This is a genomic window from Spirosoma panaciterrae DSM 21099 (assembly GCF_000374025.1).
Lineage (GTDB): Bacteria > Bacteroidota > Bacteroidia > Cytophagales > Spirosomataceae > Spirosoma > Spirosoma panaciterrae.
In genome coordinates this window covers 1-190,118 of the sequence record NZ_KB893181.1, presented here as the reverse complement: position 1 = coordinate 190,118, position 190,118 = coordinate 1, and the positions used below count along the sequence as shown (strand labels likewise).

The 190,118-nt window shown below is 47.3% G+C and carries 165 protein-coding genes; 80 read left to right on the top strand and 85 right to left on the bottom strand.

Features of this window, described 5'->3' with window-relative positions:
- Positions 1-1,033 precede the first annotated feature (1,033 nt).
- Positions 1,034-4,627, bottom strand: a complete 3,594-nt coding sequence (locus B153_RS0112805; protein ID WP_157634663.1) for an Ig-like domain-containing protein — start codon at positions 4,625-4,627, stop codon at positions 1,034-1,036.
- 329 nt (positions 4,628-4,956) lie between these two features.
- Here B153_RS0112805 and B153_RS0112800 point away from each other — a divergent pair, with 329 nt between their 5' ends.
- Positions 4,957-6,240, top strand: coding sequence for a Gfo/Idh/MocA family protein (locus B153_RS0112800; protein ID WP_020597117.1), 1,284 nt, complete (start codon positions 4,957-4,959; stop codon positions 6,238-6,240).
- Between the two features lie 84 nt (positions 6,241-6,324).
- Here the strand turns inward: B153_RS0112800 and B153_RS0112795 are convergent, their stop codons facing one another.
- The 3 genes from B153_RS0112795 to B153_RS0112785 all read right to left on the bottom strand — a co-directional run bounded on the left by B153_RS0112795 (position 6,325) and on the right by B153_RS0112785 (position 11,252).
- A complete protein-coding gene (locus B153_RS0112795) occupies positions 6,325-7,848 on the bottom strand; it encodes an FG-GAP repeat domain-containing protein (protein ID WP_020597116.1) in 1,524 nt (507 codons plus the stop codon).
- Positions 7,849-7,903: 55 nt separating this feature from the next.
- A complete protein-coding gene (locus B153_RS0112790) occupies positions 7,904-9,040 on the bottom strand; it encodes a hypothetical protein (protein WP_020597115.1) in 1,137 nt (378 codons plus the stop codon).
- 142 nt (positions 9,041-9,182) lie between these two features.
- Complete coding sequence (locus B153_RS0112785) at positions 9,183-11,252, bottom strand: S9 family peptidase (protein ID WP_020597114.1); 2,070 nt, start codon at positions 11,250-11,252, stop codon at positions 9,183-9,185.
- A gap of 159 nt (positions 11,253-11,411) precedes the next feature.
- Between B153_RS0112785 and B153_RS0112780 the strand changes: the two genes are divergently transcribed.
- The 22 genes from B153_RS0112780 (at position 11,412) to B153_RS0112665 (ending at position 35,690) form a co-directional block, all read left to right on the top strand.
- Positions 11,412-12,104, top strand: a complete 693-nt coding sequence (locus B153_RS0112780; protein ID WP_020597113.1) for a DUF3431 domain-containing protein — start codon at positions 11,412-11,414, stop codon at positions 12,102-12,104.
- A 183-nt stretch (positions 12,105-12,287) separates the two neighbouring features.
- A complete protein-coding gene (locus B153_RS0112770; RefSeq protein ID WP_020597111.1) occupies positions 12,288-13,781 on the top strand; it encodes a M20/M25/M40 family metallo-hydrolase in 1,494 nt (497 codons plus the stop codon).
- A gap of 87 nt (positions 13,782-13,868) precedes the next feature.
- On the top strand, positions 13,869-14,270 hold the full coding sequence (locus B153_RS0112765) for an FtsL-like putative cell division protein (RefSeq protein WP_020597110.1): 402 nt from the start codon (positions 13,869-13,871) through the stop codon (positions 14,268-14,270).
- The gene (locus B153_RS0112760; protein ID WP_020597109.1) at positions 14,260-16,386 is read left to right on the top strand and encodes a penicillin-binding protein; all 2,127 of its coding nucleotides are present in this window, start codon (positions 14,260-14,262) and stop codon (positions 16,384-16,386) included. Before B153_RS0112765 ends, B153_RS0112760 begins: the two co-directional genes overlap by 11 nt.
- Positions 16,387-16,491: 105 nt before the next feature.
- Positions 16,492-17,955, top strand: a complete 1,464-nt coding sequence (locus tag B153_RS0112755) for a UDP-N-acetylmuramoyl-L-alanyl-D-glutamate--2,6-diaminopimelate ligase (protein ID WP_020597108.1) — start codon at positions 16,492-16,494, stop codon at positions 17,953-17,955.
- A 101-nt stretch (positions 17,956-18,056) separates the two neighbouring features.
- Complete coding sequence (gene mraY / locus B153_RS0112750) at positions 18,057-19,265, top strand: phospho-N-acetylmuramoyl-pentapeptide-transferase (RefSeq protein WP_020597107.1); 1,209 nt, start codon at positions 18,057-18,059, stop codon at positions 19,263-19,265.
- 123 nt (positions 19,266-19,388) lie between these two features.
- Entirely contained in the window at positions 19,389-19,832 is a 444-nt protein-coding gene (rplM, locus tag B153_RS0112745) for a 50S ribosomal protein L13 (protein ID WP_020597106.1), read from the top strand.
- Between the two features lie 6 nt (positions 19,833-19,838).
- The gene (gene rpsI / locus B153_RS0112740) at positions 19,839-20,225 is read left to right on the top strand and encodes a 30S ribosomal protein S9 (RefSeq protein ID WP_020597105.1); all 387 of its coding nucleotides are present in this window, start codon (positions 19,839-19,841) and stop codon (positions 20,223-20,225) included.
- Between the two features lie 156 nt (positions 20,226-20,381).
- Entirely contained in the window at positions 20,382-21,215 is an 834-nt protein-coding gene (rpsB, locus tag B153_RS0112735; protein WP_020597104.1) for a 30S ribosomal protein S2, read from the top strand.
- Positions 21,216-21,416: 201 nt separating this feature from the next.
- Positions 21,417-22,250: a translation elongation factor Ts gene (tsf, locus tag B153_RS0112730; RefSeq protein WP_020597103.1), complete on the top strand. Its 834-nt coding sequence runs from the start codon at positions 21,417-21,419 to the stop codon at positions 22,248-22,250.
- 523 nt (positions 22,251-22,773) lie between these two features.
- Complete coding sequence (locus B153_RS0112725) at positions 22,774-23,379, top strand: RNA polymerase sigma factor (RefSeq protein ID WP_020597102.1); 606 nt, start codon at positions 22,774-22,776, stop codon at positions 23,377-23,379.
- Positions 23,380-23,588: 209 nt separating this feature from the next.
- Positions 23,589-24,431, top strand: coding sequence for a mechanosensitive ion channel family protein (locus B153_RS0112715; RefSeq protein WP_020597100.1), 843 nt, complete (start codon positions 23,589-23,591; stop codon positions 24,429-24,431).
- A 60-nt stretch (positions 24,432-24,491) separates the two neighbouring features.
- Entirely contained in the window at positions 24,492-25,490 is a 999-nt protein-coding gene (locus B153_RS0112710; RefSeq protein WP_020597099.1) for a DUF3078 domain-containing protein, read from the top strand.
- 71 nt (positions 25,491-25,561) lie between these two features.
- On the top strand, positions 25,562-25,891 hold the full coding sequence (mscL, locus tag B153_RS0112705; RefSeq protein WP_020597098.1) for a large-conductance mechanosensitive channel protein MscL: 330 nt from the start codon (positions 25,562-25,564) through the stop codon (positions 25,889-25,891).
- A 92-nt stretch (positions 25,892-25,983) separates the two neighbouring features.
- Positions 25,984-27,336 (top strand): UDP-N-acetylmuramoyl-L-alanine--D-glutamate ligase, encoded by a 1,353-nt coding sequence (gene murD / locus B153_RS0112700; RefSeq protein WP_020597097.1) that lies wholly within the window; start codon positions 25,984-25,986, stop codon positions 27,334-27,336.
- 58 nt (positions 27,337-27,394) lie between these two features.
- Positions 27,395-28,516: an FtsW/RodA/SpoVE family cell cycle protein gene (locus tag B153_RS0112695; protein WP_020597096.1), complete on the top strand. Its 1,122-nt coding sequence runs from the start codon at positions 27,395-27,397 to the stop codon at positions 28,514-28,516.
- Between the two features lie 25 nt (positions 28,517-28,541).
- Positions 28,542-29,654 carry an undecaprenyldiphospho-muramoylpentapeptide beta-N-acetylglucosaminyltransferase gene (gene murG / locus B153_RS0112690; protein ID WP_020597095.1) on the top strand — a complete coding sequence of 371 codons (1,113 nt, stop codon included), beginning with the start codon at positions 28,542-28,544 and terminating at the stop codon, positions 29,652-29,654.
- A 46-nt stretch (positions 29,655-29,700) separates the two neighbouring features.
- Positions 29,701-31,086, top strand: coding sequence for a UDP-N-acetylmuramate--L-alanine ligase (murC, locus tag B153_RS0112685; protein ID WP_020597094.1), 1,386 nt, complete (start codon positions 29,701-29,703; stop codon positions 31,084-31,086).
- Positions 31,087-31,123: 37 nt separating this feature from the next.
- A complete protein-coding gene (locus B153_RS0112680) occupies positions 31,124-31,897 on the top strand; it encodes a cell division protein FtsQ/DivIB (RefSeq protein WP_020597093.1) in 774 nt (257 codons plus the stop codon).
- Positions 31,894-33,351, top strand: a complete 1,458-nt coding sequence (gene ftsA, locus B153_RS35020) for a cell division protein FtsA (protein ID WP_020597092.1) — start codon at positions 31,894-31,896, stop codon at positions 33,349-33,351. The genes B153_RS0112680 and ftsA overlap by 4 nt, the downstream gene beginning before the upstream one ends.
- Before the next feature lie 78 nt (positions 33,352-33,429).
- Positions 33,430-34,923, top strand: a complete 1,494-nt coding sequence (gene ftsZ / locus B153_RS0112670; RefSeq protein ID WP_026262116.1) for a cell division protein FtsZ — start codon at positions 33,430-33,432, stop codon at positions 34,921-34,923.
- A 62-nt stretch (positions 34,924-34,985) separates the two neighbouring features.
- Entirely contained in the window at positions 34,986-35,690 is a 705-nt protein-coding gene (locus tag B153_RS0112665; RefSeq protein ID WP_020597090.1) for a DNA alkylation repair protein, read from the top strand.
- Between the two features lie 67 nt (positions 35,691-35,757).
- On the opposite strand, the gene ffh is transcribed toward B153_RS0112665, so the two are convergent.
- Positions 35,758-37,077: a signal recognition particle protein gene (gene ffh / locus B153_RS0112660; RefSeq protein ID WP_020597089.1), complete on the bottom strand. Its 1,320-nt coding sequence runs from the start codon at positions 37,075-37,077 to the stop codon at positions 35,758-35,760.
- A 338-nt stretch (positions 37,078-37,415) separates the two neighbouring features.
- On the opposite strand from ffh, the gene B153_RS0112655 reads away from it, so the two are divergent.
- On the top strand, positions 37,416-37,724 hold the full coding sequence (locus B153_RS0112655; protein ID WP_026262115.1) for a hypothetical protein: 309 nt from the start codon (positions 37,416-37,418) through the stop codon (positions 37,722-37,724).
- On the opposite strand, the gene B153_RS0112650 is transcribed toward B153_RS0112655, so the two are convergent.
- The 4 genes from B153_RS0112650 to treF form a co-directional block, all read right to left on the bottom strand.
- A complete protein-coding gene (locus B153_RS0112650; RefSeq protein WP_020597087.1) occupies positions 37,725-39,380 on the bottom strand; it encodes a glycerol-3-phosphate dehydrogenase/oxidase in 1,656 nt (551 codons plus the stop codon). It lies immediately after the preceding gene.
- Positions 39,381-39,507: 127 nt separating this feature from the next.
- Positions 39,508-40,116, bottom strand: coding sequence for a Cj0371 family chemotaxis-regulating polar lipoprotein (locus B153_RS0112645; RefSeq protein ID WP_020597086.1), 609 nt, complete (start codon positions 40,114-40,116; stop codon positions 39,508-39,510).
- Between the two features lie 98 nt (positions 40,117-40,214).
- Positions 40,215-40,970: an outer membrane beta-barrel protein gene (locus B153_RS0112640; RefSeq protein ID WP_020597085.1), complete on the bottom strand. Its 756-nt coding sequence runs from the start codon at positions 40,968-40,970 to the stop codon at positions 40,215-40,217.
- A gap of 123 nt (positions 40,971-41,093) precedes the next feature.
- On the bottom strand, positions 41,094-42,668 hold the full coding sequence (gene treF / locus B153_RS35015) for an alpha,alpha-trehalase TreF (protein ID WP_051097269.1): 1,575 nt from the start codon (positions 42,666-42,668) through the stop codon (positions 41,094-41,096).
- Between the two features lie 167 nt (positions 42,669-42,835).
- Between treF and B153_RS0112630 the strand changes: the two genes are divergently transcribed.
- The gene (locus B153_RS0112630; RefSeq protein ID WP_020597083.1) at positions 42,836-44,101 is read left to right on the top strand and encodes an MFS transporter; all 1,266 of its coding nucleotides are present in this window, start codon (positions 42,836-42,838) and stop codon (positions 44,099-44,101) included.
- Between the two features lie 103 nt (positions 44,102-44,204).
- Complete coding sequence (locus B153_RS0112625) at positions 44,205-45,173, top strand: alpha/beta hydrolase (RefSeq protein ID WP_157634661.1); 969 nt, start codon at positions 44,205-44,207, stop codon at positions 45,171-45,173.
- Positions 45,174-45,189: 16 nt separating this feature from the next.
- Here B153_RS0112625 and B153_RS0112620 read toward each other — a convergent pair whose 3' ends face one another.
- Entirely contained in the window at positions 45,190-47,622 is a 2,433-nt protein-coding gene (locus B153_RS0112620; protein ID WP_020597081.1) for a TonB-dependent receptor, read from the bottom strand.
- Between the two features lie 197 nt (positions 47,623-47,819).
- Positions 47,820-48,167 (bottom strand): DUF6249 domain-containing protein, encoded by a 348-nt coding sequence (locus B153_RS0112615; protein WP_020597080.1) that lies wholly within the window; start codon positions 48,165-48,167, stop codon positions 47,820-47,822.
- A gap of 191 nt (positions 48,168-48,358) precedes the next feature.
- Between B153_RS0112615 and B153_RS0112610 the strand changes: the two genes are divergently transcribed.
- Positions 48,359-48,910 (top strand): RNA polymerase sigma factor, encoded by a 552-nt coding sequence (locus B153_RS0112610; protein ID WP_020597079.1) that lies wholly within the window; start codon positions 48,359-48,361, stop codon positions 48,908-48,910.
- Positions 48,911-48,929: 19 nt separating this feature from the next.
- On the top strand, positions 48,930-49,418 hold the full coding sequence (locus tag B153_RS0112605) for a hypothetical protein (RefSeq protein ID WP_020597078.1): 489 nt from the start codon (positions 48,930-48,932) through the stop codon (positions 49,416-49,418).
- A 15-nt stretch (positions 49,419-49,433) separates the two neighbouring features.
- Here the strand turns inward: B153_RS0112605 and B153_RS0112600 are convergent, their stop codons facing one another.
- Together B153_RS0112600 and B153_RS0112595 are read right to left on the bottom strand one after the other, a co-directional pair.
- Positions 49,434-51,023 (bottom strand): N-acyl-D-amino-acid deacylase family protein, encoded by a 1,590-nt coding sequence (locus tag B153_RS0112600; RefSeq protein ID WP_020597077.1) that lies wholly within the window; start codon positions 51,021-51,023, stop codon positions 49,434-49,436.
- A 163-nt stretch (positions 51,024-51,186) separates the two neighbouring features.
- Positions 51,187-51,678 carry a DinB family protein gene (locus tag B153_RS0112595; protein ID WP_020597076.1) on the bottom strand — a complete coding sequence of 164 codons (492 nt, stop codon included), beginning with the start codon at positions 51,676-51,678 and terminating at the stop codon, positions 51,187-51,189.
- Positions 51,679-51,820: 142 nt separating this feature from the next.
- Here B153_RS0112595 and B153_RS0112590 point away from each other — a divergent pair, with 142 nt between their 5' ends.
- The 3 genes from B153_RS0112590 to B153_RS0112580 all read left to right on the top strand — a co-directional run bounded on the left by B153_RS0112590 (position 51,821) and on the right by B153_RS0112580 (position 56,087).
- Complete coding sequence (locus tag B153_RS0112590) at positions 51,821-53,773, top strand: M1 family metallopeptidase (protein WP_020597075.1); 1,953 nt, start codon at positions 51,821-51,823, stop codon at positions 53,771-53,773.
- An 80-nt stretch (positions 53,774-53,853) separates the two neighbouring features.
- Complete coding sequence (locus B153_RS0112585) at positions 53,854-54,345, top strand: NADH-quinone oxidoreductase subunit C (RefSeq protein ID WP_020597074.1); 492 nt, start codon at positions 53,854-53,856, stop codon at positions 54,343-54,345.
- Positions 54,346-54,422: 77 nt separating this feature from the next.
- Complete coding sequence (locus B153_RS0112580; protein WP_020597073.1) at positions 54,423-56,087, top strand: hypothetical protein; 1,665 nt, start codon at positions 54,423-54,425, stop codon at positions 56,085-56,087.
- Positions 56,088-56,150: 63 nt separating this feature from the next.
- Here the strand turns inward: B153_RS0112580 and B153_RS0112575 are convergent, their stop codons facing one another.
- The gene (locus tag B153_RS0112575) at positions 56,151-57,521 is read right to left on the bottom strand and encodes a M28 family peptidase (RefSeq protein WP_020597072.1); all 1,371 of its coding nucleotides are present in this window, start codon (positions 57,519-57,521) and stop codon (positions 56,151-56,153) included.
- Between the two features lie 139 nt (positions 57,522-57,660).
- Between B153_RS0112575 and B153_RS0112570 the strand changes: the two genes are divergently transcribed.
- Complete coding sequence (locus B153_RS0112570; protein WP_020597071.1) at positions 57,661-58,575, top strand: RpnC/YadD family protein; 915 nt, start codon at positions 57,661-57,663, stop codon at positions 58,573-58,575.
- Between the two features lie 54 nt (positions 58,576-58,629).
- Here B153_RS0112570 and lpdA read toward each other — a convergent pair whose 3' ends face one another.
- Positions 58,630-60,030, bottom strand: a complete 1,401-nt coding sequence (gene lpdA / locus B153_RS0112565) for a dihydrolipoyl dehydrogenase (RefSeq protein ID WP_020597070.1) — start codon at positions 60,028-60,030, stop codon at positions 58,630-58,632.
- Between the two features lie 225 nt (positions 60,031-60,255).
- Here lpdA and B153_RS0112560 point away from each other — a divergent pair, with 225 nt between their 5' ends.
- Positions 60,256-60,822 (top strand): hypothetical protein, encoded by a 567-nt coding sequence (locus B153_RS0112560; protein WP_020597069.1) that lies wholly within the window; start codon positions 60,256-60,258, stop codon positions 60,820-60,822.
- Position 60,823: 1 nt separating this feature from the next.
- On the opposite strand, the gene B153_RS0112555 is transcribed toward B153_RS0112560, so the two are convergent.
- Positions 60,824-63,004 carry a tetratricopeptide repeat protein gene (locus tag B153_RS0112555; protein ID WP_026262114.1) on the bottom strand — a complete coding sequence of 727 codons (2,181 nt, stop codon included), beginning with the start codon at positions 63,002-63,004 and terminating at the stop codon, positions 60,824-60,826.
- Between the two features lie 593 nt (positions 63,005-63,597).
- Between B153_RS0112555 and B153_RS0112550 the strand changes: the two genes are divergently transcribed.
- The 3 genes from B153_RS0112550 to nth all read left to right on the top strand — a co-directional run bounded on the left by B153_RS0112550 (position 63,598) and on the right by nth (position 65,204).
- The gene (locus tag B153_RS0112550) at positions 63,598-64,197 is read left to right on the top strand and encodes an RNA polymerase sigma factor (protein WP_020597067.1); all 600 of its coding nucleotides are present in this window, start codon (positions 63,598-63,600) and stop codon (positions 64,195-64,197) included.
- On the top strand, positions 64,172-64,423 hold the full coding sequence (locus tag B153_RS0112545; protein WP_020597066.1) for a hypothetical protein: 252 nt from the start codon (positions 64,172-64,174) through the stop codon (positions 64,421-64,423). The genes B153_RS0112550 and B153_RS0112545 overlap by 26 nt, the downstream gene beginning before the upstream one ends.
- A 124-nt stretch (positions 64,424-64,547) precedes the next feature.
- Positions 64,548-65,204: an endonuclease III gene (nth, locus tag B153_RS0112540; protein WP_026262113.1), complete on the top strand. Its 657-nt coding sequence runs from the start codon at positions 64,548-64,550 to the stop codon at positions 65,202-65,204.
- Positions 65,205-65,279: 75 nt separating this feature from the next.
- On the opposite strand, the gene B153_RS0112535 is transcribed toward nth, so the two are convergent.
- Positions 65,280-65,699, bottom strand: coding sequence for a nucleoside-diphosphate kinase (locus B153_RS0112535; protein ID WP_020597064.1), 420 nt, complete (start codon positions 65,697-65,699; stop codon positions 65,280-65,282).
- Between the two features lie 250 nt (positions 65,700-65,949).
- Here B153_RS0112535 and B153_RS0112530 point away from each other — a divergent pair, with 250 nt between their 5' ends.
- From B153_RS0112530 to rdgB, 3 genes are all read left to right on the top strand, one after another.
- Positions 65,950-66,966, top strand: coding sequence for a DHH family phosphoesterase (locus tag B153_RS0112530; protein WP_211221669.1), 1,017 nt, complete (start codon positions 65,950-65,952; stop codon positions 66,964-66,966).
- 96 nt (positions 66,967-67,062) lie between these two features.
- Positions 67,063-67,986, top strand: a complete 924-nt coding sequence (locus B153_RS0112525; RefSeq protein ID WP_020597062.1) for an FKBP-type peptidyl-prolyl cis-trans isomerase — start codon at positions 67,063-67,065, stop codon at positions 67,984-67,986.
- Between the two features lie 64 nt (positions 67,987-68,050).
- A complete protein-coding gene (gene rdgB, locus B153_RS0112520; protein WP_020597061.1) occupies positions 68,051-68,632 on the top strand; it encodes an RdgB/HAM1 family non-canonical purine NTP pyrophosphatase in 582 nt (193 codons plus the stop codon).
- A gap of 79 nt (positions 68,633-68,711) precedes the next feature.
- Here rdgB and B153_RS0112515 read toward each other — a convergent pair whose 3' ends face one another.
- The 8 genes from B153_RS0112515 to B153_RS0112480 all read right to left on the bottom strand — a co-directional run bounded on the left by B153_RS0112515 (position 68,712) and on the right by B153_RS0112480 (position 74,995).
- A complete protein-coding gene (locus tag B153_RS0112515) occupies positions 68,712-70,430 on the bottom strand; it encodes an amidohydrolase (protein WP_020597060.1) in 1,719 nt (572 codons plus the stop codon).
- 138 nt (positions 70,431-70,568) lie between these two features.
- Positions 70,569-70,847, bottom strand: a complete 279-nt coding sequence (locus B153_RS0112510) for a DUF167 domain-containing protein (RefSeq protein WP_020597059.1) — start codon at positions 70,845-70,847, stop codon at positions 70,569-70,571.
- 3 nt (positions 70,848-70,850) lie between these two features.
- Positions 70,851-71,372 carry a cupin domain-containing protein gene (locus tag B153_RS0112505; RefSeq protein WP_020597058.1) on the bottom strand — a complete coding sequence of 174 codons (522 nt, stop codon included), beginning with the start codon at positions 71,370-71,372 and terminating at the stop codon, positions 70,851-70,853.
- The gene (locus tag B153_RS0112500) at positions 71,365-72,288 is read right to left on the bottom strand and encodes a glycosyltransferase family 2 protein (protein WP_245564878.1); all 924 of its coding nucleotides are present in this window, start codon (positions 72,286-72,288) and stop codon (positions 71,365-71,367) included. Before B153_RS0112500 ends, B153_RS0112505 begins: the two co-directional genes overlap by 8 nt.
- Before the next feature lie 14 nt (positions 72,289-72,302).
- Positions 72,303-72,692 (bottom strand): tautomerase family protein, encoded by a 390-nt coding sequence (locus B153_RS0112495; protein WP_020597056.1) that lies wholly within the window; start codon positions 72,690-72,692, stop codon positions 72,303-72,305.
- Positions 72,689-73,600: an SDR family oxidoreductase gene (locus B153_RS0112490; RefSeq protein WP_020597055.1), complete on the bottom strand. Its 912-nt coding sequence runs from the start codon at positions 73,598-73,600 to the stop codon at positions 72,689-72,691. The genes B153_RS0112495 and B153_RS0112490 overlap by 4 nt, the downstream gene beginning before the upstream one ends.
- Positions 73,601-73,636: 36 nt before the next feature.
- Positions 73,637-74,338 (bottom strand): peptidylprolyl isomerase, encoded by a 702-nt coding sequence (locus B153_RS0112485; RefSeq protein ID WP_020597054.1) that lies wholly within the window; start codon positions 74,336-74,338, stop codon positions 73,637-73,639.
- Positions 74,339-74,368: 30 nt separating this feature from the next.
- Positions 74,369-74,995, bottom strand: coding sequence for an ATP-binding cassette domain-containing protein (locus B153_RS0112480; protein WP_020597053.1), 627 nt, complete (start codon positions 74,993-74,995; stop codon positions 74,369-74,371).
- A 146-nt stretch (positions 74,996-75,141) separates the two neighbouring features.
- On the opposite strand from B153_RS0112480, the gene purN reads away from it, so the two are divergent.
- Positions 75,142-75,723 carry a phosphoribosylglycinamide formyltransferase gene (gene purN / locus B153_RS0112475; protein ID WP_020597052.1) on the top strand — a complete coding sequence of 194 codons (582 nt, stop codon included), beginning with the start codon at positions 75,142-75,144 and terminating at the stop codon, positions 75,721-75,723.
- Positions 75,720-76,148 (top strand): hypothetical protein, encoded by a 429-nt coding sequence (locus B153_RS0112470; RefSeq protein WP_020597051.1) that lies wholly within the window; start codon positions 75,720-75,722, stop codon positions 76,146-76,148. Before purN ends, B153_RS0112470 begins: the two co-directional genes overlap by 4 nt.
- A gap of 57 nt (positions 76,149-76,205) precedes the next feature.
- Here the strand turns inward: B153_RS0112470 and B153_RS0112465 are convergent, their stop codons facing one another.
- On the bottom strand, positions 76,206-76,436 hold the full coding sequence (locus B153_RS0112465) for a hypothetical protein (protein ID WP_020597050.1): 231 nt from the start codon (positions 76,434-76,436) through the stop codon (positions 76,206-76,208).
- A gap of 122 nt (positions 76,437-76,558) precedes the next feature.
- Complete coding sequence (locus tag B153_RS0112460) at positions 76,559-78,091, bottom strand: M28 family peptidase (RefSeq protein ID WP_020597049.1); 1,533 nt, start codon at positions 78,089-78,091, stop codon at positions 76,559-76,561.
- 130 nt (positions 78,092-78,221) lie between these two features.
- Here B153_RS0112460 and B153_RS0112455 point away from each other — a divergent pair, with 130 nt between their 5' ends.
- A complete protein-coding gene (locus B153_RS0112455; protein WP_020597048.1) occupies positions 78,222-80,087 on the top strand; it encodes a DUF6044 family protein in 1,866 nt (621 codons plus the stop codon).
- On the opposite strand, the gene B153_RS0112450 is transcribed toward B153_RS0112455, so the two are convergent.
- Positions 80,072-80,968 carry a LysR family transcriptional regulator gene (locus B153_RS0112450; protein ID WP_020597047.1) on the bottom strand — a complete coding sequence of 299 codons (897 nt, stop codon included), beginning with the start codon at positions 80,966-80,968 and terminating at the stop codon, positions 80,072-80,074. The two genes, B153_RS0112455 and B153_RS0112450, sit on opposite strands and share 16 nt — an antisense overlap.
- Before the next feature lie 93 nt (positions 80,969-81,061).
- Between B153_RS0112450 and B153_RS0112445 the strand changes: the two genes are divergently transcribed.
- Positions 81,062-82,231: a helix-turn-helix transcriptional regulator gene (locus B153_RS0112445; protein ID WP_020597046.1), complete on the top strand. Its 1,170-nt coding sequence runs from the start codon at positions 81,062-81,064 to the stop codon at positions 82,229-82,231.
- A gap of 112 nt (positions 82,232-82,343) precedes the next feature.
- A complete protein-coding gene (locus tag B153_RS0112440; protein ID WP_020597045.1) occupies positions 82,344-83,981 on the top strand; it encodes a nitrilase-related carbon-nitrogen hydrolase in 1,638 nt (545 codons plus the stop codon).
- Here the strand turns inward: B153_RS0112440 and B153_RS0112435 are convergent.
- The 13 genes from B153_RS0112435 to B153_RS0112375 form a co-directional block, all read right to left on the bottom strand.
- On the bottom strand, positions 83,974-86,052 hold the full coding sequence (locus B153_RS0112435) for an alpha-galactosidase (RefSeq protein WP_020597044.1): 2,079 nt from the start codon (positions 86,050-86,052) through the stop codon (positions 83,974-83,976). The two genes, B153_RS0112440 and B153_RS0112435, sit on opposite strands and share 8 nt — an antisense overlap.
- 219 nt (positions 86,053-86,271) lie before the next feature.
- A complete protein-coding gene (locus B153_RS0112430; protein WP_020597042.1) occupies positions 86,272-87,723 on the bottom strand; it encodes a RagB/SusD family nutrient uptake outer membrane protein in 1,452 nt (483 codons plus the stop codon).
- 53 nt (positions 87,724-87,776) lie between these two features.
- Complete coding sequence (locus B153_RS0112425) at positions 87,777-91,229, bottom strand: TonB-dependent receptor (RefSeq protein ID WP_020597041.1); 3,453 nt, start codon at positions 91,227-91,229, stop codon at positions 87,777-87,779.
- Positions 91,230-91,303: 74 nt separating this feature from the next.
- Positions 91,304-92,407 carry a FecR family protein gene (locus tag B153_RS0112420; RefSeq protein ID WP_020597040.1) on the bottom strand — a complete coding sequence of 368 codons (1,104 nt, stop codon included), beginning with the start codon at positions 92,405-92,407 and terminating at the stop codon, positions 91,304-91,306.
- A 123-nt stretch (positions 92,408-92,530) separates the two neighbouring features.
- On the bottom strand, positions 92,531-93,124 hold the full coding sequence (locus B153_RS35005; protein ID WP_020597039.1) for an RNA polymerase sigma factor: 594 nt from the start codon (positions 93,122-93,124) through the stop codon (positions 92,531-92,533).
- 128 nt (positions 93,125-93,252) lie between these two features.
- On the bottom strand, positions 93,253-93,903 hold the full coding sequence (locus B153_RS0112410; RefSeq protein WP_020597038.1) for a DUF3226 domain-containing protein: 651 nt from the start codon (positions 93,901-93,903) through the stop codon (positions 93,253-93,255).
- Entirely contained in the window at positions 93,900-95,033 is a 1,134-nt protein-coding gene (locus B153_RS0112405; protein ID WP_020597037.1) for an AAA family ATPase, read from the bottom strand. The genes B153_RS0112410 and B153_RS0112405 overlap by 4 nt, the downstream gene beginning before the upstream one ends.
- A 108-nt stretch (positions 95,034-95,141) precedes the next feature.
- Positions 95,142-95,600 carry a DsrE family protein gene (locus B153_RS0112400; RefSeq protein ID WP_026262112.1) on the bottom strand — a complete coding sequence of 153 codons (459 nt, stop codon included), beginning with the start codon at positions 95,598-95,600 and terminating at the stop codon, positions 95,142-95,144.
- Positions 95,601-95,622: 22 nt separating this feature from the next.
- Positions 95,623-96,504, bottom strand: coding sequence for a c-type cytochrome (locus B153_RS0112395; RefSeq protein ID WP_020597035.1), 882 nt, complete (start codon positions 96,502-96,504; stop codon positions 95,623-95,625).
- A 115-nt stretch (positions 96,505-96,619) separates the two neighbouring features.
- Positions 96,620-100,267, bottom strand: coding sequence for an ABC transporter permease/M1 family aminopeptidase (locus tag B153_RS0112390; RefSeq protein WP_020597034.1), 3,648 nt, complete (start codon positions 100,265-100,267; stop codon positions 96,620-96,622).
- Between the two features lie 45 nt (positions 100,268-100,312).
- A complete protein-coding gene (locus B153_RS0112385; protein WP_020597033.1) occupies positions 100,313-100,672 on the bottom strand; it encodes a four helix bundle protein in 360 nt (119 codons plus the stop codon).
- Between the two features lie 82 nt (positions 100,673-100,754).
- A complete protein-coding gene (locus tag B153_RS0112380; protein ID WP_020597032.1) occupies positions 100,755-101,654 on the bottom strand; it encodes an ABC transporter ATP-binding protein in 900 nt (299 codons plus the stop codon).
- Between the two features lie 244 nt (positions 101,655-101,898).
- Positions 101,899-102,411 (bottom strand): DUF2480 family protein, encoded by a 513-nt coding sequence (locus B153_RS0112375; protein WP_020597031.1) that lies wholly within the window; start codon positions 102,409-102,411, stop codon positions 101,899-101,901.
- Between the two features lie 199 nt (positions 102,412-102,610).
- Here B153_RS0112375 and dnaN point away from each other — a divergent pair, with 199 nt between their 5' ends.
- Both dnaN and B153_RS0112365 read left to right on the top strand, forming a co-directional pair.
- A complete protein-coding gene (dnaN, locus tag B153_RS0112370; RefSeq protein WP_020597030.1) occupies positions 102,611-103,732 on the top strand; it encodes a DNA polymerase III subunit beta in 1,122 nt (373 codons plus the stop codon).
- A gap of 94 nt (positions 103,733-103,826) precedes the next feature.
- A complete protein-coding gene (locus tag B153_RS0112365) occupies positions 103,827-105,134 on the top strand; it encodes a TCR/Tet family MFS transporter (RefSeq protein ID WP_020597029.1) in 1,308 nt (435 codons plus the stop codon).
- Positions 105,135-105,153: 19 nt separating this feature from the next.
- Here B153_RS0112365 and B153_RS35000 read toward each other — a convergent pair whose 3' ends face one another.
- The 12 genes from B153_RS35000 to B153_RS0112305 form a co-directional block, all read right to left on the bottom strand.
- Entirely contained in the window at positions 105,154-105,372 is a 219-nt protein-coding gene (locus B153_RS35000; RefSeq protein ID WP_020597028.1) for a hypothetical protein, read from the bottom strand.
- Entirely contained in the window at positions 105,350-106,006 is a 657-nt protein-coding gene (locus B153_RS0112355; RefSeq protein ID WP_020597027.1) for a hypothetical protein, read from the bottom strand. Before B153_RS0112355 ends, B153_RS35000 begins: the two co-directional genes overlap by 23 nt.
- A gap of 270 nt (positions 106,007-106,276) precedes the next feature.
- Positions 106,277-106,456, bottom strand: coding sequence for a hypothetical protein (locus B153_RS0112350; protein WP_020597026.1), 180 nt, complete (start codon positions 106,454-106,456; stop codon positions 106,277-106,279).
- A 36-nt stretch (positions 106,457-106,492) separates the two neighbouring features.
- Positions 106,493-107,581 (bottom strand): MFS transporter, encoded by a 1,089-nt coding sequence (locus tag B153_RS0112345; RefSeq protein ID WP_083928190.1) that lies wholly within the window; start codon positions 107,579-107,581, stop codon positions 106,493-106,495.
- 113 nt (positions 107,582-107,694) lie between these two features.
- Positions 107,695-109,188, bottom strand: coding sequence for a serine hydrolase (locus tag B153_RS0112340; protein WP_020597024.1), 1,494 nt, complete (start codon positions 109,186-109,188; stop codon positions 107,695-107,697).
- 74 nt (positions 109,189-109,262) lie between these two features.
- Positions 109,263-109,823 carry a YceI family protein gene (locus B153_RS0112335; RefSeq protein ID WP_020597023.1) on the bottom strand — a complete coding sequence of 187 codons (561 nt, stop codon included), beginning with the start codon at positions 109,821-109,823 and terminating at the stop codon, positions 109,263-109,265.
- 4 nt (positions 109,824-109,827) lie between these two features.
- Positions 109,828-110,514 carry a hypothetical protein gene (locus B153_RS0112330; RefSeq protein WP_020597022.1) on the bottom strand — a complete coding sequence of 229 codons (687 nt, stop codon included), beginning with the start codon at positions 110,512-110,514 and terminating at the stop codon, positions 109,828-109,830.
- Positions 110,515-110,531: 17 nt separating this feature from the next.
- Positions 110,532-111,065, bottom strand: a complete 534-nt coding sequence (locus B153_RS0112325) for a QcrA and Rieske domain-containing protein (protein WP_245564877.1) — start codon at positions 111,063-111,065, stop codon at positions 110,532-110,534.
- Positions 111,066-111,114: 49 nt separating this feature from the next.
- Positions 111,115-112,704 (bottom strand): hypothetical protein, encoded by a 1,590-nt coding sequence (locus B153_RS0112320; protein ID WP_020597020.1) that lies wholly within the window; start codon positions 112,702-112,704, stop codon positions 111,115-111,117.
- A complete protein-coding gene (locus B153_RS0112315; protein ID WP_026262109.1) occupies positions 112,685-113,260 on the bottom strand; it encodes an RNA polymerase sigma factor in 576 nt (191 codons plus the stop codon). Before B153_RS0112315 ends, B153_RS0112320 begins: the two co-directional genes overlap by 20 nt.
- Before the next feature lie 133 nt (positions 113,261-113,393).
- On the bottom strand, positions 113,394-114,236 hold the full coding sequence (locus tag B153_RS0112310) for a hypothetical protein (RefSeq protein ID WP_020597018.1): 843 nt from the start codon (positions 114,234-114,236) through the stop codon (positions 113,394-113,396).
- A 104-nt stretch (positions 114,237-114,340) separates the two neighbouring features.
- Positions 114,341-115,486: an App1 family protein phosphatidate phosphatase gene (locus B153_RS0112305; protein WP_020597017.1), complete on the bottom strand. Its 1,146-nt coding sequence runs from the start codon at positions 115,484-115,486 to the stop codon at positions 114,341-114,343.
- 186 nt (positions 115,487-115,672) lie between these two features.
- Here B153_RS0112305 and B153_RS0112300 point away from each other — a divergent pair, with 186 nt between their 5' ends.
- The 14 genes from B153_RS0112300 to B153_RS0112235 all read left to right on the top strand — a co-directional run bounded on the left by B153_RS0112300 (position 115,673) and on the right by B153_RS0112235 (position 124,495).
- Positions 115,673-116,038: a Rid family detoxifying hydrolase gene (locus B153_RS0112300; RefSeq protein WP_020597016.1), complete on the top strand. Its 366-nt coding sequence runs from the start codon at positions 115,673-115,675 to the stop codon at positions 116,036-116,038.
- 78 nt (positions 116,039-116,116) lie between these two features.
- Complete coding sequence (gene gltX / locus B153_RS0112295) at positions 116,117-117,643, top strand: glutamate--tRNA ligase (RefSeq protein WP_020597015.1); 1,527 nt, start codon at positions 116,117-116,119, stop codon at positions 117,641-117,643.
- Positions 117,644-117,738: 95 nt separating this feature from the next.
- On the top strand, positions 117,739-118,104 hold the full coding sequence (locus B153_RS0112290; RefSeq protein WP_020597014.1) for a four helix bundle protein: 366 nt from the start codon (positions 117,739-117,741) through the stop codon (positions 118,102-118,104).
- A 37-nt stretch (positions 118,105-118,141) separates the two neighbouring features.
- Positions 118,142-118,420, top strand: a complete 279-nt coding sequence (locus B153_RS0112285) for a hypothetical protein (RefSeq protein WP_020597013.1) — start codon at positions 118,142-118,144, stop codon at positions 118,418-118,420.
- Positions 118,417-118,704 carry a DUF2442 domain-containing protein gene (locus B153_RS34995; RefSeq protein WP_020597012.1) on the top strand — a complete coding sequence of 96 codons (288 nt, stop codon included), beginning with the start codon at positions 118,417-118,419 and terminating at the stop codon, positions 118,702-118,704. Before B153_RS0112285 ends, B153_RS34995 begins: the two co-directional genes overlap by 4 nt.
- Positions 118,679-118,951: a DUF4160 domain-containing protein gene (locus B153_RS0112275; protein ID WP_342664800.1), complete on the top strand. Its 273-nt coding sequence runs from the start codon at positions 118,679-118,681 to the stop codon at positions 118,949-118,951. Before B153_RS34995 ends, B153_RS0112275 begins: the two co-directional genes overlap by 26 nt.
- Before the next feature lie 157 nt (positions 118,952-119,108).
- Positions 119,109-119,888, top strand: a complete 780-nt coding sequence (locus tag B153_RS0112270; protein WP_020597010.1) for a TIGR00266 family protein — start codon at positions 119,109-119,111, stop codon at positions 119,886-119,888.
- A gap of 44 nt (positions 119,889-119,932) precedes the next feature.
- On the top strand, positions 119,933-120,208 hold the full coding sequence (locus tag B153_RS38860; protein WP_020597009.1) for a DUF4160 domain-containing protein: 276 nt from the start codon (positions 119,933-119,935) through the stop codon (positions 120,206-120,208).
- Positions 120,205-121,119 (top strand): DUF2442 domain-containing protein, encoded by a 915-nt coding sequence (locus B153_RS34990; protein WP_020597008.1) that lies wholly within the window; start codon positions 120,205-120,207, stop codon positions 121,117-121,119. Before B153_RS38860 ends, B153_RS34990 begins: the two co-directional genes overlap by 4 nt.
- A gap of 66 nt (positions 121,120-121,185) precedes the next feature.
- Entirely contained in the window at positions 121,186-121,476 is a 291-nt protein-coding gene (locus B153_RS0112255; protein WP_020597007.1) for a hypothetical protein, read from the top strand.
- 115 nt (positions 121,477-121,591) lie between these two features.
- Positions 121,592-122,185 carry a gliding motility lipoprotein GldD gene (gene gldD, locus B153_RS0112250; RefSeq protein WP_051097274.1) on the top strand — a complete coding sequence of 198 codons (594 nt, stop codon included), beginning with the start codon at positions 121,592-121,594 and terminating at the stop codon, positions 122,183-122,185.
- The gene (locus B153_RS0112245) at positions 122,173-122,628 is read left to right on the top strand and encodes a c-type cytochrome (protein ID WP_020597005.1); all 456 of its coding nucleotides are present in this window, start codon (positions 122,173-122,175) and stop codon (positions 122,626-122,628) included. The genes gldD and B153_RS0112245 overlap by 13 nt, the downstream gene beginning before the upstream one ends.
- A gap of 50 nt (positions 122,629-122,678) precedes the next feature.
- Positions 122,679-123,578 (top strand): Gfo/Idh/MocA family protein, encoded by a 900-nt coding sequence (locus tag B153_RS0112240; RefSeq protein WP_020597004.1) that lies wholly within the window; start codon positions 122,679-122,681, stop codon positions 123,576-123,578.
- Between the two features lie 26 nt (positions 123,579-123,604).
- The gene (locus B153_RS0112235) at positions 123,605-124,495 is read left to right on the top strand and encodes a glycosyltransferase family A protein (RefSeq protein ID WP_020597003.1); all 891 of its coding nucleotides are present in this window, start codon (positions 123,605-123,607) and stop codon (positions 124,493-124,495) included.
- On the opposite strand, the gene B153_RS37235 is transcribed toward B153_RS0112235, so the two are convergent.
- The gene (locus tag B153_RS37235) at positions 124,386-124,985 is read right to left on the bottom strand and encodes a dTDP-4-dehydrorhamnose 3,5-epimerase family protein (RefSeq protein ID WP_157634657.1); all 600 of its coding nucleotides are present in this window, start codon (positions 124,983-124,985) and stop codon (positions 124,386-124,388) included. The genes B153_RS0112235 and B153_RS37235 overlap by 110 nt on opposite strands.
- A 251-nt stretch (positions 124,986-125,236) precedes the next feature.
- The gene (locus B153_RS0112230; protein WP_020597002.1) at positions 125,237-126,847 is read right to left on the bottom strand and encodes an acyl-CoA carboxylase subunit beta; all 1,611 of its coding nucleotides are present in this window, start codon (positions 126,845-126,847) and stop codon (positions 125,237-125,239) included.
- 150 nt (positions 126,848-126,997) lie between these two features.
- Between B153_RS0112230 and B153_RS0112225 the strand changes: the two genes are divergently transcribed.
- A complete protein-coding gene (locus tag B153_RS0112225) occupies positions 126,998-127,321 on the top strand; it encodes a hypothetical protein (RefSeq protein WP_020597001.1) in 324 nt (107 codons plus the stop codon).
- A gap of 150 nt (positions 127,322-127,471) precedes the next feature.
- Here the strand turns inward: B153_RS0112225 and B153_RS0112220 are convergent, their stop codons facing one another.
- Both B153_RS0112220 and B153_RS0112215 read right to left on the bottom strand, forming a co-directional pair.
- Positions 127,472-128,464: an MlaD family protein gene (locus tag B153_RS0112220; protein ID WP_020597000.1), complete on the bottom strand. Its 993-nt coding sequence runs from the start codon at positions 128,462-128,464 to the stop codon at positions 127,472-127,474.
- Between the two features lie 165 nt (positions 128,465-128,629).
- Positions 128,630-129,475, bottom strand: a complete 846-nt coding sequence (locus tag B153_RS0112215) for an N-acetylmuramoyl-L-alanine amidase family protein (RefSeq protein WP_020596999.1) — start codon at positions 129,473-129,475, stop codon at positions 128,630-128,632.
- A gap of 202 nt (positions 129,476-129,677) precedes the next feature.
- Between B153_RS0112215 and B153_RS0112210 the strand changes: the two genes are divergently transcribed.
- The 3 genes from B153_RS0112210 to gldG all read left to right on the top strand — a co-directional run bounded on the left by B153_RS0112210 (position 129,678) and on the right by gldG (position 134,775).
- On the top strand, positions 129,678-132,659 hold the full coding sequence (locus B153_RS0112210) for a putative LPS assembly protein LptD (RefSeq protein ID WP_020596998.1): 2,982 nt from the start codon (positions 129,678-129,680) through the stop codon (positions 132,657-132,659).
- Between the two features lie 84 nt (positions 132,660-132,743).
- Positions 132,744-132,992 (top strand): hypothetical protein, encoded by a 249-nt coding sequence (locus B153_RS0112205; protein WP_020596997.1) that lies wholly within the window; start codon positions 132,744-132,746, stop codon positions 132,990-132,992.
- Positions 132,993-133,107: 115 nt separating this feature from the next.
- The gene (gldG, locus tag B153_RS0112200) at positions 133,108-134,775 is read left to right on the top strand and encodes a gliding motility-associated ABC transporter substrate-binding protein GldG (protein ID WP_020596996.1); all 1,668 of its coding nucleotides are present in this window, start codon (positions 133,108-133,110) and stop codon (positions 134,773-134,775) included.
- A gap of 55 nt (positions 134,776-134,830) precedes the next feature.
- Here the strand turns inward: gldG and B153_RS0112195 are convergent, their stop codons facing one another.
- From B153_RS0112195 to B153_RS0112155, 9 genes are all read right to left on the bottom strand, one after another.
- Complete coding sequence (locus B153_RS0112195) at positions 134,831-135,937, bottom strand: alkene reductase (protein WP_020596995.1); 1,107 nt, start codon at positions 135,935-135,937, stop codon at positions 134,831-134,833.
- Between the two features lie 103 nt (positions 135,938-136,040).
- Positions 136,041-136,310: an ArsR/SmtB family transcription factor gene (locus B153_RS0112190; protein WP_040761303.1), complete on the bottom strand. Its 270-nt coding sequence runs from the start codon at positions 136,308-136,310 to the stop codon at positions 136,041-136,043.
- 132 nt (positions 136,311-136,442) lie between these two features.
- Positions 136,443-138,107 (bottom strand): complex I subunit 4 family protein, encoded by a 1,665-nt coding sequence (locus B153_RS0112185; protein WP_020596993.1) that lies wholly within the window; start codon positions 138,105-138,107, stop codon positions 136,443-136,445.
- A gap of 33 nt (positions 138,108-138,140) precedes the next feature.
- A complete protein-coding gene (locus tag B153_RS0112180; protein ID WP_020596992.1) occupies positions 138,141-140,051 on the bottom strand; it encodes an NADH-quinone oxidoreductase subunit 5 family protein in 1,911 nt (636 codons plus the stop codon).
- 61 nt (positions 140,052-140,112) lie between these two features.
- Entirely contained in the window at positions 140,113-140,721 is a 609-nt protein-coding gene (locus tag B153_RS0112175; protein WP_020596991.1) for a 2OG-Fe(II) oxygenase, read from the bottom strand.
- A 39-nt stretch (positions 140,722-140,760) separates the two neighbouring features.
- Positions 140,761-141,072 (bottom strand): NADH-quinone oxidoreductase subunit NuoK, encoded by a 312-nt coding sequence (nuoK, locus tag B153_RS0112170; protein ID WP_020596990.1) that lies wholly within the window; start codon positions 141,070-141,072, stop codon positions 140,761-140,763.
- Positions 141,059-141,607, bottom strand: a complete 549-nt coding sequence (locus B153_RS0112165; protein ID WP_020596989.1) for an NADH-quinone oxidoreductase subunit J family protein — start codon at positions 141,605-141,607, stop codon at positions 141,059-141,061. The genes nuoK and B153_RS0112165 overlap by 14 nt, the downstream gene beginning before the upstream one ends.
- Positions 141,608-141,620: 13 nt before the next feature.
- Positions 141,621-143,036 (bottom strand): 4Fe-4S dicluster domain-containing protein, encoded by a 1,416-nt coding sequence (locus B153_RS34985; RefSeq protein WP_020596988.1) that lies wholly within the window; start codon positions 143,034-143,036, stop codon positions 141,621-141,623.
- 88 nt (positions 143,037-143,124) lie between these two features.
- The gene (locus B153_RS0112155) at positions 143,125-145,533 is read right to left on the bottom strand and encodes a thiamine pyrophosphate-dependent enzyme (protein ID WP_020596987.1); all 2,409 of its coding nucleotides are present in this window, start codon (positions 145,531-145,533) and stop codon (positions 143,125-143,127) included.
- A gap of 241 nt (positions 145,534-145,774) precedes the next feature.
- On the opposite strand from B153_RS0112155, the gene B153_RS0112150 reads away from it, so the two are divergent.
- Positions 145,775-146,209: a DUF1573 domain-containing protein gene (locus B153_RS0112150; RefSeq protein ID WP_020596986.1), complete on the top strand. Its 435-nt coding sequence runs from the start codon at positions 145,775-145,777 to the stop codon at positions 146,207-146,209.
- 301 nt (positions 146,210-146,510) lie between these two features.
- Positions 146,511-147,413, top strand: coding sequence for a prohibitin family protein (locus tag B153_RS0112145; protein WP_020596985.1), 903 nt, complete (start codon positions 146,511-146,513; stop codon positions 147,411-147,413).
- An 85-nt stretch (positions 147,414-147,498) separates the two neighbouring features.
- On the opposite strand, the gene B153_RS0112140 is transcribed toward B153_RS0112145, so the two are convergent.
- From B153_RS0112140 to B153_RS36600, 9 genes are all read right to left on the bottom strand, one after another.
- Positions 147,499-148,419 carry an alpha/beta hydrolase gene (locus B153_RS0112140; protein WP_040761289.1) on the bottom strand — a complete coding sequence of 307 codons (921 nt, stop codon included), beginning with the start codon at positions 148,417-148,419 and terminating at the stop codon, positions 147,499-147,501.
- Between the two features lie 64 nt (positions 148,420-148,483).
- Complete coding sequence (locus B153_RS0112135) at positions 148,484-149,623, bottom strand: serine hydrolase domain-containing protein (RefSeq protein WP_020596983.1); 1,140 nt, start codon at positions 149,621-149,623, stop codon at positions 148,484-148,486.
- Between the two features lie 237 nt (positions 149,624-149,860).
- A complete protein-coding gene (locus B153_RS0112130; protein ID WP_026262104.1) occupies positions 149,861-151,390 on the bottom strand; it encodes a capsule assembly Wzi family protein in 1,530 nt (509 codons plus the stop codon).
- 44 nt (positions 151,391-151,434) lie between these two features.
- A complete protein-coding gene (locus B153_RS0112125) occupies positions 151,435-152,823 on the bottom strand; it encodes an exopolysaccharide biosynthesis polyprenyl glycosylphosphotransferase (protein WP_020596981.1) in 1,389 nt (462 codons plus the stop codon).
- A gap of 196 nt (positions 152,824-153,019) precedes the next feature.
- Entirely contained in the window at positions 153,020-154,378 is a 1,359-nt protein-coding gene (locus tag B153_RS0112120; protein ID WP_245564876.1) for a capsule assembly Wzi family protein, read from the bottom strand.
- 231 nt (positions 154,379-154,609) lie between these two features.
- The gene (locus B153_RS0112115; RefSeq protein WP_026262102.1) at positions 154,610-155,758 is read right to left on the bottom strand and encodes a glycosyltransferase; all 1,149 of its coding nucleotides are present in this window, start codon (positions 155,756-155,758) and stop codon (positions 154,610-154,612) included.
- A gap of 137 nt (positions 155,759-155,895) precedes the next feature.
- The gene (locus B153_RS34980) at positions 155,896-156,426 is read right to left on the bottom strand and encodes a T9SS type A sorting domain-containing protein (RefSeq protein WP_020596978.1); all 531 of its coding nucleotides are present in this window, start codon (positions 156,424-156,426) and stop codon (positions 155,896-155,898) included.
- 1 nt (position 156,427) lies between these two features.
- Positions 156,428-158,302: a bZIP transcription factor gene (locus B153_RS0112105; RefSeq protein ID WP_245564875.1), complete on the bottom strand. Its 1,875-nt coding sequence runs from the start codon at positions 158,300-158,302 to the stop codon at positions 156,428-156,430.
- Positions 158,303-158,496: 194 nt separating this feature from the next.
- Positions 158,497-161,427: a right-handed parallel beta-helix repeat-containing protein gene (locus B153_RS36600; protein ID WP_083928188.1), complete on the bottom strand. Its 2,931-nt coding sequence runs from the start codon at positions 161,425-161,427 to the stop codon at positions 158,497-158,499.
- A 452-nt stretch (positions 161,428-161,879) separates the two neighbouring features.
- On the opposite strand from B153_RS36600, the gene B153_RS0112095 reads away from it, so the two are divergent.
- The 5 genes from B153_RS0112095 (at position 161,880) to B153_RS0112075 (ending at position 167,156) form a co-directional block, all read left to right on the top strand.
- Positions 161,880-162,695 carry an FkbM family methyltransferase gene (locus tag B153_RS0112095; protein WP_020596974.1) on the top strand — a complete coding sequence of 272 codons (816 nt, stop codon included), beginning with the start codon at positions 161,880-161,882 and terminating at the stop codon, positions 162,693-162,695.
- A 33-nt stretch (positions 162,696-162,728) separates the two neighbouring features.
- Positions 162,729-163,691 (top strand): hypothetical protein, encoded by a 963-nt coding sequence (locus B153_RS34970; protein WP_020596973.1) that lies wholly within the window; start codon positions 162,729-162,731, stop codon positions 163,689-163,691.
- Between the two features lie 30 nt (positions 163,692-163,721).
- Positions 163,722-164,795, top strand: a complete 1,074-nt coding sequence (locus tag B153_RS0112085; RefSeq protein ID WP_020596972.1) for a glycosyltransferase family 4 protein — start codon at positions 163,722-163,724, stop codon at positions 164,793-164,795.
- Positions 164,796-164,958: 163 nt separating this feature from the next.
- Positions 164,959-166,077, top strand: a complete 1,119-nt coding sequence (locus B153_RS0112080) for a hypothetical protein (protein WP_157634655.1) — start codon at positions 164,959-164,961, stop codon at positions 166,075-166,077.
- Entirely contained in the window at positions 166,074-167,156 is a 1,083-nt protein-coding gene (locus B153_RS0112075) for a glycosyltransferase family 4 protein (RefSeq protein ID WP_020596970.1), read from the top strand. Before B153_RS0112080 ends, B153_RS0112075 begins: the two co-directional genes overlap by 4 nt.
- Positions 167,157-167,167: 11 nt before the next feature.
- Here B153_RS0112075 and B153_RS0112070 read toward each other — a convergent pair whose 3' ends face one another.
- The 5 genes from B153_RS0112070 to B153_RS0112050 form a co-directional block, all read right to left on the bottom strand.
- Complete coding sequence (locus tag B153_RS0112070) at positions 167,168-168,508, bottom strand: oligosaccharide flippase family protein (RefSeq protein WP_020596969.1); 1,341 nt, start codon at positions 168,506-168,508, stop codon at positions 167,168-167,170.
- Positions 168,509-168,580: 72 nt separating this feature from the next.
- Positions 168,581-169,435: an FkbM family methyltransferase gene (locus B153_RS0112065; protein WP_020596968.1), complete on the bottom strand. Its 855-nt coding sequence runs from the start codon at positions 169,433-169,435 to the stop codon at positions 168,581-168,583.
- An 11-nt stretch (positions 169,436-169,446) separates the two neighbouring features.
- Positions 169,447-170,400: a GDP-mannose 4,6-dehydratase gene (locus B153_RS0112060; protein ID WP_020596967.1), complete on the bottom strand. Its 954-nt coding sequence runs from the start codon at positions 170,398-170,400 to the stop codon at positions 169,447-169,449.
- A complete protein-coding gene (locus tag B153_RS0112055) occupies positions 170,397-171,488 on the bottom strand; it encodes a hypothetical protein (protein WP_020596966.1) in 1,092 nt (363 codons plus the stop codon). Before B153_RS0112055 ends, B153_RS0112060 begins: the two co-directional genes overlap by 4 nt.
- 20 nt (positions 171,489-171,508) lie before the next feature.
- Positions 171,509-173,896 carry an SLBB domain-containing protein gene (locus tag B153_RS0112050; protein ID WP_020596965.1) on the bottom strand — a complete coding sequence of 796 codons (2,388 nt, stop codon included), beginning with the start codon at positions 173,894-173,896 and terminating at the stop codon, positions 171,509-171,511.
- 214 nt (positions 173,897-174,110) lie between these two features.
- Here B153_RS0112050 and secA point away from each other — a divergent pair, with 214 nt between their 5' ends.
- From secA to B153_RS0112030, 4 genes are all read left to right on the top strand, one after another.
- The gene (secA, locus tag B153_RS0112045; RefSeq protein WP_020596964.1) at positions 174,111-177,506 is read left to right on the top strand and encodes a preprotein translocase subunit SecA; all 3,396 of its coding nucleotides are present in this window, start codon (positions 174,111-174,113) and stop codon (positions 177,504-177,506) included.
- A gap of 24 nt (positions 177,507-177,530) precedes the next feature.
- Positions 177,531-178,742 (top strand): hypothetical protein, encoded by a 1,212-nt coding sequence (locus tag B153_RS0112040; protein ID WP_020596963.1) that lies wholly within the window; start codon positions 177,531-177,533, stop codon positions 178,740-178,742.
- Positions 178,739-179,857: a glycosyltransferase gene (locus B153_RS0112035; RefSeq protein WP_020596962.1), complete on the top strand. Its 1,119-nt coding sequence runs from the start codon at positions 178,739-178,741 to the stop codon at positions 179,855-179,857. Before B153_RS0112040 ends, B153_RS0112035 begins: the two co-directional genes overlap by 4 nt.
- Before the next feature lie 149 nt (positions 179,858-180,006).
- A complete protein-coding gene (locus tag B153_RS0112030) occupies positions 180,007-180,945 on the top strand; it encodes a 3-oxoacyl-ACP synthase III family protein (RefSeq protein WP_020596961.1) in 939 nt (312 codons plus the stop codon).
- Positions 180,946-180,977: 32 nt separating this feature from the next.
- Here the strand turns inward: B153_RS0112030 and B153_RS0112025 are convergent, their stop codons facing one another.
- The 3 genes from B153_RS0112025 to B153_RS0112015 all read right to left on the bottom strand — a co-directional run bounded on the left by B153_RS0112025 (position 180,978) and on the right by B153_RS0112015 (position 184,505).
- A complete protein-coding gene (locus B153_RS0112025; protein ID WP_026262099.1) occupies positions 180,978-183,074 on the bottom strand; it encodes a cytochrome c biogenesis protein CcdA in 2,097 nt (698 codons plus the stop codon).
- A gap of 146 nt (positions 183,075-183,220) precedes the next feature.
- Positions 183,221-184,054, bottom strand: coding sequence for a phytanoyl-CoA dioxygenase family protein (locus tag B153_RS0112020; RefSeq protein WP_020596959.1), 834 nt, complete (start codon positions 184,052-184,054; stop codon positions 183,221-183,223).
- Between the two features lie 154 nt (positions 184,055-184,208).
- Positions 184,209-184,505: a YXWGXW repeat-containing protein gene (locus B153_RS0112015; RefSeq protein WP_020596958.1), complete on the bottom strand. Its 297-nt coding sequence runs from the start codon at positions 184,503-184,505 to the stop codon at positions 184,209-184,211.
- A 298-nt stretch (positions 184,506-184,803) separates the two neighbouring features.
- On the opposite strand from B153_RS0112015, the gene B153_RS0112010 reads away from it, so the two are divergent.
- From B153_RS0112010 to B153_RS0111995, 4 genes are all read left to right on the top strand, one after another.
- Entirely contained in the window at positions 184,804-186,093 is a 1,290-nt protein-coding gene (locus tag B153_RS0112010) for a serine hydroxymethyltransferase (RefSeq protein ID WP_020596957.1), read from the top strand.
- A 92-nt stretch (positions 186,094-186,185) separates the two neighbouring features.
- The gene (gene tatC / locus B153_RS0112005; RefSeq protein ID WP_020596956.1) at positions 186,186-187,043 is read left to right on the top strand and encodes a twin-arginine translocase subunit TatC; all 858 of its coding nucleotides are present in this window, start codon (positions 186,186-186,188) and stop codon (positions 187,041-187,043) included.
- Positions 187,044-187,167: 124 nt separating this feature from the next.
- Positions 187,168-187,395, top strand: a complete 228-nt coding sequence (locus B153_RS0112000) for a hypothetical protein (RefSeq protein ID WP_020596955.1) — start codon at positions 187,168-187,170, stop codon at positions 187,393-187,395.
- 3 nt (positions 187,396-187,398) lie between these two features.
- Positions 187,399-187,620: a hypothetical protein gene (locus tag B153_RS0111995; protein ID WP_020596954.1), complete on the top strand. Its 222-nt coding sequence runs from the start codon at positions 187,399-187,401 to the stop codon at positions 187,618-187,620.
- Positions 187,621-187,645: 25 nt separating this feature from the next.
- Here B153_RS0111995 and B153_RS0111990 read toward each other — a convergent pair whose 3' ends face one another.
- Together B153_RS0111990 and B153_RS0111985 are read right to left on the bottom strand one after the other, a co-directional pair.
- Positions 187,646-188,992 (bottom strand): DUF58 domain-containing protein, encoded by a 1,347-nt coding sequence (locus tag B153_RS0111990; RefSeq protein ID WP_020596953.1) that lies wholly within the window; start codon positions 188,990-188,992, stop codon positions 187,646-187,648.
- Complete coding sequence (locus B153_RS0111985) at positions 188,989-189,663, bottom strand: tetratricopeptide repeat protein (RefSeq protein ID WP_211221668.1); 675 nt, start codon at positions 189,661-189,663, stop codon at positions 188,989-188,991. Before B153_RS0111985 ends, B153_RS0111990 begins: the two co-directional genes overlap by 4 nt.
- Positions 189,664-189,929: 266 nt before the next feature.
- On the opposite strand from B153_RS0111985, the gene B153_RS38220 reads away from it, so the two are divergent.
- Positions 189,930-190,118, top strand: a 189-nt coding sequence (locus B153_RS38220; protein WP_425423145.1) for a hypothetical protein, incomplete at its 3' end; no start/stop codon positions are given.

Sequence of the window (190,118 nt, the reverse complement as noted above, 5' to 3'; positions counted from 1 at the left end):
CACTCTTCTCCAACGACACCGCATGACCATCCGTGCCGTAGAAGTTCAACCGGGCCGTCTCGGGCTCATCCAGGCTCACCCGAAACTGCTGGTTGTTGACCACCGGGTTGGGGAACACCCCGTAGGGACCATCCCGAAGCACCACCGATTCCACTTTCAGGATCGTCGACTTGCCATCCAGGTCCATCTGGGTCAGCCGNTAGTAGCTGGTGCCCCGGAAGGGGGTAAAGTCGGTGAGGTGGTAGTTCTTCAGCGATTCACTGCTGGCCCCGATTTCGGTCACCTCGCCAACGGTCTCGAAGCTTTTGAGGTCTTTGCTGCGCTCGATCAGGAAGCCTTTGTTGTTGGTTTCCCAGGAGGTGGTCCAGGCCAGGGCCACGGTTTGATCTTCCTGCGGTTTGGCCGTAAACGAAACCAGGCCTACGGGCTGCACACTTCCCTGCTCTACCAGAATAAGGCTAGAGGCATTGTCGTTGCCGTCAACATTTGTCGACAAACCCTCACCACGAGCATTTGCTGTGATCGCTAACGGGATCGCATCAGTATTTGGCTTCACACCTCGTATAGTGAGCACAAGTGAATAGGTTGTGCTTCCTGGAACATCGCCCAAATTACTTACAACGGTTACAACAGTTCCGTTATCTTTATCAAAAGTGCCTACGGTTAACGAAAGATTGGTAGTTGTACCCGACGGGACGGTAACTGAAGCACTGGTTACCCCTACAACATTAGGCAGATTGATCGTATATGCAGCACTGGCGCTTTGAGGAATCGCAATCGCTGTTCCACTGCCGAAAGAAACCGTAACACTACTATACGCACCTACGTTTAAAAGTTGGGGATCAATAACAACTCCGTTAGTAACGATGTATGGGTCTTGGGCAAACGCAGTAAAGCCAGCACACACCCCCAACAACATGAAAAGTAAAAGTTTCTTTATCATAATTGATAATAATAAGTTTAGAGATTCCTATTTAGGAAAATAAATATGCGCCAAATATCTTAAAAAAGATATTTGGCGCAAGTGAAATTATTACTGTCCGCTAATAATTCTAGCGTAAACATTATTCAACGGATTTTCATCATATGTTTTCGTAGGGTCATTGGTTACATTCACTGTAATATTAGCTGTACTTCCAGAGTTTGCCGTTGTTCGGGTAATTGTAAAGCCCAGAACAGCCGTGGCATTAGCAGGGATGATCTGTCCACCATTAATTTTCAGAGTGAGCTGCTGATCCGTCTGGTTGTTTACCACTGTCCAATTCGGATTCTCTACAGAAACCGTTGATCCACCAGACACACTTGTACTGGTGAGCGCACTATTATACGAAATCGTATAACCCGTTGGGACTGTAATGGTGATGCTGACACTACCTGGAGGAGTTGGTTGACCGTTTGCCTCAAATAGATTGACGACGAAGTCTCTGACGTTATTGGGAGCCGTATTGAAGTTAGCCAGAGGTAGTACGATTGTCGGCGACAGGTCAGGAATATTGACCAGAACATGCAACGTGGCCGTAACACAGTTCGATGGTGTATTCGAGTCGCAGGCCGTGTAGGTAAAGCTGCCAGGCCCTTTGTACCCTAAGGCAGGGGTAAAGGTGTAGCTTCCCGTTGATGTGATAACCAGCGTACCCGACGAGCTTACGGTTGTTCCTGTATTCGATACGGTCAGCCCTGTGCCTATATCGTTGGTAAGCACGTTGCCCGTTACGGCAGTACCCGACGAGAAAACATAATCGTCGCTGGCCGATGCTGAAACAAAACCTGGAGGATATACCGAAATAGTTACGGTAGCCGTAGCGCAGAGGGTACTGGGGGCTTCACATACCTGATAGGTAAGCACATCGGTGCCATAAAAACCAGCGTTTGGTGTATAAACAATGTTCCCATTACCATCTACAGTGGCAGACCCATTGGTGGGCGGGGTAGCTATCGTTGGTGTACCTAATGTACCTCCTGGATTACCCGGCCCGTCGTTTGCTTTCACATTGACCGTTACGGATGGCGGTGTCGTTGCCGTAGTGCTGGTCATGGAAGCTACATCCGGGTTGGCAACCGGATTGTTTGTATTCACTTTCGGATCAAGAACCGTAACGGTCAGCGTTTGCGACACACATACAGAAGATGCACAAACAGGCACTGAATATACATACACGCCAGACGTAGAGGTGAGGAACGTATAGGTGCCGTCGCTATTCATGGTCAACGTTGGCGTTGACCCGTTGGGGCTGCTAACCAGGGTTGGCGATGTACCATAGGTTGTACCGGCAGGTACATTATCATTCGACGCCACGCTGCCTGATACTGACACATTTTTATAGGTAACCGCAAAATCAGGGCTTGTTTTTAACGCACAGGTAAAGCCGTTTCCAATGGATGAGTTGGTGTTGATAAAGGCTCCGTAGACTTGTAAATTAGTGACCGTTACGCCCAAACCCACCAAAGGAGCTACGCTTAGTCGAATCTCATCGAACTGCTGTGATGTAACAAAGCCTACGTTATAATAATCGGTTACCGACCCAAACAAAGCGATTGATAAATCAAGCAGATTACCCGCCGTTCTTGATTCTACCGGACTCCCATTCTGGTAGGTTGTAATGGTCAGCTTGCCAAATAAGTCTGCTGTAACCAGGCCTGCTATTTTCCGAATAGTAAACCCGGCAAATGTACCAGCCGGATAGGTATCTACCGGATTCAGCACACCTATAGAGGCTGTAACAGCTACTCCTGCCGTATTTGTAATCGTAGCGTAATCAGTGGTGCTGGAGGAAACTACATTCCATGCATCGGCAACGGTTACAGCCGCATCGACAGCCCCCGTAACCCCTGTTCTTTCGTAATCGATAACAACCGGGAATGTTGGGTTGCTCAGGTTATAGGTCGTATTACAACTGATAGCTGCTGAACAGGTTTTCTCAAATACAGCGCTATAAATATTGATCACACCAAGATCGGCCCCAACTATGCTTGGGAACGAAATTTTTACCTCATCATATTGCGCTGTCGCCACAACGCCAACATACTGACGACTCCGTCCATTCAGCAAACTGGTCGTAGCGCCTACAATCAAGGCATTACCCGCGACTGTCTGAACCGGATTGCCATCATTATAGAGCGTTATGGTCGCTATACTTAATACATTGGCAGAAAGCAGGCTCCGGGTTTCAATATCAAAACCAGCAAAACTATTGACCGGATATGTTTGCAAAGCGTTAGCTACTGCAAAGGATAGTGTGGTCGAAACGCCAGCCGTTACGGATAGTGAAGCAAAATTGGATGGGTTATTATCAATTACATTTTCTGAGTTACTGATATAACATAATGCGCAGGCAGCTCCCGTAATTCCTGTATTTTTCCCATCAACATATACGGGATGCGTCGGATAAACTAAGGGCGAGATCGTATTTTTAGGAATCGTATTATCAGCACAATCAAGACTTGGACCATCACAGAAGTTAGTAACGGTTACCCCATATACGTTGATTCGGGCTAACGATACCCCCGCTGTTTTGACAACCGTCAAGACAACCTCATCGAAATCGGCTGTCGCCAAAAACCCGACTGTCCTTCTTCCTGTACTGGTACCTGATAAAAGCGAACTATTAGCAGAGATAAGGCTAGTTCCACTAAATGTTTGAATAAGACTGGAAGTTCCGTCAGTTCCGGTCTTATAAGTTGAAACGGAGATACGGTTCAAAAGCGCTAAGTCGACTAGATCTGTACTGGATAGATCAAAACCAACGAATTTCGGTGCCGACGTACTGGCTGTATAAGCCGTAAAGGGATTTTTTACCCCTATTGTAGCGGTCGTTGCTACGGCTGCCGTTAAAGAAATACTGGCCACATTTGCGCTATTCCCATCAATAATATTATCGGCATCGCTGACGGAACAAAGGGCACAGGCAATGTCAGTAGCTATACCCGTACGATCTGAAATATAGATTGAATTTCCAGGTGCTGTTAATGAGCTAGGCGTATTACAAGCCAATGTTGTACTGGCTGAAGCATAACGTCTCATCAACGCATAATACACTCTGTAGGAAGTAACTACCGTCAACGGATTAGTAAAAGAAATGGCGATCTGATTAAAATCAAGTGTCGTGTGGAATCCAACCTCATAAGCTCCTGAAACTAGTGCAGAATTTACTCCAAGGAGGTTGGTTGCGGTCTTCGACTCACGGAATACACCGTTTTTATACGTAGTAATCGTTACTGCTCCTAACAGGGTAACATCAGCCAATGAGCTATTTCTGATTAGAAAACCAGCAAAATTACCAGCATCATAGATGTTGGCGGGATTATTTTCACCCACTGTAAATGAGCCTGCGCCAGAAACTGCAATACCTAACTCATCGTAATCCGTGAGTGTGGCATTTGTAACATTAGCAGGGTCGCCACCAGAAAGGCACAAATTATCTCCACCCCAACAAGATAGACCTTGGCTAGCATGAGCTGTTGTTAAAGAGAAAGTTGGACTGACCCAGGCCGTTGATGTAGTTGAATTGGGCGTGCCTAAACTACTTTGCTGAGCATTGACCCGAATACTGAGAGCGAGTAAAAACAGAAGGATTACCCAAATAGAGCTACTTACCCATCTTGGGAAGGGAGGAGAAACGTGTTTCATATACGTGAGGCATTTACGTTGTTTATTAAAAGAAAAGAAATTTTTACAACGAAATATTAACTAAAGATGAATTATATTAACTTTTATAATACTTATGTTAACTTATTCATCTTTTAGGTAGGTAAACATATATTTATATGTATGTCGCCAAAAATAAATATATTAATCGGCACCTTTATGTTCATATATAGTTTGATAAGTAAATTATATAGATAACTTTTATACAGAATTAGTTTACTTAATTTTTATAGCAGCCTGAATAGTAGATTAGTAGGTGCTTTGTATTATGATGGTAAACTGTCAGGTATTAGCAGCCATCGCCTTTTCTTATGAGCCATCTTCTTCACCGCCGTGATTTTCTAAAACAGAGTAGTGCCGCTGCGCTCAGCCTAACATTTGGAGCCTACCCGAAACGGAAAGTTGCCCCCAGCGACCGGGTTCGTGTTGCCCATATCGGTATAAACGGCATGGGAACCAATCACCTAAACTGGTTTGCCAAATTACCTGAGGTTGAGGTGGTAGGTTTGTGCGACGTTGATGAAACCCATCTGGCCAAAGCACTCTCTACCTTACAAACCTTACAACCCAATACGACCGCCAAAACCTATCCTGACTTCCGCTACCTGCTCGACCGAAACGATATTGATGCGATCACCTGTGCCACCCCCGACCACTGGCATGCCCAGATCGCCATTATGGCGTTTCAGGCCGGGAAAGACGTTTATGGTGAAAAACCGCTGTCGTACAGTGTGCGTGAAGGCCAGAAAATGCTGAAGGCGTTGAATCGTTACGATCGCATTTTCCAACTAGGTACGCAAATCCATGCCGGCGACAATTACCATCGGGTCGTGGAGCTTATCAAAGCAGGCGCTATCGGTAAAGTGCATACTGTACGGCTCTGGAAAACGGGCTTTCCGCCTGTACTTGGCCCAGCCAATTACCAAACGCCCCCTTCTACATTAAACTGGGATATGTGGCAGGGCCCCGCTCCGGTATCACTCTACACACCCGAACGCTGCCATTTTACGTACCGCTATTTTCTGGATTACTCAGGCGGTGTGTTTCAGGACTTCTGGTGCCATATTGCCGATGTCGTTTGGTGGTCAATTAATCCGACCGGATTAAAACGAATACAGGCTAAAGGTGAAGCTCCCGAAGGCATCGGTGACGCCCCCAAGTGGATCGATATTGATTATGAATTTGATGGCTTGAATCTCCATTGGACCAGTACCCCACCCGATGTACCCGGTGCCGCCAAAAGAGGTATTGGTGCTTATTTCGAAGGCGAAAAAGGCACACTTCTTTGCGACTATAACACCCGTGAGATTACAATAAACGGCGTAACGATGGCTGATATAGCCGAAATCCCCATCACAATCGAACGATCGCCCGGTCATCAGCAAAACTTTATCGACTCGGTCAAGTCCCGAAAACAGCCCGAATCCAATTTGGCCTATGCCCGTCAGATGACTTTGCCCATGCATCTGGGTTTAATTTCGTATCGGCTGGGGCAACCTCTGGAGTGGAATGCGCATAAGGAGAAATTCAGACACAATGCCGATGCCAATGCCTTGCTCTCCAGGGAATACCGCAAAGGCTGGGACTTACTGTAAGACGCGACCTATCAGATTGCTCCATATTACAGCCACTAGACCTGTTGTAAGACAGACCTTTCGACTTACAACAGGTCTGGTAAATTAATGCGTCTTATTCTTCAGCACAATCAGGGGCAGGTGCGTATCCCAGGTTGGTTTAAGATTTTCCTGAATGATAAACGTCTTTGAAAAGTTACCCAGTACCACATCCGCATCGCCATCCTGATCCACATCATTCACATCCATACAGATCCAGCGACCATAGGTGTGGATGGGTAGCACATGGGCCTGAAAACGCAAGGGTGTCTGCTGCTCGAAATACTGAAAGTTTTCGCCTGGAGTGTGCAGAAAATCAGCAAAAAAGGCAATAGTAGCAATATCCAGATCACCATCCTGATCGAAATCCACAGCCATTGCTTTTGTACAGCCATTGATTGGGTAGAAATAGGCTTGTTTCAGCCGAAAATCGCCTTCGTTCAGGTAAATATACAGACCATGATACGGCTTCAGAATTTTGGAATAATCGCTATTGTCGCCACAGGTGTACAAAATATCCAGCCGGCCATCTTTGTTGAAGTCGACCAGTTGAAAACTTGTGGAGCCATATACCGACGGAAACCGAAGCAGATTGCGTTCTGTGAATCCGCCTTTTTTATCGTTCAGAAACAGCCAGATTCCTTCGTCGGCATGAGCAAATAAAACGACCAGATCAGGCCAGCCATCGGCATTAAAATCACCAATGGTTGTTTGGATAGCCCCCGCTACCTCTCGAATCGCGATTTTCGCAAACTGATGATTGGGCTGCTGCTTCAGCCAGTATAACCCTCCCTGTAAATGACCAAAGCCGCAAACGACCCAATCCGTCAAACCATCTTTGTTCAAATCGGTGGCAACCGATTCTAAGGGGCGGGGCAAATTGGCATACACCGTGGACGTATCGGCTGGCAGTTTACCCGAAATACGCATGGTTACCAGCTCACCCCGGGCTATGTCGGCCGCCCGCATGGTGCCCATACAGGTAAATACCCCTTGTTCAGCCCCCGATTTGTCCCGAAAAAACGTAGCCTGCGCAGCCGCCGATTGCAATGGCTGATTACCTGTCATCTGTAGCTGCTGATTCCACTGGGTAAGATCCGACCGAAGGGCATCGCTCGAATAAATCCGATGACCAATGGTATCGATAGCTACCATTGTTGTCATCGCCGTTTTAGTGGTATCGGCCTGGGGTTTTTCGAGCGAAAAAACGGCCCAATCGCTGAGAGGTTCGGTCGGCAAGGCCGCTTCTTTCAACTTTGGCGGGGCCAGCGTTTCGTAATAAGCCATCAGTTTCTGCCAGTTTTCGAACGAAATGGCTGCCTGCGGGCCAGCATAATAATTTCCACCCGGATACGCTTCAAGACCCAGATTAGGCGCCATCGCTGGTAAAACCGACTTTACCCAGGTTTCTTTGTCCAGCAACTCAGGCGACGGCAACAGATGGCAGGTGCCGCAGTGTTTTTCGGCCAGAATTTTCCCTTCGGCAATGAGTGGATTATCGAGTGCGTCCTTACTGCCTGAATGACAGCTACCCACCACAATGGCTAATCCAATAAAACTATAAACTGGAAAAAGGAAGCGTTTAAACATACGCATGGTACTGCGTTAATAAGGGTAGGAATAAGTGAACCCGAAACGTATGCGATCAGCCGAACAGTCCGCCCAGCATATCGAACTCGTTTGCCTTGTGAATTTTATACGTTTTCAGAAATGCTTTCAATACGGCTGGGCTGGCCAACTCTTTGAGATCTTTCTTCGTTTCTTTAATACTTTTTTTCAACTCGCGAATGTCGTTGTTGAAACTAAACTCCAGACTGAACGCCGAGCCAACCATCATCAGTGACTTATTGAGTGCTGCTGCAAGCTGGCTCTGCAAGCCATACAATTCATTGGTAAGTTCATCGGCCTGTTGTTTCAGTATCTTATTATAATACCGAAGCTGATCGTCGGCCAGCGATTCGAGATGGTGCTGATCGATTCGATTGAACTCAAGCTGGAGTTTCAGCAGTGCAAGCAGATCGCTTTTTTCGTAGGCTTCGGTCACCCGTTTCATGATTTCCGTTTTCCGGGCCTTCTCGTCTTCGTCGCGTTCGCGGTCGGGGTGGAAGGCTTTTACCAGATCCATGTAGAGCGTTCTGACCGCCTTGGTGATATTCCGTTCCTCAACCAGTTTTTTCGCTTCACGCTCCTGTTGCTTCGCCGATTTGGGTTTTTGAGCACGTTGCTCCTGAGCTTGTTGCTGGCGCTGCTCGGCTTCGGCCTGTTTTGCCTGCATCTGTTCCTGCATATACGCCATAAACTTATCCTGCGTACTTACATCAACGCCCTCCTCGAATTTGATACCATACATGGCCCCTACCATCTCTTTCATGATTTCCGAAACCTGTAGATCGGCCTCTGTATCGGTAGCATCATAACCGGCTTTGTCGTATTTATCGAAAACTGGCTTTAGCTCATCCAACCCATGTTCGCTAATGAGTTCATAAGCCAGATTGAGGATAATATCGGCCAGTTTTTTCCGCTCCGTCCTGGTAGTTTCGGGCCTATCGTGAGCCCGATCGAACAGCCGCACCAGATCGGCACGAAGCGTATTGAATGAGCGAAGCAAAGGCTCATACTCAGAATACACCCGTTGCTGAATTTGCGTAGCCGTTGCCCGAAACTGCGCCAGTTCGTTTTCCAACTCCCCTATTTTCTTCGTCAATCGGTTAAACTCCTTCTGCGCCTTCGAGAGCGGAGTTTTGTCTTTACCGGGTGTTGGAATACGAACAAGCTGAGACATATATAGAGACTATCGAAGATCAGGAGATCCGTAAGAATACATTAGACTATTTTTTATTATGCAGACCAAAACGCCCTTGCGGCATACGCTAAACTAGCTTAGACCGGCGCATTTACATGAATGGCTAGCCACCTAACAAGCTCTATTGTGTAATCCCGACCAGATTCAGTATGAAGGCATATTCCAGGGCGATCTCTTTCAACACCTGAAAACGTCCCGATGCACCACCGTGACCTGCCTCCATGTTGGTATGAAGCAACAACTGGTTGTTGTCGGTTTTCAGCGCCCGCAGTTTGGCTACCCATTTGGCAGGTTCCCAATACTGCACCTGCGAATCATGTAATCCGGTTGTTACGAGCAGGTTAGGATACGCTTTTTTCTCTACATTATCGTAAGGCGAGTACGATAGCATGTACTCGTAATAGGGTTGATTTTGGGGATTTCCCCATTCTTCAAACTCACCCGTTGTCAGCGGAATACTCTCGTCGAGCATGGTTGTTACGACATCCACAAACGGGACCGATGCAACTACCCCCCGATAGAGCTGCGGAGCCTGATTGATTACAGCACCCATCAGCAAACCACCCGCACTACCGCCCATCGCAAAGAGTTTATCGGCACTCGTGTACTTATTCTTAATAAGATACTCCGACACATCCACAAAGTCGTTGAAGGTGTTTTTCTTCTTGAGCATCTTACCGTCTTCGTACCACCGACGCCCCATTTCCTGCCCCCCCCGAATGTGGGCAATGGCGAAAATAAATCCCCGATCCAGCAGACTTAGCCGTGTCGAGCTAAAGCTGGGATCAATCGAGTAGCCGTAGGAACCGTACGCGTATTGCAGCAAAGGAGCCGAACCGTCTTTGGGCGTTCCTTTACGATACACCAGTGACACAGGCACTTGTACGCCATCGCGGGAAGTGGCATACACCCGCTCCGATACATAATTGGCCTTGTCGAAACCACCCAGTACCTCCTGCTGCTTCTTTACTGTTTTCTCCTTCGTGTCCATGTTGTAATCGAAGGTCGAGTTGGGCGTTGTCAGTGACGAATAGCTGAATCGAAGCATGTTGGTGTTAAAATCTGGATTGTACCCAATACCAGCGACATAAGCAGGCTCTCCAAAATCGAGGTATTCGTCAGTTTTGGTCTGCTGGTTTATAACCCGGATGTCGGTCAGGCCATCTTTCCGTTCGCCCAGCACCAGATGGTTCACAAACACATCCATATTAGCCAGATACACATCGGGCCGATGCGGGATGACTTCTTTCCAGGCAGTACGATCCGCCGTTTTTCCTTCCGGCACTTCCATGAGCCGGAAATTCTCAGCTTTCCAGTTGGTACGGACGTAGAATTTATCCTGATCGTGTACAATGTCGTACTCGTGGCCTTTCTCTCGCGGCAGAAACACCTTAAACGGGCCCATTGGCTGGCTAGCTTCCAGTAAGCGATACTCGGTTGCAACGCCGTTGTGATCGGAGCCAATGGCAATGTATTTCTTTGATTTTGACCGACCCAGGCCCATATAGAACTGGTTGTCGGCTTCTTCATAGACCAACACATCAGTCTGAGGACTTGTCCCCAGCACATGCCGATACACCTGATAGCCCAGCAGCGTTTGCGGGTCTTTTTTGATATAGAATAGCGTCTTGTTGTCAGCAGCCCAGGCAAAATTATCGCCCTCCACATCCGGGATTCTGTCGGAATAGACCTTCCCGGTTTTCAGGTTCTTGACCCGCAGCGTATAGAGCCGACGGCTTACAATATCTTCGGCATAAATGGCCAGTTCTTCATTGTCCGACACTTCGTAGCCGCCCAAGTGGTAGTAGTTATGGCCTTTCGCCATCGCGTTACCATCAAAGAGAATTTCTTCCGGGCCATCGAGTGACCCTTTTTTCCGGCAATAGACCGGATACTCTCCGCCCATGACATAGCGACTATAGTAGTAATAATTACCTTCTTTGTAGGGCACCGACTCATCCTGCTCTTTGATGCGGCCTTTCATTTCATCGAACAGCTTTTTTCGCAGGTCTTTTACCGGAGTAAGTACTTGTTCGAGGTACGCATTTTCGGCGTTCAGGTACGCGATAACCTCCGGGTTTTCGCGTTCGTTGAGGTAATAATAGTTATCGATCCGTTTGTGGCCATTGGTATTAAGTTCTTTGGGTTTAATAGTGGCTTTAGGGCCTATCGGGGATTGTGCCTGCGTCATACTAAGGGATGTCAATAAACAGAAAAGCGCAAAATACGTCCGTTTCATACGAAGAGAGTAGCTCAAGCGTAAAGGCGCAAAAGGATATACAAAGAACGTAAAGAAATTAACAGACGCTTTGCGTTCTTTGTGAAACGTTTGCGCTTATCCGCTTAATAGATGCCTGAACTCGTTGTTGCTCACTATACCGAAGATCTGAGCTGGCTCCGAAACATACCGAAGGACGTACAGATTACGGTTTACGATAAAAGCCCCGATCATCCGGGAGGCCCCGCTGCTATTCCCCTACCCAATGTCGGGCGGGAAGCACACACCTATCTGCATCACATCCTTAGTCGCTACGATTCACTAGCTGAGTGGTCAATCTTTTGCCAGGGCAAACCCTTCGATCATGCCTATGATTTTAAGAAAACGTTGCGGGCTTTTACCGACGGGTCCTGGTTTGCCAACTCCACCGAACAACACACTGACCCGCATTTTTACTGGCTGGGTCACCTTATTGATACCGACGACGATCAGGGGCATCGGCTCTTCCGGCCCTGGAGCAAAAACGAAGACGGACATGGGCTGGATATGAGGGGGTTTCACCGGGCTCTTTTTGGTACGGATGGCCCTAACTTATATACCTTTGTGCTGGGCGCACAATTTGCCATTCATCGCAACCTTTTACGTCAAAAAACCGTATCTTTCTATGAGCAGGCATTAAGGGTATCCACTACGTTTCCCGATGCAGCCCACTGCTACGAACGAAGCTGGGATCGTGTGTTTGGTCTAGAAGGCCTCAACCCGCATTGGTTAGCCAACCGACTCACGGTTCAGCTTAAACCGATGAAGCACCAATCCACAGGTTGATTTACCGATTAGTTGCCGATACAAACGTATAAAACCAATCCGACGGGGTCATAGCTGCGTATAACTGATGTTTTTTTTCAGTTCCCTCGAACGCTTTGTCCATTTATTGCGTCTAATCATTCGGCATCGAAGACAACAAACCTTTTCGTATATTTAGCAAGGAATTCTGCCACCCATCCTCTCATGACCCGGACGTTTTACGTGCCTCGTTTTCGGCTCGTTTTGTTATGTATCGGCACCGCTGGTACACTGACCGCTTTTTACCCTGAAAAACTCTCCCTCCAAAAGGCATTTGCCCGGATTACCAAAGAAGTAACCGCTCATAGCCGTGCTTACGAAACGCTTGCACAGGCATCGGAACAGGTCGGCCACCGACTTACTGGCAGCCCCAACGGTAGTCGTGCCGAAGCCTATGCCTTTGATTTACTAGCGTCATACGGGTTCAAGGAGATTCGTTATGAACCCTTCGAAGTCGAAGCCTGGGCCCGCGATACAGTCACCCTATCGGTTGTACCTTCCAAAAGCGATAATTTCCGCGATGTGCCAGTCGTAGCACTGGCTCACTCGCCGGTCGAAGCGCATGTAAAAGGCGAAATCATTGATGTCGGCAACGGCCTGGAAGGTGACTTTGCGGCTCTAAAAGGCAAACTGAAAGGCAAAATCGCGCTGGTCAATATTGGTTTATCCTCACCTACCAAAGGAGCCCGCAACCTGCACCGCTCCGAGAAAACAGCACTCGCCATTCAGCACGGGGCTGCGGGAGTGATTATGGTCAATCTGGTTCCCGGTAATGTATTGCTGACGGGCACCGCTTCGGTGACCGGCAAACTAATTCCGATTCCGTCGGTATGCATCTCGCTGGAAAGTGGCGAAGCACTACGTTCGTGGATACAGGAAGAGCATAGCCCCTTGCAGGCTATGATCGACATGACCAACACGAGCCGAAAAATTCGCGCCCGAAATGTGGTAGCTACGCTTAAAGGCTCGAAATATCCCGACGAGAAAATCATCGTGGGCGGACACCTGGATTCATGGGACCTGGCGACCGGAGCCATCGACAACGGGATTGGTTCATTTGCTGTACTCGACATCGCCCGGACGTTTAAAGCTCTCAAACTGAAGCCCAAACGCACCATTGAATTTGTTCTGTTTATGGGCGAAGAACAGGGATTGCTGGGGTCAAAAGCAATGGTCGAAAACCTGAAAAAGTCGGGACAACTGGATAACGTTCGGTACATGATGAACCTCGACATGACCAATGACCCTACCGGCCTGAATGCGTTTGGGCGGTCCGATATGGTGCCGTTCTTCAACAATGTTGGCGAAAGCATAAAATCGGTAGAGTCTGCTTTCCCGAATGATATGCAGAATCAGGCTGGTCTACACTCCGACCACCAGCCTTTTATGCTCGAAGGCGTTCCTGTAGTGGGTATGAATGGCCATCTGTCCAAATCTGTACTCGACTGTTATCATGCAAACTGCGACCGTATGAACCTGGTCAATGCCGACCAGTTGAAGAATACGGTCCGCTATTCGACCATGCTCCTGTATGCCCTTGCCGACGCCGATGATATTCCCGCCCGTCGGCAAACGGATACCCAAACCCGCGATTACCTCGTAACACAAGGGCTGCGAACGCCTTTACAGATCGCCAACGAATGGCGCTGGAAAGAATAAAAATCTTATCAAAGAATTTGATCCCGGCCCGGATTGGGAGCCCATGTTTTTGTTTCTTTGTACTTCTGTAGCATCCTAACCCAAGCTATGGCCAAAAACACATTCCGGGAATCTCCGCGCGTTACGCAACAGCAAAAAAAGCAACGGCGCAAACTCAAGCTGGCCACCTGGCTAAACGACTTTATTGGCCTGGATCGGCTTTTTGGCGAAGATAACGCCTGGCCCATCCATCATATCGACCGGATTTTGTGGGTCACCACCCTGCTCATTCTGTACATTGGCCTCAATCACAATGCCGAGCGGCTCGTTCGGCGTATTCAGCGAACGCAGATCCAGGTCGACGAACTCCGCTCGCAGTATACGGTTTTGCAGGCTGATCTGGACAAAAGCGGAAAACAGTCTGAAATCAGCAAGCGCGTAGCGGCACTCAACCTTTCCGATAGTCAAACACCACCCCATAAAATCGTCGTTAAATCAGATGAACATTAAGCAGGACATCATTCAACGGGCCAATAACGTCTACTATCTGGTTATTGTCCTGGCCGTTGGCGTTGTCTTTCGGCTGATTTATGTACAATATTTCCAGACCTTCAAAGGGCAGTTCTGGCGTGAGCGTGTTGATGCGACCCTGATCCAGCGCGACACCATCCGGGCAATGCGGGGGAATATCTTTGCCAACGACGGTCGGCTCCTGGCTACGTCTTTACCCACCTACGTAGTTGGCCTCGACCCAACTATGGCCAAACCCGACTATTTCAAAAAGAAAATCGATTCGCTGGGGTTATTGCTCTCGCAAATTTACCGCGACCGTTCCCCACAGGAGTACGCTGATCTGGTTCGGGATGCCCGCGCCCATAAACGCCGGTATGTATTGCTGAACCGCCGTCGGGTAACGTTTCAGGAGCGGCAGAAGATGTTGAAATGGCCGTTTTTCCGGTCAACGCCCAAAGTAGCCGCACGCGGGGGTGTTCTGCGTCCTTATTACGAACGCTATCATCCTTTTGGGCAGATGGCCGAACGAACCATCGGGAATCTGGATGCTAAAACCGGACGGGGGCTGATTGGCCTGGAAGCCTCGTTTCAACCTGCGCTGGCAGGTAAAAATGCAGTCGGCCTGGTCGAAGTTCTGGCTGGTGGCATCCGAAAACCCGTTAACGATGGGCCGGATATGCAACCCGAATCGGGCATGGATCTTTACACCACCATCGATGTCAATTTTCAGGACATGGCCGAATCGGCCCTTCGGGATGCCTTAGTCAAATATAATGCCGCTAAAGGCTGTGTGATCGTGATGGAAGTGGCTACCGGCGAAATCCGGGCGATGGCCAATCTGACCAAACAGGGTCGTGGCGAGGGACCAGATCATTATATTGAAAATTTCAACCACGCTCTGGCTGGCCGCACCGATCCCGGCTCAACGTTCAAACTGGCTACCATGATGGCATTGATGGAAGAAAAAGCCATTTCGCTCAACCAACTGGTAGCCACTGGCGGTGGATCAGCGCGTTATAACGGTCTGGGTATTCACGATGCCAGCCGGGCAGGTCATGGAACGATTACTGCCCGCCAGGTTTTCGAAAAGTCGTCGAATGTAGGTACGCACCTGCTCATGCGCAGCTATTTCTATAGTCGCCCTGATCTATACTGCCAATACCTCCGCCGGTTTCACCTCACCCAGCCAACGGGCATTCACATGAAAGGAGAAGCCATTCCAGTCGTTCGCAACCCCGATATGAAGGGCTGGAGCAAAGTATCGCTGACCTCCATGTCGTATGGCTACGAAATGCAGATCACTCCGCTCCAGATGCTGGCTTTCTATAACGCCGTTGCGAATAATGGCTATTGGGTGCGTCCGGTGATCGTAAAACAGATCAGGCTGGCCGGCGAAATTATTGAAGATAACAAACCGTACGTGCTCCCTGAGCCTATCTGCTCAAAAGAAACGGCTCGGAAAGCCCAGGAATTGTTGCGGGGTGTGGTCACCAATGGCACAGCCAAACACATTAATAATCCCTATTATGCCATTGCCGGGAAAACAGGAACCGCCCAGAAAATTATCAATGGGCAGTATCAGGTAGGCAAATATTACACCTCGTTCATTGGCTATTTCCCGGCCGATAAGCCTAAATACAGCATGATTACCATGGTCGATACGCCCCAGGGCGACAACATCGACCTGTTGTATGCAGGAGCTGTATCGGCCCCCGTATTTAAGGCTGTAGCAGACCGAATTGTTGCTTATGACATTCGCATGCACGCCCCCATCCGAACAGGTAGTTCAAAGCCGCTTTCAACCACAGGTTTACTGGCGGGCTATGCCGAGGATCTGCATACCATTAGTTCAACACTGAATCTCGCCAACGAACCCGCAACCGAAGGGTGGGTAGAGGCCACCGAGAACGGTCGGTGGAAAGCGCGTCCGACGCGTCCCGGCCAGGTCCCCGATGTGCGCGGTTTAAGCCTACGGGACGCCCTTTTTCTACTTGAGAATCGCGGTTTTCGGGTATCGGTTGAGGGGCGCGGCAAAGTTAGGGAGCAGTCCATTTCACCAGGTATGACCATCGAACAGGTTAGTAACAAGAATATTATGCTTCGATTAAGTTGATAGCCGAAAGGCAGCTTAACGTATACATAATGTAAAAATTAGGTAGTCCGCCCCTCAAGCTGTTTTTTTGCAGCCATAAAACGAGAGCAGGCATCGTTTATCGGTATGCAACTTAAAAATCTTCTCTATAAAATTCCGCTGCTGGCGACGTCGGGTAGTATGGAAACCGACGTTACTACCCTTACTATGGACTCCCGAAAAGTGGGGCCTGGTAGTTTATTCATTGCTGTTCGGGGAACCGTGACCGATGGCCACAACTACATCGAAACAGCGATAAAGCAAGGCGCAGCGGCTGTCGTATGCGAGGAACTTCCTCATAATCCATCGCCGGATGCTACTTACATTCAGGTGCAGGATTCGGCCCGAAGTATGGGATTGATTGCGGCTAACTTTTACGAGCACCCTTCCCAAAAGCTGAAGCTTGTCGGTGTAACCGGAACGAATGGTAAAACCTCCGTAGCCACGCTGCTCTTTCGTCTGTTTCGTGCGCTTGGCTATCGCTGTGGATTACTCTCGACGGTTCAGAATCAAATTGACGATGAGATAATTCCAACCACACACACCACCCCGGACGTCATTACGATCAACCAGTTACTCGTCAATATGCTGGCGCATGGCTGTACGCATGTGTTCATGGAAGTCAGTTCGCATGCCGTCGTGCAGGAACGAATCGCGGGTCTCACATTCTCAGGAGCTATTTTTACCAATATCACTCACGACCATCTCGATTTCCACGGCACTTTCGATAATTACATACGGGCCAAAAAGGGCTTTTTTGACCAACTTCCTGCTTCGGCTTTTGCCCTCACCAACGTGGACGACAAACGAGGTCTGGTGATGCTCCAGAATACGGCCGCCCGTAAAGAAACATATTCCTTACAAACGCTGGCTACGTTTAAAGGCAAGGTCATTGCTGACAGTCTGTTTGGTCTGCATATGCAGCTCGATGGGCATGAGGTATGGTTCAAGCTGATCGGTCGCTTCAATGCCTACAACTTGCTGAGCGTATATGGAACGGCTGTGCTGCTGGGCGAAGATCCGGCCGAAGTCCTGATGTTACTTTCCGGTATTACGCCCCCCCCCGGCCGTTTTGAGCAGGTTGTATCGGACAATAAAATTGTCGGTATCGTCGATTACGCCCATACGCCCGATGCGCTTCAAAATGTATTGGAAACCATCAATGGGCTACGCCAGGCGAATGAGCAGATCATCACCGTAGTTGGCTGTGGGGGCAACCGAGATGCTGCCAAACGTCCTATTATGGCCGAAATCGCCTGTCGGTTCAGCAACCGGGTCATTCTTACATCCGACAATCCGCGAAACGAAGACCCAATGGCTATTCTGGAACAGATGCAGGCAGGTGTTCCGCCAGTCGATTACAAAAAGACGACAACGATTGAAGATCGGCATGAAGCCATTCGACAGGCTGTATCGTTGGCTCAACCACACGACATTATTCTGGTAGCTGGCAAAGGCCACGAAACCTATCAGGAAATAAAAGGCATCAAATACGATTTCGATGACCGGGCCGTCTTACGGGAGGCTTTCTCAGAACGCGGAAATCTTTAACTTTGGCCTGACTAAAAGAGCGAAAGAGTGAAAGAGCGAAAGAGCGAAAGGCTGACGCAACATATCATTCTTTCACTCTTTCACTCTTTCGCTCTTTAAAAATGCTCTATTATCTCTTTCAGTTTCTGGACGAACGCTACGATTTCCCGGGTGCGGGGGTTTTCCAATATATCTCGTTTCGGGCGTTAGGGGCTGTAGTCACTTCGCTGCTCATTGCCGCTATTTTCGGACGCCGGATCATCGATACCCTTCGTAATTTACAGATTGGCGAATCGATTCGTGATCTGGGTCTGGAAGGTCAGATGCAGAAACGGGGCACTCCCACAATGGGAGGTTTTATCATTTTAGCGTCCCTGCTGATTCCGGCACTGCTCTTTTCAAAACTCTCTAATGTATATGTCGTCCTGGCTCTGGTATCGACCGTCTGGACGGGCCTGATTGGTTTCCTGGACGATTACATCAAGGTTTTCAAAAAGAACAAAGAAGGACTACAGGGCAAGTTTAAAGTCGTTGGGCAGATTGGTTTAGGGCTGATTGTTGGTCTTACCCTGTACTTCAATCAGTACGTCAAAATTCGAAAGTATGCCCCTCGTTTACTGAGCACCTCCAACGTACCCGACGTTTATACCGATATAAAATCGACCCTAACCACAGTTCCGTTTCTTAAGAATAATGAGTTTGATTACAGTTCGTTGCTTTTTGGCGTATTGCCTGACAGCTACACCTGGATCATCTATGTCATTGTCTGCATTTTCATCATTACTGCCGTTTCGAACGGGGCCAATATTACCGATGGCATCGACGGGCTGGCAGCAGGTACTTCGGTAATCATTGGGCTAACAATCGGCGTACTCGCCTATCTGTCAGGCAACAAAGTATTTTCGCAATACCTTAATATCATGTACATTCCCAATGCGGGCGAGTTGGTAATTTTCTGTGCTGCGTTCGTTGGGGCCTGTGTTGGATTTTTGTGGTATAACTCCTATCCGGCTCAGGTATTCATGGGCGATACGGGTAGTTTGATGCTCGGTGGCGTTATTGCCGTTCTGTTTCTGGCCATTCGGAAAGAGCTGATGATTCCAATCATATGCGGCATCTTTCTGGTTGAACTGGTCTCTGTAATCCTTCAGGTCAGCTATTTCAAATACACGAAACGGACGTATGGCGAAGGCAGGCGAATATTCCTGATGTCGCCACTACACCACCATTTTCAGAAAAAAGGGTACCACGAAGCCAAGCTGGTGACCCGTTTCTGGATTGTCGGAATTATCCTGGCTGTATTGGCCCTGGCAACGTTGAAGTTGCGCTAGCATGAATTCTTGACAGAACCTTGTTTTTCAGCCTTATATCTTCTATATTTGCACTCCCGTTTTGAAGCGGGAGTGCTTTTTTATAGGCAAATCATTAGAAATCAACCAATTAGTCTCCATAAAGTGAATACGCTCAGTTACAAAACCATCTCTGCCAACAAAGAAACGGTGCAGAAGGATTGGGTTGTGGTTGACGCTCAGGGCGAAGTACTTGGCCGTCTGGCTAGCCAAGTTGCACGTCTGATCCGCGGCAAACACAAAACCAACTTCACCCCGCATGTTGACTGCGGAGATAACGTGATCGTCATCAATGCCGAAAAGGTGCGCCTGACGGGCTCTAAGATGACCGACAAAGTTTACGTTCGCCACACAGGTTATCCCGGTGGTCAACGGTTCGCATCGCCCCGGTTGTTACTTGAAAAACAACCCGAGCGCATCATTGAACATGCTGTGAAGGGCATGTTGCCGAAAAACCGGCTTGGTCGGCGGTTGTACACCAACCTGTATGTTTACGCTGGTGACCAACACCCGCACGAGGCTCAGCAACCCAAAGCAGTTAAATTCTAAGTCATAATGGATCGTATTAATACCATTGGCCGCCGTAAAACTGCCATCTCCCGGATCTACCTGTCGGCGGGCAGCGGAGCCATCTCGGTAAACGGAAAAGACTACAAGCAATATTTCCCGACCGAAGTTCTGCAAATTATTCTGAACCAACCCTTTGCTACCGTTAATGGTGTGGGTGGTTACGATGTAAAAGTAAACGTTCGTGGTGGCGGTGTAGCTGGTCAGGCCGAAGCAACTCGTATGGCCATTGCCCGTGCGCTGGTTGAACTGAACGCTGATTTCCGTCCGGCCCTCAAAAAAGAAGGGTTCCTGACTCGCGATTCGCGTATGGTTGAACGGAAAAAGTACGGTCGTCGGAAGGCACGTCGTCGGTTCCAGTTCTCGAAACGTTAATTGGCAGAGGGTTCTGGGCCATTGGCAAAGGGGAATTACTTACCCATCTCCCACGCCCTTATCCCTATGCAACATAGTCCAGACTGCGCTTAGATGATGCCGATGCGCGGTGCTGCATACTCTAATTTTTTCATTTTCTATTGTTCATTTTAAGAAATGGCACAAATCGAATATAAAGATCTCCTCGACGCTGGTGTGCACTTTGGCCACCTGACGCGTAAGTGGGACCCCCGGATGGCTCCGTATATCTTCATGGAGAAGAACGGCATCCACATTATTGACCTCAATAAAACATTAGCTTCACTCGACGAAGCCTGCAATGCCATCCGTGGTATTGTTCGTTCGGGTCGGAAGGTGTTGTTCGTAGCGACTAAAAAACAGGCTCAGGAAATCGTTTCGGAAGAAGCACGTCGCCTGAAAATGCCGTATGTTACCGATCGTTGGCAGGGTGGTATGCTCACCAACTTTGCGACTATTCGGAAGTCGTTGAAAAAAATGCAAACGCTCGACAAAATGCTGAAAGACGAGGAGACCGTCAAAAGTATTGCCAAGCGTGAGCGTTTAACCCGGATGCGTGACAAAGAAAAACTGGAGCGTGTGTTGGGCGGTATTGCCGATCTGACTCGTTTGCCAGCCGCTCTATTCATTGTCGACGTAAAACGCGAACACATTGCCGTTGCTGAAGCACACCGTTTGGGTATTCCTGTATTCGCGATGTGCGATACAAATTCGAACCCCGAAGCGGTTGATTTCGCGATTCCAGCTAATGATGACGCTTACAAGTCCATTGCTCTGATCACGCTCGCCATCGGTAAGGCCATTGAAGAAGGTCTGATGGAGCGGAAACAGGATAAAGACGATCAACGGATTCAGGAGGAAGAAGAAGCTAAGCGTGCTGAAGACCTTGCGCAGGCTCGTGCCGAAGGTGCTACTCAGCCCGAAGCAGAAGCAACTGAAGCCCCTGTTGCCGAAGATGAGCAGGAAGCATAAATGAGTTTGCTGTTTTAGCCTACAGTTCTCAGTTGATATATGCATTAACAGAGTTTGTATTGATCACCTGAACACCGTAAACGTAAAACAGTAAACTCAAAAATAGCCCGTAGCCATCCGCTATGGGCTATTCCATTTCAATAGACAATTCATTGATCACAAAATAACGTTTGGTAATTAAACTTACTAACAACCTTTATTATGGCAATTACTGCTGCTGACGTAAACAAACTTCGGCAAGAGACCGGAGCCGGTATGATGGACTGTAAAAAGGCCCTTACTGAAGCTGATGGCGATTTTGAAAAAGCAAAAGAGATTCTGCGGAAGCAGGGTCAGAAAATAGCTGACAAACGGGCCGATAACACGACTGCTGAAGGTATCGTATTAGCTCATGTTAGCCCCGATGGTAAATCCGGTAAGGTGATTGCTTTGGCCTGCGAAACAGAGCCCGTATCGAAGGTAGCTGATTTCCAGAACTTAGCTATGGCCGTTATGAGTACAGCGGTAGCAACGGAAGCAAGCGACAAAGCTACGTTGTTGAGTACTCCCCAGGCTGATGGCCGTTCGCTTCAGGACCACATCACCGACCTGATGGGTAAAATCGGTGAAAAGATCGACGTGGCTTCTTTCGAAACTATTTCGGCAGATAAGGTTGTGTCGTATATTCACTCAAACGGTAAACTGGGTGTGCTGGTTGGTTTGACCAATACCAACGGTACCGACGTAGCTGAAGTAGGCCGTGACGTAGCTATGCAAATTGCTGCTATGAAACCGGTTGCTCTGGATAAAGATGGTGTTGATGCGACAATCGTTCAACGCGAAATCGAAATCGGAAAAGAGCAGGCTCGTGCCGAAGGCAAACCCGAAGCCATGCTTGAAAAAATTGCGATGGGTAAACTGAACAAGTTTTACAAAGAAAATACGCTGCTGAACCAGGAGTTTGTAAAAGATCCTTCCATTACGATCTCGCAACTTCTGGATAAAACCAGCAAAGGTCTGACTGTATCGGCTTTCAAACGCGTAGCTATTGGCTAAACGCTTCAGAGCTTTTTCAGCAAATTGATAAAGTACCCAGTCTTACGGCTGGGTACTTTTTTTATAAATAATGATTAAGATACAGGCTCTCAAACTGGCACACCCACCTCTTTTATGACTATCGCCCGGAGTTACTTCTACTATTTTCTGAATCACCTTAAAGACAAACCTACGCTTTCGGCCTAATTTTTAACACGGTATACACTTGAAAGTAAGTAACTTGCGGCAAAACTACTTGTTCATCTTTTTTAATAGCTAGTAACTGATAATGCGATGAAAATATATAAAAACAATTGCAAAATTGGTTGCATAAATAAGCGTAGAGCCAACGATTTTTTTGACTTTTAGAAATACAAATTAATGGCAAAAAATACTATTTTATACATCTAGATTACTATAAAGTATATCAATATGGCTATTAATTTTTCGCGATTAATTCGTAGCTAATATTTTATTAATATTGCCTTTTAAGTCGAGTTACTTTTATAACACTTTCTGGTCATAAGAACCACCACCGTATAAAATGGAGCAATATTCGGACGAGGAGTTAGTTCGGTTATATGTCGACACGCAGAAAAATATCTATTTCGAACGGCTATACGAACGTTATTGCGATAAAGTGTACAGGAAGTGTTTATCGTTTACTAAAGACCCTGTTCGGGCAGAGGATCTAACCCATGATATTTTCCTCAAACTGGTTATTAAACTTGGGAGTTTTCGCGAACAGGCAAAATTCTCCACCTGGCTCTACTCCATAACATACAACTATTGCACCGACCAGATTCGAACGCAGAATATGCGCAAAGAGGTGTACATGGATGATGGATGGGAACGGCTGGATGTACAGCAGGAAGACGATCTGGGTGATCTGGCAGAAATGGAAGCCAAGCAACTTGAGCGAGCCCTGCACCAACTTCCTCCCGAAGAACAATCGATGCTTTTGATGAAATATCAGGATGATATTAGCATTCGTGATATTGCCAATATAAACGGTCTGACCGAAAGCGCCGTAAAAATGCGCCTGAAACGATCACGGGATAAACTTCGCAAACATTATCTGGAAGGAGTTGTATTCTGGCTCCTGCTGGCCATTAAAATGATACTTTCTATTCGCTGGCCTTTTCGTTAATCAATCGGCATGGAAAATACGAACCCATTCAAACAACTTGAGCCAGATGATCTTTGCCCTCCTCATCTGAAAACTGAGTTGGTCTCTGAAATAGATCTGATACGCAATGCGGTTACCGTTGTAGACCTCTATATCGGTGATTTGTTTGCCTTGGCCTCAGCCCTTGTTAACCCACCTCACTTAACACCAGACGATACAAATCCTACCGTATGAATCAATTACCAGAACTGACCGACATTATTCGGAATACTTTTCAAACCCTGATTAATCAATTTGTTGAATTTGTACCTCGCCTATTGGGAGCCATAGTCATTTTGCTGATCGGCATTGGGTTTGCCCGATTGGTAGCTATGATCGTTCGCCGGATTTTGGGTAAGGTTGGGTTTGATAAAATCGGTAACCGTCTGAATGAAATCAGCATTATTAAACAGCTAAAGACCGAAATTAAGTTAAGCGAAATTATAGCTAAGGTTCTTTATTATTTCATTCTGTTAGTATTTATCAAAGCCTCTACGGAAAAACTGGGGGTTGGAGCGATCACCGAGATGGTATCATCGCTAATCAACTTTATTCCTAAATTAATTGCAGCCGCCATTATGCTACAGGTTGGCGTTCTGATCGCTGACGCCTTGCGAGGAGCCGTGATCAACGTGTGCCAATCATTCAACATTGCTTCAGGAAGGCTACTCAGTATGATTGTTTTCATTTTCTTCCTGATTGTTACGGTTATCAGTGCGTTAGGGCAGGCAGGCATCAATACAGAGTTACTCGAATCGAGCTTCAATCTCATTATCGGTGGGGTCATATTCGCTTTTGCTATTGGGTATGGTATCGCTTCTCGCGACTTGATGGCCAATATTATATCCTCTTTTTATACAAAAAATAAATACAAAGAAGGCCAGATTATTCAAATTGATGATGCCAAAGGAGAGATTATTAAGGTTGATACCTTGTCGTTAACCCTTCGTACGGGTCAAACCACTACGGTGATTCCTTTACAGACTTTGCAAATGAAAAAAGTAGAGGTATTTGATAGCACTCCTGCTGCCTGATTAAGTTACTCAAGTCACCTTAAACCGTCTTAAGAGCCAATCAAGTTTTCAATATGTGATATGAAAAAATTTGTGCTCTGTATAGTTATGCTCGGGCTTTCCCTGAATGGGGTATATGCCCAGGAACCGACTCGGGTAACGACTAACTTTAAAGATACAGTTGCCGTTAAACCTGATACATCGTACTGGCAAAAATCTTTCAGTGGAGGAGTGAATTTTAACCAGGCTTCTTTTAGCAACTGGTCGGGGGGCGGTGTCAATTCAGTAGCGATCGGGGCCGTTGTAGCAGCTCGTGCACTCTACGAAAAGGGAAAAATATCCTGGGATAACACTGCCGATTTGCAACTGGGATATGTGACGCAGTTAGGCAATACGCGCAAAGCTGCCGACCAAATCATGCTTATTTCTGTATTGGGCAAACAGATTGCTCCCAAATGGGACTTCTTTGTTTCTGGAACCTTCAATACATTTTTTGCTCCTGGCTATCGGTACGATAAGCTTCCAGCTGATCAGACCCGGCTAAAAGTATCGAATTTCTTTGCCCCGGCTCAGCTTACTTTAGCCCTCGGGATAGCCTATAAACCGAATGACTGGTTTGCTCTTCGCATGAGTCCAATAGCCCCACGGTTTACTTTCCTGGCCGACCAAAGTGTACGTGTAAGCCAACTGGCCAACGGCAACTACGTGTATGATCCTACCCAGAAAGCTTACGGTGTAGATCCGGGTAAGAGCAGCCGAACAGAATGGCTGGCGTTTCAGCTACAGGCAGCCATTAATCGGAATCTGACCGAAAATATATCGCTCAATACACGGTATCAGCTCTTTACGGAATACGCTCACTTTGACAACATCAATCACCGGCTTGATCTGATCCTGACGGCCAAAGCCAGCAAATACATCAGTACTACCTTTGGCCTGATTGCGCTGTACAATAAAGATTTCAGTTCCAGTCTGCAAATCCAGCAAACGCTCGCCATCGGCCTGGTTTATAACATCAGTTCATTCAAAAAGAAAAAAGACCCCACCAAAGCGAGTGATCCATTACCGGGCAGATTTTGATTTAATGGATCTTTTATCTACTTTACTTTTCGTAGTATCAATTAGTATGTTCCAACCAAAACTTAACCGCTATGCTGAGTGAATTTAAAACGTTCATTGCCCAGGGCAACGTAATCGATCTGGCCGTTGGGGTTATCATTGGCGCTGCCTTTGGTAAAATTACTACCTCGTTAGTCGAAGATATTATCAACCCAATTCTGGGAATTGTTTTGGGTGGTGCGGATTTCAGTCAAATGAAATACGTTCTTAAAGAAGCGGTTGGCACTACACCTGAGGTGGCCATCCGATACGGTAATTTTCTGAATACGATTATCCAGTTTTTAATCATCGCCTGGGTAGTTTTCTTAATTGTCAAACTGGCCAACCGCGCCCGATTATCAAATTCGATGCAATCTAAATAATAAGTTTTGTCGAGAAATTTACTTGAAAAGCCCTGGCTCATAGCCGGGGCTTTTTCATTTATGTGTTACTTTGCTATGCGTAAGTACTTGTTATGTCAGTGCAAAAAATAGTTATTCTAGGCGGAGGTGAAAGCGGTGTAGGCGCTGCTTTACTGGCACAAGCCAAAGGCTTTGACGTCTTTTTGTCGGATAAAGGAGCTCTTAAAGAGAGTTACCGAATGGCTCTTCAAACGGCGCAGATTCCCTTTGAAGAAGGCAAGCATACAGAAGAACAGATTCTGGATGCTATTGAGGTTATCAAAAGCCCAGGCATTCCCGAAACGGCCCCTTTAGTTCAAAAACTCAGAGCGCAGGGAACACCCATAATTTCAGAGATTGAATTTGCAGCTCGCTATACACGCGCTAAATTGATAGGCATTACAGGCAGTAACGGCAAAACGACTACAACGCTGCTAACCTATCATTTACTGAAAACGGCAGGTTTTAATGTAGGCCTGGCTGGCAATATAGGAGACAGTTTTGCCCAACAGGTCATTACGGATCACTTCGACTATTTTGTACTCGAACTGAGCAGTTTCCAACTGGATGATATGTACAACACTCATCTGGATGTTATGGTATTGCTCAATATTACTCCCGACCATCTTGACCGATACGGGTATAACTTTCAGAATTACGTCGATTCCAAATTTCGAATACTACAAAACGCGCGGCCAGACGATACATTTATCTTTTTTGCCGAAAGTCAGCCTATCCAAGAACAACTCGAAACGCGAAAGCCGATGGTCACTCGACTACCTGTTTCCTTGCAAGGGGTTGTTTCGCCCGGCGGCTACCTGCAGAACGGGCAGCTAATAACAGCGACCTTACATACTTCGTTCTCCATTGCTCAGACGGACACGCCATTACGTGGCCCCCACAACGCCATAAATATGCTATCGGCTATCCTGGCGGCCCAGTCGGTTGGTGTATCCAATGAAGCCCTTGCCCAGGGGTTAAAAACGTTTCAGAATGCCGCGCATCGGCTTGAACCGGCCGGAACGATTGATGGCGTTCAATTTATCAACGACTCGAAAGCGACCAACGTCGATTCGGTATTCTATGCCTTATCAAGTATGGATACGCCAACGGTCTGGATAGCGGGTGGGCTAGACAAAGGAAACGACTACAGCCAATTGGATGAGCTGGTGCAACAGCACGTAAAGGCCCTGATTTGCCTGGGTATCGATAACCATAAACTGGTCGATTATTTCGGCTCAAAGATCCCGATTATCTATGAAACCCAATCGGTTACGGATGCTGTAGCGAAGGGGCTGGAATTAGCGCAACCCGGCGAAGTAGTACTGTTATCACCCGCTTGTGCCAGTTTTGATTTGTTTAAAAATTACGAAGATCGCGGTAATCAGTTTAAAGCCGCCGTTCAAAAACTAATCACTACTTTATGATCTAGTGTGTAGGCTCTAGTTATCTATTTTATATATCATCTATCACCCATAAGAAAACATGGCTCTGCGTGAATGGATTCGAACAAATCTAAAAGGCGACCGCCAGATCTGGTGGATCGTATTGTATTTATCGATCATGAGTGTTCTGGTTGTGTATAGTGCAACTGGCACTAAGGCTTTCCGGGAACTCGATGGCAACACTGAAATCTTCCTGCTCAAACATGGCTCCCTGCTATTGATTGGGCTGGCCTGCACGTATTTTGCCCACAAGATAAACTACGTCTATTATGCCCGCTTATCCAAATATGGACTTTGGCTATCCGTTCCATTACTGATCTGGGCTTACTTCAAAGGCTCAACGCTAAACGATGCATCACGCTGGGTGACCATCCCGATCATTAACCAGACATTTCAGCCATCCGATTTAGCCAAATTGGCGCTCATTTCTAATCTGGCAGCTATGCTGGCCAAGCGACAGCGGTTCATGAACGATCCGACTGTTTTGTTTAACCTTATCCTCTGGATTGGCCTTATTTGCTCCTTAATTATCCTTTCGAATACATCGACCGCTCTTTTACTGGGTGCAACCTGCTTTCTACTGATGTATATTGGACGGGTACCCGTTCGATACCTGGTCTATATGATTGCCGTCTGCGTCTTGTTTGGCGGCATTGCCTTAGCCGCCGGACAGCGCCTGGTTACCGCTATCAACCGAATCAATAGTTTTTCCAATTCCGACACCATCGTTTATCAGGTCGAACAGTCCTATATAGCGTTGGCCAATGGCGGTTTAACAGGCCAGGGGCCGGGCAACAGTCACCAGCGAAACACCCTACCTAATCCATTTTCCGATTTTATTTATGCCATCATCGTTGAAGAATACGGCTTACTTTTAGGAGGCATTCCGGTTGTACTGGCCTATCTGTGGTTTTTATGGCGAGGGATGAAAACACTTCAGAAGGCCACCCGACCGTTTGGAGGATTGCTTTCTGCGGGCTTAACATTCAGTATCGTTATGCAGGCATTTGCCAGTATTTGTGTAGCCATCGGTATGGCTCCTGTGACAGGCCAGCCTCTACCCTTATTGAGTATGGGTGGAACATCGCTTATATTCACAGGCTTAGCTATTGGTATCGTTCTGAGCGTAAGCCGGGACGAAGCCGATGAAAGTAAAATATAGGAACCTACGATTTACCATAAATCGAATGAACGTAATTATCAGCGGAGGTGGAACCGGCGGCCATATTTACCCTGCCATTGCCATTGCCAACGAATTAAAAGCCATCGACCCATCTACCGACGTTCTGTTTGTGGGAGCCGAGGGCAAAATGGAAATGGAAAAAGTACCGCGTGCTGGCTATAAAATAGTTGGGCTACCCGTTGTGGGTATCAAACGTGAGCTAACCCTGTCCAACCTCAGTTTTCCAGTCAAACTGGGTCGAAGTTTACTAAAAGCCCGGCAGATTGTGCGCGACTTCCAGCCTGATGTGGCCGTTGGAGTCGGTGGCTATGCGAGTGGTCCGTTGCTTTTAGCAGCCTCCCTCAAAGGTGTGCCCACTCTCATTCAGGAACAAAATTCATATGCTGGCCTAACTAATAAAGTGCTGGCTCGCTGGGCCAAACGCATCTGCGTGGCTTATCCCGGAATGGAAGCGTTCTTTCCAGCCGAAAAACTGACCGTAACGGGTAACCCGGTACGAAGTGATATTCAATTTGCGGATCAGCAACGTGAAGCCGGAAGAACCTTGTTCAAGCTGGACGCCAATCGGCCAACCTTGCTGATCATTGGCGGAAGTCAGGGGGCGCGGACTATCAATGAGAGCATAGAGGGCGGCCTACAGCGCTTTGTTGAGGCTGGTGTACAGGTTATCTGGCAAACAGGCCCCGGATTCATTGAGCGGGCGCAAGCCGCTGTTGCCGCAATAGGGTCGTCTCTGGTTAAAGCTTACGATTTTATTTATGATATGGATAAAGCCTACGCCGTTGCCGATGTGGTGGTATCACGAGCAGGGGCTCTTTCGGTATCCGAATTATGTTTGGTAGGCCGTCCGGCTATTCTGGTTCCTTTTCCTGCTGCCTCTGAAGACCACCAAACGAAAAATGCGATGAGTCTGGTAGAGCACAAAGCGGCATTACTGGTAACGGACAAAACGGCTCGGGAAGCACTGGTAACTGCCGCCCTGGGTTTGCTGAACGACCCCGTTCAGCAAACCCAGTTGAAAACCCAAATAAAAACATTAGCCAAACCCAATGCTGCCCGCGACATTGCGAATGAAGTAATAAAGTTGGCTGGCTCAAGTTCGAACCTGGCCCGTTAAATAAGTTTAGTTTTTAAGGTCAGCCTAACGGCTGGTCAGTACAACGATGACTCTGGATCAATTCAAATACATTTATTTTCTCGGTATTGGTGGTATCGGCATGAGCGCGCTGGCGCGTTGGTTTCGTATCAATGGCTATACAGTTGCCGGCTACGACCGCACGCCAACGGCATTGACCGACGCTCTACAGGCAGAAGGTATTACCATTCATTTTACCGAAGATGTAGCGCAAATACCGGCTGCGTTTCTGGAAAACCCAACTCAAACGCTCGTCATTTATACACCGGCTATCCCCAGCACTCATTTGGAGTATATCTATTTGACGGAGAAGCGGTTCATCTTACAGAAGCGCTCGCAGGTACTGGGTCTGCTGGCGGGCCAAATGACCACAATTGGTGTAGCGGGTACGCATGGCAAAACAACTACTTCGTCGATGGTTACCCATATTCTGCGGGATTCCGGAGTGAACTGTGCCGCTTTCCTGGGCGGGATTACGGCTAATTATGGCACCAACTTCCTGCTCAACGAACCGGCCGACGATCTGCGTTCGGTAATTTGTGTGGTTGAAGCCGACGAATTCGACCGATCGTTTCTGACCTTATTTCCAAAGTACGCGATTGTTACCTCTACCGACGCCGACCATCTGGATATCTACGGTGCACACGAAGCGGTGCTTGCTTCGTTTGGAATGTATGTCAGTCAGATTGAAACTGATGGGGTTCTGTTCATGAAAACAGGATTATCATTGGCCGATCAAACAAAAGCAACTGTTCGGGAGTACGCTTTACAAACGGGCGACTATTACAGCCAGAAACTACGGATCGAGCAAGGCTCATTCATCTTCGATCTCGTTTATCCCAACGGAGTTATTTCTGATATTCAGCTACTGGTTCCTGGATTTCATAATGTGGAGAATGCCGTGGCCGCAGGCGCTGTTGCTCTTGAGGTGGGCGTATCTCCTGATGCCATCCGGTCTGCTCTGGCTACGTACAAGGGCGTACGTAGGCGGTTTGAATACATTCTCAAATCCGAGAACGCTATTTTGATTGACGATTATGCGCATCATCCCGCCGAAGTAAACGCGTTTCTGTCGTCCGTAAAGGCGCTGTATCCCGATCGTGAAGTGACGGTTGCTTTTCAGCCGCACCTGTTTAGCCGCACCCGCGACTTTGCCGATGGTTTTGCAGAAAGTTTGTCTCTGGCCGATCATGTTATTCTGCTTGACATCTACCCAGCCCGGGAATTACCCATAGAAGGTGTTACGTCTGAGTTGATATTTCGGGACGTACACTCGAAAACCAAACAGAAATGCACCAAAGATGAATTGATTGACGTTGTGCGAAAAATGAAACCTTCCTTACTTGTAACCGTAGGGGCTGGTGACATTGATCAACTGCTTCCTGCACTAAAATCGACTCTAAGCAACCAATAGATAAAAATATTGGAGAAACAATTGAGCTTATTTACAGATGTTTTCTACCTTTAAATCATCCAAAAAGTGGTTGTTAGCCTTTGGAGGACTGCTGAGTCTGTTTGGCCTCATTGCATTTACCGAAATACGGCATGGGCAGAAACACGTTCGGAACGTTATCGTCCAGATTGATCAGATCGATAATCACCGTTTTCTGACCAGACGTGATGTGATGGGCTACCTGACAAACGGAGGTGCTGATCCAATTACAGGCAAGAATTATGCCGATGTGGATTTGCAACAACTGGAAAAGCGGCTAAAACAACATGGATTGGTGAAGAATTGTCAGATTTCACGTGACTTGGACGGCGATTTACTGGTGGTAGTCGAACAACCCAGACCATTAGCCCGATTGGTGGTGGATGGTGATGGAAGCCGACCCGTTTCTGGCCAGTACGTTAGTGAGGAAGGGCGCTTTTTCCCAATTTCTATGAACTACTCAGCCCGAGTTCCGGTTCTTACCGGCAATTACTTTGCCCAGAACCGCTCGCTGGCCAGTGAACGAAACCGACCATTGCTGGAGCTATTGAAACGAATTCACGATGATCCGCTTTGGCAGGCACAGATTGCCGAGTTGTCCGTTGATGCGCAAGGCAACATTACGATGTGGCCACAAATGGGTAACCATAAAATAGAATTTGGGCCACCGACCGAATTAGATGCTAAATTTAGAAAATTAAAAATAGTATATACCGACGTTTTACCCGCTAAAGGTTGGGATCGTTACAGCCGGATAAACGTTGAGTACCGAAATCAAATTGTTTGCGAATGACTAAGACGGGCATGGACGAGAAAATTGTAGTAGGTCTGGACATCGGCAGCACTAAAGTATGCGCCGTGGCTGGGCGATTGATCCGGAATAACAAAGAACAGGAAACGCTCGAAGTGCTGGGCGTGGGCGAAACCAATCTGGCTGACGGGGTAGCCAAAGGGTCGGTTGTTAACGTCAATAACACAGTCAATGCTATTCGAAGAGCCATTCATGAGGCTTCCAATCAATCGAATCTCGATATTCACTTAGTCAATGTTAGCTTTAGTGGGTCTCATGTCACTTCGGTAAAATCGAGCGGCAGCATTACCCGATCCTCTTCGGGCGACGAAGTACAGGTTGAAGACATCGACCATCTGCTGAATGACATGTATCGCACGTCAATTCCGGCCGATAAGGAAATCATCCATGTGCTGCCGATGGATTTTGTGGTTGATACCGAAACGAATATCAACCAGCCCGTTGGCCGAAATGGCGTTAAGCTGGGCGCTGACTTCCAGCTCATTACTGCTCAGGCGAATGCCGCCCGAAATATTCGCAAATGCATTACCCGCAACAATCTGGCGCAGGATACCATGATGCTTTCGGCACTGGCTTCGGGGCTGGCCGTACTTACCGACGAAGAAAAATATGCGGGGGTAGCGTTGGTTGATATTGGCGGTGGCACTACCGAAATGGCGATCTACTACCGGAACGTTCTGCGCCATGTGGCCGTCTTTCCCTGGGCTGGAAATAGCCTGACGTCGGATATTCAGGCAGGTTGCAAAATTCTGCCCAATCAGGCCGAATTACTGAAAAAGAAATTTGGGAATGCAAACCCCGGCGAGTATAACCTGAATGAGGTTGTAGCGGTACCTGGGCTGAGTAATCGCAAACCTAAAGATGTACTACTGAAAAATGTTGCCGTCATTATTGAAGATCGGCTACGCGAAATAGCCGCCCTGGTACAGGCCGAAATTATTCGTTCAGGCTATGATGGCAAACTTCTGGGAGGTATTGTACTAACTGGTGGTTCTGCATTGATTCCGGGAGTAGAGCAGATTTTTGGACGGGTAACCGGCATTGAAGAAGTGCGTGTTGGCTATCCCGAACATCTTGAACCGAACGGAAGGGCCGATCTGGTAGGCGACCCAGCACATGCCACCGCTGTAGGGTTGGTTTGGGCTGGTTATAAGACCATCGATAACCGCATCTCCTTCATTACTGACCCAAACAGAGCTTTCAAAGAGGAAGAAAATCAGCCGATTCACTCCCATAATGGAACAACAGGTGGGCATGGAAGCACTAACGGCCACACAACGACAGGTGGCTACGGTACGTCGCATGGCGGACGGGTTAGCCCGAAAGTACCCGACAAAACACCTGAACCCGAACCATCCAAAGACGAAGGGGGTTTGATTGGCTGGTTACGTAAACTAACCCGCCCGATCAGAGGCAACGAAACCGATCCGTATTAAGCCCGCCCTACGCGGTGGTTATTACCCGAATCGGCGATATGAAGTGTAAAGACATGAATAGATACTCCAACCCACACGATGAATACTCAAGGCTATAGATTCGAAATGCCAGACGACAACCCGGTTATTATCAAGGTTGTCGGGGTGGGCGGCATGGGCGGAAATGCCGTCAAGCACATGGATAAAATGAAAATGCAGGATGTCAGTTTTGCTGTTTGCAATACGGACCGTCAGGCGCTCATGAGTAATCCTGTGAAAACGAAGCTGCAATTGGGCGACGGATTGGGTGCGGGTACGGAATCAAAAGCGGGTGAAGATGCCGCCCGTGCCAGTATCGAAGAAATTGAGAATCTGCTTGCACCTCCCACCAAAATGGTATTTATTACCGCTGGTATGGGTGGGGGTACAGGCACAGGCGCAGCCCCCGTAGTGGCGGAAGTAGCCCGAAAAATGGGCTTACTAACCGTGGCAGTCGTAACAGCTCCTTATTGGTACGAAGGTACCGATAAAAAAGAGCAGGCACGTGTTGGTATTGAACGGCTAAAAGACAGTTGTGATACTGTGCTTGTTGTACTGAACGATAAGCTGGCCGAGCTGTATAGCGAACTTACCTGGACGGAAGCCTATGCCCATGCCGACGACGTGCTCGCCAATGCCGTAAAAAGCATTGCTGAAATCATCACAACTCAGGGTGATATCAATGCTGACTTTGCCGATGTAAAGAAAGTATTGGAAGGCGCCGGTCAGTCGGTAATGGGATCGGCCGAAGCGGCTGGCGAAGACCGAGCCATCCGGGCTATTGAAGCTGCGCTGAACTCTCCGCTTCTCAACGACCACGATATTCGCGGAGCCAAACGCATTCTGCTGACCATTTCGTCGAGTAAGGATCATGCCATGAAACTGAAAGAACAAATGGCGATTTCGGAGCACGTAGCCCGGAAAATCCAGAGCGAAGCCAAGATGTTTAAGTTTGGGGCTATTACCGACGAAAATCTTGGTGAGAAACTGCGGGTAACGATCATTGCGGCTGGCTTCGATGGAACCGGCGATTTACTGGATAAACTCGGCAATCCGACGGGGATCGTCTCGGCCGATGCTGCCGAACAGGGCAAAAAGCCCGAAACGGCGGTCACCGATGAGGGCAGCACCAATCCCGAAGCCATTGTAAGCGATCAGACCGAAGCGGTTACCAATCAGGAATCTGCTGAAAAAGAAGAGCTGGTATTGGCTGGCAACGACGATGAAGATACAGACCCTGTTCCGACGGGTAATTCGAAATCGGATGACATCCATACGCCAACGGTCGGCTACAACGGCGGTACAACCATCGTTCGCCCAGATCCGCCAGTTTTTGTCGATCCTTTCAAAGACGATTCGGATGTTGACATTCTGGTGGATGAAGAACGGCCCGATGACACCGATCTGATCAAACGAATGGTGGATGCTTTTGTGAAAGGACAGTTTTTGGCCGCCGATCTGGACCGACCAGCCTTTGAGCGGAATAAAACGGTTCTTTACTCGATTCCGTTACTGGCCGAGCAGGATTTTGTTCGCTCAAAACTAAACGACTAACCGAATCCGAACAGGCTATTTACAGGCAGAGGCTCATATGGGCCTCTGCTTTTTTATCGGCTATGGAATGTACTTATACCACTGTAAAGCAGGCCATAATAGCACTGGCACAGCCTGAGCGGGCTATTCTGGTGGCCCGATTCTTTAAAACGGCTCCTGGGCAATACGGCGCAGGCGATCAATTTCTGGGCTTGTCGATGCCCCAGCAACATGAAGTAGCGAAACGTTTTAAAGCACTTGACCCGTTTGAAACAGAGCGTTTGATCCACGACCCTTATCATGAATGCCGTATGGTGGGGCTGCTGATTTGGGTGGCGCAATTTAAAAAAGCAGGACGAAGCCAGCAGGGTGCTATTCTGGAACGGTATCTGGCCAATCGCCAATACATCAATAACTGGGATCTGGTCGATGTTACCTGTCCGCACATTGTTGGCCAGCATCTTTTAACTAATGATCGATCAGTTCTGTATGATCTGGCCCAGGAAGATCATCTCTGGAGTCAGCGTATCGCTATGGTGTCGACACTAGCTCTGATCCGAAAAGGGCAGTTTAGCGATACATTCGCCCTTGCCGAAATCCTTTTGCCGCACAAACACGATCTGATTCATAAAGCGGTCGGCTGGATGTTACGGGAGGTAGGCAAGCGGAATAGCGATGCTCTGGAAGAGTTTCTCCATGATCATGTACGAGACATGCCGCGTACTACCCTTCGCTATGCCATCGAACGCCTTGACCCTGGCCGTCGCAAGTATTATCTGACCTTATGATACACAAAAAGTCGGTGGTCGATCCTTTGGTTTAAGTTACGACCACCGACCTCACACAGTCAGCAGGCTATCGCATCATTTTGTTCAGCTTACCAGATGCCTGCATGGTATTCATTTTCTTCATCATCTTCCGCATCTCGTCAAACTGTTTCAGCAGATTATTAACTTGCTGAATACTCGTGCCACTACCGGCAGCAATCCGTTTCTTCCGGCTTCCGTCAATAATATCGGGGCGTTGCCGCTCTACAGGCGTCATGGAGCTAATGATAGCCTCAATCGGTTTGAACGAGTCATTATCGATATCAAGGTCTTTAATCATTTTACCCATGCCGGGGATCATACCGAGCAGATCTTTTACGTTACCCATCTTTTTGATCTGCTGCAACTGCGAGAGGAAATCGTCGAAGTCGAACTGATTCTTCCGCATCTTGGCATTGATCCGGCGAGCCTCTTCTTCATCAAAGGCTTGCTGAGCCCGCTCAACCAGCGAGATAACGTCGCCCATACCCAGAATCCGGCTAGCCATCCGATCGGGGTAGAACACATCGAGGGCTTCCATTTTTTCGCCCGTACTGATAAACTTGATCGGCTTGTTGACCACAGTTTTGATCGACAAAGCCGCTCCCCCACGGGCATCGCCGTCGAGTTTAGTCAACACAACGCCATCAAAATCGAGCCGCTCATTGAAAGTCTTGGCCGTATTGACAGCATCCTGACCCGTCATGGAGTCAACGACAAACAGCGTTTCGGTTGGCGAAATAGCTTTCTTAACAGCTTCGATCTCCTGCATCATGGCTTCGTCGACCGCCAGACGACCCGCTGTATCGACAATGACGATGCGCTTACCCGATTTGCGAGCCAGGTCAATCGCATTTTTAGCAATTGCCACCGCGTTTTTATTTTCTGGCTCCGCGTATACATCCACCCCGACCTGTTCCCCTAACACCTTCAACTGATCGATAGCCGCCGGTCGGTAAATATCAGCCGCTACCAGCAAGACATTACGGCCCTGTTTTTTAAGATACGACGCCAGCTTACCCGAAAACGTAGTCTTTCCTGACCCCTGCAATCCAGCAATCAGGATAACGGCCGGGTCGCCTTTGATATTGATGCCTTGTGCTTCGCCCCCCATCAGCTCGGTCAGCTCTTCCTGAACGATTTTAACAAAGAGTTGACCCGGTTCAACCGAAATCAATACTTTTCGATCAAGCGCTTTATCGCGAATGCGATCGGTAATTTCTTTGGCAACTTTATAGTTTACGTCGGCATCGGTAAGAGCCCGACGAACTTCTTTTATAGTAGCCGCAACGTTGATTTCGGTAATGCGGCCCTGTCCCTTAAGGGTCTTAATCGCTTTATTTAGCTTATCCTGAAGATTCTCAAACATGCTCCTAAATCTCGCTCCGGTCTATACCGGCTTGTTTTTAAATGGTGTAAAATATGCCTTTCGCCATATTCCGATTCGTATGCACAGGTTTGTTTCATGACTATGCATACGATCTGCTACAAAGATAACAGTTTCCGACAGGCAATGATTACCAAACCGTTATTGGTGACACTTATCTGGGGCTTCAATCCTTATAGATCCCATGTCTAAGTCGCTTTACCGTACAATATTTTTTTGGCATTATAGTTGATAAGGCAGTACAAGACTCCATCCCCAACCCATGTAATTCGATTCTATGAGGTAACTCTACTCCGTATAAACCCTTTACTGTTTACCTCATGAGAATCTCCTTAATGCATAACGCAGCACGCTGCCTGGCTGTTGCCTGCCTACTGGCCTGCCCATTTGTACAATCGGTTGCAGTTGCTACACCAAAGAACTGGGCGTCGGTGAATCGGCTGCTGGACAAACCGAACGACAATACATCTTCTACGACCCGTACATCAGCCTCAAAATCAGAAGCGTCTGCCTCAACCCCTTCTGTTAAAGATCAGAAAGGCCACGATAAGCAAACGATTAGCCGATGCTGGAAACGACTCATGGGGATGGCCCGCGAAGTAAGCCATGCCCATCGGAACAGCAAATAACTAGGCCGATAGCATTTCCGACGGCTCCGTAGATAATCCCGCTTCCTGAATAAAGGTGTTTAACAAGTGCTGGTACGCCTGAATTTGTTCTGTACGGTGGGACGGACTCCACCCTAGTTCGTCGGCCATTAGCTGAGCTACCCTTGGAGCAAGTCGGGCTGTTAACTGCCAGTCTGAAAGTTCGACGCGCCAACGCCGGGCCAGTACATCGCGCAGGGTCATTGCCATTTCTTCGCGTACCTGATAAACAACTTCGGCGGCCAAATAAGGGTGGCTTTCTGCTAATTTTTGAGCTAGCGAAGGCTGTTCCTTGATTAGTTCGCCTAGTTGAGCTACCCGATTTCCGTACGTTCGCATCAGATGCTGACACACATCGGCCGGCAGGTTAAACGTAGCCTGTAACTGCTGCCAGTCATCGAAACGGTACGATTCTCCACCTACCAAATAAGCGGTTTCGGTACGACTCGGTACGGTTTTGTTTAGTAACTCGCCAGCCCGATCAATAGCGTCCTGCGCCATCAGGCGATAGGTGGTCCATTTGCCTCCAAGCAAACTGAGCAAACCTGATGTATCATCATATTCTACCTCATGGTCGCGCAGCAGGGTCTTGGTATCGGCCCTACTGCTGACGATCAATGGGCGAATACCACCAAATCCAGCCTGTATCTGAGAGCGTTCGGGCATTTTCGCCAGATAAGGCCGCACCGTCTCCAGAAGGTAATCTACTTCATCGGGCTCCAGTAGTGGCTCCCGCAACAAACTATCGTAATCATTATCAGTCGTTCCGACAAATACTTTATCTCCGAATGGAATGGCAAAAATGACGCGTCCATCAGCCGTTTTGGGAATCAACACGGCATAAGCACTGTCCAGTGTTTCGCGCGGAAGCACAATATGTACCCCTTTGCTGGGCCGGATACGCTGATCGAGTTCAGGATTAGCCAGCAGTCGAATCGCATCGGAATAAGGGCCGGTACAATTCAAAAATACAGACGCTTTTACCCTGACCGTTTCGCCGGTAAGCTGATCCTTCACCAATGCGTTTGTAATGCGCCCCGCCTGCCGACCAAAATCCGTAACGGCAGCATAATTTACAACAGCCGCCCCAGCTTCATCGGCCGAGTGAGCCAACGCCAGCGCATAGCGGGAATCGTTGAACTGTCCATCATAATACAGCACAGCACTGTGCATCTTTTGGGTAAGCTTTGGGCTTTTCTCCAGTGCCTGCCCCCGACTGAGCCACTTCCCTTTCGGAAACGCATCGTGTCCTGAAATCAGGTCGTAGAGGGTTAGGCCGATGGTCATGTACATCCCTTCGAACCAACTAAAAACGGGGGTAAGAATAGCCAGTGGATGAGCCAGATGGGGGGCATTACGAATTACGGTCCGACGCTCGGCCAGTCCGTGGCGTACCTGCTTCAACTGCGCCAAATCAAGTTTTTTGATGGCCTGCTCCAGATAACGGACACCGCCGTGAATCAGCTTGGTCGACCGCGAAGAGGTTTCACTGGCAAAATCGCCCCGGTCGACCAGCGCAACGCGATAGCCTCTTAGCGCAGCATCGAATGCCGCGCCAGCCCCGCTGGCTCCAGCGCCAATAATACAAATGTCGAATGTTTCCTGCTTCAGCCGCTCCCAGTTTGTTGTCCGCTTCATGGTGTAAAGATAAGGTAATTAGCGGAGTAAGTGCTGTGAAAGAGGGCGTACAGACTGTAGTAATCACAGTAAATTAATGCAGGATCTACCTACCCGATTACTCCATCGATGTACACTGTACCCCATCCTATCCCGAGAAACTGCGGCCCATTCGACTGAAGAAGCCACTACGACCACCCGAAGGCCGGGTAGTGCGGGTAATCCGTGAGCTGCGAACATTTTCGCTTACATGCCTTGAACGGTTATACAAACTGGAGTTCGCATATACCCCCGAACTATACCGGCGTTCATCGTCCGCATAGCGGGGAGCCGTCGACCGACCCAGCATATAGCCCAGGCTACCCCACAGCAACGCGTTTGCTAAACCATTGTGATGATGTGTATGATACGCACCTGGGTTGTGCAGATACGTACGGGTCGACTCGTCATTTTCAACAAGTCGCTTGGCAGCATCGACACTTAATGTATCCCTGTGCCCATCGAAGTAACTCACAATAGCCCCAGCCTGACCGGGTTCGGCCTGGACTTCGTCAGTAATTTTGAAATTTCCGGGAGCCGTCTCGGTGATGTAGGTCCGAACACCCTGCTGAAAACGAGTTTCTGTTTGTTCTTCGGAACGATTGTTTCCACAACTTTGAAGTACCACAGCGCCGTTGAGAAGGGCCAGCGTAAGCGTGGTGCTAAGGGTAATATCTTTTACGCGCCGAAGAACGGCATGTCGGCGAAGGGGTGTCATAGCCTGATTTAGTGATAATTGACCGCTAAGCTATACCACCCATGCGAGGGTTACAACTGAATAAGGATGAACAGTTTGTAGGGATTACTTAACGGTTGCTAGAACGGACGATATTTTGTTCCGAACAAAATGGCGATACCTGCCGAAGCACTGACCACATTTACAGTACGGTCGCTGCTGAACGTAGCGCTTTCGGGGCGGCTCGTACCACTGGTGGTGGTTGAGGTTACGTTATCGAACGTAAATGCAGCCTGGCTATAGTCGGCATTAAGCAGCACGGCCGTATTCAAACCCAAGCGATACCGTACTGAAAGACCCGCTCCATAAGCCATGGCCGTACTTTGCGAGCCCGTCGTTTTCACCGACATCTCCGAACGTCCTACCATTCCGGCAACGGATGTATTGGGTAATACAGCCAAAGCCCGACCTGCTAATAAACGAGCGTCCAGGGAAAAGCGGCCGCCCATGGGTAAAGAAACATAGGGACCGGCCATAACCGTCATGACCGACCAGTTATCGGCTTTTGCGGTCCAGTTGCTGGCGTTGCTCTGCGATATAGCGCTGAGCATGGCTCCTGTGTTAACTGTATTGCGATGCTGTTCTCCCCGGATCATAAGCCCAACGGGTCCTACCATCCGATAGCCAGCCGACACATTAAAAGCAAATCCTTCACCGGCCATACAGGCCTGATTGTCGGTTGGTGAGCAACTGGCAAACCGACCAACGGGTACACTTGCCCCTGCAGATGCCGCAAAAAAACCTTTTTTATCCTGATGTGATAAAATAAACGTCTTCTGGCAAAACGAAGCGGTAGTCATACCAGCCGCTATTACGGTTAGGAAGAGCTTTTTCATAGCCAATTTGTTACTGATAAATGCTGGTTAGTATCTTGTCTGACCACTAACAAATACAGTGCCAAATTGGCGAGAGAGCGAGAGAGTGAAACGCTGACGCGTCCTCTTCACTCTTTCACTCTTTCACTCTTTTACTCTTTCGCTCTTTCGCTCTTTCACTCTTTCACTCTTTCGCTCTTTATCCATTGCCAGATACACCCCATTTGTCCAGCCGAAGCCATCCTGATTGGGGTATTCACCACCACCTGTAGTTAGAGCGGCATCGACAACGTTGTATTTCTCCATCATTTTGCCGGTAGCCCGGAACACTTTATCGTTCAGTGCCAGCCACCGATCGCGGCCTTCATTGGCGGTTTCGGCAAATCCATAATTCCTCAACCCCTGATACACAACCCATTGCAATGGTGCCCAGCCATTTGGCCAATCCCACTGCTGCCCGGTCTGGCTCAGTGTAGTGACCCAGCCACCCGCCTGTAGGAAATCGGCTTTCAGGCGGTCATGAACGCGGCTGGCCTGCTCAGGAGTTGCCAGTTTAAAAAATAAAGGAAAGGCTCCCGCTAGTGTCAGCGCTTCGGTCTGAACGCCTTTAACAAAGTCGTAATCATGAAAAAAGCCCGTTTCTTCATTCCAGAATGTTTGCTGAATGGCTTTCTCCCGCGCTTTGATTACCGGATCATAGTCATCATAAGCCATTTTCCATGCACCTGTTTGCAACGCGGTGTTATGCAAGGTTACTTCGAGTTGCCATAGCAGGCAATTCAGATCAACCGGAATCGTGTTAGCGGTATCGATCAAGGCCATTGTTCGCTGATCGGTAAACCAGCGGCTACTAAAATCCCAGCCCGACTCACAGGCAGCCCGAATGTGATTATACAATGCTTCAGGCTGAACGCCCAGCGGGGTAGCTTCTTCAGTTAACTCAATTTCCTGTCGATAGGCTTCAGGACGAGGAGTCGGTGTGTCGTCCCAATACCGATTCAGTATCTGGTTGCCAGATAGGCGCACTACGCGTTTACTGACGGGGTTGGCATCGGTCAATTTCGGCTGGCCATCCATCCAGAATTCATATTCACGACGAAGCTGTGGTGCAAAGGTTTTCAGGATATCCTTGCCATCGATTTGTGCCAGCAGATTAACCATCAAGGCGAAATAAGGCGGCTGCGACCGACTTAAAAAATACGTTCGGTTGCCATTGGGTATAAACCCGAAGGTATCGATCAGGTACGCAAAATTGTCGAGCATGCCTCGAATCAGCTTGACATGCACTTCGCTTGATTCTTTCAACCCCAGCATGGTAAAGTAGCTATCCCAATAGAAAATCTCCCGAAAACGGCCACCCGGCACCACATACGGATGCGGCAGCGGCACGCGCGAGCTACCTTCTACATGCGCATCTTCGGGGCGGGTCAGTCGATCCCACAGTCGATTAATATGTTCCGTTGTGCTAACAGTGGTATCACTGACGTAATCATCCGCCAGTTTTTGCGGAACCATAAAATACGCATGCACAAACGTACTCAGGTCGAAGTCAGGTTTGCTTTTTTCGGATTCGTATAAGGTAACCAAATCGGTTGGCGACAACTTGGGCACACAGTCTACAAAGGTTTTTGAATCGGCAAAAACGTGACCTAACTGGACATCGCGAAACAAATTACCAAACAGTATATCGGGAGATTGGGGAAACAACGCAGTTGCCAAAACAAATAGTGAATAGGTTCAGAAAACGTAACCAAATAGCAGTTGCTTTCTCATGATTGCAAGCCCGTTACGGAAGCAAAAATGCAAAAAGCGCAACGAATACGGGTAAAAATAATACAAATAAACTCGTATGTTTATTGTTTATAACTCTTTAACCACCGTACCTCATGAGCCATTGGCGTATTAAACTCTCTCTACTGCTCAACTACTTCGTTTTCGCCATTCTGCTCAACAGCGTTGGGACAGTCATTTTACAGGTCCAGAACAACTACGGTGTGTCGGAATCGGCTGCCAGTGTGCTCGAAGCGTTTAAAGATTTAACCATTGCGTTCGTCTCGTTTCTGGTAGCGTCGTATATCACACGGATCGGCTATAAACGGGCGATGTTGATTGCGCTGGGTATGGTTACGCTGGCTTGCCTGCTGATGCCGCAGGTTCCGGCTTTCTGGACCACGAAACTCCTCTTTGCGGCCACTGGGGCTGGCTTTGCCCTCATCAAAGTATCCATCTTTGCCACCATCGGTCTGGTTACCAACGATTCGAACGAGCACGCCAGCTTCATGAATTTTCTGGAGTCCTTTTTTATGATTGGCGTATTGTCGGGCTATTTTTTGTTCACCCTTTTTGTCGACGACACCAACCTGAAGTCAACAGCCTGGCTGAATACCTATTATGTGCTGGCCGGAATCGCCTTACTAGCCTTTTTACTGCTTCTGAGCACTCCGATTGATGAGTCAAGAGTTCGTCTGGAAGCGCCCAAAACGCTGGCCGAAGATCTGGGCGATATGCTTCGACTGGCGATTAAGCCGGTGGTTCTAATTTTTATCATTACCGCCTTCACCTACGTACTGATGGAACAGGGTATCATGAGCTGGCTACCCACTTTCAACAGTAAGATCCTGAATCTACCAACCTCACTCAGTATCCAGATGGCCAGCATTTTGGCGGCTTCGACAGCAACCGGACGCTTTCTGGCCGGGGTGATGCTAAGCCGGGTTTCGTGGTACTGGCTCCTGATCGTTTGTCTGATTGGGGCCGCCGGGCTGGTTCTGCTTGCCCTACCGTTAGCTGCTGATGTTGATGGACGAATCATAACGGGCTGGGGCGATGCGCCTGTAGCGGCTTTTATTTTCCCGTTGATTGGTTTGCTTATAGCCCCTATTTATCCGGCTATTAACTCAGCTATTCTGAGCAGTTTACCGTTGCGCCAGCATGGTCCCATGGCGGGTCTGATTGTCATTTTCTCGGCTCTTGGCGGCACTACAGGCTCAATCATTACCGGCCATGTTTTTGAAGCCTACGGCGGCCAAACTGCTTTCTATTTCTCGCTGGTTCCAATCAGCCTATTGCTGGTATTCATTACTGTATTCAGCCGAATGCAAAAGAAAACGGGGTACGAGGTAAAACAAACAGCCGGCATGGCGGGGCATTAAGTCTATCATTAGGTTTTGAGAGTCGCCACAGCGAACCGTCCTCGCTGTGGCGGTTACTGATAGCCGACATCACAGCATTTATTTATAAAAGCCCTGCATGTATATGAACCAGACAGTCAAAAAAGTTCTTTGGGGTCTTATCGGCTTACTCGTAGTGGTTTCTCTGCTGGGGCTTATACTGGCGTTTCTACCTACTCCGCCAAAGACAAATCATGTCGACGTTTCACCAGAAGAAGCCGCTCAGTTAAGGCAACATTTCACCGGCCCTCACAATCAGTTTACGACTTCGGATGGGGTAACTCTCTTTCTGCGCCGATGGAATCCAGATAGTATCGATCCATCGAAAAAAGGCATTGCCGTGCTGATTTTTCATGGCATAACAGCCCATAGTGGAGCCTACGCAATGGCAGGCGAACCCATAGCTGCGGGCGGCTACACTACCTTTGGGTTGGACTACAGAGGGCATGGTTTATCGGATGGCAACCGGGGCGATAGCCCCAGTAAAGACCGATGGATAGCCGATTTAGCCGAATCGGTACGCTATGTCAAAAGCCTTGGCTTTCCCAAAGTGGTTATTCTGGGGCATAGTATGGGCGTAGCGTCTGCGATACTGGCTGCTAATGCAGTTCCCGATGAGATTGCCGGATTAATCTTACTATCAGGCGCTTACGAGGGGCGAAAAGGCTTAAATAAACCCCCTACGTTTTTTGAGAAAACAAAGATTCTGGCAAGCTCTATCTTTCGTCCATCCTATCCGGCCATAGAATATTATCGGGAAGGCATGACGGTATCGAAAGACCCATTGTTTACCTATCACTACACACTCCGATTTGTATCCATGCTGAATGTCAGGGAGCTTCGGCTACCCAAAACACTGAACGTTCCTGTGCTGGTTGGAGCGGGCGATAAAGATGAATTATTCGAGGTAGCCAAAGTCAGGGAGTTCTACGATCTTGTACCGGGCAACAGGAAGGAATTTTTAGTAATGAAAAATACTACCCATGCCAAAATACCCGTCGAAAGTTGGAATCAATTGGTTCTTTGGCTGAATAAAACCTTTCTACAAAAGTAGGTATCTCCCCCTGCTGCTAATTCCCATTCTGAACGTCATCATTGCGAATGCCGCGTTTGTTCTTTTTGATCGACTCCCTGAGCTTCCCGAATGTATAGTTCAGACTCATCGTGAATGACCGGAAGTAGTCCCAACGAAAACTGGTTTGCTGGAAGTCGGGCCCGAAGGTAGTGTTCAGATTCTTCCGGTATTGGCGAAACGGATTATTGATGGAACCAGCAAGAGATAGCTTGTCTTTGATTACATCTTTGTTGACACTGAATGACGAACTAATTATCCGATTCGTAGCTCCCTGGAGGTTAATGCCTGGCCCGTTCGGCTGTACATTAGCCGTCAGCCGCCACTCTTTGGGTAGTTTATAACTAGTCGATAGAGCCGCCTGATACATCAATCCTTCATTTTTTAGCAACACGCCATTTACCAGCCCCTGCACCATTCCGTATGCGAACCGGCTGTTGACACTTACGTTCCACCGTTTGTTAATCGGGAAATTGACATTCGCAAACAGGCTCGGAAGCTTTGCCGTACCTGTGTTACCGTAGGAGGTACGGGTTATTCTTGTCGTAGAATCGTAAACCGACACGGGAAAAATTAGATCCCGAAAAAATGTGAACCCCACCCCTGTACTCAGTTGAGCTTTGCCCGACCCACTGAATGTTAGCTGAATATCATTGACAAGGGCAGGTCGCAGATCAGGATTACCTGTCCGTTCGAAATTTGGATTAGAACGATCGACAAACGGGTTCAACTGGTAAATGCCAGGCCGTTGAATCCGCTGCGAATAGCTCAGAACAAGACTGCGGTTCGCCTTAAGTTTACGATTGATTGCTACCGATGGAATCAGGTTGACGTACGTCCGCTTCACTCTGGAATCGACAGAAACAAAGTCGGCATCTATAACGGTACTCTCTATACGTAAACCAGCTTTTATTCCCCATTTTTTTAGAGCATACTGATAGGTCGCGTAGGCACCATAAACATTCTGGATATTCCTGAACCGATTGCTGATGGCTGGCTGAATGACGTACTGGCCTGTGATCGAGTCAACGGCAGCATACCGGAAATCGCTTTTATTGCTCCGTAAAATCCCCTTCAAACCCGCTTCGATCTGGTGTTTTCGGATCGGATGAATGTAATCGACCTGAAAGGTTTGCTCGGAAAAATGTTGATCGTTTCCCTGCCGATAATCGGGCATGGTATAGTTCATCTTATCATTGACATGCAGGTCAGCACACTGCTGGTTTTCATAGGTTAAATACCGATACGAAAACGTCAGCAGGTGGTTTTTATCGGCCCGGAAACCGCGTTGGTAATTGAATGATGCATCTTGGCCGTTACCCGTTCCGGTGCTGTTGTTTTCCAGCGTATATCCCTGCAAAACAACATCTGAATTCGTCAGCGTACTGAGTTGTTTTGTATAACCTTCTGAATGATTACCATTGAGATTCACCTGAGCCGAAAGCAGATTTAGTGAATCCAGTTCATAACTCATTTCATAGCCCAGGTAGGCCGTTCGATTCTCTGATCCGATGGTGCCTTCCTGTAAAAGAGTAGTTGGTTGCAGACCTGTAGTTATCCGCTGAACACCAGCCCGAGTGGGAAGATTATTTATTAAATTGGCTCCACCGAAGGCCGAGATACCCAACTTACCCAGCTTAGCCGAAACCGACCCGCCCAGACCAGGTCCACCAGTAGGAAAGCGCTCACTGACATTCACGGAACCGTTGTAGCCGTTATCCAGCTTTTTCATTGTGATAATGTTAATGATTCCCGCCAATCCTTCCGCATCGTATTTGGCCGGGGGCGACGTAATCACTTCAATCCGCTCAATGGACGAAGCGGGCATGGTCCGAAGAATATCCTTGTAGTTTCGCTCCATCATGCTCGATGGCTTGCCATTAATCAGGATCTTAAAATCACTGTTTCCTTTCAGCAGGAGGTTGTTATCGGCATCCAATGAGAGCATCGGCACCTTTCGCATCATTTCCAGTACATTGACGACTTTACTTTCAGGATCGGCCTGAAGGTCGTAGGTAATGCGGTCAATTTCCTGCTTTACAATCTGTTTCGTCCCCGTTACGACCACCTCCTTTAAACCCACTATGTCAGCGCTAAGCGTTACGGTACCCAACTCCAATGCTTTTTGAAGCGAGTCGGTCAGTTCAACTGGAATTCGTTTGGTTTTATACCCTACCCCTGCCATAGCCAGAGTATAATTTCCAGCTTCCAACCCGACAAACGAAAAGGAACCGTCTTCTTTGGAATAATCTACTTTCAGAACGGTATTCGGAGCCTTGATCAGATTAATTGTTATAAATGCTAGCGTCTTATGGCTTACCGAGTCGGTTATGAAACCGCGAATCGAATAAGTTCCTGACTGCTTTTGAGCAAGGCCAATACGGCAACACAATAGAAGTATCAGCACCAAAAGTACATTTATGGTTTTCATAGATTGAATGACTAGTCGATTTTGAAAGGCAAAGCGGTTCCCGTAAGAGATTCAGGCTCTTTTAGGAAAATCACAGGAAGAGAAATAGGACCGTATCGGTAGTAACCGGGAAGGCTCAGGCTAGGATTAGCTGGATGTATTGTTGTTTTTCATCCCGAAGAATGCCAACAACTTAACAATCAATACACTGCAAAAGCCTATTCTTTCTTCTTAGTCAATCGTTGCTCAATCACGAAGTTGAGGATCAAGCTAAGCCCCCCGAATAAAAAGACCATAGACAGGAAGGAAGTAACGTTACCGAATCCATAATACTCGTGCAGGACATTCCCTACAATCATGCCGATAGCAATTCCGACGAATAACATCCCGAATTTTAGCGTAGGTGAAATTGAATTACTGCCCGAAAATATGGACCCATCGACCCCCCGTTCGATCATGGCCATTCGTTCGCGGGAACGCGTCATCAGGAACACATATATGATTCCGAAAACACCAGCAAATGCGCCCAGGGATATCAGGATATGTTTAATGTCATCACCACCCATACAGTTATTTGTTTATAGTTATTACGAACTAATTTTCGCAGCATAGGACATCCGAAACAAAAATCAGGTTACGGATTTTTACGAAAATTTATGCAGAAAAATAAAATCGCCTGAATCTGTAACCTCTTTTTAAGAACAAAGGTCTTATCGGGCAAGGGCGCGGACAGATTCCAAAACTAACCAGCAGGCTCGTGAAGCAACCGGAAGATCAGGTCTATATCGATAAAGTCAAACGTGGAGACTCGGCCTCCTATGCATTCCTGGTTGACCGTTATAAGCATATGGCCTATACGATTGCCCTGCGCGTTATGCGGAATGCCGAAGATGCTGAAGATGTAGCCCAGGAAGGTTTCGTCAAAGCCTACCAGCAACTGCATCGGTTTGAGGGTAAATCGAAGTTCTCAACCTGGCTCTACACCATTGTTTATCGGGTTGCCATTACTAAATTAGAGCAGAAGCGGGTCGCCACCGTTTCGATCTACGAAGAAATGGCCGAAACGTATCCGCGTCAGCATCAGACTACGCAACTGGAGCATTTGCAGGTGTCGGACCAGCAGAAATACATCAAAGAGGCTGTCGGACGATTACCAGCAACCGAGGGCCTATTGATCACATTGTATTATCTGGATGAGAAGTCGATCCGGGAGATTGAAGAAATTACCGGTTTATCAGAAGCCAATATCAAGGTAAAACTCTTTCGGGCCCGAAAAATCCTGGAAGAGCAGTTACGTTTTTTATTGTAGATGAACAGCTCGTTACGCTATGGAGGACGAAAAAGACGATCGTTTCAGAAAGCTGATCAAAAGAGCGGAACCCGACAAACCGGGCGCCGACTTTACTAATGCCATCATGAAGCTGGTACAGGCCGAATCGGAACTGGACTCGGCCAAAGAAGCCGCCCTGATTCAGCTTTTACAATCGCATACCCTTGTCGAGAAGCCGTCGGCCAATTTCAGCCGTCGGGTAATGAATCAGGTTATGGCTTCATCGTCAAAACCATTGGAACCGATCATCAGTACGCGCGTCTGGTATATGGTTGCGGCATCGCTGCTGTTCATCATTCTTTTCTGCATTCTTCTAATCCCTTCCGGGCCAACTCAACATACATCATCTGGACTCGATAGTTTTCTTTCCAGCTTTGAGGGCACGCTCGACGCCCTTCCCATCAGCTATCCACTGACCATTTTTGCCATGAGTGTACTGATGGTAACGGATTATGTTCTACGACAGAACCGGCGTGTAAGTGTATAGGAAGGCTTTGTCCTTCTACTTCCCGTAGCCGGGTCCCAGTAATAGCTGCCCTGGACGCTGGCCAGTGTGTTTTCCATGTTCGACCACAGGAGTCCCATTCACCAGTACATACGAAATGCCCGTAGTATAAGCATGCGGTTTTTCATACGTTGCCTGATCGGATACCGTTTTTTCATCGAAGATCACAATGTCGGCAGCGTAGCCCGACCGAAGCAGCCCACGGTCAGCCAAATGAAAACGCTGAGCGGGTAAGGAAGTCATCCGGCGGATAGCTTCTTCCAGCGGAATAATGTGCCGCTCGCGTACATAACGACCCAGCACGCGGGCGTTGGTTCCATATGCTCGTGGGTGTGGCATCCCCGAACCGAATTTGGCTACCCCGGCATCCGAAGCGACCATGGTGTTAGGATACCGCAGTATGTTCTCTACATCCGTTTCCGACATGGTATGGTAAATCATCTGAATACGCTTCAGGCCGGCTTTTTCCATTAATTCCAGGATCAGATCGGCCTCTGTTTCAGGATTGTTTTTCCGACCCAGCTTCTGGTTGATCGCACTAATGCTCATACCATTGAATGTGGTGTCGGGCTTATAGCTGGCGACAACGGCGTATTCGAAATTTTTGCGCAGGTTCTTGCTTAAGGTTTCCAGCATTTCAGTCCGGATTTTGGCCCTGGTAGCCGGATCATGAAACCGAACCAGCACCGCCGAATCGCCGTCGGCCAGCGACCAGGTCGGCAGAATACTCTCCAACGACGTACTGGATGCGGTATAAGGGTACTGATCAACGGTTACGTCGAGTCCTTCGCGACGGGCAGCCGCTACCAGTTCGACCGTTTCGGTACTTTTGCCCCATAATGGTTTGCTGGCTACCTTGAAATGCGAAATTTCGACCGGGATATGCGCTTCGCGGCTAATCTGAATAGCCTCTTCAACAGCCTTTTTCACGTTCTGCCCTTCGTTTCGAATGTGCGAGGCATAAACCCCGCCATACTTCGAGGCAACTTTGGCCAGGTTAACCACTTCGGGCGTGCGGGCATAGGTGCCGGGTGTATAAATCAGCCCCGTCGAAATGCCTACCGCTCCGTCTTTCATAGCCTGTTCAACCAGAGCCTCCATAGCGGCCTGTTCTTTAGCGGTCGGTTCGCGAAAGGCCATTTTCATGACTTTCATCCGCACCGAATTATGGCCAATCAACGAACCTACGTTAATGGATGCGCCCTGCATTCGAAGGCTATCGAAATAGGTTTGCAGATTTGAAGCCGATCCACCACAATTACCCGTAATAACCGTAGTAACGCCATCATGGATAAAATTAGGAGCCCCAGGCTGCGCTTCCAGACTTCCTTCTACGTGGGCATGAACGTCGATAAAACCGGGAGAAACGACAAGGCCCGTGGCATCAATCGCTCGTTTGGCTTCTGAAGACCCAACGGAGCCAATCCGAACAATGCGCCCATTCTGAACAGCCACATCGGCATAGGTCCAGGGGTTACCCGTTCCATCAATAATCCGACCGTTTTTAATGACCAGGTCGTAGGGTTGCGCCTGAACCAAACAGGATGAAAACAGGAGAAGCAGGCAGGAAAGAAAACGGTATGTCATCAGGTTGCAGAGGAGATAAAAAACAGACAATCAGCTATCAATATGGCCGATTTTACTGGTAAAATCAACTCCCCTGCAATAAATAAGACACGGATTTTCAGGATGATTATGATGTATTAAGATCCGTGTACATCATAATCATCCTGAAAATCCGTGTCTTATTTTACTGCTCGTCGGCACTTGGCCCGTAGCTACCCGGAATTGGGATGTTGAGCAACCGCAGGAAAACACCCAACTGCGCCCGGTGATGCACAATCTGGCAGAGCGTAGTACGCACAACCTCATGCTTCGGCTCTACGAAGTAGATTTGTTCACCATTCCGCAAGGTCCAGGGCTCCATCAGAATGGCTTCGTTTTCAGGCACCAGCTGCGATTTACCATCTGCCAAACACGTTTCGGCATACGTCATTAGTTCGGCCGTATTATTAATTTCATCTTCCTGATAGGGATTTTGCGCAAAATCCAGTCCATCGGTCGTTAAGGCCATGGTTACCCAGGTTGGCAAATTGGCAATATGCGTAGCCAGTTGCCGAACGGTCATGCTCTTTTCATGGGGTCTCCAGTCGTATTTGTCGTCAGGGATACGTTGTAACATCTTGCGCGTGGTTTGGGCTTCCTGTTCCAGTTCCTTCAGAAAAATGGGGATCAGTTTCATACGATTTGTCGTTGGTTTATTAACAATACAAAGATCGTCAGCCCCGGTGACAGCCCTATGTCAGTAGTGTTTTGCTCATTTTCACTTACTTTGCAGAAGGCATTTGCTGCCCTAAATCACTCGCTTTTTTTCTGCCATTCCCATGAAACTACGGCTGTTCTTTCTGCTTTTTGGCATTACATATATCGGTTTCGCTCAATCGGCAAAGCCTATTTTTCCAACGCCGTTAAGCCCCCGTCTGGCCAATTACCAGATTGATGTAAATCTCAATCCAGGTACAAAAAAGCTGACTGGCCGCGAAACGCTCACCTGGCGAAACCCTTCGGACGATGTAATCCGGGAATTACAGTTTCACCTCTACCTGAATGCCTTTCGGAATGAACAATCGTCGTTTATGCGTGAGTCGGGAGGGCAGTTGCGTGGCGATCAGATCGACCGAAATGCCAAAGAAAACCCGTATGGCTGGATCGATGTGGTATCGATGAAAGCCCGAGACCCGCAGTCAAATGCGACCGAAGCCCTGGCTTACGAATTTATTCAGCCCGACGATCGGAACCGCGACGATCATACGGTGATTCGGGTGCCACTCAGCAAGCCTGTCGGACCGGGAGAAACGATCATTTTAGACATTGCCTTTCAGGCTAAACTGCCAAAAATCTTTGCTCGTACGGGCTTCAGCCGTGATTTTTTTCTGGTCGGTCAGTGGTTTCCTAAAATTGGCGTCTACGAACCAGCTGGTACCCGCTATGCCAACGTTGGTCAGTGGAATTGTCACCAGTTTCACGCCCATTCCGAGTTTTATGCCGACTATGGTGTTTACGATGTAAACATCACCACCCCCAAAGCGTACTGGGTTAGTGCAACGGGGCTGTTTCAGTCCGAAAAGATGCATCGAAATGGGACCAAAACTATCCTGTATCATGCCGAAGACGTAGTTGACTTTGCCTGGACAGCTTCGCCCCATTTTCAGGTCGTGAACGATGCCTGGAAACGGCCATCGGGTGGTGAAGTGAGCATCGAGCTGGTTATGCAGCCCGAACACCTTCATCAGGCCAAACGTCATCTGGATGCCGCCAAAGCTGCGCTAACGTATTTCGATAAACATCTTGGAAAATATCCTTTCCCTAACCTGACGATCGTCGACCCTCCACTCCATGCCAGTGGTTCGGCCGGGATGGAATATCCGACCCTGATTACGGCCGGGACTGCCTGGTTTGTACCCAACTCAGCCCACATTCCAGAAGGGGTAACCGTGCATGAATTTGGACATCAGTACTTTATGCAGCTACTGGCGACCAATGAATTTGAAGAGGCCTGGCTCGATGAAGGATTTAATCAGTACTATGAAGGCCGAATTATGGACGAAACCTATGGTCCACGCGCTTCGCAAATCGATTTATTTGGCTTTCGGGCTGGCGACCTGGAAGAATCGCGGGGCAATTATGTGCATCAGGACAACCCGGCGCTTGGTTCTTCGTTTGGCAATACCTGGCAACTGCCTCAGGGCCAATACAGCGTGCTGACCTATTCAAAAACGGCTACCTGGATGCGTACGCTGGAAGGTCTGGTTGGCCGGGCGGTGATGGACGAAATCATGCAGACGTATTTCAGTCGATGGAAATTCAAACACCCTGACGGGCAGAATTTTATCGATATCGTCAACGAAATTGTTCCGAAGCGGCTGGGCCAGAAATATGGGGCCGATATGAACTGGTTTTTCAATCAGGCCCTGTATGGCGACAATGTGATTGATTACCAGCTACTCAGTATCAAAAACAGAGGAAGTCAATCAGTTATCACCGTTCAGCGGAACAACGATGGCAAAATGCCCGTCGATGTTCTGGTTCATTTCGAGAATGGCAAAGAGTTAATGCTCTTCTGGGACGGACAAGCCCGGCAACGTCAGTTTACGGTAGCGGAGGGTTCCGATGTCGTCTGGGCCAAAGTTGATCCAAGGCAGAAAATATACATGGATACCAACCTGAACAACAACAGCCTGACGGTAAGGCCATCGGTAGCCCCGGCGGCTAAGTTTGCTGCCAAATTTCTGTTCTGGGTCGAAAACTGGATGCAGTGGCTGGCCTGGCTGGCATAAGCTTCCCTATTTTTTGTACCTTTCGGTAAGCAAAACGAATACGTCTATGCGTATTCAGCTTTTCGAATCCGTATTGATCCATGACTTTCCTCGAAATCACCGACCTTCTTACTAGTCAATTTGGTACTGATTTTCCGGTAAATACTCAAAATCTACAACCCTACCTCACTGTTCCGGCCAATCGACTGGTCGAGATTTGCCAGTTCCTCCGCGACGACGACCGGCTATTTTTCGACCTGCTGTCTTGTATAACAGGAATCGATAATGGCGTTGATGCCGATACGATGGAAGTTGTGTATAACCTGACTTCCATTCCGTACGAACACAATCTAATGCTGAAAGTGATTGTGCCCCGCTCGACTCACTCGTCGAAACTTCCGTCGGTACCCAGCTTATCCCACATCTGGCGAACCGCCGACTGGCACGAACGCGAAACCTTCGACCTTGTGGGCATCCAGTTCGAAAACCATCCTGACCTTCGTCGTATCCTGCTGCCAACCGACTGGGAAGGTTATCCGTTGCGTACGGATTACGTAGAGCAGGAACTGTACCACGGCATCAAAACCAAGTAAATACCAACGCTTTTTTGATTCTATATTGACTGTTTAGCCATTTCGTTGGTTATTGCTTTACCTGTTCATTCAAAGCAATGAAAAACCCTTACGTCTATTTTTTAGGCTTTGTCCTGATTGTTCACTGCCTTCTGCCTAATCTCTGCGTTGCCCAAACCGATTCGATCATTGTAACGGGGCGAATCCGGCACCTTTCGGCGCAGCTTTACCGCGAATCGCCAACGGTTTTTATTAGTCGCAACAACATCCTGCAAGCCGGTCGTGAGCTGGTTCGTCCGGCACCTCTCAACCTGGACGGCACGTTTCGGGTGTCGTTGCCACTGATTTATCCGCAGGAGGAAATGTATTTTAACTATGGACGCATTTCGACCGCTTTCCTGGCGTCGGCAGGTACCCTCAGCCTCGAACTGGATGCCGATTCGCTCTTTTCGGTGGCCGTCCCGTTCAAATTCGGTGGTGTCAATGCGCAGGTAAATAACCAGTTTGCCCGATACAAAGCCTTCGAAGCTACCTATCCACTTAAGCCAGATGGCCGGAAACTATCGACCCAGGTAGCCAACCAAAGCGATGAAGCGGCCTATCGGATCATTGCCAATGCCTATCAGGCTCCGTTTGTGGCCTTCTCGGCCCGAGAGCGTCCTTTCCCTTTATTGAAACGATGGGTCGCCTACGCCAACCGCTACAATGCGGCTGCGTTTGTATATGATAAGGCAACCTACGAAAATGAGAATATCAACAAGGCGCTAAATGATTCGCTACGCCCTCCCAACGACCAGCTCCTGACGGCGGCACGAGCATCGGCTATGAATCGCTTTGCCACGTACACCTCTCAACGACTAACCGCCGAAACAGGTCGTACCAATGGATTAACGGTACGGGCTTTGGCGCTGCTTCTGGAACGTTACGGCAAAAATATAACCGCTGGCGAACGACTACGGCTCGACGATTACGCCCAATCGAATTCGGCCCGACAAGCCGACCTACGGTTTTTCGACGGACTGGTCAAACGCAACCCCGATACCCTCCAGCGGCTGGTGAATTACGAAACGTTGATTCAGCGGGCTATCCGACAATTCGACAGCACAACAGTCGATTACCTGTCGGCCTACTGGCTGGCAGCCACTCTACCAACGGTAACGCTGGATTTTGCCCGGTTGCTTTACGACTATGCTCACCCACAAATCAAAGACCCGGCCCTGATTCAATCGTTGGATGAACTGTATCGGCTCGAAGTGAAAGATAGCACCCGCATTCGAACGGCCATGCAGACATTGCGAAACGGCGGAAGAGCCAACAATGCCCTGGAAATTTCACCCGGCATTTTTGTCAGCCGCGACGATTTTGGGAATGGTTCCTCTTTATTCGACAAGGTAATCAATGCCAATCGGGGAAAGGTTATTTATCTGTTGGTCGTTTCCCCTACCGACGAAGCGGGCCGTCAGGCGGCATTAGATGCGCAACGATTACGCAACGCCTATAGCGCCCGCGATTTTGCACTAGTGTACCTGCCCATGAGTGGTACCGACAAATCGCTATGGCCTGAGCTGGCGACCCGCTACAACCTCAATGGCGACCATTTGTTGTTGACCGACTCTCAGCTTTTTGACGCCATCGAACGCTTACGCCCCGACAGTGACCAATCGGCAGCGATTATCAACCGTACAGGCAAAATTGTGAAACGTAATGCCCCGTTGCCGGGCGATTTTGAAGAAGCCCGGAAAGTGATTGATAAAAATTTATAGTTTACGGTGGGCTGGCGTGAGTAGTGTCCTACATCAGCCCACCGTAAACCGAATACTGTACATCTACAATCCGTATTGGTCGAGTAGATAAACCAGGGCTGCCATTGAAGCGGCTCCTAGCTCAAGTTCGCGCTGACTTACCGTCTCAAATTTGTCGGCAGCCGTATGATGATAATCAAAATAACGCTGTGAATCAGGCTTAAAACCAAATAACGCGGTTCCTTGCTGCGCCAGGGGACCAATATCTGCCCCACCGCCCCCAGGCCCGATTTCCAGTAAGCCATAAGGAGCCAACAGCGGTTTCCATAGCATGACCTTCGCTCGTTGAACAGGCGAACCAACAATACCAAAGCCCCGTGGCGTAAATCCACCATTATCAGACTCTACGGCAGCAATGTGATTCTCGTTATTTTTCTTAGCCAGATCAGCATACTGCACACCGCCCTTGAGTCCGTTCTCCTCGTTCATGAACATCACGGCCCGAATCGTCCGCTTCGGCCGGATACCCAACGTTTTTAGTATACGCAGTACTTCGATCGACTGTACGCAGCCTGCACCATCATCATGAGCCCCTTCGGCCAAATCCCAGGAGTCCAGGTGCCCACCCACCACAATTATTTCATCGGGTTTTTCGCTCCCCTTGATTTCCCCAACAACATTGTACGACTTGGCATCTGGCAACGTTTCGCAGTTCTGCTTAAAATAAAATGTCAGGTTGGGGTTTTCCTGTACCAGTTTGCTCAGCAGGTCAGCGCCATTGGTACTGATGGCGGCCGTCGGAATCAGGGCAACGCCGGTTGCGTAGCGCATTCCCCCTACATGCGGTAGGTCGTCGTGAATATTGGTCATTGAGCGCACTATGGCCCCTACAGCGCCTAATTTGGCCGCTTCGGTAGCGCCATTGGCTCGTTGGTCAACGGCACCGCCATAGGCTTCAAAGGTGTTGATTTTGGTCGGGTCCATGGGACGATTGTAGAACACAATCTTTCCTTTCACCTTATCGGGGCTCATGGCTCGCAGCTCTGCGAAGCTTTTAACCTCGATCACAGCCGCATTTACACCTTTGGGGCCGGTAGCCACTGAGCCGCCCAAAGCCGCAATAGGAACCGTTATTTTTTGTTTGCCATTTTGTATATAGGCCTCTTCTTTAGCCCCGCGCACCCAGTGCGGTACCATTACCTCCTGCAAAAATACCCGGTCGAAGCCTTGCTGTTCCATTAGTTGTTTCGTCCAGTCAACAGCCTTTTGTGCCCCAGTAGAGCCACTCAATCGAGGCCCAACCTGTTTGGTAAGGTAACGCAACCACTCATAAGACTTACCTCGTGCGAGTGCTTCATCATAAATTTTTCGAATCGTAACGGAGTCAGTCGTCTGGGCGCAGCCATAACTTACGATTAGACTCAGGCTCAGAAGAAGTGTAATTGTTTTTCGCATACGGCTATGGTTGTATTGGTTAAAAAGGCAAGATACAGAAAAGACAAGATGGCGGCATACTAAATCGTAAGCGTTCCAGAAACCAATCGACACGGACGACGTCTTATGTACAATCTGTATAGCCTGGCCCCTCCCATCCATGCAACGAGACGATTCGCTTTGGAAAGCCGTTCTGGAAGATATTTTCGACGATTTTTTACGGTTCTTTATCCCGAATGCCGATGAACTTTTCGACATCGAACGCGGCTTTGAGTTTCTGGATAAAGAACTTGAACAACTCTTTCCTCCCGATGAAGACGAATTTCAACCGCGCTATGTCGATAAGCTGGTAAAAGTCTATACCCGAAATGGAGAGGAGTGGATACTGGTTCATGTAGAAGTACAAGGCTACACCGATCCTGACTTCGCTCAGCGTATGTTCACGTATTACTACCGAATTCTGGATAAATACCAGCGACCAATCACTGCGTTTGCAATTTTGACTGATTCGAATCGCCGATTTCATCCTACAGTTTATGAACGCTCATTTATAGGCACTCAACTGCGTTACGAATTCAATACCTTCAAAGTACTTGATCAACCGGATGAAGAACTTGATCGTACAGATAATCCTTTTGGCGCTATTATTCAGACTGTTAAATTAGCCTTACAAAGGCGGAAACGAGGCATAGGGAGCGAAGAGCTTCTTGACTTAAAACTTGATTTAGCCAAACGGTTGCTTGCGAAAAAAATCCCTAAAGGCAAAATTCGGATTTTGATGGATTTTTTGCGCCATTACGTTCGTTTTCAAACCGATACCCTACGGACTAAATTTGACGAACAATTAAGTATACTCACAAACCAGAGGAAGACAATGGGCCTGGAAGAATTTTTGTTGCAACGTGCCGAACGGCAGGGCGAGAAGAAGGGAGAAAAAAAAGGATTAGAACAAGCGAAGAAACAGTTCATTCAAAATCTGCTGGCAAAAACAGACCTGGCCGACAACCAAATTGCCGACCTGGCCGATGTCGACGTATCACTGGTCATTAAACTACGCTCTAAACGAAAGCCCTAAAAAAACGTCCGGCCACCTGTTGGCAACCGGACGCGTATTTTGGACCTTCCTGACCTAAATATTAATGGCCCGGTTATCGGTAGCCGCCAAGCAGGCTTCTTTAAACGCTTCGGTATAAGTCGGGTGAGCGTGCGACATACGGGAGACATCCTCGGCCGATGCCCGAAATTCCATCGCCGTAACGGCTTCGGCAATCATATCGGCTGCACGAGCGCCAATCATGTGAACACCCAGAATCTCGTCGGTATCTTTATGGGCCAGCACTTTTACCAGTCCATCAACATCCATACTGGCTCGTGCCCGACCCAGCGCTTTGAATGGAAACGAGCCTACTTTATACGGTATACCTTCTTTCTTAACTTCCTCTTCCGTATAACCTACCGAAGCCACTTCGGGCCACGTATATACGACACCTGGAATCAGTCGATAATGGATGTGTGGCTTTTGACCCACGATAGTCTCAGCAATGAACGTACCTTCCTCTTCGGCTTTATGCGCCAGCATAGCGCCCCGAATGACATCGCCCAGGGCGTAGATATGCGGAACGCTCGTGCGTAAGTGTTCATCGACCTCAATCCGGCCACGCTCGTCAGTTTTCAGACCAGCCGCTTCCAGATTCAATCCCTCGGTATACGGACGACGGCCAACCGACACGAGACAATAGTCGCCGGTAAGGGTGGTTTGTTCACCTTTGGGCGTATCCATACTCACCACTACCTCATCCCCTTTGTTCTCAACTTTTGTGACTTTGTGACTGAAGTAAAAATCGGCACCTAGTTTCTTGATAACTTTTTGTAACTCCTTACCCATCGTTTTGTCCATGGTCGGAATCATCGAGTCGAAAAACTCAACAAATGAGACCTTCGCCCCAATACGCGCATAGACCGAACCCAGTTCGGCCCCAATGACGCCTGCGCCAATGACGATAAGGTGTTTAGGAATTTCCTTAAGTGTAAGGGCTTCGGTCGATGTGATTACCCGTTTTTTGTCGATAGGCATCGACGGAAACGACGATGGTTTCGAGCCCGTTGCAATGATGATATTCTTACCTGTAATGGTCTGTTCAGACCCGTCGGTCTTGGTAATTTTGATGGTATGGGGGTCAACAAACGAACCGACGCCATGGTACTCGTCGATTTTGTTTTTCTTCATCAGATACGTAATACCCTTGGTCGTTTGATCCACAACGCTTGCTTTCCGGGCAATCATCTGGGCCAGATCGACCTGCAAGTGTTCCAGCTTGATGCCATGTTCGGCAAAGGTGTGAGCAGCATTGTAATAATGCTCCGTCGAATCGAGTAGCGCCTTCGAAGGAATGCAGCCAACATTCAGGCAGGTACCGCCCAGTGCGGGGTATTTTTCGATAATGGCAGTTTTCAGGCCCAGTTGTGCACAACGAATGGCGCCGGTATACCCACCAGGCCCCGAACCGATCATAATAACATCGTATTCCATGAAACAGTTGTTCTTAAGTTTCAGGCTCTTATTGCCAAATTCCAGCTTTTCAGTCTCCTTCGGGTGAAGGTCTGAAAACTGAAACTTGAAACTCGAAACCTATCTAATATATAGCATTATGAATGCAAATTTGGTTCAGAATTTGATTACCCAAACCGATTTGCAAAAATTCGTGTTGGTGGTTTCATAAAGCCCTTCCTGTTTGGGGCTACTGTGTTCTGTTTTATGCGCTTCGTTTTATCAATTTCGATTCTTGTTTTGCTGATAATCAGCAGTTGTACCGACTCCACCCAACAGAATCAGCCAGCCGTTTATTATGATGTGTTAGGTTTTGTGAAACGTCAGATTACTGAACTCTCAGACCAGAAACCGATTGTGACCAAATCGGTTGCCATCAACGAAAAACGTAACCAGGAGTCGACCCGCGCTATTAACTGGGAGCGCGAGCTGGAATTATTTGCGCAGGCCGATATCAATAAACCAGCCTTACGAACCAGCTACCAGATTGTGCGCCCCGATTCGCTTACCTACCAGTATACGTTAAAGAATCCAGAAGATCATCTTTCGGTCCGGTCACTCAGCGTCCAGCTTGACTCCGTAACCCGTCAGCCTCGTCGAATTGCTGCTGTTCTACAAACCAGCAACCCATTGTATTCATCCGAACGTACGCTTTTGCTGGAAAGTGGACCGAAAGGCGGGCAATGGCGTGTACAGCATTACACGCTGTCGGGCTATCAGAAACTGCCGTATTTCGACAAAAACAGCTTTCTGGTTGATGGGCGCGTCCAATAACCTAAGCGGTTGTCAGGTTGGTCGATACGGGCAGAATAAAGATAAAGGTAGTTCCTTCTTTGGGGCCAGAATGCACTTCGTAACGCCCCCTGATCAAATCCATACGAGCCTGGATATTGTGTAGCCCCATACCGGTAGCATCGGCAGGGTTCATGCCACAGCCATTGTCTTTCACGATCATATTCAACTCGTTGTTGAACCGTCGAAACAAAATATCGGCTTCAGACGCTTCGGAATGCCGCAGTATATTGCTACAAAGTTCGATACAAATCGAATAGAGGTTAAACTCGGCCGTTTTGTCCAGTCGAGGGAGTTCAGCAGCCTCTAATCGGAAGGTAATCTTCTGCGTCAGATTAAGTTTGGTTACCAGCCGGGTCAATGCCTGCGAAAGCCCTTGCTTCTCCAGTTCGTCGGGTTGAAGGTTATGCGACAGATAGCGAATTTCGGCGAAAGCCTCCTTGCTCATGTTCAGCAGATTATGGTAAATCTGCTGCTCCCGGTCCGACATTTTAGCTGGATTCAGGGCCGACAGACTCGTTTTAATAGCCGCCAGCAAACCACCCAGACTGTCGTGCAGGTCGGCAGCCATACGCTTACGCTCAAGCGTCTGGCCCCGAAGCAAAGCCTCTTCGATCTCCCGGTTTTTGGCCCGCAACTGATCGTTGGCCAGTTTTAATTCAACGGTTCTGGCCAGTACTTTATCTTCCAGATCGTGGTTCAGTGCTTCGATTTCCTGCTTCTGGCGATGAATCAGACGATTTTTCCGGTAGTACAAAATAACAAACCCCATGAGCATGGTTACGCCCCCAACCAGAATGATGCGCATTAAATTAGCCTGCTCAATATCATGACTGAGCTTGTCAATATGGGCGCGTTGCTCCAGTCGGCTCTTCTGCGATTCGGCCCGCAGGCGTTCCGTTTCGACCCATTGCTTCAGGTGGTTCATCCGGGTTTCGCTTTCAAGCTGCTCCCGCTCCGACTCAGCCCGCACCCGATCCAACTCGGCCTGTCGACGAACATTCAGTAACTGCTGCTGCTGAATAAATCGTTCTTTTTCGGCCGCAATCCGCACCTGGTTGACGTCGTACTTTTTCTGAACAGCCGACAATTCCTCTATACGTTTCAGGTTGGTCAGGCTATCCCGCAGTAAGCTGAACTCTTCATACATACTTAATGCCTGTGCTGGCTGATTGGCCTGACGATAAGCCCGATACAACGACTGCGTAGCCATTTGCCGAATTCGCGTATAGCCCGCATCCCGTGCTACAGTCACTGCTTTTTCACCAAATTCAATCGCTCGTTTAGGCTGTCTGATCAAAGTATAACATTCTGAGAGCCGTGCCCAAACCGATGCCTGTCCGGGAACGTCTTTTAACTGGGTCCAGACGGCCAAAGCCTCTTCGAACACATGAATAGCCTGTTCGGGCTGTTGGCGGCTGATATAAAAATCACCGAGCCGCTCACCAGCATAAGCGGCATTGATCTGCGAATGGGTATCCAGAGCAATTTGTCGACTCAGTTCATATTGCTGGCGTGCCTGCTCGTACTGTCCCCGAATTTCATAAATCTCGCCAATCTGGGTTATAGCCTGACTCGTAAGTAATTTCCGGTTTTTAGGAGGCACCGACGTATTATAGCCCAGCAAGGTTTGTGAAAGCTGGTAACTGCTTAAAGCCTTATCATATTCTTTGAGCAACATGTAAATATCGCCCATGTTCATCTGCACCTGCCAGCGGGGAGAGCTTTCGCGAGGTAATTTGGTGCACAGTTCGGATGCTCGCTGATTGATTTGAAGAGCCAGTGGGTAATCGCCTTTCACAATCCTGAGGTGATACTCCTGCAGCATCATGGCCCGAACCGCATACAGATTATTATGAAGCAGGAGAGCCTGTTCTTCCAGCTGTTTAGCATACCAGTAGCTACTGTCTCGCTGAGGGCCACGCATTTGCTTGAAAACCAGGGCCATATACCGCAGTCCTTCCAGGCGTAGTGTGTCGTTGATCCGACCTCGTGGCAAACGGGCTGCCATCTGTCGATGGCTCCGACCCAGCGTCAGCAAACTATCCATGTAGGCAGCATCGCTCCGCCGGTCAAAGTTCAGTTCCGGCAGTTTGGGAAATGTTTGAGCAAAGCAGGTGATACACCAGCTAAGTATTGCCATTCCAATCCAAACTGATCTCATAGATGTTTATCAACCTCAACATTAAGCTGATACAAGTACGAAAGTAATAATTTAGTGCAGTAAATCAAGCTATTGACTACGGATACAATCAATTTCGCTTAACGTATAGAGGCAAAGTGACTACATATAACTAAACCAGGTAAAATAGATACAAAATCCCGATTTGTTTTCCTATCGAGTAGATGCCGAAAATCGTTATACTAGATTCTAATCGCTCATTACCGAATAATTTTACTGACTATTCATCGCTGACTTAAAAGTTTTTGTTAATGTTGCATTGAAAAAATTTTAATCCTGTTTTAAACGACTGGTACTAAAATTGAATCTATAGATAAGCCATCAAACGTAAGTACAATTATTTCTCCGAATAAGCTATATTTGGTCAAAATTAGAACTCACGGTATTTTTTCTGGCGAGAAATAGAAGTTTTCGGAGAATTGATCCCTTTTGGCAGATTTTTTGTAAGATTTATTTGGATTTAAGCGCAATTTTTTAGTATCTTCAAGGCTGGATCACGGAAATATTTCAAAAAACATAACCCCTCCATACACTATCGGAACACAACTCTACGTTACCTAATTGTCTTACTGAAAATGGAAAAAGCCCAGGTAAACGACAGTGAGTTGATTTCCCTGTATATCCGTGGTAATGAAAAAGCCTTTGCCAAATTAGTGCAACGGCACAAATCGAAGATTTACACCACTATTTACCTGATCGTAAAAGATCAGTACATAGCAGAAGATTTGATGCAGGACACGTTCATCAAGGCCGTGGACACGCTCAAATCAGGTAGATACAACGAGGAGGGAAAATTTCTACCCTGGATTATTCGAATTGCTCACAACTTGGCCATTGACTATTTCCGAAAAGATAAACGCTACCCCAGTGTGGTGTTTGAAGACGGAAGCAGTGTGTTTAACACGCTTGAATTTGCAGAAGATTCCGTAGAATCCATGCAGATTCGCCAGGAAACACACGAGCATTTGCGCGAGTTGATTCAGCGATTGCCCGAACAACAACGACAGGTGCTTATCATGCGGCACTACGAGGAAATGAGTTTCCAGGAGATTGCCGATGCAACCGGCGTCAGTATTAACACGGCATTGGGACGTATGCGTTATGCGCTGATCAATCTGCGCAAACAACTGAGCAAACGTTCGCCGAGTTATGATAAAAACCTTTACTCAAGATGATGTGATCCGGTATGTCTATGAGGAGACCTCAGCCGAGGAAAACCTGCTCATTGAAGACGCGCTGATGTCGGAACCGGAGTTGATGACGTTCTTCCTCGAAGCCCTCGAATTGAGAGCTTTGATGAATAAAATCGAGCGCCAACCCAGGCCCGACACCGTTCAGACTATTCTGGATTATTCCCAAAACCATCCCTTAAACCCGCCTGCCCGATTGCGCCATTCGTAATCGGCAGATTTTGGGTGCAGCGGGAAGCTGCGTAGCCGAAAGCTATCTTGCTGTGTCATTCTAACCAGCCGGATAGTTTCCGGCTATGGCTGTTTGTGCCCCGCTCAATGAATACTTACCTATTATGCTAAAGAAAGAACGGTTCCGGCGCTTCCTGGATTATTTTACCCTACACTACCCCGAACCTAAGACCGAACTTCACTTCACAAATCCATACGAATTACTGGTAGCGGTTATTTTATCGGCCCAATGCACCGACAAGCGAATCAATCAGATTACCCCCGCTTTGTTTGCGCGTTTTCCAGAAGCAGAATCTCTGGCAGCAGCATCGGTCGATGAGGTGTTTACGTATATCCGAAGTGTGTCTTACCCTAACAACAAGGCAAAGCACCTGGTCGGCATGGCGAGGGCGCTGATGGAACGGTTTGAGGGAGAAATACCGGCAACACTGGAAGAACTGCAAACGCTACCGGGCGTAGGACGTAAAACAGCCCATGTGATCTTGTCGGTAGTCTATAACGAACCGACAATGGCAGTCGATACGCACGTGTTCCGAGTTTCGCATCGGCTGGGTTTAGCGCCCCTTACGGCAACTACCCCTCTGGCTGTCGAAAAAGCGTTAATGGCACATATTCCGAAACAATACGTACCCAAAGCCCATCACTGGCTTATTCTACACGGCCGCTACATCTGCCTGGCTCGCGCACCCAAATGTGAGGTCTGCGAGTTGAAAGACTTTTGTAAGTATTATGAAAAAGTAGTAGGAGCGAGTAGTGAGTAACAGGAGTTGCTGACGCATCAATGGATTTTGCGTCAGCAACTCCTATTACTCACTACTCGCTCCTACTACTAAGATTTAATACTGCTCGGTACCTGCGAAAAAGAAATTGCTCTCGATTTCAGCGTTTTCGTCCGAGTCCGAACCATGAATAGCATTGGCCTCCATCGATTTGGCATACAGCTTCCGAATGGTTCCTTCTTCAGCATTGGCCGGATTGGTAGCACCAATAAGTTTGCGGAAGTCAGCAACAGCGTTCTCCTTTTCCAGAATCATCGGAATGATGGGGCCCGATGACATGTAGGCCCGTAGGTCGTTGTAAAAAGGGCGCTCCCGGTGAACAGCGTAAAACTGGCCAGCGCGTTCGCTCGTTAGCAGCGTCTTTTTGATTGCGACGATACGGAAGCCCGCTTCTTCAATCAGTTTGATAATTGCTCCAGAATGCCCTGCCTCTACGGCATCAGGCTTGATCATGGTGAAAGTGCGATTCGTTGCCATTTTGGGATATTAATATCCAAATTTTATTTGGCTGCAAAGGTAGACACTTCCATTCAAAATGCCGCGCTGTTCTTAAAAACACGACCATTCATTAAAAATATTTAACGGTCCGCAAAACGGCAGACAGAGCTAATTACTAAAATAAATACTTGACAACTAGCCCTTTACCTATCAGGCACAGCAAAGAACCAACCGTAAATCGTATTATTTCTTATTTTTGGGTTTTGATTACGGCCAAGGCCGTTTATGTATGCAAGACATTGAAGCAATTGGCACGCTGCTCGAACATCCGCAAACCGTGCTGATTACAACTCACCAGAATCCAGATGCCGATGCCATGGGGTCGTCGCTGGGTTTGGCGAGCTATCTTCGGAAAAAAGGTCATCGGGTTACGGTTGTAACGCCGACAGACTATCCACAAAGCCTCTACTGGATGCCAGGTAATGATACCGTCGTTGCTTTTGATGAAAAAGTGCGCAATTCAGTCAGTCGGCTCATTGACGAAAGTACCGTTATTTGCTGCCTCGATTTTTCCAGTCTCGACCGGATTCGCGAGCTGGCCCCACTGGTACGGCAGGCGCGTGCCCGTAAAGTGCTGATCGACCATCATCTTGAGCCTGAGTCGTTTGCCGATTTAGCCCTTTGGGATCCCAAAGCGGCTGCTACGGCCGAACTCATTTTCCGGCTGATCGTACAACTGGGCGATCAGGCACTCATCGATGTACCTATAGCCGAATGCCTGTATGCTGGCCTGATGACGGATACCGGCTCGTTTCGGCATTCCAACACAACCGGCAATGTGCATCGTATGGCAGCCGAACTAGTTGATCTGGGCATTGATGTCAGTAGTATCCATCGACGTATTTTCGACAATGTATCACTCGACAAGTTTCGGATGCTTGGGTACGTATTGAACGAAAAACTGAAGGTGTTACCTGAATATAAGTTTGCCTACATCACCTTGACCGATGCGGAGTTGAAGCGGTATCGATCCAAAACAGGCGACACAGAAGGCATGGTCAATTATGCGCTGGCTGTCGAAGGGGTCGTGATGGCGGCTATTCTTATTGACCGGGTAGATGAAATCCGGCTATCCTTCCGGTCCATCGGTGATTTTTCAGTCCGGGATCTGGCCAGTACACATTTTGATGGCGGAGGGCATCGGAATGCCGCTGGTGGTCGTTCTAAGTTATCGATGGCCGAAACTGAGAAAAAGCTCTTATCAATAATACCCTTGTACCAGCAGTTACTGCTGCAAACTGTTTAATTTTTTCTGGATTTCACCTTTTGATTATCCTTCGGCAGTCAGAAGCCTGAAACCTTAAACCTGAAGTAATCTTAAATAAACAACTAATAATCGCTCATGTCTCTCAAAAATTTCGGGAAAACCGCCCTGATCGTCGCTGTGGTAGCGGCCTGCGGTAAAAACCGCGTTCAGGTAACGGAAAACGGCCTGAAGTACCAAATTCACGAACAATCAGAAGGCACTCGTAAGGGAAAAGTTGGCGACATTCTGACGCTCCACCTTACCCTGATGAACAACAAAGATTCAGTTCTGCGCGATACGCATAAAGAAGGGGCTCCTTTTCAGATGTTGCTGCAGGTTCCCCCTTTTAAGGGTTCCTACGAAGAAGGGCTGGCCATGCTGGGCAAAGGCGACAGCGCAACGTTCTATGTGAGTGCCGATTCGCTTTTCACACGGGCCATGCAGCCGCTGCCACCGGGCGTTCAAAAAGGTACGGATATCGGCATAGCGGTAAAAGTCCTGAATGTGCAGACTGAGGATGAATATAAGAAACAGCAGGCGGCTGATTTCGACAAGCAAAAAGGGATTGATGCGAAAGTTATTGATAGTTATGTGGCTAAAAATGGCTTAGCTGGCAAAGGCCAGAAAACCCAGTCGGGCGTTTATTATATCGTAACGCAACCTTCGAGTGGTCCTGCTCCCAAAGCGGGCGAAATCGTTAAAGTGCGTTACACAGGCAAGTTATTGAACGGAACTGTTTTTGACAGCTCGGAAAAAAGCCTCAATCCACAGGCAAGTGGTGAACCTGTCCAATTCCCCATTGGTGTAGGACAGGTCATTCCAGGTTGGGAAGAAGGCGTGATGAAGATGCACAAAGGCGAAAAAGCCACGCTGATTATTCCTTCGACACTAGCCTATGGCTCACGAGCGAATCCGAAAATCCCAGCCAACTCGGTGCTTTTGTTCGACATTGAGCTGTTGGATATTCAGAAAGGTCAGCAGGGACCAGCGCAGCCCGGTATGCCACAGCCCAGTCGGTAAGAAATTGCCATTCCTCCCAAAAGCCGTTTGCAGTTGTACCTGTAAACGGCTTTTTTTGTTGATGATGGAACTCTGTTTTGCTACCAACAATCAACACAAACTCGACGAAGTAGCTGGTCAACTTGGTAACTCGTTTGCTCTAAAAACGCTACGCGACATTGGCTGTACCGACGAACTCCCCGAAACAACGGGAACGATAGCCGGGAACTCCCGCCAGAAAGCTGAATATGTCTGGACTCATTTCGGTGTGTCGTGCTTTGCCGATGATTCGGGCCTGGAAGTGGATGCTCTTAATGGCGAACCCGGCGTCGATTCGGCCCACTATTCGGGTAGTCGCGATGCAGAAAAGAACATCGAGAAGCTTTTGACGAAACTTGCCGACAACGGCAACCGCAAAGCCCGATTCATTACGGTATTTACCCTGATCCTGCAAGGGGTCGAACATCAGTTTGAGGGCGTTATTGAAGGCCAGATTCTAACCGAGCCTCGTGGCGAAGGCGGCTTTGGCTATGATCCTGTATTTCTGCCCGATGGCCATGACCGAACGTTTGCCGAAATGCGGATTGAAGAGAAAAACGGGATGAGCCACCGCTCCCGAGCTTTGGCCCAAATGATAGCCTACCTAGAAAAACAAAAAGGGAAGTAAGACCCGCCGTAAACATGACATCCCGAAAAAGCTGTGCTTTCGGGATGTCATAACGGACTCTATTGTTGGGTTCCTACTCCTACTCCGACCGCGAAGACGATACTTTAGCGGCTGGCGTCGATTTTTCGGCTTTATCTTTTTCCAGTTGCTTCTTCACGGCTTCTCGCTGATCGTCGCGAACGGTCGGGTACTTAATACCAAGCTGTTCCAGATAGGTTTTATATTTCGTAGGATCGTAATAGAACGTCGACAGTTTGGGTTTAAACTCGTCCATAATTTTCTTATTCAGATAGATGGCGGGCTTTTCTTTCGACGAAATCAACGGTTCGTATTTGATATCTTTAGTTTGCTCATCCCGATAATAAGCCCAGGCATCTTTAATCAACTCGGGCTTCATCAGCAGATCGAGCAAGGTCATGGCTTCGGCTTTGGCCCCGTAGACAACGCCCTTATGGGCAATGGGTGTCGCCATCGAAATGGCATTCGCCCAGTGGTGGCCCGGCAAGCCTGGAATATTACTTGGATAACGTAGCACAATCGTCGGCAGCGACCACGATATATCAGCTATATCGTCGGAACCTCCACCCATAGACGTCATGGCCTGCCCCCCCATCATTACTACCGGAGCCGACGAGGTCGGTAAACTCATCGAATCAAGTTTGGTAGCCAGTCCGCTCATTTTAGGAGCCTGAAGTTCCAGTTGCGAAGCACGTGCCAGTAGTTGGTCTTCGTCCGTCCAGGTGGGTAAGCCCACTTTTTTAATGTTCTCGTAAGCGGCAATCGCCATCGCTTTGTTGGTATGTACTGGCCAGGCCGACCCTAAAATTTCGTAGCTGAATTTCGTGTCGGTCATCAACGCAGCCCCTTCAGCAATTTTGACGCCCGTTTCGAAGAGCTTTTTGATTTTGGGATAAGTACGTTCGCGGAAATAATACCAGACTGATGCTTTCGAAGGCACTACGTTGGGTTGATCGCCCCCGTCGGAGATTACATAGTGCGAACGCTGGGTAAGCTCAAGGTGTTCACGACGGAAGTTCCAGCCTACGTTCATCAATTCAACCGCATCCAGCGCGCTTCGGCCGCGCCAGGGCGCCCCGGCTGCATGAGCCGCCTGACCTTCAAAACTGAACTTTACCGATACGAGCCCGTTGTTGCCATTATCTCCCCAGGATACCCCCAGATTATTGCCTACGTGGGTGAAAATACAGGCGTCCACATCTTTGAAATACCCGTCCCGCACATAGAAGGCTTTCGTGCCAACGAGTTCTTCGGCAACACCCGGCCAAAGCATCAGCGTCCCCGGAATTTTCTCGCGCTCCATCAGCTTTTTCACGGCCAACACCGCTACGATGTTCAGCGCCTGTCCTGAATTGTGGCCTTCGCCATGCCCAGGTGCCCCTTCCACAATAGGGTCTTTGTAGGCTACGCCCGGCTTCTGACTGGCTTTCGGAATACAGTCGATGTCGGAGCCGATCGCGATGAGCGGTTTACCCGACCCCCAGGTAGCGACCCAGGCCGTTGGAATGCCCGATATACCTGTTTTTACGGTAAACCCTTCGTTTTTCAGCAGGCCGGTCAAGTATTCGAACGACTCTTCTTCCTGAAAGCCCAGTTCGGCAAAACTGAACAGCATGTCGTTAATTTGCTGGGCAAGTGCCGAATTGGCTTCTACAGCCGCCACGGCTTCCTGCTTCAATTTATCAAGCTTGTCGACGGACTTGGCCCCTTTCTTGGCCTGCGCTACCAGAAGCGTTGGCACCAGCAAAAGAGCCAATAAAAGATTTGTACAGTTTCTCATTGGTATTACCAAATTTTATAATGATGATTGGGCAGTTTGCTTGCTAAAGATACGGCTAATTGACAAATCAATAAATAAGTGACAACAAAAAAGACAACCCAAAATGAGTTGTCTATACCGTTCAATATTCGTTTGACATTAACGTACTTCCTGGGACTCCTTTATCTGAGCCAGGAAACGTTCGCCTATCTCTTTATCGACATGCAGTTCAAGCCGTTTGTGCGGATTGGTAAAACCAGCCACAAGGGTCACACTGGACTTGGCAACCCCGATTTGTTTAGCCAAAAATTCAACCAGGTACGCATTGGCTTTACCATCCTGTGCTGGGGCTTTAATTTTAGCATTCAGCATTCCGGCAGCATCATAGAATAACTGGTCTACTTTACTACCCGGTTTAACTTTTACCGATAGGGTCATGATTCAAATTTGATAAGGAATCTCAGAGCTATTAGCCGGAATACGCCAGTGGTCAGGCGCTTCATATTGATACGCTTTATCGACCAGATTAAGCAGAATAGCGGTATCAGAACCAATATTTTTGACGCCATGCCAAACCTGAGGGGGCACACTTACCAACTGAGGTCGTAAATCGCTAATCAGAAACTCATTGATGCACTTATACGTCGGGGAGTTTTGCCGTGAATCATACAACACAACCTTAATGGTGCCCAGCGATACAAAAAGTCGATCTGTCGTTAGTTCATGCGCATGCCAGGCCGAAATGCTACCTGGATTCATAGCGATCTGAAATACCTGTTCAACCGATAGGTCGTCTAACTGCCAATCTTTACGATAAATTTCGGTTAAATAACCTCTCTGCTTAATGACATTTTTAACCTCCTTCACCTGAACGCCTTCAATCAATGACTGAGATGCGAAAATCCAGTCGGAAGTGATACTTTGCTGATCTTTCTGCAAACCGTTTAGTTGCCAATTATTCATTTCTATTAAGTTTAGGAAGGCCTCGCGTTTGTCGAAGTTTATCAAGTGCTTTGCCTTTCCACCAAAATTGCCACATAAACCGTAGTTCTACAGGAGTCAGGCCCAAGGCTATAAATCGCTTCTTTATAGTGTTTTTGGCGCCCTGCCACATTAGTTTTCCTCCTTCAAAGCGGCTCTGCTGCTCTCGCTGGTCAAACACAACTTTTGTCAATAATTCCTCTTTGAAGGCTGGATTTGTGCTGATTTGGGAGAAATAATACGCATGCTCCTCCGATTGTCGTTCCGAATAGGAATTCTTTCGGTTGCCTGAAGGAATAGCCAACCAGGTTAATTGTCGGATAGGTACTATCCGTTTGCCTTTGCGATACACTCGTCTAAGCCAATCGTGCGATGGATACAGCCAGATGGCCCTATATGACAGCCAATAGCCGACCTCATTTACTATTTCCTTTCGGAAAAGCCAGCCCGAAGCTGGTATAAAATAGGCTGGATGATACTTGCTATCAGGCATCACTTCGCCAATATTGACCTGCCCATCAGGCATAACCAGCGCACATACACCAAAAACTAAATCGGCCGTTGTCAAGCGAATGGTATCCAGGCAGGCAGCAAGGTGATTTGAAAACCACAAATCATCATGATTTAAGAAAGCAATAAACTCACTACGAGCCTGTTTCAATCCAACATTATTAGGCCCTGACTGCTCTCCGATATTGGCGGGGAGATTGATAAAGCGGATACGGGGGTCATTGAACGAAGCGATTACGTCCGCTGTATTATCGGTGCAGTGATCACCGATGACCAGCAACTCCCAATCCTGCTCTGTTTGGCTCAATACAGTCTGAATAGCATATGTTACGATATTGCTCCGATTGTAGGTAGCCATGATGATGGTCACTACCGGAGTATGCGGCAAAAATGTACCCAAAATCAGACGTTGACTTTATAATTTAGCGTAATCTCGTCACCTGTCATTCCCCGAAAGCCCCAGTTATATGCCGGACTTTCCAGAATGCAGATTTCGAGGTCGGTAACAGGTATATGAGCCACCGGGCAGACTCGTTCATAGAGTAGGTGAATAAGCTTTTTCTTCGTATCGACAGTACGGCCCTCCATCATTAGAAACTCCAGGATAATGTACCGCTCTGATGCGGTAGCCGGTCGGAAAAAATCTTCGTTGTCGAGATAGAAAAAACGGTGTGCACGCTTGTTTTCCGGAAACTGAAGGGCTTCGACCACACACGCATGAATGGCATCGGACAACAGTTTCCGGATGGGTAACAGATGCTCGCGCACCCCGTAAATTTTCACCTGGCTCATGCTTCCTTCGGCTTGAGTTGGCTAGCCAGCACAGCGATCCCTTCTTCAAAACTGTGCGGATCGTATCCCAAAACGGTACGGGATTTATCCAGTATAAAGCCCGTACGCGGTGGCCGACGGGCTACCTGCGTGAATGTAGAGGCATCTGCCTGAGCAATCAATGACGTATCAAGACCAAAGTAATCGGCGGTTTTGATGGCCATTTCATACGGGGTCAGTACTTCTTTGCCCGAAATATTAAAAATACCTTCCGCTTCTTTATCGGCAATCAGGTAGCAGCCCATGGCCAGATCTTCGGCCAGGGTTGGGCTCCGCCATTGGTCCGTAACAACTTTAATATTCTTACCGTCTTCCAGCGATTTCTTGACCCACAAGATAATGTTACTACGGCTCATGTCATGAGCAATGCCATAGACGAGGACAGTCCGGGCAATGGCCCACCGTAAATCGGAATGCCTGACCACCGATTCGCCAGCCTGCTTGCTCCAGCCATAAAAACTGATTGGGTTTGCTTCGGCGGTTTCGTCGTAAGGGCCAGCCGCGCCATCGAAGATAAAGTCCGTCGAAACGTGCACCAGAAAGGCATTGGTGGCCCGGCAGGCTTCAACGATGTATTCAACCGCATGGACGTTCTGCGCCCAACAGGCATCTTTCTGAACTTCGCACTTATCCACATCGGTCATGGCGGCTCCGTGGATAACCACGTCGGGTTTTACCTCACCAATTATAGCCAGCACTTCCTGCCGATCCGTAATGTCCATGGATCGATAGGTATACCCATCAGCATACGGTAGTCGATTGGCACCACGAGCAGTTGCAATCAGGTCAACGTTCGGTTGCTTCGTCAATAAGTCGACCAGTTTCTGCCCCAACAGGCCATTGGCCCCAGTAATAAGAATTCTTTTCATAAGTATGCCTATACCAGTATTACTCGCTCCCCGCTCCTAATACTGGTAATGATATTGTTTCGTTATTTTCTTTTTCTTCACCCAATCGCCTTTCATGCTCATACGAACGTCCTTGACCGGGCGGTCCATTTCGTCGCGGGGTTGTTTGGCAATACTATCCACTATGGCCAGTCCATCAATTACCTCGCCAAAAACAGTATAGTTACCGTCCAGATGGGGAGCGCCCCCAAGCGTTTTGTACACCTGTTTCTGCTCGTCGGTTGGTACGTGGCCTTTCATGGTCTGAATACGTTCAACCTGCTTTTGAAGTGCCGTTTCATCCCAAACCCGACCCTGTACAATATAAAACTGGCAGGCACTCGACGCTTTTTCGGGATTGTTGTCGCGAGCGGCCGCCAATGCTCCTTTTTTATGAAAGAGCGTCGGTACAAACTCGGCTGGTATACGTTCGCCAATGCTACCACTACCGAGTGGATCACCCGCTTTGGCTTTACGTGAGTTTGGATCACCACCCTGGATCATAAACAGGGGAATAATGCGATGAAACAAAAGGCTGTCGTAAAACTTCTGATCGACCAGTTTGATGAAATTGTCTTTATGTTTCGGTGTCTGATCGTACAGCACCAACCGCATAGGGCCGTAGGGCGTTGTCAGGGTAACCAGATAATCTTTTTTCTTCCGGTTCTGGCCCAGAAGCGTGGTAGAAATCAATAAAAAGAGAATGAGATAAAGGCGCATAGTTCGTTGCGAATCAGAATCCAGAAATAATTACAAGGCGACACGATTCTGAAAGGCATCTTTCAAACGCTGGTCGTGGGTGACCACAATCAGGCTGGCCCCAATCTGCTCCGACTGTTCGCGCAGGAGTTGCACGACCCGCCCCGTATTTTCATCATCAAGGCTAGACGTTGGTTCATCGGCCAGAATAACTCCGGGCTGATTCATAACGGCCCGGGCTATGCTGACCCGTTGCTGTTCGCCCTGGCTGAGCTGATGCGTTTTTTTATCCAGATGATCACCGAACCCTAATTGGCCGGCTAGTTCCTTTGCGCGCGCTTTATCCTGCGATTTACCAGCTAAATAATTGGCCAGTAGCAGATTGTCAAGCACAGATAACGAGCTAACAAAATGAGGTTTCTGGAAAACAATACCCACGTGTTTGGCCCGAAAAGCGGCTGTTTCGGATACGCTCAACTTGGTCAGGTCGGTTTCGTCGATGGTAACCGAGCCGCTTTTGGGCTTCAGCAACAATGCCAGCAGGTGCAGGAACGTTGTTTTACCCGTTCCCGACCGACCCAGAATCAGGAGTGCTTCCCGATTGGCGCAGTACACATCGGGAAACGTAAACTGCTTAGTGGGATTATATGCAAAGGAAAGTTGGTTGGTCGCCAGCATAGAAATAGAAGCTAATACCCACAAAAATAGGCAAAAGTTGTAATTTCGGGCCGTTAGTCGTTAGCCAATGGTGGCCAGTTTCTACGAAACATGAAGTTACCACTGGCGTAATGATTATCTCTGATGTGTGCTGACTTTTATATCCTTTGAAACGAATCGCCCTGTTTGCTTCTGGCTCCGGCTCCAACGCCGAGAAAATTGCTGCGTATTTTGCTGATAATGCCAGCGTTGAGATTTCATTGATTGCATCGAACAACCCTAAAGCGGGGGTTATTGATCGGGCCCGCCGTGGATTCGGAACCCAGTTGCACACCCCGGTTTTGCTCTTTGACCGGCAAACGTTTTACGATACCGACCGGATCACCCAACTGCTCCTGAACCAATCCATTGACTTAATCGTACTGGCAGGCTTTATGTGGCTGATGCCCAGCAAATTGGTCCAGGCTTTTCCCAATAAAATTATTAACATCCACCCGGCGTTATTACCTAAATTTGGAGGTAAGGGCATGTATGGCCACTTTGTTCACGAAGCGGTTGTAGCGGCCAGCGAAACCGAGTCGGGCATTACGATTCATTATGTAAACGAGCGCTACGACGAAGGGCAGATTATTTTTCAGGCCAGTTGCCCGGTTTTACCAACCGACTCCCCCGAGGACGTAGCCCAAAAGGTTCAGATATTGGAACACCTGCATTATCCACGAGTGGTAGAAGATGTGTTGATGAGATGAAGAATTTTACAGAAAATAAAACCATTGGGTTAATGGGCGCGCTGTTTATTTCGGCCCTCCTGAGCAGTTGCTTCCGGCCTGTTCTTTATCTTCAGAACAAGACGCATTACCCGGTCGATGTGTTCTACGAAAATCAACGGCCCGCTCGCCCTTTCGACCCCTTGCAGGACTTAGAAGTAAAAGGCGAGGTACAACTCTCAGCCCGGCAACTGGACGAGCGCAACAAACGAATGCTGAGCCGGGGGAACGACATGCAGCAAAAAGAACTGATGCTGGCCCGCCTGACCCTACAGGCCAAAAACATTGGCGCCGATGCGTTGGTAGCGGTCAAATACACCTACTACACATCCATGACCGACAACGGCTATATTATGACGGGTCTGGCTGTGAAATACAAAAAAGAAGAAGAAACAACGGCCAAATAAAATGTCCGCTGGGGAATACCCAGCGGACATTTTATTTCAATTAAAAATTGAGTCTATCTATTTGACCTCTTCATAATCCACATAATCCCCACCTTTGAAACGGGAACCGTTTTCTTTCGGTCGGTTCTCTACGCGGACATCTCCTTCCCGACGACTTCCCCGAACATCGCCCTGCCGTTTTTGCTCTTTAACCAGTTGGCGACCAACCAGTAAGTAAAATACAAATCGACGCACTGGCGGGACGAACAGAATAATCAGCGTGATAATGAAGAGATATTTGAGTAGCATAACAGGGTGTCTTTACTAATTTATAAACGTAGCGGCCAGCCATTTAGTTTTCCAGGCCGTCAAACGGTTTCAATCCGGGTTAATTGGTTCATTACGTTGATAAAAGCGTGATTGGTAGAACTCTACTGTTGTCCATATAACGCTTTCCCGGCCGCTTCGTACTTATCGCCTGCCGACCATTGGGGGCGTGTTGCCCGATCTGCAATTAATCGAGCTGCGCGGGCGTAAGCCTGGCAAAATCGAAGCACATAGTTAAAATCCAGCGATTCGGGATTATCTATGGCCTGATGGTAGTATTTGCCAATGGCCGCATCAAACGTTTTGAAACCAGCCGAGAATGTCGGGGCCGGGATGCCTTTGGCAGCAAACTGAACGTTATCTGATCGGTCAAACAGGCCTTGTTCGGGAGCAGGCTCGGCAAAAACACCCAGCCCAAAAGCTTTGGCACCTGCTTCAATTTCGGTCTTAGCCCCCGTTCGTTCTAGCCCTATGACTGATACCACGGTTGTATCATTGTAACCGGCACCGTCCGAATTAAGATCAAAAATGGTTTGCTTTAAGGGTACCAGTGGATGCTCGGCATAATAACGGCTACCCAGAAGGCCAACCTCTTCGCCAGTCAGTGCCAATACGAGTACGGAACGCTTTGGCCGCTGCTGCATTAGCGTTTTAGCCGACTCCAGTAAAGCAACTACGCCAATGGCATTATCACGGGCACCGTTAAAAATACTATCGGTAGGCTGGTACGTGTTTCCTCCCTGCTGCCCAACGCCAACATGGTCGAAATGGGCTGATAAAATGACATATTCGTTCTTCAGTTTAGGATCGGCCCCCTCAATTATTCCTGCTACATTGGCCGACGAGGTAATCGTCTGCAGACGGCCCGAAGTGCGTAAGGTTACCATCTGTCCAGCTTCCTTCAGTTGCTTATACTGATTATTGGCGTTGTTGACCCATACATGCGTTAGGGGAGTTTTGCCGTCGGCTGAGGTAGCCATTGTCAGTTGCTCACGGCTAAAGTACTGGCTCACAAAACCCCAGGGCATGGCTTCACTGTACAGTTCAATGAGCGCAGCTGCCCCTTTTTGGGTTGCCATTTTCCGTTTTTCGGAGGCCGCCCGAATAATATCGCCAGGCCCTTTGGCTTCGGGCGAACCACCCTGCGCTACCACAATTCGCCCTTTCACGTCCCGGCCCTTATATCCATCTTCACCATCCGTCAAGCCATAGCCCACATAAATTACCTCTCCTGAAATGTTAGTTGGTGCTCCCGACATGACAACCAGTTGTTTGCCAATCAGGAGTGTATCTTTTCCAATCAGGAGTGAGGCCGACGTAGCGGACCTCGCTTTTTCAAGGTTTATAGGTTGAAGATAATCTGGCTGACTGTCGGTACCAGCTGCGGGTTTAAGACCTAGTAGCCGAAACTGTTCAGCAATGTATCGGGCGGCTGTTCGATTGCCAGGTTCGCCCGTCCGACGCCCCTGTAATTCATCAGACGCCAGAAACCGCATATGGACTTCTACTTCCGTTCGGGAGATTGAGGCTTCAGGAAGGCTGTATTTTACAACTTTAGTTGGTCGGGTTTGTGCATGAACCGAAAATGCGGTGAGCGTTAACCCAGCCCATAAAATAAGGCTAGCAGACGTTTGCATGATGATTGGATTTGCCGTAAAAGTACAAAAAAGCCTCATGCCCACTGGCAGTCCCGCCATATCGCCAAATTTCAGTATTTTCGTCCCCTTCCATCTAGTAGATTTTGACAATCTATCAGGTTAGTTGATTATGCCCTCTTCTACCAAAACGAGTTATTCCATTTCTGAAAGAACGTATCTGTTCATTGCCATAGGTTTGTTAGGCTTGTATGTTTTGCCGTACATCTGGCTTGGCGAAGGTGCTTACCTGACGATCCACGATAATCTGGACAGCGATTTTCTTTACCTCTATCTGCTCAAATTAACCCGTACTGCCTTCAATTTTGATCTGAGTACCTTTATTCCAAATATGATGAGCGGTGGTCCGTTTCGGGGCATACCACGCTCCGCATTCCGGACAGGATTAAATTTTGAAGTACTGTCGTTCTGGGCCTTTCCGCCCTACGTAGCTCAGGTTGTCAATTTTGCGGCTGTGCATGGCATTGGCTTCTGGGGTATGTATGCCTTGCTGCGCCGATACATTTTGCAGGAGCCCATCTGGGCCTTTATCCGGGTAGCTATTGCATTTTTGTTTGCCCTGGTTCCCTGCTACATCGTTCATGGTGCATCGGTTACGGGTCAGCCCCTGCTGCTGTTTGCGTTTCTCAATCTTCTGATGAACCGGGCACGCTGGACCGACTGGGCTATTATTCTTTTGTTCCCGTTCTATTCGTTCTTCGTCTGGGCGGGCCTCTTCGTTTGCGTTGCTATGGGGGTTTTGGGACTGGTTCATATGCTTAGAAATCGACAACTGAACTGGCCCTATCTAAACGGTCTACTCACGCTCTCCTTGCTCTACCTGGCCAGTGAGTGGGAACTGATTTACGGCTTTGTTCACCAAACCTATATCTCCCAACGCGTTGAGTTCGATTATAGTCAGCTACGTTCGATGCGCCTTATGGACAGTGTGCGCCGGAGCGCCGATTTATTTTTGTGGCCGATGTTCAATACAGGCGCTTTCCTGACGCTGGGTATTCTGATAGCGGCCGGACTGAGTGGCTGGAAAGCCTATCGGCGGGGCAATTCCAACGCTGTCTGGTGGCTGGCCGGGTTGCCTATGCTGGCGGTACTTATTTGTCTGATTCATGGGTTTTACCACTATCTTGTTGTTGGGTTGGGGGATAGTACCTTGGGCCTTGAGTTTCGTGTATTTCAGTTTGATCGTTTCTACTTTCTGCTTCCAACGCTCTGGTTCATCCTCTTTGCCATGGCCCTCAGAGAGCTGGGAACGGGAAACAGGTTGACTGGAGCAGGGCGACTGGAGCGAGGAGGTGGAAATCAGCCTTCGAACGTGGTTTCGCTGTTTCTGGCCTTGCAGTTCGCGCTCATGATCCTTGCGAATAAAGAATGGCGCATCAACATTGGCAAATCGGCTGGGCTGATTACCGAAGCGCAATACCCATCGTTTCGGGCATTTTTTGCCGAAAAGCAGTTCACCCAGATTCGTGATTATATTGGTCAGGCTCCGTCCAGTTACCGCGTCATCTGCCTGGGCATGCACCCATCCGTTGCCCAGTTTAATGGGTTTTATACGCTCGATAGTTACCAGAACAATTACCCCTTAGCGTACAAACACGCCTTTCGAAAGATCATCGCTACCGAACTCGCCAAAGGCACCCGGCAAATGCGGGTTTATTACGATGCCTACGCGTGCCGAGCCTATTTATACACGGCTGAACTGGGGATGAATTATCTGTTTGGGAAAACGCAGCACCGTTCCGTCAGCCATTTACAGATCGACACCCAGGCTATGACGTCGCTCAATGGGCAATACGTGATTTCGGCTGTACCGATTCTAAATGCTACGGCCAATCGGCTGCGGTTAACCAAAGTCTTTGATGAACCCGAAAGCTACTGGCGAATTTGGTTATACAAAGTAGTCTGGAGCAAAGGGGTAAGGGCAGCGGGTAACTCTACTCGTAGGCCTTTACTCCAGACTACTTACCCTCGCTTGTAGTGCTGGCGGGCAAAGCGCATGAACGTGTCGGCGAGCCCTTCGCTAACCCCCTGCAATTGGATGGAATACAAATCCCGTTCGATAGTAAGCCCCTGCACATCGAGCACTTTCAGCGTACCGGCCTGTAATTCCTGCTGGACTGCAAAAACAGAAATAAACGCCATGCAGCGTGAATTGCTGAGGTATGATTTAATGCTTTCCGTACTTCCTAAATGCATTTCTACGGTCAGGTCAGACAGCCGAATGCCCACGCCCCTTAACGCATGTTCAATCACTTCGAGCGAGCCAGACCCCCGCTCGCGCAAAACGACTGGAATAGCTCGCAGCTCTTCCAGCGTAATCTCGTCGCGATTAGCCAACGAATGATCGGCCCGGCAGATCAGCACCAGCTCATCTTTTACAAATGGTGTATAGCGAATATCACTATGGTGCGTTCGGCCTTCTACCAGCCCCAGGTCAATTTCATCGTTGAGCAACTGCTGTTCAATCTGTTCCGTATTTCCACTCAACAGCGAGATGGCTACATCGGCAGATTGTTCATGAAAACGCGCCAGTACAGGCGGAATCACGTATTGCGCGACAGTCGTACTGGCCCCTACCCGCAAAGACCCTCTCGATTCGCCTTTGAGGGCGTTCATATCGAACTCAAGCTGGCGGTAGGTTGCCATGATGGTTTCGGCATGGCGAAGCAGAATATTCCCGGCGGCTGTCAGGCTGATCTGATTGCCCCGACGGTCGAACAGAGCGGTTCCAAACTGATGTTCAAGCTCCTGAATGTGTTTCGTTACGGCAGGCTGCGTGACATACAACTCAGCGGCTGCTTTGGTGAAACTCAGTCGCTTGGCAACGGTATAAAAAACATTCAGGCGGAAGGATAGCATACGAGTCCAGAACTACGATTAAGTAGGGCAAAGGTAGCTGTCTGTCTGCAAATGCCGATATTTGATAGCGAACCAGGTCAAAGTCTCTGTTATATGTCGTTTGGGTTTACGGATGTACTGCTATGCTTCCTGATTTTTCAGTTGCTGTTTGTCAGCCTGTTTCTAGTCACATTGGACCGGGGCAAACGAATCAGCAATGGTCTGCTGGGCAGCTTCTTTGCGGCACTGGGTCTGAACCTGCTCGATACCTTGCTGCTGGTTAAGGGCGTCTATTTCAACTACCCGGCCTGGGGACTCTGGGGCACTGACCTGGTACTGCTTTTTGGGCCGCTACTCTGGCTACACACAAAGTCCGTGATTTACCGCGATTTTCGCCCACGCTGGTACTATTGGCTGCATGGATTACCCTTTGTTCTGCTAACCGCTACCTCACTGGCTGCTTATCATGAGCAACCGATAGAACAGCAACGGCAAATTCTGCGCGACATTCTGGATCAGCAGCTTCCACCAGCGTTTTACATGGTATCCGCACTGATTCTTGCCCATTTCTTCACCTATCTATTGGTATCGCTACGCCTGCTTAGCCGCTATAAACGCGCACTAACTAATCAGTTTTCGGCTGTTCAGAACAAGAACCTGAACTGGCTTTCCTATACCCTTCTTTTCTTTCTGCTGTTTTTTCTGCTTAGCCTGGTTCGTACGGCCATCGCGTATACGCCTTTGGTTACTTACGAACTACTGGTACTGATCGCCTTACTGCTGGCACTGCTGTGGTTTATCAATCGCTTTTTACTCCGGGCCCTTCGCTCGCCCGAATTGTTTGCCGGATTAGCAGCCGAAGATCTGGAAAACGTATCGCGCCGGGATCGACCAGCCTCTCACGATTCAGATGGTCGGGTTGAACTACCGGCTTCAAACCACACCCCGATCCTCAATCAGCTAGCCAACTATATGGCTACCCACAAGCCCTATTTAGAGCCGGAGTTAACGCTCGACCAGCTAGCCAGTCGGCTGGGAGTCCGGCCAAAAGTGCTTTCGGTCGCCCTGAACGAAGGATTAGGCCAGCACTTTTTTGATTATATCAACCGATACCGCATCGACGAGGCCAAACGCTTGTTGAGTCAATCGTCTGATGCCAAACTTACGGTACTGGAAGTGCTCTATCAGGTAGGCTTCAACTCCAAATCGTCGTTCAATACCCTGTTCAGAAAATATACCGGCCAGACACCCAGCGACTTCAGAAAACGGGCGAACGACGTTTGACTTTCTGTTGCCCTAAAGTCGAACGGACAAAAATGCGTTCGACTTCCGAAAGTCGGTCGAAATCATGAGGAGACGCCCATCACCTTTGCCTGGAACCTTACCAATTAACTCCATGCAACGCTTGATCAACCTGCGCTCCATAGGCCTATCCGGCTCACTGCTTTCTGCGGCTTTGCTACTGGCCGGGGCTGTCTGTACGCTGCTGCTGTCGCCCAAGTGGCTTGTCCCGGCAGCCGCCTGGTTCGCTCCCGTCTTTTTTTTGTATTACGTACAACACACGACTACCCGGTACAAATGGCTTTGGCTCATCCTGGCGCTGGTACCTGCCAACGTATTGGCTAACCTCGACGTCATGCCCTTTCCCTGGTTTATCATGCTGGCCGTAATCCTGCTCGACGCTGGCAAAACGGCTTTACTTTACGCGCTACACCGCTGGCTGGTGCGGGGACAGACCGCTTTCATCTGGACACTGGCTTTCCCTGCTCTCTGGACGGTACGGGAGTTTTTAGAAGCACAGGGCGACATCGGTACATTTGCCTCCGTTGTTAATACGCAATACGCTTTTCCGTGGCTGGTTCAGCTAGTGTCGGTGACGGGGCTTTGGGGAATTACATTCCTGCTGTACTGGTTCGCGTCGGTAACAGTCTGGGCCGTGCAAGCTCGGCAGACAGGACGCCCCTTTCGGCTGGGTATGAGCCTCTACGCTGCGGTATTCGTACTTGTGCTGATCTACGGTGCTGCTCGCTATTATACCAACCAGGTATTCCAGGCTCCGCAACTGACGGTGGGTGGTGTTACTGTACCCAATTTACCCGTGCTGGAAGCGCTCTATCAGGATGCTACCGGAAAAACAATCCATATTGATCCCAAATCAGCACCGGGGTCGGCACCATTGCAGGAAGCCAATCGGGGGCTGATCGCCTTCGTCAGGCAGGCGGGCCACTTTCCACGCGGGCAAGCCGCCCTGCAACAGGTACAGGATAGCTTATTCCACCTCTCACAGCGAGCTGTGGACAAAGGCGCTCAACTGGTTTTATGGTCGGAAGGGAATCTACTCTTGCTCAAAGCGGACGAACCGGCACTGCTGGCGCAGGGTAGCGCCTTTGCTGCCCGAAACCGGGTGTACCTATTGATGCCCATTGGTGTATTGCATCCAGGTCCCATTATGGCAGCTGATGGGCACAGTGTTCGCCCTTTTCTGGAAAACAAAACGGTGCTGCTTGACCCGGCAGGTCGGATTGCTAACGTGTTTCACAAAAACCATCCTGTACCGATTGCCGAACCGAGCCGCCCCGGCAATGGCCAGATTCCGGCACTAGCTACCCCCTACGGGACCCTTGCCCCGTCGATCTGTTACGATGCTGACCATGCTACAACCATGCAGCAACTGGGTCAAAAGCGAGTAGGACTCCTGCTGTTGCCCTCCGGCGACTGGCATGCCATCGCTCCTTACCACAGCTACATGGCCGTATTCCGGGCGGTAGAGAATGGTTGCTCACTAGTACGGCAGGTAAGCGGAGGCTTGTCGATCTTCACCGATTACAGGGGTAAGATTCTGGCAAGTCACAATGCCTACTCACCCGGCGACAACCTGACTGTGGCTCGTGTACCCGTTCAAAGCGTTCCTACCTTATACAGCCGCTTTGGCGACTGGCTGGCTTATGCGGCTATGGCACTGCTGGCTGTATTTATCCTACGAGTCGGGCTGAACAGGTTACCAAACAGGCTAGGGCTTACCCGTATCACTTAACCCGTTCATACCGATAAAAGCCAAATGCCTTTGGTTGCGGTAGTGTAAAGGCCACATCACCACTGGCGGCTACGGCCAGCCGGAAGCTCTTTCCCTGCCCCATCAGGTGCGTAAACTGATAGGTTCCGGGTGCCAGTTTCATGAGCTTTAGCCGGGTGGTATCGGTCTTGTTCTGCTCCCGAAAAATCAGTACATACCCGGTCGATTCGTTTTCAGAAATGGATTGAAAGCCGGTCCAGCTTGTACCTGAGGGTTCATGACCAATTGGGAATATCTGGCCGCTGTGCCATGCCCACCAATGTTTTTTATAGGCACTGATCAGGTCGGTAATGGCAAAGGCTTCGGTTGGTAAATTACGGGCTTCCATCCAGGCTAACGGTTGCGCCGGCATGGTTATGGCAAACAGATAGTCGAACGGATAGTTTGCGGGACTAAACGAGTCGCCTTTGGGGTAACGATCCTGATTCCGCCATTTGTTCAAAAACTCGATCTGCAAGCGCTGAGGGGGTACGTACCGGGCCAGCATCCACAGATTGCGTAAGGTGAAATGCGGATAATAATTGCCCCAGTCGGTATAGCGGTTTTCCAGAAACAGGTTGCCATATTCATAAAAATAATGGTACCCAAATCGTCGGCCAGCCGTTACGTCCAGATTAAATACCGCTTCGCCTTTGGTACTGGCCATAACCGTATCGAGCATTTTCCGGAAATTGATTTCGGCCTGCTTATCGGCAATGCGTACCCCATCGATCTTCCACATCCGAATGCCATACTGCTTGTACTGATCGATCATCACCTGTGCATCCCGGTCCCAGTATTTAAAGCTACTGTCGACACTCGGATTGAACCAGGTTGAGAGTGTAATGCCTCGTTTTTTCCCCTCTTCCATGATTCGGCTAAAACCCGCCGGAAATTTCTTAGGGTCGGGTAGCCAGTAGTCGGGTTTGCGCCAGATGTCTTTAAAACTTCCACCCTGAAAGGCCGAATTGGCGCTTTTACCTTGTTGCCAGCCATCGTCAAGCTGGAAATGGGTAATACCCAGTTTTTGGCCTAATTCCAGTTCGCGCAACACAAATGCTTCGTTGATATTCTTATCCTGCCCCCGGTCGCCCCAGGTATTGAGCAGGATCATTTCATCGCGATTGGGCTGGCGTATCCGTAAATTCTGCTGATACGAACGAATCGCCATAAGCTGCCCGGTTTCGCCACCCGACCAGACGCCCAGCACCAGACTATACCCACGTACCCATTCATCGGCCCGTAAATCCGAAGGCGACAGGCCAATACCGGCTGCCCGCATCTCGTTGAATTTTAGGGAAAAATCGAAACCGGGATAGGCGAGTTGAACGCCTGAAACGGGTGCTTCTTTGAGCCAGAAAATACCTGCATCCGTTCCTACCTCGTCCAGAAACAACACATTTCCCCGTAAGCGCACTTCCTGCCGATAGGCCAGTCGGGTGTATTCCTGAGCGAGTGTATTGTTCTGATCGGTAGCGTCAAAAAATTCAACCGATTTACCTTTCCAGTGAAGTCCGGGCAGGGCCAGTCGGTCCAGTACAACGGTGTTCGCTTCGCCCTCTTTCTGGGTTGCCAGAGATTCAAGGTTACGGACATCGTAGGCTTGTTGTACCTGTTGCTGCCAATCGGATGCCGTTCCCTTCAAATAGTAATCGCAGGCAATGGCTGGGCAGTTTGGATAGATACGAAAGACGCGCTTGACCCACAAGGTTCCTAACGATACCACAACGTCCGCTTCCAGATGTGCAGGGGTTCGGCTCGTTCCGGCAATGTATTTAACCATAAAGCTTCCATTCGCCGGATCGCCCATTTTGGCAGGTAACACAAAGTCAGCGGTTTTATTGGCCAGAGTCCATTGCTTCCCCGTCCGCTTATCCTGAAGGGCAAACGAGCTAAGATTTCCATTCTGAAACAGGTAGGTACGCTGAATCATCGAGTTGCCCAGAATGAGCGTATCGCCTTTTCGAATGGCCTGACAGGAGGTTAGATCAGCCTGTCCATAGCTGGCTCCCAAAATGCCAAGTAGCAGGTACGTGATAAGTAAGGTTTTCATGAACCAATTTCGAATACGAATCAACTACAAAAAAGGGAACAGGTCATGGCTGTTCCCCTCTCGAGTGGTTTATTATAATGCATTCAATTTGAGTAAATTCGTTGTTTGTCATCTCGACGCAGGAGAGATCTCAAGTTTACCTCTAGTAAGGATGCTTTACGATCTCTCCTGCGTCGAGATGACAAACAACGAATTCAACTACGCTATCCAAATCTGGCTTTAATACCCCGGATTTTGCTGAATCTTCGACTTATTGATATCGATCTGGCTTTGCGGAATTGGGTCGACCAGGTTGTTTTCGGTCAACACATTTACCAGTCGAATCTGGTCTTTTTTGCTGTTCAGAACCGGAATGGCCCGATCCGTACGAACGAGATCATACCAGCGCTGACCTTCGAAAGCAAATTCGACCCGGCGCTCCTGCTCCATCGCCAGCCGGAACGCCTGCTGGGTTGGAATATCGGTAGCCGTTTTGCTGGCCAGCCCCGCCCGGTTACGAATCTTGTTCAGGTAGGTAAATGCGTCGCCATTAGCCTGATAACCTACTTCGTTCAGGCTTTCGGCATACATCAGCAACACATCGGCATAGCGAATAACCGGAATGTTGTTGCCATTATCACCGTTGGTAGCTGGCGTATCGTAATACTTCTTCACAAAGTTGTACGGAATGGTTTGCCCGCTGGCATTCACATACGATGTAGCTAAGGAAGCATCTTTCCGCTTATCGCCCGGTTCATACGAATTGATCAGATCGGCTGTGGGCTGGTTGTTACCCCCACCCCCGAACGCAATGACGGCATTACCCGAATTTTCGGGCGCAAACGAATTCGGCCACGAATTACCTTCGCCCGCGCCACCCGATTTGTATTGCACATCGAACACCGATTCCTTGTTGTTCTTGTTACTTACTTTGAAGACATCGGCATAGTTGGGCAGAATATCGTACACGCCCAGATCAATCACTTCTTTCAGTTTGGCGGCTGCCTGCGCGTATTTCTTTTCGGTCAGATAGACTTTGCCCAGCAACGCCTTAGCGGCTCCTTTCGTAGCCCGGCCAATATCAGCCGTTGCATACGAAACCGGCAATACGCCTTCGGCTTCGGTCAGGTCTTTTTCAATCTGGGCGTATACATCCGCTTTCGGCGACCGACCGTATTCATACCCTTCGTCGGGATTCGAGATGGATTTCAGCACGAGCGGTACATCGCCAAAGGTCCGCACCAGATTGAAATAGACCAGCGCCCGCAGAAACTTGGTTTCAGCTATGTAGCGGTTCTTCAGCGTCTCATCGATCGACACTGGCCCAATTTTCTCCAGGATGGTATTGAAGCGGGCAATGGCGGAATAACTGTCGTTCCACCGGCCGGAAATGAATGGATTGGTCGTTCGGATGTAGAACCGATCAAACTCATCCTGGTCCGTTACTGAACCCGAAGCGGGGGGTACTGTATTGTCGGAAGCCACATCACCGAAAACGTAGCTGTTGCCAAAAACACCACCCGACTGTAGGGAAGCATAGGCACCGTTGATGGCATTTCTGAAATCGTCGGCGGTACGGTAAAAGTTATCGTACGTAGCCGACGAGATGGGTTTTAAGTCCAGAAATTCTTTGCTGCATGAACTGAGTGTCAGGCTGAACAGCAGCGATATATAGAGTTTAGATACTTTCATTGTTGTTGTCAGTAGGGTTTACCATTGAGGCTTTTGGGCGTCAATGCGTTCCATTAAAAACCTAAGTTCAGACCAATCGTAAAGGTCTTTGCCAATGGATAGTAGCCGTAATCGACACCACCGGTCAGCGGCCCCTCGTAGTTACTCACCTCCGGATTGTAGTTCAGGTACTTGGTCCAGGTATACAGGTTCTGAGCCGACAGATAGACGCGGGCCTGCTGAATTTTTGCTTTGTTCAGTAACGCCTTCGGCAGTTGATATCCCAGGCTCAGGTTCTGAATCCGCAGGTATGAACCATCCTCCACCCAGCGCGACGATACAGCATTGTTGTTTCCCGTTGTTCGGGCATTGGCACGGGGCGTTACGCCATCACCCGGATTACTTTCCGACCGCCAACGGTTGAGTACCGTGGTGATCTGGTTGGCATTGCCTTCCAGATTTTCGAAGAAGCGACGGCTTAGGTTCAGAATCTGTCCGCCCTGCGTACCCTGAATAGCAATGCTCAGGTCGAAGCCTTTGTAGCTAAACGAGTTGGTCATGCCGTAAATGAACTTCGGCTGGTTGTTGCCGATAATGGTCCGGTCGTCGGCAGTGATTTTTCCATCGCCATTTACGTCTTCATATTTCACATCGCCCGGTTTGGCGGTGGCATCGTGCGGGTAGCTGTCCAGATCGGCCTGATTCTTGAAAATGCCGATCTGTTTGTAACCATAGAAACTACCGATGGGCGAACCAATCTGGGTGATATTCGTCTGATCGACACCGCTGTTGCTCCGAATGGGATCGCCTGTGGGTCCAAGTGCCAGCACTTTGTTGCGGTTCAGCGACAGGTTAGCGCTGGTATTCCAGACAAACGCTCCGGTCATGTTGCGCGTCGTGATCGAAAACTCCCAGCCTTTGTTCTCCATTTTACCGATATTCTTCACGGCCGACGTAAATCCGGTTAGCGAAGGCACATTGACCGACAGCAGCAGGTCTTTGGTAATGCGGTTGTAATAATCGACAATCAGGTAAACGCGGTTGTTGAACAGACCCAGATCAATACCGGCATCGAATTGCTGGTTTTTCTCCCAACCTAACTTGGAGTTACCGAGCGAACCCGGAGCCAACCCATTAACCAGGTTATTGTTGAAGCTATAGTTATCCGACCGCAGCGTAGCTACATAAGGATACGAATCGCTGAAAGCGTTGTTTCCCGAAAGCCCATAGCTGACCCGGAGCTTAGCTTCCGACAGGCTGGGAATACCTTTCATAAAATTCTCCTCGCTAAAGCGCCAGCCCAACGAAGCCGCCGGGAAATTTCCCCAGCGATTCTCAGGCCCAAAGATTGACGATCCATCCCGACGAACCGACACATTCAACAGATACTTGCTTTTGTAGTTGTAGTTGATCCGGGCGAAGTACGACGTCGACGCATTTTCCCGGCGATTGGAGGTAATGGTCGATGTAGTTCCGTTGGCGCTGGCATTGAGTGTTTCCACTACGTCGTTGGCATACGAACTACCCGTACCGGAACTGTACTGATACTGAAAACGAGTCGCTTCCATCCCGACCAGCACATCCAGATTATGCACCTCATTCAGGGTTTTGGTATAGGTCAGCGTCTGGTTGAACAACCAGCTAATGCCCTGCTCTGAGGTGGCCGTACCCTTAGCCGCATTCGGTGGCAGCAACTGGTTGAGCGGTAGCCGGGAGGTCTGGTACGCATTGCGCCGGTAGCCCGCAAAGTTCAGATTGCCCGTAGCCCGGTATTTGAAAGCCTTCAGGAAATTATATTCCAGGTACGAGTTACCCAGCAAATTGAGTTGCTGGTAATTGCTATGATATTCGGTGATATTGGCAATCGGGTTGGTGATACCGGGGTAATTGTAGGGTGCAGCTAGTTCGGTCTGCGACGAGTAGGTCACCCCATCGGCCGCGTAAATGGGGGCCATGGGCATGGCTGACAGAGCCGCATTGATAATCCCATTGTTGGCCCAGTGCCCATCCGAAAGTACCTCCTGCTGATTTTTAAACGACGGATTGAGGTTTAAACCAACCCGCAGTTGGGGAGTGATATTCACATCGACATTAGCCCGTACGGTGTACCGATCCAGGCTGGAGCCTTTGATAATCCCATCCTGCTTCAGATACCCTCCACTGACCAGATACCGCGCCTTATCCGTTCCGCCCGACACCGAAAGCTGGTAGTTGCTGATAGCGGCCTGCCGGAAAATCATATCCTGGTAGTCGTGATAGGGCAGATTGGCAACCTTAGTCGGATCATCGAAATTGAACCAGTCGTACAGTTCACCCCGTGGATAGCGATACCGCAGGTACGAACTTGGCCGCACACTGTTGGGGTCATTAATGCTGGCACCGGGAACGTTATCCAGATAAGCCGTATTCGACGCTTCTTTACCAAACTCGGCAAACTGCTGCGAGTTGAGCAGGTCGATCTTTTTGGTGATCTGCTGAAACCCGGTATACACGTCCAGGTTCACATTGGTCTTCCCGCTTTTACCCCGTTTGGTGGTTACCAGAATTACGCCATTCGAGCCTTTGGAGCCATAAATAGCTGCCGAAGATGCATCTTTCAGTACGTCAATGCTTTCGATGTCGTTTGTGTTCAACAGACCGAAAATGCTGGCATCGACAATGTTTCCATCCACTACAATCAGGGGCGAGTTACCGGCACTGATCGAGCCGAATCCCCGAACTTTAATAGCGGGTGTACTCCCTGGCGTACCGTTGTTCTGCTGAACAATAACCCCGGCAATTTTTCCCTGTAACGCCGTAGCTGCATTCGATACGGGCATGTCTTTCACCTCCGACATGGGCACCGACGCAATAGCTGCTGTGACGGCCTCCCGCTTTTGCGTGCCATACCCCACAACGACTACTTCGCTGAGGGTTTTATCGTCCGTTTGAAGCTGAACCGACAACTGGCTGTTGTTGCCGAGCGGAACTTCCTTCGTTTGGTAACCGACAAAGCTAAATACCAGTACGGGCGACCCACCATCGGGTACGTTTAGCCGATAAGCTCCCTGCACATCGGTCGTTGTGCCACGCTGGGTACCTTTCACAATGACGCTCACACCGGGAATTCCGTCTCCCGTTTCGTCAGTAACCGTACCTGTAATGGCGCGATCTGTAACGACGCTGGCAGGTGTTTGAATCAGTTGGATAGGTAAGAGTGCTTCAGGAGAAGACGCATTCAGCAGAATCCGTTTTCCGGCCAACTGATAACTGATTTGCAGCGGGCGCAGCAGTTTATCGAGTACCGTAGCCAGTCGCTCATTGGATACATTAAGCGATACTTTCCGGCGCGACTGAATAATCTTGTCGCTGTACATAAACTCGACATCGGCTTCGCGTTCAATCGTTTTCAGGAGGTTTTTTACGGTCACATCTGTCAGTTGCAGGCTAATCTGACGATCCAGTGGTGACTGTGCATCGACGGTCGTAGCGTACGTCATACCGGCAAACAGTATGAGCAAACAGCCCTGCACGAGCGAAGTTTTCATGAGAAATAAGGCAAGCGTTCGTAGACATCTATTCTTTTCCATACAGTAAATTGAGTAAAGGGGATAATAAAGGGTCAATAGCAGCCTTGGGCGCTAATGACGATTTGGGCATCAACGATTTGGTAAGAAGCTTTTATGGTTTGGCAGATCAGATTCAGTTTTTCCAGCAGTGGTTCATCCTGAAATTTGGCCGTCAGCGTACACTGTTTCAGTAGTTGTTCATCGAAGACAATATCGACGCCATATGCTTCCTCAAGTTGGGCGAATGCCTGTGCCACTGGTGTATCGTCGTACACGAAGACATTCCGGCTGAAGCGGGAATCAATAATGACTGGATTCGGAATAATGGTCCGGCGGAAATGGCTTTCCTGCCGATTGAAAACCACTTGTTGATTAGGCGTCAACACAACACCCGGAATATCACTGTTAGCTTCTTTTTCGGCGCGTTGCCAGTCTTTCCGGGCAAACACCGATACGCGTCCGGTACGTACTACCACCTGCACATTAGCCTGGTTCTCGAAGGATTTAACGACAAAACTGGTTCCCAGAACCTTCGTAACAACCTCATTGGCATACACATAGAAAGGCTTGGCTGGGTTTTTCTGAACCTGAAAAAGCGCTTCACCCGTTAGGTAGACTTCGCGCTTAGTGCCCTGAAACTGGCGGCTAAAACTAATTCGGCTATCGGGTTGCAGGGTAACCTGGCTCCCGTCGGGTAGTCCAACCCTTAACGGTGCATTCGTAGTATTGACTTTCTCGATCAGCTTTGTCGACGACGCATTGACTAACTCGGTGTAGGGCGACTGGTGGGCCGACTGCCGAACCGACCAGATGGTCCAGCCGATGCCGAGTACCAGAAACAACACAGCGGCTGCCCTGGCCCACCACCCGAATGTGTGATTGGTAAACGACCATACAACAGGCTGTTTATGTGTTCGAGACTGTATCTGTTGAAGCTGCTGCTGAACGTCCGAGTCCGAAATATCCCGATACGGCTTAACCTCCAAACCACCAATAATCGCTTTGGCCTGCTCGGCGATTTCGCGTTTTTCAGGGTACAGATCCAGCCATTGTTGCCAGAATAGCTGTTCGTCGGGCGAACTTTGGTTGCTGGCCCATCGGTTAAACGACTCATTCAGCAGCAAATCCTCGATCTGGTAATCCTGGTAATTTTTCATGAAGGAATACGCTAAAAACTAGCCCTATACCTCCAACATGCAGTCGCCCCACGTATCCTACTGGAAGAAACTGTACTTTTTTGCAAAAAAATTTAAGGGAAGGCCGTCGGCCTTAAAAACGGCTTAGCGAATCAGAAGCGACAAGAGAGTTATGGAGAAAGCCATATCGCCCTGCCAAGCATTGCGCAGTTTTTGCAGGGCTTCGTGAAGGATATTGTAGACCGACTGCCGATTCAGAACCATAACCTCCGCAATTTGCTCATGCGTGAGGCCCTGATAAAATTTGAGGAAGATAACTTCTTTCTGACGTTTGGAAAGTTGATTGAGCAAGGTTTCTAACTGCCGAACCTGATCATGGGCGATTTCCTGCGTAATCAGTTGATTCTCGATAGAGAACTCCACTTCAAACAGATAATTCTCCTGAACGGACTCCCAGTTGGTACCCCATTTGGCTTTTCCCCGAAAAATCCGCCGACGGAGCGATTTCAGCAGGTAAAATTTGACAAATTCCGTTTCCCGAACCGTTTGCCGACGTTGCCACAGTTCCACAAAAACATCCTGAATACAATCTTTAATGTACTCCTCATCGGGGTGGAAGCGAATTCCGTACCGAAACAAAACCGAATAATAGGCCTGAACAAGCTGATCGAACGCCACCGAATCGCCCGATCGGAAGCGTTGCCACAGTAGCCCATCATCAATTTGTTCCGTTTTCATAACCTGAGTAATCCTATATAGAGAAGAAAAGTATTGCCGAATCTACCCTACTTGCCAGGCTTGACAAGTAAACCTACCCAGCGCGTCATTCAGGTTATCCGACTAACAACGGTGCGTAAAGGCGGTTGCTAGGGGTTGAATAAGCGATTTAGCCAGTTGACGAATTGCTGACAGAGTTCCGTATTATGATCGAGATAGGTTTTCGTTAATGCTAAACCCATAGGTGTGCCGGGGTCTTTTTGCCAGGCCAGCCAAGTGTGTATATAGGCTTTTGCCCGATGAATTTCACTATACCTACTCTCAATTGGCTGGGCTTCAAGTTGAACAAGGGCTTGTTCTACAAATGGACTTAGTAAATCGTTCGGTCGAATGAGAAGTCGAATAAAATCTTCGAGCATCCCTGATTGCAAATTATTGGGCATGAGCCAGATACCGATAGCTGGGTTACGGCCGATACCTGTAATGACTGTTCCGTCTGCTTCCGGCGATACAGGAAGAGTATATCCTTCTTTAATGAGAATATCACGGATACTATTCCAGCGTGTTCCTAAATCCTGATCCGCATCCAACACGATACCAATTGCTTCGATTTCGGGACGTTGTCGTTTTATACGAGCTATAATCTGATCGGGCATCTTCTCAACGCCTTCGCAATCAATAATCTCGAAATTATCTGGCAACTGATGAGCATCCCGAATATTAGCCGTTACAAACAAATCATCTTTACCCTCAACCAGTAACTTGAATGGAAACTTATTACGTTTAATCTGATTACTCATCGGGGATCAACATGGACGCGGGTGGTAGACTGAATTTCGTCGGCATCATAAACCGTAGCTTCGATATTACCTTCGTAGTTTTCGAGTCGGATCATAGCACCAGCATTTTTATCCTGTTTCCCATCGTTAAGTATAGCTGAAAAAGCTTCAACACAGTCAAGGCTATGCGTCGTCGCAAATACCTGAATATTTAGTCGCTTAGCGAGATAAAAAATAACCTCCCACAATTTCTCCTGAACCGAATAGTGTAAACCATTTTCAAATTCGTCGATAAAGAGATATGTTCCTTCAGCATTCACCATTGACAAAATGATTGAAAACACCCGGCTAACACCATCTCCCATACTAGACATGTATCTTCTGTCCCCATTATTGAGCCTAACAATAGGGCGCCTATCTTCAACCAAGCTAAATCGTTCGATTTGAGGTTCAACAATTTGCAAAGCTTTTACTACGATATCTTCTTTATCTGATAAGGCAATTTTACTGTATAAGTATTCAGTAGATTGTTGTGTTTTATTTTTGGAGTCTACATACTGAAAGGGAGCAGACTCATCTACTCTTGGAATTCTAGTTTTATAAAGAAGGCCTCCCGTGAGAGAAGCTCTAGTTTCAATTGTGTAATCCCTCCAAAATCTTATTTCATATCTAAATTCTCTAGCATTTATATCCTCCTCATTTTCTGCAATCATATATTCAATTATCTCCTTCCCAAATTCGTCTTTTTGTAGAATTTGGTATGCCTTACGAAGGCCAATAAATAATGACGACTTTGTCCGTTCCTTATTTATTCGATTTTCACCTATATAGATATCCAGATCTGTATCACCTGATAAAAAGTAATTTGGAGCATAATTAGTAAATAAGGCGCTTAGAGAGGTAATATTATCATTCTCTTTATTTCCATCAGGACTCTCTTTTGTATTATTTGCATAATATTCTCCTCGACTTTGAAGCAAATACTTTATAGTTGCACCTTCACTAAACCAAGAAGCATATATCGCCACCGCTTCCAATACCGACGTCTTTCCGGTGTTATTTTTCCCGACTAATAAGTTCACCCGGCCTAATTTTTCAATCGTCAGATGGCGGAGGTTGCGGTAGTTGCGGATTTCGAGCGAGCGTAACATAGGTTCGCAAAAAAGTTATTATTCAAAATACGGAGTAATATCACTATTACACAAACAGCCCGCTACCATTCGTCGGATAGCGGGCTGTTTGGTTCAAAACTAATCCAATTAAGGGCGAATGATGGTCCAGCCTTCCTGCTCGCGGATGATCAGTTCGCCGTTGGCGCTGGGTACGTAGCTCACGATGGGGAACAATTCCTCGCGGCTGATTTTTCGCATCCGCATGGTGTTTTCGCACATTGCCATAATAACCCCTTGCTTGTGCAGGTTTTCAATATCTTTCTCAAAATAAGGCTTGTCTTTCCGGTAGACGACGTTGGCCCCGCCATACACCACCAGTTCTACATCCAGTTTGCCTTTTAGTCGCGGGTCGTTCAGCGCATTCTGAATATTAGCCAGGGCGTGTCGGATGGTGGCTGTATCGGCTGTATTGAGCTGATAAATGGCTTTATACCGAGACTTGGTGGGCTGCGCTCCGTGAAACGTACCCGTCTCGCTGGACTGTGCCCTTACCGATACGACCAGCCCCAGAAAGGCTACCAGCAGTAAGTAGATATGTTTTTTCATGATCAGTTTGTTTACAGTAAAGCTACTTCGGTTTTCGCGCATCTGCAATGGGTTGATACGGTCCAAATTTGTGCTGTTGTTCGCTAAACCCATCGGCATACGGGCCAATGGGAAAGTCAATCGGTTTGGTAGCGATGTTGGGCCAGTCTTTACTCTGGTCTTTGTGGGGGCGAGGCATTGAATTGATAAACGCGGCCACATCCCAGGCTTCTGCGTCGGTCAGTTGCGGACTGGCATAGGTGGCCCCAAACGGCATATTGTTCTTCACATAGCCCGCAAAGCTCGACAGTCGATACAAACCGGCCCCATCGTTATAGCTTTTCGGCCCCCACAAGGGTGGATACACGTATTCCGACGCCCCGGCAGCCCGAATGCCTTCGCCTTTGGCACCATGACAGACCTGGCATTTGGCCACATAAACAGCCTGTCCCTTTGTGGAGTCGGCAGCGCGGTCCAGGTAGGCTAATTTCACGAGTCCAACACCCTCAGGGCGCTGGCCTTTGGGCACATCCGTTCCCAGCCATTGCATATAGGCCACAATCGCTTTCATTTCACGACTGCTACTATCGGGCGCTTTCCCGGCCAGGCTTCGCTCAAAACAGTCCGACACGCGTTTCACAATCGACTCCACCGCCCCCGAACGATCCCGGAATTTGGGGTAGGTCGAAAACACAGCCGAATAGTTATTCCCCAATACTTTGGTTCCGGCTTCGAGGTGGCAGTTCTGGCAATTCATGCCGTTCGAGAGTGGTTTCACGCTTCCTTTAGGCCCAAGGTATTTGGCCGTATGGGCAATCAATTCCCGACCATACCGAATTTGCTGGCCTTTAGCCCCGGTCGGTATCCGACTGTCGGCAGGGGGTTGCCAGTAGGAAGGGGGCACTGAAGCCACCAAACCCGCCATGCAAATGCATAAGCCCAAAAGCCCGTAAATCCGGCGATGTCTAAAGACGGAGTAATTCATGGTTTATGAGGAAGAAACGTTTTAAGCTGCGTCAACCATCATTGGGCAAACCCATTTACGGCATATCTACGGTTACCAGATTGTCGTCCGAAACGCGGTCGATCAGCTTGTTATACGGATCGATTCCTGCTTTGACGGGCTTGCCTTTTACGGTTACCTCAATCACGTGCTCACCGGGTGTCAGGCTGCGCTTCTGCATATACAGCGGCACTTTGACCGTTAGCCCATCTTTGTTCTTACTATCGTCGGTCAGCACCGCAATGTCGACCAGAACTGGCCCTTTCCCTTTGCCAAGTTCCTTACCCGCCTTGTCGTAATACTCAGTGGCTGAGCGGACATACAGTTTAATCCGGTACTGGTCTTTTCCGATGGATTTGGCTTCGGCTTTGGTAATCCGATTGTCGTAAAGTGTCAGTTTCTCGAAATTATCGGCCAACCAGGGTTTGAGTGAATCGGGCGTAGCGGCTTTCAGGAAACTGTACCATTCGAGTGAGGTAGTAAACGGTGCTTTCTGACGGAACCGGGCGGCTTTCATGTAGTCGTTCATAGCCTGATTCACACGGGCCTCACCAATGTAATCCTGCAAGGCATACATCAGCATTGACCCTTTCTGATACCAGACGTACGAGCGGGTGTCGTTGTCGAGCATGTTGGCTTCAAATTTATCCTCAAACGCCCGACCACCCAGATACCGATCCAGACTGTATTTCAGAAACTTCGGCATAGCATCGACACCGTAGCGTTCTTTCAGCACCATCAGTGCTGAGTATTCGGCCATCGTTTCCGAAATCTGGTTAGCCCCCCGCGTCCGGCTGGGCATGATCTGGTGGCCCCACCACTGGTGCGCCACCTCGTGAGCCGTTACGTAATACGCGTAATCGGTTTTGTCGGGATCGCGGAAATCACCGACCCAGCCAAACTCTTCGGAATACGGCACTGTGGTCGGGAACGACTGAGCGAAAGCGGCATAGCGCGGAAATTCCAAAACCCGCAACACCGGGTACGGATAGGGCGCGTAGTTTTTGGTGTAATAGCTCAGCGACGCTTTCATACTCGCCATAAACCGATCGAGGTTCTGGTCGTGGCCGGGGTGATGGTAAATTTCGAGCACAACCTTTTTTCCATCAGGTCCCGTCCATGAATCGCGTTTTACGGCGTATTTCGCTGAACACATGCTGAAGAAATAATCGGAGAAACTGGGGAGCTTGTACTGAAAATACTTGCGCGGTTTGCCATCGGGTCCATTAGCGGTCCAGGTTTTGAGTAACTCGCCCGGCATAATAGCCGTTTGGTCGGGAGTTGTCGAGATGGTGCCTTCAAACGTTACCCAGTCGGCATCGTCGGTAAATAGAAAATCGCGCAAACCACGCGGATCGTTTTGGGCCGGAACTGTCCATTCTTTCACAGGCAAACCGTACTTCTTCCGGTACTTGTCGCTACTGAGTTCGCCATCGGCATTGTATCCAAAGCCGGGGAAGATGCCCACGTTGAAAAATGTACCGTTGGATACGACTTCCCGCTGATCGCCACTGTTCGGAAATCCGGTATACTGCCCAGTCACGTCCATTTCCATACGCGCCGTGTCGCCCGGATTCAATGTTTTTGGAAGCTTATAGATGTAATAGCCAAAATCCGTATCGTTCAGGATCAGCTTGGGAGCTTGTCCGTCGATGGTGAATTTCGTTAGCTTCCTATGGAAATTGTCGGGCGGAATGGTCAGGTGCAGGGAGTCGATGGGTTGATCGCCCTTATTCACAATCGAAAATAGTCCGGTTGCTACCGCCTTAAACTCCTCCGGAAACACATCGACAGCTAGTTTGACACTGGTAATTTTTGGCTGAAGCACATTAGCATACTTGTGGTATTTTTTCTCGTAGCTGGCCTGTTGTTCTCGCTGTTCATCGGCCGAATAGTAGCGGTTCTTTACACTTACATTGGTATAAATCCAGGCCCCCATGCTCACAAAGGCCAGTACCAACAAAGCCACTAACCCCATCGACAGTTTGCCCATCCGCTGCCGGGCCAGTTGCCAGCGCGACTTGAACCCTGTATCGGCTCCCCGATTCCAGAACCAAAGGGCCAATACCAGCAGAATACCCCCAAAGGCATACCAGTACACCCGAAACGACGCCAGCGAAGACAGGTAATGCCCAAATCCGTTCATGTCGGAAAGTTGAACTCCGCCACCCGAAAAAGGCAACGCCAGCTTATAATTGAATTCGGCAAACTGCGGCACCGCCCAGATAACAATGTAGGTAGCCAGCGTAGCGATGTGCCCCACAAACTTCTGGTTCACCATCGTATGGACAAAAAAGGCCAGCATCACCAGTTGAAAATACTGGGTAAAGGCAATCCCGTAGGCATCGCGGAAATACAGTCCAAATTCGTAATTGAAATAGCCTTTTACGGTCTGATCCAACACGCCCGACACGATAATTAGTGTACAGAGCAGCAGACAGATGTAGGTCATAGCCAACAGCTTGGCCCCGTAATTCATCCAGTCGGGAACGGGTAACGCATCGGCAATGGTGTCGTAATGGACCACTTTATCGCGGTGAACTACCTCGCCCGTATAGAAAATAATGACGATCAGTACGAAGAAAAAGAACGTACCGTTCCGGGCCTCAAGCATGGTATACGTAGTTGGCAGCGAGGGGGTGCCATAGGTTTGAACCCCAAACCAGCCATCCAGAAACAGGAACAGCACCGCCCCGAGCAGAATAGCAATGAAATACGGATCGCGGATGATGTTACTAAACTCAATCCGCGCCTGTTTGACCATCTGCCCAATGTAGGTACTGACCTGAAAAACGGGTGTCGGCGTGGGCAGGCTTGCCAGCGAAGGTGCTTTTTCGGAGATAACCTCACCTTTGGCCTTTTTGCCTAGCTTAACGGCCAGAAAGCGGGCGAAACTGAACCGAAAGACCGTCAATAAGAACACCAGCAGCGCTACACCCGACCAGATCAATCGGTTGGTCAACAGATCACCCTCCAAGGGTATATTGAGGGTATTTTGTTCTATGGGGGTCCAATATTTAGCCGCATTATCACTGGCATAGGAACCGAACGGGTCGAGCAGATTAACGAGGTGTTTGTTTTCCAAATCCTGCGAGAGCGTAGAACCCAGCAGGTAGGCAATAAACAGCAAAATACTTCCTGCATAGGTAGTAAATACCTGCCGCGAAAAAGCTACCAATGCAAAGAATATGCTGCCGGTCAAAAACATATTCGGGATGACAAGCATCAAAAATGGTGATGCATAATCCCAAAACCGAATTGGCCCGAATCGCTCGGTATTGTCGGCCAGATTAAACACCGGCCCCAACAATGAACCAATAACGATACCAAGCATACCCACCGCCATAATGCTTAACAGTACGACAAACGAGCCCAAATACCGCCCCAGAATATACCCCCGCTCAGTAATTGGAAAGCTGAAAAAGTAGTTTTTGGTATTGTGTTCAATTTCGCGATACACCGGCACGCCCATGATGGCCGACGAAATGAGCATCCCGAATATGGTCAGTACCACCATAAACCCGGTAATGGCATAAGGTGAATTGACATTTGTTTTCTCCGATGCCGGTCCGTTTCCGTATATAACAAACAGAAACGTAAACAGAAAGAGAATCAGGGCGTAGAGATATGTAGCAGGGCGTTTAAGTCGATACGCCAATTCGAAACGGAAAATTTCGGTGAACATGGGGTTAGAAGTCTTAGGAGCGAGGAGTTAGTATTAGGAGTAAAGTCAACGCCTGGCTTCCACAGCGTTATAGTAAGCCGTCAATAGGCGGGCTACTTCTTCAAGATTCACTTGTAAAATTTCAGTACTACCATAACCGAGATCCTGAGCAAGAATCAGGTAGTAGTGTGTTTCATCCAATGACCCTTGGGCAATATTCAAAAATTTGGACTTGTCAGGAATAGTACGTTTGCGATAACCCTCTGCTACATTAGCAGGAACCGAAACCGCACTGCGCCTTAGCTGAGACGTAAGCCCAAATAGTTCTTCTTTTAGAAAAATTTTAGTTAACCTATAAATGTCAAGTACGAGCTGGTGAGCCTTTTGCCAAACGACCAATTCCCGAAAATGCTTCGTTTTCTCCATTTGAAAGATGTTTACAAGGTGGGTATCTGATTTAAAATGTGCGTCAGCCAATTCTAATACTCGCTCCTCGCTCCCAATACTATCAAACAGTAACCGTCCCCATTCGCTCGGTAATCCGGGTAAAGTACACGTCTTCCAGATCGGGCGTAACAGGCTCGAAATCAAGCAATGGAACTTCGCTGTAGGCATGAAGCCTCGTTTTACCACCTTTCAATTGTGTGGAGATGATTTGATACGTTTGGCGATAGGTATCAATTTCTGATTTCTCGACAGATTTCTGCCAAACCTTGCCATTCAGTTCCGTCACCAGATCGTTCGGATTGCCCGTAGCTACGACTTCACCCAGACAGATGATGGCCATATCGGAGCAAAGGTTCGTGACATCCTCAACAATGTGTGTCGACAGAATGACAATCGTATTCTCGCCAATTTCCGACAACAGATTGTGAAAGCGGTTGCGCTCGGCAGGGTCAAGACCAGCCGTTGGTTCGTCGACAATAATCAGACGGGGGCTGCCGATCAGGGCCTGTGCAATACCAAAGCGTTGTTTCATACCGCCTGAATACGTTCCCAGATTCTTCTTCCGCACCTCATACAGATTCACTTTCTGAAGCAACCCCTGAACAATTTCTTTTCGCTCTTTGCTGTTGGCAATCCCTTTCAACGTAGCAATATGATCGAGCATGGCTTCGGCCGTTACGCGGGGATAAACACCAAACTCCTGGGGCAGATAGCCCAGCAACCGACGAACGGCGTCTTTCTGCGTCAACACATCCAGGTCACCTTCTGGCAAGCCCGTGAAACGGGCACTACCGCTATCGGCTTCCTGCAAGGTCGCAATTGTCCGCATAAGTGATGATTTGCCGGCCCCGTTCGGGCCCAGTAGGCCAAACATTCCCTGTGGGATGGTTAGCGAAACACCTTTCAGCGCCCGAACGCCATTGGAATAGGTTTTAGCCAGGTCTTTAATTTCGAGTTGCATATAGGAAGCAGAAGACTATTTGGTTGAAGGGAATAGTAACAAATATGTTAAAAGTCTGTGAATATCAAACCCAATCTTCTGCCGACGGCGTCATTTTGCTTTGAAAGGCATAAAAAAAGCGCTTCAATCGCTTGAAGCACCATAAATCAGCCAATTCCCACCCAAGGTCGGTAAGGACACAGACCCTCTCAAGTTATAGGTGAAACCTTCCAGTTTGTGAGGGCAAAGGGAAAGGGGTTACAGTCTATACTTTCGGACGTTTATAAAGGGGCACCGTACTGCATGGTTCGCCAAACAACAGACTTTGCACTACGGGGCGCAATACGCGGGTCAGTTCAACATACGCAGCAGTGGGCACTGGTACTTTCGAGCAACCTTTCACCACCACCCGCACATCCCGATAGTCTTCAGGGTTAATTTGGGCAATGGCATCGAAATACAGTTTTTCTTCCAGATCGGCCAGACTGCCGAACACGATGGTATTGGCGTAGGGTTGCAGTTGCAGCGTCAGGAGCATATAGGCCCACGTAGGAATGATCGCATCTTCAGTACAGGTGATGGCTACATTTTTGCCTGTGTACTGGCTCCAGTCGTGCTCTTTCAGAAAGGCCCGAAAATCTTTCTCTTTCAGGATAAGACCCATGAAGAGGTTATCTTTCAGGTCGTAGACAATCCGCTCACCCGGATGGTAATACTCTTCCAGATCAAGCGTAATCAGCCCGCTATTGGCAACACGATTAACAAGTTCAGCTTCCATTTTTTAATGAGCGAAAGAGTGAATGGCTGGCGCAGCCTTTTCTGCCAGATGGCATTCGCTCTTTCGCTCAATCACTCTTTCGCTCATTATAACGGTTATTTAGCCCTGAAAGGTTCTATAAAAACATACACGGGCTGTTGGCTTTTTTTCGTACTTTTGCTTTTATATATCACTAGAAACCGACTTAGACACCTGGCCTATGAAATTTATAGTTTCCTCGTCTGTCCTGCTAAAAAACCTTCAGCATATTAACGGCGTCGTGGCCACCAATCCCATTGTTCCGATCCTCGAAAACTTCCTGTTTCGCATTGAGGATGGGACCCTTACGGTAACCGCTTCAGATCTGCAAACAACCATGACAACTCAGATTCCGGTTGAATCGAGCGAGAACGGTTCCATTGCGATTCCAGCCAAATTATTGCTTGACACCCTCCGCAGCCTGCCCGAACAGCCGGTTACGATCAACATAGATACCGAAACCTTTGGCACCGAAATTCTGACCGATAACGGCCGTTACAAACTGTCGGGCGAAAACCCGATTGACTTCCCCAAACTGCCTACGGTCAACAAAAACATGTCGGTCGATATGACTTCCGATGTGCTGCTGGGTGCTATTAACAATACCGTTTTTGCCACCAGCACCGACGACCTTCGCCCGGCCATGACGGGGGTTCTGTTGCAACTTACCAGCGACAATGCTACGTTCGTAGCCACCGACGGGCATCGGCTTATCCGGTATCGCCGGACCGACCTCAGTGCGTCGGGTAGTACCTCGATTATTATTCCTCGTAAAGCGCTTCAACTCCTAAAAGCCTCGTTGCCGGAGAATACCCCCGTCACAGCCGAGTTTAGTCAGTCGAATGCCGCCTTTACGTTTGGCCCTACAAAACTGATCTGTCGACTGATCGACGAGCGGTTCCCGGATTACGAAAACGCGATTCCGACCAACAACCCGAATGTAATGACCATCGGCCGGACGGATTTGCTAAACTCGCTCAAGCGGATTATGATCTACGCCAACCGGACTACCCACCAGATTCGGTTGACGCTCAAGGCCAACTCGCTGACCATCTCAGCCGAAGATCTGGACTACTCAAATGAGGCCAATGAAAAGCTGCTTTGCGAATACGACGGTGATCCGATGGAAATCGGATTCAATGCCAAACTGTTGTCGGAAGTACTGAGCAATCTCAGCGCCAAAATGATTTCGCTGGAGATGTCGGCTCCAAACCGCGCTGGCCTGCTGATCCCAGCCGATAAAGAAGAAAACGAAGACATCCTGATGCTGGTGATGCCTGTGATGTTGAATACATACGCATAAAAAGGGAGAAAGGGAGGAAAGGGACGAAGAAGGAAAGGATTGATAGCTCTCCTCCTTCGTCCCTTTCCTCCCTTTCTCCCCTTTTTCCCCTCTTATGAAAAAGCGCACCGCACCTGCCCTGATCTTTATTTTTATCACGTTACTGATCGATGTGACGGGCTTGGGGATTATTATTCCCGTTTTTCCGAAACTGATTGAACAGCTCATTCATGGTAACATCAGTCAGGCGGCAAGCTGGGGGGGCTGGCTGACATTTTCCTACGCAGCCATGCAGTTTCTGTTCTCCCCTATTCTGGGTGGATTGAGCGACCGCTATGGCCGTCGGCCTGTGTTGTTGTTTTCCTTATTCGGTTTTGGATTAGATTACATTCTACAGGGATTTGCCCCCAGCATTGGCTGGTTGTTTATCGGGCGGGTTTTAGCTGGTATTACAGGAGCCAGTTTTACAACCGCTACAGCTTACATTGCCGATGTAAGTCCTCCCGAAAAGCGGGCACAAAACTTCGGTCTGGTGGGTGCGGCCTTTGGGGTAGGGTTTATTCTGGGGCCTGCTGTCGGTGGCTTTTTAGGACAATATGGGCCCAGAGTTCCGTTTTTCGTCGCGGCTGGCCTCACCATGATTAATTTCCTGTACGGCCTGTTTATCCTGCCCGAATCGCTTGACGAAGCCCACCGCCGTCCGTTCGACTGGAAACGCGCCAATCCCGTCGGTTCGTTGATGCGGCTTGGTAAATACCCGGTTATTCTGGGCCTGGTAGCCTCGCTGGTACTGATCTACATAGCCGGTTTTGCCGTACAGGGCACCTGGACGTTCTACACGATGGAGAAATTCAAGTGGGACGAAAAAACCGTTGGGCTGTCGCTGGCTGCCATTGGCCTCTCGTTTGCCATTGTACAGGGTGGCCTTACCCGAATCATTATTCCTAAGTTGGGTCAACAGCGGTCGGTATACGTCGGACTGATATTCAGTGCCGTTGGTTTTTTGCTGTTCGCATTAGCCACTCAAAGCTGGATGATGTTCGCATTTATGGCCGTTTATGCCATGGGGGGTATTGCAGGGCCATCGGTTCAGGGCATTATTTCTACCCAGGTTCCGGCCAATGAGCAGGGGGAGTTACAGGGAGCGCTAACCAGTCTGACCAGTACGACGTCTATTTTCGGACCGCTGATTATGACTAACCTGTTTTCGTACTTTACGTCGCCCAAAGCGCCCGTTTATCTACCCGGAGCGCCTTATTTTTTAGGCTCTGTACTGGTTATTATTAGTGCGTTTCTGGCCCGCCGTGGCTTCAGGCGGAATATGGCTACCGAGTCAAATCCAACCCAGCCAGCCCAGCCCGAAACTGACGATATTGCACGTGAAACCGACCAGCAGACTGTAAACCCAAGAGGTCTTCCATAACGAACGCACCCAAAAGCTCTCAACCAACGATACCAACCCTTCGAGCAGGAAAATATTCCCACCGAAGGTATACCAGTAATAGATCAGAAACGGCCAGGTCGATGCGCTGATCAGCAACCCCAGACCCAAAATATTCAGGAGTGTATCCCGTTTTCGGATAAACAGGAACAGTAGCGGTATTTCGACCAACCAGGTTTTGACCAGGTAAATCCACATCAGCGTTTTCGATTTCGAGCATACAGGATAGCCACTAACATGAGCAGGGCAATTCCTCCGACCGTTAACCAGAGCCGACTATCCCCCAAAAACGCCTGTTCGCTCCCCGCATTCGCCACCCCAATTTCATCCCAGATACGCTTGTCCTTCCGGCCACTAGCATAGGCGAAAATAGCGCTATCGTAACCCAGGATAAGCGTATCGGATGTTAACGACTTGATGACAAGAACATCCTCCACCGCGAGGGCAGAGTCTGACTCAGGAATAAAATCGTGAGGATAAACGGTTAAATCAGCTCGCATTAAATTAGGATTTTCGTTGAAATAGGTCCTTAACTGCTGGCGCGACTTCTCCGAATCGAATGTCCCTTCCAGTCGGATAGCCTCCTCTTTAAATTTCTCTTTAGCAATGGCATAAATACTAGCCGAACTCTGCTTGCCCAATCCGATACAGCGATCCGAGTTGAGTAGCGTATACGTATCGCCAAACCGCTGCTGTATATACGCCAGAAATACGTAATTGGGATACTGGTCTACATTGGCCAATCGAAAACAGGCATCAACCCGACGTTGTCCAGCAGGAATAATATCAGCCCGAAGCGTCGGAATGTCGCTTGAAAAACACAAGCAAAGCAGAAAAAATCGCCAGGTATTCATAGGAATAAACCAATTTCCGACAGCCAATCACATTTGTTTACGCTTACGAACTCGCCAAATGACGAACAGAACGACTACTGCCAGGACACCAATTATCAATATACCGTTTGGTATTGTGTCGCTGTTTAGACTTCCACGGTGGTTTGCGCCAGGGAGATCGGCGAAAACCGATGAGCATAAACTCAGTAGCATCAGAATCAGTGAGCGTTTTTTCATGGGAGCAATTGATAGGAGTTAGCAATAAAACTATTGATTATCAGGTATAATTTATCATTTAATTCTGCGTTTCCGAACTCGCCGGACGATCAGTAGCATCACTACAGCAAATACCCCGATCACTAGTATATTTGTCAGCATGGAAGGTTCGGTTGATTCAGGACCGGGTATATGATCAGCAAATACCTTCAAAAAGCTGGCGAAAAAGAGCAAGGTCAGGCTATATTTTTTCATGATTTTAGCGGGTTAAAGCCCAGTAAGCAATAGGGCTTACCGCTCCTTATTCAAGACTGACCGACGATGATCAACCGACCAGAACGAGTAGTACAGACACCAGCTCAGGATACCCAACAGCAACAACTGCGTATACAGCGAGAAATAAGAACCCAGCGGAATAAATGAGACTAAGCCGCCTAAGGCAATGGCTAGTCCGAATGTGGCCCCGCTAACGGTGGCTGGTGTATTCGGAAATAGTCGCTGTAAAGCCACGACACTCACGGGGGTCAATGATTGCAGAAGCCCCGTTCCGAGCATTAACCAGAATAATCGGCGATATCCCCAGCCGAGTGCAGGCAGAGCAATAGCCAGCGCCACAAGTGCATACGGTTTCCAGGGGATTCGGTCGGTTAGCCAACCACCGATCAATTTACCCACCATAGCAGCCAGGGCGATATACAGAAGCCAGTCATATTGCTGTGCGTAAAGCAACTGAATTACATTCCAGACTGCCGACCGGAGAGCAATGGCCGTTAGCAACAAAATCATCAGATAATCATGCGTATCCAGTTGCGGCTTATCCTGGGTTATCAGAGCTTTCTGGGTCATGGGAACAGGGACCTTGCCAACCATCAGAGCTATAGTTGTGAGCCCTCCTATAAGCAGATAGGTGACACCTGTGCAATGCATAGCCCCACACCATCCACCCAGCGCCAGACCCATTACTCCAAAGGCTGAAAAAATGCCTACAAACCGAGATTTTTCCGGAAAGCTGGCCAACGTTATGGCCCCCCCAGCTACATGATAGATCGCCGAACTTAGCCCGGCCAGTACAACGGCAGGCCATATCCAACCATTCACCAGCAATATCAACGCTACGACCATACCCAGCAATGAGCCAACGGCCGACTCACGATAGGAACGAACTCCATCGAGCCAGATTCCAGCGGGCAACTGACCACCAAAGGCCAACAGATTATATACCATGATGGCCGCTCCCAGCTCTGCAACTAACCTACCCGCCGATAAACTTCCGATCAGATAACCGGCTGCCGCGTCCGAAAACCCGTGCCCCAGGCCCAGTGCCAACACTGCCGGCTGGTAACGGTCAGTTCTTGCTGATGAATGATATAACCTACGCATAGTACCTGTCAATCAAGAAGTTGAACAGGACAAAGGTCGACTATAGGTCCGCCATATTCAATCCGGGAAAACCTATATTTTAACGAAGGAAAACCTGTAGTTACGGCCTATGCTTACTCTTTTGTAAACTCAAGCCCATCCATCAGCAGTTTATCCACCTTTCCCATTTTATCAAACAGAAACCGGGCCTGTGCCTCCCCGTACCAGGCTTTCTTGTAGGGCCCATAAAAGGTATCGTAGTGCCAGTGTGCCAGACTAGCCTGCAAACTGCCCTTATTGATGTCTACACTGAGACCATCCCCTTGCACACGCACTTCGGCCTGCCCATACAATGGACTGGAATAGGTTCCGGCATACGATGCTAATGGCAAAACGGGCGACGTATTTTTTACGCGGTCTTCGTAGAACTCGTTGATAGCCTGCTTTCTTTTCTTCTTCAGGCCATCATACAATCCCTTAAACTCCGTACTCCAATCCCGCTGCCCTCCCAGAGCAAACCAATCGAAAGTTTTGTACATCAGTGCATGGCGTACTTCGGCATGATCTAAATTGCCGAAGATGTAAACGCCCAGTTTTTCGTCGGGCAATTGCCCAGTAATAGCCGTCAGTCCTGCCAGGCTCCCCGTATGAAAATTGACTTTATGCCCCTTATAATCATGCTGATACCATCCTAGTCCGTACGTTCGCCAATTGGGTTTCAGGACCGACATGGTTGGGTATTCATCTTCCGGGAAAAACGTTTGAGGGGTAAACATTTCCGTCCAGGTTTCAGGCTTTAGCAAACGACCTCCTCGATATTTACTGCTGTCCAGCATACAGATAATCCATTTGCTAATGTCATCAGCCGACGACCAGACGGCCCCTGCCGAACCAATTTCGCTATCTGTACCGTAGTCAATGGCACGAATCGTATCGTTGATGCTGTAGTGCGGCCGGGTTTGATTGTCGTCTTTAATGTAGCTGCGTTTGGGAGCCGTACGGGTCATACCCAGGGGATTGAACACGCGTTCCTTCAGAAAGTCGGCCCAGGTTTTGCCGGTAATTCGCTCAATAATTCGGCCAGCGGCAGAGTAGAATGTATTCTGATACGCAAATCCAGACCGAAACGAATAGCTGGGCTTCACCAATCGCATTCGAAGAAACATTTCATTGGCCGGAATGGTCATAGCTCCCGTCATGAAATCGGTACTTCCGATGCCTGTATCATGAATCAGCAAATCACGAATGCGCAACTCGCGGGTCACGTAAGGGTCATACAATTGAAGCTCAGGCAGGTATTTGCTCACCGGATCGTTCCAGGCGAGTTTATGTTCATCGACCAACAGGCCCAGCAAGGTAACGGTCATGGCCTTGGTTGTAGAGGCACACGCAAACAGGGTCTGGGTATCGACCCGATCGGGCTTGCCTAACTCCCGAACGCCATACCCTTTCTTGAAAATTACTTTGTTGTCCTTAACGACCGTTATGGCCATACCCGGCACGTTCCATTGGCGACGGGCGGCTTCAACATACGTATCAAAATCCTGAAGGCGTTTGGAGGAGATGGGTTGCTGAGCCCATAGCGAAACGGTGCTCAATACGAGCAGAATGGTAGTGGATGTTTTCATGGCGTTTATGAACAGGTTGCAAAGAGCATGCTCTACAGAGCAATTGACTGTAAATCATGCTCTTCGCAATATATTCATAAACTGAATACGACGTTGAACCGCAGCACCATGGCATCTTCGGTTTTTAATCCCATCAGCGAAGGTCGCTCAATGTTATGGTCGGTCATATTCACCGGAAATTCGCCCGTCAGCGTCATCTTATTCCCGGCATCTTTGCGGGTAGCGTGTAGCGTAACGGGTTTGGCAACGCCATGAAAGGTAAGCGTTCCCTTGGCGATCAACGTACCATTGTCGCCTGTTTTAATATCTGAACTGGTAAAGGTGACATTCGGGTATTTGATGCCTTCCATGGCTTCCACGGCGTGCGAATCCCGGTTGTTGTTGTCACTATCGAACGAGGCTACTTTGATGGAAACAGCTACGGTTTCGGGCTGCTTGGTGTCGTCATTATAGATCATCGCACAATTGACATCGTGGCTAATACCCTCCCAGCTATGAAGTGGGTGTTTGGCCGCATACGTAACCGTCGAAGCGGCTTTATCGGCCATAATTTTTCGTTTCGCCAGCGGTGCCGTAAAGGCACAAAGAATCATGATGGCTACCAGGCAGCCATTTGCAATCGAATAGTTTTTCATGATCTTAGAATTTTAAGGCCAGAATGGAGGCTGCATAGGCACCAAACGTGGTATACGCAGCGGCCCGGTGATACGGTTTCAGCGACGAATTATCCTCAATCAGGTGGGCCAGTACGTTCGTAGTGATCATGCCCGCCAGGTGAACAATAGCCAGGTATCGATGCAACTTGATGGTCGTAAACCCACGTTTAGGTCCAACAATGGGTGGCGGAGCCGTCAGTGATAGCGCTAGGGTTGTTCCGTACGAGATATTGATAAAGGTGGCGGTTCGTTCGTGCCACTTTTTTGTATCGATATAGTCCTGCCCTTTGGCATTATACAGCTTAGCCCCCAGAATACCCTGTGTTACAAAACCCGCCAGCGTCAGGAAACCGCCAATCTGGTGGGCTACCAGCATGGTTCGGCGCACTTTCAATTCATGAATACGCCCTTCCGAAGTAAGGGGGGCAATGTTCATGGTCCGTAGTAAACCCTTCGGTCCCCAGAAAATGCGCTGGGTGAAAATCATCTTATGGGGTAGCAACTCCTGTTTTTCAGTCGAGTCGGTCAGGTCAGCCAGTAGGTCAGACGCCGAATTGTCCGGCGTCTGACCAGGCGTAATTGTTGTATCCCGACGAATGGCGGTTGAATCCTGAGCCTGTAAGGAACCCAGCCCAACCCATACCAGTAAGGCAAAACAAACAGATTTCATCCGGTGCGATTTAGTGGTTAGGCAGTTACAGTCAGCGTATTCCCGTCGGCACTAAGCGACGTTTTATACTGCGTGAGTGGCTTGGTAGCTGGCCCCACATCGACGGCCCCCGTCAAGCTGTATTCGGAGCCGTGATTGTCGCAATAAATATCATCCTGCGCAGCCCGGTACTTCACTTCAAAGCCTTCGTGCGTACAGGTTTTAGATAGCGCTATAAACGATCCGCTTTTCGCCTTGGCCACGATCAGGCTGCCAATAATAGCGTATTGACCCGATGTTTTCAGCTTGCTATAATTGGCATTGGTCAGATCAACGGTAAAGCTAATGGCCCCTTTCGATGTATCGGCATTGCCCGTTACGCCAGCCGCTGGTGTGGGGGTTGGGGTCGGTGTTGGGTCGTTGCTATCACTTTTCGAACAAGCGGTCAATCCTGTTCCCATGCAATAGAAAGCCATTAGGGCCCCCGTGCTCAAGCCGAGGCTACGCAAAAACTCTCCACGCTTCATTGTTTCGGTTGCTGAGTTACTCTTCATCTGATTAGTCGGTTTCATGTAGTTACATCAATTAATAGCCTCCTGTAGACTATCCGTAGAGATTTTGTCATAGTTTCAAACGAAGCGAGAAAAATGCACCAGTGCTCAATAAATTCACGTTGAAAAGACCAACGCCCCGCAATGGCATCTTGATGAACGGTTCAATTTGCCAGGACAATCGACGGCTTAGGGCTCGCTCATACCCAACTGAGAAGTTTATATTACTAAATCCATAGCCACCTGTACTGGCCGTAGAATCAGTTCGCTGGTTGTAGGTATGGGCTGGATAATTGTAATGATACTGTTCCTGTTTGATAATGTAGCTGGTTGCGCCTGTACTCACAAACCAGCGATTCGTCAGACGAGAATCGGCTTTTTTAGGCTTTACGGAAAAATCGTACCGGACATTGAGTGGAATATCGAACATGTTGCAACGCCCGTCGATATCATTTGGCTTCACATAGCCGCCCCAGGCACCCGTCGGAGCAACGTATTCGTCAGGATAGGCCTGGTAAATTTTCGTACTTTGAATCAGACCAGCCTGAACACTCCAGCAGGATGCCAGCCTATATTCCAGAAAAGCGCCTATGTTCGTTCCGGGCCGGGAAAAATTATCCAACCCAATCGAGCTTAAATCGGGCGACACCCCAAAGCGAACACTCAGCCCTCGCTGAAACGGTACATCTGGCCTGGATACCTTACGCTGGGCCGCCGTATCGGGATGCGCAACGACAGGTGGACTGGCAAATGATACAACTGGCCATTGGGGCGGCCGAACCGCTAGTTTATATACTGTAATGGCTTCTGATGCAGGCAACTCCACCTCCTCGCCCGGTATGATAGCTCCTCCAGCGGTATTTCCATCCGGCGGCACAATCTCCCGTCGACGTGTGTCCTGCCGTTTCGTTCCCAAAATGGGTGAGGTTGGCTCCGTCGAATAAGCCGCCCCAAGTAACGCGACTGATTCCGTAGGCACAGCATGACTGCGGCCTTTACGCATACGAGCCCTGGTACGCTTTCCCGCAGTCCGTTCCGAATGATTGCTTACGGTTGCTCCGTCGGTTGTTGCCAATAGATCCGTCTCCGTTGCTGTACGCTTACCTCGATTTGAAGCTGACAACCGGGCATCGGTTATTGGCTTATACGTAGATGTTGCTCCGTTCGTTGCAGGGGTTCGCGTCGGTGTGGTGGTCGCTTTGGTTGCGGGTATGGGCCGCTCTGTCAATTTGTTAAGTCGGTTTTCTGAATTCGTAACTTCTTGTGTCGATTCAATCCGATCAGCCGATTTCTTAACATCTGTACTCTTCCGGTCAGAAGGGTCGGCTTCAGATAAACTGGATGTTGGGGCTGATGACTGCTCCGCCAGGTTATCAGGTTGTGCTTCGGCTAATCGGGCCGAATCGACGGCAGTAGTTCCTTTAGCTGTTGTTTTTTGATAGACAAGCCATCCCCCTCCTGTCAGCAGCAAAAGCAGCAAAACAGGCAGGCCCCACCGAAGCATATTTTTCCAGACAAAGGCCCCGGCAGGCATCGTGTGTTCGTTGGTGTCCAGACGGGCTTTCATGTCCTGCCAGGCCGCCGGATCGAACGGGGGATCGAACTCTTCAGCCGACTTTCTGAAGAGCCCGTCCAATTGGTCATCGGTTAGCTCTGGCATACTCGTCGTAGTTTAATTGTTTCAATAACTGGCGCAGGTTTTCGCGCGCCCGGGCGAGATTCGATTTCGACGCACCGACCGAAATACCCAGTTGGCTGGCAATTTCTTCGTGCGTAAATCCATCCATAACGTATAAGTTAAATGCCAGTCGATACGCAGGCGACAGCCGCTGAATCAGGGCCAATAAATCTTCATGCGCTAACTGGCTGAAGGCGTCGGCCGATTCGGCGACGGCCGTCAGTTCAATCTTTTCGACACCTTCATGCTGATGGCGGGCCTCCCGACGATACTGATCGACAGCCGCATTGATCATAATGCGTCGGAGCCAGCCTTTAAACGGCTGTGCAGGATCGTACTGATCCAATCGGGTAAATACTTTCAAAAACCCATCATTCAGCACTTCCAGCGCTTCCTCGCGAGTGGGTGCATACCGCATACACACACTCATGGCATACCCGTAAAATTGCCGATATAGCAATTCCTGACTTTGCCGATGGTTGCGAAGGCAACCGGCCAGCAGATCAGTTAGCGCGGATATGTTTGATGCGTTGGACAAAATAAGCTTTATCTAAATCTAAATGGGTAGAGTATAGTTTTGTCGATTCTATAGCTTCTTTCTCACCAACCGGGCCCACGAAAACACAGATAGTGCTTCATCAGAACCTATAGAATCGACCGAATCAAACGTATCATTGCGCCGGAGCCTCGGCCGATGTCGTATTGACCACGGGCCAAATACCTGGCTTCGGCACACTAACCCCTTTGGTACTTCCCCGCTGCCCGGCATCGGCTCCAAAATAATAAAGTGGCCAGCCTTTATAGGTCAGTTGGGTTTTACCAACCGCTGTAATGGTTGTAAAGTCAGCTTTGTTGAGCGCTGATGGAATTTCACCGAGTTTCGATGAGGTCTGGAAAATAGGCCAGGTAGCATCATTGCTCAAATCAGTCTTGGTATACTTGTTTACATTCTTTTTGTCATTTGCAAACGCATACAGCGTACGACCCAGACTGTCGGTCAGAAACAACGAATTTCCCGTGCCCTCTTTGGTATCAAAAGTATAGTTTTTTCCATCCAGTCCAACTAATTGCCGCGAACCGAGTAACACCGTATAATTTGGCTTGGCGACTAACCATAGATTTCCCACATTCTCGCCCGTTACATCGCCTGCTTTTGCGTCATTTTTGTAATAATACAAGGGCCAGCCTTTAAAGGTCGTTTGCTTGTTGCCATCGGCCCGTGTAATGGTAGCAAAGTCCGACGCTTTCAGACCACTGGCCAACGAAGGTGTTTCTTTGTAGAAAATTGGCCAGTTGTCCAGGCAACTTCCTGAGCAATTCGCATCACCCGCCACATCCCTTGAAAAGAAATACAGTGTCTTGCCATCCTGCCCGGTCAGCACCTGACCCAGTGTGGTTGTTCCCAGCCCTACATCCGATGAAACGGTTGGGTTATCCTCTTTGCATCCCAACAAGGTTGCTACGCAAAAAGCTGTCAGTAAAACTGATCGATTTATGTAAACAGAAGGTTTCATTCTATCAACTGTGTTTTTTAGGTTGAAAAAAAAGAACAGTTGAACCGGTTCAATGGGCAATACGGCGCTCTATAACGCTGGGTTGCGTAGCCGATAAAAAAAAGTTATTCTTTGTCGGCCCGACGGTCGGCCCGAATCTCCGGAATGGTATCCGAATCGATCAATCCAAGCGAGGCAGCATGCTCGGCCGCAGCCACCGTATCCGCTACAAGCAGCATAGGGACGTGGTAAGTTTGGGTGGTTCGGATGAGTTCGCGAACGGCTTCGTCCCGCTGATCTTCCGACACGTCGCGGATGTAAATGGCGCGTATTCGACCCGGATTTTCGCGTACCACCCGCGCATAAATTTCGGGATCTTGCTGGCCACTGTCGCCAATGAGCACAAACGGCAACTGGGGATTTACATCCAAAACCTTCCGAATCATGGCCAACTTATGCGTGTGGTGCCCTTCGGACGAAAGCATGGTAGGCGACAGGTCAAAATCACGAAGCAGAAGCGGTCCTTTAGGAATACCCTGTATGCGGAAAAAATCGACCAGCAGATCGTACAAATTCCAGGGACTGCTCGATACAAAATAGATGGGGTTAAACAACGTAGTGACAGGCCCGCTCTGCAAGGCCCGGTAAAACGCGGCTATCCCGGCAAAGGGCAACCGCGTGTAGGCATTTCCTAGAAACGTCAGTCGGGCAGTTTGCAGCAGGTTGGTCGCATCGGTCACCAGCACCGTATCGTCAATATCTGAAATCACCCCAAACTGGCTGTACGTTGGCGAAATCATCAGATACCCATCCTTAACCACGGGCTCATTAGCGGCTGTTTCCGGCGTATCGGGCTGCAAAACCCCTTCCAGCGCATAACGAACCGGAAACCAGGCCCGGCCAGGTGGTAAATTATTCGGCGGGTTGATGGTTAGTTCAAAATAGCCATCCTCATCGGTTGCTGTTCGATAAGTCGATTCAAACGCGTCAATTCGGACCGTTACCTTAGCCACGGCTTCGCTCCCGAAACGCTGATAGGTAGCCAGCAGATTCTGCCAGAAGCTATCATGGTCGCTGGGCGTACTTAGGTCATTCTGGCGCAACACCCGACCTTTCAGCCAAACAGCCGTTGGACTACCAAATCCACGGTAGTAAATGATTCGGTAGGGTTTGTCGTTGCCGAGTCGTCCTGCCAGCCGCGCTTTGAGCCGATCAAACTGGGTATCTACATCGGCAACAGTATTTACCAAAAATTCTTTCCAACTGGCCATAAACACAGTCTTACAGGGAGGTTGAGTTGATTGACGCTAAAATACCCATTGCTCCTGGCAACTTTAAGGGTAAACGCCAAACTTTACACGAAACATAAACCCATCCGGGGTTTAGTGATAACTTTGCACGTCGGAAGCCGCTACTAAATCCTTTAGTCGACTTCTGCCTATTGACTACTAAAAACCATGAGCAAACAAATTGTTTATAGCGAACAGGCCCCAGCCCCCATTGGGCCGTACAGTCAGGCTGTACTAGTAAATGGAATGCTGTTCGTTTCGGGCCAGATTGCCCTTGATGTGGCTGGTCAGGGTGATATACAGGCCGAGACCCAGAAAGTAATGGAGAATATCGGAGCCATTCTGAAAGCTGCCGGTCTCGATTACATCAACATCGTAAAGAGCAGCATTTTTGTGAAAGACATGAACAATTTTGCCGCTATCAATGAGGTATATGGCCGGTATTTCCCTGCCGAGCCTCCCGCCCGCGAAACGGTCGAAGTGGCCCGTTTGCCCAAAGATGTTAATGTCGAAATTTCAGTAATAGCTATTTAAAGAGTGAAAGAGCGAAAGAGTGAAAGAGCGAATATGTCGCGTCAGCCACTCTTTCGCTCTTTCACTCATTCGCTCTTTATGTCTAGTCCTGTTCGCGTACGTTTTGCACCTAGTCCTACGGGGCCGCTTCATATCGGCGGGGTGCGTACGGCGCTTTATAATTACCTGTTTGCCCGAAAAATGGGCGGCAAAATGCTCCTGCGGATTGAAGATACCGACCAGAATCGGTTTGTACCCGGAGCCGAGGAATACATTCTTGAATCACTACGCTGGATCGGCATCGAGATCGATGAAGGCCAGGGCGTAGGTGGTCCCGATGCGCCTTATCGTCAGTCGGAACGGAGAGAAATTTACCAGAAAGAGGCTCAGCGCCTGATCGACGAAGGAAAAGCGTATTATGCCTTCGATACGGCCGAAGAGCTGGACGCTATGCGCAAGCGGCTGGAACAGGCCAATGCCCCTGCCGCGCAGTACAACGCCATCACACGGATGCAGATGCGTAACTCGCTCACGATGAAGCCCGACGAGGTAAAAGCGCGAATCGAAGCGGGCGACCCGTTTGTGATCCGGCTGAAAACCCCTCGTAAAGAAGAGGTTCGGCTAAATGACCTGATTCGGGGCTGGGTGAACGTCCATTCGTCGGCCATTGATGATAAAGTTCTGTTAAAATCGGATGGGTTGCCAACCTATCACCTGGCCAACATTGTGGATGACCATCTGATGGGCATTACCCACGTGATTCGGGGTGAAGAGTGGCTTCCTTCGGCCCCCCTGCACGTACTGCTGTATCGGTATCTGGGTTGGGAATCGACCATGCCGCAGTTTGCCCACCTGCCTCTGCTACTGAAACCCGAAGGCAATGGCAAGCTCAGCAAACGTGATGCTGACCTCGGTGGTTTTCCGATATTCCCCCTGCAATGGACCGACCCCACAACGGGGCAGGTAGCCCGTGGTTTCCGCGAAGATGGTTACCTACCCGAAGCGGTTGTCAACTTCCTGGCACTATTGGGCTGGAATCCGGGCACCGAACAGGAGTTATTCTCGATGGATGAACTGATTGCTACCTTCGATATTGCGCAGGTACACAAAGCCGGAGCGCGGTTCGATATTCAGAAGGCGCAATGGTTCAACCACCAGTACATCCGCCAACGCCCGGATTCTGAACTGGCTCCGACCGTTCAGCAACAGGCCCAAGCCGCTGGCTTTGATTGCTCGCTGGAGAAAGCTGAAAAGATTGTTTCGCTGCTGAAAGGCCGTGTCAATTTCGCGCACGAAATCTTCACAGAAGCCAGTACCATTTTCAACGCGCCCACAACTTACGACGAAGCTATTGTAGCTGCCAAATGGAACGACGATGCCATCCGGGCGGTCACTGCTTTCCGTGATGCTTTACAAACCTTCGACGGTGATTTTGTGGCCGACGCGATCAAGCATACGTTAGGCGACGCCATGCAGCAGGCAGGTATCAAACAAGGGAAAATCATGCAGGCCATGCGCCTGGCGCTGACGGGGCTGGGTGCTGGCCCCGACCTGATGCTGACCCTCGAAATTATCGGCAAAGACGAAACGGTAAAACGACTGGAAAGCGCATTAGCAGCTTTATGATGTATGATATATGATATAAGGTATATGATGTACGTTCAAGCCTTTAAACATACATCATATACCTTACAGCATACATCATATACCCACCGTTCTAAATGCAACAGAAATCGAATATTACCAAGGATAAAAGTTTTGCTTTTGCCATTCGTATCATCAATCTGGAAAAGCACCTCCGGCAAACAAAAAAAGAAACAGTATTAAGTCGCCAGCTTTTACGAAGTGGCACATCTGTTGGGGCAAACATTCGAGAAGGCTACAATGCCGAATCAGATGCCGACTTTATTCATAAGCTCGGTATAGCGCAAAAAGAATGCGATGAAACATGTTATTGGCTCGAATTGTTAAATGCCACACATTACCTTGATGAAAAACAATTTGCGTCGATCTATGCGGATGCCGAAGCACTTCTTAAAATTATCAAGAGTGTTATTTTGACAAAAAANAAAAACAGCAAGCCATAAAATACATCATACCTCATATATCATACATTATTGAGTCATGGCAAAGAAAAAAACCAATCCCGACGAAAACGACAAGCCACGAGTCCATAAAGAACTCGAAGGCTTCGATATCAAAATCAACTCGTTCGGTGAAATCACCACGAGTTTCGACATTGACCGCATCAACCAGTTTCTCAATAAAACGGTCGACGATAAAAAACTGCGTCATCGCACCGATCTGAACCTGAAGGGCGAGCCCGAACCCGATGAATTTGACGACCAGGACAATGAGGATTTAAATCTGGACGATTTAAATCTGGACGAAGACACAAAATGAAGATACCTTCTCTGATTTCGGTTGAAGCTTTGCCAATGTATCGGCTTCGACTCCAATTCGATGATAACACCACCGGACTTGTCGATCTGTCAAATCTGGCAGGAAAGGGGATTTTTAGCGCTTGGGACGAGGATAACTTATTTTCCAGACCTTATATTAATGAAATGGGAACCGTGGCCTGGAACGAATTAATAGACATTGATCTGCTAAATGCTTACTTAACCATAAAAAACACTACGTTTGAGGCTTGGAAACAGGATGTACTTTCTCATGCCTCAGATTAGCCGTTTCTTCGGAATAATCATAGCGATGTACTATGATGATCACAATCCACCACACTTCCACGCGAAATATGGGAATGACCAATACCTGATAAGCATAACTGATTTAACTGTAATTGAAGGAAAGATTCCCTCTCGTGCACTAGGTATGGTTATTGAGTGGGCGATAACTCATCAAACTGAACTCTCACTAAACTGGGAATTAGCCAAATCATTAAAGCCTTTACATACTATTGAGCCGCTGCAGTAATGCATGTAAAAAAGGGAGGTATCGTATTGTAAAAAAGCCCGACCTGCCAAATCGCCCGGTCGGGCTTTTTTTTGTCCGTTTGTCAGAAAAATCTGCTTTGAAATGCGCTGGTTTCCGTAGTTTTCGGTTACTAAACTAACCATTAACGACTCTTAGCATGTACTCGCACGAAATCGACTACAAAATCATTGGTGAAGACATTCAGATTGTAGAAATTGAACTTGACCCGAACGAAACCGTCATTGCCGAAGCAGGCTCCATGCTGTTTATGGAAGATGGCATCACGTTCGAAACTAAAATGGGTGATGGCTCCCAACCCGACCAGGGGTTTCTGGGTAAGTTGTTACAGGCCGGTTCACGCATGATTATGGGCGAATCGTTGTTCATGACGCATTTTACCAACCGGGGGGTAGGGAAGCAAAAAGTAGCTTTCTCGGCACCTTATCCGGGCACGGTAATGCCCGTCAATCTGGCCAATATATACGGCAATACGCTTATTGTTCAGAAAGATGCATTCTTATGTGCAGCTCTGGGGACTAAATTAAGTATTCAGTTCAACCAGCGGCTGGGTTCGGGTTTCTTCGGTGGTGAAGGCTTCATTCTGGAAAAAGTACAGGGCGATGGTATGGCGTTCATTCACGCTGGTGGTGTTGTAGTAGAACGCACCCTCAACAACGAGACACTACGGGTCGATACGGGTTGTGTGGTCGGTTTTGAGCCGAGCATCAGCTTCGATATTCAGCGGGCTGGCGGGCTTCGGAGTATGGTGTTTGGCGGTGAAGGTCTATTCCTGGCTACGCTTCGCGGTACGGGTAAAGTCTGGATACAGTCGATGCCGATCTCGAAACTGGTTCAACGTCTGTCGCCTAACAGCGCTCAGGCCCATAAAGAAGGCGGTTCTGTATTGGGCCAGTTGGGCAACCTGTTCGAAGATTAATATATATTAGCGTTCTGGTTAAAGAACCTCTTGAATTTTAGGATATGCCTAAACTGGCTGTCTATGGAAATCTAGTATTTTACATTTTCGCTTATGATCTTCTTGAAAGGATGCATGTACATGTGTCGAATACTAAAAGTAGATCTGGTCGATCAGCTAAGATTTGGTTAGACACGCTAGATGTATTTGAACGTGGAAGTTTAACTGAGAAAGAAATTTCTGTCGCATTGAAAGTGTTAATGAAGCATAAAGACGATCTTGAGAGATCGATTCGGACCTTTGCAACCAACGGAGAAGTAAAAACATTACATCTGCGATGAGAAATGTAGGCTTTAATTCTACTATTCCGGAAATTGTACGCGTTTCCTTCCGAAAAGAAGGGGCTATTACTTTGTATCTGGAAGATGGCCGAACACTTTCTGCTCCTTTAAGTCGCTTTCCTGGTATTTCAAAATTAACGGCGGAGCAACGAAAACTCTATCATATTTCTGATGGAGCTTTCCTAATGTTTCAAGATGACGATGAAATCTATCATATTCAAGATTTTTTAGGCACCTTTGAAACAAACTCCCATCACTCATTAAGTAAACAAATCCAGATCGATTTTCTAGCAGCTTTCCGGCAGCTTCTGATTAGTTTAGGTACTGCTGAAAACCTACCTGTTAACGAACAATTATTTATACGCCTAACCGATTATTGGGAACATGCTCATAATATTCCCCCAACTGTTCTGTTTAAAGGAATATCTATAGAGGCTATAGCTACTCGCTTACAGAAATCAGACAGGCGTTTGCGTTTCCCAAATGAGTTTATAGCAGGTGAAATTAGAAGCGAACAAGGTTTAACAGGCTTTTCAGCAAAATTTCGGGAGCAGGGATGGGTTATTTTACCTGCTGAGCTATCCACAATTTACAAAAATCTATTTTTGAATATTTTGGTAGCCTCAATAGGCCTAAACTACCTTTATCCATCAAGGAGAGAATTGTTAGCCGAAGCTGAACATGTAGCATTAGAAGCGATGGTGCCCGAAGTTGAAATAAGAAAATTTTTTGGTCTAAATCTGACTCGATATCCTGATAGTTTCCGTAGTGAAGTTGCCAACTACTTCAACATCCCCTTTGATTATGTACTTAAACGGGCAAATTATTTAGGATTAGTTCAGGAGAAGGATAACTCTATTGCCCAAAAACTATCAGTACCTCGGAAATTGGTTGGCAAACGAGCAGCATAATAATGCTATTAGGTGAACCTGTTAACTAGTATTACTGTTTCATTTGGAATAATAAGACAACAATACATGGAAGTCATCTGCACGAACGACAATTTTCCGGCTCCTGTGCTGGCATTTTACGCGGAGTTTGGGGTACAAACTCCGAAACGCGACAAAATGTACACCATTCGTCAGGTAAAGCGTCATACCACGGGCGAAACGGGTGTCTTACTGAACGAGATCAAAAACCCAGATGTCCCCGTAAAGCACCCGGTTATGGGCGAGGTTTGGTTTGAACCAACCTTCAATATCAATCGATTCGCTACCCTGATGGGCCAGCCCGTTCGGCAGGAAGAAGTAGAGAACGTAAACGTCTGATTAGACATCAACTAGTCTAACGCAAAAGCCCAGCACCAAACTGCCGGGCTTTTGCGTTAATAACTTTGTCATGCTTCGGCGCCCGCCACCCGGCCTGGTCAGCATCACAAAAACTATGAATGTGATAAAGCACTGTATTGTTCTTCTTACCGGACTTATACTGGCTGCCTGTGGCAGTCGCTCGTCCGACAATTATGTACCCAAACCAAAAGGTTTTCCAAGGCTGGACTTGCCCCCTCAACAGTATAAGCTGATTGATCCTGTTCACCCCTATCAGTTCGAATACAACAAAGCGGCCCGGATTCTGCCCGATACCTTTGCCCGGTCCGAACCACACTGGATTTTTATCAATTATCCCATGTTTCACGCTAGTATCCAGTTGACTTACAAGCCAATTCATAACGACGTGAATCGGCTGCGGGCCATGCTCGAAGACTCCTATAAACTGGCAGCCCGTCACAACATAAAAGCGTATTCCATTGAGCAGAAAAAAATGCGGCTGAAATCGGGGCTGGAAGCCAGTGTAATTGATCTGACAGGCGACGTACCGAGTCAGGTACAGTTTGTTACGACGGATTCAACGACGCACTTTCTGCGGGGGGCACTCTACTTCAATACCGCCACCGAAAACGACTCACTGCAACCGGTTATTCAATACATTCGCAAAGACATCATCCATCTACTCAATACCCTGAAATGGAGAAAATAAGCAGGTTCGTCGTTGTAGGGCTCCTTGTCGCTCTTGCATTCGTTCACCCGTTCGCTTTTGCGCAGGGCCCCGTCAAAAAACCTACCCCGAAACCTCTTGGCAAGCCGTCAATAGCCGTTGCCAAATCGCCCGGACAGGTTGTTTACGAACAAAATTGCCTGACCTGTCATCAGGCGAATGGCTCGGGTGTACCCAACCTAAATCCTCCTTTGCGTGGTACCGATTGGGTGTTGGGCGACAAAACCCGGCTCATCAATGTTGTGCTGAAAGGCTTGCAAGGGCAGGAAGTGGAAGGTGATGCGTACGACAACGCCATGCCTGCCCACGACTTCCTGACAGATACCCAAATCGCTGATGTATTGACCTACATCCGAAGCAGCTTCGGCAATAAAGCCGGCGTCATAACCATCGACGAAGTAAAAGCCACCCGCGCGCAGAAGTAGATATTCGTTGATAGATAAGCCCAACATCCCCGGGCATTTTTCTGCTGGCAATGTACATTGGTTTGATTGGCTGTGGGATTTGGGGCCGCCAGATTTTAACGACCTTGTTAAAGCTGTCGGTGCGGGTACTTGTCTACGATATACATCCCCAACACTGTGATCAGGCCCTACAGATAGGCGCCACCGACGCCACATCGCAACTCGATTTATTGAAGCAGGCAACGGGGCTCATCGTGGCAACGCCAGCCTCAACCCATCGGGCTGTGCTCGAACAGATACGGTTTTTCGGCAAGCCTATATTTGTCGAAAAACCGTTAACTACCTCCTACGCCGATGCGCTGGCTATTGGTAATTTAGCGCTGCCCCCCACGTTTTTGATGCATATTTGGCGCTACCATCCTGGCATTCGTTTGCTTGGTGCGATTCATCAGTCCGGTCGGCTGGGACGCTTACTAATGCTCCGAACAAGTCGAACCAACTGGACTAGCCCGCGCCTGGATACCGACAGTCTGCGGACACTGGCTCCTCACGACTTAACGATTATTCAGCAGATTCTGGGCTATATACCGGCTCCCAAAGCTGCTGTCGCCGAACGGCATGGGGGGCATATACGAAGTTTAACCGCCATCCTCGGCACTGATCCAGGCTGTATTATTGATGTGTCGACCCGGTATGCTGATAAACGCCGGGAGGTGCGACTTCAGGGTACCGAAGGGGTAGCCGTACTCGCCAATGAGCAAACGAACGCCATCGACATCTGGTATGGTAACGATCATACATCGGTTGCTGAACGCCAGTATGAACAGCTTTTTTTTGATCCCACTCCACCACTCGAATTGGAGCTGGCATCTTTCATTGCGTATCTTCGTGGGGGACCGCCCCCTCTTAGTTCGTTGGCAGAAGGCATTGACCTTATGCGTCTGATTGATGAGATTGAGCAATTGGCCTGATTACACATCCTCTTCCGACACCCTGTATGCGCCAAGCAATTCTGGCCACGATCATTTTGCCCACTACGGCCGATCGGGGCATGATTCTGCCTTTCTGCATCCGTAGTATTCAACAGCAAACGGTACAGGCCTTTGAATTATTTATCATTGGCGACGGTGTCGATGAGCCCACCCGCTCCGTGATTAAAGATCTGATGGCTCAGGACTCTCGCATTCATTTTTTTGATCATCCCAAACATGAGCGCCGGGGCGAAGTGTATCGGCATCAGGCCCTTCAACAGGCGCAGGGATTCTTTGTCGCCTACATTTGTGATCGCGATTTGTGGCTACCCAATCACCTCGATGCCTTATTTAGTGCTCTACAGAATGCCACACTGGCAACCACAAACTATTACTTTGTTCGACGAAATCAGCAACTCTTTCTACCCTATCTACCCAGTTCTCCACACCAAAGGGCCCGTGGGATTCTTTCGGCAACAGCACACCGACTCGACTTTTACCAACGGCTCCCCTACGGCTGGCGCACAACCCCCTCCGACCGAGCCACAGACCTCTACATGTGGGATCAGCTATTGGCTCACCCCAATTGTCGGGTAGCAGTAATCTGGCAGCCTACGTTGCTGTATTTTAAACGCAACAATCACCCCGGCTGGCCAACGGCTCGGCGTTACGAAGAACTGGCCCGATGGAATACTGTTTTGCAGGACCCCGAAAAGCTTCAGGCGGCTACGAACCAGGCTTTTATCAATTTACTCTATGAGCGTAATCGCTTCAAGGAAAATTGGTTTCTGTTTCGGGGAAAGCGCTTTAAAGACCTGCTACCCTGGTTGAGGCACAAACTTCGCTGGTGGTTAACTGATCCAGCAAAATCGACAGAGGAGGAAAGCTGGCTGCCCGATCCGATAAAACTGGATTAGACACCCCCCAGGGAATCGCCAGAGACGGGTCGTCCCATCGACACCCGAGGTTATCATCGTGCGCATACATACTATAACACTCTGACACAGCTTGTAAGTGAATGGACGACGTAAAAAAGTACCAGCCATGCAGAATACCAGCCGGAAAAACAAGCGCTTTCAGGTCGGTTCCGCATAGCCCATAAAGCGCATACTGCCGATAGGTTGGTGATTTAGGGCGGATGTCGTACAATCCTACCAGACAATGCCCCTGAATCAGACAAAAATATTCATCGTGGCGCTGGTGAATATGTAGTCCCCGCAATACGTTCGATTCTGAACGAACCATACTCCACTGGGCTGGGGAAATGGTCAATCCCCAATGATCAGCAAACGTTTCGGTAAAAGCTCCCCTTTGATCTTGTATTTCCCGAAGTTGTTTTAATTCGACCCCATGAAGATGAGTACCGGAGATCAATGTAGAAACAGAGGAAGATGGTTCGGCTAACATTCCAGGCGGTTGAATTAGAGGATACAATTGATTGTCATTTCCTATAAACATACAACCCTACAAGGTAAAAGCAGTGCTAATCGCTGTTGAAGCTGTTCTGACTTTTGACGTTAAGCATAAAATGAGCGTTTTTGTCATTTCGACCAGTACGGCAGGAGGAATATCAAAATAACCTCCAAGGGTAGGGTTTAAACAAGCGCATTATTCATCACTTTCCCTGAAGCCTCAGGAGTCTGTGCTTAAGCCAATTCTTAGGTCTGGATTACGCCTACCGAAAAAGGTTTTGTGATGGGCGCCTGATTGGCTGCAGCAATTCCTTCCGAAATGGTTTGCCGGGTTTGTAGTGGATCAATAACAGCATCGACCCAAAGCCGGGCGGCTGCATAGTAGGGCGAGAGTTGAGCGTTGTACTGGTCTGTAATTTTCGTCAACTGAGCCTGTTCTTCCTCAGACGTCATCGGCTGACCTTTGGCTTTCTGGGCCGCTACCTGAATCTGAAGCAGGGTTTTGGCTGCCGAAGCGCCACTCATAACGGCCATCTGCGCGGTTGGCCAGGCCAGCATGAGCCTCGGGTCGTAGGCTTTGCCACACATGGCATAATTGCCCGCTCCATAACTATTTCCGACCACAACCGTGAACTTCGGCACGACGGAGTTAGCCATGGCACTTACCATTTTGGCACCGTCTTTAATAATCCCGCCCTGTTCGGCCCGGCTACCCACCATAAAACCCGAAACATCCTGCAAAAACACCAGCGGAATCCGTTTCTGATTGCAGTTCATGATAAACCGGGCCGCTTTATCGGCAGCATCGCCATAGATAACCCCGCCCATTTGCATCTCGCCCGGTTGACCTGTCCGGCCTTTAGCTTTGACAACTTTACGCTGATTGGCGACGATACCGACTGCCCAACCCTCAATTCGTGCATAACCACACAGAAGTGATTGACCATAACCGGGTTTATAGGCATCGAAAGCGGAGTTGTCCACAAGCCTGTCCACAATTTCCTGCATATCGTAGGGCTTAACCCGATCAAGAGGCAGAATCTGGTAGATCTCTTCTGGTTTTTTAGCAGGTGCAGCCGGCTCAACCCGATCAAAGCCCGCCGATTCGTGATGGCCCAACTTATCGAACATTCGTTTGATGGCATCCAGACAGCTTTGATCATCAGGATATTTATTATCCACAACGCCCGAAATATCGGTCTGCGTGGTAGCTCCACCGAGCGTTTCCGCATCGACATCTTCGCCAATAGACGCTTTAACCAGATAAGGCCCCGCCAGAAAAATGGACCCTGTCCCTTCTACAATCAGGGATTCATCAGACATGATGGGCAGGTAGGCACCACCCGCCACGCAACTTCCCATAATAGCTGCCACCTGAAAAATACCCATTGCCGACAGGTGTGCATTGTTTCGGAAAGTCCGACCAAAATGGTCTTTATCAGCAAAAACCTCGTTCTGTAAAGGCAAATACACCCCCGCGCTATCGACCAGATAAATGATCGGTAGCCGATTTTCCATGGCTATTTCCTGCGCACGAAGATTTTTCTTGGCCGTAATCGGAAACCAGGCTCCTGCTTTAACCGTTGCATCGTTGGCTACAATGACGCACTGCCGCCCCGACACGTACCCAATACCGACCACTACACCTCCCGACGGACATCCACCATGTTCGGCATACATCCCGTCGCCCGTAAACAGCCCGATTTCAACGAACGGTTTTTCGGGATCGGTCAGGTAGGCAATGCGCTCGCGGGCCGTTAGTTTTCCTTTCTGGTGTTGATCGTCTATTTTTTTCTGGCCACCGCCCAACTGGGTTTGAGCGGTGCGTTGGGCGAGTTCGTCAAGAAGGGCTTGCATAAACGTTTATCGGGATTGTTGCTGGACAAACATCGGGATTCTCTTGCGAATAACGTATCATTTGATACTTCTCAGGCTATTCCGGCAACATTGCCAGTGACCGAAACGAGAAAAAGGCGAAATTACCAACCCGTTATAAACCTAAAAGTTATGTGGCAAACAGACTCAGTATGGTTTGAAATAGCCATTGTAAGCGCCATCTACGCAGTAGGCAATATACTGTTTGGCCAATTTGAAGAACGAACGCCCAAATGGCGAAGGTTAGGCAAGTATATTCTTACACTATTGATCGTAATTGTCCTCTCAACTTACTTCGGAAGAACGGTGGCGATGAGTGTTCTGGGAGCTTTTATAGTCCCGTTTCTATACGTCCATGGGTATTACCTGCCGCAAAAGGAAGGCATTAATGGATGGACTGGTGAGCCCAAAGGCAAATACTACGACTTCTGGAAATGGAACAAGAATATTTTTTAGCAAAGCCTTTAAACGGATTTAACAATAACCAACCCTATTGGCCGGACATATACGCTCGCCAACGGAAGCGTCAACTTAATCGTTTGAATGGAAAGCTTACCACACAACACGGATATAGCCATCTAAAAGCAACCTATATCTCTACTGCTTTTACTTCTTCGTAGAATCAGCAGGAATCACAGTAGTGATGGTTGTACTGGTCGCTGGCGCGGTATAAGGCTGCTCTTTCTTGCCAAAAAGGGAAAACTGTACGTATCGCTTAGGATGCTCGCGCAGATCGGTCAGAAGTTTTTCCAGGCTGGCCGCAGTGGCATTTACATTCTGGTAAAGTTTCTCATCCGATGTCAGTTTGCCCAACGAGCCCCGTCCACTGTTGACGTCAGCCAGAATCTTCTGCAGGTTATCGACCGTTTTGTTGACTGTCAGCAAGGTCTGTTTTAACTGCAATCCCTGCAGCGAATCGGCAAACGTATCGGCTTTAGCCAGAATGGGCTTAAGTTGTTTTTCGGTTTCTACGAGCGATGCCGCCAAATGGCTCACACTGGCCAAGGTAGCTTTCAAACCGGCCCGGTTTTCGGCAATAGTAAGATCGAGCGTTTTGACTCCATTGTTTGCACTCTGAAGCGTTTGTTTGAGCATAGACCCTGTCTGATCGAACTGAGCTACTACCCGGTTGAGCTGGAAGGTCAACGAATCGACGTTGTTCAGAACGGGCAGGGTTTTTTCGCGAATCAGGGCCGACAAACCTGATTCTTTGGCGGCAACCAACATACCACCATCTTCGAGTTCAGGGGCTTTTGAGTTAATGTTCAGCCTGATGAGCTTCCCTCCCAGCAGTCCGTCGTCGTCCAGAACGGCTTTAGATCCCTGCGTAACCCGAATCGTTTTATTTAGCTCCAGCGTTACCAGAAGTTTATTATCCTGATTCTGTAAAATCTCGATGCTCTTCACCCGCCCTACCGATAAGCCGTTGATTCGAACGGGGTTAGAGGGCACCAGACCATCAATATTATCATATACGACCTGATACTTATTCGTTGAGGAAAAGAAATCAGAGCCTTTCAAAAAGCGAAATCCATAGTAGAACATCAGCAGCGAGACAACAGCCAACAAGCCTACCTTTACTTCCTGTGAAATTTTCATGTGTTGCGTGAAGGTGAACAACCCAGTTATGGGCAGTCCTAACCAGACTGGTTGGATGTATAACCAACTTTTGGGGTCGTTTGTCCCACAGCCGGGCGAATTTAGTAAAGCAGCGAACTAAGTTGATGCGAGAATTGATTGAACGTAAGCCACTATGTAGTGAAGTTACTCACCCGCTTCAACTTCCTCTTTGTACCGGGCAAAGGCTTTGTAAATAGCGTCGGCCATCTCCTCCTGCCCTTCCTCAGACCGCAGATAATCTTCTTCTTCGCGATTGGTCAGATAACCGCTCTCAATCAGAACACTAGGCATGGTCGTTTTCCAGAGCACAATAAAGCCGGCCTGCTTAACACCGTTACTCTTTCGACTGGCATTAAAATGAAAGCTTTTCTCCAGTTTTTCGGCAAAATTGATGCTGCTGGCAATAAACGCATGCTGATAGTTGGCCAGCATAATCGTAGCCAGTGGCGAATTGGGGTCAAAGCCTTTATAGGTTTGCTGATAATTCTTTTCCTGAAGGATAACTGCATTTTCACGGCGGGCCACATCCAGGTTACTTTGGGTACGGTGCAGCCCCAATGTGTAGGTTTCAGTACCATATACCCGGCTACTCGACGGACTGGCATTGCAGTGGATCGAGATGAACAAATCGGCCCGGTTGCGGTTGGCAATAGCGCCACGTTCCAACAATTCGACGAAATGGTCCGAAGTTCGTGTGTAAATGACCCGAACGTTTGGGTGCTTCTCCTTAATTTTGCGACCCAGTAAAAGGACTAAATCCAGATTAATCGTTTTTTCTTTGGCATATCGACCATGCGTACCAGGATCTTTGCCACCGTGGCCCGCATCGAGCACAATGGTTCGAAGCTGGTTGGGGGCGTCATTCTCCTGTGTGGCTTCTTTATCCTGCGGGCCTGCCTGCTGTGTTGACTCCTGAACAGGACCAAAGGGTAACGAATCTGGACTGGTCATCGCCAGTAAGGGTACGATGGCAAAGACCAAAGTTGTCATTATTCCGGGAGCGGGAAGGCTCATGGGTTTAATAATTTTTAACAGCCAAAAACGTTTCAAAGCGATAGTAGGATAACTGTTCGTGGATACCTTTGTAAACCATAGACTTAACGGTCTACTGGCAAATATAATTTTTTTAATAAACCTGAAAAACAGAGACTTTATTTTGCGGCCCCTGAATAAACGACCAATTTGGATACAGATGACTGTCAGTCTGTTCTGGCTACTCTGGGCGTTTACGGCGCTGGGGCAACAAAAAACACTGCCTCAACTACCCGCCAAAGGAGGTATTCCCCCGGCTACAGTACCCACCCAGCGCGTACCCAGTAAGACTACCCCGGGTATTGTGTCGCCCAATACCGTTCGGCCACAGTCTACAACGAGCAATACCACTGATTCATTGCGAGTTACAGCAAACGACACGGCCAAAATTGATACCACAAAAGGCACCGATGATTTTAAAACTACGGTCAAATACCAGGCCAAAGATTCAACAATCTATGCCGCCGATGGCCAGACTGTTGAATTATTTGGGGATGCCAGCGTCATATACGGCGAGATTTCCCTGAAAGCTGACTACATCCGTCTGAACTACCTGACCAATGAAGTATATGCCCGAGGACGCTATGATTCAACCACTAAAAAAACGATTGGACGGCCTATTTTCCAGGATGGCGAAGGCAAATACGACACCAAAGAAATACGATACAACTTCAAATCCCAAAAAGGCCGCATTCAGGGTGTAGTCACGCAACAGGGCGAAGGAAATATCCGGGGAACGACGGTCAAAAAAGATGCTGAAGATAACCTGTATATCGGTAAAGCGATCTATACAACCTGTAACCTGGCCATTCCACACTTTCATATCAACGCCAGTAAGCTCAAGGTTATCCACAATAAGCAGGTGGTGGCGGGGCCGTTCAATCTGGTCATCAATCAGATCCCGTTGCCCATTGGATTACCCTTTGGCTTTTTCCCGTTTCCAAAACGAAAAGAGATCGGTGTTTCGGGACTTATTGTGCCTCAATACGGCGAAGAGCCCAACGGGCGCGGATTCTACCTGCGCGATGGCGGCTACTACTGGGCTGTCAGCGAAAATCTGGGATTGCAATTCAAAGGTCAGATTTATTCTCGCGGAAGCTGGGGGTTGGGGGTATCATCGGCTTATAATAAGCGTTATCGATTTAGCGGTAGCGTAAACCTGCAATTTAACCGTAACCGCTCCGGCGACCGGGTCGATACCACTCAAAGCCCACGCAACGACTTTTCCTTTACGTGGTCGCACTCGCCCGTACCGCGCGGCCGGGGCAGTTTCTCGGCCAATGTCAATGTCAGCAGCAACAGCTATAACCAGTTCAACTCTTACAGTACCCAATCGTATATCTCCAACGTGGCGGGTTCGTCGGTTCAGTACAGCCGTTCCTTCGGCCAATATGTGCGAGCAGGCGCCAACATCCGGGTAAACCAGCAGTTTGGACAGGTAAACCAGCAAACGGGTGTACGCGAAAACGGGAAGACCGATGTTTCGTCAAGCTTCAACTTTGGGGTGAACCAAATCTCGCCATTCGCGCTAAAAGGTGGCTCAGGTCGTTGGTACGAAAGTTTCCGGGTCGGTCTGGATGTAAGCGGCTCGATTGGGGTGAGTAATACCATCCGTCGGCAGATCGACACCACAGGTCTGGGTTTCCCCGTTGTTACCAATCTGACCACGATCAGTACCGTTCAGCGTATTCAGGATAGTATTACCCGAGCCAACAACCTACGCTTAGGGATTGTGGCAGCAGACCCGAACCTGATCGCTTTCAACTTCGCCAACCTGGACCGAATCTGGCTAAACCGGACGTTACAGGCTCAGTATAGCATCCCTATCTCGTTGCCCAACGTAAAGCTATTTCGGTACATCAACCTGACACCCGGATTCTCGCTGCAAGGAAACATCTACAGCAAAAGGCTAGAGCCAAACTTAGCTTATAATGCTACGCATAACGATGTAAAAATTGATACAGCACGCGGCTTTTTCCCGTCCTACAATTTTTCCATCAATGCCAGTATGAACACGCGGTTCTATGGAACCTATTTTATCCGTAGCAAACGCGTTGAGGCCATTCGACACACCGTAGCCCCGTCGATTTCGTTTAGCTACGTTCCTGATTTTACCAACCCAAGGTATGGTCAATTTTTTGTTTTGGAAGCCCGTGGAGCGCTCGCCAACCTGCCGCTCTACCGCCGTACCATCTCAAGATTTCGGGGCATCGATGGCGGAAGTACCAGTGCCTCCAGTACCGAATCGGCCTTTATCAATTTCGGGATTGTGAACCAGTTGGAAATGAAAGTTCGTACCCGTAGCGATTCGTCGGGGCAGGACTTTAAAAAGATTCCGATTTTCGATAACCTGAGCATCAACGGCAGTTATAACCTGCTGGCTCCCGATTACAAGCTGTCGCCTATTGCGGTTAGTGCGAATACACAGATTTTCAAAAACATCAGCTTTAACTTTTCGTCAACCTTCGATCCGTATGCGTATCGGGCCTACGGTGGCACGGCGGCCTATTACTTTGCTACCACGACCAGCACAATAACACCTCTCTCGTATTCGCCTTCGCTTCAATCGTTGCAGGAGCCGTATGTCGATCAGCAATACACCCGCGTTCCGAATCTGTATGCTTTCCAGGCTGGGCAGGGGCTATTGCGGCTCACCAACTTACAGGCTTACATAAGTGCCCGATTCGCTCCCAAACAGGCCGATAAACCGAAATCCAGCCCGAACGCATCGGAAGCAACACTTAAAGCCATCAACAACAATCCTGAACTGTACGTCGACTTCAACATCCCCTGGTCGATGAACGTAAGCTATACCTTTGGGCTGACCAAACTAACCCCGCAACTCTCGCAGGTAGTTCAGGCCCTTACGTTGACTGGCGACCTCAGCCTGACACCCAAATGGAAAATCACCATCCAGACAGGCTACGATTTCCAGTTCAAAAGCCCTACGTTAACTACAATCGGTATCAACCGCGACCTGCACTGCTGGGAAATGGCGTTTAACTGGACTCCCTATTCGGGCAATAACTTCCGCTCGGGCAACTACTCGTTCGACCTGCGGGCCCGCTCGTCGATTCTCCAGGAGCTGAAGTTAAGCCGTCGCCGGAGCTTCTACGATAACGGTGGTTTCTATGGCCGGTAAGCCCTGATTCCAATCCATTTCGGTTTGTGGCCGGGAATACAAAAAATGTTATCTTGCAGCTATAACTTTTTCTGACTTGTAACTATGACCGACCGTGACAAACAACGCTTAAACGAACTGGAAGAAAAAACGGCTTATCTACTTGCCCGGCAAGACGAGCAGGAGACGCGGATGAGTCAGCTCATTGCCCGGTTGACTTATATCGAAGCCCGCCAGTATCGGATTATGAGAGAATTGGGAATGGACCCAGACAAGATAGACTCTCCGCAAGCCGCTTTGGACGACGCCAAGACGATCAACCTGACTCGTATTCCAGAACAGCGACTGAATTAACGGTATTCCGTTCATGATACCTGCCCATTATACTACACCGAATTAGTTCTCAGCGCAATACCGAATCCTGAAAACTATGTATACAAGGCACGGCGTTCTTTCGTTATAGTCCCGTATGAACTCTGCCCTCTTACGCACCCTTCTTATACTTGTTGCCCTCGTTGCCGTTAATGTTTTGTCGGCGTTTGTGTTTTTTCGCCTTGACCTAACCCAGGAAAAGCGGTTTACCTTATCGGAAGCCACCCAGAATCTGCTGGTAAATCTACCCGATGATGTTCACGTCGATGTGTATCTGACCGGTGATCTACCGCCGGGTTTTAAGCGACTTGAAAATGCTGTCCGGGAAACATTGGATGGTTTTCAGGCCGAAGCGGCTAAAACCGTTACGTATCGGTTCATCAATCCCGACGACGTGACCAACCCTGAAGCCAAAAACAAACTGATCGACAAGCTCCAGCAAAAGGGTTTGTTTCCTACTAATCTGTTTGATAATGAAGGCGGCAAACGAACTGAAAAGCTTATTTTCCCAGGTGCTATTGTTTCGTATAAAGGGCAGGAAGTAGCTGTGCTGCTTCTGAAAGGCAATAAAACGGCATCACCGCAGGAGCAACTGAACCAATCGTATGAAGGTGTCGAGTTTCAGTTGGCTTCAGCCATTCGAAAATTGACGCTTACCAAAGAAACCCGACGACGCGTAGGGCTGGTATTTGGTCATACACAGGTGCCCCCGTCTCGCTTCTCTGACCTACTGGCTTCGGTTCAGGAAAATTATGACCTGTTTTTTGTCGATATGAATAAGCCGGGGCCCGTCGAGAATGTCGATCTGCTGCTGGTAACAAAACCCGACAAAGCGTTTTCGGACGACGAAATTTTCAAACTCGATCAGTTCGTCGTAAAGGGGGGGCGAGTGTTATTTTTTGTGGATGGGCAGCGGGTCGATAGTGTTAGCAATCAAGGCACCTATGCACAGCCACTCAGCCTGAATCTCGACGATTTGTTTTTCCGGTGGGGTATACGCCTGAATCGCGATGTCGTCAAAGATATGTATTGCGCGCCCATTCCATTCGATGTGGGCAACATGGGTGATAAGCCCAATATTCAGTTAGTCCCCTGGCGGTTTTATCCCATGATCAACAACTTTGGCACATCGAACAATCCAATTGTCCGCAATCTGGACGCGGTACTCGGCCGGTTTGTTAGTACCCTTGATACGGTTCATTCGGCAGGTGTTCAGAAAACGCCTTTATTACTTACGTCGGCCTACACAAAGCTTCTGAAAACACCGGCTTTGATCTCCTATAACGAAGCTCGTCAGCAACCTGACCCAGCCACCTATACCGATGGCCCCCAGATTGTAGGCTGCCTGCTCGAAGGTAAATTTCAGTCGTTGTATGCCAATCGTATTTTACCCGGCGACCCACGCGCTGCTGGCTTCAAGGCCGAAGGAATAGCCTCACGCGTACTGGTTTGTTCGGATGGGGACTTGATCGTAAACGATGTCGATTATAAACGTCAAACTCCGTATCCGCTCGGCTTCGACCGCTATACACGCACCACATTTGCCAATAAGGATTTTGCCCTGAATGCCATTGATTATCTAATTGACCCAAACGGAGTTATTGCGGCTCGTAACCGGGTAGTTACGCTTCGCCCGCTGGACAAAATTCGTGTCGACTCAACCCGAACCGGCTGGCAGGCACTTAACGTACTGGGGCCCTTGGCCTTATTAGGGATTATAGGCGTTGTGTGGCAATTTATGCGACGACGTAGTTATGGCCAATAATCAAAAAAGCGCTCTATGTTTAGAGCGCTTTTTTGTATGAAAATGAAAAGTAGGATTATACCTGAGCTTCGGCAAGCGCTGGATAATCGATAAAGCCTTGCTCGAAGCCGTTAGGGCCTGGTGCGAAAAAGGTTGATGCGTCAAACTGGGCCAGTTCAGCCCCCGTTTGCAGACGCTCCACCAAATCAGGATTGGCAATGAACGGACGCCCGAACGCAATCAGATCAGCTTTCCCACTTTCCAGATCAGCTTCGGCTCGCTCCACATTGTAATTGCCACACAAGATCAGCGTCCCCTTGAAAGCCGCCCGAATAGCCTCTACCGTTGCTTGTGGAACGGCGGGAGCACCCTGAGACGAGTGATCAACCAAGTGTATATATACTACGCCCAGTTCCTGTAACTTATGCGCCAGGTAAACATACAGCTCATGCGTATCCTCGGCGTGGGGCATCAGATCGCCAGCCGCTCCGAAAGGCGATAATCTTACCCCTACCTTTTCGGTACCAATAGCAGCAATCGACGCTGCCGCCACATCAAGAACAAATCGGGCCCGGTTTTCAATAGATCCGCCGTACTCGTCGGTACGTTGGTTACTACGGTCACTTAGAAACTGTTCGATCAGATAACCGTTAGCTCCATGCAGTTCAATACCATCGAAACCAGCCTCTACGGCATTCTTAGCAGCCTGCGCAAACTCCTGAATAGCCGACTGTACATCCTCACCCGTCATTTCGCGCGGGGTTGCATTCGGAACCAGCCCTTCGGTATCTGTCCAGATGCTTCCAGCCGCCGTTATGGCCGAAGGGGCTACAACCTCGGCTCCTGAAGGCATATTGGCTGGATGTGAAATTCGTCCGGTGTGCATCAGCTGGACAAAAATCCGGCTTCCTTTCTCATGCACAGCCGTAGTAACTTTCTTCCAGCCTTCCACCTGCTCAGCGCTATAAATACCGGGTATCCGGGCGTAGCCTAACCCGTTGGGGGAAGGAGCCGTTCCTTCGGTAATGATTAATCCGGCCGTAGCTCGTTGTTCGTAATACTCGGCAATCATGTCGTTTGGAATATTGCCCAACGCTCGGCTACGGGTCATCGGAGCCATTACTACATGATTTTGAAGCGTTAATGCACCAAGCTTAGCTTTTGAGAACAGTTTATCTGCCATTATTTTACTGTTTTTAATGATGAGATTAGAGTGGGTTGTACTGGATCCTCTTTGCCTCAACACATCCATATATTCAAAAGTTTGGATGTATTCAACAAAATTTTTAGCCTAGCCCGTCCAGGAAAACCGTCAATTGCTGAATAGCTTCTTTATTTAACCGAAGGTGTATGTTACGCCCATCTTTCGATGAATTCACTAAGCCACTGTCGATCAATTGTTTGATGTGATGCGAAACGCAGGGTTGAGAAAGCCCCACCAGTTCCATTACCTCAGCATTGGTCAATGTTTCCTTTTTGGCGAGTTCGATCAGGATGGATAGCCGGGATCTGTCGGCCATAGCTCCCGTGGCTTTTTCAATAAATTTGCAGTCCATGGCCATTGTTATAATGTATAGTTTCGACAACTCGTCACTATAAAGTTAACAAAATTCATAACGGTATCGTGCCAATGGCTACCTAAACCCTTATTGGTCGGTCGTTTACCTTCGCCATTGGTCAGGAAGCCCTTATTGTACGGAGAATTTCAGCAGCCACTGCCCTACGGTAGCACTGGTCAGGTTGAAGATAAGGTTGGGAAACAGACCGAGTACTAAGGCCATTCCCCCCAACGGAATCAAGAGGAGTTTTTCGCGCAAGGTCAGGTCAGTAAGTACCGTTGTGGCTTCGTGTCGGGACCAGTACGGGCCGAAAAACATACGCTGCAACGTCCAGAGAAAATACGCTGCCGCCAGCAATATACCCGTTGTAGCCAATACTGTAAGCCATCCTGCCAGCCACCGGGACTGAAAACTGCCCATGAGCGTAAATAATTCACCCACAAAACCAGAGAACCCCGGCAGCCCTAATGAAGCAAAAAAGGCGATGGCTGTCAAGGTTGTATAGCGGGGCATTGGCTTCATCAAGCCACGATACGAATCGATTCGGCGATCGTGTGTGCGGTCGTAAATCACACCCGCAAGCAGAAACAACATAGCCGACAATACCCCGTGGCTTACCATTTGATAGATCGCCCCATTGACTCCCTCAGCCGTTAATGAAGCTACGCCCAGCAATACAAACCCCATGTGGGATACCGATGAATAGGCAATCATTTTTTTAAGGTCGGCCTGGGCCAGCGCGTTGAGGCCTCCGTATACGATCGACAAAACGCCCAAACCAGCCAAAATCTGCGCATAATGAGCCGCTCCGTCGGGGAAGAAATCCCAGACAATACGCAGGAACCCATAGCCACCAATTTTGAGTAGAACACCTGCCAGAACAACCGATACAGGTGTAGGGGCCTCTACGTGGGCATCAGGTAGCCAGGTATGTACCGGTACAATAGGTAGCTTAATCGCAAACCCAATGAAGAGTGCCCAAAAGGCTAATTGCCTTGCCGAAAGCCCCCATACCATCAGTTGAGAAGCTGGGTTTAGCAACGCATTAGGCAGGTAGTTGTTGCTATCTGCCAAATACCGCATCGTAAACGTGTGAACAAGCTGGGCAGAATTCAACTGGCCGCTTTGTAACGCGCTCTGAATATTTCGAATGAGTTCATCCGTAGCGGCCGAAGGGTCAGGGATAAACCCTGCCGTAATGGCGGTACTTACCGGGTCCATAACCGACAGCGACAGCCCAATCATGACCAGCAAAATCAGCAGTGAACCGAACAGAGTGTATAGAAAAAACTTGATCGATGCGTATTCTCGTCTTGGTCCTCCCCAAAGGCCAATCAGGAAATACATCGGCAGAAGCATGAACTCAAAAAATAGGAAAAAAAGAAAGAAATCCAATGCGGCAAAACAGCCCATCACCGTGCCTGTCAGGAGCAGATACAGGGCGTAGTAGGCCCTTAGCCGATGCGTCATCGTCCAGGAAGAAACAACCCCTATCAGCATGACCACCGCCGACAGAATAATCAACGGCAGGCTAATCCCATCGACACCTAGCAGGTAATCGATCGATACAATCCCCAGATTACCAAGTGGCAGCGTAATCCAGTTAACTTGCTCTACCAGTTGGTAATCGTCTATGGCCTGGTTGAACTCCCGATAAGCAACCACCGATAACATCACTTCGGCCAGTGTAATAACAAAGGCAATCCAGCGAAATTGAATCACCTGGCTCTCAGGCAATAAGGCTATCACCAGCGCCCCAAGCAAGGGAAGAAAAATAAGTAACGAAAGAATCATAAGTTGTTAGGGACACATTCTCTATAGCCCCCACTAGTAAAGCAACCACCAAAGAACCAATACTAAACCAACTACAGTCACCATAATATAGGACTGCACGCGCCCATTTTGCACCGATCGTGTCATTTGTCCAAAAAAACTGGCTATCCAGGCGGCACCGTTTACAACCCCATCGATTACCAGCCGATCAATGGCTCGCGCTATATAAGCCAGTACCACCAGGGTAATCCCCAGATTATTTACAGTGCCATCAACCAGACGTCGATCAGTCCGACTCAGGAGGTTGGCAAGTTTTTGGGTTGGATTAATGACCAGATACTGAAATAGGCTATCTAAAAAACCATATTCAAGCGATAGCCGGACCGCTATTGTATCAGTCCGAGGGGCGTTCATACGAAATCCTGCCCATCCCCCTACGGCAACCAGCGCGACTGAAGCCGGAGCCAACCAACCAAAATGGCCTTCCGCTGGTGTGGGTATCAGGCGAAAAAACCAGCTCCCATGTACCGAAAACGGATTGATCGAAAACCAAAAGCCAAGGGATAAAATGGCTAACAGGACAACGGGGCCACGCATAAGCCAGTTGGGTTCATGCGTTTGGTCTAATGGGATGTGTTTGTTCCGATAACTACCGAAAAAAATAAGTCGCCATTGCCTCGCCATATACAGCATGGTCAACCCCGACGACAGTAGCAGTGCTATCGGTATCAGACTGGCAAGCCCACCAGGCTGGTGACTTGCCCAATCGAAAGCGCCACTGAGGATCGCTTCTTTCGACAAAAAACCCGATAAAAATGGAACGCCTGCCAAGGCCGCAGCACAAAAGGTATACCCCCAAAAGGTTATAGGCAGCGTTTGGCGCAGCCCACCCATATGCCGCATATCCTGGGTATGAACGGCATGAATGACGGCACCCGCACTTAAAAAAAGACCCGCTTTAAAAAAGGCGTGGGTCAACAAATGGAACATGGCTCCACTCACATTATTAGTGCCCATTGCCGCCACCATCAACCCCAATTGTGAAACCGTCGAAAACGCCAGTACTTTCTTAATATCCGTTTGGAAGAGTGCCGAATACCCACCCCATACAGTCGTAATGGTACCGATTAGGGCTATTACGACCAGCGCATCGGGCGATAGCAATGGGTGAATTCGGGCGAGCAGAAAAATACCGGCCGCTACCATCGTAGCGGCATGCAGCAGGGCCGAAACTGGCGTAGGCCCTTCCATAGCATCGGGCAGCCAGGTCAATAGTGGAAACTGAGCCGATTTACCCATGCAACCCATAAACAGGCAGAGTCCAAGCGCAGTCGGCAGAGCGCCCCCAACTACGGCTGTATCCAATACCGAAAAGTCGAGCGTTCGGAAGTTATAATAGGTCAGAAAAATACCAATCAGGAATCCAGCATCACCAACGCGATTCATCAGAAAGGCTTTTTTTGCAGCTTTTGACGCCGAGGGTCGTTCGGCATAAAATCCGATAAGCAGATAGGAGGCCAAGCCAACAAGTTCCCAGAAGGCATACATAACCAGCAGATTTCCAGCCAGCACAATACCCAGCATAGCGCCCACAAACAGTTGTAAATACGCAAAATAGCGCCGAAGTCGAGGCTCATCGTGAAGGTAGGCGACTGAATAAATCTGCACCAGCAGCGCCACAAAATGCACCAGGATCAGCATCAGGGCAGCTATTGAATCGAGCCTAAAGCTGATGGAAAACAAAGTACCCGACAGATCCGCCCAGGCAGTCTGAATTGTGAGTGGCTGATCTGGTAAATTTAGCGCCAAAACAAAGGCCACGACAAATCCAAAGCTGGTGGTTAGAATAGCCAGCCAGGCCGATACCCGACGACTTGCCATAGCTAACGCCAGAAACCCAACAAAAGGAAGGCTTAGTAGAAGAGTAGTTAGCAACGATACAGGCAAAGGCGTATGGACGGGCATCCGTATTCGGTCAGAATTGGCCGCAAATATCCCTATTATCCGGTGGGGATGCAAATAGGTTTTATCCCGTTTTCAGCCAGCCCGTTACACTCAATCGTTCGCGGGTGGCAGGAAGCACTTCATGTTCCAATCGTCCACTTTCAAAACAAACCATCCGTCCACCTACAGGAGTGACCATAATTTGCCGCTCAGTTTGATGATCAGCTTCGGGCAGATAGATTGCCAGTTGACCGCCATCTGATTCCTGCCAATCGGCATTGAGATAGCAAATGACCGACAGTTTCCGGCGCGAATCGCTGCGAAACTGGTCCAGATGTCGTTTATAAAAGGTACCTGGTGGGTATACAGCGTAATGGAACTCATAATCCCGCAACCCCAAATAACAGGTCTGGTTTACATACTGTACAAACTCGGCGATCCGCTGTAAAAAGGCCGCTTCTTCGGGAGTAGCCGACGCTTCGTCCAGCCAGAGTATTTCGTCGCCCCGGATCGTATTCTGGACCATTTTCTGCTGATTGCCAATGCCAGCAGCCCGAAACTGGCCCGCTCCCCGACGATCATGCAGGCGGCTGGCCAGGGCTGTTACTTCTTCCTGCGTTAGAAAATTATCGGCAACCCCATACCCTTCCGCTACAATACCGTCGATAATCGACTCAAAAACTGTATTCATAGGTCAAAACTTTTCAGGCTTCGAATCCTGACCAGTCCGTTACTGTTTCAGTTCATTTAGCTCGTCCAGTTGAGCTGTTCGAAAGTGGCGATATACCTGCAACACAATAGCCAGGGCCACAGCCGATTCAGCGGCTGCTACTACCATCACAAATAGGGCCAGCATTTGCCCCTGCAATCGATCAGGATCATACTGGCTGAAGGCGACCAGATTGATATTAACGGCATTTAGCATCAACTCAATACCCATCAGGACAACAATGGCATGACGCTTGAGCAGTACAACCGCAAGTCCTATACTGAACAGGGCCGCACCAACGATCAGAAACAGATGACTATCAACGGGTTGCATTTCGAAACGATTTAGCTAGTGGCGAGGCCAGATAGGTGGCCCCTACCAGAGCAGCCAACAGCAATATGCCAACGATTTCAAACGGCACTACATATTCGGTCATGAGCTGTCGACCGATGGTATTTACGGTGCTCTGCCAGCCAACCGGCTGATTCAATAGCGCAAAATTTGCCCTGGCCAGTAAGGTAAATAAGGCGGCAAATAAACTTCCAGCCACCAACGCACTAATCACCCATCCCGTAGAGCGATTCTGGGAGGCAATTCGATTGGGTTGCTGGCTACTGGCATCGGCCACCGGGTCTGTTTTATTCGTGAGCATTACCCCAAAAATTACCAGCACCAAAACACCTCCAACATAGATCATGAGCTGGGCGACGGCCAGAAAGTCGGCGCTTGCCAATACAAATAAACCTGCAACCCCCAACAGGGTCAGGAGTAAAAAAAAGGCCGCATAAATTACATTGCGCGTAAAAAGTACCGCTAAACCACCAGAGAGGCTAAGCGCGGCAAACGTATAAAAAGCTATTTGAACCAATGCAGTAGCGGAATTAATTAGTCGACTCGCCTTCGTCCGATTTGGGTTTAGGCTTCATAGTTGGCCGGAAGGCAGGTTTGGACTTGGGGGCCTCCTGAACCGATTCGGTGGGCTCCGACACGTTTGACTCCTCAGTGGGCTCAGGCTTCTTATCCAAAATAACCTGTTCGCCAACCTCTCCTTCGGATACAGGCTTCGGCTTCATGGTTGGCCGAAACCCTGGTTTAGGCTTTGGTACTTCGGTGGGCTGTACTTTGGCTTCAGGTTCAGGCACTGGTTTGACCGGATTGGCAGGTTTCATCGTTGGTCGAAACCCAGTAGATTTTGGCTTTATAGGCTCGGTACTGTCCGAATCCTTCGCATCAGGCGTTGATTTGTCCGGCTCGGCTACTTTGGCTACCGTCGGCTTCATGGTTGGCCGGAAACCAGGCGGTTTTGTGCCTGGTTTCGGAGTTACCGTTTCCGCAGTGGGGGGCTCGGTAGCTTCAGGTGAAATCGGTCCCGTAGATTCCGTTTTTCCCGGCTTCATCGTTGGCCGGAATGCTGGCTTAGCAGTTACTGGCTTTTGGGCAGCAGGTTGGCCTTCATCCTGTTTAGCCGCATCAGACTCCTCAACAACAGGCTTTATCGGCTTTTGGGTTGGTTTGAATACCGGACGTTTTGCCGCTTCCAATCCTCCCTGAGCAATCTGTTGCATTTCATCCGGTTTGGCATCGGTTAATGGATGCTCAATCGACGACCCTTCCGAGTTAGCCGGTTTATCGGTAGCAGGTGCAGTCGGTTTGGCTGTCGGCCGAAAAACAGGGCGTTTAGGAGTGGTATCGGCGGTTGATTCAGAAGTGGAAACGGGTCTGGTTACTTTCTGTGCCGCCTTCGCTTCCTCTTTTTCACGTAAGAACTGCTCGTATAAAGACCGTTTTTCATCAGCCTGTTCAGGGGTTAAGTTCGAGAAGTTATACGTAAGCTTACCCAATTCGAATTCACTGTAATCGAATTTTTTGTCCATCGTCAGGCATTCGGTCGGGCAAACTACCGTGCAAAGTCCACAGTAGCAGCACTTAGCCATATCGATGTCGAACTTGGCAGCATACAGTCGAATGGGCGAGCCATCCGATGCCCGGCCCACTTCTTCTGTCGCCTTGATGGCATCAATTGTAATACAGTCTACGGGGCAAACTTTCGCGCATTTATCGCAGACGATGCAATCTTCGATTTCATTCCGAAGGCGATAGCGCCCATTATCGGGTATGGGTAATTGCTCGTGCGGGTACTGAAGCGTAACCAGCCCATTCTGAAGATCGAAGTAATTATCGCTGGCAATCCCTTCAGGTGTCCGGCGCTTCGTTGCCCGTCGAAGATGCTTCAGCGTAAGACTCAAGCCTTTCAACGTAGTCCGAATTCCGGTCCGTATATCGTGGAAGTAAGACATTTTTAATGATTGAATGATTGAGTGATTGAATAACTGAATAGAATTGGTCTTCTCAGTTATTCAATCATTCAATCATTCAGCTATTCAATCAGTATAGTTTAGGAAATCGGTCGGGCTCGCATTCGCTCATCAGTTCGTAAGCCATCTCGATTACATCATCAACATTTGGTTTAGAGAAATAGTCACCGTCGGAACCATAGGGTGGACGATGCGCTTTGGCCGATAACGTACGGGGTGGAGAGTCCAGGTATTGATAGGCATTCTGCCCGTCTACAACCTGCTGCATCATATACGCCGAGGCTCCACCCGGAACATCCTCATCCGCGAAGATCACCCGGTTTGTTTTCTTGATCGATTCCAGAATAAGCTGGTGTACATCGAAAGGCAAAAGTGTCTGCACATCGATTATTTCAGTCTGGATGCCCATTTGTGCCAACTGGTTAGCGGCTTCCCACACAATGCGACACATAGACCCGTAGGTTACGATGGTCAGGTCGGTACCTGTACGGATAATATCAGGCACCCCGAGGGGCACACAAAATTCAGCTAAATTGTCGGGAAGCACTTCTTTCAGCCGGTATCCATTCAGGGATTCAATAAGCAGAGCCGGATCGTCTCCTTTTATTAGTGTATTATAAAAGCCGGCAGCCTGGGTCATGTTGCGCGGTACCAGCACATGTAAGCCACGCAGGCTGCCCAGCATAGCCCCCATGGGTGATCCCGAATGCCAGATACCTTCCAGTCGATGCCCTCTGGTACGGATAATCAAGGGAGATTTCTGCCCACCTTTGGTCCGGTAGAGTAAGGTAGCTAAATCGTCGGTCAGGGTGGCCAGGGTATAATAGACGTAATCGAAATATTGAATCTCGACGATCGGACGCAGGCCCCGCATAGCCATCCCAATTCCCTGCCCAATGATCGTTGTTTCGCGAATGCCGGTATCCGTGATCCGAATCTCACCAAACTTCTCCTGCAAACCCGCAAACCCCTGATTTACATCGCCAATTTTGCCAACATCCTCACCCAACGCCACTACACGCGGATCGCGGGCAAACAGACTCTCGAAATAATGCTGAAGAAGCTGATAGCCATCCAGAATTGGGCTTTCGTCGGAATATTCAGGTAAGACGCCCTCCACCAGCATCGGCGAATCGGGCGATTGGCTATATAGATGGGAGTGAAAACGATCGTCATTCTCAGCGTTGGTACGCCCCAGCCAGTCTTTCAACCGCTGTCGGCCTGCTCCAGAATCACTTCGCAGAACGCGTAATGCTTTTCGAACGGCACTAACTGCGTCGCGTCGGATAGGCATGTCCGTTTTACGAAGTTCCTCGCGAATAGCCATTAACTCTGCTGATTTCGGATTGTGGCGGGCCGCCTGCTGAATTAGCTCGACCGCTTCATCGAAATCGCCTTTCATAGATGCCTGATACGCATTCCAGGCCTCTGTGCGGGCTTTCTTCGTTACTTTCTTCGCTTCGTCTTCTATCTGCTCGAGTTCCTCATTGGTAGCATAGCCATTTTCCAGAATCCATTGCCGAAAAGTTCGATTGCAATCATGTTCGACTTCCCAGGATAAGCGTTCTTTTGACTTATACCGCTCGTGCGAACCCGATGTTGAATGTCCCTGCGGCTGGGTAAGCTCCTGAACATGTACCAATACGGGTACATGCTCGTTTCGACAAATGTGTGCAGCCTGCTGATAGGTTTCGAGCAGCCCAAGGTAATCCCAACCTTTGACGGTAAAGATTTCGATACCTTTATCGCGTGCATCCCGCTGCAAACCCGCCATGGCTTTCGAGATACTAGCTTTAGTTGTCTGATACTCTACGGGTACGGAAATACCATATCCATCATCCCAGACCGACATAAGTAACGGCACCTGTAGCACACCAGCCGCATTCATGGTTTCCCAGAACATGCCTTGTGAAGTGGAGGCATCGCCTATCGTAGAAAACACGATCTCATTGCCATGGTGGGAAAACTTCGTCAGGTCACTCAGATCAGGATTATTTCGAAATAATTTAGATGCGTAGGCTAATCCAAGCGAACGAGGGATTTGACCAGCAGTAGGGGCAATATCGCAAACAGAGTTGTACATTTCTGTCTGATTCCGCCAAAGGCCCTGTTCATCGAGCCAGCGAGTGGCAAAATGCCCATTCATCGAACGGCCAGCGGTATTCGGATCAGCTTCTAAGTCCGTATGTGCATAGAGCTGCGCAAAAAATTCCGTCCAGCGAAGCTCACCCAGAGCCGCCACAAACGTTTGGTCGCGATAATAACCTGACCGAAAGTCGCCCCGCGCGAATGCGCGAGCGGCTGCTAATTGTGCCAGTTCTTTACCATCGCCAAAAATGCCAAATTTAGCCCGGCCTCCCATTACATCGCGCCGGCCCAGTAAACTTGCCTGCCGACTTTCGCAGGCCAGGCGGTAGTCCGATAGGATTTTTTCGCGACTTAAAATATCAGTTGAGCGGAGTTGTTCGTTTGCTATCACAACAGAGCTACGGATTAAAATCGTCTAACTTTCAATTTATCGATGAAGTGGATGGCTTATCTTACCCCAATTACTTAACAAAAGTAAAAGTAAGTCAAAACAAGACAGCTTTCAAAAAAACGATTTTTTGAGTTTCTTTGTTAACCAAACAACAACCTGCAAGGATTGGCAAAATGTTTGCTATGATTGAGGTTGTGAGGGTAAATATCTTAACAACCAAATCATAATTCCGTTTAGTCCAATGAAAAAGATTTTTTCACTTTTCGTAGCTTTATTTGTGTTTGTTGCAGTTAGCTACGCACAGAAAGGCGTTTTGAAATTCGCGAAAGAAACGCATGATTTCGGCAAAGTTGAGCAAGGCAAACCAGTAACCTACGTATTTGAATTCAAAAATACAGGCACTGATCCAGTTGTTATCAGCGATGCCCAGGCATCTTGCGGCTGCACAAAGCCGAGCTGGACTCGCGAGCCAGTCATGCCGGGCAAAACGGGAACGGTATCAGCTACGTTCAACGCGGCTGCCATGGGACCATTCAATAAATCGGTAACGGTAACCAGCAATGCCGAAGCTGGCCAAGCAGTTTTGTATCTGAAAGGCGAGGTCGTGACACAGAAAGAAGCAGAAACCGCAGCTACGCCAGCGGCTACAGCGCCTAAGAAGAAAACTTCACGCTAATCTACTGAAGGGTTAATAGTGTGGTTAAGAAAGGCATCTGGTTGTTTACCGGATGCCTTTTTTTTGTTCAATCGGTTTTGTCATCCCGTCACATAACCAATCGCCCTGTCGGCTGTCCACTCTTCCAAAAGTTATTCTCTATCAGCCTATTACCTTATATATTTGGCCTGTCTACTGACTTACAGCCAATCATGACTCCGCCCCATCGCTGATCCTATCGGCACTTTGTTACGCCTGCCTGTTGTTACCCATCGTTTCAAACCAGACTGTTCAACGCTGAACGGCACATTTACTATACATCATGTTTTTCATCATACTCGGCTTTCTGGCTTTAATCGCCGGATTTGCCATCAATACACCCGCGCTTACTATTTCGCGCTTTTCAAGGCCCGCCAAAGTGGTTGGGGTTATTTTAGTGGTACTAGGTGCTCTGACTGCCAGCATTCGACAAATTGATGCCGGGCAGGTTGGGGTTATTTCGCTGTTTGGCAATGTCAGTGATCGGGTGCTGAATGCAGGACTAAATCTTGTGAACCCGCTAGCTGCTGTCTCTGAATTTGATATAAAGACGCAAAACTACACGATGTCGGCTTCACACGACGAAGGCCAGAAACAAGGCGACGATGCCATTCGGGTTCTTACGGCTGATGGCCTGGAGGTAATCATCGACCTTACCGTCCTGTATCGGGTTGTGCCCGATGATGCCCCGAAAATCTATCGTCAGATAGGGGAAGATTATACCGATAAAATTGTTCGCCCGATCACCCGTACGCGTATTCGCGATAATGCCGTGTATTATGATGCTGTTGCGCTGTACTCAACTCGTCGCGATGAATTTCAGGGGCGAATTTATAAAACCATCGAAGCCGATTTTCGAAAACGTGGATTACTATTGGAGCAATTGCTGATCCGCAACATCGACTTACCTACTTCAGTCAAGAAAACCATCGAATCGAAAATCAATGCCGAACAGGATGCCCAGAAAATGCAGTTCGTTCTACAAAAGGAGCGACAGGAAGCCGAACGAAAACGGGTCGAAGCACAGGGTATTGCCGACTATCAGAAAATTCTGGCCACGGGCCTGACCGATAAGCAGTTGCAATACGAACAGATTAAAGCCCAGCGAGAACTTGCGGCCTCACCGAACGCAAAAATTGTGATTATGGGAAGCCGAGGGAATGTGCCCTTGATCCTGAATGATTAGTAAGAAGACAGGCGACTGAAGTTTGGTGAGTCCTATAGTTCTATCATCAATCTTCAGTCGCCCGCCTTCTTCACTGTCTGTTTCTTTATTTAGACAAACCTAAACTTGTTAGCCAGGCTTTACAGGCATCGGGCCATTTATTAAGCGAGCCAAATTTTGCTGTTCGCAACCCATAGCCATGCCCTCCGGCTGGATAGAGATGCATTTCGGCCGGAACTCCATTTTTCAGACAAGCCAGGTAATAATTGATGCTATTCTCTACCGGAACCGCTTTATCATCTTCAGAATGGACCAGAAACGTTGGCGGTGTTAGGTTACTTACCTGTAGCTCATTGGAGTAATAGGCAACCTGCTCCGGGGAGGTGTTCAATTTGCCTAATAGTTTATCCCGTGAACCCGTATGGGCTTTCTCCCCAAATGTGACTACGGGGTACATTAAGATAGCAAAGTTTGGTTTGGCCAGTTCGCTCGCTTTAGGCCCCCGATGGTAATGCGTGGAAAGCGTTGACGCTAAATGCCCTCCTGCCGAAAAGCCCATAACGCCAATTCTGGATGGATCTATACCATAACGACTGGCGTTTTGGCGGATCAGAGTCATTCCCTGCATGGCATCCAATAACGGTACTTCCTGCTGGTTGGTCATTATATCAGGATTGGGCAACCGGTATTTCAGTACGAAAGCAGCTATTCCCATTTCATTGAACCAACGCGCCACATCCGACCCTTCATGGCTGGCTGCCAGAATCGAATACCCACCACCCGGACAGATCATCACGGCTGCCCCAGACATTTTCTCTTTAGCAGGCATATAAGCCGTTAAAGTAGGCACCGATACATTGCTGATTCGCAAAATACCATTGGCATCCGTTGCCGACGCTTCTGTAATCCTTGCTCCGGCAATAGCATTTGGAATTGCATCATCAGGCCATAATTTTATAACATCCTGTGCCGAAGAAACCGCAGTCAGACCAGACATAAAAAGCATACTAAGGAAGAAAGCGCGCATATACGTGTAGAAATAATCACAAAGAAGTATTCAAATAAAAAGCCGACCGCTTGGTCGGCTCTACTCATATTTCTACTTCGCTATCCGCATCGGATGAACTGCTGTTTGTCCCACCGTGCAGTATATCAATAAGCTCCTTTACCCGATATACAGTTGTATTATAGCGGTTACCGAGGATAATGATTACATACTCGTCTTTCGGGCTGAACCAGAACATCGTATTGTAGCCCTTCCACCAGCCTGAGTGATAAATATATTCTGGCTGATTCATGTCGTTGAGCATCATCCGAAAACCATACCCGTAATTCTTAGCCCCTTTTCGTTCAAAACTTCGTGGGATAAAGGCTTCAGCCAACATTTTTCGGGGCAGCAGGCAATCGCCATTTAATGCCCGATACCAACGAAACAGATCCCCTGTTGTCGAATAAATTCCTTTATCCCCGACCACATCGTCGTAATAATCTTTGGGAATCCGGCGGTTCCACTGATACCCTGCCGTTCGATGGTGGTTTATAGAGTCGTTTTTGGTAGTTGCCACAAACGTCTGATGCATGCCAAGTGGCTCAAAGATATTTTTGTTGATAAACGACTCATAGCTCAGGCCGGTTGCCTTCTCAATGATCGACGCCAGCACCATATAGTTGGTATTGCTGTAGCTAAAACTACGGCCTGGTATGTTATACGCTTTGGGCGTAGGTTGCACAGTTGCAAACCAATGCATAATTGTCGCATTGGTAGGGTACGGCTTTTCTTTCTTGTAGAAATTAACCTTCATGCTATCATCGAAAGCATATTGGTAATTAGGCAGCCCACTCCGATGGCACAATAAATCCCGAATTGTAATGCCGTGATACGGAAAATCCGGGTAGTATTTTTGAATAGTATCTTCAAACTTCAGTTTACCGGCCTGAATCAGTTTTAGGGTGCCGACGGCCGTAAACGTCTTAGATAACGAGGCTAATTGAAACTTAGAATCTTCGACTAAGGTATCTCGTTGGCTTTTTTCGAAATGACCCAGCCCAAAGGATTGCTTGTAGAGTACAATTCCTTTTTGGGCTATCAATACATTCCCGTTCAGGCCGCTTCGAACTTTCTGCCGGATAATTTCGTCGATCTGCTGCGTTTTCCGGTCTGCATCGATTTGCTGGCGGATGGCTGCTTCCTGATCGGTAGTAAGCAATTGCCCATCGGCACAGTTACGCATTTCCCGCGCTGATCGATTCAGGTTCTTTTGCGAATCCTGCGTACACGCAACACTAATTGCTATGAGAATTAAGCTAGTGCAAAAACTCCAGATACTATTCGTCCTCACCATCCTCACGCACTTTATTTCAACGTACTTTTATTAGCAGACATTAAACAAAAATAGTATTTATACCAGATTTAGCGATCTTCAATCCGTTAAAATCGAATGAAAGTTCGTTATCGGCCTTTCAGTTGTTCATTTAAATGGCCATCTGGGAGAGAGTACAGATCGGGGCTTTTGTTTATGCACAAACACACCTGTCTTACGCAAACTAACATATCCTCCAACACTATTAGGTAATAATTCTCCCGAATCAAGTGCCAATGCGCCATTCAACACAGCCCCACCAAATAGATTGACAGGCACAGAAGCCGTTAGCAAACCAGAAAACTCTGAAGGCAACGTAATATAAGGAGTAACATAGGTACCCGCATTTTTACTAAATGATAAACGGGTAGTTATATCTACTTTACCTGCTACCAAAGCACTTAAACCTAAGTGAAACACACTGACTCGGTTATTCGCAATGCCATATCGGGGAGGTAACGAGGAATTTACTTCCTGCTGGGGTGTTAAAAAAGGGCTGCCGATCGTACGGCCAAAATACGTCCAGCCATCTAAGTACTGACTATTGTTAAAGTAATCATCCCGACCCCGTCGTTTCGGATCGTCCAGAATGAACACATCTCCTCCCTGACTACCTGTAAATAAATATTCGACTGTAATTTGCCGTAAAAAAAAAGCGGAGTTTTCTGGAGAGTTACGATTTTTTAATCGCAGTCCATTTAATCCATCCTCCAGATTAGTACCGTAAAAAAGAGAGCCATCATCGTAAACGAACTGTCGGTAGGCAAATAGATTCCAATGGCCAATATTTACGTCAGCAGCCACATCAACAGATCCTAAATGATTACCGATTCGATTCTCTTCGAAATTCGTAGTTGTTTGAATACTCTGATCATCCGGGAATGGGTTACGGGTACCTAATACCACTGCTGGAAAATATTTTATCGCAGATGGTAAGCGTCCATTAGCCGCAACACCGGGCCCTAAATAATTAGAATACCCTCCCCACATCACCTGATGATTGAACCCTCCATATACACGAACCCGCCAGGTCGGCTTTCCCAATCGGCCATAGAAAGAGGACTGATGAAGATATACCCCTTTTACCAGCCGATTATCGCTCTCAAACCATCCATGTGAGAATGTACCCATCAGGGATAATAGGCCTTTGGTAAAGGGTAGCGGAGTAAATTGGGGGAGTGATAGTTGAATCTTAGGAATTGGTAATGCATTACCAGACCATATATATGAGCCGGTGGTCAATAAAGTATCCATCAGTCCAATCACTTCTTTCCGCCTTCCGGCATACAATTCGAAGGCCCCCAAACGTCCTTTTATGTAAGCCTCCGGTAAAAGTATCTGATTAGTTTGGCCTAGGTTAGTGACAGCATTTATACTGTATCCCCAATCCACCAATGGCTTATAGCCCGTGCTGTCAATGGTACGATAATCTGAACTGAGGCCAACCGACAGGTATCCTATTGGGCTCTTTAAGGGTACCGTTCCATATTGATTTGCTCGCAACCAAAATGGGGTTTGATTAGACGAAGTCAGAGCGCCTAGTTCAAGAAGATATTGGTTTGTACGCTGCCCATGAACCAGAGTACATTGTAAAATACATATTATTAAGCTACTTAACCATGCTACTCTAAATATCATATACACAATGATCGGAAAGCCCTTCCAGGTCCTTTATAGTAACATTATTTACCACGTCCCTGTAGCATAACCCTAACCGTTTGGGCAATGATCCACATATCAAATAAAAAGGATCGACGTTCGGGATAGAGGAGATCATATCGTAATCGCTGGACCATTTCTTCAATACTAACTGCATACCCAAACTTTACCTGACCAATCGATGTAATTCCAGGCTTAACAGTTAGAATTTTCTGAAAATCTGTGGGCACTTCCTCCATCAGCGCATCAACATCATACTGAGCCAAGGGCCTCGGTCCAACAATTGACATCTGCCCTAACAGAACATTGACAAATTGGGGAAGCTCATCCAGACGGGTACGACGCATAAATCCTCCCCATGGCGTAATACGTGGGTCCGTTTCGCCCTGTGAATGCTGTAGCCCATCAATCGACTTCTCTGAGCTAAGGTACATACTGCGAAACTTATAAATAGTGAACACCTGCCCCAAACGTCCGTATCGTTTTTGGGCGAAAATTACAGGTCCGTTCGATGTAAATTTGGTTATAGCAGCCAGTATTAAAAAGATAGGGGAGCCGAGAATCAACATGCTCGATGAGAATATAATATCGAAGGCACGCTTAAAAAAGCTAATTCGAAAATCGGCAATAACCTGTGATGATAAATTAAGCACAGGTAAAAAATCATGGTATTCTACTGAAGTACCACGCATCAAAAAGCCCCTAAAATCGACTAATAATTTAACCTGATAATCAGACTCAACGGCATCATCTACAATGGTCCGAATATGATTATTGTCCATGTAGGGCATACAACAATACACACAGTCAATCCTATTTTCCTTTATATAAGCTGGTAGGTCTTGGTAACTGCCCTGAAGAAATTCGCCATTTTCGGGGGATTGGTCATCAAAATAGCCATAGAAATGAAAGCCCATTTCAGGATGGGCTTCGTAAAATCCATGAATAGTTTTTGCCAGCTTACCGTAGCCTACTACAATATAGCGTCTATGATTATATCCTCTTGCTCTGTACTCCTGTAAAAAAAGAACTCCCCCTATTCGAACCAGAGAGCCAAGCAATAAGAAAATAGCATAAGCTATTACCAGATGTTCACGTGAGTAGTAATACCCTTTGACCGCAATCCAGTAGATCGCAATAACGCCTACATGTACAAAAACTAATACGACTAATTGCTTAACTAAATGATCTGACTTGAATAGTTGCCGAGGATAGACATAGGGCTTTACTAGTACTATCTCTATTAACCAGATGATATTAAATATAGCCCAAAGTGATCCATATGGATACTCCGACACTGATTCTATTTCATGAAATTTTATCCAATAAGCGCCTAAAAACCCTACATTAAGGCTCAGGAAGTCAATGATTACGTGCAGCGGGAAAAATAATATGGAATATCTATGCTTCATTCCGACAACTTTTGTTCACCTTTAGACTCTATCTAGTACCAGGCTAGCACATAATATGCTAAAATAACACAGTTCACTGGTGAATTAGTACGAATATTATTCTATGGTTCTAAAGTTAATCTGTACACTAAGTCTAAATTCGTCTTTAATTATAGCTTTACGTAGAAAGACCACCCAAAAAACAGTTGACGACCAATCACTTAGCCTGTATCCAAATTTTCCGTAAACTAATGAATGTCCCTATACCATTTTGATACAGGCTTCCATTATCAATGGCCAGATTGGCGGTTAGCTGAACCCCACCCAGTACATTAAGTGGAGCGACAATACTGGCTAATGCCGAGAACTGATCTTTGGGCTTTGTAAATGGAAGATTATAGGTGCCCAAATTACGGCTAAAGGATAGCTTCATCTGGTATGAAATAGGATTTAACCACTGACTCCGAAATACGGGTATAGTTCCAGCGAAGCCAGCATGAAAGACATAAACACGGTTATTGTTCGTGAATGTGCCATATGGATACTGATCATTTGGCCCTAATGCAGGTGGAATAAACGGAGTACCTATCGTGTGTTGACGATAAGCCCACCCATCCCGAAACTGTTGGTGGTTAAAGTAGTCATCTTTACCTCGCCGTTTGGGATCATCGAATACAAATTCATCCCCACCCTGATTGGTCGTGTTCAAAAATTCAAATAAAATATCCCGAACTATGGCTTTGGGGTTGTTCCGTCTAATCCTAATCCCATTTAAACCATCCGCGATATTAGTAAGATAGAACAGAGATCCATCATCATATACATTCTGGCGATATATATACAGCGTGTGGCGTATGAGGTCAATTTCGACCGCCACGTCAATGGAGCCTAAATGATTTCCAATACGATTCGTTAGATCAAAATAATTATACTTACTTGTATCCGTTTGAGGTGGCCCAAGCGTAGATACAACATAGAAATAATTCAATAATCCTGCTGGAAGCTGACCTCCAGTAGGAATAGTAGTTGGGTTTGAACTAGGATCAGCTAACCTCCCCCCCCACACTACTTGATGATTGCCTCCTCCATAAACCCGTACGACATCCTGCGGCCTTCCAAATCGAAAATAGAGTGATTTCTGATGGAGCATAGGGTTTAAGATGTACCCTTTAGCATCCAGATATCCATGAGCAAACGTCCCCTGAACAGCTACCCAACCTTTCGTAAAGCCGATTGGCGTAAAATTCGGTATGGCAATCTGAATTTTGGGTATTGGCATCGCATTGCCCGACCAGGCATACGAACCAGTAGATAGAGTCGAGTCGGCTAATCCAAACTTCTCTCGCTGGCGCCCAATATAGACTTCAAATATGCCCCGTCTTACCTTGAAAAATGCTTCAGGCAGCAATACACTATGTTCATACGACAGTTTACTCTTATTTATATTCACTACAGCACTGAGCCCATAACTGTAGTCGAATCTTGCCCTACGCCACTGGCCAGTGCTATGCCGGGTAGAATCATAGTCAGCATATGCACCTACCCGGAAAGTGAGTGAAGGCGATTGATTAGGCACAATGCCATATTGATTAGCCCTAAGCCAGAAAGGCGTTTCTGTGGACGAAGAAAGATAGGTTCCGATTTCTGCCGTATACTGATTTGGCTGGCGAATAGTCTGAGCTATTATCGGAGAAAACCAACAAAAGCAAGTAACAAATGCGCCTATTTTACCAATTATGTGCATCATCTATATGGATCACCAGCCATAGAAGCCTATAAATTAACTCCAACAACTATACCATGGGTATTATTTGATGGCAGCAACTTGTTGCTTTCTACTCTGTTGGTATTTTTCATTTACAAACTGCCGGATCTTATTTATGAACACTTCTTCATCAAAGGTTTCAGCATGGCTTCGAATAAAGCCGGAATCAAATTGGTCTTCTATCTTTTCAAATTGCCTTACTGCTGCAATCAGATCATCAACGGTTTGCTCCTCAAAAAATAAAGCAGTGGCCTCTGCGGGATTATCACTGGCAGGAATTTGGGTTGTTAGTACTCCCCCTTTTCCATAGGCGATGACTGGTCGGCCTGCCGCATTCGCTTCTAACGGCGTAATGCCATAATCTTCATATTGTGGAAAAATGAAGGCTCGGCACCCAGCATAAATCTCAGCCAGTTCTTCTTTAGAAACTCCACTTTTAAATACAATATTATTATTAGCCTTCGCTTTAATTTCTTCCGCCTGTACACCCTTACCGACAACTACTAACGAATAGCCCAAGCGATTGAACGCTTCGATAACTAAATCAACCCGTTTATAATACTCTAATCTGGATACAACCAGAAAGTATTTTTTAGGGTTATTGCTCACGTAAAAATTAGTTGTGTTTACAGGAGGATAAATAACCTCAATAGGCTTCTTTATTTTATAAAACCCGCGTACCTGATTAGCCATTCGCTCGGTGTTACATATGAAGTAATCGGTGCGCTGGGCAGCTTTAAAGTCAACAGATCTTAACTGAGCAAGCACTAAGTCAAATACCTTTCTCTTAATAGCTTGGCTATTAACATATTGGGCGTACGACTCAGGTTCCCAAACTAATCGAAATGCAGCATGACTGTAATTTATCACTAATGCATTCTTTGACACTTTGATGTATTTACCGCAATGGGTAGAAGATATTAATACCACATCGTACTGTGTCACATCCAATTGATGCATAGCAACAATACCGAAGGGAAAATATAATCGTTTCATAACAGCATCTGTTTTGGCAAAATGCTGTAGCCAACTGGTATGAATGGTACACTGCTTAAATTCAGGAAATGTTAGGTCCGATTGGTAACAAAGTGTGTAAATTGGCGCTTCAGGAAAAGCCCTATGAAAACTTAATGTTACTTGTTCGGCCCCACCTCTACACATTAAGCTATCATGAACTAGTGCAATACGCATATAGTAATACGCTCAATTAATCGTCAATCCTGCAAAACTAATTAAATTACCTTACTCATCCTATCCATAAACTAATAAGGGGCGTATGGCTAACTCCGTCTAGCCTAACGCCCCTTATTAGTTTATGGCTGAATAATTTACTGTTTAATTACACGAGCAGATAAAGCTTGATTCCCTATCCTTAATACACATATATAAGCCCCAGTAGGCAACAGAGAACTATCCCAATTATGGCGATGCGTACCGGATTCCTTGACTTCTTTAACCAGTTCACTTATCGTATTTCCCTTTGCATCCACAATAGCGAGACCTACTTCTCCACCAGTAGGTATAGTATAGTCAATTATAGTATTTATACCAACTGGATTTGGCGCAATCGCCAATCGCAGCCCCGTATTACTCTCTGAGGCTATGGGTTCAATAGTAGCGCTAAGAATAGCCCCCTTTTCAGTACTGAAACCAGGGCTCAACGTTATAGAACGACCCGCCCGGTAAGCCACGGCTGCTCCGGAGATTAGTTTACTAGCGGTTTCTATGCTCACAAGCGCTTTTTCATCCTTCGAAGAATAAGCGGGATAAATCACTCTAATCTGCCGATCAGTTTCTATTTGCTGGGCCACAACCTGAATGGAACATAGTCCCAAGATCAACAATAAAAATGGGCGCATATTACCGATGGTTTTGACGTTGTAGCTTATTTAATTGCTTCTCAATCTGGCTAGCTTTACGTTTGAGGCTTTCGTTCTCCTTCTTCAACTGAATCATATAAAGTGTAAGCTCTTCCACTTTTTCCAGCAACTTAGCGTCCATTTTCCCTACATCAACCCCATTCTCAACAACTTCCTGCGCCGATGGAACTCCAGGCAAATGCTGATTGGCATTGATATAGCGTTCAACTGCTGCCAGGCTACGAAGTTTATATCCAGTACTAAACACCTTGTCCGACCAATCATCCGTCGACTTAATAGCTACCTTAACTTTTTCCGTCAGAATCCCATCTTCAACAAATAATCGGTAACCAGCAGGTGTTCGCTTAATATCTGACCCAATGACCACTCCTCCAGCATTCGTATTCTGAATATTACCATCTGGCAGCAGATTCCAGTTCGTATTAGCTGTTGAATCAGAAGCAGCCTGCCGGAAGCTCCCTTTAGTTCCACCTACTAATGCTAAAACGACATCCCCATTTGCATTAACCGTCAAGAACTGATTCGTACTCAATGTCGGGGTGGTTGAGCTTGTCAGATTTGTGAAGCGCAGCCCAGAATTTCCAGTTGTTCCCTGCGTGATTTCCAATTTATTCTGAGGGCTTGCTGTACCAATACCCACACTTACTGAATTAATACCTGTCCCTCCTAAAACGATAGCGTTTGATACAGCAACCTGAGCATTTGACCCGATAGCAGTTGCATTATTTAAATTGGATGGACCAACTGAGCCAGCTTTAACGCCCAGAAAGGTATTGTTCGACCCTGTTGAGTTCTGAATACCAGCCTCACGTCCTAAGTAAACGTTACCTTCACCAGTCGAATTTAAATATCCGGCATTTTTCCCGATGGCTACAACATAAGTTCCTGTTGAGTTTAAATAAGCCGCCCCATCTCCTAAAGCCAAGTTAAACGAACCTGTTGTAGTACTGAAACCAGAAGAATAACCTATGAATGTATTAAAATTCCCTTCTGTATTATTTGAACCAGCACTACGTCCTATAAATACGTTATTTGTCCCGACTGTATTTCCATACCCTGAGTTGTGCCCAATAAACGTATTATATTCACCTGTTGCATTTGTAAAACCAGCTCCGTTACCTAAAAATGTATTATAATTTCCTCCAATATTATTGAAACCCGCTATATTACCTAAAAACAGATTTTGACTACCTGTTGTATTATTTTGGCCAACTCCATTTCCAAGAAAAGTATTATTTGAACCTGTTGTATTTCCTAACCCTGCTCTTGTTCCTAAAAAGGTATTATTGGAACCAGTAGAGTTAGTATTTCCTGAAAGATTACCTAGAAATACGTTAGCTACTCCTGACGAATTGCCACCGCCCGCATCTGCCCCCACAAACGTGTTTTCTGTACCTCCAACATTTGCAAAACCAGCGCCACTACCTAAGAATGTATTATATCCACCTGTAGTATTCGCCTGCCCTGCGTTGGCTCCGGCAAATAGGTTATTAATACCCTGCGTGTTAGCCATACCAGCATTACTTCCCAAAAAGGTATTATAATTGCCGGTCGTGTTTGCATACCCTGAATTGTATCCAAAAAAGGCATTGTTACGACCTGAGGAATTCTGATTTCCAGACAGCGCCCCTACAAATGCATTTTGTGTTCCTGCCATATTCAAAACCCCAGCCCCACGACCTAGTATTAAGTTAGAAGCTCCTGACATATTTGCGTTGCCGGCTCCAACTCCAACCAAAGTATTATCAGAGCCTGGTGTAGAGGAACTTGGAGTGGTAGCTACGTAATTAGTTTGGGCAAATGAATTGATAAATAAAGTGCAGGACAGCGCCGGAATAAGTAACTGTTTTACCATAACTACATACAATCTAAATTATTATATGGATAAAATTAATTCGAACGAATCAATAAATCACTAATTCGGCCAAACATTGTAGTATACTAAAGCAACATTCACGCCAAACAACAAATGAAATCTAGCTTACTTACAGCATAATATGCTCAATTATTGATTAATCGGTCAGAGGCCGTTCTAAGGGCTAGTCCTTATCATTGACCAGATATTATTCTTGCGTACACATTATTCAATGTATTCCCATCATAAGCTCTCGCAGGATCATTATTAATACTCACAGTAATGTTTGAAACACTGCCCGAATTAGCCGTCGTTCGTGTTATAGTGAAACCAAGTACTGCTGTGCCATTAGCGGGGATAGATTGACCTGCATTCATCTTAAGAGTAAGCTGCTGGCTTGAAATACTACTGATTACCGTCCATCGATTGTTATCAACAGCTACTGGATTTGTATTCCCCCCTGACACATTAATATTTGTTATTGAATTATTGAATGCTACTGTATATCCTGCTGGCACAATAATTGTGGCCGTCACACTCCCACCAGGTGTGGGTTGATTATTGCCTTCAAACAGGTTTACTACAAGATTTCTGACATTGTTGGGGGATACCTGAAAATTGCTTTGAGGTAATACGATGGTTGGCGATAAATCAGGAATTAACTCCCGTAATAAGACGGCAGAAGAAAAGGGGCTAAGCGTAATTTGTCTAGCATAGAATTGATTTTTCACATCTCTATAGTTACCATCCAGAGTTATAGTGGTATCACGTACGTTCGGGTTGTAAGCGAGTTTCATCAAATCGTCTGGATTGTTCCTACTAATAGTAGCCTCCTGAAAGCTAATGTTATCAAGCCATATAGATTCTCCATCTTCCAGGACCTGAAATAAAACTATGGCATCTGCATCATCTTGTGTAGCGGTAAAGGCAATCTCATAGGTCTGACGTGTGGTATTAACAACTGACCCAACTCGTAAAGCTAGATCTTGAGCGGGTGCATTACGCTGACGGATATATGTATTCAGTGTCTTGCCATTTGCTGAAGCAATTGCATCAAATTTCATCACATAGCTTCGGCCGCTTACAATGGTTCCGATACTTGAAAAAATAAAGGCATATGAAGCTTTATAACCGGATGCGGGCTGGAAGTACAACTGCATAGTTCCCCCATCGATCTTATTAGTATTATCCCAGCCTACCTTGCCATTATTATAGTAGCTCTGCGGATACCAGTCTGAAGCACTGTTAGTAAATGTACTATTTATGATACGATTGGTTCCATTAAGGGTGTTTACGGTAAAGCCTTTATAAGTAATCGGACTACTTTTTGAATTTATATCTTTACCGTAAAGTCTTTGCCAGTCCTTTAACCCAAATGCATTACTAGAATTAGTGTTTACATCTAAAAAAGCTGCATTAATTTTAATCGCGTCATCTAAAGGCCGTGCATAATAATTATTATCAATAGTCCCATATTGTCCTAAGTCATTACCCGTCGATTCATAGCGAGCTACTGTTTGCTTCGTTAGTTTACTAACTAAAATATTGTTTGTAATTGTATTGTTACGAGGAGCACAACTTCCTCCTGCAGAAAGCACTAACTGGCTTTCTGCATTATTAAAACACGTATTTTGAAATACACTATTGTTTAATGCATCAATCATGAATATACCAATTCCATTACAATTGAATACAGTATTATTACTAACCTCAACATTTTGAACACATCCATCTAAATAAATGCCATTGACTCCAGAAAAAGTTGACCCAACTAAAGTACCTTCAGAAGAGCCAAATCCATTGTAAACAATATTAGATGTAACTTTTATATTCGTCATTGACAACTGGTACCCATTGAATGTATATATACCAGCTCCATCATTTTTAGTAAGTAAAAAATTGGATATAACATTTTGGTTAATAGTGAGTCCTGTCGTTTGGGTAGAAAATGAAATGCCATTATAGCCTATACTATCAATCAGATTATTCGAGATAGTTGTGTTCGTGGTAGTATTGACATCTATACCTCGATACTGACCATCCCCACTTTTCCCTCTTCCAGGTAATAATGCGACTCGTCTTACTTTATTGTTCCTGAAAGCTAACCCTGTGTACGCCTGAATTTCTACCCCGTTATTATTTACCTGATCAATTAGATTATTCTCAATCGTTACTGCGCTACCATTACCATGGATAGCCATTCCATCTTCACCAGAATTGGTAATATCAAGATTAGCGATAGTGGCATTAGATAAATTGGCCGCATAGACACCAATGTTAAGATCTTGTGTAACCTGGAGATTCTGTATTACTACATAAGAAGCATTAGCCAGACGAATACCCTGCGAGTAGACTGTGGCAGTAACCGACTGGCTATTAGGGTCCTGAGAATTATATAACCGAATCGTCTTATCAGAAGGATTATAATACCATTCACCATTTTGATCTAATGTACTCGGATGATTCTGAATAAAATACCCCCAACCATCAGTAATATCATAGTCTGCATTCGCATTATCAAGCGTCAATGTATTACCCGATTGCTGAGTGATAGTCGCTCTGTTTAGTATCCATAAGGTTGGTCTGTAAACAACCTCTCCTCCCATCCAATTAGTTGATAAAGATTGCTGGCTTACCAATACTGTTTTTCCCTGATGAGACTGGACCGTCAAATAGCCTTTGTTCGTTGTATTAAGATTAGGGTATCGGCCAAGAGGAAGTGGCACATTATTCGAATACAATCCATTAACAACAGTGCCACAACTTGAGCAGTTAGCCTGCCATAAATTGCTTCCGACATTTGTCCATCCCGTAACAGGAACGGCACCAGACAGAATTGGCTTATTTCCACTACCGTAAGCATCCACTCGAATAGGATTACTGGCATTTCCTGAATTCTGTATAGTCAGCATTCCTCTAAATGTATCACCTCGTCGGAACAACACTACATCACCCGGTTGTAACGTCAATGTATTGATCTTATTGATTGTCTGGAATGGCGCAGATTGCGATAACCCATTATTAGAATCATTGCCCGCACTAGATACATAGAATGTTCTTTGAGCTTTTACCGATTGCAGACAGAAGACTACACTTACAAGGTACACACATATAGAAAGCCTCATATTAACACAGATTTGTCATAGAACCCATTTAACGCATCGCAATAATACCTGTGTCTATAGACTGACTGGCATATTACTAATTCTGATAACGAATCAGTATAATATATGTTTTTATACTTGCATTTAACTGGCTAGAAAAAACTGACCATGCAATCCAACCTTAGTCGCATATTAAGATTATTACATTAAATAGCATTATACGCTTATAACTCCCGTTATATTTTGAATAGACAATGATAGAACATCAATATATGTACAAAACTTAAAGACATAATCTAACTAGTTATTATCGCAAATCACTCATAAACAATCACTTACCCTCGCTACATTTAACCCATCAACTGAACTAGCCTCAAGGCTTTGTTAAATCACCCTTTGTCAATTAGCTAGGAGTATTGGAGACAATGAGCTAATTTCGTGTTGATTTTACTATTAATAACCTGGCAAATACCATGTCTATTTTCACATATTTAAAGCAAGCTTTTGCAAGCCACATACGAAGTACTTATTCGTACAACATTGATAAGTTTAAGTTACAAAGTGGGCTAATTGAGTTTGCCAATTGGAAGAATCCTATGGTACCGCCTAAAAAAATTACGGATGACGAAATTGCATTCTATCAGAAGTTTATCCCTTCTGGAAGTTTCTCTATTGATATTGGAGCTAATGTAGGCGACACTACTGTGCCAATGGGCCTCGCTGCCGGCAAGGACGGCTTAGTTTTAGCTTTTGATCCGAATCCATTCGTGTTCGACGTATTATCGGTAAACGCTAAACTTAATAAAGATAAAACCAATATAGTGCCTGTTCCATTTGCTGTTACAGAAACAGAAGGAGATTTTTTTTACAATTCATCAGAAGCCTCTTTTGCTAATGGAGGAATATCAACTAGTGAGAAAAACAGAAACGGTAAATATGGGCTTAGAAACAAAATAAAGGGTATTAACTTGAGAAATTATCTTAATCAGAACTATGCACAATACATAGACAAACTTTCATTTATAAAAGTAGATGTAGAAGGGCATGACATTGATGTTTTACGATCAATTAAACCCCTCATAATGAAATACAAGCCTGCTCTAGTGGCTGAGTGCTTTTTAATGTCTAGTTCGGAAGAAAGAAAGGCGCTTTACGATTTAGTGGAAGGCTTTGGTTATGAACTTTACTATTTTGAAGATTTTGATATAAATACTTCAATCATTAAACTAAGCCGCAACGATATGGATCGGTGGCCTAACTTTAATTTTTACGCTACACCTTTAGCTTAAAAGTACGTTTCAACAGGTTAAATTAGCATAAGCATGGCGTATTCCGTTCCCATATTGATAATCCTGTTCAATAGGCCTGATAATGCCCAAAAGCTCATAAATCAATTAAGAACAATTAAGCCGTCTAACTTATTTATTGCTATTGACGGTCCCAGAGTTAATAAGCCAAGTGATAAAGAAGGAGTAGAGGCCTGTGTCCGTTTATTAGATACCATTGAATGGCCTTGTCAAATAAATAAAAAAATCTCACCTATTAATCTAGGATGTGGTGAAAACGTATCAGGAGCAATAAATTGGTTCTTCTCTGAAATTGAGGAAGGAATCATTTTGGAAGATGATTGTATTCCTTCAGAAGCCTTCTTTAATTTTTGCGAATTTCAACTAAAGAAATATCGTTATGAGCCCCAAATTATGATGATTTCAGGCAATCGCTGGAATGATGAGTTTCCGATTCATACAGACTACTTTTACAGCATGTTTACCTCAACATGGGGCTGGGCAACATGGCGAAGAGCCTGGCAATATTACGACTATAGAATGAGTGACTGGCCAGCAATTAAGACATCGAAGGATTTTCAAGACTGGCTCAAGCTCCCTGAAATTAAAGCTTTTTGGCTGAATAAATTGAATTCATATTACCAGCATATATCTATTAAAATAAGTAACTGGGATTTTCAATGGCAGTATACGGTTTTTAAGAAAAAAGGCTTAGTAATCACTCCAACTGAGAACCTGGTACAAAATATTGGAACAGAAGGTGTGCACACTTATGCATCTCAAGAAGGAGTGCATTTTAAGCCAACGACTAAAGCTTCCTTTAAAATAACAAAAGAACCTCAAATAATAGCACCTAACTACTCTTATGACAAATACCACAGCCAAAAACTACTAAACCAACAGCCTACAATATATAGCAAGCTAAAATTTGGGTTTAAGCAAATTTTAGCGCTGGATACAACCTATCTGAGCAATCAGTTCAATAAGCTATTCCACTAACTTAGGTAGTAAGTTATCAATAATCGACACATGCCAATTTTTGTAAACGCGAGTTTTTTATCGATTTACCCAGCTACCGGATTATCTCGTTATGCACTAGCCATGTCGATGGCTTTGCAGGAGCAAATGGACAGCGAAATTGTCTTTTTAACAAATAAATCAAGCAGAACAAATAACGAGCAACTTCTGAATGTCAAGATAATAGGTGATTCGCGTCAACGTTTGCTATGGGAACAATATGACTTACCACGTTATTTACGAAAAATAGGCAGTCCACTTCTAATAAATTTTGGCAATACGGCACCAATTACCTATTCAAATCAGATTGTATCAATCTTAGATGTTTTCTATCACCATGCTCAAGAAATAGTTGGCGACCAAATACGAGCTTACCCTTTTCGCGACAGAGTTTTTTACAAGGCAATAACATCTAAAATTGCTAAAAATTGCCGATCAATTATAACTATTAGTGACTATTCTAAATCTGACATTGTAAAAACTCTTAATGTAAGACCTGAACAAGTAGATGTAGTATACCCTACTGTTTCTGATTTATTCTTAGAGAAATCTGAACAACAGATTCAGAATAAAAGCGATTACATATTAGGTGTATCTTCGATTACACCGCATAAGAATTTCGACTCCCTAATACAGGCATTTAATAAATCGTCATTAACCAACACTCGCCTTGTTATAGCAGGTAATATACCTAAAAATTCATTTTATGATTCTTTCAAAGACAATAGAATTGAGTTTACAGGTTTTGTTGATGATGAAAAGTTAAGAGAATTATATCTAAAAGCTAAGTTTTTTGTATTTCCATCAAAATTTGAAGGCTTTGGTATTCCTCCTTTAGAAGCTATGGCTTCAGGCTGTCCAACATTAGTTTCTAATGCAACGAGTATGCCTGAAGTATGTGGAGAGGCTAGTCTGTATATTAATCCATATGATATCGACAGTATAGCTAATGGTATTTCAATATTAAATGATGATTATAGTAAAAGACAACTGTTAATTGAAAAAGGGTATGAACAGGTTAAATTATATGACAAAAAGATCTCAAGTAAAAAACTCCTTGAAGTAATACAAAAAGCAATCAGATAACATGCATAGCCATATTAGCGAGTTTCAATTGAGACCCTCAAAGTTTAAATTGAGCAAAATCCGTCTCAATAGTGAAACTTATATGTGTATATGGCTATATTTTATCTTTATTACATCATTTGTATTAACTAATACAGTCAAAGGTACAACTGTGGCCTTCATCATGGCCTACATTGGTATTGTAATTCCCTTAATGGTTCGATCAAGTAAAGCCTATTTTTTCTATAGAATTTTATTTTGGCTATTAGTTATATATATATTGCTATGCGTTTTTTCACAAATAGCTGTTTTTGTATATCAGAGTGATTTCCCCCCCTCAAAAGGATTAATTTTAATAAGTTATGAAAGTAGTTTCTTTTTAAGATCAAGCTTATTTACACAATCTTTATATATTATACCTTCATTCTCACTTCTAAGCTATATAATGATTTATTTTAGACCTAAATATCAAAAGCATCTTGAATACGCTTTATGGATCTTTGTGGGTTTTGGCTTTTATGATACTTTTTTCTATATATTATTCAAAAAGAATGGCGACTTTTTATCCAACCGAATATTTGGTGATGGGATTTTAAATCCAGGTCAGTTTCAGCTATTTAATTTATTAGGAATAGAGCTTAAACGGTTCGTTAGTCTGACAGGAGAACCGTCGATGTATGTATTTGCTATATTCCCATTCTTTGTTTATTTTTTATATCAAAAAAAAATTAAGCTATCTATTTTTTTAGGCATTTCATTGTTATTAACTTTTTCAGGGACTTTTATTCTTGCAATGTTTCTTTTAGCCTTACTTCATTTTATTATCGTTGAAAGAAATTTAAAACAAGCAATAATAATATTAATACTATGTGGAAGTTTTATCGCAATTATTCCAGGTGACTTCTTGAACTTGTTTCTTAAAGACTTATTATTTGATAAAATAAATCAAGAAAGTTTATCTGGTATAGAACGTACACAAAATTTCGTCGATCAAATAGCTTTTTATCAGCGATTACCCCTAATAAATAAATTTTTTGGTGTAGGGTTTGGAACAGTCCGATCTACAGATCTCTTTTCAACCCTATTGGTTAATACAGGGATAGTAGGTTTTTTATCATTTAGTGCCTTATTTAGTTTTCCTCTATTCAGACTACCCAAATCAGACAACGGCCTACGAATCGCACTAATAATAACTTATTTAATATTACAGATTAGTGTTTCTGAATATTCTTACCCAGCTTTATGGCTATTACTTGGTCTAGCCTATAATAAAGTGGATTTCAAACTTAAATCAGAGTTATGAAAATTGTAGTTAATGCTAGGTTTCTCACCCAACCCATTACTGGAACTCAACGTTTTGCAATTGAGTTATCTAGAAAGTTAAAAATCTACGTTCCTAACATTGAATTTGTTTGTCCACCTTCAGTTATTCACTCTGAAATTGCGGAGGAACTAGAAGTTATTAAATTCGGGGTGTTACGTCAAAATTTACTTTGGGAACAAATAGAGTTGCCTATGTATCTTTGGTCTCATGGTAACCCTATATTACTTAATCTGTGCAATATTGCCCCAATTATGTATGGAAAGAATATTGCATCCATATTAGATTTGTCTTTTCATCTTCATCCTGAATGGTTCTCCAAGCAATTTTCTTTACTATACAATACACTAATACCAATCATTGCCAAAAGAGCCATCAGGATTATAACTATAAGCGAATACTCTAGAAAGGACATTATTAGATATTTCAATATTCCTCCAGAAAAAATAGATATTGTCCATCCGAGTATTTCATCAATTTTTGAGAATAATAAAACTAGTAAAAAGGATATAACAAAATTTGGGCGTTATATCCTGGCTGTTTCATCAATAGATCCAAGAAAAAATTTCCTGGGATTAATAAAAGCCTTTAAGTTAGCTAACTTAAATGATATAAATCTTGTTATTGTCGGTTCTAAAAACAAAGTGTTTTCTGACGAAGGTATAGCGGAACTAATTAAAGATGACCCTTCTGTTTTTTTTACTGGATATGTATCCGATAATGATTTAGCATCTCTATACAAAAACGCTTCGCTGTTTGTCTATCCTTCTTTCTTTGAAGGATTTGGGATTCCACCACTTGAGGCTATGGCATCAGGATGTCCTACAATCGTATCAAATACTTCCAGCTTACCAGAAGTTTGTGGCGACGCTAGCTTATATGTCGATCCACACGATATCACAAATATATCAGAAACTATAAAAAAAGTTATTAATGACGATATTCTTAGACATACGCTAGTGAATAGAGGGTATAATCAATTTAAGAAGTTTAGTTGGGATGGATCTGCTAAAAAGGCTGCTGTAATGTTAAATAACCTATTAAAATCTGATTTTTCATAGAAGCGCTCTCCTCAACGATTCGGAACTAAACGATTCAAATTGAATATCCTTAAGTTCGGGTAATATTTAAAAAGAGTCAAATGAAGAGTAAAAGTACTAACCGTTTCTGTTAGTATTATCGCAGCGACTGTTCCGAAAGGCCCAAAAAATGGGGCTAAAGCAAAATTAGCCGTTACGTTTAAAATACCTACAGATGTAACAATCTTCGCATATTGCTTTCGTATACCACTTATAAGCATCATTTGTGAAGCTGACATATTTAGGCTAACAATTAAAGGTACAAAGGCTAATAATTTTAGCAAAAGAATTGCATTATGATCGTAATTGCCTACAAAAAAGTAGACTATATAATCAGCTAGGAAAAGAACAAACAAGCCTATAAGTGTAAATAAAGCCGCAAATATGTAAATTTCATTTCTTAGAAATCTTTTTAAACTATCACTTGATACTTCACTAAGCTTACAGGCATATGGATAAGTAGCTTGAAATATTATGCCCGCAATTTGTTTAATTAGTAACATTACTTTCTCTGCTACGGCGTAAGATCCTATAAGGTAAGGAGTTGAAAAAGCACTTAATATTGTTATATTTGAATATATATATAACCCATTCATTGAATTACTAATAAACAATGGCCAACCATTAAGTAGTTTATGTTTAATAATATTAACAGATGAAATTGGCAGAGTTCTAATTTGTAATTTTGATTTTATAAATAAGTAAATAAATGGCGCTATGATTATATCTCCTAGTCCCCAAATAAAATTTACATATAAAAAATCCTTAGCCGAGTGTATAATCAAGAATATGCTTATATAGACGATAACTTTACTAATAGTATTGACAAAAGCCATTTCTTTCATATGCTCAGTACCAACTAAGAGCCACTGAGGTATCATTGTTTTACCAATTGTTATCGTAAAAGATATAAAAAAAAGCGATCTATACTTTATAAATAGTGGAATAGTAAAAGAAAAACAAAAGAGTAATATTGCACTGGTTAATAATAGAAATACACGTGTCCAAGTTACATCATTATATAATTTTGTTAGCTCATAAACATTATCTCTCTTAATAGAAGCTTCCTGAGTAGCATCGATGTTGAAGCTGTAATCTACTAAATAGCTAAAGTACATCATTATACCTTGCGCCATCACAGTTACACCGAACAAATCAATTCCAAGTATTCTAATTAAATAAGGCGTTATTAGTAATGGAGAGATAAGAGTTATCAGCTGGCTAGAACCAGAAAAAAAAATATTTTTGCTAAGTTTAATTATATCCCCTTCAGAATAGTTTTGAAAAAGGTTTCTGTTCTTGATTCTATCTAATACAGACTTTAATGAAGTCATAATTACAAAAAAAAAGCTTAAATAATTAAAAAACCCTTAGGTATATGACTTTTTCCCATTTATAAATAGCAATTAATTTTTAGTAAATATGTAATTCTCTTTATCAATTTGTATACCAGAAAACCCACACTTGTTTAATATTTCATACACTTTACTTATACGCTCCTCATCCGGATGTACCTCAATAATAACTTTAGCAGATTTAGGCATGCTATTTAAGGTATTTATTGAGCCTTTCAGGGCATTAATTTCATGACCTTCTACGTCAATTTTTACTAAGAAAATAGTATCAACATCTATCTTTTCTGTTGCAATTATGTTATCTAATTTATTAATAGAAATATTTACATGATTATAATCAAATCGATCGTATTGACCAGTAGATGTATCGATAATATGGCTAACACCCGTATAAGTTGAACTAGTAGCAAACTGTATAGTACCCTCATTATCTGAAAGACCTATATTGTATGATTTTGCCCGTTCTTCCAGGCGATTAATTTTAATATTCTCGACCAGTACAGAATAGGTTTTGGGCGCAGGCTCAAAACTAAATACTTTTACTTTGGGGTATTTTTGGGCTATTATAATGCTATATTTTCCTGCATTTGCTCCAATATCTAAAAACGTGCCATGCTCAGGCAAGGTAAAATATTTCAATAAATTAGCTTCAGCCACAGGGCTGACCGTAATAATATAATCAGACATTTTAGGGATAAAAAACTTCCCATATCTATTTGTTATATATGTATCAACTGGCAATAGAAAACCCTCCAGATCGGACGTTTTCCTGGAAATAATTTTTAATAGCCTGGTAAAAGCCCATTTCTTGTAAGCTAAAGAGCTTTTGTCTATTTTAACCTCGAAAAAATGGTAATAAGTCTCTTTTAGTAAATAGTTTATACCATTTACAATACGAAGTATCATATATTATTGGTTTAGGACTTACTCATTGTAACCATTAATTTTGCTACTTCTTCCATCTTATGCTTGGCTTCCCAATTGAGGTTTCGAAGTGCTTTCTGAGGGTTAGCATGTCCTTCAGCAATATCTGTAGGACGAAACAACGTTGAGTCGGAACGTACATGATCCTCCCATTGCAAGCCTAACGTTCCAAAAACTACATCAATAAAGTCTCGCAATTTATTTGTTTGGCCCGTAGCTATAACATAATCATCAGCTTGATCCTGCTGAAGCATAAGCCACATCGCTTCAATATAATCAGGAGCCCAGCCCCAGTCTCTAGCGATGTCTATATTGCCTAATGTTAGTTTCTCTTGACTACCATTGGCAATACGTCTTGCTGTTGACACTATCTTTTGGGTTACAAATCGTTCAGGGCGTAACGGTGATTCATGATTAAACAATATTCCTGTACTGGCATGCAACTGATAAGCTTCGCGGTAATTGGCAACTTGCCAGAATGCCGCGGCTTTAGCTACACCATATGGACTCCGCGGACGAAAAGGTGTATTTTCATCTGCTGCTGTAGCTCCAGTATCGCCAAAACACTCGCTGGAACCTGCATTATAGAATCGAATAGGCAGCTCGCTAAATCGAATACTTTCAAGTAGATTTAATGTTCCTACACTGATGCTTTCTAAAGTTTCTACAGGCTGATCGAAAGATAAACCAACTGAGCTTTGGCCAGCCAGATTATATACTTCATCAGGCCTTATTTTTAATAAGCTCTGGAGTACGCTCCTAAAATCATGAATGTTTATCGAAACTAAATGAACATCTTGCTGAATACCTAAACGGTTTAGGTTTCTAAATGTCGACATTTGAGCATCCCGCGACCCACCATAAACCTTATACCCTTTATCCAGTAATAATTTTGCTAAATAAGCTCCATCCTGACCAGATACACCACAAACTAATGCCGTCTTCATTTAGCTTTCTTTAAACTGCCTGGAATAAAATAACGCACTAAAAAAGCAGCAAGACCAACAACTATCCCAAAGATAGTAAACCCAATAATAAGGGTCATCCTTTTCGGACCGCTCTTTCGCAATGGAACCCTGGGGGGTTCAAGAACTTGAAAGACTGGTGACTCTTCCTGAACTTTAATACGAGCCTGTTCAAGTTGCTTTGCCAATTCGCTGTAAACACTTTGAGCTAATATATAGTCAGCCTGTAGTCTTTGTTCTTCTATTTTTGCCGTATTTAAAAATAGATTTCTATTTCGATCTCGATAGGCAGATAGTAAATTTTCAGCTTCCTGATACCGACGACGAGAGTTATTAACTTGTTCAGTTAAAAAATCGACCTGCTGACGTGCTTTTCCTGTGCGATAATTGGTAACGTATGTTGTTAAATAATTTAACGTCAAACGGGCAACAGTTGCCGAAACTTTAGGATCGGGCATCCGGCAAGTAATTGTTATAATACCCGATTTTTTATCCATTTCAGCAACAACTTGCGTGTTTATTAATCTACAAAGTTGTTCCTGCTTCAATGTCAATTGTAAGTCAGGCGATTTTTTATCGCTTAATACCTCTTCTCCTTTATTATTTCCACCAAATAGACTTTGAAGGACGCCAGTAATACCTTCCCCGGAAGGTTCTGTTAGATACGTTTGAAGCGTCTGTGTTGTTTTAGCAGAATTAGATATAACTGGCTGGTTAAGTAAATACAAACTAAATGGAACACTTTGAATTACGTCGGGATATAAATCTGGCCGAATGGCCTCTGATGTTCCATTAGCTCCACCCAAGCTAACACCCGCCAAACTAGCAAGAGATCTTAAGTCGCCCAAACCACTCGCTGCAGACTTAAGCTCAGGCATTATTTTTACAACAGCGGTATATTCATTTTTTTGAGAAAATGCATATAAAAAACCAACACAAAAAAAGCCTAACCCCCAGTATAGTATACTCTTTCGACTTCTCTTTAGTATATATTTGATATCACTTAGTCGAATTTCAATACCTTCTTCCTCTTCTTGGTTTCGTGTTCTTTTTATCTCTGTATGTGACATAATGTGGTAAAAAGAGACGCTTAACGTAGTAATAAATTAACAAGCGCAATTGATACGGTAGTTAATAGGGATAGTATACCAAGTCGCTCTGCAACACTTAATTTATTATTATCCAGCGGCTTAAAGGGTATTACAACTGTTGAGCCGGGATAAACTTTAGGGCGAGATGTAATAAAAAGAAAATGGTGTGTGCGGTTTTTACGACCATTCGGATAAACGATGTAAGACTTCCCCTTTCTCGCATTATCGGTAAACCCTCCCGCTTCGCTTACATAATCGTTAAACCCATAATCTGCTTTATAGCTAACAACACCTGGATTCAGAACAGCCCCCTGAACAGCAACAACTTCCTGTCTTTGAGGTATATACAATGAGTCGCCATCCTGAACCAGCAGATTTTCTTCAATTCCAGAACTCGCCAGAATATTGCTCAAATCATTCGCAATAATTCTACCTTTTCGTCTAAACTGTGCTCCCGGCAGATAAGCCTGCGGTTTTAGCCCCCCTGCTCTCTTTATTACGTCACTAATACGCTCAGCCCGGCTAAAAATAGAGTAATTACCTGGCTGCATGACCTCCCCAAAAATATACACCTGCTGCTGGGATTCATAATTCACAGAGGTACGAACATAAACAATATCGAATGGACGAAGTCTGAATTCAGGAGAGGTACCTTCTAAAGCGGTAATCTGCAAGTTACGATCTATCGAAAATCGATGAATTTCCTGTAATGTCGTACTGATTCCAGCTGAATCCTGCCTGATCCGTCGAGCGACTTCGATCAGATTGGGTTTAGCTCCTTCCTGGAAACCACCTGCCTGCGCAATTAGGTCAGCTACACTCATGTTCAAGACATATTCAACTGTATCTGGCTTATTGACAGCACCTTCAATGGTAACGTAATACGGTTCGCGCAAATCCCGAATGGATAAGACCGTTAAGCTATCTTGCCGCATCAGAGGAATATCCGCAATTTCGCCACGCATCAGCTTGCCCAGGTCAAATGATAGATTCTCCCGATCCATATCGGGGCGTTCACGAATAATCGAAGCGCGGTTCGTAAACGCATCCTTACGGAGACCATCTGCCCGATTGATCAGTTGACGAACGGTTTCTAAACCGGGCTCAAGTGCATAATCACCGGGACGCATGACAGCACCCGCTACCTGAACTCGATTCTCATACCGTTCCAGAATCTTTCCAACCTCATATTTGTCCCCTTTCTGTGGGATGAAATTCTTAATTTGATCTTCTGTAATGGTAACAATTCGTCGCTCACGGTTGGTATTGCGCCGAAGCGTAATCGCAGCCCGATACGCATCGTCGGCAAAGCCTCCGGCAAAACTTAGAAGCGTTTGAAGGGTTTCTCCAGGCAATACTTCAAAAATAGCCGGGCGACGAACTTGCCCCGTCAGTTCAACACGCGTTTCGTAATCAGCTACCCGAATGACGTCCTGATCCCGCAACTGAATATTGTCGCGCTGATCGGCCCGCAGAATAAAATCATATAAATCAATTGTCCGCACAACTCGATTACCACGAATCACGCTAATCTTACGAAACGACCCTGTTTCTGGATTTGGCCCTCCTGCTAAATACAGCGCATTAAATGCTGAGCCGAGAGAGGAAATCGTATAAGTACCAGGTCGGACTACCTCACCAACCAATGTGACCCGAATACTACGAATATTTGTCAGGGTAAGGTTGGCCGTCGTATTACTACCCGGTGTGCCTAAACCCTGATAGCCTCCCTGCCGTAATCGGGCAATGATACGCTGCTCAGCCTGCTCAATAGTCAATCCACTTACAAAAATGGGAGCCAGATTAGGCACCTTCACAGTCCCGTCCGGGCTAACTTTTAAGAGGAACTCGCCTGTCGATGCGCCGGCAATGTCGATGCGAATTTCGTCGTCAGGGCCAACTACATAATTACGGGGTGTGGCAATACGTAAATTGGGTTCAAATGATAAATTGGCGTTCTCGAACAAGGCAGCCCCGAATACGCGCAGTTTTCGGCTGGTATCTTTACGCGTTACGAATAAAGAGTCTGATCGACGGGAAAGGTCTGAAGGAAGGGTCCGGCCCGTTGTTTTTGAATCAACGGAGGTTAAACTTAAAGCACCGGATGTTTTGGTACGGATCGCGTCAATACGCTTCCGCATCTTGGCAATATCGTCCAGCGTATAGCCCTGCGACATGGCAGCCTGCTCAATCTGTGCTTCTGAAAGGCCACTAGCCTGGGCGCGTCGATAAAAACTTTCTACTTCATCATCCGTTAGCTGATCGACCCGCGAGCGAGGATTCTGAGCGAAGATTTCGTACGATCCTGTCAGTAAAAATAGCAGGACAACAGCATGGAACAGGTTAATACGATGAGGAAAACGTGACAATTTGTCCTTAGTATGCATGAACAGTGGCTGTTGGGCCGAAAATTGAACTGCAAAAGTAATAGATTCCTTTCAAATCATCATTCCCTTATAATAAGGTGTCTGTGCAACATGGTCTTACCTTGTAGTCCCACGTTAATGCACTAAATTTGTAGAAAAAAAGCCGTCAGTCGATAGTCGTTTGTCCTTGACTTATCTCCTGTCGACTAACGGCTGACGACTAACGACTAGCAAAATGATTAACCTCATAGCGAAACTTTTCGGTACCAAATCCCAGCGGGACATTAAAGAATTGCTCCCTTATGTGGAAAAGGTAAATACCGAATTTGCCCGGTTAAAAGATCTGTCCAATGATGAATTGCGGCAGGTTTCGGCCTCTCTTAAAGCTCAGATCTCTGATGAGTTAGCGGATATTGATAATCAACTCACCGAGCTTAAAGAACAGGCAGGGAACCCAGAAATCGACGTCAACGACAAAGAGCAGCTCTTCAACCGGATTGATAAGCTCGAAGCTGAACGGAATACTGAACTGGAACGCGTTCTGCTGGATATTCTCCCTCGCGCTTTTGCGGTTGTCAAAGAAACAGCCCGTCGATTTACCGAAAATGAACAACTTACCGTTACGGCTACCGACTTGGACCGTGAACTGGCTACCCGAAAGAAAAACGTAGTCATCGATGGTGATTTGGCTCACTGGGCCAATCGCTGGGATGCGGCCGGATCACCCATTAAATGGGATATGGTGCATTACGATGTTCAAATCATTGGGGGGGTTGTGCTACACCAGGGCAAAATTGCTGAAATGGCAACTGGTGAAGGAAAGACTCTCGTAGCTACGTTCCCAGCCTTTCTGAATGGTCTGGCTGGTCAGGGAGTTCATATCGTAACGGTCAATGACTATCTGGCCAAGCGTGACTCCGAATGGATGGGGCCCCTGTTTGAATTTCATGGCTTACGCGTCGACTGTATTGATAAACACCAGCCGAACTCCGAACAGCGCAAGCAAGCTTACCTGGCAGATATTACATACGGCACGAACAATGAATTCGGCTTCGATTACCTCCGCGACAATATGGCGCGCGAAACAGGCGAACTGGTTCAACGCAAACACCACTACGCCATGGTCGATGAGGTGGACTCCGTCCTGATCGATGATGCCCGGACCCCGTTGATTATTAGTGGCCCGGTTCCGCGTGGTGATGAGCAGGATTATATCGAATTAAAACCCCGGGTAGCTCGTGTGGTCGAAGCACAACGGAAATTAGTATACGACTTTCTGAATGATGCCAAGCGGAAAATTGCTGCTGGCGATGAAAAAGAAGGAGGGCTATCGCTATTCCGGGCACATCGGGGGTTACCTAAGCACAAGCCACTGATCAAGTTTTTGAGTGAAACCGGCAATAAAGCGCTGCTTCAGAAAACGGAGGCAATTTATCTGGCCGAAAACCAGAAGTTAATGCCTGAGGCCGATGCTCCTCTTTATTTCACCATTGATGAGCGGCACAACAGCATTGATCTTACCGAAAAGGGGATTGACTACATTACCGGCTCGGGCGAAGATCCAAACTTCTTTATCCTACCCGACCTATCAATTGATCTGAACGCGATTGATAAAGATGCTGATTTTTCGGAGCAGGAGAAATTACTTCATAAGGAAGCCGTTATCCGTGATTACTCCGTTAAGACCCAACGGATCAACACCGTCAATCAGCTTCTGAAAGCATACTGTCTGTTCGAACGGGATACTGAATACGTCATTATGGACGGAAAGGTAAAGATTGTGGATGAGCAAACGGGCCGGATTATGGAAGGTCGGCGGTGGTCAGATGGCTTGCACCAGGCTGTTGAAGCAAAAGAGAACGTTAAGGTAGAAGATGCTACCCAAACCTACGCCACCGTTACGCTCCAGAACTATTTCCGCATGTACCATAAGCGGGCAGGTATGACAGGTACGGCCGAAACGGAAGCCTCTGAATTCTGGCAGATTTACAAAATGGACGTAGTAGTGATTCCTACTAACCGCGCCATTAGCCGGAAGGATGAAGAAGATAAAGTGTACCGTTCGGTTCGTGAAAAATACAATGCCGTCGTTGACGAAATTACCAGTCTGGTCGAAAAGGGTCGTCCGGTCCTGGTCGGTACGACTTCGGTCGAAAACTCTGAATTGCTCAGCCGTTTACTTACGCTCCGCAAGATTCAGCACCAGGTTCTGAATGCTAAGTATCACCAGCGCGAAGCCGAAATTGTTGCTACGGCAGGTTTACCGGGTACGGTTACCATTGCGACGAACATGGCGGGTCGGGGTACGGATATTAAACTAACCCCCGAATCACGGGCAGCCGGAGGCTTGGCTATTATCGGTACCGAGCGCCATGAATCGCGTCGGGTCGACCGTCAGCTGCGTGGGCGTTCGGGTCGTCAGGGCGATCCGGGTACGTCGCAGTTCTTTGTTTCGCTGGAAGATAGCCTGATGCGTTTGTTCGGTTCCGAACGGATTGCAAAGGTTATGGACCGTATGGGGCTGGAAGAGGGTGAAGTCATTCAGCACTCGATGATTACCAAATCCATCGAACGGGCGCAGAAGAAAGTGGAAGAAAACAACTTCGGGATTCGGAAACGGCTGCTTGAGTACGATGACGTGATGAACTATCAGCGGGAGGCAATCTACAAGCGCCGTCGGAATGCCCTATTTGGTGACCGTTTACCGCTGGATATTGCCAACACCATGTACGATGTGGTTGAGGAGGTGGTTAATAACTCTGAAGGTAACTATGAGGAGATTAAACTTCAGTTACTGACTACGCTGGGTTTCTCGCCCGAGCTGAGCAATGAAGAGTTTAACCGTCTGAAGAAACCTGATCTGACTCGCCGTATATACGAAGAAGCTGAAGCGCATTATCAGGCCAAAAATCAGGCCATTGCCGAAAAAGCATTACCCATTCTGACTCAAGTATTGAATGAGCAGGGGCATCAGATCAAAAACATCGTAGTGCCGTTCTCCGATGGTATCCATGAGTTGACCGTCGTGTCTGACCTGCGCAAAGCGGTCGACTCGGGCGCTCGTGAAATCGTGACAGAAATGGAGAAAGCAGTCACGCTATCGGTCATTGACCAAGAGTGGAAAGAGCACCTGCGTGAAATGGACGATCTTAAGCAATCGGTACAAAATGCCGTTTTTGAGCAGAAAGACCCCTTGCTGGTGTATAAGTTTGAATCGGTAGAGCTATTTAAGCGATTCCTCAATAAAGTCAATTTCGACACGATTAGCTTCCTGACCAAGGCCGATATTCCAGCCCAGGAGCCAGAAGAAGTGCAGCAGGAAATCCGCCAGGCGCCCGCTCAACACCGCCCACAGCCGCAGCCAAAGCTGCAAACGAATGCACAGGACTTCAGCGACGATCACCTGGCCACCGGCCCGGAAGAGTATGCACGTCGTATGGCCGAAAACGATGCGATGGGTGCAGGCGCTCCGCCTATGCCTGCTCAGCGGCAGGCGCCAGTACGAGTAGCTAAGCTTGATCGGAATGCCCGTGTAAACGTACAGTATGCAGATGGCTCGGTAAAACGGGATGTGAAGTTTAAAACCGTCGAGAACGATGTGATCAGTGGCAAAGCCATGCTCATCGACTAAACCCGTCTGCAATTAGTCAGTAAAATGCCCGTCGACCCCTGTGTTTGGCGGGCATTTTTAATGGCTCATTTTTCGATTTCCGGCACACTTTATGAACAGGTAAAAGGCGGTTTGCAGACACTTTCCGGTAAACAGAATCGTTATTGGTACAGCATGCGTTACATCTTTTTTGCCTTACTTTTTACTGGACTCCTGTCTTTTTCACCCCAGGTCGACCCGATCAGGCTGCAAACAGAATCGTTACCGATTGTTCCAAAAGAATTTTATATCGCCAGAGTGATTGATCAGCGCTCAGACCGGGGCCCGATTGCCCGGTTAGCCCTGAACCTGAATCAACCACCCTTACCTGTCGATCTGGAAGGGGGTATGGCGGGCAGTTTTCAATCCTTCATCAACCAAAGCCTGAAGCAGAATAAAGCCTTACGCCCGATCGGGCTACGGATACGGGAGTGTAAGGTACTCGAAACAGCCAGTGGCAACCGGGTCAACGGGCAATTTTCGTTCGATGTTGATTTCGAACTTCTTGGCAAGGATGACAATGGCACCGAAACCCTTACGCACCTGATGGATTACCGGGGCGGTACGAAGTATGTACGCCCAATGGGCCAGACAGCCATCATTGAGTCGTCGATACGGCAGACGCTGGTAGCTGCCCTTCGTCGGTTCAACGAATACATGAATCGGGAGAGTAACCAGAATGAGAAACTAGCGAAAACTCTGCGCGTCAATTTTATCGACGATACCCGAATTACCGATGATGATACCGTGCGCTACAACACCGCTCGTAAGCTAACCTGGAACGATTTTAAAGCCGAGCCGCGTAAGGGGAGCCATTACGCGGCCGAAGTATTTACCAGTTTTTCGTATGAAGGTAAAAGCTCGGTAAAAGATGGAATCATCACGCTGAATCTGGTAGCGAAAGCCTATATGCTGAAAACCTCATCGTGGGGCCGGAGTGATGCCCGTAATGCCTATTCGCTCAATCACGAACAACGCCACTTCGACATTACCAAAATTATTGTGGAGCGATTCAAACGTAAGTTAGTGGCCGATAGCCTCACCCTGGAAGATTACAACAGCATTGCCCAATACAAGTTTATTGAGTCGTTCAGGGAACTGAACAAAATGCAGACCCAGTACGACGACGAAACCAATCATAGCATCAATCAGGCGGCTCAGGAACGCTGGAACCAAAAGATAGATGCCGAACTACGAAGTTTGGGGGTTATTAAATGAAGAAAATCCGTGTTTTGCACATTAGTACAGCACACCCCGCTCAGGACCCCCGAATCGTTTTCAAACAATGCCCTGCCCTGGCCGAACTGTATGACGTCTATTGTGCATTACCCCGCGCCGACACTACCCGGTCTGGCACCATCCAGTTTATTCGTTTGCCATACTTCAGTCGCGTAATCTGGCGAGCCTTATTTGCCAGTCCCTATGCTTTGCTCCGAGGGTTATGGATTCGTCCGAAACTGGTGCACGTGTATGTACCCGAATTTTTGCCATTTGCTTTTGTCTTTCAGCTTTTAGGCGCTAAAGTGATTTATGAAGTGCAGGAAAATCTGTACAAGAAAATGCACTTTAAAACCCTCAATCGGGGGCGCTTGCTGGAAAAAGCCTTTTACAAAATCGACCAGTTTGCGCGTAAGCATTGCTATCTGATTTTCACGGAACATGCTTATCTGAGTACGTACACGCGCTTGACCAAACCCTATGAGGTGATTTACAACTACCCATTACCCAGCTTTCTGGAGCCGTTTCGGGCGCCGTATCGACCCCACCCCAAACAGCCTTCTTTTTTTTACATTGGCTTACTTAGTTTCGAACGGGCTTTCGATACCCTGGTCGATGCATTGGTTCAGCTAAAAACCAGTTATCCCGAGTTTGTCGTGCATTTGTTTGGGAATCGAACGTTTACCGATGATGATCTGGCCAGACTTCCCCAATTCGACAATGTAAAAACGAATCTACAATTCTATGGCTACACCGATCAGCGAGAAGCCTTCCGATATGCTGCCGGAGCCACTGCCGGTCTAGCCCTACTAAAACCTGTAGGCGATTATCCCGATTCGTATACAACCAAATTATTTGAGTACATGGCGCTGGGTCTGCCTGTTGTCACCTCCAACTTTCCACTTTACAAACAGGTCGTTGAACGGCACCGATGTGGTTTGTGTGTATCCCCAAACGATCCGGCTCAAATTACCGATGCACTCAGGTATTTGATCGAGCATCCCGACGAAGCCCGGTCCATGGGCCAACGAGGGCGTGAAGCGGTCGAGCAGTATTTTAGCTGGACCCAGGAAGCTAAAAAGCTACTTAGTTTTTATGAGCTAGTCCTCAGATAGCAGTCAATATGATTTATTTAACCAATTAACAGGACATATCGAATACTTTATGGTATTGTTCCAATGTGGAATACTACGTTTTCCCGGAAGGATTTAACTTTAGACGTTAATTAAGGGTTATCTTCGCATAGCCCAACTTATTTGGCCTAATGTATATACATGCAGTAAGCCATTACCTTCCAACAGAGGTAGTTGGCAACGAACACTTTACCCAGCTCAACGGATTATCCAGCGACTGGATTATTGAACGTACCGGAATCAGGGAGCGACGTAAAGCTGCTCCCGGTGAAAATACCAATACGATGACCATCGAAGTCGTAAAACGACTTCAGGAAAAAACCGATCTCTCGACTATCGATTTAATTGTAGGTGCTACGTATACACCTTACGATACCATCGTTTCGCTCGCTCACGAAGCTCAGCATTATCTGGGAATTGCCGACATTCCGGTTATTTCCGTATCGACAGCCTGTTCATCATTACTCAATGCCATTGAAGTTGTTGAAGGCTATTTTGCGCTGAACAAAGCTACTCGTGCCTTAGTGATTGTGGCAGAGCACAACACGCTCTACTACAACGAACAGGATACGATTTCGGGGCATTTATGGGGTGATGGTGCGGCCGCTTTGTTAATTACTAAGGAGCGACAAAGCGAGGCCGATTTCTCGATTAAAGCCTTACTGACTGGCGGAGCGGCTCATACGCCCAAAGCGACTACGGGTGTAATGATGCGCCCAGCCGATGGGGGGGTTACAATGCCTCACGGGCGCGATGTATTTATTAATGCCTGCCAGTATATGCCCAAAGCCAGCCTACAGGTGCTGGAGCGTTGCGGACTTACCCTGGCTGATGTCGATTATATACTGCCTCATCAGGCTAATCTGCGCATTTCCCGCAATGTCATGAATACGCTTGGCTTACCTGAAGAGAAATTGATTTCCAACATCCAGCATTATGGCAACACAGGCTGTGCGGGTTGTGCTATAGCGCTTTCGGAACAGTGGAATACTTTCCAAAAAGGCCAACACATTGTCGTCACCGTATTTGGTGGAGGCTACTCCTACGGGGCCATGCTGGTCGAAGTATAAGTAGCGCGGCCCTCTGAGAGGGCCGCGTTCTGTTAAAATTTTGCTTTACCCGAATCCAGAAACGCGACAAAGTTGGCCACGTCGCGGTCGTAATTCTTAGGCGGCACCAGCAATTTACCTTCGCTGTTGACCAGGCAGTAATGCGGTTGCGCGTTGTTGTTGTATTTTATGATTTGCAAATCCGCATTCTGAGCGCCAATCGTCTTCTTAACCTTCTGATCATACGTTGACGTATACCACTCCGACTCCGGCAGTTCGGTTTTGTCGTCGACATACAGGGCCAGCATCACAAAATCATTTTGCAACCGAGATAAAACGGCTGGATCCGACCAGACACGGGCTTCCATTTCGCGACAGTTGACACAACCATGCCCGGTAAAGTCGATAAAAACAGGCTTGTTTACCTTTTTGGCATACGCCAGAGCTTGTTTATAGTCGAAAAAGCCTTGCAAACCGTGTGGCAGGTGAAACAGGTCGGCATATTTCACATTCTCTGTAATACTACCCCCAGTTGGCCCGTTGCTCGCTGATCGTTGCCCATGCAGATTAAAGTCCTGCGAGGTTTCAGGAGGCAGATACCCGGAAAGCGCTTTTAAAGGGGCTCCCCATAACCCTGGAATCATATATACTACAAATGAAAAAGTTATAATAGCGAGCAATAGCTTCTGAACACTAATAACTTTCACTTCACTATCGTGGGGCAACCGAAGCTTGCCGAGGAAATAAAAACCGATCAGGGAGAAAATCACAATCCATATTGACAGGAATACCTCGCGATCCAGCAAATGCCAGTGGTATACCTGGTCGGCTACGCTCAGAAACTTAAGCGCCAGAGCAAGTTCCAGAAAGCCCAGCACAACCTTTACTGAGTTGAGCCATCCACCCGAACGGGGTAAGTTCTTCAGCCACTGTGGAAAGGCAGCAAACAACGTGAAAGGTACTGCAAACGCCGACGAGAAAGCGGCCATGCCCAGAATTGGTTTTACAACCTCTCCCCCAGCCGATGCCACCAGCAAACTACCAACTATGGGACCCGTACAGGAGAAGGAAACCAGCACCAATGTAAACGCCATAAAGAACACGCCCAGAATTCCGCCCTGCTCCGACTTCGCATCCGACGCATTGATCAGTGAGTTAGGCAATACAATTTCAAACAGGCCCAGAAACGACAGGCCAAAAATGAAGAAGATGGCAAAAAACAACACATTCGGAACCCAATGCGTACTGACAAAGTTGGCAAAAGCCGGGCCGTTGAATCGCGACACCACCGTACCAACGAGCACGTAAATGCCAACAATAAAGGCTCCATACAACAATGCTTTCCACTGCCCCCCTTTTTGATTGGTAAAAAAGCTAACCGTAGCCGGAATAATAGGGAATACGCAGGGCGTGAGCAGGGCCACTAAACCCGACAGGAAAGCCGCTACCAGAAACCCTCCCAACGATTCACTGGATGCCGACTTGGGCTCAGCCAATGAAAGGTCTGCCTTTGGAGCCAGATCGGTGGTCTGCGCTGGCAACGTTGGCGCTCCTGCCACAACCGTCGTCGAAGCCGGAGCGGTAGCTACCGCAGCCGTCTCATTCGTTGGCGCTGTAGCCACAGAACCCGATTTAGGCGTTTCGGCTACCGCAGTTGATGTACTGGCAGGGCTGGCAGTAACCTGTATTCCTGTAAAGGAAAAGCTGTCATCGCCCGGAATACATTGGCCATCTTTATCGGTACAGGACTGAAAACTGACCGTGCCTTCGATAACTGGTTTTTCGGCTAAAACCCGCACCCGTTGCGAAAACTGCGCCATACCATGCATCAGGTAGGTATCGCCCTCAAATACTTCTTCGTATTTGGTTTCGACTTTACTGATCGGTTTCACTTTCCCAACCAACTCATAGGTTTTGTTGGGCGTAAACTTAAATTCCGTTGGCAAAGGCCCCTCCACCTTGGGATTTACATCTGACGAATAAATATGATAGCCATCTTTAATGGCTGCCGTAAATCGAAGCTCAACAACGTCGCCTACTTTGGCCGATGACTTCGTGGCTTTATAGGTCCAGGTAACTGGCTTAAGTAATTGAGCGAATGTAGCCAGGGGAAGCAATAGGCCCACCACAAGCGTAAGAATAGATTTCATACCACTCCGGGTAAATAATGGTTCTTTTTTAGAACAGAAATACTGCAAAAATATTTCCATTAAATAAGAATAGTCGTTAATCGACAGTGATTTTGCTCTTTTCACCTCGATCAACGACTATATAGTATGCCTGAATTACGTATAAGCTATCGACTATACAGTATGGGGTTCATGTCGTCCTGGGGTTTACTGCCGATCGGTAAGCTAGCCAGCCAGGTAGTATGGTCGGCAACCTGATAGTGATTTCGTGGCTGGCTGATGATCTGATCCTTGTCCATATAAATCATAGTCATCACTTTTCGAGGACGATCGGATCGATTCGGCCCAGCCCGATGAAATGTCCAGCCAGCATGGTAGCTAACTTCGCCCAGTTCAAATGGGGTATCGTTCATGCTGAAATTCTGTCGCTGTAGTTCATCGGCCAGCACCTGTTCGCTTTCATCGCTAATTTCAATATCACGGCCAATTTCAACGTGCTGACTTCCTTCGGCAAAAGCAAGCGGCCCCATTTCCATAGGCGTCTCCTGAAAAGGAATCCAGACGGTAACTGTTTTGGGTGATGCCAGCGGCCAGTAAAACTGATCGGCATGCCAGGGTGTAATGCCCCCCGATGGCTCCTTGTATAAAGCCTGGTCATGATAAAGCCGTACACCCTCTACTTCCATCAGGTCAGCAGCGATTTTAGCCAGCCGTTTGGAAAAAACGAACTCTCTGGCCTGGTCATCTTCGCGCCAGAGGTTCATGATTTGCAGAAACGCCCGCTCGTAGGTTGTGCGCTCTTCCATAGGTTTAATTAGCGTGTTGAGCCGAAAGACCAAATCGGTGATAATGGCTCCATAATAGTCCAGAACAGCCGGGCTCAACACATGCTTCAGCTTTACATACCCGTTTTTACGGTAAAATTCGACGGCTTCCGGGCTAACTGCGTACGGCTGATCGAGTTCGTTCAGCAAAAGAGATTTATCGGCCAGTGATTCCATAGGTTTAGCAAAACAAGTTGAATCCATAAGGCAAAATTGAATCATGTCTACCATTCTGGCGTAAGGCCAGCGACCCCATTTTTGTCAAAACAAAACTTCCCGAACGTTTGAACATTCGGGAAGTCTAACCTTATACATTATCATCAATCATTAATCACTGCCAATGCCCTTCTACCCAAACCGGACCACGACGAGTTTGTTGCCAATGTCCCGGCGACCAGGCGGTGTACCGTCCGGGCGCTAGCCGATACGAGCCCCCTACCCAGCGGTAATCCCGCCCCCGACGCACATAGTGGCCTGGCACCCAAACATGTCGGACCGAAGGTGGAGGTGGAATCCTTTCGACGCGGGCAGCCGGAGGGCCCTGCACAGTGGTTGTGGCGGTACAGGCCGAAACCAGCGCCAGACAAACAAAACTTACTACTGCCAATACATTCTTTTTCGTTTTCATAGCGTTAAATACTTGAATTATATAACGTTACACTACCAATGAAAACTAACTACGTAGTGTTTGTACTCGTTGTTCTTTTTAATCAGATTATAAGTTGACTAAAAGGTTTAATCAAAAACAAAACTCATTCCCACAATAGCCAGAATGGTTTTGTTGGTTTTGTCAGGAAATTCTTCCTTATTTCACCATTTTCCGCCGTACCTTTGCTGTATAACTATCTGGCTGTTCGCCCATTGACAAGTACTGTTTTTATAAGATCGAACCAGCAGATAACCAACACAATAAATCGATCATTCTGATGACAACCGCTACCACCACCCGCGATACGCAGGTGTTTGATCTGATTGCCAAAGAACAGCACCGGCAGGAATCGGGTATTGAATTGATTGCTTCTGAAAACTTTGTGTCGCCCGCTGTCATGGAAGCGGCTGGAAGTGTTCTCACCAATAAATACGCCGAAGGCTTACCCGGAAAACGGTATTATGGCGGATGCGAAGTAGTTGACCAGATTGAGCAAATTGCCATTGACCGCGCCAAAGAATTATTCGGCGCAACCTGGGTAAATGTACAGCCCCATTCGGGTGCCAACGCCAACACGGCTGTTTTTCTGGCCTGCCTCCAACCCGGCGATACCATTCTGGGCTTTAATCTCTCGCACGGGGGGCACCTCACCCACGGTTCGCCCGTAAATATTTCGGGTAAATATTTTCGGCCGACCTTCTACGGCGTTGAGCAGGAAACTGGCGTTATCAATTATGACGTAGTCGAAGAAACCGCTAAACGCGAACGCCCTAAAGTACTCATCTGTGGTGCTTCGGCCTACAGCCGGGATTGGGACTATGCCCGTCTGCGTGCTATTGCCGATGAAGTAGGAGCTCTGCTGCTGGCCGATGTGTCGCACCCCGCTGGTCTGATTGCCAAAGGGCTTTTGAACGATCCCCTGGCATATGCGCACATCGTAACCACGACAACCCACAAAACCTTACGAGGTACTCGTGGGGGTATTATCATGATGCGGAACGACTTCGAAAATCCATTTGGTATAAAAACCCCGAAAGGCGAAACCCGCTTAATGTCATCCCTACTCGATTCAGGTGTATTCCCTGGCACGCAGGGTGGCCCCTTGGAACACATCATTGCGGCCAAAGCCGTTGCGTTTGGTGAAGCGTTGAGCGACGACTTCTACGATTATGCTGTTCAGGTGAAAGCCAACGCGCAGGCGATGGCAGCGGCCTTCCTGAGCCGTGGGTATCAAATCATTTCGGGCGGCACCGACAACCACCTGATGCTGATTGACTTACGCTCGAAAGGACTGACGGGTAAACTGGCAGAAAATACCCTGATCAAAGCCGATATTACGATTAATAAAAATATGGTTCCGTTCGATGATAAATCACCGATGGTAACGTCGGGAATGCGCGTCGGAACGGCAGCCATGACCACACGCGGCCTGAAAGAATCGGACATGGAGCAAATTGTCGTATATATCGACAAGGTGCTGATGAACCATGATAACGATTCGGTTCTAGCTACCGTTAAAGAAGAAATCAACGAGTGGATGAAAGCATTTCCGCTCTATAAAAGTTAATTGTGAATGATTGAATGATAGAATGAATCAATAGCTATTGAGTTGTTTATTTATTCTATCATTCAATCATTCAATCATTCGCAATTAAAACAATGCCACTCGACCAACTGACTGACGAAGAGATTGATTCTGAAGGTAAGGAAATGTCCTTTCTGGATCATCTGGAAGAACTGCGCTGGCACATTATCCGCTCGGCCGCAGCCATTCTGGTTTTTACGATTACGGCCTTTATTTTCATCGACGATATTTTTGAATATGTGTTGCTGGGGCCTGCCAAAACGGACTTCTGGACGTACCGACAGATGTGTAAACTGGCTGATATTACGGGCTATGCCGATCTGTGCGTTAAAACTCTGACGTTCAAGTTGCAGGCACTGGGTTTATCAGACCAGTTCACGATGTCGCTTACATCATCCTTTTTTGTTGGGTTGAGTTTTACCTTCCCGTATGCGTTCTGGGAGCTTTGGCGCTTTATAAAACCGGGTCTTCGTCCGGTAGAGAGACGGGCCGCCAGAGGGGCCGTTTTCTACGTATCGTTGCTGTTTGCGCTGGGAGTTCTATTTGGATACTTTATCGTTTCTCCACTGGCTATCAACTTCCTAGTCAATTATACGCTCTCCAGCAAGATTGAAAACAACATTGACATTACGTCATATATCTCGGTTATAGTAACCCTGGCTTTAGGCTGCGGACTTATCTTCCAGATGCCGATTATAGCCTTCGTTCTGTCGAAAGTAGGCGTACTGACCCCCGCCTTCATGCGCGAGTATCGTAAGCATGCCTGGATTGTGATTCTGGTGGTAGCAGGTGTTATTACCCCCTCACCCGATATTTACAGCCAGGTGCTGGTTGCCCTTCCACTCGCTCTTTTGTATGAAATAAGTATTGTGGTTTCAGGCAGAGTTCAGCGTATGCGCGAAGAAGACCGTAAAGAGTTGATGCAGTCCTAAACAGTTCTTACGAACGTAAAAAAAGCCCTTTCTGTAGAAAAGGGCTTTTTTTACGTTCCAGCGATTCTCGTATCTTTACCTAAACGCCAAAAATGTACGCAGGTTGTAAAGAAAATACGACTGAATGACGATCAGATCGAAGCACTTGGACGTGGTGAACTCGTTGCTAATGGAAACCCTTCAGGAATTAGTGTTCGTAGAGCCTTCGGCCAAAGAAGGTATTGTTTGCCGCCAAACTAAGCAGCCCAACGCCTGGCTCGAAACAGCGTATTCTCTGCCCGAACAAGTCGTCGATATGAATGGCTTTCAAATCCCACTCAGCGAAATTTTTGCAAACTTGCCTGACGAATAAATTATGCCTCAATACGATTTTCGAAAATACCATTATCGCTCCATCAACGCGGCTAATGATGCCGAACGAGCCGCCATCAATCAGGAGTTGAAAGACTTGTACGCTTCACTGCCCGATGATGAAAAAGCAGATTTCAATCGCCAGCTACAGACGTTTCTGACCAAAGAAATGGGTCGGCTAAAGTCTGATTATGAATCGGTGAAAGGTAGTTTCAGCGACAACTGAAAGCCATATAACCTGGTTTCAACGCTTAAATCATACCTCTTGCCTTCAGTTCCAGATACTTATTTATGGTAGTAGCCGTCAGGTTTTGCGGTGCTGTCAGAATTGTCTGAATACCGTACTGACCCAGTTCCTTCACGATCTGACGTTTTTCATAAGTAAACTTCTCGCCAATCGTTTTGAGATAAATAGCCTCTGTATCGGCGGCCGGTTCAGTAAGTAACGTTCGGAGTTCGGTATTTTCAAAGAAAATAACCAGAAGCAGGTGGTCCTTGGCTAATCGACGCAAATACGGCAACTGCCGATGCATGCCGCTTACGGTTTCAAAATTAGTGAACAGCAGCAGCAGACTCCGTTGCCGTATGTGCGCCCGAACGCTCGCATAAAGGTTTTCGTAATCGGTTTCCAGAAAACGGGTCTTCTGCCGATACAGTAATTCCAGAATTTTCAGCATCTGCCCCGACCGGCGGTCGGCAGGTAAGAGCTGGCCGATATGATCGGAAAACGTCAGAATACCAGCTCGATCCTGCTTCATCAGCGCAATATTGCTCAATACTAAGCTGGCATTGATGGCATAATCGAGAAGGGTTAATCCTTCAAACGGCGACTGCATGACCCGGCCCTTATCGATCAAGCAATATATCGGCTGTGATCGCTCATCCTGAAAGGCGTTGATCATCAGCGCAGTGCCCTGCGGATCGCTCCGACGGGAGGTAGCTTTCCAGTTTATGGTCCGAACGTCATCGCCGGTAGAATACGGACGCACCTGCTCAAATTCCATACTGTGGCCAATACGCCGAATCCGCTTAACGCCCACTTCCGTGAGTCGGTTGGTAGCAGCCAGGAGTTCGTACTGGCGCATCTGTAAAAACGACGGATACACGGCAATCATCTTTCCCTGCTCAAACTGATACCGCCGTTTCAACAGCCCTAAAGGTGATAGAACAAATACATTGACAGCCCCAAAACTATACTCGCCCCGGCGTGTTGGACGAAGTTCATAACGGATCGCCTGCGTTTCGCGGGGATTCAGGCGGGCGCGAAATAGTACATCGCGCCGTTGAAACTGAAACGGAATTTCATCGATCACTTCCACATCAGTCCGAAACGTATACCGATTTTCGAGGTAAATCGTCAGTGGGTTTTCATCGCCATTCGATAAGCGTTCCGGCAATTCACGACGGGCAAAAAAGGCGTTTTTAGGCCGGAACAACAACCACATATCCATACCGATCAGCAGCATAAACACCGCAAACACGATCTGCATCAAAGGAAACAAAATCGGAAAGGCATAAGCCGCTACAAACAGCAGAACAATAGCAATCAAACTAAACCAGAGTCGGTTGGCGATAAACAGGGCGCGGATCAGTTTCAACGGCTCAAGGGTTTAAGTTTTTGAATAGCAGCTTCAATTTGGCCTTCGTAAGCAGCATCGGGCTGTTCGTAATAAAAATCACGTTCAAACGGTTGAGTCTGCACAAAAAATAAGGCATCCCGAAAAGCTGTAAGGGCTTCTTTGGTTCGGTTAAGTTGCTGGAGTGCACAACCACGATGATAATGAGCCATAGCGCTTTTCGGATTATTTTTCAGGGCATTATCTAAGTCATATAATGCCTTTTCTGGTTGCTGGACGGCCAGGTAAGAAACAGCCCGAGCCACTAAATAGCGGTAATCGACCCATTCTAGTCCGTTGCGTGCTTCTCGGTTATGAATAGCTACCGTATAAGCGTCAATAGCCTGTTTGTATTGTTTAAGCCCAACATAGGCTCGTCCTTTCAGGTAATTTACGGAATAATCATCAATCGGGTCATCGAGTCCTGGGGTCTGAGCATCAAAAGCTTCCAAATAGTTGCAAGCTCGCTTATAATCTCGCAGGAAAAACAAATAGCGCCATCCTATCCGCCCCTGGCTTTTGGGGTTAAGTAATGCCGCTTTTTCATAATCAGAAAATGCCTGATCGTAATTACCTAGTTTTAACGAACTTAATGCTTTTCCTTCCAAAAGCTCTGCTCTTTTAAGGCTATCCTTAGCTGCTAAAACAGCCATAGTCAGCCAATCCTGCAATCGTTTACTGCCTTCCCAGGGCACAGGTGTATTGTAGCGGCTATTGCTGGCTAATGTAGCAGCCATCCATTGAAACGATTGCTTGTCCTGAGCGAAAGCCATCAGCGAACTCAAGCTAACCAGTAAGACTACCATTACTTTCATGGAAAAATCTCAGTTATTAACACTGTGAGCAGTTTTAGGGCTTGATTTGGCCAAAAGCAAAAAGGGTCGTAAGCTTGAAATCCCCATTTCATTCCCTACGACCCATGAGCATCGAAGCGATTCTCAAGCCAATATTGGCTAAACTTTTCAACGTGAACAAGCATCAGCGCACTTTTCTAACTGAACTCTTCTCTGTCTTATTAGGCAGACAGGGACGGGCTACGTTTGAAAATCTGGCTCGCTACTCCCGATTTACTGAACTTACTTTTCGCCGACACTTTGCCACTTGCTTC

Coding starts and splice junctions, on each gene's coding strand:
- B153_RS0112805 (WP_157634663.1), bottom strand. CDS start 4,627: ATGAAACACGTTTCTCCTCCCTTCCCAAGATGGGTAAGTAGCTCTATT.
- B153_RS0112800 (WP_020597117.1), top strand. CDS start 4,957: ATGAGCCATCTTCTTCACCGCCGTGATTTTCTAAAACAGAGTAGTGCC.
- B153_RS0112795 (WP_020597116.1), bottom strand. CDS start 7,848: ATGTTTAAACGCTTCCTTTTTCCAGTTTATAGTTTTATTGGATTAGCC.
- B153_RS0112790 (WP_020597115.1), bottom strand. CDS start 9,040: ATGTCTCAGCTTGTTCGTATTCCAACACCCGGTAAAGACAAAACTCCG.
- B153_RS0112785 (WP_020597114.1), bottom strand. CDS start 11,252: ATGACGCAGGCACAATCCCCGATAGGCCCTAAAGCCACTATTAAACCC.
- B153_RS0112780 (WP_020597113.1), top strand. CDS start 11,412: ATGCCTGAACTCGTTGTTGCTCACTATACCGAAGATCTGAGCTGGCTC.
- B153_RS0112770 (WP_020597111.1), top strand. CDS start 12,288: ATGACCCGGACGTTTTACGTGCCTCGTTTTCGGCTCGTTTTGTTATGT.
- B153_RS0112765 (WP_020597110.1), top strand. CDS start 13,869: ATGGCCAAAAACACATTCCGGGAATCTCCGCGCGTTACGCAACAGCAA.
- B153_RS0112760 (WP_020597109.1), top strand. CDS start 14,260: ATGAACATTAAGCAGGACATCATTCAACGGGCCAATAACGTCTACTAT.
- B153_RS0112755 (WP_020597108.1), top strand. CDS start 16,492: ATGCAACTTAAAAATCTTCTCTATAAAATTCCGCTGCTGGCGACGTCG.
- mraY (WP_020597107.1), top strand. CDS start 18,057: ATGCTCTATTATCTCTTTCAGTTTCTGGACGAACGCTACGATTTCCCG.
- rpsI (WP_020597105.1), top strand. CDS start 19,839: ATGGATCGTATTAATACCATTGGCCGCCGTAAAACTGCCATCTCCCGG.
- rpsB (WP_020597104.1), top strand. CDS start 20,382: ATGGCACAAATCGAATATAAAGATCTCCTCGACGCTGGTGTGCACTTT.
- tsf (WP_020597103.1), top strand. CDS start 21,417: ATGGCAATTACTGCTGCTGACGTAAACAAACTTCGGCAAGAGACCGGA.
- B153_RS0112725 (WP_020597102.1), top strand. CDS start 22,774: ATGGAGCAATATTCGGACGAGGAGTTAGTTCGGTTATATGTCGACACG.
- B153_RS0112715 (WP_020597100.1), top strand. CDS start 23,589: ATGAATCAATTACCAGAACTGACCGACATTATTCGGAATACTTTTCAA.
- B153_RS0112710 (WP_020597099.1), top strand. CDS start 24,492: ATGAAAAAATTTGTGCTCTGTATAGTTATGCTCGGGCTTTCCCTGAAT.
- mscL (WP_020597098.1), top strand. CDS start 25,562: ATGCTGAGTGAATTTAAAACGTTCATTGCCCAGGGCAACGTAATCGAT.
- murD (WP_020597097.1), top strand. CDS start 25,984: ATGTCAGTGCAAAAAATAGTTATTCTAGGCGGAGGTGAAAGCGGTGTA.
- B153_RS0112695 (WP_020597096.1), top strand. CDS start 27,395: ATGGCTCTGCGTGAATGGATTCGAACAAATCTAAAAGGCGACCGCCAG.
- murG (WP_020597095.1), top strand. CDS start 28,542: ATGAACGTAATTATCAGCGGAGGTGGAACCGGCGGCCATATTTACCCT.
- murC (WP_020597094.1), top strand. CDS start 29,701: ATGACTCTGGATCAATTCAAATACATTTATTTTCTCGGTATTGGTGGT.
- B153_RS0112680 (WP_020597093.1), top strand. CDS start 31,124: ATGTTTTCTACCTTTAAATCATCCAAAAAGTGGTTGTTAGCCTTTGGA.
- ftsA (WP_020597092.1), top strand. CDS start 31,894: ATGACTAAGACGGGCATGGACGAGAAAATTGTAGTAGGTCTGGACATC.
- ftsZ (WP_026262116.1), top strand. CDS start 33,430: ATGAATACTCAAGGCTATAGATTCGAAATGCCAGACGACAACCCGGTT.
- B153_RS0112665 (WP_020597090.1), top strand. CDS start 34,986: ATGGAATGTACTTATACCACTGTAAAGCAGGCCATAATAGCACTGGCA.
- ffh (WP_020597089.1), bottom strand. CDS start 37,077: ATGTTTGAGAATCTTCAGGATAAGCTAAATAAAGCGATTAAGACCCTT.
- B153_RS0112655 (WP_026262115.1), top strand. CDS start 37,416: ATGAGAATCTCCTTAATGCATAACGCAGCACGCTGCCTGGCTGTTGCC.
- B153_RS0112650 (WP_020597087.1), bottom strand. CDS start 39,380: ATGAAGCGGACAACAAACTGGGAGCGGCTGAAGCAGGAAACATTCGAC.
- B153_RS0112645 (WP_020597086.1), bottom strand. CDS start 40,116: ATGACACCCCTTCGCCGACATGCCGTTCTTCGGCGCGTAAAAGATATT.
- B153_RS0112640 (WP_020597085.1), bottom strand. CDS start 40,970: ATGAAAAAGCTCTTCCTAACCGTAATAGCGGCTGGTATGACTACCGCT.
- B153_RS0112630 (WP_020597083.1), top strand. CDS start 42,836: ATGAGCCATTGGCGTATTAAACTCTCTCTACTGCTCAACTACTTCGTT.
- B153_RS0112625 (WP_157634661.1), top strand. CDS start 44,205: ATGAACCAGACAGTCAAAAAAGTTCTTTGGGGTCTTATCGGCTTACTC.
- B153_RS0112620 (WP_020597081.1), bottom strand. CDS start 47,622: ATGAAAACCATAAATGTACTTTTGGTGCTGATACTTCTATTGTGTTGC.
- B153_RS0112615 (WP_020597080.1), bottom strand. CDS start 48,167: ATGGGTGGTGATGACATTAAACATATCCTGATATCCCTGGGCGCATTT.
- B153_RS0112605 (WP_020597078.1), top strand. CDS start 48,930: ATGGAGGACGAAAAAGACGATCGTTTCAGAAAGCTGATCAAAAGAGCG.
- B153_RS0112600 (WP_020597077.1), bottom strand. CDS start 51,023: ATGACATACCGTTTTCTTTCCTGCCTGCTTCTCCTGTTTTCATCCTGT.
- B153_RS0112595 (WP_020597076.1), bottom strand. CDS start 51,678: ATGAAACTGATCCCCATTTTTCTGAAGGAACTGGAACAGGAAGCCCAA.
- B153_RS0112590 (WP_020597075.1), top strand. CDS start 51,821: ATGAAACTACGGCTGTTCTTTCTGCTTTTTGGCATTACATATATCGGT.
- B153_RS0112585 (WP_020597074.1), top strand. CDS start 53,854: ATGACTTTCCTCGAAATCACCGACCTTCTTACTAGTCAATTTGGTACT.
- B153_RS0112580 (WP_020597073.1), top strand. CDS start 54,423: ATGAAAAACCCTTACGTCTATTTTTTAGGCTTTGTCCTGATTGTTCAC.
- B153_RS0112575 (WP_020597072.1), bottom strand. CDS start 57,521: ATGCGAAAAACAATTACACTTCTTCTGAGCCTGAGTCTAATCGTAAGT.
- B153_RS0112570 (WP_020597071.1), top strand. CDS start 57,661: ATGCAACGAGACGATTCGCTTTGGAAAGCCGTTCTGGAAGATATTTTC.
- lpdA (WP_020597070.1), bottom strand. CDS start 60,030: ATGGAATACGATGTTATTATGATCGGTTCGGGGCCTGGTGGGTATACC.
- B153_RS0112560 (WP_020597069.1), top strand. CDS start 60,256: ATGCGCTTCGTTTTATCAATTTCGATTCTTGTTTTGCTGATAATCAGC.
- B153_RS0112555 (WP_026262114.1), bottom strand. CDS start 63,004: ATGAGATCAGTTTGGATTGGAATGGCAATACTTAGCTGGTGTATCACC.
- B153_RS0112550 (WP_020597067.1), top strand. CDS start 63,598: ATGGAAAAAGCCCAGGTAAACGACAGTGAGTTGATTTCCCTGTATATC.
- B153_RS0112545 (WP_020597066.1), top strand. CDS start 64,172: ATGATAAAAACCTTTACTCAAGATGATGTGATCCGGTATGTCTATGAG.
- nth (WP_026262113.1), top strand. CDS start 64,548: ATGCTAAAGAAAGAACGGTTCCGGCGCTTCCTGGATTATTTTACCCTA.
- B153_RS0112535 (WP_020597064.1), bottom strand. CDS start 65,699: ATGGCAACGAATCGCACTTTCACCATGATCAAGCCTGATGCCGTAGAG.
- B153_RS0112530 (WP_211221669.1), top strand. CDS start 65,950: ATGCAAGACATTGAAGCAATTGGCACGCTGCTCGAACATCCGCAAACC.
- B153_RS0112525 (WP_020597062.1), top strand. CDS start 67,063: ATGTCTCTCAAAAATTTCGGGAAAACCGCCCTGATCGTCGCTGTGGTA.
- rdgB (WP_020597061.1), top strand. CDS start 68,051: ATGGAACTCTGTTTTGCTACCAACAATCAACACAAACTCGACGAAGTA.
- B153_RS0112515 (WP_020597060.1), bottom strand. CDS start 70,430: ATGAGAAACTGTACAAATCTTTTATTGGCTCTTTTGCTGGTGCCAACG.
- B153_RS0112510 (WP_020597059.1), bottom strand. CDS start 70,847: ATGACCCTATCGGTAAAAGTTAAACCGGGTAGTAAAGTAGACCAGTTA.
- B153_RS0112505 (WP_020597058.1), bottom strand. CDS start 71,372: ATGAATAATTGGCAACTAAACGGTTTGCAGAAAGATCAGCAAAGTATC.
- B153_RS0112495 (WP_020597056.1), bottom strand. CDS start 72,692: ATGAGCCAGGTGAAAATTTACGGGGTGCGCGAGCATCTGTTACCCATC.
- B153_RS0112490 (WP_020597055.1), bottom strand. CDS start 73,600: ATGAAAAGAATTCTTATTACTGGGGCCAATGGCCTGTTGGGGCAGAAA.
- B153_RS0112485 (WP_020597054.1), bottom strand. CDS start 74,338: ATGCGCCTTTATCTCATTCTCTTTTTATTGATTTCTACCACGCTTCTG.
- B153_RS0112480 (WP_020597053.1), bottom strand. CDS start 74,995: ATGCTGGCGACCAACCAACTTTCCTTTGCATATAATCCCACTAAGCAG.
- B153_RS0112470 (WP_020597051.1), top strand. CDS start 75,720: ATGAAGAATTTTACAGAAAATAAAACCATTGGGTTAATGGGCGCGCTG.
- B153_RS0112465 (WP_020597050.1), bottom strand. CDS start 76,436: ATGCTACTCAAATATCTCTTCATTATCACGCTGATTATTCTGTTCGTC.
- B153_RS0112460 (WP_020597049.1), bottom strand. CDS start 78,091: ATGCAAACGTCTGCTAGCCTTATTTTATGGGCTGGGTTAACGCTCACC.
- B153_RS0112455 (WP_020597048.1), top strand. CDS start 78,222: ATGCCCTCTTCTACCAAAACGAGTTATTCCATTTCTGAAAGAACGTAT.
- B153_RS0112450 (WP_020597047.1), bottom strand. CDS start 80,968: ATGCTATCCTTCCGCCTGAATGTTTTTTATACCGTTGCCAAGCGACTG.
- B153_RS0112445 (WP_020597046.1), top strand. CDS start 81,062: ATGTCGTTTGGGTTTACGGATGTACTGCTATGCTTCCTGATTTTTCAG.
- B153_RS0112440 (WP_020597045.1), top strand. CDS start 82,344: ATGCAACGCTTGATCAACCTGCGCTCCATAGGCCTATCCGGCTCACTG.
- B153_RS0112435 (WP_020597044.1), bottom strand. CDS start 86,052: ATGAAAACCTTACTTATCACGTACCTGCTACTTGGCATTTTGGGAGCC.
- B153_RS0112430 (WP_020597042.1), bottom strand. CDS start 87,723: ATGAAAGTATCTAAACTCTATATATCGCTGCTGTTCAGCCTGACACTC.
- B153_RS0112425 (WP_020597041.1), bottom strand. CDS start 91,229: ATGAAAACTTCGCTCGTGCAGGGCTGTTTGCTCATACTGTTTGCCGGT.
- B153_RS0112420 (WP_020597040.1), bottom strand. CDS start 92,407: ATGAAAAATTACCAGGATTACCAGATCGAGGATTTGCTGCTGAATGAG.
- B153_RS35005 (WP_020597039.1), bottom strand. CDS start 93,124: ATGAAAACGGAACAAATTGATGATGGGCTACTGTGGCAACGCTTCCGA.
- B153_RS0112410 (WP_020597038.1), bottom strand. CDS start 93,903: ATGAGTAATCAGATTAAACGTAATAAGTTTCCATTCAAGTTACTGGTT.
- B153_RS0112405 (WP_020597037.1), bottom strand. CDS start 95,033: ATGTTACGCTCGCTCGAAATCCGCAACTACCGCAACCTCCGCCATCTG.
- B153_RS0112400 (WP_026262112.1), bottom strand. CDS start 95,600: ATGAAAAAACATATCTACTTACTGCTGGTAGCCTTTCTGGGGCTGGTC.
- B153_RS0112395 (WP_020597035.1), bottom strand. CDS start 96,504: ATGGCGGGTTTGGTGGCTTCAGTGCCCCCTTCCTACTGGCAACCCCCT.
- B153_RS0112390 (WP_020597034.1), bottom strand. CDS start 100,267: ATGTTCACCGAAATTTTCCGTTTCGAATTGGCGTATCGACTTAAACGC.
- B153_RS0112385 (WP_020597033.1), bottom strand. CDS start 100,672: ATGGAGAAAACGAAGCATTTTCGGGAATTGGTCGTTTGGCAAAAGGCT.
- B153_RS0112380 (WP_020597032.1), bottom strand. CDS start 101,654: ATGCAACTCGAAATTAAAGACCTGGCTAAAACCTATTCCAATGGCGTT.
- B153_RS0112375 (WP_020597031.1), bottom strand. CDS start 102,411: ATGGAAGCTGAACTTGTTAATCGTGTTGCCAATAGCGGGCTGATTACG.
- dnaN (WP_020597030.1), top strand. CDS start 102,611: ATGAAATTTATAGTTTCCTCGTCTGTCCTGCTAAAAAACCTTCAGCAT.
- B153_RS0112365 (WP_020597029.1), top strand. CDS start 103,827: ATGAAAAAGCGCACCGCACCTGCCCTGATCTTTATTTTTATCACGTTA.
- B153_RS35000 (WP_020597028.1), bottom strand. CDS start 105,372: ATGCTCGAAATCGAAAACGCTGATGTGGATTTACCTGGTCAAAACCTG.
- B153_RS0112355 (WP_020597027.1), bottom strand. CDS start 106,006: ATGAATACCTGGCGATTTTTTCTGCTTTGCTTGTGTTTTTCAAGCGAC.
- B153_RS0112350 (WP_020597026.1), bottom strand. CDS start 106,456: ATGAAAAAATATAGCCTGACCTTGCTCTTTTTCGCCAGCTTTTTGAAG.
- B153_RS0112345 (WP_083928190.1), bottom strand. CDS start 107,581: ATGCGTAGGTTATATCATTCATCAGCAAGAACTGACCGTTACCAGCCG.
- B153_RS0112340 (WP_020597024.1), bottom strand. CDS start 109,188: ATGAAAACATCCACTACCATTCTGCTCGTATTGAGCACCGTTTCGCTA.
- B153_RS0112335 (WP_020597023.1), bottom strand. CDS start 109,823: ATGAAAAACTATTCGATTGCAAATGGCTGCCTGGTAGCCATCATGATT.
- B153_RS0112330 (WP_020597022.1), bottom strand. CDS start 110,514: ATGAAATCTGTTTGTTTTGCCTTACTGGTATGGGTTGGGCTGGGTTCC.
- B153_RS0112325 (WP_245564877.1), bottom strand. CDS start 111,065: ATGAAACCGACTAATCAGATGAAGAGTAACTCAGCAACCGAAACAATG.
- B153_RS0112320 (WP_020597020.1), bottom strand. CDS start 112,704: ATGCCAGAGCTAACCGATGACCAATTGGACGGGCTCTTCAGAAAGTCG.
- B153_RS0112310 (WP_020597018.1), bottom strand. CDS start 114,236: ATGAAACCTTCTGTTTACATAAATCGATCAGTTTTACTGACAGCTTTT.
- B153_RS0112305 (WP_020597017.1), bottom strand. CDS start 115,486: ATGGCCAGTTGGAAAGAATTTTTGGTAAATACTGTTGCCGATGTAGAT.
- B153_RS0112300 (WP_020597016.1), top strand. CDS start 115,673: ATGAGCAAACAAATTGTTTATAGCGAACAGGCCCCAGCCCCCATTGGG.
- gltX (WP_020597015.1), top strand. CDS start 116,117: ATGTCTAGTCCTGTTCGCGTACGTTTTGCACCTAGTCCTACGGGGCCG.
- B153_RS0112285 (WP_020597013.1), top strand. CDS start 118,142: ATGGCAAAGAAAAAAACCAATCCCGACGAAAACGACAAGCCACGAGTC.
- B153_RS34995 (WP_020597012.1), top strand. CDS start 118,417: ATGAAGATACCTTCTCTGATTTCGGTTGAAGCTTTGCCAATGTATCGG.
- B153_RS0112275 (WP_342664800.1), top strand. CDS start 118,679: ATGTACTTTCTCATGCCTCAGATTAGCCGTTTCTTCGGAATAATCATA.
- B153_RS0112270 (WP_020597010.1), top strand. CDS start 119,109: ATGTACTCGCACGAAATCGACTACAAAATCATTGGTGAAGACATTCAG.
- B153_RS38860 (WP_020597009.1), top strand. CDS start 119,933: ATGCCTAAACTGGCTGTCTATGGAAATCTAGTATTTTACATTTTCGCT.
- B153_RS34990 (WP_020597008.1), top strand. CDS start 120,205: ATGAGAAATGTAGGCTTTAATTCTACTATTCCGGAAATTGTACGCGTT.
- B153_RS0112255 (WP_020597007.1), top strand. CDS start 121,186: ATGGAAGTCATCTGCACGAACGACAATTTTCCGGCTCCTGTGCTGGCA.
- gldD (WP_051097274.1), top strand. CDS start 121,592: ATGAATGTGATAAAGCACTGTATTGTTCTTCTTACCGGACTTATACTG.
- B153_RS0112245 (WP_020597005.1), top strand. CDS start 122,173: ATGGAGAAAATAAGCAGGTTCGTCGTTGTAGGGCTCCTTGTCGCTCTT.
- B153_RS0112240 (WP_020597004.1), top strand. CDS start 122,679: ATGTACATTGGTTTGATTGGCTGTGGGATTTGGGGCCGCCAGATTTTA.
- B153_RS0112235 (WP_020597003.1), top strand. CDS start 123,605: ATGCGCCAAGCAATTCTGGCCACGATCATTTTGCCCACTACGGCCGAT.
- B153_RS37235 (WP_157634657.1), bottom strand. CDS start 124,985: ATGTTAGCCGAACCATCTTCCTCTGTTTCTACATTGATCTCCGGTACT.
- B153_RS0112230 (WP_020597002.1), bottom strand. CDS start 126,847: ATGCAAGCCCTTCTTGACGAACTCGCCCAACGCACCGCTCAAACCCAG.
- B153_RS0112225 (WP_020597001.1), top strand. CDS start 126,998: ATGTGGCAAACAGACTCAGTATGGTTTGAAATAGCCATTGTAAGCGCC.
- B153_RS0112220 (WP_020597000.1), bottom strand. CDS start 128,464: ATGAAAATTTCACAGGAAGTAAAGGTAGGCTTGTTGGCTGTTGTCTCG.
- B153_RS0112215 (WP_020596999.1), bottom strand. CDS start 129,475: ATGACAACTTTGGTCTTTGCCATCGTACCCTTACTGGCGATGACCAGT.
- B153_RS0112210 (WP_020596998.1), top strand. CDS start 129,678: ATGACTGTCAGTCTGTTCTGGCTACTCTGGGCGTTTACGGCGCTGGGG.
- B153_RS0112205 (WP_020596997.1), top strand. CDS start 132,744: ATGACCGACCGTGACAAACAACGCTTAAACGAACTGGAAGAAAAAACG.
- gldG (WP_020596996.1), top strand. CDS start 133,108: ATGAACTCTGCCCTCTTACGCACCCTTCTTATACTTGTTGCCCTCGTT.
- B153_RS0112195 (WP_020596995.1), bottom strand. CDS start 135,937: ATGGCAGATAAACTGTTCTCAAAAGCTAAGCTTGGTGCATTAACGCTT.
- B153_RS0112190 (WP_040761303.1), bottom strand. CDS start 136,310: ATGGACTGCAAATTTATTGAAAAAGCCACGGGAGCTATGGCCGACAGA.
- B153_RS0112185 (WP_020596993.1), bottom strand. CDS start 138,107: ATGATTCTTTCGTTACTTATTTTTCTTCCCTTGCTTGGGGCGCTGGTG.
- B153_RS0112180 (WP_020596992.1), bottom strand. CDS start 140,051: ATGCCCGTCCATACGCCTTTGCCTGTATCGTTGCTAACTACTCTTCTA.
- B153_RS0112175 (WP_020596991.1), bottom strand. CDS start 140,721: ATGAATACAGTTTTTGAGTCGATTATCGACGGTATTGTAGCGGAAGGG.
- nuoK (WP_020596990.1), bottom strand. CDS start 141,072: ATGCAACCCGTTGATAGTCATCTGTTTCTGATCGTTGGTGCGGCCCTG.
- B153_RS34985 (WP_020596988.1), bottom strand. CDS start 143,036: ATGTCTTACTTCCACGATATACGGACCGGAATTCGGACTACGTTGAAA.
- B153_RS0112150 (WP_020596986.1), top strand. CDS start 145,775: ATGAAAAAGATTTTTTCACTTTTCGTAGCTTTATTTGTGTTTGTTGCA.
- B153_RS0112145 (WP_020596985.1), top strand. CDS start 146,511: ATGTTTTTCATCATACTCGGCTTTCTGGCTTTAATCGCCGGATTTGCC.
- B153_RS0112140 (WP_040761289.1), bottom strand. CDS start 148,419: ATGCGCGCTTTCTTCCTTAGTATGCTTTTTATGTCTGGTCTGACTGCG.
- B153_RS0112135 (WP_020596983.1), bottom strand. CDS start 149,623: ATGCGTAACTGTGCCGATGGGCAATTGCTTACTACCGATCAGGAAGCA.
- B153_RS0112130 (WP_026262104.1), bottom strand. CDS start 151,390: ATGATATTTAGAGTAGCATGGTTAAGTAGCTTAATAATATGTATTTTA.
- B153_RS0112125 (WP_020596981.1), bottom strand. CDS start 152,823: ATGAAGCATAGATATTCCATATTATTTTTCCCGCTGCACGTAATCATT.
- B153_RS0112115 (WP_026262102.1), bottom strand. CDS start 155,758: ATGCGTATTGCACTAGTTCATGATAGCTTAATGTGTAGAGGTGGGGCC.
- B153_RS34980 (WP_020596978.1), bottom strand. CDS start 156,426: ATGCGCCCATTTTTATTGTTGATCTTGGGACTATGTTCCATTCAGGTT.
- B153_RS0112105 (WP_245564875.1), bottom strand. CDS start 158,302: ATGGTAAAACAGTTACTTATTCCGGCGCTGTCCTGCACTTTATTTATC.
- B153_RS36600 (WP_083928188.1), bottom strand. CDS start 161,427: ATGAGGCTTTCTATATGTGTGTACCTTGTAAGTGTAGTCTTCTGTCTG.
- B153_RS0112095 (WP_020596974.1), top strand. CDS start 161,880: ATGTCTATTTTCACATATTTAAAGCAAGCTTTTGCAAGCCACATACGA.
- B153_RS34970 (WP_020596973.1), top strand. CDS start 162,729: ATGGCGTATTCCGTTCCCATATTGATAATCCTGTTCAATAGGCCTGAT.
- B153_RS0112085 (WP_020596972.1), top strand. CDS start 163,722: ATGCCAATTTTTGTAAACGCGAGTTTTTTATCGATTTACCCAGCTACC.
- B153_RS0112080 (WP_157634655.1), top strand. CDS start 164,959: ATGGCCTACATTGGTATTGTAATTCCCTTAATGGTTCGATCAAGTAAA.
- B153_RS0112075 (WP_020596970.1), top strand. CDS start 166,074: ATGAAAATTGTAGTTAATGCTAGGTTTCTCACCCAACCCATTACTGGA.
- B153_RS0112070 (WP_020596969.1), bottom strand. CDS start 168,508: ATGACTTCATTAAAGTCTGTATTAGATAGAATCAAGAACAGAAACCTT.
- B153_RS0112065 (WP_020596968.1), bottom strand. CDS start 169,435: ATGATACTTCGTATTGTAAATGGTATAAACTATTTACTAAAAGAGACT.
- B153_RS0112060 (WP_020596967.1), bottom strand. CDS start 170,400: ATGAAGACGGCATTAGTTTGTGGTGTATCTGGTCAGGATGGAGCTTAT.
- B153_RS0112055 (WP_020596966.1), bottom strand. CDS start 171,488: ATGTCACATACAGAGATAAAAAGAACACGAAACCAAGAAGAGGAAGAA.
- B153_RS0112050 (WP_020596965.1), bottom strand. CDS start 173,896: ATGCATACTAAGGACAAATTGTCACGTTTTCCTCATCGTATTAACCTG.
- secA (WP_020596964.1), top strand. CDS start 174,111: ATGATTAACCTCATAGCGAAACTTTTCGGTACCAAATCCCAGCGGGAC.
- B153_RS0112040 (WP_020596963.1), top strand. CDS start 177,531: ATGCCCGTCGACCCCTGTGTTTGGCGGGCATTTTTAATGGCTCATTTT.
- B153_RS0112035 (WP_020596962.1), top strand. CDS start 178,739: ATGAAGAAAATCCGTGTTTTGCACATTAGTACAGCACACCCCGCTCAG.
- B153_RS0112030 (WP_020596961.1), top strand. CDS start 180,007: ATGTATATACATGCAGTAAGCCATTACCTTCCAACAGAGGTAGTTGGC.
- B153_RS0112025 (WP_026262099.1), bottom strand. CDS start 183,074: ATGAAATCTATTCTTACGCTTGTGGTGGGCCTATTGCTTCCCCTGGCT.
- B153_RS0112020 (WP_020596959.1), bottom strand. CDS start 184,054: ATGGAATCACTGGCCGATAAATCTCTTTTGCTGAACGAACTCGATCAG.
- B153_RS0112015 (WP_020596958.1), bottom strand. CDS start 184,505: ATGAAAACGAAAAAGAATGTATTGGCAGTAGTAAGTTTTGTTTGTCTG.
- B153_RS0112010 (WP_020596957.1), top strand. CDS start 184,804: ATGACAACCGCTACCACCACCCGCGATACGCAGGTGTTTGATCTGATT.
- tatC (WP_020596956.1), top strand. CDS start 186,186: ATGCCACTCGACCAACTGACTGACGAAGAGATTGATTCTGAAGGTAAG.
- B153_RS0112000 (WP_020596955.1), top strand. CDS start 187,168: ATGACGATCAGATCGAAGCACTTGGACGTGGTGAACTCGTTGCTAATG.
- B153_RS0111995 (WP_020596954.1), top strand. CDS start 187,399: ATGCCTCAATACGATTTTCGAAAATACCATTATCGCTCCATCAACGCG.
- B153_RS0111985 (WP_211221668.1), bottom strand. CDS start 189,663: ATGGCTGTTTTAGCAGCTAAGGATAGCCTTAAAAGAGCAGAGCTTTTG.